A 221,516-nucleotide genomic window follows, 5' to 3' on the forward strand; every position below is an offset into this window, starting at 1 on the left:
TCGTGCGGCGGCGAGAACTGGCAGTCGACATAGCAGGCGCCGCAGGAATGACAGAGATTGGCGAGGTAATTGAGATCGCCATCGGAGAAGGCGCGGCGCATCTCCATGGCAGGAAATACCGCGCAAAGACCCTCGCAGTAGCGGCAGGAATTGCAGACCGTCATCAGACGGTCGGCTTCGTCCAAAATTCTGGTTCCGTGCATGGCTCTACTTCGTCAGGCCCTTGGCCTCGAGCCATTTCTGGATCAGGCCCGCGACCTCGAGGTTGTTCTTGTCCATCATGACCATATGCGAATTGCCCTTGATGCCGGTCTGCGGGAGGTCGACGACGTCGACACTGCCTCCCGCCGCCTTGATGGCGTCGGCAAAGGCGATGCCGTTGGCGCGGATCTTGGGCCAGCGCGAGTCTTTCTCGATATAGTCGCCATAGATGATGAGGGTCGGGATGTTCTTCAGCACATCAGCCTTGGCGGGGTCGCCGAGGCCGGCCGGCTCGATCGCGATCAGCGCCTTGACCTTGTCGGGCCGGGCTTGCGCCACCTTGAAGCCGAAGCTGCCGGCCTGGCTGTGGAACAGCAGCACCGAGGGGCCGACGCGATCGATCTCGGCGATATAGGCGGCGATTGTCGCATCATCCGTCGTGGTCCAGCGCGGGACGTTCTGCTTGACGAAGTTCTCGTAGCCCTCGACCGGAAACTGGTTGCCCGGCAGGACCTTTCGCTTGGCGGGATCCGGATCGTAGGAGTTTGGTCCGTCGCCGATGCGGAAGCGCTCGAACGGATTGGACGTGGTGAGGAAAACCGGCTCGCTCTTGAAGATGTCGGGGTATTGCGCCCAGCCTGCGCGCCCGCGCTCCACCGCATCTGAATTGTAGACCGCCCAGCCCTTGCGCAGGAAATAGTTCAGCCAGCCTTCGCGTCCGTCGGGCGTGGTCTCGTAGGTGACGCCGGTCAGCCCGCCGCCGTGCCACATCAGCAGCGGATAGGCCCCCTTCTCATTGGCCGGCAGGAAATACTGCACATACATCTGCTCAACCTGATAGGTGCCGTTGGGATCGACCTTGGCCGGCACGCCACCCGGCGTGAACACGACTGCCTTCACCGGCTTGCCGGAGATCTCGACGAGGCGCCCGCCGACGTGGAACGAACCCATGTCGCGCAGGGTGATCGGCTCGCCGGCGCGGGCTTGGCCGACCATCAGCAGCGCCGCGATCGAAGCTATGGCAATGCGTGACATGGTTTCTCCCTTTGTCGTTCTTCTTGATCTAGTTCTTCGCGTGGCGCGCCGCTTCACGCCCCGCGATGCGCCCGAACACGCTGCCGATGGTCATGCCCATGCCGGCCGCATAGCCCTTGCCGAGCACGTTGCCGGCCATGATCTCGCCGGCCGCGAACATGTTGGCGGCCGGCTTGCCGTCGGCCATCAGCATGCGCGCGTCCTTGTTCACGCGCGTGCCGAGATAGGTGAAGGTGATGCCGGGCCGGACGGGATAGGCAAGATAGGGTGGTGTCTCGATCTTGCGCGCCCAATGCGTCTTCTGCGGCGTGATGCCTTCGGTGCGGCAGTCGTCCAGAATGGTGTGATCGAACGTGCCGGGCTGCACCGCCGCGTTGAATTCGGTGATGGTCTTTTCCAGCGCAACCGGATCGAGCTCGAGCTTGCCGGCGAGCTCGGCAATGGTCTGCCCGGCGATCGGCGGGAACAGCGTCGGCATGAAGCTCGTCACGACCGTGGAATCGAAGATGATGTAGGCGATCTGATCGGGCTGCCCCGCGACGAGGCGGCCCCAGATCGCGTAACGCTTCGGCCAGATATCCTCGCCCTCGTCATAGAAGCGCTGCGCATGCTTGTTGACGACGATGCCGAACACGACGGAGTCGTGGCGCGTGATGATGCCGCCGTCGAATTTCGGTGCGCGCGCGTCGATCGCGACCGCATGGCACTGGGTGGGATCGCCGACCTCCTGCACGCCCTTGTCGAGCAGCATCTTCAGGATCGAGCCGCGATTATAGGGCGTGCCGCGGATCAGGAAATTGTCGGCGGCTTCGCCCCAATATTGCTTCAGCCATTCGATGTTGGCCTCGAACCCGCCGGCCGCGGCGACCAGCGACGTCGCGCGGATCTCGGTCTCACCCCTGATCGGCCGCTTGAGGCGCGCGGCCAGGAACATGCCGTCCTCGATCACGAGGTCGGTCACTTCCGCATCGTATTCGACGTCGACACCGAGCCGTTCGGCGGTGAGATAGAGCGCGTTCAGCATGGCCCGGCCGCCGCCGAGGAAGAAGGAGTTGGTGCGGCCGAGGCTCAGGGTGCCGCCGAGCGAGGGCTGCCAGCGCACACCCTGCTCCACGATCCAGTTCAGGATATCCTTGGACTCCCGGATCATGTGACGGGCGAGCACTTCGTCGGTCTGCCCGCCGGTCACACGCAGCAGATCCTCCCAGAACTCCTCCTCGGTGTAGGGTCCGGTGAGGATTTCGGTGGCGGCGTCGTGGGCACAGCGCATGTTGCGGGTGTGGCGGGTGTTGCCGCCCCGGTAGAATTTTGGCGCGCCTTCGAGCACGAGGACGGACGCGCCGGCACGTCGGGCGCTGATCGCCGCGCACATCGCCGCGTTGCCGCCGCCGATCACCAGCACGTCGTATTTGCTGCTCATGCCCTCTGTCCGATGCGGCGAAGTTGGACACATTCTGCCCGCCGCCGTTCCCGGTCAATGCGGTCCGCCATTGCGCACCTTTGTATACAAAGATATACAAAGATGACGCAAGCGGCATCTCTGCATGGGCAGGATGCGCCCTGGGGGAACATGGCCAGACGTACGGCGAAGACAGGCGGATCGATCGCACGCGGCGCCGGGGTGGCGCTCGGCGAAGCCGTGTTCCGCTCGCTGTGCGAGGCGCTCCAGGCCGGCAGCTATCGCGCCGGCGACCGCCTGCGTGAGGAGGAGGTCGCGCAGCGGCTGAAGGTCAGCCGCACGCCGGTCCGCGAGGCGCTGGGGCGCCTGGCGGCGCGCGGCTTCGTCGAGCCCGCCGGCGGCCGCGGCCTGATCGTGCGCAACCTCGACATATCCGAGGTGCTGGAGCTCTACGCCATGCGCGAGATCATGGAGGGTGCCGCCGCGCGCCTTGCCGCCGAACACGCTTCAGTCACGGAGATCGACGCACTCAGGGACATCGAGCACGCCTTTGTCGAGGCGTCCGCGACCGACGCCGCCGAGATGGCGAAGCTCAACCGCGCCTTCCACGAGGCGATCTGCCGCGCGGCGCGCAACCGCTATCTCGACAACGCTTCGCGGGAGCTTCAGGACTGGATTGCCCTGCTCGGCCCGACCACATTCACCGTGACGGGGCGGCCCGCGACCAGCCACGGCGAGCATCAGGCGATCATCGAGGCGATCGCCGCGCGCGACGGCGACAAGGCCGAGCAGCTCGCGCGTGCGCATATCCGCGAGGCGCTGCGCTGCCGGCTGAAATTGTTGCAGAAGCAATAGGCTACCTGTCCGATCACACCTCGAACATGCGCGTCAGCAGCCAATAGCCGCCGAGCAGCCCGATGGCCGCGGACATCGTGTAGACGATCGCTGCCGCTCTCGCCGGCTCGTCCCGGCCGCGTGCGATGAGCCGGTCCAACAGGCCGAGCACCGGCAGCGCAACCGCGACGATCGCGATCTGCCCGATCTCGACGCCGATGTTGAAGGCCGCCAGTGCCGGGACGATCGCGTCCGGCGGCAGGCCGATCTCGCGAAGCGCGCCGGCGAAGCCGAAGCCGTGGATCAGGCCAAACAGAAAGGCCACGCGCCAGCGCCTGTCGATGTCGCGCGAAAAGAAGTTCTCGGCCGCCACGAACACGATCGAGGCCGCGATCGCGGGCTCCACGATGCGGCTCGGGATCACCAGAACGTCCAGAGCCGCCAGCGACAATGTCAGCGAGTGAGCGACGGTGAACGCGGTCACGATCTTGATGACCGGAACGAGCCGGCGCGCCCACAACACGACTGCGATCAGAAAGGCGATGTGATCGTAGCCGAGAAAGATGTGCTCGATGCCGGTGAGGAGATAGCGCTGCATGGTCGAGAACAGCGGCGGTGCCGTTGAGAGCGTGACTGCCGTCGTGCCGGCATCGAGCAAGGCCTGCGTCTCGGACTGACCTTGCGCGATCAGCACCACCTGGCGCGCGGTCTTGTCCCGCTCGGTCAGCACGGTGGAATGATAGACGATGTCGCCGGCGAGGTTCGCGCAGGCGAAGCTGTTGCGATAGATGATGCCGTCGCCGTCGGGCAGGATGGCGGCATCACCCGGCGCGCAGGCCGTGCCGCCGGCTGTCACGGCGAGGTGCGTGGCAAGATAGGCAAGGATGGCCGCCCGCGCCGCGTCCACAGCGGCCGGATCGACCGCATCCTGCCTCACATCATAGGTCTTCGTGCCGGCCAGGCGATCGACATCGCTGCCCTTCAGCCCGAGCTCGACGCTCACCATGCGCTCGCCGGTCAGCGCGAGCCGCGCCGTCACGAGGTTGATCTGATGCGCCTCGGCCGGAAGGCAGAACCAAAGCAGGGCCTGCAGCCACAGGAGCCGCGGCCACCTCACGATCCCGCCCCATCGCCTTCACGCCAGCACATCCGCGACGACCGCCTTCAGGACATCCCGCACGTCGGTGGGCTTGAGCCGCACCTGCAAGCCGCGCTGGCCGCCATTGAGATAGACCAGGTCATGCGCGAGCGCGCTCTGCTCGATCACAGTGCGGACCGGCTTGCGCTGCCCGAACGGGCTGATGCCGCCGACCTTGAAGCCGGTGACGCGCTCAGCCTCCGGCGGCTTCATCATCTGAGCCGACTTGCCGCCCGCGGCGGCGGCAAGCTTCTTCATGGAAACTTCCTGGTCGGACGGCACGATGACGCAGACCGGCTTGCCGTCGACCAGCGCCATCAGCGTCTTCAACACGCGCGCCGGGTCTTCGCCGAGCGCAGCCGCCGCCTGCAGCCCGATGCTCTCGGCGTCGGGATCGTAATCGTAGGTGTGGACGGTGAAGGCAACGCGAGCCGCGTCAAGCGCGCGTGTGGCTGGGGTGGCTTTGGACATGGGCCACGTTTACCACCGTGGGGCACGCTGACACCACACAATCAGTGTCATCGCCCGGCTTGACCGGGCGATCCAGTATTCAAGAGGGCCGCGTTGGCGAACTCGCTCTTGCAAATTCCGCCGCGGCGTATGCCCCGGACAAGCCGGGGCATGACGGTGGTTGCTTTGACGAGCCCCGTGCGCGGTGACGACGCGGCCTTGCCTACTCCGCCGCGTCCCGCATTTCCGCCCGCTCGGCCCTGGCCGCGCAGAACTTGAACTCCGGGATCTTGCCGAACGGATCGAGCGCGGGGTTGGTGAGCAGATTAGCCGCCGCCTCCGCGTAGCAGAACGGCATGAACACCATGTTCTCCGGCACGTCGCGGTCGGAACGGACTTTGACCTCGACGGCGCCGCGGCGGGTCTCGAGGCGAATGAAATCGCCGGGCGCGAGCTTCTTCTTGCGCATGTCCTTCGGCGACATGAAGGCGACTGCCTCCGGCTCGATCTGGTCGAGCACCTGTGCGCGGCGGGTCATCGACCCCGTGTGCCAGTGCTCCAGCACGCGGCCGGTCGACAGCACCATCGGGTATTCGGCGTCCGGCAGCTCGTCCGGCGGGATGACCTTGGCCGGCACGATCTTGCCGCGGCCGCTCGCGGTCGGGAAGCCCGTGGTGAAGATGATCTCGTTGCCGGGCTTGTTCGGATCGTCGACGGGATAGGTCACCGCGCCTTCGCGCACCAGCCGCTCCCAGGTGATGTTCTTCAGCGACGGCATCAGCTCTGCCATCTCGGTGAAGACGTCGCCGGGACCGGCATAATCCCACGGCAGGCCCATGCGCTTGCCGATCTCCTGGATGATCCAGAGATCCTGCCGCGCATCGCCCGGCGGCTTGATCACCTGGCGCGCGAGCTGCACGCGGCGATCGGTGTTGGTGAAGGAGCCGTCCTTCTCGGCAAAGGCCGAAGCCGGCAGGATGACGTCGGCGTGGAACGCGGTCTCGGTGACGAAGAGATCCTGCACCACGAGATGATCGAGCATCGCGAGTGCCTGGCGCGCGTGCTGCAGATCGGGATCGGACATCGCGGGATTCTCGCCCTCGATATACATGCCCTTGATCTCACCGGCATGGATCGCATTCATGATCTCGACAACGGTCAGGCCGCGGACGGGATCGAGATCCTGCTGCCACAGCTTTTCGAAGCTTCCGCGCAGATCGTCGCGGCCGACCGGCTGGTAGTCCGGCAGGAACATCGGGATCAGGCCGGCGTCGGAGGCGCCCTGCACGTTGTTCTGGCCACGCAGCGGATGCAGGCCGGTGCCGGGACGGCCGACCTGGCCGGTGATCAGCGCCAGCGCGATCAGGCAGCGCGCATTGTCGGTGCCGTGGACGTGCTGGCTGATGCCCATGCCCCAGAAGATGATCGACGATTTTGCGCGCGCATAGGTGCGGGCAACCTCGCGCAGCGTCTGCGCCGGGATGCCGCAGATCGCTTCCATCTTCTCCGGCGTGAACTCCTTGATCTTTTCCTTGAGGTCCTCGAACCCCTCGGTGTAGCCAGCGATGTACTGATCGTCGGTCAGGCCTTCGGTGATGATCGTGTTGATCATCGCATTCAGCATCGCGACGTCGGAGCCGGGCTTGAACTGCAGATGCTTGGTCGCATGGCGCGACAGCGACTGCCGGCGCGGATCCATCACGAAGAGCTTGGCGCCGTTCTGCTTGACCGCGTTCTTGATGAAGGTCGCGGCGACCGGATGGTTCACGGTCGGGTTGGCGCCGATCACGATGATGACCTCGGCGTCCATCGCCGCCGAGAACGGTGCCGACACCGCGCCGGAGCTCAGGCCCTCGAACAGCGCCGCCACCGACGAGGCGTGGCACAGGCGGGTGCAGTGGTCGACATTGTTCGAACCGAAGCCGGTACGCACCAGCTTCTGGAACAGATAGGCTTCTTCGTTCGAGCCCTTGGCCGAACCGAAGCCCGCGAGCGCCTTCACGCCCTTCTCGTCGCGGATCTTGACGAGGCCCTTGGCGGCGATGTCGAGCGCCTCTTCCCAGCTCGCTTCACGGAAATGGGTGAAGGGATTGGCGGGATCGACCTGGTCGTTGGAATCCTTCTTCGCATTCGGCAGCCGCACCAGCGGTTTCGTCAGGCGGTGCGGATGGTGGATGTAGTCGAAGCCGAAGCGGCCCTTGACGCAGAGGCGGTTGTGGTTGGCAGGGCCGTCGCGGCCTTCCGCATAGATCACCTTCTCGTCCTTGACCTCGTAGGTCACCTGGCAGCCGACGCCGCAGAACGGGCAGAGCGAATCCACCTTCTTGTCGGCATAGGTGACGCGGGTCTGGTTCTCGTCCAGCATCACGGCCGGCATCAGCGCGCCGGTCGGACAGGCCTGCACGCATTCGCCGCAGGCGACGCAGGTGGACTCGCCCATGGGATCGTCGAAGTCGAACACGATCTTCGAGCCATGGCTGCGATAGGCCATGCCGATGACGTCGTTGACCTGCACTTCGCGGCAGGCGCGCACGCACAGGCCGCACTGGATGCAGGCGTCGAGATTGACGCGCATCGCCGGATGGCTGGCGTCGGTCTCCCAGCGCTCGGCGGCCGGGAAGCGGCTCTCGGTGACGCCCGTCGTCTCGGCCCAGTGCCAGAATTTCGAATCCGGATCGTGGCTCGTCTCGCGCGCCGGCTGGTCGGCGACGAGCAGCTCCATCACCATCTTCTGCGCCGCCGTCGCGCGCGCGGATTCGGATTTCACCTTCATGCCGACCGACGGCGTGCGCTTGCAGGACGCCGCCAGCACGCGCTCGCCCTCGATCTCGACCATGCAGGCGCGGCAGTTGCCGTCGGGGCGATAGTCGGGCGCCGGCGAATAACAGAGGTGCGGGATTTCGCGGCCCTGGCGCTTAGCGACCTGCCAGATCGTCTCGCCGGGATTGGCCTCGACCTGCTTGCCGTCGAGCTCGAACGTAATCTTCGTCATTCGGCCGCTTCCTTGAACTCGTCAGGGAAATATTTGATCACGGAGGACAGCGGATTCGATGCCGCCTGTCCGAGCCCGCAGATCGAGGCATCGCGCATCGCCTGGCTCAATTCTTCCAGCAATGCCCGGTTCCAGACCGGCTTCTGCATCAACTGCGCCGCCTTCTGGGTTCCGACGCGGCACGGCGTGCACTGGCCGCAGCTCTCGTCCTCGAAGAACTTCATCAGGTTCAGTGCGGCTGCGCGCACGCTGTCCTTCTGCGACAGGATCACGATCGCCGCCGAGCCGATGAAGCAGCCGTATTTCTCCAGCGTGCCGAAATCGAGCGGGATGTCGTCCATCGATGCCGGCAGGATGCCGCCTGAGGCGCCGCCGGGCAGGTACGCGTAGAACTGATGGCCGTCGGCCATGCCGCCGCAATATTCGTCGATCAGCTCGCGCACGGTGATGCCTGATGGTGCCAGCTTCATGCCGGGATTCTTCACGCGGCCAGAGACCGAGAAGCTGCGCAGGCCATGACGCTCGTGGCGACCATGGCCCTTCCACCAGTCGGCGCCCTTCTCGACGATGTCGCGCACCCACCACAGCGTCTCGATGTTGTTGATCAGCGTCGGCAGGCCGAACAGGCCGACCTGGAACGGATAAGGCGGCTTGTGCCGGGGCAGGCCGCGCTTGCCCTCGATGCTTTCCAGCAGCGAGGATTCCTCGCCGCAGATGTAGGCGCCGGCGCCGCGGCGCATGTGCAGCGTCGGGCCCCCGGCGGGAAGCTTCGCGATCTCGCGCTCCAAAATCTCGCGCGAGGCCGGATATTCGTCGCGCAAGTAAATGTAGACGTCGGAGGCCTGCACCACATGCGCGCCGATCAGCATGCCCTCGATGAAGCGGTGCGGATCGCTCTCGAGATAGACGCGGTCCTTGAACGTGCCGGGCTCGCCCTCGTCGCCGTTGATCGCCATCAGGCGCGGACCGGGCTCGCCCAGCACCGCGCGCCATTTGCGCCCGGTCGGGAAGCCGGCGCCGCCGAGGCCGCGCAGCGAGGCATCGTCGAGCGACTTCAGCAGGTCGTCCTTCGACAACTCGCCGGAGCGCAGCCGATTGAGCAGCTTGTAGCCGCCGCCCGCGACATAGGCGTCGTAGTCGACATATTTAGGCAGATGCGCGTGGGTGTCGCCGGCCTTCGCCGCAGCCATGACATTGGCGACCGTGGCATGGTCCACGAAATTGTGTCCGACTTCCGCGGCGGGCGCGGTATCGCAGCGGCCGACGCAGGGCGCGCGGACGACACGGATGCCAGGACCGGACGCACTCTGCAGATCCTCGAGCAGCTTCTCGCCGCCGAGCATCGCGCAGGTCAGCGAATCGCAGACGCGGATCGTCAGCGGCGGCACATCAGGCTCGCCTTCCTTCACCACGTCGAAATGCGCGTAGAAGGTCGCGGTCTCGAACACTTCGGCGAAGGCGAGCTTCATCTCGTCGGCGAGCGCGGCAAGATGCGCAGCCGAGATCTGGTGATACTTGTCCTGGATCAGGTGCAGATATTCGATCAGGAGATCGCGCCGCCGCGGCCGGTCGCCGAGCAATTGCTCGATCTCATGCGCGGCGGTCGGATCGACCTGCCGCCCCTTGGGCGTAGACTTGGCGCGCCGGCGCCCCTCGCCCGGATGCTCGAATTCCCTGACCTTGTGAACGTCGTCGTTGCTGCTCATGGAAACGTCGCGTTCTCCTCAAAAGCGCGAAATCTCAGGGCGGGATTGCCATCGCGATCCACCCCCATTCCAGACCTGGCACTCGGGAACCGCGTCGCACGCGTCCCACGGATCAGGTCTCATTCCAGGCAACTGTAGCCTCTGGTATACCAGAGGCCAAGTAAATTTAGAACGTCTCTATAATCATTTAGAGGCAAGCAGCGTTGCTGCCATGCCCCTTTACGCAAACGCACTGCGGAACCTGATCTCAGCTCTTGTTCATGCACTCTTCGATGAAGAACCAGCGGTCGTCGCCGGTCAGACCCTTGGTCTTCACCTCGCCGCGGCAGGCCTTGAGCTTGGGCTTGTTGGCCGCCCACTTGGCCTTCATGTCCTTCAACTTCTGCATCGTGAGCTTGATCTTGCCCGGCTTGGCTTCGGTCGTGGCAGCCGGTGCGGCGGGCGCGGTTGCAGTCTGTGCGGACGCGGTGTGAACGCTTGCTGCCAAAATCATGGCGGCGAGGCAGATACGGGTGCGAAGCATGGAGGTCCCCCTAAGTCCCATTCCAGGTGATGTCTAAAAGGCGAACGCTGCGGGATGCCGCGAGGGCATCCCGCAGCTGTCTCGACGACGATCAGAAGATCTTGACCGCGCTCTCCAGCGTCTTCCAGACACCCCAGAGCAGGGGAATGCCGACGAAGGCCCAGAACAGCGCCGCCCTGGCATCAAGCCCGCCAAAGCCGATGCCGTAAGAGCCGTGCGGCCCTGCGGCAGCTGCGCTGGCGCTGGCGGCCTGCAGCTTGGCAACGTCGGCTTCCTTCATGTGCCACTTCGCATCGACCGGCTTGATCAGGTAGTTGCAGATCAGGCCCGCGATCAGCATGGCGCACAGGATGTACATCGTCGTGTTGTAGAGCTGGTCGCGGGGAACGCCGGCCGCGAGCTGGAACTCGCGGATGTAGTTCACCACGACGGGACCGATGATGCCCGCGGTGGACCATGCCGTCAGCAGCCGGCCATGGATGGCGCCGACGAACTGCGTGCCGAACATGTCGGCGAGATAGGCCGGCACGGTCGCGAAGCCACCGCCATACATCGACAGGATGATGCCGAAACCGAGCACGAACAGCAGCTTCGAGCCCATCGCCGCGAAGGTCGGCGCCGCCGCGTAGAGCACGATGCCGAGGATGAAGAACGTGTAGTAGGTGTTCTTGCGTCCGATCTTGTCCGACAACGACGCCCAGAAGAAGCGGCCGCCGATGTTGAACAGCGACAGCAATCCGGCGAAGCCCGCGGCGATCGCCGCGATCTGCGCCTTCTGTCCGGCATCGAGCGCGTTGAAGCCGACGTCAGGCAGGCCGATCAGCTTGCCCGCGAAGATCTCCTGCAGCATCGGCGAGGCCATGCCGATCACGCCGATACCCGCCGACACGTTCAGGCACAGCACCCACCAGATCAGCCAGAACTGCGGCGTCTTGTGCGCGTCGTTCAGATGGACGTTGTTCTTCGAGATCATCGCGTTCGCCTTGGTCGGCGGGGTCCAGCCCTCGGGCTGCCAGCCGGGCGGCGGCAGGCGATAGCGGAACGCGCCGATCATCATGAACACGAAGTAGATGACGCCCATCGCCACGAAGGTTTCCCAGACGCCGACCGAGGTCGGGCTCTTGAAATAGTTCATCAGCAGGTTCGCCAAGGGCGCGCCGATCATGGCGCCGCCGCCGAAGCCCATGATGGCCATGCCGGTCGCCATGCCGCGGCGGTCCGGGAACCACTTCACCAGCGTCGACACCGGCGAGATGTAGCCGAGACCGAGGCCGATGCCGCCGATCACGCCGGAGCCCAGCCACAACAGCCAGAGCTGATGGGTGTAGATACCGATCGCACCGAGGAAGAGGCCGCCGCACCAGCACAGCGCCGAGACGAAGCCGGCCTTGCGCGGACCGACCCGCTCCAGCCAGCCGCCCCACACCGCGGCCGCGATGCCGAGCAGCACGAAGAACAGCGTGTACATCCAGCCCATGCTGGCGACCTTCCAGTCGCAGCTGGTCGTGAACAGCTCCTGGAACAGCGAGATGTCGCCGCAGGTCTTGGGCGCGGTCAGTCCGATCGCGCGCGAGAGCGGCAACCAGAACACCGAGAAGCCATAGGCCATGCCGATGCAGAGATGGATGCACAGGGCGGCCGGCGGCACCAGCCAGCGATTGAAGCCAGCGGTCGCGATGGTCCGTTCGCGATCAAGAAAACCCGCGCCGCCACTCGAAATGGTCCCAGCGCTCTCAACAGTTGCCATGCACTCCTCCCCTGCAGCCACCCTTCTGAGCGGCCTGCCGCGACTATCCTGTTCCTCAGCCCGTTACGGTGCAGCTGTTGTCCCTGCTGCTCCGCACAATCATCCGACGCGCGCCAGGATCGTCACGCGCATCCGAGTCGTTAACCCCTGAAGCGGGGCTCTATGCCGATACATCGTGCAAGCTTCTGATGTGGCCCATTGATCCGCGTATCGCAGACAAGACTCAACCTCCGCGCCTGCACGGAGAATGTCAATTGGGGCAGAAGCCATGCTTGATGTCGATAGACAAAAGGTAGGTATCAGCAGAGTGACCGCGCACTACGACGGCAGTGCACCATTCGTTTTCTCTATCGATACATCGACTTTTTCTATCAAGAACACGATGCGCGCCTCGTTGCGCTCCGTGATCTCCACCGTGTCGCCCGTCTCGCGGATCAGGTTCGGAATGTCAATCACCGACAGTGGATCAGTGCAGTGCACTTCGAGTTGATCGCCCGGCTGTAGCGGTTTCAGCGCCTTGCGGGTCTTCAAGGCTGGCAGCGGGCATTTCAGTCCCGTGAGATCGAGCGTCGTTCTGGTCATGGGCGCAACATGGCGGGACGATGTGGCGGCGTCAACGCAACCGCCCTAGAGCAGACCGGCGTAGGATAGGAAACCTACACCCTGCCCCGGCTCGACGCGCGTGATGTCCTCACCGAGCTCGATGAGGCCATCGGTCTCGACCAGTGACGACAACAAGCCTGCCCCTTCGCGCGGGAACTTGACGGCCTCGAGCGCGCCGTCCTCCCCGCGCCGCAGCGAGGCACGCACATATTCGCGGCGGCCGATCTTCTTCTTGTAGGTGAATGCCGCGCGCACCGGGATCGGCAGCAGCGGTTCCGGCAGACCGCCGGCGAGCGCCAGCACGGTCGGCCGCACCACGTGGACGAAGGTGACGAAACTCGCGACCGGATTGCCGGGCAATCCGATCAGCGGCGTGCCGTCGATGATGCCCATCGCCACGGGACGTCCGGGCTTGATCGCCATTCGCCACAACACGAGCGAGCCGATGCTCTCGACCGCCGCCTTGACGTGATCCTCTTCGCCGGTCGAGACGCCGCCGGTGGTGAGAATCAAATCGTGCGCGCCTGCGACCTGCTTCAGGCCATTCGCCAGCGATGTGCGCTCGTCGCGCAGGATGCCGAGGTCGCTGACCTCGCAGCCGAGCCGGCGCAGCATCGCCATCAGCATGAAACGGTTGGAATCGAACAGCTGCGAGGCCGCGCGCGACTCGCCCGGCGAAGCCAGTTCGTCGCCGGTCGAGAACACCGCGACGCGGATACGCCTGACCACGTCGAAATGCGTCAGACCAAACGCCGCCGCCAGCGCGACATGCTGCGGCCGCAAGCGCTGGCCGGCGCGCAGCGCCACTTGCCCCTGCGGAATGTCCTCGCCTGCGGGACGGACATTGGCGCCCGGCTTCAGCCCCGGCGGCAGCACGATGCGGCCGGACTCGTCGATGCGGACGTCCTCCTGCATGAAGACGGTCTCAGCATCGGGGGGCATCGGCGCGCCCGTGAAGATGCGCGCGGTGTGACCGGGCCTAATCGGGGTCTGCGCAAGACCGCCGGCCTGAATGCGGCCGTCGAGCGGGAACGCCTGCTCCGCGGCCTGCGGGAGGTCCGCGTTGCGCACGGCGTAGCCGTCGACAGCGGAGTTCGTGAACGGCGGCAGCGGCAGCGGCGCGGAAATATCCCGCGCCAGCACGCGGCCGTCGGCATTCACCAGGCTCACCGTTTCGAGATCGGCAATCGCATTGACGCGCGTGGTGATCAGGCCAACGGCCTCGTCGACCGACATCATCGGTCCGCCGAAGGCAAAACAATCGTCCGACAGTTGCGCCATGGTGCCTCGTCAGCGCATCGCGGCGCTCTTTGCCACCGCTTCCTCGACCGGCATCGCCGCACGCAGCATCAGCGCCGCGGCAGCCTCGATATCATCGAGATGGACAGTCGGCAGGCGCGTGTCAATCGCGATATCGGTCGCAATCCCGGCAATTCCGGGATCGTCCGGAAACAGCAGCGGCTTGCCGTTGGCGGCGCGATGCACCTCGATCTTGCGATGCGGCTCGCGCTTGAAGCCCTCGACCACGACGAGATCGACCGCCGAGAGCTTGCTCAATAATTCCGGCAGCCGCGGCTCCGCGGCGCCGCGCAGTTCATGCATCAAGGCCCATCGGTTCGACGAGGCCACCAGCACCTCGGCCGCGCCGGCCTCGCGATGGCGCCAGGAATCCTTGCCGGGCACGTCGACGTCGAACTGGTGATGCGCGTGCTTGATGACGGAGACACGCAGGCCTTGCGCGTTGAAATGCGGGATCAGCCGCGTCAACAGCGTGGTCTTGCCCGCACCGCTCCAGCCTGCAAGGCCGATGACTTTCATAACCGTTCGATCTCCGCGGCCGGAACCGCCTTCTCCATCGTCGTGAGCATGCTTATATCGGCTTGACCCGAATGTCATGCTAACGTCGCCGCCATGATGAAGATCGCCAAAGCCCCGGTGCCCCTGATCGTCCCCAATCCGGACGACCCGCGCCTGACCCAGAGCGTGACCGGGACCGACCAGACCGGCGCCCGGGTCGAGATCAAGGTGCCGATGGAGCGGCCGTTGACGCTCTACCTGAACGCCCAGGAGATCGTCACCATGATGACGATCGGCGACTACCCCGAATATCTGGCGCTCGGCTACCTGCTGAACCAGAACATGCTGAAATATAGTGACGTGGTCACCGAGGTCGAATACGACGACGACCTTCAGGTGGTCGTCGTGCGCACCGAGCACCACACCAATTTCGAAGCCAAGCTGAAGAAGCGCACGCAGACTTCGGGCTGCGCGCAGGGCACCGCCTTCGGCGATCTGCTCGAAGCGGTCGAGAGCGTCGCGCTGCCGAAGGCCGAGCTGCGCACCTCCTGGCTCTACCAGATGACGCAGACCATCAACACCATGCCCTCGCTGTATCTCGAGGCCGGCGCGATCCATGGCTGCGTGCTGTGTAGGGAGGGCGAGCCGCTCTGCTATACCGAGGACGTCGGCCGCCACAACGCGGTCGACAAGATCGCGGGCTGGATGTACCGCCACGGCGTCGATGCCTCGGACAAGATCCTCTACACCACGGGACGCCTCACCTCGGAGATGGTGATCAAGACCGTCCGCATGGGCATTCCGATCCTGGTGTCCCGCTCCGGCTTCACCGCCTGGGGCGTCGATCTCGCAAGGCAGGTCGGCCTGACCCTGGTCGGCCGCACCCGCGGCAAGCGCTTCATCGTGCTCGCCGGCGAGGAACGGATCGTCTACGACCAGAACCTCGCTTATGTAGAGGAGGAGTCGGCCAGGCACAAGCGCAAGGGTGAAGGTGGTGACGACTGAGATTCCCGCGACACAAGGCGTACTGCTCGCCGGCGGCCTCGCGCGCCGCATGGGCGGTGGCGACAAGCCGATGCGCACCATCGGCGGCCGCACCATCCTCGAGCGCGTGATCGCGCGCCTGAGGCCCCAGTGCAGCGGGCTGATCCTGAACGCGAACGGCGATCCCGCGCGCTTCGCGGCCTTCGGCTTGCAGGTCATTGCCGACGACGTCCCCGGCTTCCCCGGCCCGCTCGCCGGCATTTTGGCCGCGCTCGACTGGACCGCAACGAACCGGCCGGACGTGGAATGGGTGCTCAGCGCCGCCGGCGACTGCCCCTTCCTGCCGCGCGACCTGGTCTCAAATCTGCACGAGGCGCGGAGCCGGGAGAACGCGCAGCTCGCGGTCGCAGCGTCCGGCGACCAGTCCCATCCGGTGATCGGCCTGTGGCGCGTCGCCCTGCGCAACGAGCTACGCCACGCGCTCGTGGTCGAGGATCTCCGCAAGATCGACCGCTGGACCGCACGCTATCCGCTCGCGACGGTGACCTGGCCGACCGAGCCGCTCGATCCGTTCTTCAACGCCAACACGGTCGAGGACATCGCCGAGGCGGAGCGGCTCGCGGCACTCGACGACGCGGCGTGAGCTCGCCTTACGATTTTGGAAACTCGTTGAGGAGTTGCATCCAGATGATCGCGAAGGCGATCAGGCCGCACAGACCGACGGCCGTGGTGAAACGCGGCAGGCGCCCGATGGCCACGAGCAGCCATGCCGGCAGGAAGAACAATCCGAAGACCATGCCGAGCGGGAATACCGCGAGCCATTGAAAGCCGGAGCCGTCGCCGGGCGGGACATGGGCGATGAAATAGAAGGTGTAGAGCCAGAACAGTGTCCCGGCACCTGCGACCAGCGCGGCGATCTTGCGGAAATTGAGGGGTGTCGACACGGTCATGGCCTGGCTCACAGGCCTTGGTCGCGGCGACGGGCTTCGCGGTTCACGCGGCATCGAACCAGGTCCGGGCGGGCCACGACCAATGAGAGGGACATTGCCGCGGACGAACCATGGCCGACTCTCTCCTGAACGCCGTCTTCGCAGTCGTCGATTTCGTGGTCGAGATGTCGGCCGCGATCGACAACACGAAACGGCTGAGCCGGCAGGCAACCGGAAGCGACAAGATCGTCGAGGTGCCTGAGGACCCGAAGCCGCTGCCGCCCGCCGCGCAGCGTGCGCTTGCCGAAGCGGAAGAACGCGAACGCCTGCGCGATCAGGCCGCCAGCGGCACCGACCAGGCGTCGTAGCCGTAGACCCAGCTGGTATCGGTCCGTTCCTTCAGCCAGATATTGGCGCGCGAGGTCTCCTGCACCCGCGTGGTGCGGCTTTTCCGCGTCGCCTCGAAACGGCGGAATGCATCCGCAACGCCATCGCGATCGGCACCGTCGAGGCAGCGCGACAGCACGGCGGCATCCTCGATCGCCATGGCCGCACCCTGCGCCATGTAGGGCGTCATGGGATGGCAGGCATCGCCGAGCAGCGTCACCTTGCCGACCGCCCAGCGGTCGAGCGCCTCGCGATCCATGATCGCCCATTTGTGCACGTCGGGACACGCCGCGAGCACGTTTCCGACCTGAGGATGGAAGCCTTCGAACGAGGCGCGGAGGTCGCGCACGTCACCCTTCGCTGACCATGACTCGACGCGGAAGTCCGGCTCGGGCTGGCTGGTGACGAGATAGACCTCGCTGCGGTCGGGCTTCACGTAATAGATCACGATGTGGCGGTCCTCGCCCCACCATTTGGTGCAGTCGTCGATCCTCTCCCCGCCGAGCAGCGCGGCCGGATAAGTGGTGCGATAAGCGATGCGGCCGGTGAACCTCGCCGGCGCAGTGTCGAACAGGATGTCGCGCACCGTCGAATGCACGCCATCCGCGCCGACCACCGCATCGGCAACGGCGCTGGTGCCGTCGGCGAATGTCAGCCGGACGCCATCGCCGGTCTCGTCGAGACCAACCAGCTTGTGATTCAGCTTCACGACATCGGCGGGAACGACGCTCGCCAGCGCCGCGTGCAGATCGCCGCGATGGGCGAGCAGATAGGGCGCGCCGAACTTCTCTTCCGCGCTCTCACCGAAAATCATGTCGAACTTGATGTCGCCGCTCTCCCAGTCGCGATTGTTCCAGGAGCGCGGGTAGAACGCGTGCTCGCGCATCCGCGTCTCCAGCCCGAGCGCGCGCAGCACCTTCATGGCGTTGCAGCCGATCTGGATCCCAGCGCCGATGCGCGCGAACTTGGTGGCTTGCTCGTAGACCATGACGTCGACGCCCACGCGTCTCAGCGCCGCGGCGGTCGCAAGCCCGCCCATGCCGGCACCGACGATCGCAACCGAAAGCGGCCTTGCCATCGCGTCCCCCACCCTGTCGCGCGGCTTGAGCGCCGCGTCGTCGTCTACTCTATGCAGGCCGGAAGCCCGCTCGCTCCAGTGCCGCGCGCGCCGCGTCCGAGCCCAGCGCATCGAGAAACGCCTGCACCGCCGGACGGTTCTTGCGCGCCGTCACCAGCACGAAATCATAATGCTCCTCAGCGAGTGGAATGAAACCGAGCCCGGCTGCATGGGCGACCGGCGCAATGGTCATGCCCCAATCGGCGCGGTGCTGCGCGACGGCAGCGGCAACGGCGTTATGCGAGCGCGGCTGGTTCCAGTAGCCTTCCGGGCGCGCACCGCCGAGCAGCCGGTCGATCAGGATGCGCGTGCCGGCGCCCTGGTTGCGGTTGACCATGATGCAGGCGGCATCGGCGAGTGCGGCGGCGACCGCATCCTTCGCGCTCAGGCCCTCGAAGCGGGTGTCGCCCTTGCGGAAGACGATGCCCTGCATCCGCCGCCAGCCAGGGACGAGCTCCAATCCTTCGACCAGATAGGGCGTGTTGTAGGTCTCGCTCTTGTCGTCGAACAGATGGATCGGCGCGAGATCGCATTCGCCGCGCTTGGCCGCCGCGAGCCCGCCGAGGCTGCCGACCGCGATCGAGCGCACCGTCAGGCCGGCATGCGCAAGCTGCGCGGTGACGAGGTCGAGGCCGGTGCAATGGCTGCCGACGATGACGAGGTCGGGCACCCGCACATGCGGCGTGAACAGCGTCACCTCGGTCTCGGTGCCCGCCGGCATCTGGTCGGCGAGCGCGTCGATGCGCAGGAAGCCGTCGGCCTGCGCGAACGAGGTGATCGCACCGGAGCCTTTGCCGGAGGGATAGGCGATCAGGCCATTGCTGCCCTCGACCAGCGAGACCATGACGAATTCGGTGCGGCCAAGCTCGGAGGCGATGCGCACCGGCACGGTTGCGGTCACCTTGGCGTCGGAGCGCGGCGGCATGCCGGCCATCCGGCGCAGCACCGGCACGATCATGTCGTGGAAGGTGAACATCGCCGAGGTCGGAAAGCCCGGCAGGATCACCACCGGCTTGCCGTCGCAGACCGCAAGACACAGCGGCTTGCCGGGCTTGAGCGCAACGCCATGGGCGATGATGCCGGGCTGGCCGAGCCGGCCGATGATGCGGTGAGACAGATCGCCCGCGCCTTTCGAGGTGCCGCCCGAGAGCACCAGCATGTCGGCGTCGGCCAGCGCGCTGCGCATGGCGGCTTCGAGCCTGGCCTCATCGTCGGGAATGGCGCCGAGAAAGATCGCCGCGCCGCCGTTCTCGTCGATCGCGGCCGCGACGATCGCGCCGTTGGTGTCGTAGATCTCAGCGGGCGCGAGGCTTTCGCCGGGCTGCACCAGCTCGTCACCGGTCGAGATCACGGCAATCCGCGGTTTTCGCGCGACCGTAACTTCTGCAATGCCGCAGGCCGCGAGCATGCCGATCTCGCGCGAGCCGATGATCGTGCCGGCGCGCAGCAGCGCCTCGCCGCGCGCGATGTCGGAGCCGGCATAGGACACGAACTGCCCGGGCGAGACGGCGCGGCGGACGTCGATCGCATCTAGGCCGGCCGGCTGGGTGTGCTCGACCATGACCACGGCATCCGCGCCGCGCGGCACCGGGCCTCCGGTGGCGATCGGCGTGGCTGTGCCGCCGGCGACCTGCATCCTCGGCGCGGTGCCGCAGTGGATGGTCTCGCCATTCAACACGAGCCGAACGGGCGTGCCTTCACCCGCAGCGGCGAGGTCCGCCGAGCGGACGGCAAAGCCGTCGACATTGGAGCGGTCGAACGGCGGCACATCGATCGGCGCGGTGACGTCTTCCGCCAGCGCCGTGCCGAGCGCATCGCCAAGCTTGCGCAGCTCGCTCGGGATCGCGCGCGGGAACAATGCAGCCTCGAAGCGCGCCAGCGCCTCCTCGCGCGAGAGGATCTTGAGGAACTGCTCCTGTTCGAGCGCGCTGCGGTCTGGCGGTTTCGGGATCATGGTCATGCCGGAACCCATATCACTCCCGCATCAGATAAGCATCGACCGGCGCGCCCGCCGCAAATCCTTCATGGCTGGCGGGAATGGTCAGCCATGCATCGGCACGGGCGATGGCCTGGAACGGCCACTCCCCCACCGCAAGCGGCTTCCAGGCGCGATGTTCCTCAGCGAGCAGCACGATCTCGGCGATGCCGACGCTGGACGCGATCTTTCGCGCCAGCGGCAGGTCGATTTGTCGGCGCGGCCGCCGTGCCGACAGACGGTCGATGAGCGGAAGCACGAGCGCGAGCCAGCCCGCGAGCGCATGATCCGGCGAGCCGGGCAAGGCGACGGCGGGAACCTTGCCGAGCCGCCCGACCGCAGCGGTGCGTCCGGGCTGAAGCGCGATGCCATGGGCGAGCACCTCGCCGCGCCGAGCCAATGCAGTCACCGCCGCATCCTGGCGGCCAAGCCCGCTGCCGCCGACGATCACCAGCAGATCGCAAGCGGACGCATCGAGCACGGAGGCGATCGATGCTTCATCGCGCGCGGCCGCCTCAAACGTCTGCACCTCGAGCCCTCCTGCGCGCGCGATCCCGCCGATCATCTGCGCCGTCGTCGTCGCGCCCGGCACGTTGACGATGCGCAGCCGCGGCCGCCGCACGCTCAGCCGGTCGATCGCTGCCGCGCCCGCGAGCAACAGGGCGGCCGCACCGACCGGATATCCTTCCGCACTATCTGTCGCGCCCGCGGCGATGTCGCCTCCGGCGCGCCGGACACCCTGCCCCGGCACGGCCTCGGCGAGCACCTGCACCAACGGTCCCGATACCTCCACGGCGTCAGCATCGAGCACACAGTCGCATCCCCCAGGCATCGCATCGCCGGCATCGACCCAGGCGGGTGCCATTGCCAGCGGGAGCGGCGCATAGGCGGAGGCGCCGACGAGATCGCTGGCGCGCAGCGCCCAGCCATCCGCGGCAGCGATGTCGTGGGGCGGATACGACGTTCCTTTCGGCATGCCGGCAGCGACGCAGCCAATCGCCTCCGCCGGCGGCAACGCGACCGGCGTAACGGGATCGACGCCACGCAGCAACGCGGTGAGTGCGGTGTCGAGCGGCGTCAGCGATGGCGGCAGGCGCTGGGTCATGCGCCATGATGGATCACGCATCGTCCGGTTTGGCAACCGCCGGAGACGCGGATGTCAGCCGCCCGTCTTGTCCGCGTTTGGAAAGAACAGCTGCTGCCCGTCGACCTTGAACCCCGCAATCGCGGCCTGCCCTTCCGGCGAGATCAGCCAGTCGACGAAGGTCTGCCCGAGCTCCTTCTTCACGTTCGCGAACTTCTCGGGGTTCATCAGCATCACGCCGTACTGGTTGAGCAGCCGCTTGTCGCCCTCGACGACAATGTCGAGATCGCCGCGATCGCGGAAAGAGATCCAGCTGCCGCGATCCGACAGCACATAGGCGTTCGCCGTGCGCGCGGCCTCGAGCGCCGCCTCCATGCCCTGCTTGGCCTCGCGATACCAGGCGCCCTTGGCGCTCGCGATGTCGATGCCGGCGACGATCCAGAGCGCGAGCTCCGCGGCGTGCGTGCCGGAGCGATCGCCGCGCGTCACGAACGGCGCGCCCTTGGCCTCGATCGCCTTGAGCGCGGTCGCGATGTCCTTGCCCTTCACGCCGGTAGGATCGCTCTTCGGTCCGATCAGCACATAGTCGTTGTACATCACGTCGAAGCGCTTCACGGCAAAGCCGTCGGCGACGAACTTCTCCTCCTGCGGCCGCGCATGCGTCAGCACGACGTCCGCCTCGCCCTTGCGCGCACCGTCGAGCACCTCGTCGGCGCGCCGCGCGATGACCTTCACGTCGATGCCGGTCTTGTCGCGGAAGATCGGCAGCAGATGATCGAGCAGGCCGGATTCCTGCGTCGATGTCGTCGTGGCCAGCACGATTGCGCGATCGTCCGCAGACGACGCCTCAGGCCCAAAGGCAAGGCCGCAGAGAAGCGCGAATGCAACGAACAGGCGGCGAGCGGCCATGAGCTGGTTCCCTTCGATATGACGCGATCATGATGACCGATTGCGCCGCACTCGTGACGCCATCGCGCTGCCGTCCGGGATATTTCGGCAACGTATGACGCGGCACGGCGATTGCAAAACCGCCGATCGCTTGCGCGTTCACAACAGCCGCAAGGTCTGCGCCATTTGCGTGCGCGAAGATCGTTCACCAAAGCGGAAATCGCGTGCGCGGATGTGTTGCAAAGCAACGAGATGATCGGGCATGGTTCCCGCGGACACAAATGAAATGCAGATTTCCACCTGCGACGGAAGTCCAAAAAGAAGCAAGAATTTGCATAGGAATGCAGGATGGAATTCCTGACGACCAGTGAAGCCGCTGACTACCTCCGACTTGGCGAACGCAAGCTCTACGAACTCGTCACCACCGGTGCGATCCCCTGCAGCAAGGTGACCGGTAAGTGGCTCTTCCCTCGCCATGAGCTCGACCTCTGGGTCCTGTCGGGCCTCGCGCGTCCCGCGGGCATGCTGACCACGGAGCCGCCACCCGTCGTGGGTGGCAGCCAGGACGAATTGCTGGATTGGAGCCTGCGCGAATCCGGCTCCGGCTTGGGATCGATGAGCGAGGGCAGCGCGCGCGGGCTCGAACGGCTGCAGCGCGACGAGGTGATGGCGGTGGCTGTGCACTTCCACAGCCTGGATGCCGCCGGCAACCTTGTCGCCGACGCCAGTGTGACGGCGCTGCGGGACGCTCCGGACCTGCATGATGCGCTGCTGGTCGCCTTCGTGCGCCGCGAGCAGGGCCTCGTGCTGCCGCCGGGCAATCCGAAACGGCTGCGCGGCCTCGCCGACGTGCTCGCGGTCGGCGCCAGGATGGCGATGCGACAACAAGGCACAGGCGCGCAGATGCTGCTCGACGCGCTGCTCAAGCGCGCGGACGCGACGGTGCGGGATCTGCGCCGGGTGGAGATGCCGGCCCTCACCGGGCCCGATCTCGCCGAGATGGTCCGCGCGGGTCAGGCTGATTGCGGGGTGGCGACGCGCGCGGCGGCGCGCTCGGCCGGCCTCGATTTCGTGCCGCTGGTCTGGGAGAATTTCGATCTTGCGATGCGGCAGCGCAGCTATTTCCGCCCTGCCATGCAGGCGTTGATCAGGTTCCTCAGCGAACGAAGGCTGCGCCAGCGCGCCGAGGAGCTGACCGGCTACGATCCCTCCCCCGCCGGGCAGGTCCGCTTCGCGGCCTGACATTGACGCCCGCCCCAAAATAGTTGCAAAAGAAACCAATTCAGCCGGGCCGTACCCGGCGAAGGCAACACCGGCCAACGCGCCGGGTCAGGGGAGGACAAGCGTGAAGCCAACGAGATTTGGACTGCCGGTCGCGGCCGCCATTGCAGCGATGCCCTTGGCGGCGACCCTGCTGCCGGGTGCCGCCATGGCGCAGGTGTCCGACGACGTCGTCAAGATCGGCGTGCTCACCGACATGAACGGTCCGGCCTCGGCGCCGACCGGCCAGGGCTCGGTGACCGCGGCGCAGATGGCGATCGACGATTTCGGCGGCAAGGTGCTCGGCAAGCCGATCAGCATCATCGTCGGCGACCACCAGCTCAAGGCCGACATCGGCGCCTCGCTGGCGCGGCGCTGGTACGACGTCGACCAGGTCGATCTCATCGTCGACGTGCCGGTCTCCGCCGTTGGCCTTGCGGTGCAGAACATCGCCAACGAGAAGAAGCGGCTGTTCATCACCCACTCCACGGGCACTGCGGATTTCCACGGCAAGTTCTGCTCGCCTTACGCGATGCAGTGGGTGTTCGACACCCGCGCGCTCGCGGTCGGCACCGCCGATGCCGTGGTCAAGCGCGGCGGCGACAGCTGGTTCTTCATCACCGACGACTACGCCTTCGGCCACTCGCTCGAACGCGATGCCTCCAGCGTCATCACCGCCAATGGCGGCAAGGTGCTGGGCTCCGTGAGGCCGCCGCTGGCAACGCCGGATCTCTCCTCCTTCGTGCTGCAGGCGCAGGCCTCGAAGGCCAAGATCATCGGCATTGCCGCCGGTCCCCCCAACAACATGAACGAGATCAAGACCGGCTCGGAGTTCGGCGTGTTCAAGGGCGGCCAGCAGATGGCGGCGCTGCTGGCGCTGATCACCGACATCCATGGCCTCGGGCTGCAGGCAGCCCAAGGCCTGCTGCTGACGACCTCGTTCTACTGGGATATGGACGACAAGACGCGCGAATGGTCGAAGCGCTATTTCGCCAAGATGAACAAGATGCCGTCGATGTGGCAGGCCGGCGTCTACTCCAGCGTGATCCACTACCTCAACGCCATCAAGGAAGCCGGCACCGACGATCCGCTCAAGGTCGCCGCGAAGATGCGCGAGAAGCCGGTCGAGGATTTCTTCGCCCGCAACGGCCGCTTGCGCGAGGACAATCTGATGGTGCACGACCTCTGGCTGGTGCAGGTGAAGACGCCGGAGGAGAGCAAGTATCCGTGGGACTATTACAAGATCCTCACGACGATCTCGGGCGACAAGGCGTTCGGCCCGCCGGACCCGGCCTGTGCGATGGTGAAGAAGTGACGGTGTAGCTACCTAACCGCGCGGACGGTGCACCCTCTCCCCTTGCGGGAGAGGGTGGCTTCGCGAAGCGAAGCCGGGTGAGGGGTATCTATCCTCACGAACGGCCTTGCGAGAGGAGAGAACCCCTCATCCGGCGCTTCGCGCCACCTTCTCCCGCAAGGGGAGAAGGAAAGGAAGAGACCTATTTCACCACCCCGATCTCGCGAAAATACTTCATCACGCCCGGATGGATCAGCTCCGGCCGCGGCGCGGCAGCGACGGTGTTCGCCGCGGTGGTCTCGCAGGCCTGCGGAAGCGTCTTGCAGAACGTCGCTTCCACGCCATGCAGCGTCTTCGCCAGGCGATAGGCGACGTCGTCGGGCAGATCCTCGCGGGTGAGGACGAAGCTCCACGAGCCGAGCGAGGCGATCGGCTCGGACTGCTTGGGGTAGCTGCCGGCCGGAACCGTCAGCGGCTTGAGGAACGCATGCTTGGCGCGGATGCGCGTGATCTCGTCCGCGCTGGGAGCGATGAAGCGCGCGCCTGATGCGCTCGAGGCCACCGCGGCAAAGCCGGGCCAGCCGATGCCGGCGCCCCACAGCGCAGCGGCGCGGCCGTCCTCGACCATCGCCGGACCGTCGCCGGCGCGGTCGAGATAGATCGCCTTGAAATCCTCGTCCTGCTTCAGCCCGAGACCATCGAGCACATAGCGCGCCAGGATCGGCAGGCCGGAGCCCTTGGCGCCGAACGCGACGGGCTGGCCGACGAGATCGGCAATCGTCCTGTAGGGACTGTCCGCGCGCACCACGAACATGCCGGGGTTGGAATAGATCGCCGTGAGAATCTTCAGCCGCACCGGCGCGCGGCCGATGCCGGCGAAGGCTTCATAGGCGGGCTCGCCGGCAACCAGCGCAAGATCGAGTTCGCCCTTCTCGAGCAGCGGGATGTTCTCGTTGCTGCCCTTGGTGTTGCGCGGCGCGATGGTCACGACCGGATCGGCCGCGTTCATCACCTCCGCGAAGGCGTTGCCATAGAGCGGGAAGCCGCCGCCGGGCGTCGCGGTGCCGAGGCTGAGTGTCGTGGTCGAAATGGCCTTGCCTCCGGTTTGAGCAGCAGCGGGGCTGGAAATCAGCACTGCTGCGAAAAGGATCGTGGATGCGAATCTCATGGTCGTTCCCGGCGAGCCTGCGTCAACACCGACTTGTGACGATGTAGGCAGAAGCCCGTTTTTGTGAAAGCATGCCCCCAACGACAATAGAACAATGGGAGGCGTCATGTTGCGAATTTTGCGTAGCGGTGTTTTTGGGCTTGCAGTTGTCTTAGGTCTTTTCAGCGCCTCCCCTCCCGCCTCCGCCGCCTATCCCGACCGCCCCGTGCACTGGATGATCGGCTTTGCCGCCGGCGGCCCGGTCGACATCGTGGCGCGGATCATGGCGCAGGCGCTCTCGGACCGGCTCGGCCAGCAGTTCATCGTCGAGAACAAGGCCGGCTCCGGCGGCAACATCGCGGCAGCGGCCGCGATCAACGCGCCGGCAGACGGCTACACGCTGCTGTTCGTCGCGCCCAACAACGCGATCTCGACCTCGCTCTACAAGAAGCTGCCGTTCGACTTCTTGCGCGACACCACTCCGGTGGCGAGCATCATGCAGCTCACCAACATGCTGGTGGTCTCCAACGCGTTTCCGGCGAAGACGGTCCAGGAGTTCATCGACTATTGCAAGGCCAACCCGGGCAAGATCTCGTATGCCTCGTCCGGCAACGGCACCTCGGTGCACATGTCGGCTGAGCTGTTCAAGGCGATGACCAAGTGCGACATGATCCACGTGCCCTACCGGGGCTCCGCGATCGCCTTCCCCGACATCATCTCCAACAAGGTGCAGCTGATCTTCGACAATTTGCCCTCCGCGCTCGAGCAGTCGCGCGGCGGCAATGTCCGCGCGCTGGGCGTGACCTCGCCGAAGCGCTGGCCGACCGTGCCCGAGGTGCCCGCGATCGCCGAGACCGTGCCCGGCTTCGAATCGGTCGGCTTCTACGGCATCTCCGCGCCGAAGGGCACGCCGCCGGAGGTGATCGAGACCCTCAACAAGGCCGTCGGCGAAGCGCTGAAGGATCCGAAGGTGATCGCGCGGCTGACCGAGAACGGCGGCATCCCCAGGCCAATGACGCCCGCCGAGTTCGGCAAGCTGGTCGCGGACGAGACCGAGAAGTGGAAGAAGGTGGTGGAGTTCGCAGGCGTGTCGGTCGACTAGGCTCGTCGGCGGGAGGTTTGAGGGGGCCGAAGGGCCCTCTCAAACCAAAAGTGCGAAAACAACCCCATGCACAGTAGCCGAGGCCAGCAATTACAAGGGGTTACGGAGCCGGCGCGATTTGCCTGGCCGAAACCGGTTTGCATCGTCGGGCAAAACAGGATTATAACAGCACAATCGCAAATTTCGGGTATTCAAAAATCCTCCGCGATGCCGCACCGGGCTTCCGTCCCCCGGAGCCAGCATTGCACCCCCGCCTCCATCCCTGTAAACGAACCGCGCACCGTTGCCGGCCGCGCGTTCCCGCGGGGCCACCCCGCGGCGGGGCCTGTAGCTCAATGGTTAGAGCCGGCCGCTCATAACGGTCTGGTTGCAGGTTCGAGTCCTGCCGGGCCCACCACGCTTCGCCCTGCTGTGCGGACACTTTGAAAACGACTCGATTTCACCTTTAGAAACGACTCGATATCGTTTTGAAAACGACTCGATCTCAGATCTCCCTGAAACGCCTGTCGAATTTCTCCTCGGGTTTTTCGCCGATTTTTGAGCGCGAAAAAAGCGGAGGGGGTCTAATCGGCTTCGTCGCGTCTGCAACGCTTGCACATCCCATCCAATCGCCATCGAGGAAGACATGAAGCAGCCAGCATCGCCGTTCGTGTTCCATGAGCAGGAAGTCGCCGGCGTCACGTTTCGCGCCATGTCGAAATCGGACGCGTCGTACTGCAGATGCAGAACTCGCGCGGCCGAGATTCCAGTGTGGATCTCATCGGAAAGGCATTCGCGCTGCCCTGCCTTTGCTATGCCGAGCACGGCTGGCAACGGCGCGGAATGCTTTCGGGGCCACAGGGCTGGGCCGTCTGTCACGACACCGCGCGGGAGCCCCGTATGTTTCTCGGACACCTCCACAGCGACGACGTGCGACTTCTCGCGCACGAATTCGGCCTCCACAATCTGGAGAGCCTGGGTCATCAAGTGGAGTTCAAGGATTCCATTGCCGGCCAGACCCTGAAGCAAATCATGCTTCACGACCCTGTCCGTGCCGCGCTCTTCCGGAAGGCGGACGCGTCGCTCGATAACTGGGCCGAGCAGGTCGTCTCCGAGGAGCCGGCACGTCCGGGGATGTCGGATGCGGCATTTTTGCTTTAGACGTGGATCTCCCCGGACCCCAAGGTTGAAGATCCCCGCGGTATAACTCACGTATTGCGCATCCGTTTTTCGAAGATTTTGAGCCCCCCGAATGTGGTGGGTCTGGTCTCACCGACGACGGCTTTCCGTTAGATCCCCTAGGAAGATGTATGGCGCCGATTGACCAGAAGTCGCTTTTCTGAATCAATCAGGCCGATTGCGGGCTGACACTATCAACTCAGGGGCGGGTATGGATTCGATCCTTCGCGTTCTGATGCCCTTCTTCGGGCCGAAGAACTATTCGGAGATGCTTTGGAAGATCGCACTAGCCGATTTCTGGTTGACCCTGGCCGGCACCTTCGTCGCGAGGTACGACCCCTGGATCAACGGCCTTTTCCTGCGACTTGAGCATCTGCCTGGTTTCAAGGAATTTGCTACCGCCATCAAAGCTCCCGAAGTCAATATTGGCGGTTTTGCAGTCGCTCTGTTGGTGCTCATCTTCAGCAGAGTCACGCGCTTCCACGACCGAATTTCGGACCTCTTCCAAATTAGAGCCAGATTCGACCGGGCAAATATCCTTCTCCCGCTCGCGGTCATGTCGGGCGCACAAATGACGGCGCGTCAGGTCACGCATCTTAAGCGCGACCGCCATCCGCTCATGAGGGAGACGTTCTACAAGTACGCGTCCAGCCGAAGCGAGCACCCCCTCGTCGACAAGCACGACATCGAAAGCGCTTTGGAGGCTTGGCATATGTATTGGGTCGCCCTCGAGTGGCTCTTTATAGTCACCGGCTTTGCGGTCTTGTCCGCATTTGCCAAGGCAGATTGGTTGCTGATCATTTTTTGGAGCGCCTCGATGGGAGCGCTCCTGTTTATGCATCTCCGCTATGGGCTGCTGGAACGAAGGGCTGATCCCCAGATCCAGCAGATTGCCGGCAATGCCGAGGCAAATGCCGCCAACCGCAAAGCATTCGCAGAGTCGGCCACCTGATGCGATACAAGATCGGAAAAGAAATCATCATCCGGAGTGAAAACGCGGCCAAGCCGGATACACAGAGTTCGGCCTATCTTAACAAACTGATTTCGGGACTCGAGCCGGTTCATTCCAGCTTCGATTTCGGGTGCGGAAAACTGCGCTACAAACGGACAATAGCCAAAACCACCGAAGAACTCGCGCTGATCGACTCGGAGGTGCAGCTTTCAAGAACACAAATGATCCGCGGACGTTCGACCACGATCCGCGATCACGTTGGCAAGTCAAACCACGTCCACGCACTCACCGTGAGCCAGTTTGCTTCCCGAGACCAGCAATACGACCGCGGCTTCTGCATAAACGTACTTTCCGTAATTCCGTCCGCGAGCGTCAGGCTCGGCATCGTTCAGTTGATGCGAGCCAAGCTAAAGCCGAACGGAACCTGCTTGTTTGTGACGCTCTACCGCAATTCAGATTTCACAAGGATGCAGAAACTTCCCAATTGCCAGCCGTACGGTAACGGCTTCCTTATGGATTCGCTCAGGGGCTATTCCTTCTACGGCCTCATCCCGCCGGACGACCTCGCCGAATTGGTTAAACGTGCAGGTTTCACGGTCGAGTCCGTCGTCTTAGACGAAGGTACCGCATACCTCTGGGCACGGGCACCCGAAGGACGGAGTGGGCCCGCCCGCTTCCACGTCCGTGAAAGTACGGAAAACTTTCGAATCCGCGCGACGAGCGACCGGCGATAGGCTGAAGGCCCATCAACCGAAAGGCGGCATCAAGGCGGCTCTTAACCTCCGTAAAACGGTGGATTCCCCTTAGGTATCCGTTTATTAGCGTCATCTGACGGTTGCAACCGGCGACGTCCACGTGAGATGTTCTGCTGGCAGGGGGAAAGAGTGTCTCAGCAGCGCATCACCACGATCGAGGAAGAGAAGGCGAGCGAGTTCTCGAGGCGCCTCGATGCGGAAGTTTCGAACAAGCTGACCAAGGAATCCCCCGACGACGATGAAATCCAGGCGGCCTTCGCGGAGGTGGCGGGAGCGTATATCGCCCAGGACGGCGGTCTTCCTGAGTTCGTGCCATGCACGATCAACGACCGGGTGGGCCGCAACAAGGTAACCGTTCGAGGCTACGCGCCGATCGACGACACCGGGACACTGCGCCTTGTCACGACGGCCTACCAGCAGGACGGGGGCGCGGTCGCAAAGGCTGAATTCGAAGGACTCGTCCGTCACGCTTTCAACCTGGTGACGGCTGTGTCTGCCGGCCGAGAGCTCGACGACCGTCCCGAAGTCGTGGAGTTGGTCAAGCACATCAGGGACCACCTCAGCGAGTTGAAAGAGGTCCAAGTCATCGTCGCTTCCAACGCCCGGATCGATTGGGCAATCTCGAACGCCGAAGGTGCCGGCATCTCTTTCCGGAGCGAGCAATACGACATCGATCGCCTGTACCGGATCTCCGACGTCACCATTCGTCGCTCCGACATCCAGGTCGATTTTGAGGAATTGCTCGGAAAGGGCGTACCCTGCATCGAGGTGAGCGGCAAGGACTACAACTACAAGACTTACCTGCTGACGCTCGACGGGGAAACGCTCTACAAGATCTTCGAGCGGTACGGTTCGAAGCTCTACGAACTCAATCTCCGTTCCTATCTCCAGCCGAAGACCGGCGTGAACAGGAAGATGCTGGAGACGATCAAGACAGCTCCTGTGCGCTTTCTCGCCTACAACAACGGCATCTGCGCAACTGCCGACGTTATCGATGCGGGTCTCGACCACGGGCAGACGGTCATCAAGAAACTGGTCGGCTTCCAGATCGTCAACGGCGCGCAGACGACCAGCACGATCCATCGTGCGCGGAAGGCCAAAGAGGACGTCGCCCAGATTCATGTCGCGGTGAAGCTCACCAGGGTCGATGCCGACGATCTGGAAGAGTTCATTCCTCGCATCACCGAATACGCGAACACGCAAAACCCGATCAAGGCGGCCGATCTCCAGTCGAACATCAAGTTTCATCGTCAGATCGAGGATCTGTCGAACGACGTGTGGTGCCCGGACGGAGTGAGCCGCTGGTTCTATGAGCGCGCCCGCGGCGCCTATGAGGCGGCGTACGTTCGGTACGGCACCACCCCGAAGAAGAAGAAGGAATTCCGCGAGGAATGTCCGAAGGATCAGAAGTTCGGCAAGACTGATCTTGCCGCCTACATGATGGCCTGGAACTGCGAGCCGCAGAGGGTGTGCCTCGGAGCCCAGAAGAACTTCAATCAGTTCATGAACAAGCTCGACGAGTTCTTGCCGGGAAGGCAACATCCGGACCAGCAGTTCTACCGCGACCTGATCGCCAAAGGCATCATCTTCGAACAGGCTGCCAAAGCGGTGCGCAGCGCAGGCATTCCCGCTTATCGTGCGCAAATCACCGCGTATCTCGTCGCTCGCTGCGCGCTCGAGTTCAAGGACCGTTTTCGACTCGATCGCGTCTGGCTCGAGCAGGGTCCGTCAGATGAGCTGGCTGAACTATTGAAGCAATGGGCCACAGTGATCCAGAAATCGATCGTGGACTCCGCGAACGGTCAGAACGTCACCGAGTGGTGCAAAAAGGATGGGTGCTGGGACGCGGTAAGCAAAGTCAAGCTTGTCGCGAAGGACATGCCGCCGGAAGCGTTACCCGAGGATCAGGATCCGTTGCTCTCGGCCGCTCCGCCTGCTTCAGGGGCCGCGACTTCAGTGCAGCACGTCAACGGAGATCACGCCAACGGTACCACGGTCGCGGGGATCGACGCCGGTAACATTGAAGACGTCGAGCTGTGCCGGCGGCTGAACGAGCGCGCGTGGACTCAGATTGCCGTGTGGGGCGCAGAGACTCGAGCGCTCAGTGATTTCGAGCGCAAGATCGTCGCCACGATGCAGAATATGGCCGTCGGAGGATGGAGAAAGAATCCATCTCCGGCTCAGGCGAAGCACGCCGGTCGCATTGCCCGCCACGCGATCAGCCATGAAGTAGTCAGGCCGACCTAGCGCTTGCGCTTGCTGACGACGCTGAATTTCAGCTCAGCAGGCTCAACCTTCGGCCCGCTGCCCTTTTCGGCCTTTGCGCCCGCGGCCGGGGCGTCAGCACCCTTGCCCGAGGCCGTTTCTTTCGCAGTCGCAGGCTCGCCGTCCATGAAGGCGTTGCGATTTCGTGCCCGAGATTCCTTCTCGTCCCATTCGGCGGCGGCCTTCAGGAAGTCCTCGTCGCCGATCTTCGAGTTCTTGAATTGCTCGTCGTGCTGGACCTTCACAAGCAGAGGAAACTGCACGGCTTGCCCCGAGACGATCCCCTGACCTGGCCCGAACGTTTGAAGGATATTGGCGTCGGATTCGGAAAGATTCTCCATCACAGAGCGGACGAAGCTCTTGTCCTTCGGATTCACAAGCCGCAGGACAAGGAAGCTGTTGCACTGCGTCAGGATCGTCTCGTCAAGTCGCGCGGGCCGCTGGGAAATGATCATCAGGCCGGTGCCGAATTTTCGTCCCTCGGTGATGACCTTGCGAACCGTGGCCAGCGAGGGAGTCTCGTCTGTCCCCTCCTGGCGGCTGGGGATGAAGTTATGAGCCTCCTCGAGCACGGTTTGGAACGGAGGGATCCTGTTGGTCAGCGACGCCCGATGCGAGAACAGGGCATCGAGCACGATCGACACGATCGTCGACTGCGTCAGGTGATCGTATCCGGCCAGGTAGAATATCGAGACCTGCTTCTTCCGCACGATGTCCTCGGGATCGCGCTTTGGATCCGGCATTTCGCTAAAGACATAGTCGTCCTTCAGCCTCTCGACGAGGGCCTTATTGTTCTGCTCCATCTGCATGAGCGCGCTCAGAACGAAGGTCAGAGAGCGCTTGACCGCGTTGATCGTGCTCGCACCAAACTTCTTGGGAGAGTCTTCGGACTCTGCCTCGCTGTCCTTCCGTTGGAGTTTGTTGAAAGTGTTCTCTGCGTGCTCGATGAGTCTCCGGATGTAGTCCGAGGCTTTCATGCCGTCGACCACATTGTTCTCGGTCACGAGCTTGTTGAAGAAGTCCTGCTGTGCCTCGGTCATCTTCTTGCCCATCTTGGCAAGGAGATCGGAGACAATGGTGACGTTCTCTTCCGAGACCTTCATCATCGGATAGAAAAGCTTGACCTCGGTGTCGGGCGGCAGCTTTGACCGATGTTCCTGGAGACCCAGATAATCGCCGTGAGGGTCGAAAATCACGATCGGATAGCCATGTTCGATGAGCGCCAGAATGATCCGGCGGGCGGCGACCGTCTTTCCGCCACCTGTCATCGCGAGTATTGCGAGGTGGCGTGATACGACCTTGTTGGCTGCAAAAGAGACGTCCACGTCTGATCGCCCAAGAAGCGTCCCGACGTGGAGCTTTGGCGCATTGTCCTGTGCGGCTCCGAGCAGCTTCCGAATGCTGGCTGCGGGCGGATTTACGACTCTCGCTGCGGGCTGCACCGGATAGGTGAGGGGCGAAAGATCCGCCCTCGCCCCCGAATCCGCTCCGGACGAACCGAGAATGAGTACCTCCGCGTTCAGATAATCGCGGCTGGTGGAAAGCACCGTATTGATCAGCTCGAGGTTCTGTTCGGCCAATTCCTGTGCGGCCTCGGCAGGGAAGAAAGGGTTGTGCCGATCGATCGAGACGATCCGTCCCCAAATGATCGCGTCTTCGTGTTTGCGACTGTCATCCGGGATTTTGGACAACGTTGCGACGATGTCGCCGACCTTGGCCCGGAGACTGCGCAGGATGAAGCGGTAGCTGTCGGTCGACGTGTTGCCGACGACGGTGCCGATCATGTTCTCTGGGTCGGTGATCCACGTCATCTCGAGCGCGCCTCTTACGCCTTGGGCCTGAAGAACCAGTCTCTACTGCTCACGGAGAGCATCTTGATCGCATATTCCTGTAGTCGCCGGTCATCCTGTTCGAAAGCCTTTCTGAGTAGCACGGCTTTGTGTCCGGCGCCGATTTCCCTGCTGAGCCAGCTAGGCACCTTCGCGTACTTATCGACGATGTCGAGCGCCACCGGGAAGCCATAGCCGGGCAGAAGCCGAGCCGTCGCCAGGATCAGCGTCATCGCCTCCTGGTAATCCTCCGTCCCCTCGAATGTCTCCACCCTGAACGGGCGGACCGTCTCTGAAGGTTTGAGGTAGGTCGTCAAAGGATTCGGATAGAACTTCAGGCTCTCCTCCCAATCCTTCGGCCACTTGTTGCTCGGCTCCTGGCGGGGAACGACCTTCGGTTCAAGATATTCACCCGGACCCAGAACAACATCGAGGATCTGCGTGTCCGACAGGTCGTACTTGCGCAGCAGAGCGTCGCCCGCGGCGTAGTTCTTGTCCGGCAGGTCGCCGGCCCGGTTCATCTCCTCGAGCACCCTCAGGAGAAGTACGCGGCCGCCTCCGTCGCGCTCAACGACTCCGAACGCCTGCGCGGAGCAAGCCTTCACCTGCTCGAGGATGTCGCGGTAGAGCGGCACGAAATGACGCTTCTCGCTCGGCACAGGGGCACCGAACAGGTTTTCCGCGGTATCGGCGGTAAAGAAAGGAAAGCCCGGCGGCCCATAGGGCGCGGCGGGATTGATCAAGGGGCCGTGCACCAGCACCGTCTTCACGTCGGACCGTCTGCGGATCAAGGCGAGCGCCGCCGCGATTTCCGAGATGATCCTGGCCGCATCGCGCAGCTTGGCCCGATCGCCGTAGCGGTCTTCGAGGTCGTCGGGTACGGCAAACGTGGACGGGCTCTCAGCGTACAGATCATCCACGATGGAGAACTCGATATTGAACTCTTCGCGGCGGTCCGTTTCGTCTCCCGGTCGCACCACGTAGCTCCCGACCCGGATGCCGAGAGGCGATGCGCCCGGCAGGTCGATGGAGGCGACGCCGCCGTCGACGAAGCCGAATGCCCGGCCCTTCTGTTGGGCCCAGAACTTGGCCGGCTCATATTCGGCCTTCCGGATGAGGCCGTTGCTCCGGAGGAAATGGCTAAGCTTCTCGGCCAGGTTGCCGACGTGTTCGATGAAGGCCTGCTCCAGACGCGGCCCATCTGATCGCGCCACGCGCAGCATGTTCACAAGGAAATCCCCTTGTGTGACCTTGCTTTCGAGCCGATCGTGGACTTCCATACCTAAAATGCCCCCTTATTCTAATTCTCCTATCCATCAATGACTTACGCAAGCCGTTCCAAGAAAAAAGCGGTGGGAGAACCTCCGATTCGACTTCACCGGGGGGACATTATGAGTCCTGAGACCCGCAGCGCCCTGATGTCCAGGATCCGGGGCAAGGGCACTAAACCCGAGCGTGCGGTAGCAGAACTCATGGCCGGCGCGGGCCTGCAGTGGGAAGAGCATTGCAAGGACTTGCCTGGGCGCCCCGACTTCGTGCTGCGCGACATCAAGGTCGCGATCTTCGTCGACGGAGATTTCTGGCACGGCTGGCGGTTTCCCGCGTGGAGGCTGAAGCTCTCGGAGCACTGGGAACGGAAGATCGAGGGCAACATCAGGAGGGACCTGAAAAACTTCCGCGCTCTCCGGAGGGCGGGCTGGAAGGTGGTCCGCATCTGGGAGCATCAGGTCCGCAAGTCCCCTTCCCTATGCCTCGAAAGAATTCTGTTGGCGAAGGACTCCCGCAACCTGGCGTAATGCGGGGCGGCCTGGCATGGTGACCCGACACACAAGGCAGACGGTCATGTCCGGCGATCAGAGCACTTCATCAAACGGCGAATGGGAGCCGATATTCGACGTTCCTGACAATCTGCGTCGGGACGGGTCGAACTACGTGGAATGGATCTGGTCGCTCCTCGCGACGGCATCGAGATCCCGCTGGCCGGATCTTTCGCCGATCTGCGGACCGACGCGGGCGCCCCCCTGCTCGACGCCGACATCGCCGCCCACCTGGACGAGCAATTGGAAATCGCGCGACGCGCCGCGTCCGCCGTTAACCATGACCTTCAGGACGTCGTCACCTGCTGCAGGGCCGACGGCCTGGAAGCCGGACCGCTCGCTGACGAGCTCTCCCGCCGCTTCTTCGTCGATGCCCAAGGGGCCATCGCTCGTGCCAAGGCCATCGGAGAGATCTGCGAAGTCGCTGAGGAGTTCTGCAAGGACGCCATCTACCTCAAAGCGACACTTGCAAGTGAACCGAGGATTCCTAGCCCGCTTCGCCGAGCCATGAACTGGGCCGTAGGCAGTTCTTAACCCGCGTAAACCATGTTCGGTCGCCGAATGCGATCGTTCGCTGAACAGCTGATAGGTAAGGCGTTCGAACGCCAAAGGGACTGCAAATGAAGGCGATTGATCTCTTTTCCGGTGGTGGTTGCGGCAGCGCTGGTGCGCGGCATGCCGGCCTCACGATGGTTGGCGCCGTCGATGCCTGGGACATCGCAGCCGAGACCTATCGGTCGAATTTCCAGGAGGCCGAAGTCGTCAACGCCCGGCTGTCGGATCGCAGCGGTCCGGAGATCTTCAGTCGCGTCAGCAAGGTCGACATGCTGATCGCCTCTCCTGAATGCACCCATCATTCGGTGGCGCGCGGCAACAAGCCGGTCGATACCGAGAGCCAGCGTTCCGGTTGGTACGTGATGAACTTCATCAAGAAGCTGGACCCGCGTTGGATCGTTCTCGAGAACGTCACGCCGATGCGCCATTGGCCCGGTTTCGACGACCTGATCGCTTCCCTGAAGAAGACCTATCATCTCAGAATCGAGCCGCTTGACGCCGCCGACTTCGGAACGCCGCAGAACAGGCGGCGGCTGTTCATCATGGGCGACAAGCTGGGCACGCCGTCGATCGTAAGGCCTATCATCCGAACCGAACGAGACGCTTGGAGCATCCTCGATCGGGTCGGCACCTATTCGGCCGAGCCCGTCTACAACGGCAGGCGGGCCGCATCGACCATAGACCGTGTCGAACGTGGCATTGCCGAACTCGGTCGCAAGAAGGACTTCCTGATCGTCTACTACGGTTCTGATCGCGCCGGGGGCTGGCAGCGGCTTGATCGCCCGTTGCGGACGCTCACGACCTTGGACCGTTTCGGGCTGGTTCAGTGGATCGACGGCGTCCCTACCCTGAGGATGCTGCAGGTGCCCGAACTCAAGCGAGCAATGGGACTGACCCACCTGAAGGATCATCGCGGTGAAGGGATCAAATTCGAGCTCGACCATGGGACGCGTCGAGACAAGATCAAGGTGCTCGGGAACGGCGTCTGCGCTCCGGTTATGAGGGCTGTCGTGGGGTCACTCCTGGGCGGCGGAAGCACCGATGTGCTCGACGAAGAAATAGTGCCCCGCCGGGCCCGCTCGGCTGCCGCGACGAACCGGATCCCGCGCAAGCGCTCAGGCCAAGTAGTGCGGCACTGAGCGGCGGCAGCGGCCACTACCGTTCGAACGCATCTTTCTTCCTCCGCTTCAGGAACTCCCTCGCCGCCTGCTCCATCACATCCCACGCGGCCCGATGCTCATCGATGGCCACCTGCTTGATGTCGGCGATGACGTCCTTGTCCATCATGGCGATGAACGTCACCCGATCGCCGATCGGGGTTCGCTTTCCCCGTTTCGGCGCCTTCCTTTTCCCAATCATCCGTCCGTCCGCTACGCGACTCCCTCCATTAACCATAGGGCCGTAGCGGCGCTGGCGCCAGTCTCGGTCGAGATCTTCTTATATAACAAGGCGATGGCTTCTTATATAAGAACGAAGCGCTAGGCCCTTGACTCCAGATGACCTTCCTGTCTTGAATATTCTTGTTTTGTTCACGGTAGGTTTGATTTCGGTCATGTCGGGCGTCCTTCGGAATTGGCGTCGAGCTGTAGGCGGCTCTACCGGACTTCTTCGAGCCGACTGGCCGTCGCTTAGCCCCAGGGTCCCTGCCGGAGTGCGGGCCGGCTGGCAGGCCATCATCGACCGGTGCTGCGTCCGGATCGATGCCGCGCTGCAGGATCACGAACACTTCAATTTCGAGAAGATCGTGGAGCGGCAGGGCTGGCTCAGGTTCTATTGGCGGCAGGCTCTCCAAGAACGAACTGACGATTCCCGCGTGCGGTAAACTTCACTGATTCGATAAGAAAGCGAGCACCACGATGACCGCCTACCGCTTTGTCCATGCGGCGGACATTCATCTCGATTCACCTCTGCGCTCACTCGCTCTGCGCGATCCGGCCCTGGCCGAGTTCATCGGCAACGCCAGCCGTCTGGCTTTCACGCGCATCATCGATCTGTGTCTCGAAGAAAGGGTGCAGGCGCTTCTGCTCGCCGGAGACCTTTACGACGGCGAGCAGACATCGATGAAGACCGCGCGTTTCCTGTTCGAGCAACTTCGCCGTCTGGATGCTGCCGGTATCAAGGCCTTCGTCATCCGGGGCAACCACGATGCGCTCTCCAAGATCACGAAGGAGCTCATTCTTCCGAAAAATGTGCACCTGTTTGGCGGACGGGCCGAGTCGATCGAAATCGAGCGCGACCGCGGAGAACGAGCGATCGTGATGCATGGCCTCAGCTTCGCGAAACCGCAAGCGCCCGAAAGCCTTCTCGCCAAATATCGTCCGCCGGTCGATGGCGCTATCAACATCGGACTGATGCACACCAGCCTGGGCGGATCGCCACCTCACGACGTCTACGCCCCGTGCAGTACGAACGACCTCCTCAACTCCGGTTTCCGCTATTGGGCCCTCGGGCACATCCACAAGCGCTCGGCGATCGAAGGATCCTGCGCTATTGTGATGCCCGGGATTCCCCAGGGGCGGGATATCGGCGAAAGCGGCCCCAAATCCGTGACCTTGGTGGGCGTGCTCGACGACGGTTCGATCGTCCTCGACGAACGGATCGTCAGCCTGGCGCAATTCGAGCGCATCAGCATCGACACTTCCGGAGCGGCATCGTGGCCCGAACTGGTAGCAAGGCTCGAGAGGACGCTCGGCGACGCCGCGGCCCGATCCGCGTCCGACCATCTCGTCGCTCGGCTGGCGATTTCGGGAACGACGCCCTTGGCTTGGAACATACGCCGCGATGCCGACCTATTGCGGACCGAGTCCGAAGGCCGTGCGCAGTCGATAGGCAACATATGGATCGAAAAGTTGGAAATCGACTGCCGGCGTCCTGTCCCCATCGCGGCCGAAGATGCAGACCCTGTCGAAGACCTTCGAAGGATGATGAATGACGAGGTCATCGGATCCGAAGGATTTCGCGCAGAAGCCAACGATATCGTCAACAATCTGATCGCGCAGTTACCTCCAGAATGCCGGCGCAACATCGTCCCGGACGATAGCGGGCTCAACCAGCTCGTCGAACGGTTGGCGGCCGAGGGAACTGAGGAAATTCTTGCGCGGCTCGCGGCCAGCGACCCAGACGGAGCCCGCTGATGCGCATCCGCAAGCTAGGCCTGCGTCGATACGGCAAGTTTACGGACGCCTTCATCGATTTTGGGGAGCCAGCCGCCGGCAAGCCCGACATGCACATCGTCTATGGGCCCAACGAGGCCGGGAAGTCCACGGCGATCTCGGCATGCACTGATATGATGTACGGCATCCCGCCGCAGAGCAGGTTCAACTTTCTTCACCCCTACGCGACGATGCGGATCGAAGCCGAGATCGAAATCTCGGGAAGGGTCCGCGGCTTCTCCCGGATCAAGCGTCCCAACAACAGCTTGCTGGATGAAGCCGGCAATGCCGTTCCCGACACCCTGCTTGTCGGCGAGCTCGGAGGCCTCGACCGCAACGCGTATCAGACAATGTTTTGCCTCGACGACGAGACCCTCGAGGCGGGCGGAGAGAGTATCCTGGCGAGCAAGGGCGATCTCGGCCATCTGCTGTTCTCGGCCACCGCCGGGCTCGCAGGTCTGAGCGATCGATTGGGCTCTGCACAGGAGGAGACGGATGCCTTCTTCCGGCCGGGTAGACGATCGGGATTACTTGCCGAGCTCAAGAAGACCCTGGCAGAACTCAAGGAGGAACGGGAGCGGATAGACACGCTGGCAAGCGCATACGCTCGCTTGGTCATCGAGCGGGACGAGGCAGCCGCAGCCTATGCTCAAGCTCTCTTCCAACGGAGCCGGACGCAGTCGCGAATGGACGAAGTGCAATGCCTCATCAGCGCCATGCCGCGGCTCCAGTCCTTTCGGGCCCTACGCGCGGAGCTTCTTCCTCTCGCGCTGCTGCCCGAAGCGCCGGCGTCGTGGAGCCTAGACCTCCCCGCATTGATGATCCGGCAGACGAGACTGGCGGCGCAGACACAATCGGTCGCAGAAACCATCGCAGATCTGCGGAAGGAACTCGAAGGTCTCGTCGTGAACGCTTCGGCTTGCGGGCTGAAAAGCCGCATCGAATTGCTGACGGATTTGCGGGCGCGCTACATCACGGCCGAGAAAGATCTGCCGGAACGCCGCCTCAGCTTGGGGCTTGCCGAGCAAACGATCGCGCGCGTTCTGGCACTTATCGATCACGTCTCCGAGCAGAACCCCGCGCGACTTGTCCTGTCGGCCGCCGTGACGGGATCTCTCCGCGATTTGATGGAGCAACGATCGGGCGTCGATGCAGCCTTGGCGTCGGCCGAAGCCGAGCTCGCGAAGGCCACCGAGGCCCTTTCGGAGGCCGAGGCGACGGTTGGCGAGCAAGGCGCCGGACTGGATGACGCGACCACGGCGACATTGACCGCGATCATCGCGAGCGCCCGCCAGGCCGACGACGCGGCTCGGCTGCGTGCGGCGGATCGCGTTCGCGCAGAGCGTGCCGACGAACTCGAGGATTGCCTCATCGAACTGCTTCCCTGGGCCGGAGGCAGGAACGAGCTCCTTTCGGCCCCGGTGCCGACACCGGACAGGCTTCGCCAATGGATATCGACCGAAGCTGATATTTCACGCGAAATCGCGGTACGGGAGGGCGAGTTCGAGCGCCTTGACGCTGAGGTAAAGCGCCACCAAGCGAAGATCGAAGTCCTACGCTCCGTCGCGGGCGTGATCAGCGACCGAGAAGCGGGAGATGCCAGGTCCGCGCGCGAAGTAGCTTGGGCCGTGCACAAAACGACGCTTGACGCAGCGACGGCGGCCGACTTCGAGACCGCGATGAGGAAGCTCGATCTGATCACAGAGCAGCGAGCAAGCCAGGTCGCCGGCATTGCGGATCTGAACCGCGCGCTTCTTGATATGGCCGAAGCCCGGGCGTCTATGGAGCAGGCGCGACGGCGATTGGACGAGAGCCTCGGGAGACGCGCGACGTTGGTCGGCCAAATCGGGGAATGCGTCCGCGCCATCGGCAATGGGCTTGAAGATGCCATCGATCTTGCCGGGCTGAATTTGTGGATGCAGAAGCGCGACCGGGCGATCGACGCGCAAGGAAAGCTGTCCGCCGCCGAACGGGAATGGAGGCGCACGCAGGATGATGCGGCCAGTTCGCGCGAGCGGATCGTGGAGGCTATCCGTGCGGCAGGTGTCGAGATCTCGCGTAGCGACGACATCGCCGCGGTGCTGGCGGCAAGCCAAGCCGCTCTGGACCGTGCCGCCGGCGCCAGGAACTTGCGTATGATCGCCGACGCGCGAGCTCGCGATCTCAAGGCTCGCGAGAGAAGTCTCGATCAGGCCAGATTGGCAGAGCGATCTTGGAACACCGCTTGGCGAGAGGCTTGCATGGCGTGTTGGCTCGGCGAACGCGGGAGTCAACCCTCGATGGCCGTCGTGCGAGATACATTGGAAGCGCTCATCGACCTGGGGGCGGCGCTTGAGAAGAAAGCCGAATTGACCGGTCGAATCTCGAAGATGGAGCGCGATCAAACCCGATTTCGTGCCGAGGTGGAGGATCTTGCAAATCTGATCTGCCTGCCTCCGAATCCTCAGGACGTTCTCGGGCGCTGCGAGGCCATCGTTGACTGCGTCGCCTCCGCGACGAAGACGCTCGATCGTCGACTCGAAATCGAAGCGCGGCTCGCAGCGGAGCAGGACAAAGCCCGATCGGCGGCAGACGAATTGGCCGAGGTGCAGAGCCGGGCGAGCGTCATGATGAACCACTTCGGAACGGATACCTTGACGGAAGTCGACGGTCATCTGCGGTCGCTTGCTCGCAGGTCGGATATCGAGACCCGTCTGAGTCAGGCGCGCGAGGAGATACTCAAAGGATTGAAGGTCGAGACGATCGAGCAGGCCGAGAATGCGCTCGACGCGGTGGAACGAGGCTCGCTGGAGGCCGAACTGATCGAATTGAAGGCACGGTTTGAGGACGAGGATAACCGAAGCCGCGAACTTTTCGCCTTACGCAACAGGGCGGAAGACAGGATCGCCGCTGTCGGAGGCGATGCCGCGGTCGCGGTCCTTGAATCGAAGCGGCGCACGGTCTTGGTGACGATAGAAGACCGGGCCATCGAATATCTCAAATTGAAGCTCGGAATAGCGGCAGCCGATCGGGCGCTCCGAGCCTACCGCGACCATCATCGAAGCTCGATGATGGCTCGAGCGTCGCAGGCATTCGCGCTGATAAGTCGGGGCGCCTACTCCGAGCTGCTAACCCAGCCCTCGAACGGCAGCGAGCTTCTGATCGCGAAGGGAGTCGACGGCAGCTCCAAGATCGCTTCCGAGCTGTCGAAGGGGACGCGATTTCAGCTCTACTTGGCGCTGCGGGTCGCGGGCTATCATGAGTTCGCCCGAACCCGCGCTCCAGCGCCGTTCCTTGCAGACGACATCATGGAGACATTCGACGATTTTCGGGCGGAAGAGGCATTCCGTTTGCTGGCCGCGATGGCCAGCAAAGGCCAGATAGTTTACTTCACTCATCACCGCCACCTCTGTGAGATCGCGAAGGCCGTCGAGCCCTCGATAAAGATCCATACGTTGAAGGCGGAGCCAACCCGGGGATGGGCTCTCTCGATCTTGAAGGAAGCTGGCGCGATCCGGGAATGCGAAGAACACGGCTGGATGCAGGATCGCGCCGATCCCCATGCCAGGGAGCGTGCCTTGGAGATCGCACGTCGCGAGCCACTCGTCGGGCTTTCAGATCGAGCCGCCGTGGCTCTCATAAGAGATGTTCTCGACGAGCTTGGCGACACGTGCCCCGAATGCGCACAGGAGCAAAGTAGCAAGCTCGCATCATGACTAAGTCCACTTTCGAGTTCCATCATTCAAGCGGCCTCGACATTTGTTCTCTTTATGTTCTAATTCAGTGATGTCCGACCGACCTGCAAGCTGGCGCATGCCGACCCGAGCCCAAATGGAGAAGTTGGCCGCTGCCGTCGGCAGAAAGATGCCTTCTGCGCTAGGGCTGGCACCGAACGACGACCTCCCGCCCGAATATTGGCAAGCGCTCCTAGCCGACGCTCCCGCCGACGGGGCCAATCCGGCCGCCCGTGCATCCGGACGCGCGCTGCGGCTGGACGAAATTCCACAGCATCTACTGATGGTTAGCTGCCGATGCTGCGGCCGGACCGTCGAGATCCAGAAGGTCGACGCCGTAAGGCTTTACGGTCCGGACGCCGTTTGGAAGGGCGTCGGCCAGCGCCTGCTGGACAACACGTGCACGATCCGGACCGGGCGCCATGAGGAAGACGGCTGCTGGCCGTCATACGACTGACGGCGGCCGGCCGTGGCGTCGAAGCACCATCCCACCCCGCTGAGCGGCGGCGACCGCAAGGCGCTGCGGAAGGAGCTCGGCCGGGCCCGCGCCATGACCAGCATCCTCGCGGCCCAAGCCGCCGAGGCCCGCGCCAAAGGCGAGGCCCTGATCCGTCAGGCCGACAAGTTGCTCGCCGAATCCTGGAACGAAAGGATGTGGAGCGACGGCGAGCCCATCGATCCATCGCCGACCGTCGACCAAGCGATCAACGGTGGTCATCCCTGGCTCGAAATAGAGTGCTCGCGCTGCAAGACCAAGCGGGACGTCGACTTGGCCGTGCTGCCCCATCCGCCGACGACCTTCGTCCACGACCTGGCGACCCGACTCCGCTGCAGCAAGTGCGCCAAGGCCAATCGCCGACCGCCTGCCACGCTGCTACAGTTGGCGCAGCGCCCTCGCCAGGCTGCCCCGGAGACCTAACGATGTGCAACCTCTACAGCATCACGACCAACCAGGCCGCGATCAGCGCGCTCTTCCGGGTCGTCAACCGGTACGTCGGCAACCTCGCGCCGATGCCCGGCGTCTTTCCGGACTACCGGGCTCCGATCGTGCGCAATGGCGCCAATGGCCGGGAGCTTGCGACCGCGCGGTGGGGCATGCCGTCCTCGAGCCAAGCCCTCCTGCAGGCGACCAAGAAGCGCGCCGAGAAACTGCAGGCGAAAGGCAAGACGGTCGATTTCAAGGAACTGCTCCGGATGGAGCCGGACGGCGGCACAACCAACATCCGCAACGTGAAGAGCAAACACTGGACGCGCTGGCTGGGCGTCGAGAACCGCTGCGTCGTGCCCTTCAACTCGTTCAGCGAGTTCAACAAGGCGGAGGGCGGCGACATCTGGTTCGCGCTCGACGTGACCCGTCCGCTCGCGTGCTTCGCGGGCATCTGGGCGAACTGGACGTCGGTCCGGAAGGTCAAGGAAGGCGAGACCACGAACGATCTGTACGCGTTCCTCACCACGGAGCCGAACGCAGAGGTCGGCGCTATCCACCCGAAGGCGATGCCGGTGATCCTGACGACGACCGAAGAGGTCGAGACCTGGATGACCGCGCCGGCCGAGCAGGCGCTTAAGCTGCAGCGGCCCCTGCCGGACGGGGCGCTCAAGATCGTGGCGCGCGGCGTGAAGGAAGATCCCGCGCCGGCGACATAGTCTCAGGCCGCCCGCAGCCTCAGGGGGATGGTCTTCTGCCAGCCGTTTGATCTCCGGAATGAGTCTGCGAGGCGGTCGCGCACAGCAGCGAGAACAGCGCCCGCTCCGCCTTGTATCTCGCGGCGGCGCGACTGCACTCCGATCCGGACGCCACGACCTCTCCTCCGGTCGCGACGATCACCCACTTCCATCGGCCCAGTCCGCGCTGTCGCAGCGCTATGTCGTAGCCGAAGAAGCCGTCCTCGTCGGCGGAGGTCATGCCGCATCCCGCATGGGCAAACCGTCACGCAGCTGATCGAGAAGACGTTTCTCGCGCTCGATCCGCTCCAGGTACAACGCGCGTTCCCTTTCGGTCTTGGCGCCGGCGAGCAGAACCCGGTAGTGCCCGACGACCTTCTCGCTGCCGCGGATCAGCAAGTCTCTGACTGCGGTCACGACACGGCTCCCGCGGTCGCCAGTGTGGGCGCTTCAGCCATGTCGAACGTGAGAGGAAAGCTTCTGGAAAGCAGCGCTTCAAGCGCCGAGGTCTCTTCGGACATACGCCGTTCGATGAACCGGCGTTCGAGGTCCGACAGCCGCGTCTTCAACAGCCTGCGATAGCGGTGGATGTTGTTTCGGTGCGCACGGATACGGGCAAAATCTTCGTCGAGCATCGTCGCCACTCCTGACGGTCTTCCAAATCCTTCGAGGTTCGAGAACGGGAAAAGAATTCCCCGTGCGAAAATATTCCACGGCCGGACGCTGTCAAGATGGCAGGGGTGCGAGCGCGAACGCCCCCACGGACCGCTACTCGCGTAGTTCAAAAAAATTTTCGACGACTCTCTTGAACGGGCCTTGCGTTTTTCTATGTCGTTTTTCGCCGCGAGAGCGGTGTGCGGGTCGCCTTCCGGGGCCCGCGCGGGCGCAGGCCGGAAGTCTTCGGACCGACGTCCTGCGTTCCTTCGTAACCATCTTGCTCTTTGGAGGACTTGGATATGAGGACCACCTTCGACTTCGCGCCGCTGTGGCGCTCCACCATCGGTTTCGACCACCTGGCCGGTCTCGTCGACAGCGCGCTACACCAGGCCACTGACGACAACTACCCGCCCTACAACATCGAGCGTTCCGGCGAGGACCACTACCGCATCACGCTGGCCGTGGCCGGCTTCGGCACCGACGACATCTCCGTCACCGCCGAGCAGAACGCGCTTACCATCGAGGGCCGCAAGCCGGACAAGCCGACGGGCGAGTACCTCTTCCAGGGCATCGCCGCGCGGCCGTTCCGCCGCGTGTTCAATCTGGCCGACTACGTGCAGGTCAAGGAAGCCGCCTTCCGCGACGGTCTCCTCGTCGTCGATCTCGTCCGCGAGGTGCCGGAGGCCATGAAGCCGCGCCGCATCCAGATAGCCGGCGCGACCGGAACTCAACAGATCGAGCAGAAGAAGGCCGCCTGACTGCTTGTGGTGGCGGCGACCCCGCCGCCACCGCGCTCGCGAAACCCGTCCCTTGAAAGGAGTGTAAGAACGGAGACGATCCATGACCAATGCGAATACCAACGCCGGCAACCTCCATTCTCTTTACCATACCGCCGCCCACTACGGATATCCGGAAGACGTCCTGAACGACACCGCGCTGTCCGCCCCGGAGAAAGTGGGCGTCGGACATGTTCGCGGTCGAATCTTGTCCCGCATTGCGCGAGATACCCGGCATGGAGCGCCCCATCCGTCTCGCCGACATCCTCGCCGCTTTGCGCAAGCTAGACGGCGACGATGACGATCCGCCGCGCGGCGGGGGCGTCCCGATGCGGTTGCGGCGGCCTTGGGCCGCCGCCTTTCGGAGGTCGCCGGGATGCTGACGCAGGCTGTTCTGACGATGGTGATGCTCGGCAACGTCGCGGCAGCCTGGACCGTGCCATTCGTCGCGATGTCGACGACGCTCAAGATTGGAGGCTTTTCGCCTCCTCGACAATAAGCTCTCGTCCCGCCCAGCCTGTGATCGATCGGACGGAACACGTGGACAAGCTTCAACCCTGCCGATTGCGAATCCCAGACCCGGGCTAACCGCCCGGAACGAGAAGCTGGCGGAAGGATTCATCCAGGCAGGAGCGATCTCGATGCAGATGACGAGGGAACGACCTAAGGCTATCCGGACGCTACGCGGATGGGCGATTCATGTGCTGCAGGAGGCAGGCGCCATCCACGAATGCGAGGAGCACGGCTGGGCCAAGGACCGGGCCGACCCTCACGCCCGCAGTCGGGCGGTCGATATCGCCCGACTCCATCCGCCCGAAGGCGTACCTGCCGACGAGGCAGCAGCCGCGCTTCGCGACGTGCTCGATGGCATCGGAGATACATGTCCCGGATGTCCGGATGGAGATTGCTGAAAGCATGCCGGTATGCACGCAATCGACGTGCGCGTCATTGGGCCTGAACCCGATCTGCAGACGGCCTTCGCCAGAATGCGGGAAGATGACACGCAGGCTCTCCAGGCGCTGGAGAACCCAATCATCGGCGTTCATGCTGCCCAGATCGCGGAGCGTGCCTTGTCGCAGAACGTGCCGGCCCTGGTTGCGCTGGAGCAGGCCGGCGCCGGAGGCCTTTGAGCTATGGCACATCGCTCGGTCAAGCCGCTCACCGCACGGCGGGCCAAGCCTGCCGGCTCCTCGAGGGCCGTTCCGCAACCGAGTTGCCGATCGAGTCCCTGCGTTGCCCGACTCTTGCCGTGGAGATGCGCGCTGCGCGCCGCCTGGGCCTAACGGTCCCGCCCGAGGTGCTGCGGCGCGCGGGCCGAATAATCCAGTAGCTCGAGGTTTCGGGGGCAGGTCGATGGCGACGGTAGTTTTCCAAAGCCTGCCGCCGGCCAGCCGAACGGCGAAACCATTTCGTGGGAGCGCGACACATTCCTGAAACCGAATGGGAGCAGCCTGATCACGCTAGACCGGATGGGATTGGTCATGTGGACATTCATCGAAGTTCTTTATCGCGACTATTGCCTCGCCAGACTGCAAGAGATGCGGAAGCTCGAAGCGTCGCACTAGCCATGGACGACGGCACCAAGTCCGCCTTCGGCGCTGACACCGATCGCTATGGCTTCGAGGATCTGCGCCTGTATCTGATGCGACGCAATTGCGTTCCTCCACCCTTGCGCCGCGCACCGATGCCTATGTCCAGGGTCTCCCGCTCGATCAGCCCGGCCTCCCATAGCCGATCGAGTGTCTTTGCGACTTCAAGCGTTTCTCCGCCGGCAATTCTTTGAATCTCGGCCGCCGTCTGCCAGTCGGGCCCGACCAGATTCCCCAGTCTTCTATCGAGCGGGACGCGTCTACCCTTTTCCATAATTCAAAAGCTTTCTAGCCCTTGGTCGCATTCCAGATCCCAGTGCACTTGGCTGTGCCCGAATATCCGCTCCAAGTGCCCGATCCACTTGTCGGGTCCAGTCTACCGGTGCCCGCGGCATGCTTGTCCTGAACCGTCACGGCGGCCCGCACCGCGCCGCTCCTCGATACGCGGCCCCGAAACCTGACGAGGTTCGGATAAGAGATGTTGCCATTCGAGACGTTGACGTCGAAATCGTAGCTCGAGTCGCAGGATCCGGATCGCGTCTCGAAGATCAGATGCCACGAACCGTCGAAGGCGTCGCTCCGATAGGAACGTGCCTCGGCGGAATCGAGATTGCCGAGAACCAGGCAGACCGCCGTCAAACTGGTAACCAATCGTATCATCGTCATCTCCAAAAACATGCCTAATGGGTCTCGTCAGCCCCTGTCCGGCAGAGAAGCGCCTTGCGGCTCCAGCAGCTTGAGAGCGGTTTCGATCTTGGCGAGCCGCGCCTGGATTTCGGCGCACTCATTCGGGGCCGGGTCGGCTCCGAGCCGCGCCAGCAATTGTTCTTTCTGTGCCGTTAGTCTCGCGAGAGTGGACATACGGTTCATCCCAGATTGTCAACGAAAGGGCCGCTCGGAAAGCGGCCCTTGTCTTGTTCGCCAGTTTCAGCGCCGAAGCCAAAAACCGTTGCTTGGGCTGCCGCTGCAATGGCCCCCAATCGTGGTAGCAACAACCGGAGGCCATCGAAGTCAGCGTAGCGACATCAGTCGATCTCTTCGATGACGCGGCGTTCGCGCGGCTCGACGATGTAGGTGTGGCTGTCGCGGTTGATGTACCGATACTCGCGCAGCGTTGGGGCGTCGCGATACACTTCCTCGGGGAAGGTCTCGACTTCGACGCCCTCCGGCACGCGCTCGCCGGTCCGGATTTCGGTGCGGACGGTACTGCCGGTGGTCACGAGCTTCTCGCGCTCGACCGGACGTGCCTTCGCGTGCTTCCGGATCGCCTCGCGGTCGCGATCGCTGAAGGTCGTCTTGCGCTCCCCACTGCGGGTGGGAGCGGATGCCGTCGACCTGCCGGAATACGGCAGCGTGGCGACGATCTTGTAGCTGGACGGTTCAACGATGACGATCTCGTCTTTCACGACTACGAAATCGTAGCCGCGGTACTGTGGAACGATCTCGACCACGTCGGCTGGCAATTGCTGCAGGCGCACGTCGTGCGGAACCACCGTGCCGACGGACACCGAGAAGTTCACGCTGGTGAGCGGCCTGACGTCAAGACGCGCGATCGACTGGCTGACGCGGGTGCGCTGCTGATCGTTGATGTTGATCGACGCGTTCACGTTGGTCGAGGACCGGTCGGCATTGTTCTGCCTGTCGTCGGTCCGCTGGGCGGCGTTCGTGGAGTTCGAACCGGTCTGGTTCTGCTGCGCCTGGTTGCTGCCCGACGCCGGCGGGTTGGCCGACTGGGTCGAGTTGCCGGACGGCTGGCTGGTCTGGGCCTGGTTCGACTGCGGAGTGGTCGTGTTGGTCTGCGCCTGGCTCGGCGAATTCGAGGATGCCGGAGCCTGCGAGGTGCTGGTGTTGTTGCCCGAGTTGGGCGACTGGCCAGTTGCGCTCTGGCTCGTGGACGAAGGCGGCTGCGTCTGGGCCGAATTGGTCGACGAAGGATTCGAGGTCTGCGCGGAATTGCTGGGCGCGGTGCTCGACGTCGACGGGCTGGTGGTCGAGGCCGATGGCGAGCTCGTTGTCGAAGGCTGCTTGGACGTCGACGTGGAATCCTGCTGACGCTGCGCCGACGGGGCGGTAATCGAAGTGCTCGGCGATGACTGAGCAAAAGCAGCGGTCGCAATCGCGACGAAGGCGGTGGTCGCCAACAAAAGACGTTTGTTCATCTGATCCTCCTGAAACATGGTGCCCATCAACATGCAATGTCGCCTTCAGTTCCAACCGGGAATTAGTGGCAATGCTTTTCGCTTTCTCGCTATTGCTTTCGCGGAAGCCGCTTTCTCAGCCACATCGTAAGTTGGGAAAAAAAGGAACTTTCACCTTGCGCTCTCGTTTGCGTGATACTTGAAACGCTACTGGAGGAGAGGACATCATGAAGAAATTGATCGTGTGCGGCGCTCTCGCCGCTTTCGCTCTTGGCACCCAGGCCGCGAGCGCCGCGGAGTTCTATATCGTGCGCGACGCGACCACGAAGAAGTGCACGGTCGTCGACAGCAAGCCGACCACCACCACCACCACGGTCGTCGGCGACGGCGTGTACAAGACCAAGGTCGAGGCGGAATCCGCTGTGAAGACCACGAAGGTCTGCACCGAGTAACTGAAGGGCCGCCAGGTCCTTCAGATAGAATCGGAATGGAGGAGAACGTCATGCCCGTCATTTTGTTGTGGGCCGTCCCCGCAGTCATCTTCGTCGGCGGTGCCGGATACTTCCTGGTTCACATGCACTGAACCGGTTGACGACGGAGCGGCCCGTCCGGGAAAAACCCGGCGGGCCGTTTTCTTTTGGATGGACGCGTCTGCGTTTCAGCCCTCGACCACGAATCGCAGCGCCATGACGATCGCGGCGGAGGCGAGACAGGAGATCGCGAGCAAAGTCCAGTGAGGCCTGGTGCTTCCGCGAGCCACCCGAACAACGAACATCTTGAGCCGCGTCAGCATTCCTCTCTAGGAAGCCGGTCGAGGTACGCTATTCCGAAACTCGCGAGTTCTTCGGTATCGCTTCCTCGTTCTTCCCATCTCCTCCGCAGATGACGCTGCAGCAGGCAACGCCGGTCATCTCGAGCGTCGATGCCCGGGTGCCGCGACCGGTACACCGTCCATGCGGTCTCCGCGGCAGTCTTCAACACTGTATCTTCGAACATCTTCGCGCTCCGGCCGCCGCATTCCTTTCGACGCAAACTCCACGCGCGGACGAAAGTTTCCAGTTTTTCCCGATCGCGAGGGCGTTTACGCCTTCGCCCTTACTTTCTCGCGTGCCGCGCGGCGGCGCTGCGAGCGCCTGCTTCGGGCGCCCCTTGTCCAGGCGAGGAGCCTTGGAATGGCCTTTCTCGGAGGCGGGGATTTCGGCGGAAGCCCCTAGCTCCGCCTGCGCCTCGACAGGCCCTGCTTCCATGAAGTCGAGCACGGCGCGCCCGTTATGGGTGATCCGCCATCCGCCGTTCAAGCGCTCGACCAGTCCTTGCGAGAAAAGGTCGAGATCGGGGACGCGGGCGGCAATGCGACGAGTTCTGTCTGCCCACTCGCGGCCGCGCTGGTGGCCACCGCGCTGGTGGCCAGGATGGCCATGTCCGCTTGAGATCCGGCCATGACGGCGAACCCGTCGGGATAGCTGACGAGGATCTTGAGCACCGTGACTTGGAAGTTCACGCCGTATCCTGCTTTGCCGAATGCCGCCGCAGCAGCAACCATTGCCTATTTTTCCCGTTAACGGCCGGAGCACGCAATGAGAAAGGAATTCCGATGAAGAAGATTGCAATGTCGGCGCTCATGGTCGGCGCCCTCGGTCTGGCCTCGGTGGCCACGACGTCTCCCGCCGAAGCTCGCTGGCGGGGTGGTGGCTGGGGCCCGGGCATCGCCGGCGGCCTGGTCGCAGGTGCCGTGATCGGCGGGCTTGCGTCCTCGGCGTACGGTTGGGGCCCCGGCTACGGATATTACGGCGGACCCGGCTACTACGGCGCCGGCTATTACGGCGGCCCGTACGCCTACGATTACGGGTACGACGAACCCTATCGCTGGGGCGGCGGCTACACCAGTACGTACTACAGCGCCCCTGTCTCCTATGGCTACCGCTATCGGCGCGTCGTGCGACCCGCATACGCTTACTACGGCGGTTCCTATCCCGTGATCCGGCACCGCTGGCATCGTCACTACTGGTGAGAACGGTCGCTACAAAGCAAAGGGGGCCGCGCTTCGGAAGGCGCGGCCTTTCTACCACCATTGGACTGAGAACGGGTCGCGCCGGTCGAAGGCGAGCTGCCGCTCGGGTATTATTTTCGACGGTTTAGCCGCGCGCTTGCGGTGCGGACGGGGCGCTGCGGAGACGCGTGCCGGCTGATCTTTCTTGGACACTGGAAGAGGCGCTGCGGGCGCGGCGGCCATGGCTTCGCGTACATGCTGCTGCGGCCGTTCAGCCACCGGATCGGCCTGTGCGACGGCTGGAAGGTCGGACCGCGGCCGCGTATCGAAGACGATCTTGTCGGGAAGTCTTCTCGCCGAGGCGATCCGGATGATGGTTCTGTCGGGGTCGGCCGCCGCCGCGCGTTCGACGGGAGGCGGCAGGTATCTGTCGGCGGCGAAGAGCAACGCCAGCAGCAGAGCGCCGACCGAGACGAAGTAGCGGATGATGGGCATGGACGGCCGCTCGCGGGAAAGGCATCAACACTCGGCGGGGGCCGATTGACGTCGGGACGGGCCGCCGTTCGGCGACCCGCCCCGAAGGACTCAGTCGATTTCCTGAACGACCGTGCGGGTCGACGGGTCGACCAGCATCACGCGTTCGCCCGAGTACACGTAGCGATACCGGGTGAGCGAGGGACCCCAGTCGGCGGGCACGGCCTCGAGTTCGACCTCACGCGGCACCGGCTGGCCGATCACGATCTTCTCGCGGGTCTCCACCGGGCGGATCTTGTGTTCGGTCACGTAGGTGCGGATCTTCGTACGGTATTCCGGTTCGATCTGGACCGCGGCGGCGTGACCCGTGCCGGTGGTGGTGACGACCGTGGACTGTGCCATCGCGCCCGTCGAGATCAGCGCGGCAACCGCGCACGTCAGCATCAGCTTCTTCATGAATGTCTCCCTCTCCGCAAAGTGCGGCATGCGAGAACACGCGGATGGTGGCAAGGTTCCGGATTTGCCACAGGTGGTTTGCCTATTTTTCCCGTCGGATGCATTTCCTCGCAGCCTCGGCTTACTGTCGGAGCAAGGAGCGATCCGGAGATCGGGACTTGCGTTCTTAGAGCGCTTCGCCCGTCTTTCCGTTAGGACGATACCGAACCAATGGTGCGTGCCCGGCGTTCCTGTCGCGAGAATCGAGGATCGTCGGTGCGGGACAAAACAAAATCGGTCATGCGGGTGCTGGTTGTCGACGACCATCCTGTCGTCGTGACGGGATGCCGCGCGCTGTTCGCATCGGACCGTTCCGTCGAAATCGAGGAGGCCTTCGACGCGAAGACGGGTCATCAGGCGTACTTGCAGCAGCATCCAGACGTGACCGTCGTGGACCTGAGGCTTCCAGACCTGACGGGCTTCGAGCTGACGCGCCGGATCCGCAAGGACGATCCCGGCGCGCGGATCGTGATGCTCAGCGTGAGCGAGGATCCAGCTTTCGTGGTGCGCGCCGTCGAAATGGGCATTCAAGGATACGTCTCAAAGAGCGACAATCCCAAGATCCTGGCCGAGGCGATACGGAAGGTTGCAGCGGGCGGGCGATTCGTATCGCCTCGCCTGGCCGAAGCGACGACCTTCGCCGGCGCGGAGATCAAAGCAAGCCCGTTGACACGGATGAGCGCACGCGAACTCGAAATACTCAGGCTGCTGGGGAGGGGAGACCGGATAGCGGAAGTGGCGTCCGAACTCGGCATCTCCTACAAGACCGTCGCGAACGTCACTTCGGCGCTGAAGACAAAGCTGGGCGCCAAGAGCCACTCGGACCTCGTCAGGGTGGCGGTCGAGATCGACCTGCACTGACAGTGCAGCGACACCGCTCGCTTCTCGCAATCTCCATTCCTTGCTGCACGGCGCTCCGCGCGTTCCAGCATCGGAACATTTGCCATTTTATCCCGTTGGATGGGTCCGTTACGAAATGAGGAGTTCGGATATGAGGAAGAATCTTGCAATCGGATGTCTACTGGCCGCGACGACGGCGACCGGGGCCTTCGCTGCCACCACCGTGCTGACCACGGCGCCGACGGCAAGCTGGACTGTGACGAACTACTACAAGCAGGCCGTGTACGATCCGAAGGAGAGCAAGATCGGCGACATCGACGATGTCCTCGTTGACAAATCGGGCAAGATCACGGGGCTCGTCATCGGGGTGGGCGGTTTCCTCGGCGCGGGCGAGAAGGACGTCATCGTGCCGTTCAACGCCGTCAAGACCGCGAAGAAGAACGACAAGTGGTGGTTGACCCTCGACGAAACCAAGGACGACCTGAAGGGCGCCCCGGGCTTCAAGTACGATCGGGCCAGCACCACCTGGGTGCCGGAAAAGAAGTAACTGGACCATCGCGAAGGGCGAATGCGAGCGAAGCGCTCGCTCTCCGATCCAGGCGTGGAAATCTCGGTTCGTGCCCCGCCCGTCGCCAATCCAATCCAGAAGAGGCAGCTTCTCGATATTCGGTGCAATGAGGGAAGCTAGGCAGGAAAATAAAAGCGGCGCGTGAACCGATTCCTGAGCCACCCGTTTGGTGGCGGAGGTTCTGCCGATGACCCCGTCTGACCCTGCCCCGATCGCGCACAACGGACGCCAACGAAGGCTGCTGGTGGTGCTGGCGCTGGGTTTCCTTGTCTTCGCCGCAGCCGCCACGGCTCTCTACTACCTCCTGCAGCCGGAGACCTTTCGGATCGCGGTCGGCCCCGCCGGCAGCGACGACCAACAGGTTGTGGAGGCGATGGCCGAGGCCTTCGGCGAGGAAAGCAGGTCGGTCAGGCTATCGCCGATTACGACCGAAAGCGCGGCCGAATCCCTTGCTTTGTTGGGCGCCGGCAAGGTCGACCTCGCGGTCGGTCGCGGCGACCTGAGCATGCCGTCGGACGCGCAGACGTTGGCCGTGCTGCGGAAGAACTACGTCGTCCTTTGGACGCCCTCCGGCAAAACGGGCAAGGATTCCCGGAAGAAGCCGAAGGGGAAGATCGGAGAGATTGCCGATCTTGCCGGCCACAAGGTCGGCATCATCGGAAGAACCGGCGCCAATCTGGCGCTGCTGCGCACCGTTCTCGTCGGCTCGGGCGTGGATCCTGACAAGGTGACGACGGTTCAATTCGCGACCGACCAGATCGAAAGGCTCGCGCAGGACACCACTCTCGACGCCTATCTCGCTGTCGGTCCGCTCGACAGCAGGATCACGGCCGATGCGATCGCTGCGACCTCGCGTTCGCGCGGAGCCCCGAAGTTTCTTCCGGTCGATGCATCCGAGGCCATCGCCTTGAGGCAACCGCGCTACGAAGCTGAAGAGATCCCTGGAAGCGTCTTCAACGCCAATCCGGCCCGGCCGGAGGACAAAGTCGACACCATCAGCGTCAGCCATCTCATTGTTGCCAGGCGGACGCTATCGGAGGCCAAAGCGGCGGCCTTCTATCGCCAGCTGTTCGCGGTCCGCGACGCGATCACGCGACGCGCCGCCGGCGCCGCGCACATCACCAAACCCGATACGGAGAAGGAAACCGAGCCCTCCGTGCATCGCGGTGCCGCAGCCGTCATCAACGGGACGGAGCGGACCTTCCTAGACAAGTACAGCGACTACTTCTGGTTCGCTCTGCTTCTTCTGTCCGGCATCGGGTCGGCCGCCGCCTGGCTGCGTCGCTACCTGAACAGGGACGATCGGGACGATGACACCAGCCGCCGCAACCGCATCCTGGCGTTGGCGTCGGAGCTTCGTGAAGCGGGGTCCGAACAAGATCTGCTGGCATCGCGACGAGAAGTCGATGCGATCATCGCCGAAACGTTGAAGTGCTACGACGACGGAACGATCGAACAAGAGGACATGGTAGCCTTCGGCCTCGTCCTCGACCTGTTCGATCATGCCCTTGCAGACAGACGCGCGGCGCTTGAGAACGGCTCCGCTGATCCGGCGAGGTCTCCGAGCCCAACTCTGGCCTCGCGCCGATAGTCGCACCCGGCAGGTCAAATCCTCATCGCTTCTCCAGTACGGTGGAGAGCACCGGGCCGTTGTTCAGGATTGACAGGATCTCCCGCGAGGACAGATGCGCTGCGGCTTCCTCGAAGGTATCGCTTGCGTCCACCTTGGCTCGGCCGACCGCCAGGTTCGCATCGACCGTGTCAGGCCGGGCGGTGCGCGGAGGTGGAAGCTGCGCCAAGTGGAAGCGCAGGAGCGCGGAGTCTTCGCGCAGCGCTACCAGAGCGGGTTTGATGCCGGCCTCCGCCGCAGCGCTCAATTCGTTGGCCCGGCGCAGGACCGAAGGCGGCTCTCGGTCTTCAGGGGTGGCAAACAGTTTGCCGGGCGCGGGCCCGGCCGTCAGCGCCCCGATAGGGATAGCGAACAGCAGCCCGACGATCACTGGCGCCATCCAGAGCAGAAGTGGCAACGAAACGGCGTAGGCGCTTGCGGCCATCGCGACCCCGCACAAGGTCGGAACGCCGTACTTCCGATAGAGCTCGCGGCGCTCCACCGCGCCGTCGTCGCGCCTTTGCGTCTGCCAGCCCGCATCGCGGCCGGCCAAAATCTCGACGACCCCGATCGACTGAAAGATCATCATCACCGGCGCCATCAACGCCGAGACGATAATCTCTGCGAAAACGCCGGCCGAGGTTCGCAATGCGCCGCCGAATTGGCGTCGCTCCGAGCGCCGTATCCAGACGAGGAGCAGGCTGAGCAGCTTCGGCAACAGCAGCAGTCCCATCGTGGCGACGAACACCCAAATGGCGAGCACGGGATCCTGGGCCGGCCAGGTGGGAAAAAGTGAGAAGCCCTTGGGAAAGTATTCCGGACGCACGAAGCGGGCCTGCAGCGAGATGAGCATTCCCAGCAGCAGGAACAGCAGCCACAGCGGCGCCGTCAGATAGGCCCCAATCCCCACCATGAAATGCAAGCGCGACAGCCAATGGAGACCGCGTGCAGGCACGACAGCGAGGTGCTGAAGATTTCCTTGGCACCAGCGCCGGTCGCGCGCGGCGAAATCGAGCAGCGAGGGCGGAACCTCTTCGTAGCTTCCGCGGAGCATCGGCAGCATGTAGATGCCCCACCCGGCGCGCCGCATCAACGCGGCCTCGACGAAATCGTGGCTGAGGATGTGCCCGCCGAACGGCTTGCGGCCCCGCAGCCGCGGCAGCGCCGCCGCTTCGGCAAACGCCTTCACTCGGATGATCGCGTTGTGGCCCCAGTAGTTGCCTTCGGAGCCGTGCCACCAGGCGACGCCGGCGGCGATCATCGGTCCGTACAGCCGGCCCGCGAATTGCTGCACGCGGCTGAACAGACTTCGCGCATTGACGATCAGGGGGAGCGACTGAACGAGCCCGGCGGTGGGATTGGTCTCGATCGCATGGACCAGTCGGACGATGGTCTGCCCGCTCATGAGACTGTCGGCGTCGAGCACGATCATGAAGTCATAGACGGCGCCGAACCGCGTGATCCACTCGGCGATGTTTCCGGCTTTGCGCGCCTTGTTGTCGGCGCGGTGGCGATAGTACAGCCTCGATGTGCCGACGGCCTGTCGCAATGCGAGCAGTGCCTTTTCTTCGGCGACCCAAATGTCTGGATCGGTGCTGTCGCTCAGAACGTACCAGTCGAACAGCTGTCCGTGCGAGGTCGTCTCCAGGGATTCGATTATCGCACGAAGCCGCGCCGTCAATCGGTGCGGGTCTTCGTTGTAGGTCGGCAGCAGCATGGCGGTGCTGCTCGAAATCGAAGGCAGTTCCGCGCCAGTCGCCGCATCCGGACGATGCGCCAGCAGCACGAAGAAGCCGGCCAGCGCGGATGCGAACGAGAAGGCGACCCAGGCGAGCAGCACCAAGAAGAGCGCCAGCACCATGGCTTCGAGGACGGTGACGCCCCCGACCTCCAGCACGCGATACATCTCGTAGCCGCCGGATCCCGTGAGCGCCGCCGTCGCGAGCAGGATGAGGCCGCGCCGCCACGCCATCGCGGGGCCGGCCGGCTCGGGAATACGGTCGAGTGCCCGATTCTTTCCCAGGTCGCCAGGAGCCATCGCAAGCGGGGCTTCCCGCGGCAGCAGGCGCTGGGTCGCAGTATCGACGACGGCAAGTCGCGGCGCCGGGCTCACGGTGCCCATCGGTAGACCCAGATTTCCGACAAGGGCTTTTCGCCCTCCATTAGAAACGCCCGCAGCTCGATCGGTTCGCCCTTTACCTGGCACTGGAAGCTCAACCGCCACCCACCGGTGTAGGGGTTGGGCTGCGTCACGATGTTCTTCACCTCGGACTTTTCCGCCGTCACCACGCCTTTGACGCCCGCGGGATCGATGCCTTTCAGGTTCTCACCGACCAGATCGAGGACGAAGAGGCGGGCGTCCTCGCCTCGCGCTCCTATTCCGCTTCGCGTAAAGCGGGCCAGCGAATGCGGCTTCGGGCTGTCCGGCCCCCAATGCAGTCGATAGGTGTAGTTGTGTTCGCCCTTGGCTTGCAGCGGATTCTTTGGCCGCCAGAACGCGGCGATGTTGTCGTGGACCTCTTCCTTCGTCGGAATTTCGAACAGGACGACGCCGCCCTCGCCCCAATCGCCGATCGGCTCCATCCAGAGACTTGGGCGTTTTTCGAAGCTGGATTCGATGTCCTGGTAGGCGAAGAAGTTTCTCTCCCGCTGCATCAGCCCGAACCCGCGCGGATTGAGATCCTGAAAGGTGCTGATCTGGAGATCGCGGGGGTTGCTGAGCGGCCGCCAGAGGCTTTCACCCTTCCCATTGAAGATCGCAAGGCCGTCGGAATCGTGGACCGACGGACGGAAGTCATCGATTTCGTTGCGGTCGTTCGGACCGTAGAAGAACATGCTGGTCATGGGCGCGAGACCGGCCCGCGGCATTTCGACCCGCGGGTAGACCGACATTTCGACGTCGAACACCGTCGTGTCCCCGGGCCGCACGGTGAACCTGTAGCTCGCTGCGCAGCTTTTGCTGTCAAGCAAAGCATGGATCACCAACGATGTTGCACCCTGCGCCGGCCGCTCGAGCCAGAAAGACTTGAACAGCGGAAACTCCTCGCCCTTGGCTTCGCCGGTATCGATCGAAAGTCCCCGCGCCGAGAGCCCGTACGTCTGCCCCTTGGCTACGGCGCGGAAGTAGCTTGCGCCGAGGAAGACGCAGACCTCGTCATAATAGTCGGGACGGTTCATGGGCGCGTGGATGCGGAAGCCTGCAAACCCGAGATCGACGTCATCGAACGCCGGGACTTTCTCGCCGAAAGAAAAGTCCGTCTTGCGGTACTTGAGCTCGGTAGCCTTCCCGTCCGCGACCTCGAAGATGGTCACCCTGTTCTTGTAGAAGAAGCCGCGATGGAAGAACTGCGCCTCGAAGGGAAGGTTCTTACCGCGCCAGAGCGCGCGCTCCGGCAAAAAGCGGATCGAACGATACTGATCGTAGTCGAGCTCCTTCAATCCGCTGGGGAGCTTCTCGTCCGGCGCCTCATACGGTTTGCCGGCCAGCGCACGCGCCAAGTCCCTGACCGTGGACGACCCAAACGCGTCATCCGACGCAGCGGCGCAACCGCTGCGCGAGGCGAGCAGCAGCGCCGGCAGCAACGCAGACCCTTGAACAAGTTGCCGTCGGTTCACGTGCACTCCTACCCGCTACTGCTGCCGCGGCCATGCAACGACCGCCAAGCGAGCGAGTTCCACCGCGCGCCCAGCATTGATGCCGCGCCCCCGGTAAATCAAGCAAACGCGCGCGAAGCTTTCTGAAAAGGCGACCCGCCCGGAGGCGGGTCGCCTTTTGACCCTACCGCACGCCTGCGCCGTAGAGTTGGCGCTCGCGGCGGACCTCGTCTGCCCCATAAGGTTGCGCCGCCGGATCGTAGCTCTTCCACCCCGACTTTTGCCAAGCCGCGCTGCGGTCGCGCAGATTGACGGCCGATTGGTCGAGCATCGCTTCGTAGCGCGCACGATCGCCGTCAGGAACGCGGGCCGAAACCATCGCGCCGCCGCGCCTTACGCCTTCGGCATAGAGAGGTGCTTCTTCCTCGGAAACGCCGGCTTGCGTCAGCGCACCGACCACTCCGCCCGTGGCGCCGCCCGCGACCGCGCCCAGCGCCGTCGAGGCGAGCCATCCGGCCGCGACCACCGGACCCAAGCCCGGAATGGCCAGCAGTCCAAGGCCCGCGAGCAGACCGGCTGCGCCGCCGAGACCCGCGCCGACGCCGACCCCCGTGGCAGCCCCTTCCGCACGATCGTCGACACCGTCGCGGTCGCGATCGACTTTATTGTCGGTGCTGTACCAGTTGTCGGAATTGTTCGCGACGATGCTCAAGTCCGAATGCGGCAGACCCGCTGCTTCGAGGTTCGTTACCGCGCGCTGCGCGTCCGAGTAGTTGTCGTAGAGACGTGAAATCGTGACGGTCATTTTGAATCCCTTGTCTGTGTTAGCTACTGCGCTCGGTTACTTGGCCGCGTTAACGTTGCCCTGAAAGTCCAGGCTGACGTTCGTCGATGTGCCGCCCCTGCTGGCCTTGCCGCGCCACACCCCGTTGTCGTCCTTCTTCAGGCCCGAGACGTCGGTGTACCCGGCCTGCTCGATCTTCGATTTGGCCTGGCCTTCGGTAAAACTGTTGGCGCCGGAGACGGGCTTGTCGGAATTGTTCTGGCCGGAACTGTTGACCGCATTGTTGTTCGGACGGTCGGTCGCCGGCGGATTTTGCGCGAATGACGGACCCGTCAGAAGCGAAGCGGCCGTCAGCAGCAGAAGAAGTTTCTTGTTCATGTCGTCCTCCAGTATTGGCCGGGCACAACATGTGCTGAGCTTAGAGGTTCCAAGTTTTCCCGGTTCGGATTGACGCAGCAGGGAGGCCGGGATGCAGGCGACGTCAGCGCCCGCGTCGACGAACGAATTCGCATCAGAGACGCCCGTCGCTCCCGATCGAACCATGAGAGGTAGTCGGCGTTTACCCTTACCATGTCAGACGCATTCGACTACTTCCGCGCCTACGCAGTCCGAGCTCTCTGCAAAGCGAGATCCATGCCGCGGGGCAAGATGAAGCATCTGCAACTGGTGGCCGGCCGGATCTACAATCTCCTCAAGAAGGAGGCTGCCTACGGCCCCAATGTCCAGCACCTTGAGGACTTTCGTGCAGCCCAGAAGCTCGAGGCCTCTCTCGATCGCCGGCCAAGTGAGCGCTCCGGCGGTCGCCTTGCTCCGGCGGCGCCACAAAGCTCGGATAGAGAGGCTAGTTGAATGCCTTCGCTCGACGCGCGCGGTGTGGCAAGCCTTCTGCGAGAGTACGCGCAGCGGACCGCCTTGCGAGGCGGCAATCCCTACCGGGCGAAAGCGTACTCTCGGGCCGCCGACAGCTTGGCGGCCTTAGCCGTTCCTCTGGACGTGCTCGTCGCCGAAGATCGACTTACCGAGATCCCGGGCGTCGGCGACGCGATAGCCGATATCATCACCAAGCTTCATAAGACGGGCAGTCATCCGAGCCTGGAAAAGCTGCGGAAGGAGATTCCCGAGGGCGTGCTCGAGATGCTCGCTGTGCCTGGCCTTCTTCCGGAGAAAGTGCTGCGGCTGTACAAGGATCTTGGCATCGGCTCGCTCGGGGAGTTGGAGGCGGCCGCCAACGACGACCGCATCAAGAAGGCAAAAGGACTAGGTGCCTCACTGCAGACCAAGATCCTGCAGAACCTCGTGATCGCGAAAAGCGGAGAAGGCCGCCTCCACCTCCACCGGGCCGCCGCCCTGCTCGCGCACGCCAAGGCCTCTGTTCGCAAGGATCGCCCCGAACTCAAGCGCGTGACGATCGCCGGCGATTTCCGTCGAGGCTGCGAGCTCGTCGGCGACCTCGCCATCGTTGCGGAGGCTCCACAGAGCGCCAAGGCACAGAATCCGTCAGCCGCCGACGGACTGCAGATTCGGGTGTCGGATCGAAAACACTTCGGCGCCACGCTTCTGATCGCGACCGGCTCCGCCGCTCATATCGAGCAGCTCCGGACGCTGGCCGCCGAGAAAGAAATGCGCTTGGAACCCGACGGCCTGCACAAGGGGCGGACCCTGATCGCGGGCGACGAGGCCGATATCTATCGCGCGCTTGGTTTGCCTTTCATCGATCCCGAACTCCGGGAGGGGCGCGGCGAGATCGAGCGGGCTCTGAAAGGCAAGCTCCCAAAGCTTATCACCGACCAGGACCTGCGCGGCATTCTTCACTGCCACACCGATGCCTCCGACGGCACCGAGACGCTGGAAACCATGGCTAAGGCCACGCGCCAGCAGGGCTTCGAGTATTTCGGCGTAGCGGACCATTCCAAGTCTGCCCACTATGCCGGCGGTCTCTCCGTGGAGGAGATCGCGCAGCAGCACCGGGAAGCCGACCGTCTGAACAAGCGCTTCGGCAAGGACTTCCGGATCCTCAAAGGTATCGAGTCTGACATCCTGGTGGACGGGTCGCTCGACTATGACGACGACGTTCTGGAGCGGTTCGATTTCGTGGTCGCCAGCATCCATGGGCGCTTCAAGCTGGATCGCAAGGCGCAGACGCAGCGCCTGCTTCGGGCTATTTCCGATCCTCACACCACCATCATCGGCCATATGACGGGGCGACAGCTCCAGCGGCGGCCTGGTTACGAAATCGATGTCGAAAAGGTGCTGCGGGCGTGCGCCAAGCACGACGTTGTGGTCGAGATTAACGCCCACCCATGGCGGCTCGACCTGGACTGGCGCTGGCACAAGGCGGCCCTCGACTTCGGTTGCATGCTGAGCATCAATCCGGACGCCCACTCGATCTCCGAACTCGACCACATGCACTGGGGCGTCCAGATGGCCCGCAAAGGCGGCGTCTCTGCCGACGCGGTCCTGAATGCGATGTCGCTCTCGGAGATCATGCGCTACCTGCGCCAGAAGCGGCGCTCGCTCGCCCGCGCCGCTTGATGCCGCAGAAGCACGATTTCTCATTGCAGGGAAGGGTAGTGGCGGTCGCCGCCGACCGCGGGCACCACTTCAGCAAACCAACTCAGGACAGCATAACACTGGTGGAAGGCCACGGCGTCGAAGGCGACGCTCACGCCGGCCCTTTCGTCCGGCACCGCTATTTGGCACGCCGCCGGCCCCGTCTGCCCAATCTCCGGCAGGTCCACCTGATCGCATCCGAACTCTTCCTGTCCCTCCTCGAAGCCGGCTTCGAGGTTGGCGCCGGCGACCTCGGCGAGAACGTCACCACCGCCGGATTGGACCTCGAACGGATGCCGCTAGGGAGCCTGATCGAGCTCGGGCCGTCCGCGATCGTCGAGCTGACGGGCCTCCGGACGCCCTGCGTCCTCATCGACCGCTTCCGAGCCGGGCTTAAGCGGCACGTGCTCTCGTCGGCGGAAACGGCCCCTCCATTCAGATCCGGGGTGCTGGGCGCGGTACGGGCGGGCGGGACGGTCGCGGCTGGTTATGTCGCGCGGGTTCGCCTTCCGTCCTCCTCGTTTCGGCCGCTGCCGGCCGTGTAGAAAGACCCTACCATGGCCCGAAAATCGACCCTGCCTCGTCGCCTGCAGCCCATGCTGGCCACGCTGACCGATTTACCATTCGACGACCCCGATTGGGTCTTCGAGGACAAGTTCGATGGTTTCCGCATGGTGGCCGAGATCCGGCGTGGTCGGGTCGCGCTCTACAGCCGTAATGGGAAGATTATCAGCCACTCCTACGTGGAGGTCGCGAAGGCGCTTGAGGGCGTGAAGGCGGATGCCGTGATCGATGGCGAGCTCGTCGCGATCGGCAAGGACGGCGCATCTCATTTCCAGTTGCTTCAGAACGCTCTACGCCATGAAGCCAAGCTCTTGTACTGCGCGTTCGATCTCATGTTCGCGGACGGCGAGGATCTGCGCGCGCTGCCACTCTTGGAGCGCAAGAAGCGGCTCAAGGCCATCCTGCCACGTCACAAGCTGATCGCGTTCAGCAACCACCGCAAAGGCAATGGAACGAAGTTCTTCGCAGAAGCCGAGCGAAGGCATCTCGAAGGCATCATGGCGAAGCGCGCCGACAGCCCGTACGCGTCCGGAAGCCGGAACGCAGACTGGCTGAAGGTGAAAACGGCGCAGCGGCAGGAGGTCGTGATCGCCGGCTTCACAGCGCCGAGGCGAACTCGGCCCTTCTTCGGCGCTCTCGCGCTGGCAGTGCGGGAAAATGGCGCGTGGCGGTACATCGGCCACGTCGGCACCGGCTTCAGCCACCAGGTTCTCGAAGAGCTTCACGGTAAGCTTCTGAGGCTCCGGACGGCCAAGTCGCCCTTTCCCGCCAAGGTGAAGGATGAGCAGGTCACGACCTGGGTGCGTCCTTCGTTGGTCGCCGAGGTGAAGTTCGCGGAGTGGACCAGCAAGGGAGAGCTGCGCCAGCCGGTCTATCTCGGCCTGCGCTCCGACAAAAAGGCCAAAGAGGTCGTTCGCGAAAAGAGTTGGTCGCGAAAATAAGGCAGCGGATTCGGAGCAAAAGCCCCGGTCAGCCGCCTTCGCGCTCGGAGGCCGATGGCCACGGCGGCAGGGGCGGCAATCCGAGAGCCTTGCGTACAGGCCCGAACGACTTGCGGTGAGCCGCGCATGCGCCAAGCCTGGCGAGAGCATCGTAATGAGCTGGCACCGGATAGCCCTTATGATCCGCGAAGCCGTAGCCGGGGTGGGAGACGTCGAGAGCCCGCATGACCGTGTCGCGCTCGACTTTCGCAAGGATCGACGCAGCAGCGATGCTCGCGGACTTGGCATCGCCCTTGATGATGGCCTGCTGAGGGATGTCGACTTCCTTCAACCGCTTCGCATCGATCAGCAGATGCTGCGGCGTCAATCCTAGACCCCGGACCGCACGCTGCATAGCTTGGATGCCTGCCCAATAGATGTTGATCGCGTCGATCTCCTCGACCTCGACGAACGTCACGCACCAACTCTCAGCCTTTTCCTTGATCTCCTTCGCGAGTTCTTCGCGAGCCGCGGCATCGAGCTTTTTCGAGTCGTCGATTCCGATTATCCGCGTGCCGGGTTTCAGGATCACGGCGCCGGCGGAGACCGGCCCGGCGAGAGGGCTCATTCCAGCCTCGTCCACGCCTGCCACGGCATGATGGCCGCTTTCCCAGAGAGAGGTCTCGAAGCGTAGCATCTTGCGGAGGCGCTGGCCTTCGGACCGGTTTTCGAAGCGCCTCTTATCGATCGAAGCCAGGATGGCGCGGGCCCCCGCTCGGGCGTCAGCCCGCAAGATCTGTTCGACGCTAGTCTCAAGCGGTCTTTTCTCGATGACATAGCGCTGACGCAACGCATCGAGCGAATATTGGAACATAGCGGCCTTCGCACACTGACTGGCAGAGCCATGTCGGTGAACTTTGTGGCGATTGTCTGAAGTCGAGCCATGCCGTCTCTCATCGGCCTGCTTTGCCGAAGGAACCGGCGGCCTGTCGCGCTGTCAGCGAGTTACACATCGCTCCACCGACGTTAGAACGGAACCAACCGGCGTCGTTATCCTTTGTGAAAGGGCGGAGCCTCGATCCCGGAGTGCTTCCGAGGGGACCGACCCATGCTCCGACAGACCAGCAGCGAAGACCAGGTCCTGGACCGCACTGCCGAGGTCGCGGCCACCATTGCGGAAGAAGGCCTTCGTTATGTCAGCGACTCCGCTCCCGGCTACACCCGCAAGCGGACGGGGACTACCTTCAGCTACTACGACAAGGACGGCAAGCGCATCACCGATGCCGCCGTTATCCGACGCATCAAGTCTATCGGTATCCCGCCGGCCTATGACTCCGTCTGGATCTGCCCCTCGGCGAACGGACACATCCAGGCGACCGGGCTCGATGCTCGGGGGCGCAAGCAGTACCGCTACCACGCGAAATGGCGCGAGCTGCGTGACCAGAACAAGTACGAACACATCGTCCAGTTCGCGGCCGCGCTGCCCGCGCTGCGCGACCGTGTCGCGGCCGATATGAAGCTGGAAGGGCTACCTCGCGAGAAGGTTCTGGCCACGATCGTCAGTCTTCTGGAGAAGACTTTGATCCGGGTCGGCAACGTCGAGTATGCCGAGAAAAACAAATCCTACGGGCTCACCACGATGCGACGAAAGCACGTTGCCGTGGGCCGCGGCGTTCTTCGGTTCGACTTCACGGGCAAGTCGGGCAAACAGTGGAAACTTCGCGTCGAGGACAAGCGGATTGCCGCCATCGTGAAGCGCTGCGCGGACATCCCAGGACATGAGCTCTTCAAGTACCTGGACGACGACGGGCAGCCGCGTACCGTCGATTCAGGCGACGTCAATGCCTACATCAAGGACATCACAGGCGAAGACTTCAGCGCAAAGGATTTCCGGACTTGGGCGGGGACGGTTCTGGCGGCGTTGGCGCTGACCGAGTTCAAGAAGTACGACAGCCAGGCCGAGGCGAAGCGCAACGTCGTCGCCGCGATCGAGAGTGTCTCGAAGCAGCTCGGCAACACGCCCGCAATCTGCCGCAAGTGCTATGTGCACCCTGAAGTCTTGAATGCCTACATGTCCGGTGACCTCGTCAAAATCATCGAAGCCAAGATCGCTCGGAAGTTCAAGCGACAGTACGCCAAGCTCACGTCGGAAGAGATCATAGTGCTGGCGTTTCTGCGCAAGCGTCTCGATTCTTTGAAGGCTCTCGCCTAGTCCCGCGATCAGTTCTTAGACGGCGCTCTCCCCATCGGTTGCAAGCCGGCCTTAACAGCACGCGCTTTCGTCGGCGGAAACGAGCTTCGCCTCGAATCGGGGTGCTGGGCGGGTCCGGGCGACGGGACAGTCGCGGCTGGCCATAGCCCCGGGGTCGGCTTCCATCCTTATCCGGCCTTAGCGGGCTCTTTGAAATGCGCGTTCATAAATCGGCGGCCCAATAGCCGAATTGAAGCACATTGGATAGTTCGGAGCGGCATGTCCGCAAACAAGGTAACGGCGGTACGCTTGGGGCTGGGGAGGCAACCGACGGTCCGGGACTATCAAGCCGCCCAGCTCCGCTGGCGGCTTTTTCTTTGACCAAGCTAGGAGGCGTTCGCCCTTGCTCGTTCACGTGCCTCACGGCGACGCTCCCGGCGCTCGCGCCGCCGCTTGGCTCGATCGGCGGGCTGCCGCAGCGGGTGAACGGGCGACGTGGACACCGCAATGGAATCTTCAACCCCGAGCACCTCGACGGCCTCCGACGCCCCTGGGCGGGCCTCCATGAGGTCGAGCAATGCCCGTCCTTTGGTCGTGATCTTCCATCCCCCGCTAATGCGCTCGACCAGTCCTTGTGACCAGATGTCCAGGCCGGGCGCCTTGGCCGCGAGCCGCCTGGTCCGGTCCGCCCAGTCGCGACCACTGGTCGCCAGGATAGCCATGTCACGCTTGAGGTCGTCCATCACGGCAAACCCGCCCGGGTATGCCGCCAAAATCTTCAAAACGGTGACCTGGAAGTTCACGTCCGTCTCCCGGCTCTCAGTTAGCGCCACATCGTGGGTGCATGAGAGAGGGTCTTGCGGCCGACCTGTCTGAGGCCATCGGGCGAGACTTTGCCTCTGGTGGCGGCTTCCAGGATCTTCGATGCGACGTGCGTGCGCGTTCCGATCTCGCCGCGGGAGACGCTTTCGTAGATTTCGTCGAGGATCGCGCGCAAAAGCGCGGTCGTTTCCGTATCGAACATCAGATGCCCCGAGGAGGGAAAACGCCATCCTAGCGCACTCGTCCCGGTTTTTGGAACTCCGAAAATTCACTCGACCCCGGGAAAGCGGATTTCGGTGACGAGCTGCCGACACACCGTGCGGAATGAATTGCAACAAAAGCGGGTGTTCGGGCTTATGAACTCGGCAGGAGTTCCAATTTCATGATCGACCCTTTGGACAAGCAGGCCCTGGAAGTTCGCCTTGCGAGGTGCCTTGAGCTGGGGAAGCAATTCCCGAACGGACCGACCGCCGAAATGCTGCGAGATCTTGAAACCGAGTTGCGCGACGAGCTTCGAAACCTTGGGGGCGGGTCCCGCTTAGAACCATAGCTGACCCCTGCGCCCGTCTCTTCCCATAAGGCATCTGAAGTGTTGAGACCGCCACCGCTTGCGGAGGGCGTCTCATCACCGACGGGTCGATTCCGAGCGCAGTGTCATGGCGTGCGTCAAAGTGCGCTTTCTTCTGGCCCGAAGTAAGGATGCCTTCGACCACGCGAACGCCGAAAGGGCGCCTGCTCGGTGTCAAAGTTGCAGGTCTGCGATGGCCAACGAGGCGACCGCAGCGACATAACATCATGATCTGCACGCTCAGCGCCTTCGTTCTAAGGTGGCGCAGCCGACCATGTCGGATCTTTATTTGGAACCTTGGAACTGGGGTAAGCGTTTCAGGCGCGCTGGGGAAAAATGCTAAATCACCAATTTTACGGTCGAGGGGAGGGTTCGGGCCCGGACAGCCGGGTTGCTGCCAATATCCGTTCCCTGAAGGCTTCCTGATGACCCGGTCACCTGTGAAGCTCGCCGCTCCGCAGCGCGTGCGAACCTACCTTGCGCTGTTCGCCCTTGCCCTGATCCTCCCGGTACTCGCCGTCTCGTTCATCGGCTTGAATCGGATGGCGGCCATAGAGCAGTCTCAGATTGAGCGCCGCGTCATGCAGATCGCTCAGAACCTCCGTTTCGTCGTCGATAGAGAGCTGGATCGGGCGCTGGTCACCCTCGAAACGCTGGCGACGTCATCGGAGCTCCGGACGGGGAATATGAGCGCTTTTCACCGCCAGGCCGTTCTCGCGCTAAAACCGACTAAGGCAGCAATCGTCCTGATCGACACGTCGTATCGACAGCTCGTCGATACGTTGAAGGACTTCGGAGCCGAACTACCTCCGACCTCCGACCCGGTCACCGCGCAGCGGGTCATCGATACCGGTAAACCGCAGATCTCCAACCTTTTCAGGGGATCGGTCAATGGACTGCCCGTATTCAACGTCGAGGTGCCGGTTTTCGACGATGAAAAGCGCGTCCGCTACGTGCTGATCATGTCCTTCCAAGCCGCCTACGTCGCAGAGGTGCTAACCGAGGTCAGACTTGATCCATCGTGGCTTGCCGGCGTCACGGACAGCAAGGGGATCGTTCTGGCCCGGTCTCAGCAGCAGGACGAATATGTGGGCAAACCTCTGCCGCCCGAACTGTTCGAACAGACGAAAAACGCCGAGCAAGTCTATCCGGCCACCAATATTGCCGGCGATCGCATCTTGCGTGCGACTGTTAGGTCCGAGCGGGCGCCCTGGTTCGTGTCCGCAACCGTGCCGCTGTCGCATACGCAGGAACCTTACTACAGAGGCCTCTTCTTCGTCGCTCTGCTGGCGGCGATGGCGCTCGTCCTCGGCGGCTCCCTGGCCTACCTGTTCGCCAGGCTGATGGCGCGGCCGCTCGACGCGGCTACGCAGGCGGCAGCATCTGTAGGCCGAGGTGAGGACGTGAATACCGTCCAGACATCGCTCGTCGAGGCGAACGTGCTCATCGAGACCCTCGCAACGGCATCCAAGGAATTGAACGAGCGCGCGCAGCATTCCGATTTCCTCATGCGCGAACTCGTTCACCGGGCGAAAAACCAACTCGCCGTCGTCAAGGGAATGGCGCTGCAGACTGCACGCGAAAGCGCGACGGTGAACGAATTCATCGACCAATTCGATCGGCGAATCCTGGGCCTGGCGCAGTCGCAGGATCTCCTCCTCCGCCAAAACTGGCGGGGGGCTTGGCTGCACGATTTGGTCCGCGCCCACCTAGAGCCCTTCGGCGCCGGGTCACGCGCCGACATTAGCGGCCCGGACCTCTTCCTGGACACCACGGCGGTCCAGAATATCGGCTTCGCCCTACACGAACTTGCGACGAACGCATCGAAGTACGGCGTCTTGTCGACGGACGCCGGACGCGTGGTCATAGTCTGGCGGCAGGTCGAGGAGGGTGGGATACGGCTTTCATGGAGCGAAAGCGACGGTCCGCCATCGCACATGGAGCGGGAAGGATTTGGCCATCGCGTGATCACAGAACTGGTCCCGCGCGCGCTAAACAGCTCTTCCATACTGGACTTCACGCCGCGAGGCATCCGCTGGGAGATCTTAATACCGGCGGGCCATGTCGCCCGATGAATTGACCAAATAGCTTGAAGGAGCGGGCGTGGACGCCAGAAAATTGAAGGTGCTGATCGTCGAGGACGAGTTCTTCATCGCCCTGGACGCCGAAGATCAAGTCAGGTCGCTCGGTCACACGGTCGTGGGAACGGCAGTCTCGGCCGAGCAGGCGATCCAACTCGCAGGTCGAGAGAAGCCCGACGTCGTCCTCATGGACATCCGCCTCGTTGGACCCGCCGACGGCATCACCGCAGCGCTGGAAATTCGTTCGCGTTATGGCGTAGAGGCGATTTTCGTGACGGCGAACACTGACCCATCTACCCTCGCAAGGGCGCAATCCATTGGACCCGTCGGAGTGCTACAGAAGCCATTGACCAAGGAGCGGCTGGCCGCACATCTTGCGCTGCTGGCAGCGAAGTGACCACGAAGGCGGTGATTTTGATAGCCGAAAGTAGCCCGGCCGAAGCCGGGCTTTTGCTTCAGGGCCTCTGACCGCCCTGCTGCTTGTCGCCTGGCTTGTTCTGGCCAGGATCCTGGTTCTGCTGACCGGGCTTCTGGTTCGGGTTCTGCCCCTGCTGACCACCGCCCTGCTGGCTCTGCTGACCAGGGTTCTGTTGCTTGTTGGGATTTTGCTCGTCTGCCATGAAAAACTCCTATGCTTCATGTGTTCGAACCAAACCGACGAGGTACGAAGCGTTCCTATTTCTTCGACCCTCCGTGAGGAAGAAACCGGCGGAAGGCTCACGGCACGATATTCGGATCAAGCTTGCAAGGATTGTCGGAGGAACAGCAAATAGTTTCAACTGTTCGAACTTCCATAGGTTGGAGAGTTGAGTGTGGAGCAGAGCGTGCGAATTCTTTTAGTGGAGGACGACCCCCTTATCCGGGAGTTCGTGGTCGACGCCTTGCGTGAGGCAGGCTTCCACGTGGTCCACGCAAGTACCGGCGAGGAAGCTATGGCATGGTGCACGCGGCAGTTTGCGGACGTGCTCGTCACCGACATTCGATTACCCGGAAACATCGACGGCTGGCAGATCGCGGAACGCTGCCGGCAGCACGATCCCGCTCTCCCAGTTATTTACGCAACCGGCTTCTCGCCAGTAAAGCCGCGCCCGGTGCCCGGTAGCCGATGCCTGCAGAAGCCCTATCATCCGGATGACATAATCCGAGCCGTGCAAGAGCTCGACGGTGAGAGACGAAGCCGGGCCAACTAAAGCAGAACTGCACGCGTTGGAACCATGCCTCCATCCGAGCGATTGGCCAGAGCGCGAGGTGGACGGTGCTAAAACCAAAGCTTTCCGTCCTGATCGTGCTGGCGTCGTGATTTACCTGTTGCCCGGCGATAAACACGAAGACACTGTGCACGCCGACCCCTGCGTCACGACCGAGCAGACCGCCGCCAAGGCCGGCGCGTGAGTCCTGCCGACCGAACCCGAGCTTAAGATCGAGCCGAAATAGCGTGGAAGGAAACACCAGGCGCGCAAAGCTTCCTATCGGAAAGGCTTCTCCAAAGTCGCGAGCCGAGGTGAATAGTTCACGCGGCTTGCGGGCATCGAGGAAGCGCCAGACAAGGATATCGAGAAAGCGACGGCGCAAGGTGTTGAGCGCGCTGATTAAGCTGCCAGGAACGGGAGCATCCCGTCGCCGTTGGGACGATCCTGGCCGGGCTAGAGCGTGAACGATTTTTATTCCGGGTTCTGACGGTTGCCGGCAAGCCCGCTGGCTTGCCGCGGCAGCGATCGCGCCGTCGTCGGCAGAAGTGCCATCTGTCAATCAAGGAGCCCGCCAGTGCGAATACTCGTCGTCGAGGACGATGCCCTGATACGCGAGTTCGTCGTGGAGGCTTTGCGAGAGGAACGATACGACGTCATCCACGCGGCCAACGGTGAAGAAGCGTTGGCATGGTGCGGGCGGCGCGTCGCGGACGTTCTCACTACGGACGTAAGGCTACCCGGCGGCATCGACAGATGGCAGATCGCCGAGCGTTGGCGAGAGCACAACCCCGGACTACCCGTGATCTATGCGACGGGCTTGTCTCCCATCGTGCCGCGCCCGGTGTCGGGAAGTCTGACGTGCAGGCCCTACCATCCGGAGGACATCGTGAGAGCCGTGAGGCGGCTCGCTGAGGATCGAGCCTAAGCGAACCCTGAGAACTCTAACCTTTAGTCGCGATCAATTCCTTGATGCGCGCCGCCAAGCTGTCCATCGCAAATGGCTTCGTCAGGATACCCATTCCCTCTTGCGGCCGGTCCTTCGCAAAAACGCTTTTTTCCGCATAGCCGGTGATAAACAACACCTTTAGTTTCGGCCGATCCAGTCGGCCGAAGTCGGCCAATTGACGTCCATTCATCCCGCCGGGCAATCCAACGTCAGTCACCAGCAGGTCAATGCGCACATCGGATTGAAGAACACGCAGCGCACTTGAACCATCGGCGGCTTCGATCGCCGTGTATCCGAGCTCGGCAAGTACCTCTGTGACCAGCATTCGCACTGAAGGCTCGTCATCGACGATGAGGACCGTTTCGCCAGCACCAGCTCTCGGAGCGGCGGCAAAATCTCCAACGTCGTCTGCAGCAGATTCCCGCTCGTCATGTCGCGGCAGAAGAATGTGGACTGTTGTACCCGCTCCCAGTTTCGATGAGATGCGAACCTGACCGCCGGACTGCTTGGCGAATCCGTATATCATCGATAGCCCCAAGCCGGTGCCCTGTCCCAACGGTTTCGTTGTATAGAAGGGGTCGAATGCGCGCTGAATTACTTCATCCGTCATGCCTATGCCGGTATCAGAAACTGAAAGAACAACATACTCGCCGGCCTTCATCTCGCGCTCGGCAGCTGCGGGCTTGTTCAATGTGCAATTGTCCGTCTCGATCGTAATCGTTCCTCCATCGGGCATTGCGTCCCGGGCATTAATGCAAAGATTGAGCAGCGCGTTTTCAAGCTGGTTGGGATCCACCAGCGTGGCCCACAGTGAACTTCCCTCGACGGTCTTGACTTCGATCGCGGGCCCAACCGTGTTGTTGATCAGATCTCGCATTCCAGCAACGAGGCGGTTGACGTCCGTCGCCTTAGGGTCGAGAGTCTGCCGTCGTGAAAACGCCAGCAATCGATGAGTCAGCGCGGCTGCGCGGTTTGCGGCGCCTCGCGCCATCGAGATATATCGATCGACGTCCTTGTAGCGGGCCTGTGCGATGCGAATTTGCAAAAGCTCGAGGCTGCCGGAGATGCCCGTGAGCAGGTTGTTGAAGTCGTGCGCCAGGCCGCCCGTCAACTGGCCGACAGCCTCCATCTTCTGTGATTGGCGCAGGGCGTCTTCGGCCTTGGCGAGTGCGTCCTCTTGCCGGCGTTGCTCGGTGATATCTCGCGCAACGCAATACAGCAGCCCGTCCGCATTGACGGCCGTCCATGCGAGCACACGATAGTCGCCGCTTCGAGTCCGCATGGTGTTCTCGAAGTTGAAGGTCTTCTCGGCTGCCGCAAGGCGATCGAACTCCGCGCGGAACGCACGCACGTCGTCCGGGTGCTCAAGCCATTCCGAGGTCTTGCCCAGAATGTCGGCGGAAGACCATCCAAGGATCCGCTCCCAAGCCGGATTGACGCTGATCCAGACACCGTTGATGCTCGCAACACCCAGCATATCTTGACTGACCTGCCAGATCTGGTCCCGCTCCTGGGTGCGCTCCGCCACCCGAAGCTCCAGAGTCGAGTTCAAGGTCCGCAAAGCTTTCTCGGCAGCGTGCCGTTCGTTGACGTCGTGAAGAATTGCGGTCACGAACACGCGGCCGGCGCTGAGCCAGCGGGAAGCCGACACCTCGAGATAGCTGCTAGAACCATTCGCCCGGCGAGCCACAAGTTCGACTGCTCGCGGAGGGCTTGGATTGTCCAGAACGTCTCGCCAGAATTCGTCCCACCGCCTGGAGTTGTCGAACAGAGCCGATAGAGGTCGACCGATCAATTCCTGTTTGGTGTAACCCAACTCGCGAAGAGCCGACGGATTGGCGAACTGAATTAGGCCAAGCGCATCCACGGTGAAGATGGCATCCGGCGCGCTTTCGACCACGGCGTCGTAACGCGCGTTCTGGCGCTCGCGAAGCACCCGCTCTCGATGAGCGGACGCGGTGACGTCTACGATTTGAACAACACAGCTCAGATCGGGCATGGTCCCGAGCGGCCGGACCGAAATATTGTGTAGCATCTCCAGCCCGGCCCGTGTCCTGAGCGGCAACAGGTTACGGTTGAGGGTATGTGTCAGAAAGCTCGATGAATTCAGCTCCAGAGCCTCGGAAATCGAAGCAGCAAGGCGCGTGGAGAGCTCTCCCGGGAAGATCTCGGCGAGCGTCCTCTTACCGGCTTGCGGCGCCGTAACGCCACTGGCCGACGCAAGCCAATCGTTCCAGCCAATCACTCGCTGGTCGCGGTCAAGGATCGCGACGCCAGCGTCGAGCGCGTCGATCGCGGCAAGCAGCAGTTTCCGTTCAAGCTCGATCATTGAGAGATCCGCTCTAGCCGGTCGTCCGTTCGATAAACTCGTCCAGCAGGTGCGTTAGCGCGGTGAGGGAGGGAAGATCCATGATCATGGCGATGTAGCCACTAATATCGCGCTCACGAACGGCAAAGTCTATGTAGAGAAACATCACCACATCACCTGCCTCGGGTGGCGGAGCGAGACTGAAGAACGTGGTCGCATTGCCCCGAAGGACCTCAGGCAAAGACATCTTCAAACTTCGATGCAGCATATTTGCGATGGTCGCAAGACAGCTGTTGAGCAATACGTTGCCGGTCTCCGCCAACGCCTCCTGTTCCAGCTCGATGATATCTTCCAGGGGAAGGTCGCCGCCGGTGATGGCCCTGACCAGCTCCAGACTCTTGGTTTCCGGAAATATCAGGAGAGCGCGTCCGGTAATATCACCTTCGAACACCTGGTGGACAGCAACGAGATTCTTGATCTCTCGCTCCGACAGAATTCCAATCGCCTCGCCCCGACTGACCAGGGCGACGGTTGGTACTGACAAGTGGACCTGCGCACCCACCATCGCTCGCAAGCTATTCGCGGCTTTGCTGACCCCGATGTTGACCAGCTCGGTCAGGGCATCAAGTTGCAATTCCGAGAGCATCACAGTCGGCTTGGTTGTCATTTATTCGCCGCCTGAAGCTGGGCAACTGCAGCTTCAAGAAACGTTCCCAAAGCATGCTGCGTGAGAGGCTTCTGCAAGAAGGTCGCTCCGATGGCGTTCGCCCGCGCGACAATCTCTTCCTGATGATTGGCAGAGACGATTGCAATCGGCATGGATGGATTGGCGGCCTTGAGCTCGGCAGCCAATTGTAGGCCGTCGCGTCCCGGCATGTTGAAATCTAGCAGCGCCACGTCGAATGAGTTGCTGCTTCCCATTGACACCGCTTCGTCGGCAGTCGCCGCCTCGACGCGGGTCCAGTCGGGATAGAGTGCGTTAAGAGCCTTGGCCGCGGACATCCGGGCCAGCTTGCTGTCGTCAACGATGAGAAGCTTGTAGGTCATTCTTGTCTCGCAGGGCCTTTGGTAATAGCAATGGTATCATTCGGCTCTTTCGCACCTCTTGGTTGTTTCGGGAAGGCCGAGTTTACCTCCTGGCCGCGTCGAAGTGCCGGACCAACCATTGCCTCGAGGAAAGAGTTCTTGGGCACCCCCTCTGGAAGCCGGCCGGCCGCCATGAGAACCTGGATGATGGCAGTGTGTGCATTAGTGCACTTAGTCCAGTCTACCGCAACACTGGGGTCTTCCAGCAATCTCTGAATCAGCACATCAGCGTCCTCGACCGAACAGTCGCCGATCAGCAGAACTTCGCCGATGTCGCCCAGCTTTATCGTCACTCGAACAACTCCTGAACGTCCAGCACGATCAGAACGCGACCATCGCCAAGCAGGGTCGTTCCTGCCACACCTCGCATGTTTTTCAGTAATCCATCCATTGGTTTGAGCATGACATCCATGCGCTCACCGAGCCTATCGACCTCGATTCCGCCGAGGTAGCCGGCTGACGATGTTACTACAATCCTGGCTTCCTCGGTTGCCTCTTGCGACCCGGACAGACCAAGGCTTTCGGCCAAGTTTATCAATGGTATCGTCCTGTCGCGCAGCACGAAAGCGCGACCGCGGCCGATGGCGGCGAGATCCTTGCGAGGCACGCTCGCCGTCTCGACAACCGTATCCAGCGCAAACCCGAAAACCTGGCCAGCCGCTTCGGCGGTCATGACCTTGGTCACCATCACCGTAAAGGGCAAGGTCAGCCGTATTCTACTCCCTTGGCCGGGGTGGCTATCGACGCTGACGGTCCCTCCGATCCGTTCGACGGCCGCCTTGACGGAATCCAAGCCGACCCCGCGGCCGGACAATCCCGTCACTTCGGTTGAGGTGGAGAACCCCGGCGCAAAGATCAGCTGCACGATTTCATTGTCGCTCATTTCGCTCAATGAAGCCTTTGGCAGCAAGTCGCGATCTGCAGCAACCTCCCGGATACGCCGGACATCGATGCCGCGCCCATCATCTTCGACTTCTACGATTACGTTCTCAAGTTGTCGCCGGGCTCGCAGGACGATGCTCGCGGACGAGGGTTTCCCGGCCGCCTTACGGGTTGCTGGGTCCTCACTGCCATGGTCAATTGCATTGCGAACAATGTGAAGCAGCGGTTCGAACAGACTCTCGACGATGGTGGCGTCTGCTTCGGTGGATTCACCTTCGGTGACAAACGTGACGGACTTTCCAATGCTCGTCGAAATTTCGCGGACCAGGCGCGGAAAGCGCTGAAAGACCTGCCGAAGCGGTAACACCCTGATCTTGAGTACGGAGCGCTGCAGCTCACCGACGAGCCTGTCCAGGCGCGTTTGCTGTTCCCGCAGATCGGCCAAGATTTCCTTTGGATCGACACCGTTCTGAATGAGTGCCGCGATGTGGCCAAATGCATTCTTGGTCACTGTCAGCTCGCCCGTCAGATTGACCAAGGCGTCGATGCGCGACGAGTCGACCCGCATGACGAGGTTTGTCGGCGCTCGTACACGGACCGTCGTATCCCGATGTGGCGCACTCTCGACGCCGGCAGGCCCATCGAGCATGCTCTGAATGGCCGCGATCAGGGTGGCGGCGTCACCCTTGACCAGACACGTTTCCAGTAATGCAGCGATCCTGGCGGCCGCGTCTAGCAGCCCCTCGTGCTGCAGGACATTGATGGTGACCCTGCCGGCCGCCGCCATACGTCCCAAACGACCTTCCGTCCCGTTCTCATTCAACAGAAGGATTTGGGCTTGCAGCAGGGATTGGAGGTCCTGCCGCAGTTCGACCGCGCCGGCGTGCAATTCGACGATGTCGAGGACGCCGGGTGCACCTTCGAACGCCGCCCAAACCGAATCTTTCGAGGCCCGCGAAACCGCGACGATCTCGAGCACACAGGAAAACGGATCGATGTCATCGAGAACCGTTCCGTCAGGCAACGCGAGATCGACCAAGACGAGCTCGGGAACTCCCGCCAACCGGGCCAAAGGATCCTCGCCGCGGAAAAAGGTGTCGGCTTCGGGTCGGAAATGCAAGGCGACGCCGGCCGCCGGTAATTTGCCGCCATGAATGTTGCGCAAGGTCTCGAACCAAGCCTTGGTGCTGGTGCGCGGGCGGCCGTCGTCGGCATCGTGAGCCTTGACGACGAATTTTTTGACAATGACATCGGCGGCAGCATCCGCGTTGGTCGGCGGTTCGCCGGTAGTTTCCATCTCGTCGAGCCATCGGGAGATCTGATCGAGGCAACCGAGACAATCGTCCACAAGTGTCGGCGATACTTCTCTCGTTTCATTCCTCACTTCCGACAGCGTTTCCTCTGCGGCGTGGAGCGCTCGTCCCATCGCGGCGAACTCCACAATCCCCGCGGCTCCTTTCAAGGTGTGAAATGCCCGGAACAGAGCGTCGATCGTTTCCTCGCGACCTTCCCCTTTCTCCAATGCCAGCAGATCATTCGTGGCCTGCTCTATGAGTTCACGCGCCTCCAGTAGAAATTGCTCGACGAATTCGTTCATCGGGTAACCCCGGTGAGTAGATCGATGTAGTTGGCTAAGGCCTCTTGCGAAATTGGCTTCACGACATAGTAGTTGGCCCCCGCGCGGCGCGCGGCAGCGACGTCTTGCTCACCTGCTTCAGTGCTCGTCACCAATGCTGGGATCCCGGCGAGCGGAAGGTCCTTGGATCGCAGCGTGCTGAGAAACGTCATACCGTCCATTTGCGGCATGTTTACATCGACGATGACGACGTCGAAGGGTTGCATCAGCAGCTTCTCCAGGCCTTCAAGACCGTTCATGGCTTCATCGACCCGATAGCCGGCTTTCTCAAGCGCCTGGCGATAGTAGGCTCGCACCAGAGACGCATCATCGATCACCAGGACGTTCTTCTTGTCGCTTGGTGTCACGGATTCATCTCCCGGGGCCTGCGATAGACGATAGCGTCGGAGTACCGGCAGACCTCGAACAGCGGCGAAATTCGGCTCATGGATTCCGTATGTCCAAGGCAAATAAATCCTCCCGGAAGGAGGTTATCATAGAGGTTTTCGGCGGCAACACGCCGCGATTCGTCGTCGAAATAGATCAGGACGTTCCGGCAGAAGATCACGTCGAATTGGCCCTGTGGGCGCGTCTGGCGGGTTTCAACGAGATTGACCCGGGAAAATTGCACCGATTGCCGGAGATCGTCGAGAATGAGCCATCGCTCATCGTCGAGCTGCTCGAAATATCGGGCAACGAGATCAGGTGGTAGGCGCATCAGCGCGCGCTTCCCGAAGATGCCGGCGCTGGCCGCCCCGAGTACGCGTGTATCGATGTCGGAGCCCACGATCTCGATGTTGAAATTGTCGACCTCGGACCAGTTCTCAAGCAGCCAAATCGCAATCGAATAGGGCTCCTCGCCGGTCGAGCATGGCGCCGACCATATCCGTATCGCGTCCCCGGGCCGCTTTTCCTGGATGCGCTCGCGCAGCAGGTCCTTGGTCAAGCATTCGAGTTGATGATCCTCGCGGTAAAAATACGTCTCGTTGACCGTGAAGGCGTTGATGATGTGTTCGACCTCGTCCCGGATTTCGCTGCGCAAAAAGGCGAAATATGCGGGAAAGCTGTCGATCGACGTCGCGGCCATACGCTCGGCGATGCGTCGTTCGACGTAGTATCGTTTCGATTCGGTAAACACCATTCCAGTCCGCCGATATAGAAACTCGGCGAGCCGGCGGAAATCGTCTTCTGTGACGATCGGGGATTCAGCCACGGTTCGATGCTTGTGAGCCGATACGATCGCTGGCGATCTGAATCGCAAAACCGAGAAAGGGGTCGTCGGGAAAGCGTCCGGCGCATTCCGCCAGAAACGGCAGCAGGTCGGTCCCACCGACCTCAGCCAGCACCTCGACCGCAGCGCCGCAAACGTTGGCTTGGCTTTCCGTCGTGAGAATGGGTCGCAGCAGCCGGTTCGCCTCGCCGACCGGTTGATTGCGGACCAGTTCGCAGGCCAGCACGCGGACATCCGCGTCTTTGTTGGTCAGCAGTCCAGGAAGATGCGGTGCGGTTGCCTCGGGCATAGCGCGGAGCGCATCTAGCGCGCCGGCTCGCAAGCTCGCATCGTCCGAATGCAAATAGGGCAACAACGCCGCAGCGCTTTCAGGTGTCCGCGTGCGAGTGATACTCGTAAAGATCGCCTCTCTAACGCGCGGATCGGCCTCGCGGGAAAGTGCGTCGCTCAGAAGCGAAAGTCCGTTTGGCAGTTCGGCCGCGGCCCGCGCCGCAGTCCAGCGCTCATCGATGGAGCCGCTTGCCAGTGCTGCCGTCACGGTCGACGCCTCGAGCGAGGGGGCCGCTGTCTCGCTGGAGCCTCGTCTGACTAGGGGCATCAGGGTACCAGCCTTTCGAGTTGAGCCGCGATATTCGGTAACGGAACGACAAAATCCGCTCCGCCCAATTTGACGAGTTCGCCGGGCATGCCCCAGACAACGGCCGTTTCCTCGGCTTCAGCAATTGTCTTTCCGCCCCTGCTCTGAAGAAGTGCCATTGCCTCCGCCCCATCGTTGCCCATGCCTGTCATGAGCACCCCGATCAACTGGCCGGCACCTATATGGTTCATCGCGCTGCGGACGAGCCTGTCGGCGCTGGGGTGCCATGGATAGTCCAGCGCTGGCGCGGCGGTGACAACGAGTCCAGTGCCACGTTTCGAGACGACGATGTCCGCATCGCCTCGCCCAATATAGACAAAGCCAGGCTGCAACGGCATCGGCTTGCGGACCTCGGTAACGCTCAGTTCGCAGAGCCCGTCTAAACGTCTTGCCAGCGACCCCGTGAATTTGTCCGGCATGTGCTGGGCAACCAATATGGGCCACGGAAACGAGGCCGGCAGCGCCGTCAAAAGAGCTTCCAGCGCCGGCGGCCCGCCGGTCGAGACGCCGACCAGGACAAGCCCGTCTCCGGAGGCGGCCAGCGCGTTCTTTTTCCGCGACGGGGAAGCGCCGGCAGCCTTGGGCCCGCCGATCTGGTGCCGAACGCGCTCCCTCAGCCGGAGGGATCGCTTAAGGCGCGCTCGAGCGGCTTGGCGAACCTTAATCACCAGCTCCGGCGCCATTTCGTCTATAAGGAGCGAAACTGCGCCGGTGGGTTTCGCGACGAAATCAACAGCCCCGAGCCTGAGAGCCTCCAGGGTCGCGTCGGCGCCGTCCGCTGTCATAGACGAAACCATAATGACCGGGCAGGGGTGCTCGATCATGATGCGATCGAGGCATGTCAATCCGTCCATTTCAGGCATGTGCACGTCGAGAGTCACGACATCGGGAACGAACTCGGCAATCGAAGCCAATGCTTCCTTTCCGTTGCGCGCAAATGTCACATGGAAGTCCGGCTGCTCGGCAAAAACTCTGCCGAACAATTTTCGCGCCAACGCGGAATCGTCCACGACGAGGACGTTGATCACCGGTTTGGTCGCCCGGTCTCTTTCGGAGACGCGGTCTTATTGAAGGAATCCAACAACCCCCGCTCCGCTCGGCTGAGAAGCTCCGACGGATCCAGCAGCAGTAGCATTCTGCCGAATTCCTCAAGGTTGATGACGGAGTGGACCAGCCCAGCCGCCTCCCCCGTCAAGTCGGGCGCTGCCTTGATCGCTTCAGCCGAGCACCGCAAGACCTCCGTCACGCTATCGACGATGAGCCCCGCGCGATGCTGCTCGGTCCGCACGACGACGAGCCGACGGCCGGCGGTGTTCTCGGCAGCCGGCATGTCGAACCGACGTCGCTGATCGACCACGGGAAGCACAACGCCGCGCAGATTGACGACGCCTTCCAGGAATTTGGGCGTCCTTGGCAACCGGGTGATCTGCTCCGGAACACGGGCGACTTCATCCACTGCTTCGATTGGAAGCGCAAACTCATCCTCGTTCAATTTGAATGCCAGGAAACGGAGTTCTCGCGTATCTCCTTCGCCGACATTCACAGTCGGCGAATCCGTCGCGCGATCGGTACGGGTCAATTTCTGCATGACGTCTTCCCGAAAAAGGCGCTCCGGAACCAGGATAGAAATCAATCGCGCTTTACTGGCTCGATAGATTTCCGCGATTTGCGTTTCCCCACCGGCGCGTGCGCTCAAGATCGGGGGAGCCTTCTCGACGAGCGAAGGATCGACGGCAATGAGCGATCTCGTCCCATCGGCGACCAACCCAACCGAGGTTTCGCCGACCCGTGTGACAACGACCTTGCTGCGTTCCAGCGATGCGGCCGGTAAGCCCAATAAGATCCTGAGCGATAGAAGCGGAAGCAACGTATCGCGGTATGGCATCACGCCCAGGACGACCTCGTCGGTGCCCGGCAGCTGAGTCAGGTGATCAGGTAGGGGAACGATCTCTCGGACCGCTTGCAAATCCAGTCCATATTCCTGATCTGCGACGTTGAGCGTGAGCAACCGCCGGCGGTCGTCAATAGCGGCATGCGCGTCATCGACTTTGGTCGCCAAGACGACTGAGGCTCGCTTCGCTTCGGTTTGCGGAAATGAACGCGCGAGAAGCGCGTCTACATCCAATATCTTTGCAATCTCGCCGCCGCGTTGAAATACGCCGCGCAATTGCTCTCCGGCCAAGGTTGTCAGCTCTGTGTCCTCGCGCCTAATCTCGGACTCTGGCACCGTCACCAACGCCGCGACCTCGTCGACCGCTACCGCGACCGGCGCAGTTCCATCGAGCACGATCAGCCTTGACCTCGATGTCGAGGCGGTCTCGTCGCGACCAAGCAGTGCGCGCACGCTCGCAACCGGCATCACGACGCCACGCAGATTGGCAAGGCCGAGCAGGCTTTTCGGCGCTTGGGGAACCCGTGCAAGTGGCGTGATGCGAATCACCTCCGCGACCTCTCCCGCAGGCAGCGCATAAAGCCGCTCTTCCGACCTGAAGGTCAGATAACGTTCGTCGCTGCTGCCTTGGCCTGGATTAGCCATGCTGCTTTTTCAGTTCGTCCGACAAGGAGGCAATCTCTTCGATCGCGGCCGCGAGGTCGTCGGCGCCCTGAGCCTGCTCCGCCGACGCAGTCGCAGCCTGACGCGAGGCCGAATTAGCTTCTTCTGCCGCAGCAGCAATCTGCCGGGCAGCGGCGGCGGTTTGCCCCGCCGCAGTCAGAATCGCTTCCGCCCCCTGTCCAATCGACTGATAGGCGGCGCTCAGCGATGCAACATCCATATTCAGGTTGTCCAGGGCCTTGATGACAGCGCGGTTGTTCTGGACTTCGAGTTCGGCTGCACTGACGAGTTGTTCAAGGTCTCGCCGCAAAACGGATATCTGATCGAGGATGCTGCTCACGCTGTCCTTGACGCGCTCGAGGCTCTCCGAGGCCTCGCGTGCCAAACCGCGAATATCGTTCGATACTAGAGCGAAACCGCGACCGGCATCGCCGGCGCGGGCCGCCTCGACCGCACCGCTAACCGCCAACATGCTGGTCTGGATCGTTACCAAGGCAATCGAATCGACGATCTTCTCGATCTTGCGTCCGACAGATTCAAGCTGAATAATCGTCGCCAGGCTACCGCGCGTCTGTTCAAGAGCGTCACCCACGCCGGCGATCAAGTCGCTGACGGCGGTTCGACTCCTGACAATAACGCTCTCCATCGCCGCAACGCGCTCGCTCGCCAGCCGACTCCGGTCCTGCGCAATCCGCGCGCTCTTTTCGATTTGGGCCAAAGCCGCCGAGGTCTGTTGCGCGGCCGCCGCTTGTTGCGTCGATCCCTTGTTGATCTGTTCGACTGCGGCCGAGATTTCACTGGCCGCGCTCGAAAGTTCTTGGATCGTGGCGGAAAGTTGCTCCGCGGCGCTGGCGATCTGCTCGGGCGCCGATCCTTCGGCCGAACCTGAACGCAGTTTCTCCGAAAGCACGGCGAGACTTTGCGCGGCCTTTTGCCCTTGATCCAGAGACACCGACTGCTGCCGAATAGCGGATCGTGCTTCGTTAGCCGCTGAGGACTGCTCTTCGGCCGCGCTGGCGACGAGTTCGGCTCCCTTCTGCGCCTCGATGATGGCGCGCTCAGCTTCGAGAGACGCGGTCAGCGTGTCCTGAGACCCTTCGGCCAGCGCCGTCATGTCCTTGCGAACGGCCACAAGCTCCTGCGCCACCAGTGAACCGGCCTTGGACTGGGCTATCGCCGTGGTGGCCGCAGCGTTGATGACTTCCACCGCACCGCGGACATTCGAGGTGATCTCTTCGGCCAGGCCTTGTACTTCCAGGGCGCTCTTGTCGGAAACCTCCGCAAGCGCCCGAACCTCCTCGGCGACGACAGCGAAGCCTCGACCATGATCACCCGCGCGCGCAGCCTCGATCGCCGCGTTCAGAGCCAGGAGATTGGTCTGATCGGAGATTCTGCTTACCGTGCCGGTGATCGAACTGACGTCTTGTGCACGACGCTCCAGTTCGCTGATGACTTTTGCGGTCGCGACCTGCCGTTCCGCGTTCTTCTCGATGGCCTGGACGGAGGTGGAAATCTGCGTGCTGGCCTCTGCGAGCAGCACCTGCGTTGCGTCGGTCAGCCGGCGAGAGCTGTCCGCCTCGCGGCGAGCAACGGCAAGATTTTCCGCAACGTTCTTGATCGCCCCAAGCTGTTCCTGGGTCGCGCCGGCGGCTTCTTCCGCACCCGCGGAAATCTGCTCCATCGACCGGCCGAGCTCTTCGGCTGCGGCAGCGGCCTCCGTCAAGCCACTCGCCAACTCCTCCGTGGCCGCCGCTATCCGCTCGGAGACTTTATCTTTTTTTAAGCCCTTGGAGACCGCGGGCGATGTTACGGGCTTCCCCGGAGCGCGGTCCGCTTTGGCGCCGTTTCCAGGCAACGCCCGCTTCGCAGCGGCGGGGGCAATTTTGGTTGTCTTTACAAGGGGCATAGCTCTCTCAGGCTGCCGGGCGGTGGGAACCAACAGTACCATTCTTCGGGCGTCTAATCGCCGTTGTCCATGATCTTGTTTGAAGCAGGCAATTGGCGCGTGGTCTTTTTCCTCTGCCGAGCCGCCGAGGCATGATGCGCGCGTGAACCTATCGCTCCGTCGAGCGAGAAACAGCTAAAAGTCCCCGACTGGTCGAAACCGGCGAACTCCGTCAGGCAAATTACAAATCTTTGTTTTTCGGCGGCTTTCCGCGCGTACCGCGCTACGGGGATGGAACTTCCACTCTCTCCGCCAATTGTGAGATTTTCGGCCCAAGTTATGATTTCTGCGAAAACACGCCAGAAGCGCGGATGCCGAATTCCATGGCAAGGCGCCGCTTCATCCTTTGTCGAACGCGACAAGTTCAGCCTTGAGCTGATCCTCTGCGAACGGTTTTTGCAGAATTTTGCAACCTCGCCATTCTTCCTCGATCCCTGACCCATAACCGGTTGTGAACACAAACGGGACGCCTCTGCTCCGCAGCATCTTGGCTAGACCATAGCTGAATTCGCCGGCAAGATTGACGTCGAGGAGAGCGACATCGAATTCGCCAGTTTCGATCTTAGTCGTTGCTTCTCGGACATTCGTCGCTTTCGCCACAACCGCGTGGCCCAATTCTTCGGCCATGTCTTCAATCATCATGGCAATCAGGCTTTCGTCTTCCACGACCAGCAGCCTCAGCGGCATGGCGATCTCCAAAGGTGCATCTTAGGCAAAGTTAGAAGGGTTTCGCGCCCCATGATCTAGCTGGCGCCCCGTAGACGAACGACTTTGGGATCGTCGAACTCGGCAAATGCTTCGTGGAGCCGGCGCGCCAACTCTTCCTCCTGAAATGGCTTCCTTATCAGCCTCGCGTGATGGATCTCTTCGAGAGCCTTGAGATCGGCGTAGCCGGTCGCAAAAAGAGTCGGAAGATGGGGTCGAAGATCATGTGCCTTTTTGGCAACCTCCACGCCGCTCATCGCTGGCATAGCGTAGTCCACTATCAGAGCGTCGAAATGCTCCTGCCCGGCAAGGATATCCAAGGCGGCGGCGCCGCTACCCACGCTGACAACGAGGTATCCAAGCTCTTCGAGCATCACGCCAACCACTTCGCGAACGGCGCTGTCGTCGTCGACCAGAAGGATAGTCCTGGCTGCAGCCCGATCTAATGTAGGCTCGCTCTTCGGCGTCTGCGCAGGGGTCTGGGAGGCCTTGGCGGCGCGGGGAAGATAGACGCTGACGCTGGTGCCTTCGCCTTCAGCCGTGCTGATCTTGACGCCGCCGCCGGACTGCTTGGCGAACCCAAATACTTGCGGCAATCCAAGGCCAGAACCTTTTCCGACCTGTTTTGTGGTGAAAAAGGGCTCGAACACATGGTCAAGGACATGCGGAGGAATGCCGGTACCGGTGTCACTCACCGTCAGGACCACGTAATCGCCCGGAGGTGGGTCGGCCGGCTTGGTCGGCACTTCCCTGACGATCGCCTGACTGGTTTCGACGGTGAGCGCGCCACCGATTTCCATGGCATCGCGCGCGTTGATGGCCAGATTGAGAATGATCAATTCGATCTGTGTCGGATCGACGAGCGCCAGGCCCAGGTCGCTCTTCAGCACCGTTTCGATGCGAATTGAACCTTTCATTGTGCTCTGTAGAAGCTCGCTCATCCCGGACACGGTTTCGTTCAGATCGACTGGCTTCGGCTCGAGCTTTTGGCGCCGCGAGAACGCAAGAAGCTGTGCCGTTAGTGTTGATCCTCGTTCGGCCGCGGTCCGCATATACTGGAGGCGAGAACGGACGTCCTGCTCGCGCTCCGGCTTATCGAACCGCTTCTCCACGAAAGCGATGTTGCCCAGGATGACTGTAAGAAGGTTGTTGAAATCGTGAGCGACGCCAGCGGTGAGCTGTCCGACGGCCTCGAGCCGTTGCATCTGCCGGAGGGTCTGTTCGACGCGCTCCCGCTCTTCGATCTGGCGGGCGAGTTCGGCGTTACGTTCAGCCAGCGCGGTAGCTGCCGCTCTTTCGGCCGTGCAGTCGCGTCCAATGAGATAGATTGCCTCATCATCCGGGGCCGCATTCCAGGTGACCCAGCGCCATTCGCCGTTCGCCTGGCGGATACGGCTTTCGAAGCGACCGACCGTGCGATCGCGGATCGTATCGGCAAGCTGTCGATTCACCTCGGTGCGCTCTTCGACAGGCAGCAATAGATCGAACATGCTCTCCGTGAGGGTGCCTTCGGCGTACCCGAGCATTGTGCTCCAAGCGGGGTTGAGGCGCCGCAATCGCCCCTCCCGTCCGATCACGGCGAACAGGTCTGGACTGAGCCGCCAAAGGCTGTCTCGCTCAGCCGTTCGTTCCGCGACGCGACGTTCCAGGTCGGTCGTTAGGTCTTCCAGATCCTTCTTCGCTCTGCGCTCGTCGGTGATGTCGCGCACGACCCCGACGAAGCGTTTGAATTCCTTGTCTTCGAACAAGGCCTGACCGCGGGCGGCCACCCAACGCTCGTTCCCGGTTTCCGAGAAGATACGATACTCCGCACCGAACGTGCCATCGTGTTCGCGAGACCATGTCGTCGCCTGGCGGACAGCCTGATGAAGTCGGCCGCGGTCGTCCGGATGACAGGCGGCAAGATAGTCTCGATAATCCGGCGATTTCCGGACCGGCCAACCGAGCATCGCCTTCGCGCTGGCGTCCCACTTAAGCTCTCGCGTCGCCGGATCATAGTCCCACAGGCCGAGCTTGGCCGCTTCCATCGCCAGACGCGCGCTGACTTCGCTGCGGGCCAAAGCATCTTGAATCTTCTTGGCCGATGCGCGCTGGCGAGCTTGTTCGAGCGCGCGCTCTACCGCCGTCGACAGCCGTGTGAGGTTGCGCTTTACCACGTAGTCAGTGGCGCCCCGCTTGAGCGCGTTGGTAGCGAATTCCTCGCCCACGACTCCCGATACGAAGATGAAGGGAAGATCGGGCTGCAAAACCGTGGAGATATTTAGCGCCGATAGGCCGTCAAAATCCGGCAATGAATAGTCCGCCAGCACGATGTCATGGCCGCCGCTTTCCAGAGCCGCCACGAAATCCCGTCTGTTGTAGACGCGCTCGAGCGTGAAACCCAATTGGGCCTTCGAGAGATGCGCGCCCAGCAATTCGGCATCGATCTCACTGTCTTCAAGCAGCAGAATGCGGATAGGCTCTTGCTTCATGATTAGGCCTCGTTGGTGAAGGGACGGGGAGGCGGCTCGTTCAGCACGGCCCAAAACATTCCGAGATCCTGGATGGCTTCGAAGAAGGCGTTGAAGTCCACGGGCTTCACGACAAAGGCGTTGACGCCCAGTTCGTAGCTCTTAACCAGATCGCGCTCCTCTCTCGAGGAGGTCAGCATCACGACAGGGATCTGGCGCTGGTGGCGGTCGTTTTTGACCTTTTCGAGAACCTGCAGCCCGTCGATTTTGGGAAGCTTTAGATCAAGCAGCACAACGGCTGGATCACCGGGCGGCCTGCCTTCGAAGCTGCCCCGCGCGGCCAGGTAGTCGAGCGCTTCGGCTCCGTCGCGAGCAATGATGATCTCGTTGGCCAACTGGCACTTCGCAAGCGCCGCCAGCGTCAGCTCGAGGTCTCGCGGGTTGTCTTCAACAAGCAAAATCGGTCTGAGGTCAGGCAATTAAGAGCTCCTCTTCTTCGAATCTTTAGGGCGCGGCAAAGTGAAAGTGAGGGCGGCGCCGGCCCCGACCTTGCCTTCGGCGCTGATTGAGCCGCCGTGGCGTTCGACGATGCGCTTGGCCAGGGCCAACCCAATGCCAGTCCCCTCGAATTCCTCGGCCCGATGGAGGCGCTGAAACACTCCAAAGAGCTTGTCGACGTACTTCATCTCGAAGCCGACGCCGTTGTCGGCGACGACATAGGTCGTGCTGTTCGCGTCTTCATGGCCTGAGATGGTGATGACCGCGGGGTCCCGCGGCGCTGTATACTTGATGGAGTTGTGAAGCAGGTTCTGAAGGACCTGACGAAGCATGGCGGGGTCGCCATAGCCTATTGGAAGCTTCCCTACCTGCCATTCGATGTTTCGGCCCTCGGTCTCCGTCCGCAACGAATGCCTCAATTCGTTGACGATCTTGGTGACATCGACGTTCGACTTGAGAAGCTGAGAGCGCCCGAGTTGGGAAAAATGCAAAAGATCGTCGACGAGCCTTCCCGCCGAGATCGCGGCGCCCCTAATCGTTTCAATGTAGTGACGCGACTTTTGATCGAGCCCCTTCTCCTTGTCCGATAGAAGCTCTGCGAAACCGACGATGTGCCGGAAAGGGGCGCGCAAATCGTGCGAAATCGAATAGGAAAACGACTCGAGCTCCTTGTTGGCCGCTTCCAGCCGGTCCGTGAGTTCAGCCCGTTCTTCCGCAGCTTTCAGCACAAGAGTCTGAATCGACGCGCGGAAGCCCAGCGCGCTCTCGACTTCTGCCGAAGTCCAAGGCTTCGACTGCTGACGAACAAGTTGTTTCCAGAGGTCAAAGGACTTGCGCGGATGAAGCCGGCCGACCCCGCTCTCCATGGGCTTGTTGGGATTGCCTCCCCAAGCAACCGCCTTGAGGACTTCAGGTCTGAACCAGATGATGTAATCACCCCGGATCTGCGAGATGGAGACCGCCAGTATACCGCTGGCTTTTTCGCTCAAGAACTCGCCGCCCGACCAAATCGAAGCCAGCGAATTCGTTTCCAATACGTCGTGCCCGGCCTCGAAGAGCCACGTCGCCAGTTCACGTATCTGGCGCTCGCTCGGCGTCTGACCGGTCGTCAGTATGCCGCCCTGCACGACGACCGCAGCGCCTTCCGCATCCACAAGCCGTAGCCATTCGTGCGGATTGTTTACCAGGCCGCGCTGAAACGAAGGCGCCACTGAAAGCTTGCTGAGCAGCGACGTCTCCACGCTTTTCAGCTCAAGGCGTTCCGCGGCACTGCTTGCCTTCAAGCGCGAGCCGATCTGCAGCGACACGACTTGAGCGAGGATGTCGCATGCGGTGCGTATCTGCGCGTTGACCATCCGACAGGCGCGGCTATGCCCGGAGATGAGCCCCCACAGCGCACCGTCGACGATTATTGACATCGACATCGACGACGCCGTCTCCATGTTGCGCATGTATTCAAGATGAACGGGCGAAACGCTGCGCAGTGCCGCCTGCGACAGGTCAAGCGGCAGTCCGTTGAGGGGACTGATCGAGGGTTCGATCTGGACCGGATCGTAGCCGGCATCGGGAATGAGCCGGATCCTATTCAGGCGGTAGAGCTCCCGGGCCTGAGCAGGAATATCGGATGCGGGAAATCGAAGGCCGAGGTAGGAAGGAAGAATTCCATTCGTGTCTTCGGCCAACACCGTGCCATCGCCGTTACCGTCGAAGCTATAAAGGAGAATTCGATCGAAATGGGTGATTGCCCGCACCTCGCGGACCACCTCATCAGCGATGCTGGTAATATCGTGAGCACCGGATATGCGATCCAGAAAGTTTCGCAACCGCGGGTAAAGACCATCCAGCGTCGGCTCGCCTCGCCGCGGCGGTGGCTCGAATTCCAACAAGAGTCCTTGGGGGCTGCGGTGGGCGGTGAGCTGAAGCTGCTGCGATCCGACTGCAACCAGGCAGAGAAGCGTGCTTTCGCCTCCCGACAACCACCCACGGATTTCCTCGCAAAGCATCGTCGCTTCCTCATAGGCAGAAAGCAACGCGTCATTGCGGACATCGAACCCAAGCAGCCGCCGAGCGTTCGCGCTCTGTTGCAATATCGTCAGGGTTTCAGGATCGGCGACCACAAGTGCGCCGTGAGGCTGAATCGCTCCTGGGATCTTAATGGGCTCTGCGGCACACGATTCAAGATAGCCGTCATCCAACTCGGTCACTAGGTGATGCCTTCTTCTGACGGAGAGCTTATGACAAGCAAGTGCAGATGGTCGGTAGACTTTGGCGATGTAGTTTTGCGCATGAAAACGGGAACCCAAATAACGCAAGTTCCAACAATTTGTTCCAGGTGCGACGATAGGGTTTTGAGAGTGATAACAAAGGCTTACTGACCCTTCGCGTCTCCCAGGCTTTAGCGGACGACGATTGGCTTCAGCGCTTTGCCGCCTGCGAGGACAACTGCATGTTCGCCACGCGCGCAGGATCGGCCACGATCAACAATTCGCGGAATCTCTTCCTTGGCGTTCTCGAGCACGATCTACGCAACCCTCTCACCGCGGCTTCCATGGGGGCGCGGTGGATTGAGCGGTCGGGTGGCACAAACTCGACCAAGCAAGCGAAAGTCGTGTCCGAACTTATCAAATCGACTGAGCGGGCGACACGCATCCTCGACGATCTCCTCGATCTCACGCGGTCGTCCTTCGGCACGGAGATCCCGGTCTCGAAATTACAGACCGATCTGGCCGTCTTGAGCGAGACGATCGCCGACGAGCTGAGGAGCGCCCACCACAATCGGACCATCGACGTCACGATCGAAGGCGATCCGAACGGTCTTTGGGATGCCGGGCGCCTTGGGCAGGTGTTGTCGAACCTCATGGCGAACGCCATCCAGTACGGGGACGATTCCAAGCCCGTCACCGCGTTGATCGCCGGCCACGATCCTGCGTTCGTGGAAGTGAGCGTGCACAATTCCGGTTCGACGATTCCTCTTGACGTGCAGAAGACCATTTTCGAGTCATGGACCCGTGGGCAGGTGGCCGGTCCCGGAAGGCACCCACATCTGGGGTTGGGACTGTACATTTCGAGACTAATCGCGGAGGCGCACGGCGGCATGATCGCCGTGGCTTCTACGGAAGTCGCCGGGACGACCCTCACATTTCCGCTCCCGAGGGCCTGACGAAGCATCGCCAGATGTCCTGCGTGGCTCGAGGAACGATTCCCTCCGGCTTTTCTTGCCCCGCCATCAGGTATCCGCCGACCTGTGTTCAGCACGAGGTGGTCCGACCCTGTCCCCCGAAAGAACGGACCATGAAGCATTCAGATCAAGGCATCACCAAAACACAGCGCGGCGAGGAGCAGCCCGCGGACAAGCAACGCGCTCAAACGGCGCCCCAGACAGACCATGGCAGGTAGTCGTCGCCGTCGCATCAGGGAACACGTAAGGTTGAGCGCTCGGTTCCGGCTGGCACAGGCCATTCAATGGACCGAGATTAGTCTCGGGAGGCCCAATATGCCCGCTCGCCCGGTGGCAAAAACTGGAGCGCAGTCCCCTTCCGCCCTTCAAAAATCTCTCAAAATCCGGATCGTGCAGCCGGACCGGATACAATCATGAACCCCAGTCGTTCCATCAGACGCGCTCGCCGCTCCATGCCTTACGCATCCGGAGGCAGAACATCGTTGGCGACCGCGTCGACGATCGCAATCGCAGCTTTGGCGATTACGGCACTTCTCAACCGTCACCTGTCAAAAAAAGCAGAACGGGACAATCCGCCGTCGGGGCGGTTCGTCGAAGTGGACGGAGTCCGCCTCCACTACCTCGAACGAGGTACCGGCGATGTGATCGTACTGCTCCATGGGAACGGCAGTATGGCTCAGGACTTCGAATCGAGCGGTCTCGTCGATCTGGCGGCGAAGGAGTTCCGCGTCATCGCGTTCGATCGCCCCGGCTTCGGTCACAGCAACCGGCCACACGGCAAAGTATGGACGCTCGACGTGCAGGCCGACCTCATCGCGCACGTCCTCGCGGAGCTGGGAATCTCGAAGGCCATCGTCCTCGGCCATTCCTGGGGCGCCTCGGTCGCGGCCGCAATGGGGATCAAGCATCCTGCTTTGGTTCGCGCGCTGGTACTCGCGTCCGGATACTACTATCCGACCCTGAGACTCGACGCGATCGCGTCGCTTGCGCCTGCCCTGCCGTTGGTGGGTGACATCCTCAGCCACACCGTGTCGCCCCTGTTCAATCGTGCGATCTGGCCGATGGCGCTGCGGAAGATCTTCGGACCCCAGCCCGTGCCGGAAAAGTTCGGGGCGTTTCCGAAGGAGATGGCGCTTCGTCCGTCGCAGATCAGAGCGTCGTCGGAAGAAGCGGCGATGATGGTGCCCGACGCGTTCGCGATGCGCGGGCAATACGCCGATCTGAAGATGCCGGTCGTAATCGTTGCCGGCGATCAGGATCGGCTGATCGACATCGAAGCCCAGTCAGCCAGGCTGCATTCGGCTGTACAACACAGCAGCCTCCACCGAATTCGCGAAAACGGTCACATGATTCAGCAGACGGCAACCGACCAAGTCATGTCCGCCATCCGCGAAGCTGCGAGCGGCTCCGCATCGCGGGCGGCCGCGGAATAGCCGCCAAGACACCGCCGGCGCCACATAACGCGATGATGGGCGTCTATTTCGCGAGGAGGGAACTCGCGAAGCAGGCCATCAACGTCGCCGGCCCAGGGCGGACTTCGGCGCATCCCGCCTGCCGCAGCGACGCATCGGTAAACCCGCCGCAGAGCACGCCGATCGTCAGGATGCCGGCCTTGCCCGCCGCCTCGGCATCGTAGGGGGTGTCTCCGATCGCGACGGCATCTCCGCCTCCGATCCCGAGCTTGCCCAGAGCGACCTCGAAGATGTCGGGGGCCGGCTTGGATTCCCTTACGTCGTCCGAACTGGTCGTCACGTCGACGAGATTGGTGATGCCGGCGATATCGAGGTACTTCTCGAGTTCATCCTTCTTGGCGGAGGACGCGATCGCGATGCGGATTCCGGCATCGTGCACGCGCCGCAGTAGGTCGGGGACCGCGGAGAAGGGGCGCACCAGCGGCAAATATTCGCTTTTGAAGCGCTTGCCGCGCCATTCCTCCATCTCGCTGCCGTGGTCGCGCTGCGCGTCGGCGGTGAGGAAATGCGGAATCAGCTTGTCCCCGCCCTTGCCGATCTGGCTCCTCGCCTGCTCGAAGCTGACATCGTGACCGAATTTCACCATGGCTTCGTGCCAGGCGAGAGCGTGGAGGTCGACCGAGTCGATAAGGGTCCCGTCCACGTCGAAGATGGCGGCTTTGGGCATTCAGGATCCTCCTGGGCGGGACCGCCCTATCTTCGCATACCAGTCGGCGTAGATCGTGTTCTTAGCCACATGGCGGTTAAGGTCCGGAGCGCCGTCCTCCCACCAAACTGGCCCGCGTTCGCCGAGAGCTCTCTTGGCCTCGTCCACCGCGCGATGGGCGGCCGCTTCGGCGCTCTGGTCGTTCTCGATCTTCGCGGTGCGGACCGCACGCCTGGCCGCCATCAGCCGCTTCGTCAGCCTGGACCGTTCGTCCTCGCCGAGCGCCTGGTTGGCCATCCGCCAAAGACGTCCGCGAACGACGAAGTAGCGGCCGTCTGGTGTCACCGTATACTTCACGCCGACTTTCGCCGGGCCCCTGTGGCCGGCTTCTTCGCAGCCGCTTCCTTCGCGGGCTTCTTGCCCGCGATCGGCATCAGCATCTCCTTCTGGCCGGCCGCCGCCTTGCGCGGCTTCTTGGTACCCTTCTTGGGGCCGGCCCTGGTCTCGGCAGCAGCACCGCCGACACTCTTGCGAAGCGCGTCCATCAGGTCGACGACGTTCTCGCCGCGCGGGCGCTCCTTCGGAGTAATCGGCTTGCCGGCCCGCTTCTGGTTGATGAGATCGACCAGAGCGGTTTCATACTGGTCCTCGAATTTGTCGGGCTCGAACGAGCCGGCCTTCTGCTCGACGATGTGCCGGGCGAGATCGAGCATGTCCTTGGTGACCTTGACGTCATCGATCTCGTCGAAATACTCCTTCGGATCTCGCACTTCGTAGGGGTAGCGCAGCAGCGTCCCCATGAGGCCCTTGTCCAGCGGCTCAAGCGCGATGATGTGCTCGCGGTTCGTTAGCACCACCCGCCCGATCGCGACCTTGTTCATCTCGCGGATGGTCTCCCGGATCACCGCGAAGGCATCGTGGCCGACCTTGCCGTCCGGACGCAGGTAGTAGGGGCGGATCAGGTAGCGCGGATCGATTTCGGTCTTGTCGACGAACTCGTCGATCTCGATGGTCCGGGTCGATTCCAGGGCGACGTTCTCGAGTTCCTCTTTGGTGACTTCGATGAATGTGTCGGTGTCCACCTTGTAGCCCTTGACGATTTCCTCGTTGGGGACCTCGTCGCCGGTGTCCGAGTCGACCTTCAGATATTTGATCCGATGGCCTGTCGCCCGGTTGAGCTGGTTGAAGCTGATCTTCTCGGACTCGGACGTCGCTGGGTACAGCGCCACCGGGCACGTGACGAGCGACAGGCGGAGGAAGCCTTTCCAATTAGCGCGGGGGGCCATTTACGCGGTACTCCGGGTGGACGGTGCTGGATTCAAGACGAACGAGGCCTGCCGGTTCCGACATGCAGCGCGCGGACCAACAGGAAAATTGGTCAGCCGCCCGCAGCGCGCCCGGGTGCATCCGAAAACGTCGTGAATCGCCTGTTTTTCGGGTACCTCGTCGAGGTTTTGGTCGGTATTGTCGGCCGATGAACGTGTTGCCGCAGCCCCTCCGAGATGAGACGTTTTTGGACTTGGCCGCGATGGCCGACGCACTTGGCCGGTCGACGGACTACCGCGTGCTACGGCGCCTGGTCGCGAGACCGACGTACACGCCGGCGAACGGGCAGGAGGTCAAGACCGGCGTCCTGCTCGACACCGAAACGACCGGCCTCGATCACCGCAAGGACGAGATCATCGAGCTCGGTATGGTCAAGTTCGACTACTTGGCTAACGGCCGCATCGTCGGCGTCAGGGATGTCTTCTCCGCCTTCAACGAGCCCAGTGGTCCCATCTCGGCCGAGGTGACGGCCCTGACCGGCATCACAGACGAGATGGTGGCCGGTCACAGAATCGACGATGCGGCGGTCTTGGCCTTCGTCGAGGACGGCGTGATCACGATCGCCCACAACTCCGCTTTCGATCGCAAGTTCGCCGAACGATACTGGCCGGTCTTCGAGGGCATGGCTTGGGGCTGCAGCGCGACCGAGGTCGATTGGCGCGCGCACGGATTCGCGGGTGCGCAACTCGGCTACCTGTTGAACGGCGCGGGCTACTTCCACCAGGCCCACAGGGCCGTCGACGATTGTCACGCTCTGCTCGAGGTCCTGGACTTTGTCCTGCCAACGACCGGCGCGCCAGCGCTCGCGCTCCTGCTCGACAAGGCTCGCAAGCCGACGATGCGCGTCTGGGCCGAGCAGTCGCCGTTTGAGCTGAAGGACTCGCTGAAGGAGCGCGGCTACCGTTGGAACGACGGCAGCGACGGCAGACCCAAGTCCTGGTACCTGGATGTCGACGAGGCCGCCGTCGACACAGAGATCGCGTTCCTGCGGAGCGAGATCTACATGCGCGACGTCGAGCCCGGCGTGCAGCGGCTGACCGCCTTCACCCGCTTTTCTTGCAGGGTCTGAGAAGGGGGGCAGACTTTCGACACCAGCGATTGGGGGCTACCGCCCGAGACGCTTCTCGACCTTCTTGCGGGTGTTGCCGATCTTCTTGACCGCTTTCTTGACGGCGGAAGCGGAGCGGCCGGTCTTCTTGGCTTCGTAGCCGACTTCGTGCTTCTGTCCGCCGGCGACGCGGGCCCGATCCTGCTTGCGTCCTCGCGCCGTCTTCTTTGCTGCCTTTGCCATGGTCGGCTCCTTCGTTGAACGATGCCGAAGCAACGTCACAAGGATTCACTGGTTCCGGAACGATTCGGTGCGTGCCACTTTGAATCACGTTTGTTGCGTGGAGTTCGTTCGTGGCGTTTGCGCGTAGGAAGCCGGCCGACATCGGTGTCAAGGCGCCATTCCCCGATTTCGTCGAGCCGGCCTTGGCAACCTCGATCGATAGGGTGCCGTCCGGAGCGCGATGGATTCACGAAATCAAATTCGACGGCTACCGCGTGCAGGTCCATCTGCACAATGAGGCGGTCAAGGTGTTCACCCGCCGCGGCCACGACTGGACCGATCGCTTCAAGAAGGTCGCCCACGACGCCTGGCGCATTAAGGCGAGCTCCGCGGTCGTGGACGGCGAGATCGTCGTGCCGGCCGCCGACGGCACCACCGACTTCTCGGTGCTGCAGAACGAGCTACGGGGGAGTTCGAAGCGCATCGTCCTCGCCGCCTTCGACTTGCTCTACCTGAACGGCCGCGACTTGAGGAAGCTTCCGCTTTACCAGCGTAAGGCGGAGCTCAAGAAGATCGTCGCCGGGACCGATGTCCAGTTCAGCGAGAGCTTTGAGATCGAGGGCGCCGAGATGTTCGCCCACGCATGCAAGCTCGGATTTGAGGGAGTGGTCTCGAAGGTCCGCGACAGCACGTACGCCAGCGGCCGCGGCAACAACTGGGTGAAGAAGACCTGCGCCCAGCGGGAGACGCTGACCATCGCCGGCTTCGCCTTGGACGGCTCGAAGTGGGACGGCCTCTACGTCGGCCGTCGGAAGGGTGACGATCTCGTTTACGCAGGCAAGGTCGACCACGGCTTCGACAAGGCCTCCACCGCGGAGCTTCGGAGACGTCTGGAGCCGCTCGTCCGGAAGACGCAGGCATTCGCGAAGCGGGTCGCGCACAAAGGCATCTGGGTCGAGCCCAAGCTGAAGGCCGAGGTCGAGTATCGCGCGAAGTCGGCCGAGGGGAAGGTTCGGCACCCCTTTTTCAGGGGACTCCGAGAGGATATCTGAAGTAACGCGGGTTGCTTCGTGAGGTGATCCGGAGGTGGGCCTTGGATGGGCGCGGGGGCATCGCGCGATCGGAGCGGATCTCGCCGACGACGTCGGCGCGGGTCGCCGAGCAGCCGCACTAGGTACCGCTCTTATGGAGCTCGAGCCAGCCTTGATCGCTGCGTGCTTGATACACGGCCGCGTCAGTAGCATCGATCCAGACACGCATGCGTCGGGTAACTCGACCGCATGCACTGGGCATCGAAATCGCCGAGGATGGTTCAAGTCGTGGTCTCGCAAGTTTCATCGGAGGAACTTACCGCCAAGCTGCGCATTTCTTGGGCATCGAGGTCTCAAGGAAGGAAGCTCCATGGCAGAAGGATTCGCACAGACGGCGGCAAAGGAGATCGTCGAACCGTCGGTTGCCGGCGTGTCATGGGCAGCCGTCCTGGCGGGTGCCGCGGCTTCGCTCGCCATAACCCTCGTCCTGCTATCCTTCGGCATGGGCATGGGCTTCGCGGTCGTGTCGCCGTGGGGCAATTCCGGCGTATCGGCGACGACGTTCAAGATCGGCACCGGCCTCTATTTCATCGTGATGGCGATGTTGTCGTCCTCGATCGGCGGCTATCTCGCCGGGCGTCTCCGGACGAAGTGGGTCGGCGTCCACACGACCGAGGTCCTGTTCAGGGACACGGCCCACGGCTTCCTGGCGTGGGCGGTCGCATCCGTCCTCGGAGCGGTGCTGTTGGCCTCACCCGCCACTACGCTTCTCGGCAACGCTCTCGGCGGCGCCGCTCAGGGCGCAGCAAGCGCCGCGAACTCCGGCCCGATGGCCGGTTACGTCGACACGCTGCTCCGTCCCAACGATCCGTCCGCACAGGCACAGGGACAATCTGATCCGCGGCCAGAGATGGTGCGCCTGCTGACTACCGACTTCCGTACCGGAAGCGATGTGAACGCGAACGACAAGGCCTACATCGCTAAAGTAGTGGCCGCGCGCACCGGCCTCAGCCAGGCCGATGCCGAGAAGCGCGTGAACGACGTCGTGACCCAAGCCAAAGCCGACCTCGATGCCGCTCGCAAGGCCGCGATGCAAACGGCCATCTGGCTGACGCTGTCGCTGTTCGTCGGTGCATTTTCCGCGACTCTTGCCGCCACGGAAGGCGGCGGACTTCGCGACGGGACATGGGGGAAGAAGCGCTCCGCGACCGCTCAACCATCACTGGCAAAAAACTGAGGAGATAGAACCATGCCCATTCTGCTTTGGCTCGTCGGCATTCCGATCCCACTCATCATCCTGATTATGCTGCTTCGGTGACGTCACGGCCGTCGCGGGCTTTAAGCGTGCGGCGGCCGCCCTTTCCCTGCCCTCGGGGACTGCAGCACGACGGCCGACGTTCAACTCGACCAAAGCCGGCGGTCGTCAGCATGGAAGCTCAATAAACTCGGTCGTCGAGATACTTTTGGACTCAATCATCGGACTTAGCCGCTTACGCCCTTTGAGCCATTCCTGAAGAGTTCCGGAACGGGTGCGAAACATAGGCGTTGCGCGGCTACGGGTATGGGCGCACGGTTGTGGACATCACAGCCCGGTTCCTGGCTACTATCTGTGATGAGAACGCCGATAGCGCTCCCGCCCTCTCGAGAAAGGGAGCAGCGCCATGCTGAAGCGGCGTCGTTTCAAGCAAACTAGATCGTTGGAAGAGCGTCTCGCCGAAGAGGCAAAACGTCTGCGCGAAGAAGCCAGACTGCTTCCACACGGGCCCGCACGCGAGCAAGTCATCCGGAAGGCCCGACAATGTGAGACTGGCTCGCACATCAGCGAGTGGCTGAAGTCGCCTGGATTAAAGCCGCCCGGTTGAGGCTACTGAACCCAGCAACTGTTGCTCCAAGGGGGCGTTGACCCTCATGGCAGAATCGTTCGGTCAGGAGTTCACTCTCATAGAGGCGACCTCGGATTCCGGGTTCACAACCGAGATTTGGCTTGCCCTGGCTAAGCCAAATCAGGCTGTGACGCTGGTCCTCGCGGCAGTTCCGGAGGGCTGGACAGCGCAAATACTTCCAGCCGTGCTTTCCGAAAAGCAGCAAAGGATGTTCGAAGAGGTCGAGCTCAAGCCGGGCGAAATCTTTAGGCTTTCGTCCGAGTAAGCGTACTTCGCCAACGATCACCTACTCGACCAAGGATCGAACTTCAGTCCCGGTTGCTGCCGTGGCTTGGCGCGGCGCGGGGCCGCCCCGGCACACGCCCGGCGGCACGGCTATCATCGATGAGAACCGGAAATAACATATGTCCGACAAGAGAAGCCCCCCGGAGAGCGAGCAACAACCGTCGATCACCATGTCCGACGACGACAAGAGATCGGTGGGCGAGAGGAGTTCCGGGTCCGCGAAGGTCGTCCACGAGGTGGTACGGCTGCAGGGAGACGAAGAACTCAGCCGATCTCTTCAATCGCTGATACTTTCCGGCTTTGCGGCTGGCGTGGCGATCTCCGCGTCGCTTCTGGTCGAGACGTCGCTTCACATACATCTGCCGAGAGCCGAGTGGGCCGACCTAATTGTCTTCCTCGGCTACCCGGTTGGCTTCATCATCGTCATTCTGGGCAAACTTCAGTTGTTCACGGAAGGCACGGTGACGGCGGTTCTGCCGCTCGCGACCCACCCTACTTTTCGCAATCTGCGACGCCTGCTCCGGCTGTGGATTGCGGTATTCGTGGCGAACATGGCTGGCACTATGTTCGTCGCCTTCTTGATCGCGCGATGCGCCATCGTCGGACGCGATCAGCTTGCCGCAGCCGTCGAAATTTCAACACCGATAATGGCGCACGATTGGGTGACGACGCTGCTGCTCGCCACACCGGCAGGTTTTCTCGTCGCATCGATCGCCTGGACACTGCCGAACGCACGCGGCAGCGAGTTTTGGGTCATCCTGATCGTCACATACGCGATAGCGCTGGGAGGGTTCAGTCACGTCGTGGCAGGCTCGGCAGAAGCCTGGTTGCTGATGCTGACCGGGCAGGCCACGATCGCCGCAACCTGCGGCTTTATATTTCCGGCTCTCCTCGGCAATCTCATCGGCGGGACCGGCTTGTTCGCCGTCGTCGCGCACGGGCAGGTCCGCAACGAAATCGAAACGGGAACCTGATCGAGATCGCACCTCGCGCTTCACACGGCTAACTCTACCCGTTTTTTGGCAAGCGAGGGTAAAAGGAACGAAACATCTGGAGACAGATTAGTCGCTGGACGCCGACTTGCGGCGGCGGCCGCAATGTTTCGGAGAGCACATGGCCAGATTGGCGCCCGCAGGCGGTCCCAAATCACTGCTCCATCCCGGCTTCATCGGCGCCGGATCAACCCTGCTTATCGCCGGGTTGGCCACCGATATCATGTACTGGAATACATCGAACTGGCAGTGGGCCAACTCGTCGGCGTGGTTGATTGCTGCAGGCTTGGTCCTCGCTCTCGTCGCCACGATCGCCCTAATCATCGATTTTCTCACCAGCCGAGCCGGACGGATCAACTGGATGCCGTTCCTGCTCGTCGCAGTGGCGGCCCTGCTGTCCCTCCTCAATGTTTTCGTTCACAGCCGCGATGCCTGGACTTCTGTCGTGCCGCAGGGAATTTCGCTCTCTGCGATCGTGACGATTGTACTCCTGATGGCCGCCGCCAGAGGTTGGAAGGTGACCACGCTTCGTACCACCGCGAGCGGAGACCGCCTGTGACTCATGCAATGCTTCGAGCCTTGCCGGCCCTCTTCGCCCTAGTTGCGCTAACCGCCTGCGACCAAGGCGGCGATCCCATGCGGCAATACGGGGCGGATCCCTACCTTCCGGAGCCTCAGAACTATCTGCTGCCCCCCATGAGCGTCCCCAAGGAGATCGGTTGGAAGCCGGGGGAGACGCCAACCGTCACCGAAGGATTGAAAGTTGAGGCGATGGCCACAGGGCTGATGCATCCTCGCATCGTCTACCCGCTGCCGAACGGCGACGTCCTCGTCGTCGAGGGTAACAGTCCGGGCACCACGCCTTTCCGACCCAAGGATTTCATCCAGGGCAAGGTGAAGGCGAGGGCTGGAACGGCAGGCAAGGGCGGCAACCGCATCACCCTGCTTCGCGATGCCAACGGCGATGGCAAACCGGAGGAGCAGACGATTGTCGTTGACCATCTTCACTCACCCTATGGTGTCACGTATGTGGACGGCACCCTCTACGTCGCCAACACGGACGCGATCATGGCGTTCAAGTACGCGCTCGGGCAGACCAAGATCACCGAGCCCGGTGTGAAGCTCGCGGACCTTCCGGCCGGACCGATCGACCACCATTGGACCAAAGCGATGGCCGCCAGCCCCGATGGGTCCAAGCTCTATGTCGGCGTTGGGTCCAACAGCAACATCACCGAAAACGGTCTCGACGCCGAAGAGGGGCGCGCCGCTATCTACCAAGTCGACCGCCTGACCGGCGCGAAGCGAATCTTTGCGTCGGGCACGCGCAATCCGACCAATCTGGCGATCGATCCCGACACGGGCCGGTTGTTCGCGGTCGTGAACGAGCGTGACGAGATCGGCCCGGACCTCGTCCCAGACTATCTCACCGCCGTTCAGGACGGTGCCTTCTACGGCTGGCCTTACAGCTATTGGGGCCCGCACGTGGACGTCCGAGTCCATCCGCAGCGACCCGATCTGGTGGCCAAGGCGGTCGAGCCGGACTACGGCCTGAGTTCACACGTGGCCGCGCTCGGCCTTGCGTTCAGCAAAGGCGAGACGCTGTCCCCCAAATTCACTAACGGCGTTTTCGTCGGTGAACACGGCAGCTGGGACCGCAGCCCGGTCAACGGATATCAGGTGATGTTCGTACCGCTGGTGCACGGTCGGCCGGAGGGTAAACCGGTCTCGGTCGTCACCGGATTCCTTGGTAGCGACAACGACACGGTGCGGGGCCGGCCCGTAGGTGTGGCACTGGACCGCACCGGCGCGATGCTGGTCGCCGATGACACCGGAAATGCAGTATGGCGTGTCAGCGCGGACAAGTCCGGGCAACAGGCCGGGTACTCGCGCTAACGCCGATGGGGAGTGGCAGTCAACTGCCAGGAAGCGATCCGACCGGTCGGCGAGGAGCGCATCGAAACGCCTCGAAATCAGGCGAGATTGACGGTCCGAATCGCCGAGCCGGTGGTACACAGCGGTGGTCACAGAATCCGGCCGGGCTTTTCGGGAATCCTTGTTTTTCGGCGGTTTTCGCGCGTAGGGCGCTGTAGGGAGGAGATTCCCACTCTCTCCGCCATCTCGTCATATGCTCGGACTGCCGGGTTGCGGTCTGAGTGACCTGCGTACTCCCGCACTATTTCACGGCCGGACTATAGGTCCCTATCGATGGGACCGGGCGCTCCGGCTCCTCTTGCGAGTCCCGCCAGGCTGGCCGAACGATATTGGCAGCAGCTTGTCTCCTCCCGCCTGGAAATCTTAAAGAGAAAAGCCGAAAGTTCAAACGCGCGGTAATTGCGGGTCCGATTTTAACTTCCGCGTTTGGCCTTTCGTCGCTTCAGCCATTCGGTCGCGGCCTCTTCCATAACGTCCCAAGCAGCACGATCCTCCTCGACGGCGGCGTGTTTGATCTGCTTTACAATCTCCGGCGACATCATCGTTAGAAACTGTATGCGATCGCCAACCGGCGTTCGCTTCTTTCGCTTTGTCGTTACTTCCTTAGCCATTCTGGCTACCGTACCCAATCGAGACCCCACAAAAAGAGTCCCATGGCTGGCAACGTACCGCAAGTCCATTTGCCCGCGCCTCCAACGCAAAATATTCGGTTTTTACTCATTCGACGCCTGCCCGGCGCAGATAGACGTGTCAAGGGATCATAAGATACATTTATATAGTTATATATTTATATAAGAACGAGTCACCATCTTCGTGGTGACATTCGATGGCATACACACTCAACTGGAAAGCCGAGCTCATCAAAGCTCACCGCGACCTGTTCTCTCCGCCATGCGATACCACATTGCCGGTCCGGGGCGTGCCGGAGTGCGGCCCTGGGTGGCATGACCTGCTCGACCGGATGTGCCTTCGGATCCGGATCGCGGTCCGCTCCGGCGGCACCTTCAGATTCAGCCAGATCAAAGAAAAGTACGGTAGCCTACGCGTCTATTGGAGCGGCAGGCTACCCTTAGCGGCAACCATCCAGGTCGAAGAAGCCATCGCGCTGGCGGAAGCCCGCAGCGCGACCTGCTGCGAGGTCTGCGGAGAGCTGGGCCGCCTGCACGACGGCGGGTGGTTGACGACCCGTTGCCCTGCGCACGCCGAGGGTCGGACGCCCGCCGGGGTCAAGCCGGGGCTCGAGAACATTTACATCGTCAGCTACGTCGCCGGGAATCGGAGCCAGGTCACGTGCCGGCGCTACCACCGGGACACCGACGCCTTCTCGGAGGTCGATCCCGCCTCCCTTCCGATCGAGGAGGGAGAGTGAGATGGCGATGGACTGGGGACATGACCTTATGCTGCGTCATCGGCGCCTCTTCGTGGTGAAGGTCGACGAGCCTTTGCGCTCGGCAGGCTATCCGTTCTGCGGACGCGGTTGGGCGGACATCATGGAGCGGCTCTGCCGCCGGATCGAAGGCGCGTTGCGCGATGGCGAGACCTTCGAGTTCGTAAGCATCAGGCAGAAGCTCGGCGTCCTCCGTGCCAACTGGACGGCCGAGGCCTCCGAGGACACCGAGGACACGATCGGTCAGGCAGTAAATCTTGCGATCGCCGGGTCAGCCTGCACGTGTGAGATCAGCGGCGGCGCCGCCCGCCTGTACAACAACAAGGGCTGGCTTGAAACCCGCTGCGCCGAGGACGCTGTCGGCGAAATCGTCCCGCCCCGTTACGGGGCGGGATCCGAGAACGTGCGCCGGTTCAGGAGGTGCCGCGCCGAGATCTATTTCGCGCACTACGACCGCGAGACCGACACGCTGACCGAGGTGCCGTCGCCCTCGCGAAGGCGGGAGGGCTGACATGCGCCTCTGGCCCATGTCCGACCTCCACATCGAACTCAGCCGCGGCTGGGACCTGCCGTCCGGAGACGCGCGGCCGGATTTCGACGTCATGATCGTCGCCGGCGACTTGATCCCGCGCGCCGAGCGCGGCGTCCGCTGGCTGATCGAGCGAGTGCCTGACCGGCCGGTGATCTACTGCATGGGCAATCATGAGCCGTACGGACAGGACATCGACATCGATCTTGAGAAGGCCAGAATCGCTGCAGCCGGCACGAACATCCACGTTATGCAGAACGAGACCCTGCGCGTGGGCCACGTCATTTTCGCAGTCACGACCCTCTGGACCGACTTCGCCCTGCACGGCGACCCGCATGGCGCGATGGCGCTCGCCGGCGAGCGCATGAATGATCACAAGAAGATCCGGATCAATCACTACCAACAACGCTTCCTGCCGCATCACGCCCTCACGCGACACCTCAAATCGGTAGCCTTTTTGAAGGAGGAAATGCGCAAGCCGCGCGGCGACGACCGCCTGGTCGTCGTCACCCATCATGCGCCGGTGCGGCAGGCTTCAAAAGCGCCTCGGCCGGAGAGCGACCGCGCCATGGACCCGGCCTACCGCAGCGACCTGACGCGACTGATGGTGCCGGCGCCCGACGACGGCCGCGGCGCGCTGCGGCCTGCGGATCTCTGGCTCTTTGGGCACACCCATGAGTCCTTCGACGCCGTGATCGGCGAGACCCGAGTCCTGTCGAACGCAAAGGGCTACGGCCCGTGGATGCCGCGCGACGTTACTTGGGACAACCCGAATTTCAACGAGAAGCTCATCATCGAGATATGAGGGCCGACCATGACCGACGCCGACTAGAAACACACCGAGATCCGCTTCGCCCTTTCCATAGTTCCGGATGCCTCGTCATGTTCTCCCCCAAGCCCCGCCGCCCCCACCTCTTCTCGTCCGCCAAAACCGCGGCCCCGGTCCCCGCGCGACACCCTGCGCTCCAAGACGCGCTCGCGATCGCATCGCTCGATTCGGCGGTTCAAACGATCTCACACGTTGCGGCGGCGAATGCTGGGTCCGCGCAAGTAGACGTCGACGCCGTCGTCCTGACGCGGCTCGACGGACGCTTCCACCTCGACGTGGTGCCTGCCCGCCGTGTTCGCGACTTGGACGAGGAAGGACTCATCCAAATCGCGTTGCGCGATCTCGGTCTTCGCCAGCTCGTCGTCACCGCCGAGGACCTGAGAGCCGAGCCGCGCCGGTCCAACGTCCGCCTGGTCTGGTCCTACAAGGACAAGCCCGTCGCCCTCCCGCTGCGCCTGCGCATCCTCAAGGCTCTCGCTGACGAGGGGCCGATGGAGCTCGGCCGTCTGCTCGAGACGGTCCGCAGCGACATCGATCCGTCGCCGGCGGTGATGTCTTTCGCCTGTGCCGACCTCCTCGAACTCGACCTGACCTCCGGACCGCTCGGTCCAACCACTCACGTGAGATCCCGCACATGAAAAAACCTACACGAGGTCGCTCCTCCGGCACCGTTATCCGCATGCCCCCGAAAGGCGCGAAGCCCCAGGGCACGGTCCTGATCGACAGCGTTTACGACCGAGAGCTCGGCAGGTTCGAGGACGACGAGCCCGAGATCGAGGGAAACTTCGAGCTCGACCCCGAGGAGGAGGCGGCGCCGCCGGGCTACCGCCCGGAAGCGGTGACCGCTGTCGTCGGAGCGGCCTTCGACGCCGCGACCACTGCGGACCAGCGCCGCCGGCTTCGCCACAACCAGGCGCTATGCGCAATCGTCTACGTGCCGACCCCGGTTTGGGTCATGCCCGTCTCGCTCTACTTCCGGTGTGCTTTCGGCGAACGGTGGCTGCAGCAGACCCGGCACGGTCCCACGGCGGGCGAAAGGGGTTTCGCCACCAGCTCCGCCTCGGTGTCGCTCGCCCTATCGGCCGGCCAGTCCGTCGTGGGCATCGCCGCCGATCTCAGCCTGCTTCCCCGATCTCTGATCGGCGCCGCCGACATGACGATCCAGATCCCGCCTCCCACCGGCGCCGTGCTGAAGGCCGCCATCACCCGCTTCGCCAGGCGCACGCCCGGGGAGTTCGACGATTCCATCGCGGCCGACCTCGACCTCGACGACGTCGTCGCGGCGTTCCGTCCCGGCGCCGGGCCGCAGCGGATCGTGCAGCGGCTCGCCGCGGCCGCCGCGGCGCTACGCCTCCACCGCGACTTCCAGAAGGAGCGCCAGCCATGCTCGTCGTGACGATCGAATTGTGGCCGGGAGGCCTCGGCGCGCTGCGGCGGCCGATCGGGACGCTGCACATCGGCAACGACAGCAACCTGGCGGACGTGTCGGATTATCGCGTCATCGCCATGGAATTGGCCAATCCGTTGATCGGCACGCCGGCCGGCGTCGCCCGATTCCGGGTCCTCGACCATGACCGTCGGCAGCGCGTCTGGGCTCTCCTGCAGCGGGCCAGCGAGGAGGCCATGAAGGCCGATTGGGTCTCCAAGGCATCGGAATAGCAGAGCATGTGGTCCATCCACCAATCGGCAGCGGCAACACCACGCGGTCGGGGGCGTCCCGCCCCGGAATCCGGGGCGGGACGGCTCTCCGGAACGGTCCGGGCCGCGGCCCGGCCTCCGAACGGGAGGGCAACGGACTGTTTTCGGGGAGCCGAGCGCGGAAAAACTGGCTCCGAGCGGCTGGCCACCCGGAGTTTTCCACAGCGTCGTCGGGGCCGGCGGGAATCCGATTCCGAGGGCGGCCGAGGGGGGTGTCGCGGCGCAAACCGACCGCCCGCTGCGACGGGGCGGCGGAGTCCGAGCCGGACGGGATTCCAAGGATTCGAATTTCGGGTCTCCGGAGAGAGAGTTTCGATTCCGCGGCCTCGCAGCGCAGATTCCCTCCGAGCGCGCCCTGCAAACCACAAATCCTTTCGCGCGCGTGCGGGAGGTCCGGAATCGGCGCCGTCCGCCGTCGCCGGACGCGCCGGCGGACGCGCCCAATCTACGATCGCCATTTTCGCGAACACAACTGGCTGGTTGAATCCGGCTGAGATTCCCGTTGCGCCTGGCGATCGCGATCGTCAGGTTCGCGCACGTAGACGAAACCCAGGGCCCAACCGGAAAGGAGACGGACGACCCCGATAGGCCCAAACGAAAAAGGCGACCCCGCGTCAACGGAGCCGCCCTTCGTCAGGGGTAAGTCGAACCTGGGAGAACCCGGGAGCGAGCAGACCGCCTCACTGAGACCCGCAGTCGAGCATTTCGACGCGGGGAAGGCAAGTCTGCTCGCCTCCGGATTTCTCCCAGATCCCCAGCAATTCAGCGCCACCGCCTGAAACCCTTTTCCGGCGAACGGCGGAGCTTTGCCCGGAACCCGGCTGGTCCGCAGCAGCAATGTCGAAGAAGCGTCCCAAGCTCGAATCCGTCCGCATCGTGCGCGCCAAGGGAGGCGGGCCGCTGCGGACCATCGTCGCCGCCGTCGTCGGTAAGCCGACGGGCAACTTCAACTCGCTGAAGGCGGGGCGCACGTTCGGATGGGAATCCATCGCCGAGCGCCAGTTCATGTGGATCTGCGAGGTGCGCTGGGAGGTCCGCAACTTTTTGGCCCAGCCGTTCCGATTCGAATTCCTGATGAGCGACGGCAGCATCCTGCATTACCTGCCGGACTTCGAGCTCTCCTTCGAGGGCGGCGAGATCGAGATTGTCGAGATCAAGAAGACCGAGAAGGATCTCAAGCGCGACCCTCTCTACGGCTTCAAGCTGTGGCTCGCCCGTTCCGTCTGCCGGCTTCGCGACTGGAAATTCCGCGTCGTCGTCGCCGAGAAGGAGTTCGCCGAGGGCCACGCGCTCGCCAACGCGCAGCAGATCCGGATGGATCGCTTCACGGCCGTCACGGCGGAAGATTACCTGCGCCTCGGCGAGGCCGCTTGGCGCTGCGGCGACGCGATGACGTGGGGCGACGCCGTCGCCGCCCTCAGCCGCACCGACGATCCATGGAGCCCGAACGGCGTCGCGCGCCTGCGCGCGCTGATCGTGCGCCGCCACGTGCGCGTCGACATCGATCTTCGCATCACCCAGCGGACTTCCGTCGTGCTGACGGAAGAGGCCGCCATCCAAACCAGCAAATGAGGAGACCCAAAATGTCCGTATCCCGCCCGACCAAGGCCTCGATGCCGTCGCTCCGTCCGCATCTCACCGTGTTCTTCGACCTCGCGACGCGAGCGCCGCTCGGTCACCACGTCGGTTTCGAGCCGCTGAGCATCGAGAGCTCGCTGCTCGCGCTGCGGCAGGCCATCCATGAGACGGAGTGGGACGCCTGGGGATGCCCGACCGAGATCCCGTCGGACCCGGCCCGTCCGGACGGCGCGCCGGACAGCGGCGCGCGTCCCGAGTGATCGCTGGACCACTGCAGGGGCGATGCGAATGTCCACGATCGACGTCAAGAAGGGCGACCTGTTTCAGCACCCGAAAAAGGGGCTGATCCGGTTCGATCGCTGGGAAAACCACAACGTCATGATGTTCAAGCCGCCGGGAGCCAAGGAATTCCCGCTGCTCGAGCACAAGTTCGTCCAGATGCACGGCCGCGGCGAGATCCGGCTCGTCCAGCAGGACGCCGAGGGCAATCCGATCGAGCTACGCGAATTCGGTCCCGGCGAGGGCTGGACCGATCCCGACGACACCGAGGAGAAGAAGGAGGCCAAGAGCACGGCCGAGGGCCGGCGGGCGCTCGCCTTCCAGTTCTATACCAAGAAGTGGGACGAGGAAGGCGGCGGGCCGCTCGGCGACATCGGACTTCAGAATCTAATCAGCCGCTGGCGGCCCATCTGCTTCCAGCTCGGCTTCGAAACCAACGACATCCCCCCGGGCAAGGACAAGCCCTTCCGCGTCCAGGTCGCGCGGCTGCGCCACTATGCCAAGCATTGCGGCCGGCCCGGCGAGCGCCCGCTCGCCGCCTTCAGGAAGATGACGGGCCAGTGCTCGAAGCGCCGCTGCGCCGACGAAGTCGAAGTCGTGATGAAAAAGGCGGTCGGCTATTTCTTCAGCGCCCGTCCGATCACCCACAAGGATGCCTTCGGCTTGCTGGTCGACGAGATCAAGGAGCTCAATCGCGGGCTGCCCGAGGAGAAGCGGTTCAAGCTGCCGAAGGCGGAAGTCCTGCGCCGCCGCATCGACAAGGCGATGACCTACGACAACCTGGCGCGCAAGACGACGCCGCGCGAGGCCTGGCGCAAGATCCACGGCTTCCGCCGGCACATCTCGGCCAAGCGCCCGCTCGAGCTCGGCATCATGGATTCGACGACGCTCGACGTCTTCGTCCTGGATTCCACGACGCTGATGCCGCTCGGCCGCCCGCAGTTCAACGTGTGCCTGGACGTCGCCACCAGGATGCCGCTCGGCTACTGCCTGACGTTCGAGCCGCCGTCGCTGTACTCGGCGCTGCTCACGCTGAAGCGGGTGAACAAGAATAAGAACTACGTCCAGCGCCTCTATCCCTGGATCAAGCGCCCGTGGGACGGCTGGGGCCGTCTGACCGAACTGCTCCTGGATCGCGACTGGGCACACCAGGCGCCGTCTTTCCAGCACGCCATGAGCAACGTCGGCACCGACATCCATTGGGCGCCCGGCGACACGCCCCAATACAAATCGATCGGCGAGCGCTTCTTCAGGACGGTCAACGAAGGCGTCATCCACAAGCTCGCCGGCGCCGTCCGCTACAACCCCTACGTCATGCGTCAGGTCGGTCTCGACCCAAGTAAGGACGCGCTCGTCACGCTGGACGATCTCGACGAGCTCATCCACGAATTCATCGAGGTCTACATCTACGACCGGCACGACGGCATCGGCGCCGTCCCGGCCCGCGTCTGGCAGGAGGGCCTCGCGATCCAGCGCCGCCCGTTCATCGGCGACGTGAAGGCCCTCGACCACATCCTCGGCCGGGTCGACACCGCCACCATCTCCGGCGCCGGCATCAGGTTCAAGAACATGCGCTGGCATGACGAAACCGTCACCTCGCTGCTCCTGAACGATCTCGTCCGCTACGAAAAGAAGCGCAGCCAGGACCCGCGCACCTTCGGGCAGTCGCGCGCGCACGTGATCGTCAAATGGAATCCGGCCGACGCCTCCTCGATCTCGGTCTGGAATCGCGGCGGCGATCCCAAGCCGTATTGGGTGACGATGCCGAACGCCGATCCGGAATTCCTCAAGGGCCTGAGCTTCTGGCATCACGACCGCCTGCGCGAGTTCGCGAAGGCGCAGGACCTCGAGTTCTCGACCGAGGAGCAGCGCTGGGACGCCTACAACCGGCTGCGGCGGCACTGGGAGAAGCTCGCCGGCGAGATGCCGATGCGCAACAGCCGCCAGGCGCGGCGCGGGCTCGCCTGGCACCTCGGTCAGTTCGACGACACCACGACCAACGAGCTGCCCGAGATCACGATCGACGACATCAAGGACGTCGAAGTCGAGGCGTCGACCGCCGGCCTCAACCGCGTCGAGCCCCAAGGTGTCCCCGACCAGCTCGCCGCCGAACTGCTCGACCGCGATCAACAGCCGCCGAAGGGGCGCACGCCGAGCAAGGCGACGGTCGCCAAGGGCCAGCGCACGAAGAAGCGCAAGAAGGCCGAAGCCGAGCAGGCCGAGCAAGACGCCTACGTCAAGAATCGCCGCGGCGATCCGACCGGCGACCCGCACGCGCGCGGCACTCCCGCCGTCGACGACGACGGCGACGACGTCGGCTGGGGCGAGCCCGACGAGGCCCCCGCCACGGCGCCCACCGAGCAACCCGAAGACGAAACCACCACCGAAGAAGGCTGGTAGCAGCAGAAAGGACCACCGACATGCGCACTCATGCCCGCAACATCATCGGCCGCCTCCGCGGTTTGTTCCGCAACGACGAACACGAAGCGGCCGCCGAGCCTGGCTTCGCCGACGCGACGCCGGCCATGGAGGAGGCCGCCGCCGACGTCCCGCCCGTGCCCACGCATCGCACGACGCTGACGCCGTCCGGCACCCTCTTCAACCGCATCCGCTTCGACAGCCCGGAGCTGGCCGAGATGCGGTCGAAGATGCCGCCGCGCAGCCGCGTCGAGTTCAGGATGGCGGACCCCTCAGACGCGTCGAGCATCCTGGTGTGGGACAGCAGCGCCCAGCCCGCGGCGCGGTGGATCACCGTTCCCGCCGCCGAGCCTATCAAGACGTCCCCCTCGAAGCGCGCCGCCGTCGCCGATCACGCGAACGACGTGCCCTTCGCATTCGCCACGGACGCCGAGCGTGCGGACGCAGCCCAAGCGATCCGGCGCCAATGGGAGAAGCTCGCAGCCAAGGCGTCCGAGCACAGCCTCCTCGCCCGCGCCGGCGACAGCATCGAGACGGCCGAGAAGCCTGCCCGCAAACGGAAGCCCACCAAGCCGGCGCTTCTCGCCCCCAAGCGCGCGAAGAGGCCCGAGGCGGCCGCGGCCAGGACCAAGGTCGCGACGCGGGTCTCCCGCGCCAAGCGCAAGTAATCGGAGGAAGTCATGGACAAGGTTAAGGATGGCATCGAGCGTCTGGCGAAGTTCGACTCGATCCTCATCGAACATCCCCGGCTCGGCAATATACGGGAGAAGATCCAGTGGCTGCTGGGCAATACCAGCAGCGTGGTCCACACGAACGAAGCCCGACGGGCGGCGGCCAAGGGCCGCCCCTGCAAGATGCGGGAGCTCTGGGTGCTCCCCATCGTCGGCCCCAGCGGCTCGATGAAGTCGACCTCGATCGGGAAGGTCGTGGACGAGATCAACGCCGACCCGAGCTTCGCCGAGGACGACATCCCCGTGCTCCTGCTGACGATGCGCGGCGTCAGAACTTCGCGCGCCTTCCTCGCGCTGGCGCTCGAGAGCTACGGCGATGCCGCGCACAAGATCATTCCGGGGTCCGGCCCGATCAACGCGCAGGTCGTGGTCCGAAGCATCTACGAGATCGCGCGTATCAAGCGCACGCTCCTGCTCGTCATCGATGAGGCGCACGAACTGCTTCGCCACGACGGCGGCAAGACCGGCCACAACATGGCGATGCTGCTGAAGACCATGGTGAACGAAGGCATCTTCAGCGTCGTCCTGGTCGGGACGGAAGAGATGCTCGGCCTGTTCCGTTCGCGGGAGCTGAAATCCCGCACGGTCGCGGACGAAGACGCCACGCTGCGCCCGTTCGACATCACGAAGGCAGGAGACCGCGCCTACTTCTTCAAGTTCCTGCAGCGTGTCGAAGACGAGATGGTGAAGCGCGGCGTCGTCGACGAGGCGCTCGGCTGGGTTTCCACCCTGGAGGACCGCGCCAAGATCTACGACATGTGCGAAGGCGTGCCGGGCATCGCGTGCCGGGTGTTGCGCATCGCGCTCGAACGCACGTTCCGCCGCGGCCGCACCTCCCTCGAGTGGGCGGATTTCGAAAGCGCCTTCAGGGCGTTCAACGCCACAGAGCTGCGCCCCCTTTTCGATCCCTTCGCGGAAGGGCCGCATAAGGCGACGCTCGGCCGCCTCAAGGCGGAGGCCGAAGCCAAAAAGAAGGGCTCCGGCAAGGACAAGGACGCCGCATGACACTCGCGGCCCCTCTCAAATTCATCGCGACCGTCGGCGCGCCGTTCGTCGACGAGAGCCTGCGCGGCTTTCTCGGCCGCGCGCTCTCGGTCACGGCCGTCAGGAACCACGCCACGTTGCTCAAGCTCGCCGACGTCACCAAGGGCAATGCGGTGTCGCTCGCGACGACGCTGACGGACCCGGACGAGATCGCGCGTATCGCCACCCTGATCGGATGCACGCCCCAGGACATCGCCTTGCGCACGTACCGGACCGGCGAGTTCTCGCACTCCCACTCCGAAAGCATCGATTTCTTCGGCACCCAGATTCGACTTCACTTCCGCGAAACCAGATATCGCCGGGTGTCGCCGAGGGCGCTCGGGATCGCTCAGTATCACCGCGCTCTTTGGGAGCTCCGCCCTCTCCCATACGACTTCCAGACCAACGAGAAGCTGCTCGGCGTCTGTCCGGCGTGCGCGCGGAAGCTCCGCTGGCTGCGCGCCGACGTGCCGACCCTCTGCGACAAATGCGATGCCGACCTGCGGGACTTTCCGCAGCCGGTCGCGTCGGTGGAGGACGAAGAGGCCTACGGTTTCGTGGTCGGGCTCGTCGATCCGGATCCCGTGAAGAAAGCGGCCGCCCGCCGGCTGCTGCCGGAAGCATGGCGCGACTTCTCGAACGGCGATCTGTTCGAGACCGTGATAGCGCTCGCATCGGGCCTCACGCTCGACCCGGCCCGCAGCGCGAAAAGCGCCCAGGGACGCGGGAAGAGCGGCGAACATTTCGACGCGCTGACGCCCGAGCTGCTCGCGATCAGCGGGCGCGCCATCATCGGTGGCGAGAAGGGCGCCGCAGCGCTGTGCGAGCACTACCGCGCCGACATGGAAAAGCGGCCCCAATACTACGGACGTCGTAAGGAATTGGGGGCATTGGCCTACGTCACCTACGACAAGCACATCGAACCGAAAATCCGCAGCCTGCTCGGCGGCATAATCAAGGCGTCCATGCAGACGACGAGCCGCAACGACTACCTGGTGCGCAAGGGCGCAGACGCCGACCCGTCGATGATGACGATCGAGGGGCTGTCCAAGACCTTCGGCATCCGGCGCTTCGTCGTGCAGCGGCTGTCGAAGAGCGGCCTCATTCCCGTCGTCCGTGCGAACGTGCGGTCGCCGGTCCGCATGGCGGTTGCCGACGTGCTGCCTCTCCTCGCCGACATGAAGGACGCCTTGAGCGAGCTCGCCACGGCCGGCCGGCTCGGGCTTCCGGTTACGGTGCTGCCGAGCCTCGTCGACCGCGGCCTGATCCGCCGGCTGAAAGGGCCGGTCTGCGGGCTGGTGCCCGGCTATCGCGGCTACACGAAATCCTCGGTCGACGAGCTCATGGACAAGATCTGGTCGAAGGCCCGCCCCGCCGGCGACAAATGCCACTCGATCGCGTACGCCGCCCGTTCGATGGGGCCCGGCGAGACGCCCTGGGCGGCCATCATCTCGGCCATCGTCGCCGGCGACGTCGAGATCCTCGACAAGGGCACCAAGAGCCGCAATCTCCGCTTCAGCCTCGCCGTCGAGGACGTCGATGCGTTCGTCGCCGGCGTGTCCGAGCACGTGATCGGCGCTCCCCCGGACTGCAACCCGCCCGAATGGATCGCGCAGTCGACCGCCGCCGAAATCCTGCACGTCAACGTAGCATTCGTCTCCCGCCTGGCTCACGCAAGGCCCGAGCTGCTGCCGCCGCGGGGTCCCGGATTCACCCCCTACTCGACGATGGAGGTCCACGCCCTCGCCGGCGTCTACATCTTCGTCGCCGAGATCGCCCACCGGAGCGGCATGCATCCTCGCCGCGTGCCTACCTGGCTGCGGTCCAGCGGCGTCCATCCGGAGATCGCGCTGCAAGAGAACCGCGACTTCGGCTACCTGCGCCTCGCCGTCGAGCCGCTGCTGACCGAGGTCATCGGTGAGACTGCCGGGAAGAAGGCCGCACTCGCGGAGGCGCCCGAGACCGTCCGCACCAGGTTTATCGCCGCGGTCGCCGCCGGCGCCGGACCGAAGGCCACGGCCGAGGCGATGGGCTTGCCTTACCGCAAGGCCAAGCGTTGGTTCGAAGTCTGGCGCGACACCGGCGCCACGGCCGAGCGCAAGTTTGGCTTCCGGTCACAGCTCGATAAGCACGAAGACTTTCTCCGCCTGCTCGTCGCCGCAAGGCCGAACATCAAGCTCGCGGAGATCTACGACGTGGTCACCCGCCGCGGCGTGAAGACGAGCAAGATCGCCGTCTGGAATGCGCTGAAGCGGTTCGGCATCAAGCTCGGCCGACCGCGAGGTAGGCAAGCAGCCGAGATCCAGAAGCTCATCTCCCAGTCCTAGAAGCCAAGAAAGGAATTCAAGATGAAGTTCGACACCACGCCCTTCCTGTCGCCCGCCCGCGGGGCAACCTGCCACAACCGGGCATGGGCCATCGAATTCGCGACCCTCGATCTCGATTGCCGGCCGTTCCTGATGATGGTGGCCGATATCTACGTCGACGCGCGCCTTCCGCTGAGCGTGACCGTGTCGGTCGCGATGCCTGAAGACGTCGTCGGCGCGTTGGAGCGGCTCGTCCACCGTTCGGGGAAGCCGGAGGAGATCTGGATCGATCACGACTTGGGTCACGGTCGCGCCGCGCTCCGAACCTGGGCCGAGCAGCGTCGCATCTCGATCGTCTATGGCTCGAGGCCCCGGACAAAGGCTCTCACCGAGCCCCTTGTCCGTGACCTCGGCGCCTTTCTGCACGGCAAGCGCTTCTCGAGCCTCATCGAGCTCGGTCACGACATCGAACGCTGGCGCCAGTCCTACGGCGCGGCCGACCACACCGTCCCCAACGACAACCAGTAAGAGGAGAACACGATGATCATTATGATGTCCGAGAAGCGCGTGAAGGGCTTGGCAAAGAGGCTGCGCAAAGTGCTGCGCGACCTGGGTGTCGAGTTCAAGCATTACGCCTGCGTCGAACTCGCCGCCCGCCTGTGCGGATTTCGCGACTGGCGGCACTTCCTGAGCCGCGATCTGGAAGCGCCCCTTAGCCTCCTCGACGAAGAGCTCTCGGAGGAGGAATTCGCCGCTCGCGACGCATTCCAGATGGCAGTGTTGCAGGCCGCCGGCCTGGGCGCCGTCGCCCGCGAGCTGCTGGACCGCGCCAACCCCACGGGTTCGTGGGCAACGCACGCCACGCAGGAGCCGTTCGGGGAATCCCTCGCCGGCAACGATCCGGTCTAGCTAGAGAGATAGGAGCGGCGTCCGATGACTGACGACACTGACGGATCAAGGATCCTGACGCCCGAAGTTCGGCGCCCGAAGAGCGGCGCCGAACGACAGCGCGCTTATCGGCAGCGTGAGCGGCAAAAGCGTCAGATTGCGCTGGCTCCGCCCGTTCTGCTCGAGGGTGTGCCGGTTGCTTCGGCCGTCACACCCAACGTCACCGCTACGCCCGTCACCCCCGTCACCGTCACCCCCGTCGCCGTTACGCCCATCACGCCCGTCACCGTTACACCCGTCGCGCCCGTCACCCTCCCCGTTACGTTACCTTTCACCGCGAATGTCACGGACGTCACGGAGCAGTGCCGCGAGGTGACGGTGTGGCGGCCGGTCAGCTCGTACGGTTTGATGGCAGCAGCTCTCGCGCTCGCTGGCGTCGGTCTCACGATGAACGGCTGGTTCGGCCGGACGCTGGGCTCGACCGATCTGGCCGGTTGGCTTTTCCTCGCGATCGGCATCGCGAGCGATCTCGCGGCACTCTTCATACCGCCCGCCGCGGTCCGGCTTTGGCACTCACGTCAGCGGGCCACCGCCACGGTAGCTTGGCTGGTATGGTCCATGACCTTCGTGTTCGCCGTTACCTCCGGCATCGGGTTCGCTTCCGTCAACATCGCCGAGGTCACCCTGGCCAGAGCGTCACGCGTCACCCCCGCAGTAACGATGGCGCACGACGCGCTACGTGACGCCGTGGCGTCACGTAACCGAGAATGCGCCAATGGAGTCGGCCGCTTCTGTCGCGAGCGCGAGCAAGCCGTGACGGACCGACAGCGCGCGCTCGATGCTGCGTTGAGTGCAGTTGAACACACAGCAGACCCGCAGAGCGATGCAGCCGTTAAGGTCTTGACCTGGCTCACTGCGGGAACAATCAAACTGCAGGCCGATGGTTTCGCCCTGCTGCGCCTGATGCTACTGGCGCTGCTGCCGCAGATCGGCGGCATCTTGCTGATGATCGGCAGGGCCCGTTAACCACACCGCGCTCGGTGCCGGCCACCAGAAAAGCGGATTGGGCGTACCCAACTACACCACGACCTTGCGCAAGATGGCTAGGCCCCCTTCCGGCCCGACGAGATCCTGAGCGGCGTCCTCGAACTCGTGCCGATCCAGCCCGCCGAAGTCGTCCCACCAGTCCTCAGCGTACCTCGCCTCGACCATGTTGCCGAGAACGAGAATGAAATTCGCATTCATGACGTCGTTCTCACGCAGCCGGTCCCGCAGCACCGGGATGGCGCCGGCAGCCTCGCTGATGGCGGCGCCTCGCACGGACTCGTCGTGCATGGCCTCCCCGACCTTCTCCTCGATGAAGTCCATGAGATCGAGAACGAAGGCGGCGAATTCGGTACGGCGGGTGTCATGACTTGCTCCTTGATTTCAATCCGGAGCTTTTAGCCGCCGTAGGTTTCACGTGGGTCTCATCGGGTCCAAATCCGCAAGCTTTGCGACACGAAGCCGTCGCTACTAGCGACCTGCGAGCAGGCCGTGCATTGCGGCCCGCTCGCAGGAAACGACGCAAAAAAGCAGTCGAAATGGCCCCGCTTTCGCGAAAAAATCAGAAGAAATAGCAACGCCTTTTCAGCAGCTTACGACATCGAGTCGTTTTCAAAGCGAAAAACGGGGTGATCGAGTCGTTTTCAAAGTGGAAATCGAGTCGTCTTCAAAAGTCGGGGTCCAGCAAAATCAACGGGATAGGCGAGTCGTTTTCAAAGTGGCCCCACAAATGTGTGCGGACACTTTGAAAACGACTCGATTTCCGGTTTGAAAACGACTCGATCGACAAAGATTCAACTACAAGTATCAGCTCTTGTCGTTGATATTGCTAAGCAATCATTTTAATCGGCATCGCAACTACAGATAGCCGCCTCCGCAAAAACGGGAGGGGGTCCGCAACACCCTCCCCGCCTCCGACGACTTCAACGTCGCCATTCCGGTTGCAATACGGCTCTCAGATCCTGCAGAATCCCGGTCGCGGAGCTGCTGCGATGGCTTCCGCGAATTCGGCGGCGTTTCGCTCAACTTTCTCGCGTCATTCGAATTCGAATGCGCGCAAATCGAAGGTTCTGAAATGAAGCCGGTCGCCATTTTCTTTGCCTTGCCGATACTGCTGGCCAGTGGCTTTTGCTACGGTGACGAAATTTCCGCCAAGCTGAGCGACACTTCCTTCTACGTCGAGACCACGGACGGACGTCCAAGCATGTGCGGCGTACAATTCCGCATTTTTTATGCTGACCAATTCAACCGGTCCAGCGGCCTGAGCCAGGTCAGCGGGTCCCTGGTTTGGCTGGAAGACCAAGGAAGAATTCTTTTCCTAGAGAAGATTTCCGGAGCCGACATCCAATCAAAGCAACTCGTCCCGTTTCAGGTTGCCTCCGCCTTTCTCTCGTATGATGGCGAAACCACGCCGGCCAAACGGCTTCCTGGGGGTTGCACGGGCGACACCGCAGCCTTTTGTGGAGCCTATGTGGATGAATCAGCCATCGGCGCCCTTGCCTCGGTCTACGAGTCCACATTTTCCGTATCTTTCCGCCGGAAGGATTCACTAGTCGATACGGTCGTTAGGCTGGATCTGACCTCCGCCTCTCAAGACGAAGAACGCAGAAAGTCGTTCAACAGGTGTACGGACGCCGTGATGGAGCCGATCACACGCAATCTTCGTCAGCGCAGTCCAAACCAGCGGCCCGAAAAGTGAGGCGCTACGCCACCGTCACGACCGTCTGGCTGCTGCCGCCCCTGCTGTTCGCGGCGAACTGCGCGCTGACAGCTTGGCGCTATGGGTTCCACGGGATCCAGGCGACCCATATGTTCGCCCTTTTTGCGGCGACGTTCTCCTTGACCGGCGCCGTCATCGCGGTCCGAGCACAACCTGGCGGCCGTGGACTACGAATGCTGCGTCTGGTCGTCATCGTGCTCATACTCAGCATTCCGGCCGCGGCCTTTTCCGTCGTCCATCTCCGGAGCGTGCTTCCCTTCTCGGCTGCGGCATGGGTCACATCGGCGATGTTCTTTTGGATCGCCTCAACGCCGTTGTGGGGCGCGGTCCTGTTCTATCGTCCAGGTGCGCGCGGAGCATCCCTTCGAGCTCTGGCTACAATCGTCGCCTGCGTCCTTCCGTTCTGGCTGGCAACGTTGCCCTGTTTCTTTGGTTGCACCTACGGCTCTCCACCGAACATATCCTCCCCGACCGGCGGAGCGTCGTTTTGACAGGAGCCAAGCGCTTGCGCGCCGCGATGCCAATCCTTGGAGCTCTGTCCTTCATGGCGACCGCCCCGATGCCGGCCGTCGCCGGCCAGGCTGGAGTGCAGCCGACGACACCACTTCGGATCCCGCCAGCTCCGCCACCTACGCCGCCAGGCCTAACCGACCGAGAAAATAGTTTCATCCCACGCGTTCAGTTTCGTCTACCGGATGGGTATAAAACTCCGCCGCCCAATTCCCCTCTGACATCCGAACTCCCCTCCTCAGAGATACTCAGAGAGAATGCGGAACATGAAGCCGCGGAAGCGACAGCCGAAGCATGCGCAAGAGCCGCCCCACAGATTCCCGGCTGCGGCCTGCCTAACCCCCTTCGGACGCCGGCGCCCAGCACCTCTGTCAGCCGAAATTCAGAGCCAAAATAGCTTCGCTCTGCCAGCCACTTACGCGATCGAGTCGCTTTCAAAACGAAAACAGGGGTGATCGAGTCGTTTTCAAAGTGGAAATCGAGTCGTCTTCAAAAGTCGGGGTCCAGCGAAATCAACGGGATAGCCGAGTCGTCTTCAAAGTGGCCTCACACCTGCGGGCTACGCGTGGCGCAGCCACGCGGAGAGCGAAAGGCGAAGCGTGGTGTCCGGCGTAGCTGCAGCGCAGCGAAAGCGAAGACGGACTGCCGAACGCGGACGAATTTGCACAAATGATGATCGGATCGTTGGCCGTGCGAGACGGCTTGCTCGCACGTCTCTCTGACAACAAAAAGTCGTCCCGTGCGACGTCGGCTTTTGCTCGACAACCGGACATTCGCGGGCGACATCCGCAGGTCCGAAATGGGCCCGGAAGCCGTCATTCGTAACGACGTCTGCACGAGCATGCGCTCATTCGGGTACCCCCGCCTTGCGCAGTCCCTCAATATAGAGCTTCAACTTGGATACTCCGCCCCGGGCAATTAGCGCCGACAGTGTGAAGGCACGGTCGAGCTCAAGCAGACAAGCCACAGCCTCACGCGCCTCAGCATCGCGGTCGATATGGGCAAAAGCGGACGCCAGACAACGGTAAGCTACCGAATACGAACTGTTCCAACGAAGAGCTTTCCTTGCTGCGGCGATTGCCTCCTCGAAACGGCCAAGCTCGATAAGAGCGAACCCCATACCAACAAGCGTTTGGTGCAGCATTGGGTCTACTGGGCTCATGCGCAAGGCACGTTCAAAGCCATAAACAGCATCCTCTGGCCGCCCCGCGGCTTCATAGACCCAGGCTCTGGCGAGCCATGCGGCACGTGAATTCGCGTTGAGCTCGACCGCCCGGTCTGCCATTTCAATCTCACCTTCGATATCGCCGACCATGAAAGCTGAGACCATCGCAGCGAATGCTAGGATTTCCGGATCGGCACCTTCGCTGTCCAATGCCAATCGAGAAAGACGAATCGCTTCGCTGCGCTCGAATTGGGGATCGCTAGCATAACCAAAGAGAACGTTTAGCATGTGGCAGATGCCCGCCAAACCAGCAGCGACGCCGTACCGAGGGTCCAGCTCCAGAGCGCGATGGGCCAACCTGATCGCCTCGGCATGCCCTTCGCGCGTCGCTAGGTAGAACTGGTGCATACCTCGGAGAAAAAGATCGTATGCGGTCAGGTTCTCTGATCGTCGCCGTACGGCAAGTGCGATCTCTGTTTGAAGCAGCTTCGGCTGGATCGCCGACACGACTGCGACCGTGAGCTCGTCCTGTAGCGCGAATATGTCCGTCAGATCACGCTCGAACCTGTCCGCCCAAATATGCGCACCGGTCACCGCATCGATCAGCTGGCCGGTAATGCGAACTTTTCCCGCTGCCTTGCGCACCGATCCCTCCAGAACGTAGCGCACGCCAAGCCTGCGCCCGACCTCCTTGATATCGACCGCTCGGCCTTTGAATGTGAAGCTCGAATTGCGCGCAATCACAAAGAGGAAATTGAACCGCGACAGCGCTGTAATGATCTCCTCGACCATCCCGTCCGCGAAGTATTCCTGTTCGACATCGCCGCTCATATTTTCGAATGGCAGCACCGCGATAGAGGGCTTGTCTGGGCGTGCTGGGCCAATAACAGTTAGTCGGTCGATCAGTGCACCATGCGCCCCCGCGCGAACAGCAAAGGTGCGCACCGGCTTGGAGATATTCTTGAGCTGTTGCTCGCCTCGATCTTCGAAGCCAACGTCCAGCTTGGTCTCGACTTCGAGGTACACCTTTTCGGAGATGAGGATACCGCCGGGATCGGCGAGCCCTTCCAGCCGGACGGCGATGTTGATCCCGTCGCCGAATAGATCACCGTCAGCTCCGACAATAACCTCGCCGAGATTGATCCCAATCCGCAGCTCAAGGGAGCTTCCACCCGATGAGATGCTCTCCTGTATCTCCATCCCACATTGCACCGCAGCCGACGGACTTGCGAACTCGGCGATCGCGCCATCACCCGTTGTCTTGATGAGCCGCCCGTTGTGACGGGAGAGGCTAGGCTTGATCAATTCTCGAACGAGGCGCTCAAACTCAGCATACGTGGCTTCCTCAGCGCGTTGCATCAGCGCGGAGTAACCCACCACGTCAGCAGCGAAGATGGCTGCCAGTCGCCTCTGAACCGCCTGCTCGGACACGGCGCCTCCGCTTCCGCCTCGGATAACTCCCCGGCGGGATAAGGAAGCTTAGCACCTTGTTGCACGCGTGTAAGGCGGCAATCGCAGCAGCGAGTTGTTTCTAGCCTGTCGACCTACCTGCGCCACATGAACGTGGATCAATTCGAACGTCGGCTTCGGGCCATTCGCGTCGTTTCGGCCGCCGCCGCATGACTTCCGGTCTTCCACTGGAAGGCGACATTTTCAATGCGTCCAATGCCACTAACGCAGCGAGACCGCCCACCAGAAATCCCGCAGAAACCCCGTGAACAAACGCGCACGAACGTGCGCAGGAATGCACGAGCTTCATTGAACATGCTCAGATTTTCCGGACAATCGCTCCGCTCATAACGGTCTGGTTGCAGGTTCGAGTCCTGCCGGGCCCACCACGCTTCGCCCTGCGGGCTAGGCGTGGCGCAGCCACGCGGAGAGCGAAAGGCGAAGCGTGGTGTCCGGCGTAGCTGCAGCGGAGTGGAAGCGAAGACGGACTGTTGCGGCGCGCTACTGCCCCGTCGTCCCTTGAACGCCCCGCGCCCGCCTCGCCTTCACGACATCGTCGGCATGACGAACTCGGCACCGGCTCGGATGCCGGTTGGCCAGCGGCTGGTGACCGTCTTCATCCGCGTGTTGAAGCGAATGCCTTCCGGACCATGCATGTGGTGATCGCCGAAAATGGACGCCTTCCAGCCGCCGAAGGAGTGGAACGCCATCGGCACCGGAATGGGAACGTTGATGCCGACCATGCCGACCTTGATCTGGTGAGCGAATTCGCGCGCGGCGTCGCCATCGCGCGTGAAGATGGCGGTGCCGTTGCCGAACTCGTGCTCGTTGATCATGCGCGCGGCGGTCGCATAGTCCGGCGCGCGCACGACCGACAGCACAGGCCCGAAGATCTCCTCCTTGTAGATCTTCATGCTCGGCTTGACGTGATCGAACAGCGTCCCGCCAAGGAAGAAGCCGTCCTCGTAGCCCTGCATCCTGAATTTGCGTCCGTCGACGAGCAGCTTTGCCCCATCGGTGACGCCGGCATCGATGTAGCTGCGAACCTTCTCGAGATGCTGCTTCGTGACGAGCGGCCCCATCTCGGCCTCGGGATCGGTACCCGGCCCGACCTTGAGGCCGCGAACCTTAGGCTCCAGCGCTGCGATCAGCCTGTCCGCGGTTCCCTCGCCGACCGGTACCGCAACCGAGATCGCCATGCAGCGCTCGCCGGCCGAGCCGTAGGCTGCACCCATCAGCGCGTCGACCGCCTGGTCCATGTCGGCATCGGGCATCACGATCATATGGTTCTTGGCACCGCCGAGGGCTTGGCAGCGCTTTCCAGTGTTCGCCGCCCTCGAATAGATGTACTGCGCGATCGGCGTCGAGCCGACGAAGCTGACCGCCGCGACATCCGGGTGATGCAGCAGCGCATCCACGGCTTCCTTGTCGCCCTGCACGACGTTGAACACGCCATCCGGCAGGCCCGCTTCCTTCAACCACTCCGCCATGACGAGGGATGCCGAGGGATCGCGTTCCGAGGGCTTAAGGATGAATGCGTTTCCGCAGGCGAGCGCGACCGGAAACATCCACATCGGAACCATGACCGGAAAGTTGAACGGCGTGATGCCGGCGACCACGCCGAGCGGCTGACGCGTGGAATAGCTGTCGACGCGGGTACCGACGTTCTCCGTCAGCTCGCCCTTGAGCAGTTGCGGGGCAGCCGTGGCGAACTCGACCACCTCCATCCCGCGCTGGACTTCCCCGAGGGCATCGGAGTGAACCTTGCCATGCTCGGCGACGATCACGCCGGCGAGTTGGTCGGCCCTGTCCTCAAGAATGCGCAGGAAACGGTTGAGCACGCGCGCGCGGCGCAAGGGCGTCGTCTCCGCCCAGCCATGGGCAGCGCGGCTCGCGGACGCGACCGCGTCCGCCACGTCGGCTCCGCTGGCAGCGACGACGGCGCCGGTCTGCTCTCCCGTTGCGGGGTTGAAGGCGGGCAGTCTGCGTCCCGCGCCGCCGGCAACCTGTTTGCCATTGATGAAATGATTGATCTGCGTGACCACGAACAGTCTCCTTGTCAGCTTTTGATCTGATGTCGCCTGGCGTCAGGCCGCTTTCATTCCCGCCATGTACTTGCCGATCACGCGCTTGTCGGCGCCGTCGGCCATGGCTTCGTGAACGATCCGGCCCGCGCTCATGACGAGGACCCTGTCGACGAGACCAAGCAACTCGTCGAGGTCCTCCGAAATGAGCAGCACGGCGGCGCCGCCGTTCCGCGCGTCGACGATACGGCGATAGGTTTCCTCGCACGCGACAAAATCGAGGCCGAACGTCGGATTGGAGGCGATCAGCAGCCGGACGTCCTGGGTGAGTTCGCGCGCCAGCACGGCGCGCTGCACATTGCCTCCGGACAGCGCGCTCATGCTCGCAGTCAGGCCCGGAGCCTTGACGCGGAACTGCTTGACGAGCCTGTCGGCCTGCTCGGCCAGCGCTCCGTAGTTCATCGCGATGCCGCGGCAGAGCGGCGCGCGATCGAAATTGCGCAAGGCGAGGTTCTCGGCCAGCGACATCCGGTCGATGCAAGCGTTCTTCAACGGCTCCTGCGGCAAACCATAGACGCCGAGCCGGGCGATCTCCTTGCGCGTGCCGCTGAACGCCGTGCCGGAAACGGCAATCGTGCCGCTGCGATCCCGCTGCCCCATCACGGCCTCGACCAGCTCCAGCTGTCCGTTGCCGGATACGCCCGCGATCCCGACGATCTCACCCTTGCGAACGTCGAGCGAGAGCGCCTTCACGGCCGGCAGGCCGTTGTCTCCGTTCACGCTGAGGCCCTTGATGGAAAGGACAATATCGGGCTTGGGCGGCACTTTCGGCGCATGCTGCATCTTCCTACCGACGGGCTCGCCGATCATCGCTTCGGCGAGCGCGTCGTCCGACAGATCCGCGACAGCGCCCGTTCGCACGGACGCGCCGCGTCGCAGCACCGTCACGTCGTCGGCGTATCGCCGCACCTCGTGAAACTTGTGGCTGATCAGGACGGCGCTGAGCTCGCCCGCCCGCGTCAGGTCCCTGACATAACCGAGCACCTCATCGGCCTCGGCCGGCGTCAGCACCGAGGTCGGCTCGTCCAGGACGAGAAGCTTGCGCCCGAGATAGAGCTGCTTGACGATCTCCGCCTTCTGCTTCTCGCCCGCGGAAAGCTGCGAGACACGAACGTCGAGCGGAACGTGAAACGGCAGCTTCTTCGTGACGTCGGCAAGCCGCGTCAGCTCGCTTTGCCAGTTGACGTAGGCCGGCAATCTCGCACCGCTGACGACGAGATTCTGCGCGACCGTCATGGAAGGAACGAGCGTGAAATGCTGATACACCATCCCGATGCCGAGCGCGTCGGCATCCTTTGGCGAATTCAACCTGTGCTCACGTCCGTCGACCTGGATATGGCCTTCGTCCGGGTGGTAGAAGCCCACGAGGCATTTGACCAACGTGCTCTTTCCCGCGCCGTTTTCGCCGAGCAGCGCGTGGACGGTCCCCGACCGGATCAGGAGCGAGACGTTGTTCAGAGCGAGGTTCGCTCCGAAACGCTTCGTCATGTTCTTGAGTTCGACTTGCGGAGCAGTCATCGGGCGATCCTCCGGGGATGAAGCGTCTGCATGTCTCAGCGGTGGAGCTTGAGCTCGCCGGGCGCATCGGCGAACGGCGCGGCACGCGAGGTCGAGGCCACCATGATCACCAGCGTGAGGATGTAGGGAGCGGCGTTGAACAGGTAATAGTAGCCGGTGACCCCGACGCCCTGCAGCGCAGGACCAAGCGCTCCCGCCCCGCCGAACAGGAGCGATGCACCGAGGGCGTTGACCGAGCGCCAGCGCGCGAAGATCACGAGCGCGACGGCCATGATGCCCTGCCCGCTGGACAGGCCTTCGCTCCAGCTCCCGGGATACGAGAGCGACAGGAAGCTGCCGCCGATTCCGGCGAGAAAGCCTCCCGCCATGGTCGCGACGATACGCACCCGCAAGACCGGAAAGCCGAGCGCGCGCGCCGCATCCTCACTGTCGCCGACCGTGCGGAGCATAAGCCCCCACCCGGTCCGATTCAGGAACACATAGACTGCGAAGGCCAATGCAATCCCGACGAAGAACAGCGCGTTGACGTCGAGCGCTGCCCGCACCTGCGGCGCGCTGGACCAGAATCCGAGCGCGATCGAGGGAAGCGCCGGCGCCTTAGGCTCGATCAGCGGCTTACCGAGAAAGAACGCCAGTCCCGTGCCGAGCACGATCAGGCTGATGCCGATCGCAGTGTCGTTGACGCGCTTCACGCTGCACAACAGGCCATGCAGCAGGCCGAACGCCATTCCGGCGAGTCCCGCCGCAAGCACGCCGAGCCAAGGGGATCCGGACAGATAGGAGATGCCGTATCCCGCCATGGCACCGAGCATCAGCGTGCCTTCGAGACCCAGATTGATGCGCCCCGATTTCTCGGTGATGAGCTCGCCGATGCTGACGAAGATGAAGGGCGTGGAGACCCGGATCGCTCCGCCAAGGATTGCGAGTGGCAGTGCGAGCCAGCCGATTGATATGGCGTCCATGCTTACCTCCGGGAATTTTCTCGGACTTGCTGCGCGATTGCATCCGCTACGAGAACGCATACGAAGATCAGGCCTTGAAACACCAGCATCGTCGCGTCCGGAAGTTCGAGACGCCGTTGCAGCAGGCTGGCGCTCGCCTGCATGCCGCCGATCAACAGCGCGACGGCGACGATCGCGAGCGGCTGGTGGCGCGCAAGGAACGCAACGAGGATTCCGCTATAGCCATAGCCGACGATGAGTGAGGAATTGGCGGTGCCCTGCACGGCGGCCACTTCAATGGCTCCGGCAAATCCCGCCATGCCACCCGCAACCAGGCTCGCTCCGATCACCCAGCGATTCACGGCCAAGCCGACCATCCTGGCGACCCTGGCGCTACCGCCGACCACGCGCAGCGCAAAGCCCCATCGCGTGTAGCGCAGCAGGAGGTGAGCGATGATTGCCATCGACAGGCTGACGGCGAGCCCGGCATGAACGCCAACGCCCGGCAACTGCGGCAGCATGTAGGACGGATCGATCGGATGGGTGGACGGCTTGTCGAGACTCGCGGGATCCCGGAGCAGACCTTCCGTCAGGTGATGAAAGATCGCGATCCCAATGTAGGACAGGAGCAGGCTGGAGATCGTCTCATTCACGCCGCGGTATTGCCGGAGCACGGCGGCGAGACCAAACCATAATCCTCCGGCCAAGGCGCCAGCAGCCAGCATGAGCAACTGCATTGGAAGCGCGTGCGCGCCCGCAAACGGCAGCGTCACGACGGCGCCCGCAAGTCCGCCGAGCACCAGAGCCCCCTCGCCGCCGATCATCACCAGCCCAGCTTGCGCGGGAATCGCAACGGCGAGCCCGACCAGGATTAGCGGCGCGGCGCGCGACAAGGTGTCCTGCCAGGCGAAGGTGCTGCCGAAGCCGCCCTGGACGATCAGACCGAACACCGTAAAGGGGTTCTGCCCGTACAAGGCGACGAAGGCCGCGAAGATGGCCGATGCCAGCAGCACCGCCAGTACAGGCAAGGCCACACTGAGCTGGGCCGCATTCACCATCCGGCTCTGAGGCACGGGCTCGATTCCAGAGATCGAAGACAAGGTTGCCTCCTAGACTTGGCCGATGATCCCCTCGACGAGGTAGTTGATGCCGTCGAGTGCGCGATCGTTGCTGCTCTGCATGGCGCCGGCGGGAATGACGACGTTGCCCTTGTTGTCCTTGAGGGGACCGCTGTAGATCACGAGCGTACCCCCGACGAGGTCGGCTCTCGCCTTGTCGGCCGCAGCACGCGCCTCGGGCGAGACGAGCTTTCCGAAGGAGCTGTTCTTGACGAAATGATCCGCGAGCCCGGCACGCAAGTAATGCTCCGGCTTCTTGCCGGTGCGGACGCTCCCGGCATAGACCATGTACGGCGTGATCCAATTCCATTCGGCGCCGGTGAGATAGCCGTTCGGCGCGACATCCGCCTGGCTCGAATGGTACCCGCACGACATGACGCCGCGCTTCTCGGCGGTCTCGACCACCACTTTTGGACTGTCGACTTGCGCCGCGATGATGTCCGCGCCCTGGTCGACGAGCGTGTTCGTTGCTTCCGCTTCGCGCACCGGCAGCACCCAGTCGCCGGTGAAGATGACCTGCACCTGGATGGCGGGATCGACCGAGCGCGCGCCGAGCGCGAACGCGTTGATGCTGCGCAGAAGATTGGGCGTCGGCTTTGCGGCAACGAGACCCAGCTTCTTGGTTTTGGTCATGTGGCCGGCGACGACTCCTGAGATGTACTGCGCCTCGAAAATGTAGGCGTAGAACGTGCCGATGTTTTCGGGCATGCCCGCCGTCCAGACGCCGCCGGTGTGGGCGAAGGTGACGTCCGGATATTTGGCCGCCATCTCCAGGACGTGCGGCTTGAAGTAGCCGAACGAGGTTGCGAGGATGAGCTGGGCGCCGTCCTGCCGGATCATGCCTTCCATGCTGCGCTGGGCCGCAATCGTCTCGGGCACGCGTTCCTCTTCGACGACCTTGATGCCCGGCAGCTTCTTGAGCGCGGCAGCGGCCTGCGCATGGGACTGGTTGTAGCCGTAATCCTGCTTGGAGCCGGAGTAGAGGATTCCGATCGTAAGGGGCGTTTCCGCGTGTGCAGTCGGAATATCCAGGACGAATGGTGCGGAGCCGGCAGCGGCCAGCATCTGAAGGAACGAGCGACGATCGAAGGGCTTCAAGGTCATTTTGCTCTCCATAGATGATCAGCAGTTCATGACGGGGTTGGTTCGGATGCGGACGGCAGACCAGGCGCATCACATGCGACGAGGTCGGCTTCCAGCTCCCGTCTTTCGGCGGCAGACAGCGGCGTGACGGGTGCGCGCACGGCACCGCCGGCAAGGCCGATGAGATCGCACCAGTGCTTGACCGCGGCGTTGGGCATGTGACCGCGCTTCAACGGATCCATGATCCATTTGTTGAACGCGATCCGCTGCGGAGCCAGTGAGGCAGAGAGGCGCGCGGCTTCCTCGGTTCTTCCGGATGCCAGCAACGCGACGTAAGTCGCGATCGGCCGGAAGTCGCCGCGTTGATAAAGATACGGCTCCGGGTCGGCGTACAGGATCGACTGCCCCTCGACACGCATGTTGTCGAAGAAATTTTCCTCGAGCGGATCGGACACGAGGACGCCGTTTCGCGCGGCCCGGCGCAGCGTCGTGTTCTCGGCTGCATTGCCGGTCGTCTTCAGGAGCCTGAGATTGGGCAGCGCACAGAGTTGCGTGAACACGGCGGGATCGAGCGGACTGCCGGCCGCAGTGCGCGCGTTGAAGATGACGATCGGCATCTCCAGGCGGACGCAGACGTGGTGCAGATACGCGAACTGCTGCGCGGGCGATCGCGGCCCGGAGGTCGGGACCATCAGCACGGCGTGGCTGACACCGAGCCGGCGCGCGTGCTCGCCGAGCTCGATGGTCTCTTCAACCGAAGGGCCCGAGATCACGACAGAGATCCCGAGGCGCCCGCCCGCCTCGTCCGCAATGACTTCGATGACGCGCTTTCGTTCCTGCAGCGTCAGCGACCAGACCTCTCCGATCAGCCCGTTGCAGAACACGCCCGCGAGTCCCGTCGCGATGTAGTGGCGGACATTCCGGCGCATGCCGGCTTCGTCAAGGGCGCCCGACGCATCGAAAGGCGTGTGAATCGCCGCCCATATCTCCGGGATCTCTTGCCCGATCGCCATCTTGGTTCCTCGCCTTTAGACCGGTTCATTATATTTATCATGATAAACCGGATTTGCATGAATATGCCTGTTATGAGAGAAGTGTCAATCGACGAGTCGGCGCTTTTCATTGGTGGGCTTGCGCAATCCGGGGACGGGGACCCCGGAACCCACTGTTTGATCGAGGGAATTTCGGATGACGACGGAGCTGGAAAAAATGCCGCGGCCGCGCACCCGGCTGAAGGTTCAAAAGCGGGCCGATCTCGTCACCGAGGAGATCAAGCAGCTGATCACGCAGAAGAACCTGCGGCCCGGCGCCAAGCTGCCGATGGAGAAGGAGCTTCAGCGGCTGTTTTCGGTCAGCAAGAGCACGATCCGCGAGGCGCTGAAGTCGCTCGAAGTGCAGGGTCTCATCACGATCAGCACCGGCCCGACCGGCGGTGCGACGATCATGGAGGTGCCGCTGGAGCGGACCTTCCAGCTGCTGCAGAACTATCTGTTCTTCAAGGAAGTCAGCATGGAGGACATCTATGCGGCGCGGCGGTTGCTGGAGCCGGAGCTGGCCGCAGGCTCAGTGCCGTTTCTGTCGGACGAGCAGCTCGACGCGCTGGAGCACAATATCCAGACGTGCCAGCCGGCGTCGCAGGAGCCTTCACTTCTGGTCCGTCAACGCCAGGCCGATCTCGACTTTCACGACATCCTGGCTGCGGCAAACCCCAATCCGTTCCTGCGCTTCGCATGCGAGCTGATCAACGAGATGCTGCGCCGGCTGGTCGTCTTCAGCACGCAGACGCCTCCGGAGGAGCACACGAAGTTCGGCTGTGCCAACGTCAAGATTCACACGGAGATCGCGAAGGCCGCGCGCGCGAGAGACAGCGAACGCGTCCGTGCGCTGATGAAGGCGCACATGGAGGAAGCATCTGAATACGTGAAGCGTCTGGACGGACGTCTCGATGGCCGGCTGATCCTCGACTCGGAGATGGCGCCGCGTCCGCGACCACTGTCTTGATAGACCCTATTTGTGCACCGTCACCGTTATCGGCGGCGCGGCAAGCGAAAGCCCTATTGCAGCTTTTCGACCTTTGCCGGCAGGTCGGGATATCGGCCAATTCTGTAGGTCGCGTTCTTGCACGAGAGAACCCAGACATCGTAGTCCGGCTTTGACAGCTTGGCATCGCGGGTCGCCTTCTGCGGCTGGTCGCAATCGAAGCCCTGGCTGCGGATTTGAGCTGCGAGCGTGCCCGTCGCGGTTTGCGCTTTGGCAACGTGTCCGAAAGGCTCGCCGTTCGACAGCACGGCGAGGAAAAGAACGGCCAGGAGCGGAAGAGTTTTCTTTGTGCGTTCCATGCTTGCCCTCCTTTGGGGGTGCGATCACCGTTCGCCCGGCCACCATGTTGACGCCGGATCACTCGCCGAACCTCTATGCTCGTCCTGCGGTCGCAGTCTTTCGGAAATCCCCTTCCGCAGTTTTCTGATCTCAGGTCCTGCGCATCTCAGCATATCCGGGCATTGTCGCCCTCGTCGCAAATATGGCCGGGCCAGCCGCGAACCGATGGACCGAACCATATTGGAATGCCGCCCCAGATCATCCAGCGGCCACCCGGTTCAGCCGGAAGCCTCATAGGCACGCGGATTTTGCCGCGTGGCTCGCGAGCCACGGCGGACGACGTGAGCGTGGCGATCGCGATCAGTCCAATCGACAGGAGCTTGATTGCGGTCATTGAACTTGCCTTTTGGCCCTCGATCGGGCTGCAACCTTAACCCGTTTCTATGACCTCGTGCAGGCGAACCTTTGCCGCCTCGCACGATCATGGGCGTCCGACCTGAAATATTCGCCAGCGTAGCCCTTCGCAAAGCTGTCCGAGCAGATCGCCCCATGTATGGTAGTCTGACTTACTTGCGAGGTTCACCATGAGGAAGACGTTATCGGCTCTCGCTGCCGCCGCGACTTTGGCCGTTTTGGCAGGCTCGCCGGCATATCCGCGCGATGATTACGGACCCGGCGGCAACCCGTATCCGCGCACTTATCCCGGACCGCCCCGCGGCACTCCGTACTGGTCGGGCTATGTCGATGCCCCCGTTGGCGAGGCGATGCCACCCTGCCACTGGAATACCCAGCGCTTCTGGGACGGGCACGCCTGGCGGGAGCGCCGCGTGCGAACCTGCGGCAGCGATCCGGCATGGCCTTCCAGGCCTTAGAAGCTGACCACGGCTCGTGCCGTGTAAGCCTGGCTCCCTCGCCTTAAGGCTCCCAATGAGTGCACTGTCACCGCATGCACGAGCGCGGGATTTGCGTGCGATTGCTGCGCCAAGGCGAGGATCGCCATGCTCGTATCAACGGTGCCGCAGACCGCCATGCACATTCGGAGAGTGCGCCGCGATCAGGTTTTTGTGCTTCCGGGCCGCCGCTTCGGCCTCGCGGGCAAGTCGTTCAGCCTTGAGCCTCTCGCGGTTCGCATGAAACGCCGCCTGGGTGCGTTCATACTCGGACATCGCCACTTTGGCACCGGTTTCCCTGAAGTGCCTTTGCGCCTCACGCTGGGCGGCAGTGGGCGGCTTCCCGTAATTGTGGGCGGTCATTCCCTCCTCCTTCGGTGATAGCCGTAAGGGCTTGTTGGGTCCGACCGTCAAAGTCTCTTCCTGTTTTTCAGTTACCGCAATCGAATATTGGCCCGTCGTTCCTGCGCCGGCCATGGACCCAGCCGGCTGGCTCACGGCCTGTCGGCGGGCTGTAAAATCAATGACTGGGGCCATGACCGGATTTTCCGGTGGACTCGCTGATTTTATTGGACATGATCGAGACCACGACACGTCCCGTTGCGACGCGCGATGTCCGCGAGCGCATCCGGCGGCGCTGCTCCCGCCTCTCTGCTCCTGCCTCTCTCATTCCTGCCTCTCTCATTCCGGGACTGAACATGCGCAAGCTTCTGGCGATTCTGGTGATCTCGTGCTGGGCGACCTCGGCTCACGCACAAAAGGCCGATCTCGTTGTCACCAACGCAAAAATCGTGACGCTGGATCCCGCATCGACGATCGCGCAGGCACTCGCAGTCCGCGACGGCAAGATCGTTGCAGTCGGCGGCAACGATGCCGTGGAAGGGCTGATCGGGCCTGCGACGCGCCGCGTCGACGCAGGCGGACGCACCATCATTCCGGGCTTGATCGATTCCCATATTCACGCCGTGCGCGCCGGCCTCACCTACGCGACCGAGGTCAACTGGATCGGCGCAAAGACGATTGCCGAGGCCATGGAACGCCTGCGCCAGGCGGCAAAGGCGCGCCCGGCGTCCTGGATCATCGTGGCCGGCGGCTGGAGCGAATTGCAGTTTGCGGAGAAGCGGCGGCCAACCCTGGCTGAGGTGATGTCGGCCGTTCCCGACAATTCGGCTTACATCCAGCTGTTCTATTCGGCGCTGCTGATGACGCCGAAAGCGCAGCAGGCCCTCGGAATTTCCGCGGACCAGTTGCCGGCCGGCATCACGGCCGAGCGCGCCGCATCGGGCGAAACCACGGGTTGGTTCAACGGCTCCATCGTCAGCATCTCGGCGCTGTTCGATCGCCTGCCGAGACCGAATTTCGAGGAGAATGTCGCAGGCACAAGGCAGTTCTTCACGGAGCTCAATCGTCTCGGAATTACCGGGATCGTGGATCCCGGCGGCTTCAGCATCTATCCCAGCCATTACGCCGCCCTGCAAAAGCTCTGGCGCGAGAAATCGCTTTCGGTGCGGGTCGCCTATAGCCTGTTCGCCCAGAATGTCGGCGCGGAATTCGAGGAGTACAAGACCCTCACGCCGTTCCTGCCGATGGGATTCGGCGACGACATGCTGCGCTTCAACGGCATCGGCGAGCGGATCACCGGCGCCATGTACAACAACAACGCGCCGGACGCCGCCGCCAAGGACAAATTCCTCGAGATCGTTCGCTGGGCGGCCAAGCAAGGGCTCACGGTCACCATCCACTGGCAGGAAGACAAATCCGTCCGAGAGCTCCTCGACCTCTATGAACAGGTCAACAAGGAGACGCCGATCGCGCCGCTGCGCTGGTCCATCGCCCATCTCGACAACACCACGCCCGAAACGCTGGCGCGGATGAAGGCGCTTGGTATCGGCTGGACCATGCAGGACGCCATGTATCTCGGCGGCGACCGTATCGTGGCGCAGGCCGGCGAGGCCGCGCGCAGCATGCCGCCGATCGTCACGGCGTTGCGCGCGGGCGTCCATGTCGGGGCCGGCACGGATGCCCACCGGGTCGCATCCTACAATCCGTTCGTCGCGCTGCAATGGATGCTCGACGGCAAGACCGTCGGCGGACTACCGACGCGCGGCCCGGACGAAACACCCAGCCGCGAAGATGCCTTGCGGCTGTATACCGTGGGCAGCGCCTGGTTCTGCTTCGACGAGACGCGGCGCGGCACGCTGGAGACCGGCAAGCTCGCCGACTTCGCGATTCTCGACCGGGATTTCATGTCCGTCCCCGTCGAGCAAATCGGCGGCACGGCGTCGCTGCTGACGGTCGTGGGCGGCAGGACCGTCTACGCGACTGATGCTTTCTCGAGCGCAAAATAGGAGTTGGCGGGCCGCCGGCGGTTCATACCACCGCAAGAACCAAATCATCCGTTCCGCGTTATCTCCCCGCTACGGAGCCGTTTCGCGGAGGTCTCGTCATGGACGACCAGGATCGGACGACCCTAGTTCTGTCTGCCATCGCCTTGGCCATCGCCATCGTGGCTGCATCCACGATCACGATTGAGCACGTCAACACGCGCACGGCCAGCAACGACACGCCGCCCGGCACGACCGGGCTTGCGCGGCCGCATCCGCCGCTGGATCGCGCGGCCGGTGAACCGATACAGATGCCGGGCACGCCGTCCGGCGCGAATATCCGGCAGCGTCCCTGACTGAACAGCGGCCGGAAGCAAGGCGACACGGCCGACGCGCCGGCCGCGATGCCGGCCGGCTTGCGTTCTCTCAATAGAGTCCCGAATAGACCTCCTCGGTGGCGACGCGCCGCCAGTGCCGGCTGCGTTTCCTGTAGACACGGGCGACGCCGAACATTTCTCCCGATGCGCGCACGCTGGAGCCCTCCGCATCGCGCTGCCAGGTGCCGACATCGTGCTCGACGATGACGATCGCGGTTCGCCCCGCCGCGTCGAACACGGGCCAGGTGTAGGCAAGGCCGATCCGCGTGGTTCGATCTCCCGGGCGCAATGCGGCGACCGCCGCGTCGCGGCGCGCGCGGCTTTCGTCCTTGCTGCAGAATAACGCGGGGCGCGTGCCGCGCGGATCGAGCACCGCGCGTGGCGATGCCGGCGGCGGCGCAGCGGAGGCACCCTTGGGCCGGCCGAGATATTTTCGCGCGAGGTCGGCGGGTATCGCGTAGTCCATCCATGCCTCGCCGTCGATCCGGCACGGGCCGAGCGTCTTTTCGCCGGCGAGTTCGAGGGCCGCGATCGCGCGCGCGTCGGCGAGGCGCGCCCGACTGCCCGCGGTTTGGCCAGGGACGATCCCGGTCAAGATGATCAGCGCGGCGGACAGGATGAGCGTCCGCAGGGACTGCATGAAATGCGGCGTCAATGTCGCGGCGAGAACGGCCCCGGCACCCGGCGAGCTGCGGCCGGCATCGGATGCCAAGCCCCTCACCCTTCCACCCGGTACAGCCTCCACCGCTCCGGCACGCCCTTGAGCCGGTGCATGCCGTGATCTCTCAGGCCGATGGCAGGCTGCGCCTTCATCAACTCCTTGACCGCGCTCGACACCAGGACCTCACCGCCGCGCGCCTTGGCGGCGACGCGGGTGCAGATGTGGAAGGCGAGGCCGACCATCTCGCCGCCGCTGAGCGTGTATTCGCCGGCATGCAGGCCGACGCGAATTTCGAGGCCGAGCGTGCGCACGGCCTTCTGGATCGCGGTGGCGCAAGTGATGCCGGCGGCGGGCGCCCGGAAGGTCGCGAGCACGCCGTCGCCGGTGGTCACGACCTCCTTGCCGCGTGAGCTCTTCAGCTCCTTGCGGACGGCCGCGTAATAGTGGCCGATCACCTTGGTCCAGCGGGCATCGCCGAGCTTGGCGGCCTTCGCGGTGGAACCGACGATGTCGACGATCAGGATGGTGGCGAGCGCCTGCTTGAGCTCGGCACTGCGCTCGGCGGATCTGCGCCGGTTCGCAATCGGCCCTGTCAGTGGTTCATAACGGTGGTTGCGTCGCTTCGCGATGGCGGCCTTGGCATAGTCCTGGGCGCGCTGCGCGGTGCGGCAGCGGATCGTCTTCTCCTGCGGCAGGCGCGTCCAGTAGACCTTGCGCCCCTTGCCGGCGCCTTCCACCTCGACCGCGCCCCATTTCAGGAAGATCGTCGAGCCGGTGCGCCTGACGCACCACGCCTTCGACGTGTACCCGGAGACATTCGACTGATGGACTCCGATACGAAGATACTTTGGCATGAACGTGCGGCCGATCGCAGGAACGTTTTGGGCGGACCCGGGGCCAAAACGTAATCGGACATTCCTGCGTTGGCAACGGTGCTTCGCGAATCGCGGCCGTGTTCTGCGCGCCTCAAGCGCCCCTGCCGTCCACCCGACTGCCGATCGTGCAGCGCCATGCAGCCAGACGTTCGCCCGGATGCTGCGCCATCCATTCGGCGAGCTGCGGCGCACCCATCAGGCAGGACTGCATCGTCACGTCCGCAAAGTCCGAGGTCGTGACGATCTGCTCGTGGCAGTCCGTCGGAGAGGCGAGACGGCAGAGCACGGCGATGATCCTGATCATCTCACGCAAGCTCCTGCGACCAGTCGTATTCGGCTTTGGCGGCCGAGCGTGCCACCGACCGGGCGGCGTCGGCGCTGGAAGCCTTTTCGGCGCGCCGCTGATAATCATCGGCCAGCATCTTCAGCCGCGTCGCAACCACCTCGTCGGTCATGCCGCGGGCAGCGCGGAGCAGGCTCTGCGCGGTTTCCATATATTGTTTGCTTCGTCCCGAGATCTGCAGCGTCATGGCATCCTCACACAATGGTCTGAAGGGTTTTCGAAAGCGACCGGGAAGCGGCCGACCCAGTCGCGGTCATCCCGGCGGCGCATCGTGAACCGCTCGACGCACTTCTTCGAGCAAAGCGGCTTGCGCCACGCGTAGTACCGAACGAGACCGAACCTGCCGTCGCAGACCGCGCACCGCCCGGTTCGACCATTGAGATTTGCGGAACAAGTTGGCATTGAGGCCTCCTTCTGCCGTCACGCCCGACGTCGCCGATCACCTCGCCTGTTGCACCGGGAGCGAGTCTTGCGTCCCGATGAAGCGGCAGCTCGTGGTACGTGCCCGCCGATGACATCACCATACGAGTCCCGCGCGGCGATCTCTTTCGACAAGGCGCCCTCAATTGCCCAACCGCACGAAGCGCGGCTGCGTGCGCGGCGCGCGCGCCGCCAAACGTGCGTTTGCGCAAGCGGCGCGCAACGCCGCACGCGCCGGAGCATCGTTCGATGGACATGGAACTGAAGGCGGGACGGAGATCGAGTGACGACGGCCGCGCCGATCCGCGCGCGCGTCAGCCGGGAAGCGCGAACAGCTCGATCGGGTCGCTGAAGCCGCGGACCTCGTATTTGCCGACGCGCTCCAGCTCGAATTTCGGCTGGACCAGCTCGGCGAAGTCGCGCGACAGCACCACGTTGCGCCCGATCTGCTTGGTGAGCGCCTCGAGGCGCGAGGCCATGTTGACGGCGGGGCCGATCACGGTGAAGTCGAGCCGGCTCGACGAGCCGATATTGCCGTACATGACGTCGCCGACATGGACGCCGATGCCGTAGTTCAGCGGCGCGCGGCCGCTGCCGTTGTTGCGTTCGTTCAGCCCGGCCATGGCCTGCCGCGCCTCGGTCACGGCGTGCAGCAGATTGATGCAGGCATCGGGCTTGCTCAGCGGGAAGATCGCGAGCAGGCCGTCGCCGATGAACTTCAGGATCTCGCCGCCGTGCCTCGCGATCGGCTCCGACATCGCGTCGAAATAATCATTGAGCAGGTCGATGACGTCGTCGCGCGGCCAGTTGTCGGAGATCTTGGTGAAATCCCGCAAGTCGCAGATCATGATCGCGGCGCGCACGGTGGTGCCGGTGCCGCGCCTGGTGGCGCCGGCCAGGATCAGCTCGCCGGCATGGGCCCCGACATAGGTCTCCAGCAGCGTTCGCGCCAGGCGGTTCTTGATCCGGATCTCGCTGACCAGCGCCAGCACCGGCAGCACGTTCTTCAGGGCCTTGATGTGCGCGTCGTCGAAGCCGCCGGGACGATCGGTGGCGAAGGTGATGAAATGGCGCTTGCCGAGCGTGTGGTACAGCGGCCAGGCCACATAGTCGGTCAGGCCCTTCTCGCGCATCTCGTCATAGAGGGCGTGCTTGCGGCCGAGCGAAGGGTCCCGTTCGAGGTTCTCGCGCACCTCGGTCGCGCCGTCCTGCATCTCGTTGGCGGCGCTGCCGATATATTCGGGCCGCGCGCGAACGTCGTAGTCGACCAGTGCAATCTGCGCGTCCCGCATCCCGTCGGACCAAATGAAGCGGGCGCCCAGCCATTGCGGGTGATTGATCAGGATGTGAAGCGTCGACCGCTTGAGCGGGACGCCGGCCTGCTGAATCCGGTTGCACATCTGCGCGAAGATGTTGTCGATGAAGCGCTCGTCGCGCGTGCCGTTGGTCAGCCAGTCGACGATGCCGTCGGACAGCGTCGGGGCATTTCGGTCTGGCGTGGTCATATCCGGCCCTTTGCGGCAGTCTGCATCGACAAGAGATATCGTGCGCCGGGGCCGCGGCGTCAACCTAGCCAGTTGCACGGATTGTTCGCAAAGGGTCGCCGCAACTTAGCCGACGAGCCGGATCGACGCCAACACCGCCAGCCCCGAAACCAGCGCCAGGCTGGACGCCTCGATTAGCTCGACCTTCAGCGTAGATTCGTGCGAAATCGCAAAATCCTCCCCGCCGAGACGGATGCTGCAATCGCCACGCGCCGCGTAAAGCAAATGCGTGCCGGCAGGCAAGGACCGCTCGCCCGGTTCCCTCACCGCCGCAAGCTCGATGTCGGCTGCTCCCCGCCGCGCCATCAGGTTCACGACCTCGACGGGACCGGCCTCCAGCGCCGTCACGATCTCCATCTCGCCGGTGAAGCGCACCGTCGTGAAAGGCTCACGCTCGTCGAACTCCTGCGTGGGCGACTTCAGCACCAGCCCGCGCCCGCCGACGACCATCTGCAGGCGGTCGATGCCGGGCATGTGGGAGAAGGGACCGGGCGTCACGATCGGCGTGGACGCGAAGCGCCAGAGCAGGCTGTTCCAATCCCTCACCGCGCTGTCAGCGCGCCAGGCGCCCGCAATGTCGGTGAAGATGCCGCCGCCGTTCTTCCAGGGCGAGCGGGTGTAGTCGTCGGGTTTCAGCAGCGTGGTTTTCATGTGTTGGGGTCGTCCGGGATCGCAAGAGGGGCGAGATATCACGCCCGCATCATGCGCGTGGCGAGGTCGCTTTGCCACCCCGTTCGACGACCGTCCCCGATTCAGCGGCTCGAGGCCTTGACCAGCGGACATTTGCTCTCCGCGAGCGGCCAGACCGTCTCTTCAGGCGGAATCTTGCGCACGATCTCGAAATAGTCCCAGGGGTATTTCGAGTCCGACGGCTTCTTGACGCGGACCAGATACATGGTCCGCGTAACGCGCCCGTCCTCGCGGACGCGTGCGTCCTCCGAGAAGATGTCCTCGACGGGGAGCGCCTTCATGGCGGCCGCGACCTTGTCGGCGTCGTCGGTGCCGGCGCTCGCGATGGCCTTGAGATAGTGCCGCACGGCGCCATAGACGCCGGCATGCAGCATCGACGGCATCATCCCGGTTTTCGCGAAGAACGTCTTTGACCAGGCGCGCGTCGCCTCGTTCATGTCCCAGTAGGACGCCGTGGTCAGGTAAGTGCCCTGCGCATCCTTGAGACCGAGGGCGTGCACGTCCTGCAGGAACAGGATCAGCGCGGCAAGACTCTGGCCCCCTTGCGTCAGGCCGAATTCGCCGGCCTGCCGCATCGCGTTGACAGTATCGTTGCCCGCATTGGCAAGGCCAATGACCTTGGCGCCGGAGGATTGCGCGCTCAGCAGGAATGAGGAGAAGTCCGGCGTGTTGAGCGGATGGCGGGCCGCACCCAGCACCTTGCCGCCTGAGGCATTGATCACGCTGGTCGCGTCCTGCTGGAGCTGATGGCCGAAAGCATAGTCCGAGGCCAGAATGAACCAGGTGCTGCCGCCGGCCTTGACCACGGCAGACGCGGTGCCGTGGGAGACGGCGTAGGTGTCGTAAGTCCAGTGGAAGCCGTAGGGCGAGCATTGCTCATTGGTGAGCGCCGTCGTGCCGGGACCCGAGTAAAGGACGATCCGCTTCTTTTCCCGGGCCGGGCCCTGAACCGCAAGCGCAACGCCCGAATTCGGCACATCGACGATCGCATCGACATCCTCGACGTCGAACCAGCGGCGGGCGATCGCGGAGCCGACATCGGCCTTGTGCTGGTGATCGGCGGAAATGATCTGGATCGGCTTGCCCAGAACCTGGCCGCCGATTTCATCGGCCGCCATTTCCGCGGCGACCAGCGAGCCCTTGCCGGTGATGTCGGCGGTCACTCCGGCCATGTCGGTGAGCACGCCGAGCTTGACGACGTCGCCACCGACTTGTGCCTGTGCGGCAACGGGAAGCGCAAACAGCAGCAGAGCGCGCGCAATCCAATTCATCTGTCGTCCCCCTCGATGCGATATCTCAACATTTGACGGCGTCGAGCCAGGCCAGGATCATGGCGGCCAGATCGTCGCTGTTGTCCTCGATCATCATCATGTGACCGTTGCCCTCGATGCCGCGATCCGGAAGCCAGACGAATTCTGCGCCGAGATAGCCGGCCGTTGCCGCATCAACCTCGCGCGGATGGCGGGGATCGCGGTCCCCGGTTACGATCATGATCGGCGTGGACCGCAGCTGCATGGTATCGCCGATCCTGAGCCCGCGGCCGGCGATGTTGAAGCGCTCGTTCAGGATGCGCGCGCTCTCCGGCGCGAATGAGCGGCAGTAGTTTTCGAACGCACCCTGCGGAAAGCGCGGCGCATTGGCCCAATAGGCCGCAGCAAACTCCGCCGTCAGCCGCACCGGCATGGTTTCATCCGAATAGACCGGGTGACCGGCGCTGGCGTCGTCACGCAAGGCGAGGATAGATGCGGGATCGTCGGGCAGATCGCGCAACAGATTGGCCGGCGGCCCCGGCGCGATGCCGATGACGGCGCGGACGAGATCGGGACGCCGCTCCGCCATCCACCAGGCCATCGGTCCGCTCGCCGAATGCACCAGCAGCACGGTAGGGCCGATCTGCTCGACCAGCGCCAGCAGCGAGGTGGCGACGTCGGCGGTGCCCAGCCGCGGAAAATCCGCCGGCTGCGGCGAACGGCCGTGGCCGGGCCAGTCCGGCACGAATACATCCCGGCCAGCCGCGGCGAACCGCACCGCCCAGCCCGGCCGCCCATCCGGCGTCGCCAGGTAGCAGGTCCCGGTGTGACCGCCGCCGTGAACCATGACGACGGGCGCCCTGCCCGTGGCCGCGCGCGGCGATGGCACATGATCGACATAGACCGGATGCGCCGGCGTTCCCGCATAGAAGCACCGAACCTCGCGCTCGCGCGACGGGTCTCCAGCGCTCCGCCCGGCCGGCGTCGCCTCCATCCGTTCCTCCACAACTATCGACGACGGCCGTTCTTGCGGGTCGCGCGGCGATGTTAAGATCATGCCGGATCGAAAAGCAACCAGAAAGTCTCATATGAGACCATCTCGAAAGTCACCGAACGGCACGACCAAAGGCCTCCCACCGGAGCGGGAGCCGCTCGCGACGGTGGTCGGGGGGACCGAGCTCCAGATCGCGTACCGGATGGGCTACGTGTTGAACTTCTTCCGCGAGCCGTCGTTCCGCCGGATCGAGATGGAGCTAGGTCTGACGCGACCGGAGATCGTCACCCTGATCTTCCTGAACTTCCGCGAAGGCGTGACCGCGAGCGAGATCTGCGAATTCTCCGGCCATCTCAAGGCCAATATCAGTCGCGGCATCATCGCGCTGGAGAAGAAGAAACTGATACGGCGTGCCGCCGACAAGACCGACAGCCGTCGTCAGCAATTGTTCATGACGGCGGCCGGCCGCGCGCTCTACGCGCGGTACATCCCGGCCCTGCGCGAGCGGGAGCGCGCCATGCTCGCGTGCCTTACGCGGGCCGAGCGTAACGAATTCGAGCGCCTGCTCGACAAGCTCGCCGCGCACGTGCCGCAATGGGCCGCACTCGACGAGCTCTGAGGTCGGCGCGGGCGGAGATCGTCATTCCCCCTTGCCGCCCTTCAGCTTCGGCAGGGTCTCGACGATCTTCTGCTTGCCGTCGATGATCTCGGCGAGGAAGCTGGCGCGGTCGATGTCGCCGTTCTGGTCCCAGCTTGCTTCCATCAGCATGCCCGGCGCCTTGTCGGGGGTCAGCGTCAAGCCCTTCATCGCGGCGCCAAAGGCCTTGCTGTCGAACTTGCCGAGCTTCTCGGTGACGTATTTGACGAGATAGACGGCGGTGTAGCCCTTGATGCCGTTGTGGTCGGGCCGGTACTTGTAGCGTTCGCTGAACTTCTTCGTGAATTCTTCGATCGCGGGCACCGGCGCGTCGGCGGACAGGCCGACATGGCCGCGCACGCCATTGGCGGCGGGACCGGCGAGTTCGACCACCTTCTGGCTGAGCAGCGTGGTCTCGCCGAACAGCGGCGTCGACAGGCCCTGCCGCTTCGCCTCGATCAGGAAGCGGGCGCTCTCCTCTTCGTTGGTGTAGACGAACACGGCATCCGCCTTGGCGCCCTTGAGCTTGATGACGTCGGAGCCGAAATCGACATGGCCCTGCTCGGTCGAGATATCGGCGGCAATGTCGATGCTGCGCGCCTTCATCTCCTTCAGGAAATTGTCGCGACCGCCCTTGCCGAAATCGTTGTTGACCCAGACCAGGGCCACCGACTTCACCTTGAGCTTGTCGTGCAGATAGTTGGCGATCTTCGGCATCGAGAATTGCTGGCCGAACGCGGTGCGGAAGACCCAGGGATTGCCCTGCGTCGTGATGTCGGCGGCCTCGGCGCCGACGATCTGCGGAATCTCGGCGCCTTGTGTCAGCGCCATGTTGACCTTGACCGAGCCGGAATAGATCGGACCGAGCACGACATAGGGATCCTTGTCGAGCACCTTCTGCACCTGCGCGCGCGAGATGCCGGGATTGCTCTGGGTGTCCAGATGCTCGGTCTGGATCTTGCGGCCCAAGATGCCGCCGCCGGCGTTGATCTCGTCCACGGCGAGCGCGACGCCGTCGCGCCAGTTGGTGCCGGAGACGGCGCCGGGACCGGACAGCTCGATGACATCGGGAATGTAGACCGTGGTCTGCGCGCCGGCCGCGCCGGCCCAGAGCGATGCGGCGATGCCGAGCGTCCCTGCAAGATGCCTCATGATGTTCTCCTCCCCTTTGCTCTTTTTATGATCCGTCGAAGCCGAGCAGTTTTGCCGGCGTTCGCCACAACAGGCGATGCTGATCGCCCGGATCCGGGAACAGCCTAGTCAGCACCGCGAGCAGCGGCCCGTAGTCGAGCCTTTCGGGGGCGCGCAGGAACGGATAGTCCGAGCCCCAGACGCAGCGGTCGAGCGTGAAGGCCTCGACCAGCGCTGTGATGAACGGCCAGGTGTCCTCATAGGGATGCGGCGCCTGCGAGAATTTGTAATAACCGGACAGCTTGACGTGCGCGTCGCGCTCGCGGCCGATGGCGAGCAACGCCTGGAAAGCCCTGCCCTGCAGGCCCTGCGCGACCGAGGGACGGCCGCAATGGTCGAACACCAGGCGCACATCTGACTTGTCGATCAGCGGCAGCAGGTCGAGCAACTGGTCCTGCTCGACCTGGATCTGAAGGAACAGGTCGAGGCTTTTCAGCTTCTCCAGCAGCGGCGCAGCCTCGAGATAATAGCCGGCGCCGTGGAACGGCCCGTTGAAGGCGACGCCGATCACGCCGGCGGCTTTCAGCCGTTCGAGCTCCCCGATGTCGACGTCGTTCTCGACGACGGCGACGCCTTTGAAGCGGCCGCCGCCTTGCGCGAGCGTATCGAGCAGAATGCGGCTGTCGCTGCCGTAGCCAGTGTTGGTGGCCACGACCAGCGCGTGGCGGACATCGAAGGCGTCGAACACACGGAGAAGCTGCGCCGCGGGCGCGATCTCCTGTCCGCTCGGCCGGTACGGCGTGTCGGCGGAATAGGGAAAGCGAACGGGATCGATGGCGTGGATGTGGCAGTCGATCCTGGGGGATACCGGCAGCGTCATGGCGCAAAGCTCCCCGGCTGTTCAGAACGTCGCTTCGATCGCCTTGATCAGCTCGGGCGTCACCTCGGGCATGACGCCGAACCAGGCCTTGAAGGCGAGCCGGGCTTGATTGAGCAGCAGGCCGAGCCCGTTCACCGTCACGCAGCCGCGCGCGCGGGCCGCGGCGAGGAAGGGCGTTTCCAGCGGCGTGTAGATCAGATCGGCGACGAGCGTTTCCGGCCGCAGGCGCGACAGGTCGATCTCCAGCGCATCCTTGCCGACCATGCCGCGATCGGTGCAGTTGACGAGCAGCGCGACATCGCCGAGCGCCGCGCCGCGATCGCCCCACGCAACCGTGCTGACTGCGGAGCCGAATTCCCTTGCTATCGCCTCGGCCTTCTCGGCGGTGCGGTTGGCGATGCGGATCTCGCGCGCGCCGTTTTCGAGCAGCGCGACGACCACCGCGCGCGAGGCGCCGCCCGCCCCCAGCAGCAGGATCGGCCCGGCATCGCCGCGCCAGTCCGCTTTGGCGTCGCGCAGGCTCTGCACGAAGCCGTTGCCGTCATTGTTGAAGCCGGAGAGCGTGCCGTCGGCTTCGACAACGATGGTGTTGACCGCGCCGATGCGTTTTGCGGTTTCGTTGACGCGGTCGAGCAGCGGCATCGCCGTCTGCTTGTGCGGCATGGTCACGTTGCAGCCACGGAAGCCGAGCGCGATCAACCCATGAAGCGCATCCTCGAGCCGCTCCGGCTTGACCGCGAGCGGCACATAGGAACCGCGGATGCCGTGCGCTTTCAGCCAGTAATTATGAATGACCGGCGAGCGCGAATGCGCCACGGGCATGCCGATGACGCCCGCCAAGCCAAATCCGTCCGCCTGCGACATGCTGCGCTTCCCGTCCTTGTCACGCGACCATTTTATTTGGTCATTTGTCCAAGACAATTAGAAGGAATGGCTAGAAGGTGCAATGTGAATCTGGGGGTGGCTGCGCCGCGAAAAATGGGACCGCTTGCCACCTCATTCGTTCCACGAACGAGACGTCATCCTGAGATGCGCGCTCTTGCGCGCCTCGAAGGATGGGCTGCAGGCGCGCTCGTGGCCCATCCTTCGAGGCTCATCTTGCGATGCGAATTCATCGCAAGGTGGGCGCCTGCAGCGACAACCGCTTCGCGGCTGCGCGGGGATGACGTCGGTGGGTGGAATGAGGACCGCCCGGCGCGTAGCAGTCGTAGCCCGCATGAGCGAAGCGACATGCGGGAGCAGCGTCCCGGATATCGCTTCGCTCATCCGGGCTACAAAGCTGGCGAACGACGTTCGCCTTACATCCCGCTCAGGCCGCTATCCACCGCGAGAGTCTGCGCGGTGACGTAGACGCTTTCGTCCGACAGGAAGAACAGCACGGCGTAGGCGATCTCCCACGCGGTCGCCTGCCGGCCGAAGGGGACGTGGCCCTTGCCGCGGTTGGGCCGGCCGGCGCCGGCTTCGCGGCCGTTGGGGGTGTCGACGAGGCCGGGATAGACGAGGTTGGCGCGGATGCCGCGGCGCGATCCGAGATGAGCGATGTTGCGCATCAGGCCGCCGAGCGCGGCTTTCGATGAATCATACACCGCCATCTGCGATCCCGCCTTCAGCGCGGCGATCGAGGAGATGAAGACGACCGAGCCGCCGTTGTCGAACTTTGGCAGCCCTGCGCGGCAGCACAGCATGGGGCCGCGAACGTTGACGTCGTAGATCTTGTTCCACTCCTCGGGGCTGACATTGTCGAGCCCGGTCTTTCCAAAAGTGCCGATGTTCAGCACCATGCCGTCAAGCCCGCCCATGGCGCGATGCGCCTCGTCGATCATGCGCTGCACGTCAGCCTCCGACGTGACATCGGCCGTGATCGCAAAGCCCTCACCGCCCTCATCGGTGATGTGCTTGACGGTCTGCTGCGCGGAGGCGTGGTTGAGGTCGGCCACCGCAACCTTCGCACCTTCGCGTGCGCAAAGGATGCTCATGGCGCGGCCGTTGCCGATGGGATCGGTGGCCGCGTCGAACACGCGCTGGCCGCCGCCGACGATCAGGATGCGGCGTCCCTTCAGGCGCCCCCTGCCCGGCGCTTCGCCCAGCGACTCCGCACTGGGCGGCCGAACATAGCGCTCCGGCTTGCTCTCGGTTTCGCTCATCTCAGCCGGCCGACTTCTTGCCGCCGTCATAGACCTTCATGCCGGCCGCGGGATCGAGATCGGTCTCGGTCGCCTCGGTGAGGCGCGCCATCATCATGTAGAAGCCGAGCGCGACGATGGATTCGACGATCTCCTGCTCGCTGAAATGCTCTCGTGCGGCGGCGAAGGTCGGCTCGGACACGCGGACGTTCTCGACGACCTCGCGGCCGAACTTCAGCAAGGCGCGCTCGGCCTCGTTCAATGCGGCGGCATCGTAGTCCGCGCGCTCGACCGCATCGATCTGGCCCTGCGTGCAGCCGACGCCGAGCGCGATCGGCACGTGCTGGCGCCATTCATAGGCGCCGCCCTCGAGCTGCGCGGCCTGCAGGATCAGCAGCTCGCGGTTGACCGCGGACAGCTTCTGCTTGTGCAGGATCGAATTGCCGAGCCGCATCGCCGGGATCATGTTGGCCTCGGCATGGGCCATCATGCGGAAGATGTTGAGCTTGACCGGCATGCGGTCGAACGAGGCGCGGATATCGCCGCTCGTCGTCTCCGGATCAATCAGGGGCAGCCTTGCCACGCGTTTCTCCCTTGGGCTTTCGTTTCTTGTTGCCGGTGTCGTTGCCTGCCGCGATCAGCGACAGGAAGAAGGCGAGATAGCGGTCGATCGCCTCGATCACCTTCGGCCGTGGCGAGGGCGCCGCGCCCATCACGTAATGCTCGAGGCGGATATAGATGAGACCGGCCGCGAACAACCGCGCGGTCTCGCGCGGATCCGGCGTCGAGATCAGGCCGGCAAGCGCGAAGCCGCGGAAGTAATCCGTCATCATGCTCTGCTCGCGCGCGTAGAAATGGTCGGCGAACTTGGCGCGGATGCCGGGCACACGGTTACGCTCGGCGGTGATGACCTTCTGGAACTGGTGCTCGCGCGGATCGGACCATTGCTCGACGAGGTCGAGCGCGAACTGCCGGCAGAACGCGGCGGGCTGGCGCGCGAGCTGCTTGTAGCGCGCTTCTTCCAGACGGCTCGCCGAGCTTGCGGGGCCGTGCTCGCTGACGATCGCTTCCAGGATCGCCGCCTTGCCGGAAAAATGGTTGTAGAGGCTGCTTTCGCGGATGCCGACGCGGCGTGCCAGCTCGCGCATCGAGGCGCCGCCATAGCCGCTCTGTGCGAACAGATTGAGCGCCTCGGTGAGGATGCGCTCCCGCGTCGTGGGCGCAGCCGCTTCCGCCGCGCTGGAGGTGTGGACAGCCATACGACTTGACTAACGAACGATCGTTCGCTAGTCAACCGTACGAACGATCGTTCGTTTCGCCAGTCTGGCGGCAACGGTCGCCGCCCGCAAGCCTGCTTCGGGCGCTGTTCTCGCGTTTCAACTCCGCCCTCAGAGAGGCGGAGAGCAATCTTGGGGAGACGACGTCATGGCGCGCTTTGCCCGCCTTCGCCTTCGTGCGGCCTGCATCCTGCTGCCATTGCTCGCGGCCGGCGCTGCCTCCGCCCAAACCGCCAAATACGATCCCGGCGCCGACGACAAGACCATCAAGATCGGCACCACCGCGCCGCTGAGCGGCCCGGTCTCGGCCTTCGCGCAGATCGCGAAATCCGCGGAAGCCTATTTCCGCAAGGTGAACGACGACGGCGGCGTCAACGGGCGCCGCATCCAGATGATCATCGCGGACGACGCCTACAGCCCGCCGAAGACGGTGGAGCAGACGCGCAAGCTGGTCGAGAGCGACGAGGTGCTGCTGATCTTCGGCGGCGTCGGTACGCCGACCAACAGCGCCGTGCACAAATATCTCAACGACCGCAAGGTGCCGCAACTCTTCCTCGGCTCGGGCGCGGCGAAGTGGGACGACCCCAGGAATTTTCCGTGGACCGTCGGCTGGCAGCCGACCTATCGCGACGAGGCGATCGCCTATGCCAAGTTCATCAAGACCAGCCACGCCAATGCGAAGATCGGCGTGCTCTACCAGAATGACGATCTCGGCAAGGACTATCTGAAGGCGCTCGAGGAAGGCCTGGGCAGCGGCGAGGCGATCGTCGCACGTGCGGCCTATGAGACGTCCGCGCCGACGGTGGACACGCAGATACTGCAGCTGAAGACAGCGGGCGCCGATGTCGTGCTGGTGGCGGCGACGCCGAAATTCGCGGCGCAGGCGATCCGCAAGATCGGCGAGATCGGCTGGAAGCCGGTGACCATCATCTCCAACGTCTCGGCCTCGATCAGCGGCGTGCTGGAGCCCGCCGGCAAGGACAATTCCACCGGCGTCATCTCCAGCCAGTACCTCAAGGACGCGACCGATCCTGGGAACAAGGACGATGCCGGGTACAAGGAATGGCTGGCGTTCATGGACAAGTACCTGCCGGACGCCAACAAGAGCGACTGGCTCAACGTCTATGGCTACACAATCGCGCAGACGCTGGTGACGGTGCTCAAAGCCTCCGGCAACGACCTCACCCGCGCCAATGTGATGAAGCAGGCGACCAGCCTGAAGGACGTGCGCCTGCCGATGCTGATCAACGGCACGGCGGTGAACAACTCGCCGGAGCGCTATACGCCGATGACCAGCCTGCAGCTGATCCGGTTCGACGGCACGCGCTGGGTGCCGTTCGGCGATCTCCTGAAGAACTGAAGCATGCGGCAGGTCACAATCGGCAGCATGCGGGTCGATCTCGTCAGCGAAATCCCAGCACTTGCGTTCGACAAGACCTGGCTGTTCGCCAACGTCACCGACGCCGTGATCGCGGAGAACCGGAGCTGGCTCGATCACCGCTATATCGAGCCGGAGACCGGCCGCTTCATCCTCAGCCATCACTCCTATCTCGTCCGCACGCCGCGCTGGACGGCCATCGTCGACACCTGCTGCGGTAACCACAAGAAGCGGCCGCGTGTGCCGGTGTGGAACGATCTCAACCAGCCCTATCTGGAAAACATGCGGGCGCTGGGCGTGAAGCCCGAAGAGGTCGACTTCGTGATGTGCACGCATCTGCATGTCGATCATGTCGGCTGGAACACGCGTCTCCTCGACGGCCGCTGGGTGCCGACCTTTCCGAACGCGCGCTATCTGATGGGGCGCGAGGAGTACCGGCACTTCGAGGCCGCGCACAATGCCGCGCCGAAGAGCCCGGTCAACCACGGTTCGTTCGCGGATTCCGTGCTGCCGGTGGTCGCCGCGGGCCTCGCCGAACTCGTCGAAACCGACCATCGCCTGTTCAGCGATCGTGACGCGGCCCTGCGCTTCGCGCCGGCGCCCGGCCACACCGCCGGCAACATGCAGATCCATCTCAATGGCGGCCACGATCACGCTGTCATGTCCGGCGACGTCATCCACCATCCGATCCAGTGTGCCGCACCGTGGCTGTCCAATGCCGCCGATGTCGATCCGGCCGCCGCGGTCGCGACGCGCATGGCGCTGCTTGAAGAACTCGCGGACACGCCAAGCTATCTGCTCACCGGCCATTTTCCGGCACCGACCGCAGGCCGCGTTATCAGGCACGGCGATGCCTACAGATTTCGTTTCGAAGATTAGGGAATGCCAACATGATGCTGCGCACCGTCACGCTTTCGCTTTTCGCCTTGCTGTCGGCCACGCTGCCGTCCCGCGCGGAGGATCCCGCCGCCTATCCCACGCACAAGATCAAGATGCTGCTGCCCTACGCGGCCGGCGGCGGCGGCGACGTGGTCGGGCGGCTGCTGGCAGACAAGATGGGCAAGACGCTCGGACAGAGCATTTATATCGAGAACCACACGGGAGCGGCCGGCACGCTCGGCACGCAGATGGTCGCGGCATCGCCGAATGACGGCTACACCATCACCGTCGGCGGCATGACCACGCATGTGCTGGCGCCCGCGATCTATCCAAAGCTGCCCTACGATTCGATCAAGGACTTCACGACCATCGGCCGTGTCGGCGTCTCCTCGATCATCCTGGTGGCGACCAAGGATTTTGCCGCCAACGACATCAAGGGCCTGATCGCGCTCGCCAGGAAGGGCGAGCCGGTCCAGTACGGCAGCTGGGGCGTCGGCTCGACCGGGCAGTTCTGCGCGGAGATCCTGATGCAGCAGACCGGAATCAAGATGGAGCACGTGCCGTTCAACGGCATCGCCAAGCTGGCCGGCGACCTGCTCGGCGGCCACATCTCGCTCGCGACGCTGGACGTTGCGACCGCAACGCCGCTGGTGAAGGACGGCTCGATCAAGGCGCTGGCCGCCTGCGGCGAGCGCTCGCCGAGCCTGCCCGATGTCGCCAGCTACAAGGAGCAGGGCGTGCAGTTCGACCGCAGCCTGTCCTGGGCGATGTATGCGCCCGCGGGGCTGGCGCCGCCGGTCGCGCAAAAGCTGTCGGCCGCACTGAAGGACGCGCTCGGCGATGCCGAGGTGAAAGAGAAGCTGTTGAAGCTCGGCATCACGCCGCAATTCGTCACGGGCGAGGAGCAGCGCGATATCAACGCGCGCGACATCGCGGCCTGGAAGCACGTTGCCAAGGACGCCGGCATCGAGGTGAAATGAGCAAGCAGACAATGGGAGCGCGGGCATGAGCCGCATCTTCGGCGCGGTGCGCCAGAACGGATATGTGGTGCGGGACATCCACGCTGCGATGAAGCACTGGATCGAGGTGATGGGCGTCGGCCCCTGGTACTACATGGACCGGGTCAAGACCGACTGGTTCCGCCATCGCGGCCGGGATTCCGCCGTCGAGATGAGCATCGCGCTGGCCAATTCCGGCGATCTCCAGATCGAGCTGATCCAGCAGCGCAACGACGCGCCGTCGCTGTACAAGGAATTCCTGGACGCCGGGCACGAAGGCCTGCAGCACATGTCGTATTGGAGCCACGACTACCAGGCGCTCTACGACAAGGCACTCGGGCTCGGCTACAGGATCGGCCACGAGGGCCAGATCGGCGGCGACAAGGGACGGTTTGCCTATTTCGACACGCAAGCGCATCCGGGCACGATCATCGAGATCTCCGACATCAGCGGCACCAAGGGCCCGTTCTTCGAGAAGGTCCGGCAGGCGGCGTTGAGCTGGGACGGCACGCGGCCGATCCGCGAGGTCGGCGGCTCGCGACAATAGCGCCGGTGGCCGGCAGGATCGCGCCCTCGCTGGCGCCAGCGGGAAACCATGCTAATTTGCGGCCTCGCGTCCGAACCTGCAGCGAGGCAAGCATGTCCAGCACTGACAAGGTTTTCGCCGGCTCGATTCCAAAGCTCTACGACGAATATCTGGTTCCGATGATCTTCTCCGTCTATGCGGAGGACCTCGCAAGGCGCATTGCGGCCCGCTCGCCTTCCGTGCTGCTCGAAATCGCGGCGGGAACCGGCGCCGTGACGCGCGCGGTCGCGGCGGCGCTGCCGCGCGGGGTTCGTTACGTCGCGACCGACCTGAACGAGCCGATGCTCGCGGTCGCCGCGCAGCGCCAGGCGGACGATGATCGCATCACCTGGCGCCAGGCGGACGGAATGGCCCTGCCCTTCGGCGCCGCCGAGTTCGACGTGGTGTGCTGCCAGTTTGGCGCGATGTTCTTTCCGGACCGCGTCAAGGCCTACGGCGAGATGAAGCGCGTCCTCAAGCCGGACGGCACGTTCGTGTTCAATGTCTGGGATCGCATCGAGGACAACGAGGTCACGGCCGAGGCAACGGCCGCGCTCGGCAGGATGTTTCCCGACGACCCGCCCCGCTTCATGATCCGGACGCCGCACGGCTATCACGACAAGGCCGTCATCCGATCCGATCTCGAACGCGCGGGCTTCCGCGACATCAGCATCGAAACCCGAACCGAGATCAGCCGCGCGCCGTCGGCCGAATACGTCGCGATCGCACTCTGCCAGGGCACGCCGCTGCGCAGCGAGATCGAGGCGCGGGATGCGAGCAGGCTGCAGGCCGCGACCGATATCGTCGCCGAGGCGATCCGGACGCGCCACGGGTCCGGACCGGTCGAGGGCAAGATCCAGGCGATCGTGATCGAGGCGCGCCGCTAGCGCCGGGCATCAGCCCGGTCGCGCGCTACCACCAGCTCCGCTGCATCGGCTGCGTCGACTGGAAATACTGGTACTGGCCGCGCTGGCGGCGCGGATTGGCCGGCTGCACGTATGGATCGCGCTGCTGGTAGAAGAACCCGAAGCCGTTGCCGCCATTGTCCCAGCCGTCGTCGCTGGCAACGTCCATCGGAGGCGCGGTCGGCTTGCGCGTGATGAAGCCGCCCTGGGGTTGGTGGCTCAGCACCGCGACGAACTCGGTGCGGTAGTTGGTCTCGGCGCTCAGCGGCTCGTCGGAGATGATGATCGACGAGCGCGGCAGCGCGGTCGGCCCGATGCGATCCCAGACGTCCTGCGGGATGGTGATGCGGTCGAGCGCGTTCTTGGCGTCGTCGCCGCTGTCGATCGTGACCACGCTCCAGCGCAGGCCCGCGTCGGACCTCGCCATCGCCGTGAAGATATGCGTTCCGAGCGGCTGGTCGGGATTGCGGATGGTGACAGGCACCTCGATGCTGGTGTCGAACACCTCGCCGCCGCCATCCGGCGCCGGCTTGTGGGTGTTCCGCCGCACGTAAAGCTTCTGCGTCGCGCGGCTGATATAGACCGACACCGGCTCGAGCGCGAGCTTGGCATCGGTCGCGGCCTTCACAGCATCGGCCTTCTTCGTCGCGGCCACCTTCGCCGCCTCTTTCGTCGCGGCGACGGCGTCGCGCTTCGGCTGCGCGGCGGCCTTGGCGGCATCGAGCTGCGTCGTCGCATCCGCGGCCTTCGCGGCCGCCTTCTGCTTCAGCTCCTCGGCCTTGGCGCGGGCCTGGTCGGTCTTTGCGTTTGCAAGCGTCTTGTCGGCGAAGGCAAGCTCGGCATCGGCGCGGGACTTCTGCTGCTCCAGCTTGCGCAGCGACGCCGGAAGCGAAGCCGCCTCCTTCGCGGCCGCGGCCGCCGCCTTCTTGGCCTCGTCGGAGGCCCGCGTGGCTTCGTCGGCTTCGTATGAGAGCTTGTCGGCCCGGCTCGGCACCGCCGCGATGGCCTCCCGCTTCGGCACGAACAGCGAGGGATGCGAAAAATCGGCCGGCGCGGCGTCGTTCGGCGAGATGATCACGCGCATGCCGATGTTGGTCTTGTCGAACAAATTCTCGGCGAAGCCGAACGGCATGCGCACGCAACCGTGCGAGGCGGCATAGCCGGGCAGCGGGCCGCCATGCAGCGCGATGCCGTTCCAGGTGATGCGCTGCATGTGCGGCATCCAGGCATCGTCATACATGGTCGAGCGGTGATCCCGGTCCTTCTCGACGATGGCGAAGACGCCAGCGGGCGTCTCGCGCCCGGTGGTGCCGGTCGAGACCGGCGCGCGCAGGATCCAGCCCTCGGCGTCATAGAAGGTGACCTGCTGGCTCTTGATCGACACGATCGCCATGATCGGCTCGCCGGCCTCGCGCTGCGCCACCTGCTCGGCCACCTGGCGTGTCTGCTTGGCGGCGGTCGCCGGGCCCAGCGCCGCGAATGCGACCATTGCGGCCAATGTCACAATTCCGGGAGGCCCCCAACGCCGCATCGCCACGGTGGATCGCGCCGTTGTCTTCAGGTTTTTCATGCCATCCTCGGTCGAAATGCCAGTCCGCGCGTCCGGTCAAATGTCAGATTGCGACCTCTAAATTAAGAAATCACAGCCGCCATACGTTCCGTCTGTGGCGAGATTCGGCCCGTTCCGGCGGCCAATCTCTCATATACGACCGCCCGCACGGGCGGAAGGGCGGCCGGGGCCATGGCTGGTCCGGAGCTGGCGGTCTTCCGCTGCGGCACAATGTCCGGGGACCGGTGGCGGAGCAGTGCAGCAAGCCCCCTGCCCGACGGCGGTAGCTAAGCGCCGACCGCCTTCCGGTTGAAGCGGCTCAGGAAACGGAGCGACAGGGTGCGGACATTGGCGACGTTGAGCAGCCAGGCCGCAGCCACATAGGCGAACCCGCCCGCGAGACTCACCACGGTCAGCGAAATGAAGCCGGTACCGTCGACCTGCGATCGCGCCAGCAGGATCGCGGCCGCCATCACCGCGGCGGAAGCGGCGACGCCGGCGAGCCGGCTCGCCTCGAACGGCACGGGATGGGCCCGGTGCATCAGGACGATTGCGACGACGAGGCCGATCGCCTCGGTCGCGAGCGTTGCGAGCGCCGCGCCATAGAGCCCGTAGCCCGCCACCAGTGCGAACATCAGGGCGACGCTCACCACCAAGGTCAGGAACGACTGGGCCGCCAGCATAAAGGGCCGCTCGGCAAGCTGGAAACTGATCTGGACGTAGAACTGGTTGGCGATGCCGAAGAAGCGGGCGAGCACCAGGGTCGGCAACAGCGCCGACACGCCGGCCCGGAAGTCGACGCCGACGAGCGTGCCCGCGACCTGGTCGGTTGCGAGCGCCAGCCAGATCGCGACCGGCGCGACGACCACGAGCAGCAGCTCGAGACTCTCGCTCAGCCGCTCGCGCGTGACCTCGTTGTTCTTCTCCGACAGCGACCGGAACACCAAGGGCACGGTCGCAGCCGCGACGCTGGAGGCGATCATCACCATGAACTGGCGCGGCAGGTCGGCGGCGACGCCGAAGATGCCGGCGGCATCCTTGCCGAGGAGATACGCGACGATGAGACGGTCGCAGCTCGAGTACAGCGCGACCGAGAGGCCGGCCAGCGTCAGCGGCAGGCCGTAGCGCGCGAGCTGCATGAACTGGCTGCGCTCGAAGCGCGCGATCCTGGTGCGGTCGCCGACGAGATTGAGGATGATGCCGGCGAGCGAGCCGAGACCAAACGCGGCGAGCAGGCCGATGCCGCCCCAGCCGAGCCAGATGCCGGCGAGGCCGAAGCCCACGCTCGACACGCTGCGCACGATCGAGATCGCCGCGAAGCGATAAGGCCGCAGCTTGGCGCGCTCGAACTCCTGGCCGACATCGACCGCATTGGCCATGATCGCGACGAACATGCTGGCGAGCAGCAGCCCGACGCTGACATCGCTGCGGAACAGGAACACCAGCGGCGTGGTGGCGCAAAGCACCGCAACCGTCAGGCCGAAGGCGACCATCGCCGTGCCGCGGAAGTCCACCTCCGCCGACATCGCCTGATAGCGCGAGACCGACAGCTTGATCCAGGCAAAGAAGATCGCGCCGAGAATGCCGGCAAGGCTGATGCCGACGACATAGACGCCGTACTCCGCCGGGCTCAGCAGCCGCGTGTAGGCGGTGACCGCGAAGAAGCCCACCGCCGCCGGCAGGATGTAGGCCACCAGATAGATCGAGAAATGGCGGTTCAGCATGCGAGCCCGGGACCGGCGGCGTCTTGATGATTAACGGAGCGTTAAAGCAATTGGCCTTTGCTGCGGCATCCGCAACTCACCGCCAGCGCCGGCCAAGATAGTCGCATATGCCTGCAAATCGGATTGCGAATGAAACGTGCCGGCGGTTATCGCGCGTTAGCGTTAAATTTGCCCTGTCCTTGAAGCGACCGTCGGGATCACAGAAAAGAAGCAATAATATCAGAAGGTCGCCCGACCCCTCCGATGCGTGGACGTGACTGACATGGACGTTGCCGAACGAACGCGGGCGCACCCGACCTCCCGGCCGCATGGCGGCACCGACGCTCCGCTGGTTCCGGCGGATTTCGGCACGCAAAGGCGCGAGAGAATGGTCCTCAACCTCTTCTTCGAAGAGCGGGACGACCGCTGGTTTCCCGGTGACCGCCACATCCGGCCGCTGCTGCGGCGGCTCGTCAAGGGCGAGTCCTTCATCAGCGGGCAGCGGCGCGTGCTCCTCAATCTGTGCGCCGGCCTCGACCGGCTCGGCATCCGCTATCGCGTCAACGACTATCGCTACATCCAGAAGCACCCGGAGGAACTCGCCTGCATCATCGGGCGGCCGTTCGTGCTCGACTGGTTCAAGTGGAAGAACCCGCTCCTGCTCGGCGTCGCCATGTATGACCACCCGGTCGATGCGCCGGAGCGGCTGAACGAGCTGCAGGTGAAGCGCGTGCTGGTGCCGTGCGCCTGGTATGCCGACATGTTCCGTCCGCACTGGCCCCATGTCGACGCCTGGCCCGTCGGCATCGACACCGACTTGTGGACGCCGACGCCGGCCGACCGCAAGAGCGTGGACGTGCTACTCTACGACAAGGTCCGCTGGGACTACGACCGATATGAGCCCGACCTGATCGAGCCGATCCGCCGGCATCTCGAGGCCAGCGGCCGCACGGTCGAGGTGATCCGCTACGGTCACTACAAGGAAGCCGACTACAAGGCGGCGCTGGCGCGTTGCCGCAGCATGATCTTCCTGTGCGAGCACGAGAGCCAGGGCATCGCATGCCAGCAGGCGCTGTCGAGCGGCGTTCCCGTCTTCGCGTGGGACCGCGGCGGGCCATGGCAGGACCCGAAGTATTTTCCGCACAAGGTGCAGTACGAAGGCGGCGTGTCCTCGGTGCCCTATTTCGACGCGCGCTGCGGCATGACCTTCACCGATGCGGCCGGCTTCATTTCCGGCTGGAGCGCGTTCTGGTCGCATGTGAGCGCCGGCGATTTCGCGCCGCGCGACTATGTGGTCGAGAACCTGACGCTCGAGAAGGGCGCGCTGCACTATTACGAGATCGCGGAAGCTGCGATGCAGCGTCACGCGTGACGCGGCTCGACCGGCGCCAGTTTCTCCTCGGCAGCGCCGCAACGCTCGCGGCCGGCGCCTCCGCATCAGCCCTCCCGGCCTCGAAACTCGCTCAGCGCCGTCAGGGTTTTGGCGCAGCGGCCACGCTCTGGGACCTGCAAGCCGATCCCAGGCTCGGCGAAGCCATCAGCACCTATTGCACGCAGGTGGTGCCGGTGCTCGAGCTGAAATGGCCGATGCTGCGGCCGGACGCGCACACCTTCGCCTTCGAGCGTGCCGATGCGATCCTGGATTTTGCGCGGGCGAACGATCTGACGATGCGCGGGCACACGCTCGCCTGGTATCACGACATTCCGGACTGGACCAAGCAGATCAAGGATAGCAAGGGCGTCGAGCGCGCCTATCTCGACCACATCGGCACTGTCGTGTCCTATTACAAGGACAAGCTGACGTCGTGGGACGTCGTCAACGAGCCGATCCCGGACAATCCAAAGGGGATCAGCGACCGGCGCGATACGTTCTGGGCTCAACATCTCGGAAAAAACTGGATTCCGTTGGCCTTCCGTACCGCGGCCGCGGCCGATCCGTCCGTCAAGCTCGCGATCAACGAATACGACATCGAGTCGGCCAAGGACTCCTTCATCGCCAAGCGCGCGGCCTATCGCAACCTGATCATGGAGCTGCTCGACCAGGGCATTCCCTTGCATGCGGTCGGGCTGCAATCGCACCTGCATGCCGAGCTCGAGATCGACACGCATGGCCTTGCCGAATTCGTCACCGAGCTGCGCTCCTGGGGCCTCGAGGTGTTCGTCACCGAGCTCGACGTCGACGACCAGAAGCTGACGGGCAGTCCCGCCGAGCGCGACGCCATCGTCGCCAAGCGGGTCGACGATCTGCTGACCGCGATCTCGGCCAGCGGACCGGTGCGCTCGATCCTGACCTGGGGCCTCTCGGACCGCTACAGCTGGATCAACGGCACCTTCGCCCGCAAGGACAAGCAGCCGAACCGGCCCTTGCCGCTCGACGGCGAGTTCAAGCCGAAGCCGTTCATGGACGTCATCAGCAAGTTCACCAGGGACGCCTGAGTCTAGCGCGTCTTCGGCGTCTCGAACGCGGGTGTGTCCCCCATGTGGTCCGGAGACAGGCTCGGGCTCCGGCGATCGCGCGAGCTGAGGCGGAAGACGTCGCGGATGTCGTCGATCGAGGTCGACGAATAGGACTGGATGCAGAGCGCGACCTGCTCGGGCGAAGCAGCATGCATCAGCGCTTCGATCGCCGGACGATCGAGGGGCGTGTCGTCCCAGTGCGAGACGGCGACGCTGTCTTCAGTGACCCGATGTCTCGCCAGATACTCCGGCGAATTGGCGACGAAGTTGCCGTAGAGCAGATATTCGGAGAACTTCTTCTTCCGGCACAGCGCCAGGGTCCAGTTCAGGCCCGTCGCCGATTTGATGGCGTCGGTCATCGCGCGCGCGGCGTCCTTGTCCCAGACCAGCGCATTGCCGACATAGTCGTCGGCCGGGAATGCGCGCTCCTTGACGCCGAGAAGCTGATCGACGGTGCGCAGCCACAGCACATGCAAGGGGTGGCCGGCGTCGATCCCCCTGGGCGTCACGAATAGCGGCGTCTTCTCGCCGCCGGCATATTGGCCGACGTCGAATTCGCGGAAGAACAGATTGTCCGAATCCAGGATGCAGACCCGCTGCTCGGGCGCATTGAGGACGCCGGCGATCTTCAGGATCTGCTGGATGTGCCAGCCATGCACGGGCGAGGACAGCAACGATAGCCAGACCCGCCGCTTGCTGATGAACTGGAGCGCCGGCGGCAGCGCGAACAGCCATTTCGGCAAGTAACGCGAAGCCGGAACGATGACGCGCTTGTCGGACGCAAAGCGCTCGAACAGCGGCACGTCCTCATCGTTAACGAGAACATAATGCCGCGTGTATCCCGTCAGCCAGGTGTCGATGCTTTCGCTGAGCAGCGAAAAGCGCTCGATATCCTTGGCGTAGCTGGCGGTCAGCAGGGCAACGGAATGCATGGGCGCGCTCGCATGGCGATCAGGCCGCACTCATAGCGGCGGCGGGCGGCGCTGCAAACTCACAAACGGAATCAAGGTAAAATGAAACGAAGCGTTAGCCATCCGACGGCAGGCCCTGCTCGATCCCGCGGAAGCGCAGCGGCGCGAGGCTTGATGCCCGCTGCCACCAGTCGGCGACGCGGTCGTCGAGCGCTGTCACGCCGCGGCCCTGGCCGGGGAAGATCCGGATCTGCTGCACGGCTTCGGCTTGGAAGCCCTTGCCGCGCCGCGTGATCATGAGGGCGGCGCCCTCGCGATCCCGCTGGGTCAGCGGCACCAGCAGGCGGCCGCGCGGACGGAGCGACTGGAGCCAGAGCGGATGCGGATGCGGAAAGCCGGCATGCACGATGATCACGTCGGCGGCCTCGCCGACGTCCTTACACCCGTCGCCGTTGACGACCGTGACGTTGCCATAGCCGCGCAGATAGTGCGCTGCGCGAGCCGCGAGCCGCTCGTCGCATTCGATCGCATGCACGCTGCCCTTGGGGCCGACCATCATCGACAGCACCGCGGAGAAATAGCCGAGGCCGGCGCCGATCTGCACGACGCGGTTTCCCCGCTTGACGTCGAGCACATCGATGAAATGCGCCCACAGGCTCGGCAGGCCGGTGTCGAGCTTGCGGCGTGCGTCGATCGCGACCAGCACATTGTCGTAGAGATGAACGGGATCGGCATCCGGCGTCAGCCGATAGCTGCGCGCCGCCTCGCTCTTGATGCGCCAGGGGCCCCTCGCCAGAAAATCCTCGCGCGGAACGGCGGCGAGCGCTTCGAGCAGGCGGGGTGAGGAAATCCGCTCGCGCCTCGCAATCATCGCGACGTAACGCGCACGCGCGGCGGCAAGATCGCTCATTTCACCGCGCTGGCCTGTTCGCGAACCGGCACGTCCGCATCGAGCTCGTTGACCAGCTGCATCGCCTGCTTCAGGTCCGGCGTGTAGAAGCCTTCGCTGAACCTGCCGACGATCGGCACGAGCAGGAGTCGCGCATGCTCACGCCTGCCCGATTGATGCGACAGCCGTGCGAGGCTGACCGCGGTGCGCAGCTCCCACGACAGCGCGCCCTGCTTGCGCGCGGTCTCCAGCGAGAGGGCGAACAGATCCTCGGCCTCCTGCACCGACGCCGGGTCGCCGTCCGACAGCGTGATCTCGCCTTGCAGGCGATAGACCTCGGCGAGATAGGAATGATCGCCGGTCCGCCGCGCGGTCGCGAGCGCACCGTCCAGTGCGCGCAAGGCGGCATCGCGCATGCCGACCTTGACGTAGGCCTCGGCAAGCAGGCAGCGGAACCAGCAGCCTGCGAGCCAGGAATCCATCGCCTCGTATTCGTCGAGGCCGAAGCGCATCTGGCTGAGGCCTTCGTCGGCCTCCCCTAGCTGGGCCAGCGCCCAGCCGCGCAGGATCGCGGCCTGCTGCTTCCAGTGCAGGAAATTGTGCTCGGTCGCGATGATCATGGCGCGGTTGGCGTGGTCGCGCGTGCCCTCGACGTCGCGCAGATGCTGGCAGAGATAGGCGCCGAACACGAGCGCGAAGGCGAGCGTGAAAGGATGGCGGATCTTCTCGGCATTGGCGATCGCCTGCTCGCTGTGCTGGCGCGCCGCATCGGGCCGGCCGAGGAACCAGAGCAGATAGCCGAGATAGGACAGCGAAACCACGCCGGGATCGGTGCCGTGCCGCTCCATCAGATCGGAATGCAGGTCCGGGCTGTAGAGATTGATGCAGCGGTGCAGGTGGTGCTGCGAGGCGGCGAAGCGGCCGCGATAGAGCATGGTCATCGCGATCGAACGATGCGCCTCGATCAGATAGCCGGTCTGCTGCGCCGGCTGCGACCGCTCGTTGAGCCGCTCGCGCTTGGCGAATTTCAGCAGCTCGACGCTGAGATCGTGCGCGCGGGTGAGATCGGCGCGGATGAAGTGGCACACCCACAGGCCACGCGTCGCGGCAAAGGCCTTCTCGTCATCGTCGAGCTGCTGGCCGAGCTCGAGCGCGCGAATGTAGTTCTCCTCGACCTCCTGCACCGCATAGCCCTTGGCCGCGATCAGCGCGTTGCCGAGCGCGATGCGCAGCTCGAGCTCCATCTCGTCGGCGCCCTGCATCCGCGCATTGGCCTGCACGACGCTCAAGCCCCGGCGCAGATGGCCGATCGCCTCCAGATTGGCGCCGCTCCTGGCCGCCTGCTTGCCGGCCTTGAGCCAGAAGCTGGCGGCGCCCTCGCTCTGCCCGGATTCGGTGAGGTGATGGGCCAAGAGCTCCGGCTCGCGATCGGTCTTCTCCGGATACATCTCGGCGAGCACCTGCGCGATGCGCGCATGCAGCTTGCGACGCTCGCTGTGCAACAGGCTCGCATGCGCGGCGTTCTGGATCATCACGTGCTTGAACGAGTAGAGCGCGTCCGGCGGATGGCCGCGCCGCATGATCAGCCCGGCCTCCTCCAGATGGTTGAGCGCTGCCACGATCTGCTCCGCCGGCGTATTGGCCACGGTCTGAAGCGTCTCGTAGGAGAACTCGCGGCCGATGGTGGCGCCGATCTGCGCGATCCGCTTGAACGGCCCCATCCGGTCGAGCCGCGCCATCAGCGAATCCGTCAGCGTTGCCGGGATCGCGAGCTGCCGCCACGGGCCGGACAGCACGTAGCGCCCATGCCGCTCGGTCAGGAGGTTGGATTCGAGAACGGTCTTGGTGAGCTCCTCCAGGAACAGCGGCACGCCGTCGGTCTTGACGATGATCTCCTCGACCACCTCCTTGGGAAGCTCGCGGCCGGCGACGCGCTCGACCAGCGTGGTGCGGAGCTGCCGGCTCAGGCGGTTCAGCACCAGGGTGGTGATGTGCGAATGCGCGTTCCAGCTCGGCTGGAATTCGGAGCGCGCGGTGATGATGACCAGGATCGGCCGGTTCTGCACCCGGTCGACCAGGAGATCGATCACCTCGCGCGAGGTCGGGTCGATCCAGTGCAGATCCTCGAACGCGATCACGATAGGCATGTCGCGGGCAAGACCCAGGAAATGGCTGACCAGCGCCGCCACCGTTGCGTCTTTCTGCTGCTGCGGCGACAGGTCGAGCGGCGGATAGCGATCGCCGGTCGGAATCGACAGCAGCGCGGCAAACAGCGGCGTGACCTGCTCGATGTCGCCATGCGCGGCGGCGATCGCGGTCTCCAGGCTCGCCAGCGACATCGCGGAGGCATCCTCGCGGTCGAGCCCGAGCGAGAATTTGAGCTGCTCGGCGAATGGATAGAACGCGGTGGAGGTGTAATAGGGCGAGCACTGGAACGAGACCTGGCCGTGCCGGTCGCCCGATATCCGCTCGAAGATCTCCTGGATGATGCGGGACTTGCCGATGCCGGGCTCGCCGAACTTGACCACGACCTGGCCGTCGCCATCCTTGGCCTGCTGCCAGCGCCCCATCAGCAGCGCAATCTCCTCCTCGCGGTTGACGAGCGGCGTCAGCCGCGCGCCCATCGCGGCGGCGAAGCGGGTCTCCACCCGCGAGGCCCGCACCACGTGCCAGGCCTGCGCCTTCTCCGAGATGCCCTTCAGGGCATGGACGCCGAGACTGCGGTAGTCGAACTTCCCCTTCAGCAGCGACTGTGTCGAGGCGGAGATCACGACGCCGTTGGGCGGCGCCAGGGCCTGCAGCCGCGCCGCGAGATTGACGGTCTCGCCGACCGCGGAGTCGCGCTCTTCGGTGCCCTGTCCCACGAGGTCGCCGACCACGACGAGGCCGGTCGCGATCCCGATGCGCACCGCGGGCGAATGGCTGAGCGCGCCGCGCGGCTCGATCGCGCGCGCGGTCGACAGCACCCGCACGATCTCGAGCCCGGCACGCACCGCACGCTCGGCATCGTCCTCATGCGCGGTCGGATAGCCGAAATAGACCAGGATGCCGTCGCCGACGAAACGGGCGGCGAAGCCCTCATAGTGCTTGACCACGCGGACGCAGGTTTCGCGGAAGCTCGCGATCATGTCGCGCACGTCTTCCGGATCGAACTGCACGGAGAGCGAGGTGGAATCCACCATGTCGCAGAACATGGTGGTGAGCTGGCGCCGCTCGGCCCCGACCTCGGTCCGCGGTTGCGGGCGCCCCGCCGTGGCCGGTGCGGCTGCCGTTTCAGCCTGAAACAGGGCGGTCATGGCACGCTGGAGCCGCTTGCGGTCGCCGAGCGGCAATCCGAGCTCGACCAGATCGGCTTCGGTCAGGTCTCCCATGACATCGAGATCGAGGCGGTGCTGGGCGAAGAGATCGGCGTAGTGACCAAGGCCGATGCCTTCGAGCCAGCGCTTCAGCCCGCCTTCCGTCTCCGTGCCCGGCTCGTTCTCCAGCATGGTGATTCTGCCCGACTTCACTCCGTCGAAGGGCTTTAGGGCCTCAACCACAGATTTTGGGGCCCGAACTTCACCTCAGACTGGACGCGTTCCCTAACTCTTGGGAAGAATAGCCCAATCAGATCAAAAGGGAATGGCATTGTCGGACATTGCATCCACAGCGGGATCGGCCGGCGCGAGCCTCGAAGCGAAGGCCTTTTCCCATATCGGCGCCCTCCTCGACTTCTACGCACGCAGGATGCCTGCGGCGCCCGCCCTTCTCGCCCCTGGCCGGCCGGCCCTCCTCTATGGTGCGCTTGGCGAGCGGATCGAGGACATGGTGCGCACGCTGCGCGGTCTCGGCATTGCACCCGCCGACCGGGTTGCCGTCGCGCTGCCGCGCGGAGCGGACAGTGCGCTGGCGCTGATCGCGGTCGCGTCGAGCTGCGCCTGCGTGCCCGTCAATCCCGACCTCACGGCCGACGAGCTGCAACGCTATTTCAGCGAATTAAAGCTGACCGCGCTCGTCACCCGCGCCGATATGAACTCTGCCAGCCGCGACGTCGCCAGGGTGCTCGATATCGCAGTGATCGATTTCGTGCCGGGGCCGAAGGACGATCTCGGCGGCGGCACGTTCATCGGCCCGTCCGTCGGGCCGGCGAGCACGCGCGGCGCTTCGCGCGAAGACGACGACGCCTTCATCCTGCTGACGTCGGGGACGGCGGCGCGGCCCAAAATGGTGCCGTTGACGCATCGCAATGTGTGCCTTTCCGCCCAGAATGCCGGCCGCGTGCTCTCGCTCACGCCCCATGATCGCCTGCTCAACGTCCTGCCGCTGTTTCACGCGCATGGCTTGATCTCCGGCCTGCTGACTGCGCTCGCCGCCGGCTCCAGCGTGATCTGCACCGAAGGTTTCGACGCCGCGTCCTTCTTCGGCTGGATGCGGGCGCTGCAACCGACCTGGTACACGGCAGTGCCGACCATTCATCGCGCGCTGCTGACGGCGGCGGAATCCGACCCCGACCGCGCCCGGGCCTCGTCGCTGCGCGTGATCCGCTCCGCCTCGGCCTCGCTTGCGCCCGCGATCCTTGCCGGACTGGAGGCGACGTTCGGCGTCCCCGTGCTCGAGACCTACGGCATGACGGAGGCGGCCTCGCAGATCGCGGCCAATCCGTTCGAGCTGCGCAAGGTCGGATCTGTGGGGCGCGCCGCGGGGCCCGAGATCGCGATCATGGACGAGACGGGCCGTGCGCGCGCGAGCGGCCAGCACGGCGAGATCGTGCTGCGCGGCGCCAACATGACGCGCGGCTATTATAATGACGAGGCGGCGACGCAGACCGCCTTCCGCGATGGCTGGTTCAGGACCGGCGATCTCGGCTATCTCGATTCCGACGGCTATCTGTTCATCGTCGGCCGCATCAAGGACGTCATCAACCGCGGCGGCCAGAAGGTCTCGCCGCTGGAGGTGGAGGACGTCCTGTTGAGCCATCCGGCGGTGCTGGAGGCCGGCGTGTTCGCCGTCCCGCACCAAAAGCTCGGCGAGAACGTCGCGGCCGTCGTGGTGCTGCGGCCGAATTCGGAGGCGAGTTCGGACCAGCTGCGCCAGTTTGCACGCAAACGCCTTGCGGCCTACAAGGTGCCGAGCCTGATCCGCAGCGTGGCGGCGCTGCCCAAGGGCGCCAGCGGCAAGGTCAAGCGCAACGCGCTGGCAGATCTGATCGCAGCGCCGGGCGACAGCCATGACGCGCAGCTTCCGCGCAACACGCTGGAGACCCAGCTCGCGGACATTTGGGCCGGCCTCCTCGAGCTGCCGCAGGTCGGCGTCGATCAGGACGTGTTCGCGCTCGGCGCGGATTCGCTGGCGGTGACGCAGATGCGCTCGCGCGTGCGCGAACGCTTCAACGTCGACTTCTCGTTCGAGGACATCTTCGATTGCGCCACGGTCACCGCGCTTGCGGCCCGGCTGGAGACCGCAGCAACGCGCCGCGAAGCACTGCCGGCCTGGCGCCAGACCACTGCTGCGGCAGCGGACGCGCCGCTGTCGTTCCAGCAGCAGCGTATGTACGTGCTCTCGCGGCTCGACCCGACGCGCTACAATTACAATGTCGTCGAGGTCGCGGTGCTCAAGGGCGCGGTCGACGTCGCCGCGCTTTCCGCGGGCCTCACCGCGATCTGCGCACGCCACGAAGCCTTGCGTTCGGTCTTCGTCGAACGGCAGGGCGAACCGGCGCAGCGCGTGCTGCCATCGCCGCCGCGGTTCGAGCGGATCAAGCTCAAGCCGTGCCCCGCGAGCAAGCAGGCCGCCGTCGTCAGGCGGGAGGCGCTCAAGCTCGCGCAATATGAGTTCGACCTCGCGCGCGAGGCGCCGCTGAAGGTCACGCTGCTGTCGTTCGACAAGACCAACCATGCGCTGGTGGTCAACATCCATCACCTCGTCACCGACGGCTGGTCGCAGCGGCTGTTCTGGGAAGAGCTGGCCGCGCACTACGCCGCCGCCCGCAAGGCAAGCGTGGCGGCGCTGCCCTCGCCCACCTTCCAGTATCGCGACTTCGCGCTCTGGCAACAGAGCTGGGCGCAGACGCCGGCGGCCAGGGAGCAGCTCGACTTCTGGAAGGCCCAGCTCGACGGGGTCACCACGCTGCCGCTGCGGACGGACCGGCCAAGGCCCGAGGTCTGGACCGGCAGCGGCGCCCGCCACTATTTCGAGTTCTCCAAAACCCTCTCGGGCGATATCCGCGCGCTGAGCCAGGAGCAGGGCGTCACGCCGTTCATGACGCTGCTCGCCGCCTTCCAGTGCCTGCTGTTCCGTCACACCTCGCACGAGGACGTCGCGACCGGATCGCTGATCGCCAACCGCAACCAGATCGAGAGCGAGCGGCTGATCGGGCTGTTCGCCAACACCCTGATCCTGCGCAACGACTTTGGCGGCGACCCCGGCTTTGGCGAGATGTTGCGGCGGGTGCGCCAGGTCACGCTCGATGCCTACCGCAACCAGGACCTGCCGATCGAGGAGGTGCTGCGCGCGCTGCAGATCGCGCGAAGGACGGACGGCAATCCGCTGTTCCGGATCATGTTCATCCTGCAGAACGCCTCGATCGAGGCGGCGCGCTTCCCCGGCCTGTCGACGCGGCGGCTGGAGGTCGATCCCAGGGTGGCGCGCTTCGACATCACGCTCGAACTGGTCGAGGCCGAGGGATGCTTCACCGGCTTCTTCGAATACGCCACCGATCTGTTCGACGCGGTGACGATCGAAAGCATGGCCGCGCAGTACAGGACGCTGCTGAAGGCGGTCATCGCCAATCCGGAGCAGCGCATCTCGCGCCTGCCGCTGCTGACCGCGGCCGAACGCCGGCAATTGCTGGCGGACGGCCGGGGCGTGCCGGCCAACTTCACCGCCCGCGGCAATCTGAGCGAACGCTTCGATCGCCACGCCAGGAAGACGCCGAACGCCATTGCGGTGTCGGACGGCCGCATCTCCATGAGCTATCGCGAGCTGGCGCGCCGCAGCCACGCGATTGCGCGCTGGCTGGCCCGCGAAGGCGCCGGGCCCGAGACCGTGGTCGCCTTGCTCGCGGAGCGCGGCCCGGACCTGCTCGCCGCGATGATCGCGGTGCAGCGCGTGGGCGCGGCCTTCCTCAATCTCGATCCCGAGCAGCCGCCGGCGCGGCTCGCAACCATTCTCGGATCGAGCTGCGCAAGCATGCTGCTGACCGGCCGCGCGCAGTCATCCATGGTCGGCTCGCTGCTCGAACCGCTGGTCGGGCGCATCCTGGTCGCCGAGCTCGACGACACGGCCGCGCCGATGGCGGCGAGGCCCGCCCGTGCCGCGCGGCGCAGCGCCGACGGCCTTGCCTATCTCATCTACACGTCCGGCTCCTCCGGCGCGCCGAAGGGCGTCATGATCGAGCAGCGCGGATTGTCGAACCATCTGGCGTCGCTGATTTCCGAACTGAAACTGTCGGCGAAGGACGTGATCGCGCAGACCGCGCCGCAGAGCTTTGTCATCTCGGTCTGGCAGTTCCTCGCCGGGCCGATGGTGGGCGCGCGCGTGCATGTCTGCGCCAACGCGATCGTCCAGGACCCGATCCTGCTTGCGCGGGAGATCGAGCGCGAAGACATCTCCGTGCTGGAGATCGTGCCGTCGCTGCTGCGCGTGATCCTCGACCGCATGGACGAGGCGCAGATCCGCCGCGCCTTCGCGAAGCTGCGGCTGCTGATCTCGACCGGCGAGCCGCTGCCGGTCGGTCTCTGCCGGGCCTGGTTCGCGCGCTGCCCGAAAGTGCCGCTGATCAATGCCTATGGCGCGTCGGAATGTTCCGACGACGTGTCGCTGCATCGCCTGACCAAAGCGCCGGCGATCGCGACCGGCAACGTTCCGGTCGGCGCGCCGCTGCCGAACACGCAGCTCTACGTGCTCGACGCAAATCTCCAGCCGCAGCCGACCGGCGTGACCGGCGAGCTCTGCATCGGCGGCGCCGGCGTCGGCCGCTTCTACGTCAACGATCCCGCACAAAGCCGGCTACGCTTCCTGCCCGATCCGTTCTCGCGCCAGGCAGGCGCCCGGCTGTACCGCACCGGCGATCTCGCCCGCCGCCGCACGGACGGCACGATCGAATGCCTCGGCCGCGCCGACCATCAGGTCAAGATCCGCGGCTACCGCATCGAGCTCAAGGAGATCGAGAATGCGCTTGCCGGCCATCCGGGCGTGCGCGCCGGCATCGTCGAGCCGCGCCGCGAATCCGGCGGCGATGTCAGGCTGATCGCCCATATCGTCGCCAACCCCGACAGCCGGATCAGCGCCAGCGAATTACGCGACTTCCTGAAGAGCCGGCTGCCCGGGCATGCCATCCCGTCCGCCTTCCTGTTCCTGGATCAGGTGCCGCTCAACGCCCATGGCAAGATCGACCGGTCCGCGCTGCTGGCGCCTGCACAACAGGAAAGTTCCGGCCCGGCTGCGGCCGTGCCGGCGCGGCGTTTCACCGAAAAGGTGCTCTCCGACATCTGGATCGACCTGCTGAAGGTCGAGAGCATCGGCATCACCGACAATTTCTTCGACCTCGGCGGTCATTCGCTGCTGGCGGGCCAGGTGATGGCGCGCATCGCCCGGGCGCTCGGCGTGTCGCTGCCGATCAAGACCATCTTCGAGGCGCCGACGGTCGAGGAACTCGCCCGCCGGCTCGACGAGGCCACGGCGGCGAAGCCACCCGTGCCCGCCGCGAGCCTGTCGCGTCTGGTCGCAAGCGGACCACCGACGCTCTCGGTCGCGCAGGACCAGATGATTCGGATCGAGCAGAACCTGCCGGGCCTGCCGCTGTTCAACCTGCCCTTCGCGTTCCGGCTCGATGGCGCGCTCGATCCGGCCATCCTCGCGCAAGCGTTCGGCGACATCGTGCGCCGTCACGAATCGCTGCGGACCGGGTTCGGCTGGAACGGCGACGAGCCCGTCAGCCGCATCGCCACCGCGAGCGAGCTCGGTCCCGTCCTCACCGTCGAGGCCATTGGCGACGGGCGAGTGCACAACAACAAGCGGCGCAAGGCGCTCGAACTCAGGAAGATCGAGCTCCTGATCGAGCAGGAAACCTATGCTCCGTTCGACACCGCGCGGCCGCCGCTGCTGCGGGCGCGCCTGCTGCGACTGCATGCCGAGGAACATGTGCTGCTGCTGACGCTGCATCACGCCGTGGCCGACGGCTGGTCGATCGGCGTGCTGTTCGAGGAATTGTCGAGCCGCTATGCGGCGCTGGCCGGGCGCGCTGCGGCGCCGCTGCCGAAGCCGCCGCCGGCCTTCTCCGACGTCGCACGCTGGCAGCGATGGTGGTGCGGCACCGACGCCGCTCACCGCCAGGCCGCCGAATGGACGGAGAATCTGCGCGGCGCCGTTCCGATCTTCGAGGGCGAGGCATCCCCCAGCGCATCCACCGGGCACCATCCGCTGAGGTTCGAATCCGATCTGATCGCGCGACTCACGACGTTCGCCGGTCAGCACAACGGCACTCTGTTCATGTGCCTCCTCACCGCCTTGAAGGCGCTGCTGCTGGCGCAGACCGGCCGCACCGACATTTCGGTCGCCACCGCCATGGCCAATCGCGCCCAGCCGGACACCGACCGAATCATCGGTCCGTTCGAGAACACGGTGATCGTCCGCACGACGATCACGCCGGATCTGTCGTTCGCGCAGGCCCTGGCCCGGGTACGCCAGAGCGTGCTCGATGCGCATGCGCGGCAGGAGCTGCCGTTCAACATGCTGGCCGACCGTCTCGAGCAGGAGGGAATCGATCCGGCCGCGCTGCTCCAGGTCTATTTCACGCTGCAAAATCCGCTGCGTCAGCCGCTCGATTTGCCGGACATTGCGGTGCAATCGATCGGAAACGTCGCGCGCGAGGGCCAGCCGGTGCTGCCGATCGACCAGACCTGGCTGTCGCTGATGCTCAAGGAGCGCCCGGACGGAATCACCGGTTCATGCAATTACAAGCGCGAGCTGCTCGGCGGCGATACGGTCGGTGGATGGATGGATGATCTTGCCGCGCTGCTCGGCGCCGCCGTCAGCCAGCCCAACACGCCGCTGGGCCAGCTGCTCGCTCGCAAGGCGGCATGACCGGCCGTACAGGACAAGCGAATACGAGTTCACTCGTCAAAGCTGTGAATGAGCAAGTTGCATCTTGATTATTTGGCGCCAGCGCGCAAGATTATTCTCGCGATTTGATTTGGACGATTATTTTCAACCGGGGGAGTGCATTATGGGTTTCATCAAGTTTACCAAGGGTACCTCGTTGAGCGACAAGGACCGCAAGGCCCTGCAGAAGCTGCTGACCAACGAGAAGAAGAAGCTCCAGTCCGCAATGAAGGACGTCGACGCCAGCCTTTCGATGCTGGGCGGGTCGAAGAAGGCCAAGAAGAAAAAGTAAGACTAGTCGGCGGAGACGCCGCAGGAATCTTCAGGCTTATTTTCGGCCTCCGGTTCGAATTTGGCCGCTCGCTCGTCGAGTTGGGGTCTCGCACAAGCTTGCGTCTGTAAACCGGCCTGCAAATCGACAAGAAATTGCCCGGGTGGACCGCTACCAACGGTCCACTGGTTGATTCTTGCTCAGTTGATTCTTCCGTCAGGGCCGGGGATTTGGCCTCTGCCTGACGCCAAAGGCCCAATTGATGGCAGACGACACGATTGAATTGTTTGTCGGACTGATCGAGACCATTGATGCGCCGGGCGCGGCCGATGCGTGCCGGCGCCTGCTCTCGGTCGACGAACGGATCCGCGCGGACCGCTTCATGTTCGAGCGGCATCGGCGACAATATATTTTCGCGCATGCCATGCTGCGGCTCGCGCTGTCGAAGGTTGCGCCCAACGTCGCGCCCTCGGACTGGTCGTTTGGGGCCGGCCGCTACGGGCGTCCGTTTGTTGCAGCGCCCAAGACCTCGACCCCTCTGCATTTCAGCCTCTCGCATGCCGATGGCTGCGTTGCCTGCGTCGTATCGCGGCATGAGACCGTCGGGGTCGATGTCGAAACCGTGTCGCGGCGCGTCGCACCGCTGTCGACCGCGCATCGCTTCTTTGCGCCGGAGGAGGTCGAGACCTTGCGCGGCCTGCCGGAGCCCGCCGCGATCGACCGCTTCTTCGACTACTGGACGCTCAAGGAGGCCTATCTGAAGGCCAGGGGCTTCGGGCTCAATCTGCCGCTCGATGCCTTCGCGATGCAGGTGTCGCGCGAGGCCATCGAGATCAGCTTCAAGCCCGACATCGCCGACGATCCGGAAGGCTGGCGCTTCTCGCTGTGCTCGCCCTCCCCGTCGCACCGCCTCGCGATCGCCGACGGCTCCCGTGCCGACGGCGGCCTCCCCATCTCCCGCAATGACTGGCCGCTCCAGGAAGCGGCTGAATGACGCCCCCGCGGCTGCGCGTCTTTCCCGCAATCTCGCGCAACCGCGATCCCAGGAAATATGTCGCCGAGCTGATGCGGGTGGCCGAGTTTGCCGACCGCAACGGCTTCGAAGGCATTCTGCTGTTCGAAGGCAACGACGTGTTCGTCGAGCCCTGGGCCATGGCCCAGCACATCATGGCGGGAACGACCCGATCTTCGCCGCTGATCGCCGTCAACCCGGTCTACATGCACCCGTTCACGGCAGCGAAATTCGTCTCGTCGTTCGCGCAGCTCTACGGCCGCAAGGTCTATCTCAACATGATCACGGGGACCGCGGTCAGCGATCTGCAGGGCCTCGGCGACGAGCAGAGCCATGCCGACCGGTATGTCCGGCTCGGCGAGTACGTCGCGCTGATGCGCCAATTGCTATCGAGCCCGCGGCCGGTGACGGTCGAGGGCCGGTTCTACCGCGCCGGCAATCTGCAGCTTCGTCCGCGCCTGCCGGCCGAGTTGATGCCGGAATTCCTGATCGCCGGCCAGTCCGAGTCCGCGCAACGCGTGGCCAGGGAGACCGGCTGCATCAAGATGCAGATGCTGCCGCCCGATCTCGATCGCGGGCTCGACGCACCCGGCATGAACTTTGGAATTTTCGTCCGCGAGAAAAGTGACGATGCGCGGCAGGCGGCAAAGGCACGCTTTCGCGACAATCCCGACGATCGCGAGCTGCTCGCGCTCACCGTGGAGAACAGCGACTCCGTGTGGAAGCGGCGGCTCTATGAGGGCCAGAGCGGCGAACTCCAGGACAATGGCTACTGGCTGCTGCCCTTCCTGACCTTCCAGGCCGACTGCCCCTACCTCGTCGGCAGCTACGAGGAGATCGGCGCGAAGCTGAAGACGTTTGCGGCGAAGGGCCTGACCACGATCATGCTGGACATGGTCGCGGACGAGACCGAGATGCAGCACGTTTGCAAGGCGCTCGCGGCGAGCGGGATGTTCTAGATACCACTCTCAACGTCATGGCCGGGCATAGCCGTCCGAAGGACGGCGTCGCTTCCGCTCGCCTATGTCCCGGCCATCCACGCCGTGCGACGCGGTGAAGAACGTGGATGCCCGGGACAAGCCCGGGCATGACGACCTACGCGGGGAGAGGCGAGGAAGAAATCACCTCGCCTCTTCGAATCCCGCCAGCACCGAGGTCAAGTTCGCGCCCAGGATATCGGAGAGATAGCCGCCCTCCTGCACGAACACGGTCGGCAGCCCCATCTTCGCGATGGCCTGGCCGATGCGGCGGAAGCCGGGCGTGGTGACGGCGAGGCCCTTGAGCGGATCATGCTCGGACGCATCGAGGCCGAGCGCGATGACGAGCGCGCCGGGCGCGAACGACTCGATCGCCTTGCGCGCGAGATCCATCGCCTGCATGTAGCCGTCATCGCCGGTGCCGATCGGCAGGGGAATGTTGAGATTGGTGCCGAGGCCCGGACCTTCGCCGCGCTCGTGCGCATAGCCCCACACATAGGGATAGTACGCGATGGGGTCGGCGTGGATCGACACCGTGTAGACGTCGGGCCGCGCGTAGAAGATCCCTTGCGTGCCGTTGCCGTGATGGACGTCGACGTCGAGGATCACGACGCGCTCGTGCTTGAGCCGCAGATGCGCCGCCGCGATCGCACTGTTGTTGAGGAAGCAGAAGCCGCCGGCCATGTCGCGATAGGCGTGATGGCCGGGCGGACGGCAGAGCGCGTAGACCGCGTCTTCGCCGTCCATCACCATCTGCGCCGCCGTGGTCGCGACGTCGGTTGCCGCACAGGCCGCAGCCCAGGTGCCCGGGCCGATCGGCGCTGCCGTGTCGGCGGTGTGCCAGCCGAGCTTGCCGACGATGTGGGTCGGATAGGTCGCGGCGTGCCGCACGGGGTGGATGTTGCCGATCATCTCTGGACCGGAATCGCCGAGCGCGGTCCAGGCGTCCCAGGCTTCGCTCAGGAACGACAGATATTCCGGGCTGTGAATGCGCGCCCGCGGCCCCTGCCCGAACGCGGTCGGCTCGACCAGCTGATGCTTGCCGTCCTTCAATCCCTTGAGCAGGCGGTCGGCGCGCTCGGGCTGTTCGGTGGTGCGCTTGACGACGCCGCGAACCAGGAAGAATTGCGGATCGTGGCTGCGGTGCAGTTCGGTATGGACGGCTTTCACTCAACACTCCGTGGTCGCTCTGACGGTGCCACAGAGTCTTGATCACTGCGGCCGCCAGATGCAAGCAAGAAGAATGCCGCCTCCGCCGCACCGTCCTGCGCCAGAAGCAGACCGCTGCTCTAGCAGCGCCCGCGCTGGAGGCAGTGCTCGCGGCCCGGCTGGTCGGTGCGGAAGGATTCGATGAAGCCGCCCTGGCGCTGGGTGACGAAGACGGTCTTGCCGTCGCTGCCGCCGAAGGCGAGATTGGTCGGCTCCTTGGCCTTGAGCGTGATTTCGCGCTCGACCGCGCCATTGGGCTTCATCAGCGCGATCGTGCCCTTGAGAATGCGCGCGACATAGAGGCGGCCGGCGACGTCGGTGCGCAGGCCGTCGACGGTGTCGGGCTGAAACGCCTTGACCATCTTGGCCGCGGTGAGCTCGTTGCCGTTGATCTCATAGGACCAGATCTGGCCGCTGCTGGATTCCCCGACATAGAGCGTCTTGCCGTCAGGGCTGAGATCGATGCCGTTGGTCGTGCCCATCGCGCGCGGCGCCGACATCACCTGGCCCTGCACCGTTCCGTCGGCAGCCTTCGCGATGCGCCAGATGTGGCCCTCGCGCCCCTTCCAGTTCGGATCGCTCGCATAGATGGTGCCGTCGCGGGCGACGGTGATGTCGTTGGGCTGGTTCATCTCGTCGGAGTGAAACCAGACGGCGGCTACGCTGGCGCCCTTCGGGATCGCGAAGATGTTGTGCTTCTTGTAGTCGGCGACGAACATGGTGCCGCTGCGATCGAAGCGGATCGCGTTGCCGACACTGCCTTCGGGGAGCGTCGTGAACAGCTCCGAGGCCGCACCGCCCGCGGGCAATCTGCCGATGGTGCCCGCCTTGCCGAGATTGACGACGAACAGATTGCCGTCGAGATCGGCGGCGGGCCCTTCGATACCGAACGTGTACTCGCTGGCGGGCGTCACCTGCACGCTGTCGAACAGCTTTGTGTCGGCAGCGGCCAGCGGCGTCGCGACAAGCAGGATGCTACTGCACAGGCACCAGAAATTCCTGCCGGATGTAATAGCCATCGTCGTCGGTGCACTCGCCATTCAAATAGGGATCGGCCGGCCGGAAGAATCGGCTGAAGCCGGGTTTGTCTACAGCGCTCCTTTGTGTCACGACGACGACCTTCCCGGCCGGTATTTCGCCGCATTCCTTGTTGGTTTTGCCGAAAAACTTGCGTTGCGGCGGGCCGGGCTTGATCCGCATCCGCGTGCCCGGGACCATTTTGGCGACGAGCAGGTCCGCGGTGTCGAGCAGGCGCGTGTAGCCGGGCTCGGTCTTCGGCAGGCTCTCGCCGCCCGGCGGCATCAGCTTCTCGGCACCGAGACCGCGCAGGCGCGTGCGCAGCCTGCCGGCGTCGGGATCACCGGGATAGATCCAGCCGTCCTGCGACAGCATGAATCGCAGCACCGCCCTGTCCTTCTCCGCATCCGATTGCCCGGCGTTCAGTCCGAAATCAGAATGGCAGCCGACGCAATGCTTCTCGACGAGCCCTTTGCGCAAGGTTGTGAGGTGAACGCTGTTCTGCGCATCCTTGGCCACGAAGGCCGCGAGCTGATCGATCAAGGCCTGGCTGCGCGTGTCGCAGGGCAGCGGCTGAGGCGCTTCGCCGGCCGCATGATCGATCCGGATCACGGTCTGGTTCTTGTCCTCGACCAGCCAGATCGCGCCGTCCTCCGCGACGGTCAGTCCGACGGGGGCCCCGAGCGGCCGCGCGCCGTTGACGCGGTGCCAGCCGGCGATCAGCTCCTCGAACGGCGCCGCGGCGACCTCGCCGGCGTCGGTCTGGAAGCTGTGGGTCGGATCGGCGGCGCAGCTGACGTGATATTGCACCGGCGGGGGGCTGGGCTTGGGAAACCCGTGGTCGTCGACGTCGTAGACGAGAACGCGGCTGCCGGTCGGGCGATAACCGTGCAGGCCGACCAGCAGCTTGCCGTCCAGCTCCGGGAATTTGGCGCCGTGATAATAGAGCATCGCGAGCGGCGCGCCGTGCGGCGGCATCAGCGACAGCGGCGGCTTGTAGAGCGCACTGGCCGTACAGAACGATTTGTAGATTCCCGATTGCAGCACCAACCTGAATTCGGGGCTCGGCGTCGCCAAATCGTAGCAATAGGGCCAGCCATAGTGCCGGCCCTGCTCGATCGCGTTGATCTCCTCGTTCGGCTTGAAGATGTCAGGCAGGTCGCGGCCGTTCTCGCCTTGCAGGAAGGCGTAGCCGGCATCCGGAAACATCGGATGCAGCGCCAGCGCCATCGAATTGCGCAAGCCGCGCGCGTAGACGGTGTGCGGCGGATCGGGGTCTTTCGGTCCCAATGCCGGGAAGACGCCACCCGCGGGCGGCGCGAACAGCCAGATCGATGCCAGCGCGGAGGCACCTTCCGCCGCGGCGCAGGGTTTCGTGATCGGCGCCGCCGTGATGCAGTCGTCGCTGTGCGAGCCGACATTGACGAACAGGCGCCCGGACCTGTCGAACACGAATTGCTTCAGCGGATGCGCGCTCTCGTCGAGCCTGGTGCCGTCAGGCAACGTGATCCTGCGGCCCGGCATGTGACGGATGATGGTCTCGACCGTGCCCCGCGGATTGTCCGCGAGCGGATCGAACCGGAAGATCGCTTCGGCGGTCGAGGCATAGAGCTTCTTGTCAGGGCCGATCACCAGGCCGAACGGGTATTCGAGCCCCGTCAGCAGCTCCTTGAATCGCTGTCCCTGCGGCGCGCGCGGATCGAGCAGCAGCAGCCGTCCGTCGGTGTGGCCCCAGCCGCCCATGTCGGCCACCACGAACAGGTCGCGGCCAGGCACCTGGACGATCGAACGCGGAAACTTGAGGTGATCCTCTTCGCTGGCGACGAGGCCGGCACAGAACCCCGCCTTCATGTCGATCTGGATCCTGGGGAAAGCGAGATCGCCGCTGCCGCACGTCTCGGCGCCGATCGCGTAGCCGCTCTTCCTGACCGGCTCGGACGATGACGGGGCGGGGCTGAGCAGCGCGCCGATCAGGAAAGCTGCAAGCACGCGCAGATTTCGGCGTTCGCTCCGAAATGTGAACTGGTTCACGGTGGCCCCCCGAATTCCACGCGACGCTTGTTCCACGGCGCCGGAGCGCCGTCCAGTCATCACCTGCCTGTGATTAAACCTGTAACGACTTTGGAGGCGACCAATCTCCGTAGATTCCCTTACCGGGCTCGACCCGAATGTTTCGCGAATGCTTGGGGTGGTATCGGTTTGCCGTCCCAATCGCTTTCTACAGGAGGCGCTAATGGTCCAGGTCTATTTTCACTGCTCGAACCCCGAGGGCACGCTGATCGACCGCTACGGCGCCGCTGTCGCCAATCTGACCGAGGCACGCGACCGCGCCGCCCAGATCATGCACTCGATGATCCATACGCCCGGTGCCGAAGATTGGCGCGACTGGGTGATCCATGTCAGCGATGACGACGGCGAGGAGATCTTCGATCTCCCGTTCACCGCCATGCTCGGCAAGCCCCACTGAGGTCGATGTCATGCTGCTTGCTTCGCTCAGCCTGTTCCGCCAGCCCCTGACCTTCGTCGCCAGCAAATGGCAGACGCTGGTGCGGGTCGCCGGCAACCCCTACCGCCCCGAGCTGCACTACATGCGCGGGCCCGGCCCGAAATGGCGCGCCAAATATCAGGCCAGCCGGCTCGACCGCTCGCTCTGAGCGCTGCGGCTCCGCCACGCTCCTACTGATCTCTATCTTCGTCGTCATGGCCGGGCTTGTCCCGGCCATCCACGTTTTGGGGGGCCGATACGAAGACGTGGATGCCCGGGACATAGGCGAGCGTAAGCGACGCCGTCCTTCGGACGGCTGTGCCCGGGCATGACGGATGGAGAGAAGCCGCCCCCCACCTCACCTCCCCGTAAACTTCGCCTTGCGCTTCTCGACGAAGGCGGTGCGCCCTTCGATCGCATCGGCGCTTTTCCGGATCGTGGCCTGAAGCTCGATCTCGCGGCGGAACTGGGCCTCATAGGTCGCGTGCTCGGTCTCCTCGACCAGCAGTCGGGTTGCGACCAAAGCGCGCGTCGGGCCGTCGGCCAGACGGCGCGCCAGCACCAGGGCCTCGTCCATCAGCCTGGCATCGTCGACAACCTGCCGCACCAGGCCGATCTCCCGGGCGTGCTCGGCCGTCAGCGGCTCGTTGAGCAGCATCAGCTCGAGCGCGCGCTGCCGGCCGACCAGGCGAGGCAGCAGCCAGGTCGAGCCGAGATCGGGCACCAGCGCGATGCGGCTGAACACCTGGATGAAGCTGGCCGAGCGCGCTGCGACAATCATGTCGCCGGCCATCGCGAGGCTGAAGCCTCCGCCGGCCGCCACCCCGTTGACGGCGACGACCACGGGCATACGGCATTCGCGGAGCGCCTTGAAGGCCGGCCAGTAGAACCGCATCACGCCGGCGGCGATGTCCTCGCCGAGCGCCTCGGACGCCTTCAAATTCTGTCCTGAGCAAAATCCACGCCCCTCGCCCGTCAGGATCAGCGCGCGGACGCTCTCGTCGGCGGTCATCCCGGCGATGGCGTCGGCGAGCGCGCCGAGCAGGTCCGGCGTCATCGCGTTCAGGCTCGCGGGCTCATCGAGCGTCAGGATTCCGACCGCCCCATCCCGCGCCTGTTTCACACCTGCCATGTCGCGCCTCCCTTTGTTCTCGTTGGCGGCAATGTGCCATTCTTCACGCTCCCCGCCAATTGCGCCGGCGCGCAGCGCAGCCAACACAGACATCCACACGGAACATCAAGCGACATCATGCCTCATCAGTTCAGCCTCAACCAAACCGTCCGCAAACCCGCCGTCACGTCCAAGGGCGGCATCGTCGCCTCGCAATCGCGGCGGGCGGCCGAGGTGGGAGCGCAGGTGCTGGCGGCGGGCGGCGACTGCGTGGACGCGATCGTCGCAACCACCATGGCGCTGAACGTGCTGGAGCCCTGGAACAGCGGCATCGGCGGCGGCGGGGCGATGGTGCTCTACCGCGCCAAGGAAAATCGCACCGAGGTGATCGACTACGGGATGTGTGCGCCGCAAAGCTTGCGCGTCGCCGATTATCCGCTCAGCGGCGAGGGCGCCGCCTCCGATCTCTTCCCCTGGCCGCGGGTCAAGGGCGATCGCAACATTCACGGCCCCGGCTCGATCGCCGTGCCCGGTGTCGTCGCGGGGATGGAAGAGGTGCATCGCCGCTACGCCAAAATACCGTGGAAGGATCTGGTCGCGCCGGCCGTCGCGCTCGCCGGCGAAGGCCTGCTGGTCGATTGGTGGACCACGGTGACGATCTCGGGCTCGGCCGCCGATCTCAGGCGCTATCCCGCGAGCGCCGCGGCGTTCCTGAAGGACGGGCTGCCGCCCAGCGCGCCATGGGGCGTCAAGGCCGAGACGCGGCTGCCGCAGGACACGCTGAAGGCGACGCTGTCGCATCTCGCCGAGGCCGGACCGCGCGATTTCTATCAGGGTGATCTCGCCAGGAGCATCGCCTCCGACGTCAAGGCCGATGGCGGCTCGCTGTCGGTCGAGGACCTCGCCGCGTTCCGCGCGCATTCGCGCGAGCCGCTGGCGATCCCCTATCGCGACGGCAAGGTCTATGCGACACCCGAGCTCACGGCCGGGCCCACCATGGCGCACGCGCTGCGCCTGTTGCAGCAGGCATGGAAGCCGGGGAGCGCGCCGGATGCGGCCGCCTATGTCGAATATGCGCTCGCCCTGCAAGCGGCCTTCCGCGAGCGGCTGAAGGACATGGGCGATGCCGACGGCAAGCGCTCGCTCGGCGCCGAATATCTGGCGCCGGCCTGCACCACGCATTTCTCCGTGGTCGACCGCCACGGCAACATCGCGGCGGTGACGCAGACGCTGCTGTCGTCGTTCGGCTCAAAATATGTGACGCCACACACCGGCATCGCCATGAACAACGGCATCATGTGGTTCGACCCGACGCCGGGAACCACCAATTCGCTCGCCCCCGGCAAGCGCTGCCTCTGCAACTACACGCCTGTCATCGCGGAGACGAAGAACGGCAAGCGCCTCGCCGTCGGCGCCTCCGGCGGCCGCCGCATCCTGCCGTCGGTGATGCAGCTGGTGTCGTTCGCGATGGATTACGGCATGGACCTCGATACTGCGATCCACCAGCCGCGCATCGATGCCAGCGAAGGCGCGGTGGTGATCGGCGATGCTCGTCTACCCGAGGAGGTGCGCAAGACGCTGGCCACGCGCTTCGACTATGAAGAGAGTCGCGTGCAGGCGCTGCCGCAAAAATTCGCCTGCCCGAGCGTGGTGATGCGGGACGGCGACATCAACTCCGGCGCGGTCGAGATCTTCCAGCCCTGGGCCGACGCAGTGGCCGAATCCTGAGCGCCACGACTCCTCCGCATTTGCGCGCGACACCGCGATCGATGTCGGTTCGTCGAACGGACAGATGCGTGCCTAACAAGAGAGGATTTTCGATGAAGAAGCTCGCCCTCGCCGCAACGGTGATCGTCGCCGCCGGCCTGACGATGCCCGGCGTGGCCCTCGCCAAAGGCGGCCATGGTCACGGCCACGGACATGGTCATGGCCATCATGGCGGATACCACGGCCATCGCCATGGCACCCCGCCGGGATGGCATCATGGACGCAAGGTCGGCTGGCGGGGTCACGGGTGCCCGCCCGGCCTGTGGAAACAGGGCCGCTGCTGACGCGGAGCAGCCATCTTGACGAGGCGCCGCCCATCACGAGGCGGCGCCTTTTTAAATGCCCAGCCGGTCGCGCACGCGGCCCGCGATCACGGCCGTCGTGACACCCACGGGCCAGAACGCGTGTATCGGGATCGGGTTGATACCCGTGATCGGCATGTCGAGCTCGGCCTTGGCGCCGCCGATCAGCCGGCGCGCGAGCTGCGTGCCCATCGCGGTCGAAAGCGCAACGCCGCGGCCGTTGCAGCCGAGCGAGATCAGGACGCTCTCCGCGGGCTCGTGCACATGCGGATAGTGGTCTTTGGTGATCGCGAGGCGGCTGTTCCAGCCATGGGTCCACGACACGCCCTTGAGCTGGGGCCACAGCCGCTCCGCATAGCGCATGAGATAGGCGACGTCGTTCGGCGAGTTGATCCAGCGCATCGGGCCGCGGCCGCCCATCAGGAGGCGGTTCTGCTGGTCGATGCGGTAATAGACGGTGATGTGGCCGCTCTCGTAGAGCACCGGCCGCGTCGGCATGATCGAACGCGCAATCTCGTCCGACAGCGGCACGGTGGCGGCGATCGAGGAGAACACCGGCACGATGGTGCGGCGAAGCGCGGGCCAGAGATCGTCGGTAAAACCGTTGGTGGCGAGCAGCACCTTGTCTGCGTGGACGACCGCACGCGGCGTCTCGATGCGCCAGCGGCTGCCGTCGCGGCGCAATGACAGCGCGGGCGTCTCGCCATGAACTTTCGCGCCGGCCGAGATCGCAGCGCGCGCGAGACCACGGGCGTAGCTCAGGGGATGCAGGTCGCCGCCGCGCGTGTCGAACATGGCGCCGATGTAGCGGTCGGAGCCGGTCATCTCGCGCAGCTGCTCGCGGTTGAGGTACGACACCGGCATGCCGCGACGGATGCATTGCTGCGCCGTCTTCTCGATCGCGGCGGCGCTGGCCTCGTTATAGGCCGCGCGCAGCGTGCCGCCCTGCCGCGCTTCGCAGGGGATCTGGTAGCGGCGGATCAGGTCGTGGGTGAAGTTCGTGGTGCCGTAGGAGAATTCGATCATGCGGCGGCCGAGCTCGGGACCGAAGTCCGCCTCGATCTGATCAGGATCGTGCTTCAGCCCGGGATTGGTGTGGCCGCCATTGTTGCCGGACGCGCCCCAACCCGGTTCCTGCGCCTCCAGCACCAGCGCCTCGACGCCCTGCTCGGCCAGATGCAATGCGGTGGAGAGCCCAGTATAGCCGCCGCCGACGATCGCGACGGAGACGGTCTTGTCGGTATCGAGCGGTGGCGTCGCCACCGGCGCGACGGCGGTGTCGGCATAGAGCGAAGGCGGCAGCGGCAGGCGCGTCATTGCAAGACCCGGTCAGAGCGGATGCAGCACGCGGCGCAGGAAGTCCTGCGTGCGCGGATGCTGGGGTTGGTTGAGCAGCGCCTTGGCCGGGCCCTGCTCGACGATCACGCCGCCGTCGATGAACAGCACGCGGTCGGCGACGTCGCGGGCAAAGCCCATCTCGTGGGTGACGACGACCATGGTCATGCCGTCGTCGGCGAGCTTGCGCATCACGCCGAGCACGTCGCCGACGAGCTCGGGATCGAGCGCCGAGGTCGGCTCGTCGAACAGGATCGCCTTGGGCTGCATCGCCAGCGCCCGCGCGATCGCGACGCGCTGCTGCTGGCCGCCGGACAGCTGCGGCGGATGCGCATCGGCCTTCTCGGCGAGCCCGACCTGGGCGAGCAGCGCGCGGCCGCGTTCCAGCACCTGGGCACGCGGCTCCTTCTTCACGAACAGCGGACCTTCGACCACGTTCTCCAGCACCGTCCGGTGCGGAAACAGGTTGAAACGCTGGAACACCATCGAGACCTGGGTGCGGATGTTCACGATCGACGGCGCGTCGCGGTCGACCTTCAGGCCCTCGACGCTGATCTCGCCGCGATCGTAGCTCTCGAGCCCGTTGATGCAGCGCAGGATGGTGGACTTGCCCGAGCCCGACGGCCCGATGATGCAGACCACCTCGCCCTTCTGGACAGAGGCCGTGATGCCCTTGAGCACCTCGTTCTGGCCAAAACTCTTGTGGACGTCACTGAGCTCGATCATTTCTTGCCCGCCCGCTTCTCGAAATGACGGACCAGCAGGATCAGCGGAATGCTCATGGTCAGATACATCAGCGCCACCAGCGTGAACACGCTGGTGTTCTTGAAGGTCGAGGACGCGATCAGCTTGCCCTGCAGCGCGAGCTCGGCCACCGTGATAGTCGAGGCCTGCGAGGAATCCTTCAGCATCATGATCATGACGTTGCCATAGGGCGGCAGCACGATGCGCACCGCCTGCGGCAGCACCACGCGGCGCATGGTGAGCCACCAGCCCATGCCGATCGACTGCGCCGCCTCGATCTGCCCCTTGTCGATGGCCTCGATGCCGGCGCGGAAGTTTTCGGCCTGATAGGCCGAATAGGCGATGCCGAGGCCGAGGATCGCGGCCTGCAAAGCGCTGAGCGTGACGCCGAGATCAGGCATCACGAAGTAAAGGTAGAACAGCAGCACGATGATCGGGATGCCGCGGATGACGTTGATCAGGCTGGCGCTGAGCATCGACAGCGCCTTGATGCCGGAGACCCGCATCATCGCCCAGATCAGGCCGAGCACCGTCGAGAGCAGCAGCGAGCCGATCGTGACGACGATCGTCAGCGCGACGCCGTTCATCAGGATCGGGAAGAACTCGACGGCGTCGTGCCAGAAGCCTTTCATCGGACAGCCTGCGACGAACCGTTATCAGCCCTGAGCCTTCAGGCCCCATTTATCGAGGATCTTGTCGATGGTGCCGTTGGCCTTGAGCTTGGCGAGCGAGGCATTGATCTTGCCGAGCAGCGCGGTCTCGCCCTTGCGCACGCCGATGCCGACCGAGCCCACGGTCATGGGCTTGTAGCCGTCCACGAGGCGCACTTCGGGGAAACCGCCCTGCTTCAGATTGTAGGCCAGGATCGGATAGTCGGCGTAGCCGGCCTTGAGGCGGCCGGTGTTCACGTCGCGCAGGATGTCGGGAATGGTGTCGTAGGCCTTCACGTCCGCGAACAGGCCGGTCTTTTTCAGCGCGTCGACGAAGGCGGTGCCGACTTGCGCGCCCACGGTCTCGCCCTTCAGATCGTCCTGCGTGGCATAGGCCTTGGTGTCGCTCTTCGGCACGACGAGACCTTCGCCATAGGTGTAGATGGGATCGGAGAAATCGACGACCTCCTTGCGCGGCGCGGTGATGAACATCGCGGCGGCGATGATGTCGATCTTGCTCGACGTCAGCGAGGGGATCAGCGCCGAGAACTGCATCGGCTCGATCTGCACGTTGAAGCCGGCATCCTTGCCGACTTCGGTGACGAGGTCGACCATGATGCCCTGGATGCTGTTGGTCTTGGTGTCGAGGAAGGTGAAGGGAATGCCCGTCGGCGTCGAGCCGACCTTCAGCACCTGCTGCGCCGACGCCGGCGCCACGGCTGCAATTGCGAGCGCCGCGACCGCGGCCAGACCAAAACGCTTCATCGCATCCCCCTTTGGGCTTGGCCGATGGCGGCGCTCGGGCAAAGTCGTGATCAGACGTTGCGGGCCAAGCCGTTTCGGCCTATTTTCACCAATATGAAAATTTGGTCACACTTTCGCGGCCGATGCAAGCGGTTTTCATGCACATGAAGGAAGCGGTTTGACGTGAGCGGTGGCAAAAGAATGCGCAAACCGGCCGCCGCAAAGCCGGTCAGGAAGGCCGAGAACGGCAACAAGAGCGGTAACAGGAACGGCAAGAAGGCTACCGTGAAGCCGACGGAGCCCGCAATGGACGTCGCGGTCGGCCGCCGCATCAGGGACCTCCGGCGCGTCAGGCAATTCTCGCTGGAAACGGTCGCTTCGCGCACGGACCTCTCGATCGGCTTCCTCAGCCAGATCGAGCGCGGCCTGTCGTCACCATCGCTGCGCGTGCTGGCAACGCTCGCCGACGTGCTCGGCGTCGGCATCGCCGCGCTGTTCGGCGCGAGCCCGAGCGCCGACGGCGCTTCGGACCAGGTCGTGACGCGCGGGCTGCAGCGGCCCGAGTTGAAACTCTGGCGCACCGGCGTGTCGAAGCAATTGCTGAGCCCGGCGAGTACCGACAACAAGCTCAATTTGTTCCTGGTGCATCTGGAGCCCGGCGGCTCCACCGGCGACGAGCTCTACACCCATGACGGCGAGGAAGCCGGCCTCGTGCTCGAAGGCGAGATGATGCTGACTGTGGACAGCGAGACATGGTCGCTGAAGACGGGCGACAGCTTTCGGTTTGCCAGCCGAAGGCCGCACCGGTTTTCCAATCCGGCGAACGATGCGAAGGCCGTGGTGCTGTGGGTGAACTGCGTGACGGGGGCGTAGCACTTTCCGTCCACGCGCACACTCCCAGCCCCGTCATCCTGAGGTGCGAGTGGCGCGCTGCAAAGGCATCGCGCCGGGAGCCTCGAAGGATGTACGGCCCCGATGCAGCCGCGCCGTCGCCCTTCGAGGCTCGCCACGCGGCGCGTTGCGCCGCGCAGCTCACGCCTCAGGGTGACGGTGATAGATTTGGATGCGCGGCTGCTTCCACACCGTCATTGCGAGCGAAGCGAAGCAATCCAGACCTTCGCCGTGGAGGCATTCTGGATTGCTTCGTCGCTTTGCTCCTCGCAATGACGAGGGGATAGAGTCTTACCCAAACCGATACTTGTACCGATCCACCGACAGCGCACTGACATCGATGTCCGGCTTCTTGCCGGACAGCATGTCGGCGAGCACGCGGCCCGAACCGCAGGACATGGTCCAGCCGAGCGTGCCGTGGCCGGTGTTGAGGTGGAGATTGGCGTATTGCGTCGGGCCGATCACGGGCGGTCCGTCCGGCGTCATCGGGCGCAGGCCGCTCCAGAAGGTGGCCTTGGACAGATCGCCGCCGCGCGGGAAGAGATCGGTCAGCGAGTGATCCAGCGTGGCGCGGCGGGCATCGTACAGCTTGCTCGAATAGCCCGAGATTTCGGCGGTACCGCCGACGCGGATGCGATTGCCGAGGCGGGTGATCGCGACCTTGTAGCTCTCGTCCATCACGGTCGATTCCGGCGCGCCCGAGGCGTCCTTGATCGGCACCGTGATCGAATAGCCCTTCACCGGATAGACCGGCAGCGAGATGCCGAGCGGAGCTGCAACGCGCGACGACCAGCTTCCGAGCGCGAGCACGTAGGCGTCCGCCTGCAACGTGCCGGCGCTGGTCACGACACCGCTGACGCCCGCGCCGTCGGTGACGATGCGGTCGATGCCGGTATTGAACATGAAGCGCACGCCGAGCGCCTCGGCATGCTTGGCCAGCGCCTGCGTGAACATGTGGCAGTCACCGGTCTCGTCCTGCGGCAGGCGCAGCCCGCCGGCGAACTTCTCCTTCACGCCGGCGAGCGCCGGCTCGACCGCGATGCAGCCCTCGCGGCTCAGCACCTCGAAGGGCACGCCATATTGCTTGAGCACGGCGATATCCTCGCCGGTGCCATCGAGCTGGGACTGGTAGCGGAACAGCTGCAGCGTGCCCTGCGAGCGCTCGTCATATTGGATGCCGATGTCGCGGCGCAGATCGCGCAGGCAGTCGCGGCTGTATTCCGCGATCGGGATCATCCGGCTCTTGTTGACCGCGTAGCGCTCGCTGGTGCAGTTGCGCAGCATCTTGAGCAGCCAGACCCACATGACGGGATCGAGCTTCGGCCGGATCACCAGCGGGCCGTGCTTCATCAGCAGCCACTTGACCGCCTTCACCGGCACGCCGGGGCCGGCCCAGGGCGAGGAATAGCCGGGCGACACTTCGCCGGCATTGGCAAAGGAGGTCTCAAGCGCCGGTTCGGGCTGACGGTCGACGACCGTCACCTCGTGGCCGGCACGTGCGAGGTAGTAGGCAGAGGTGACACCGATGACACCGCTGCCGAGGATCAGAACTTTCACGCTTGGTCAAACTCCCGCGGCATCACGCTCGCCGCTGCAAGGAAACAACTCGCAACGGCGAGAGCAATTATCAGGCCACCTTCTTGATGGCGTCGCCGAGGATCGAGACCATCTGGTCGATATGGCTCTTCTCGACGATGAGCGGAGGCGACATCGCGAAGCTGTCGCCGCTCATGCGCAAATAAAGGCCGGTGTTGAAGCAGTCGACCATCACGTCGTAGCCGCGCGCGCCGACGATGCCGTCGCGCGGCGCCAGCTCGACCGCGCCCATCAGGCCGCAATTGCGGATGTCGACGACGTTCGGCAGGCCCTTGAGCTGATGCAGCGCATCGCGCCAGTATTCGGCCATCGAGGCACCGCGCGTCAGCAGGCCCTCGTCCTTGTAGATGTCGAGCGTCGCGATGCCCGCGGCGCAGGCGGTCGGATGCGCGGAGTAAGTGTAGCCGTGGAACAGCTCCATCGCGTTCTCGGGGCCAACCATCATGCCGTCATGCACCTTGCGGCTCGCGAACACCGCGCCGCAGGGGATGGTGCCGTTGGTGATGCCCTTGGCCGTCGTCATCAGGTCCGGCGTGACGCCGAAGAAGTTGGCGGCGAACGGCGTGCCGAGGCGGCCGAAGCCGGTGATGACCTCGTCGAAGATCAGCAGGATGCCGTGCTTGTCGCAGATCTCGCGCAGGCGCTGCAGATAGCCCTTCGGCGGCGGCAGCACCGCGGTCGAACCCGGCACCGGCTCGACGATGACGGCGGCGATGGTCTCGGCGCCGTGCAGGCCGACCAGACGCTCGAGATCGTCGGCGAGTTCGGCGCCGTGCTCGGGCTGGTCCTTGGCGAAGGCGTTACGGGAGAGATCATGGGTGTGGCGGATGTGGTCGACGCCCGGCAGCAGGGTCGCAAAGGCGCGGCGGTTGGCGACCATGCCGCCGACCGAGGTGCCGCCGAAGCCGACGCCGTGATAGCCGCGTTCGCGGCCGATCAGGCGGGTGCGGCTCGACTGGCCGTTGGCGCGATGATAGGCGAGCGCGATCTTCAGCGCGGTATCGACCGATTCAGAGCCGGAGTTGGTGAAGAAGATGCGATCGAGGCCTTTGGGCGCGATCTCGGCAAGGCGCTCGGCGAAGTCGAAGGCCAGCGGATGGCCCATCTGGAAGGTCGGCGCGAAGTCCAGCGTCATGAGCTGGCGCTCGACCGCGGCGGCGATCTGCTTGCGGCCGTGGCCGGCATTGACGCACCAGAGGCCGGCGGAGCCGTCGATCACCTTGCGGCCGTCGACGGTGGTGTAGTGCATGCCCTCGGCCGAGGAGAACAGGCGCGGCGCCTTCTTGAACTGCCGGTTGGCCGTGAACGGCATCCAGAACGAGTCGGTCTTGATAGTGTTCGGAATCTGATGAAGGGTCACGGCCGCGCTCCTTTGCTGACCCGCTAGCAGAGCCACGGCTTGGAAACCGCAACAAGTCCTTTTCTGGTGACCTGCAAACCATTGATTTTGCTAGGGCAGCCGGTCCATATTTGCGCGATCCGCAACACCTGCAACACGGGACCCCAGGCTATGAGCGTCGACATCGGTGGACGGCTGCGATTCATCCGGGCGCGCCACAAGCTGTCGCAGCGCGAGCTCGCCAAGCGCGCCGGCGTCACCAACTCGACGATCTCGTTGATCGAATCCAACCAGATGAACCCGTCGGTCGGCGCGCTCAAGCGCATCCTCGACGGCATCCCGATGGGGCTCGCCGAGTTCTTCGCTCTGGAGCCGGGGTCCAGGCGCAAGATCTTCTACCGCGCGGAGGAGCTGACCGAGGTCGGCAAGAAACCGATCTCCTATCGGCAGATCGGCGACAATCTGTTCGGACGCAGCCTGCAGATCCTGAAAGAGCGTTACGAGCCCGGCAGCGACACCGGGCGCGTGCATCTCGTCCATGACGGCGAGGAAGGCGGTATCGTGATCTCCGGCAAGCTCGAAGTTACCGTCGAGGACGAGCGCCGCATCCTCAATCCCGGCGACGCCTATTATTTCGAGAGCCGCAGGCCGCATCGTTTCCGCTGTGTCGGCGGCAAGGCTTGCGAGGTGATCTCGGCGTGCACGCCGCCGACGTTCTGACGCGGTCATTCGCCTCATCCGGGATCCTACGGAGTGCCCCGGTGTCTTACGGAGCTTGAGGCATCTCAATTTCCGCGCGCCGGTCCTCTATATGATGCGAGCCGTAGCCGAGAGACATTCCGGCGCCGCTTCTTAACAGGGCCCGCAGATGAAGATCACGCTCGCCAATGCCGAGGCTGCGCTCGACGAAGTGCAGCGCGATGCCGACAAGCTCCATTCGCGCGAGCTGCGCAAGGTCATCGCCGAGTACATCGAGACACAGCGCGAGGCGCTGAAGGCGATCCGCAAGAAATTGCACTAGCAGAACGCGGCGGAGCGAGACGAGCTCGCCCCGCCTTGCCCCACTCAGCGCTGCGTCAGCAACTCCTCGATCTTGATCGGGAAGCGGCGCACGCGCACGCCGGTCGCATGCCATACCGCGTTGGCGACCGCGCCGGCGCTGCCGGTGATGCCGATCTCGCCGACGCCCTTGATGCCGAGCGCATTCACATGCGGGTCGTGCTCCTCGACCGTGATCACGTCGAGCGGCGGCACGTCGGCATTCACCGGAATGTGGTACTCGCCGAGATTGGCATTCATGATCCGCCCGCTGCGGCGATCGGTGACGGCTTCCTCGTGCAGCGCGAAGGACATGCCCCAGATCATGCCGCCGAACAGCTGGCTCTTCACCAGATGCGGGTTGACGATGCGTCCTGCGGCAAAGGCGCCGACCATGCGGCTGACGCGGACCTGGCCGAGTTCGGGATCGACCTTCACCTCCGCGAACACCGCGCCGTGGGCGTGCATCGCATACTCCTCCATCGCCGCCGGGTTCGGCGCACCGGTGCCGCGGGCCTCGACCTCGGCGACGCCTGCGCGCGCGAGGATCTCGGCATAGCTCTCGCTGCGGCTCTCGTCGTCACGACGGATCAGCCTGCCGTCCCGCGCGATCACGCCCGCATTGCCGGCGCCGAACAGCGGCGAGCGCTCATCACCGGTTGCGAGATCGGCGAGCTTTGCGATCACGGCCGCGCCGGCACTGTGGATCGCGGCACCTGCGGTTGCCGTATGCGCCGAGCCGCCGGCGATACCGGCATCAGGCAGATCGGATGTGCCGGCCTTGAAGTCCACGCGGTCGATATCGAGACCGACGGCATCGGCCGCGATCTGGGCAAGCGCCGTCCAGGCGCCCTGCCCCATGTCGTGCGCGCCGATCTCCATCGCGCCCGAGCCGTCGCGGCGGAGCACGGCGCGCGCCTCGGCCTGGAACATCAGCGCGGGGAACGTCGCGGTGCCCATCCCCCAGCCGACCAGAAGTCCGGCATCGTCGCGCATCTGTCGGGGCTGGAGCGAGCGCTTCGCCCAGCCGAAACGCGCTGCGCCCTGATCGTAACAGGCACGCAGCGCTTTCGAGGAGAACGGTCGTCCCGTCATCGGCTCGACCTCGGCATAGTTCTTCAGGCGGAAGGCGAGCGGGTCGATGCCGCAGGCCCAGGCCATCTCGTCGATCGCGCTCTCCAATGCGATCGAGCCCGTCGCCTCGCCCGGCGCGCGCATGAATAATGGCGTGCCGGTGTTGACGCGCACGGCATCGTGCGAGGTGCGGATCGCCGGCGCCGCATAGAGCGTGTGCGAGGCGTCGGCCGCGGGCTCGTAGAAATCGTCGAACGTGCTCGACACGGTCCTGGCGTGATGATCGAGCGCGGTCAGGCGCCCCTCGCCGTCGGCGCCGATGCGCAGCCGCTGACGCGTCGGCGCGCGATGGCCGACCGGGCCGTACATCTGCTCACGCCGCAGCACGAGCTTGACCGGCTTGCCGACAAGCTTGGCGGCCATGATGCCGAGGGTCGGCGGGCCGGACATCAGCCCCTTCGAGCCGAAGCCGCCGCCGAGGAACGGACTCCGGATGTGGATCTTGTCGGGTGAAATGCCGAACAGCTCGGCGATGCGTCCGAGCGACAGCATCAGGCCCTGGGTCGGCATGTCGACCTGCAGGCTCTCTCCGTTCCACGACGCCACGATGGCATGCGGCTCCATCGCATTGTGATATTGCGGCGGCGTCTCGTAGGTCGCGTCGATCTGCTTTTCGGCCACGGCGAGGCCCGCCTCGACATCGCCATGGGTGTTTTCAGTGGGATTGCCGACGCCGACGACCGGCGGCACGTAGCTCTCGCCGGCGTCGAGCCCGACCAGTGCGGGCTGTACCTCATATTGCGGCGCCAGGAGCGTGGCGCCTTCCGTCGCTGCTTCCAGCGTCTCGGCGATCACCACCGCGATCGGCTGGTTGGCATAGCGGACCTCGTGGCTCTGCAGCACCTCCATCCGGAATACGAACGGATTGGTCTTGATCTCCGGATCGATCGCGAGCTTCGGCTTGTGGTCGGGCGCCATGACCTCCACCACGCCGGGATGACGCTTGGCGGCCGCGACATTGAGCGAGGTCACGCGGCCGCGCGCGATGCTGGCGACGGCCATCACGGCAAACAGCATGCCGGGCGGATGATTGTCGGCGGCATAGGTCGCACGCCCCGTGACCTTGAGAACGCCGTCACGGCGGGTCAGCGGCTGGCCGATGTTCGAGCCGTGCCGCAGATGTGCGGGCGCGCTGGTGAGGTTGAGCTCAGGCATGAATGGCTCCGGACGTCGAGGCAAAGGGAGAGGCCGGCAGCGCGGGGATGCGCGCGGGCGTGCCGGCAGCGGCAAGGGTCAGCGCGCGCACGACGATGCGGCGCGCCAGCTCGATCTTGAAGGCGTTGTCCCCGGACGGTTTTGCGTCGGTGAGCGCGCGCCAGGCGGCCTCCTGGAATGCGTCGGCCGTGGGCGCGACGTTTCTGAGAACGTCCTCCGCGGCGCGGCCGCGCCAGGGCTTTGCGGCAACGCCGCCGAGCGCAAGCCGCGCTTCGGCGATCTTGCCGTTCTCGATCCGCAACGCTGCCGCCGCCGAGACGACGGCGAAAGCATATGACGTGCGCTCGCGAACCTTGAGGTAACGCGCATGCGTTGCAAAGCCACGCGCTGCGGCCGGCAGGCGCACGGCAACAATGAGATCGCCGGGCTCGAGCGCGGATTCACGCTCGGGCGTCTGGCCGGGCAGCCGGTGCAGCTCCTCCAGCGCGATCTCCCGGCGGCCGTTCCGGCCCTCGATCTCGACGACGGCATCGAGCGCGACCAGCGGCACGCAGAAATCGGAGGGGTGCGTGGCGATGCAGCTCTCGCTCCAGCCGAGCACGGCATGGCCGCGGTTCTCGCCATCGCGGGCGTCGCAGCCGCTGCCGGGCTCGCGCTTGTTGCAGCGGCTGGCGGTGTCGTAGAAATACGCGCAGCGCGTCCGCTGCAGCAGATTGCCGCCGACGGTCGCGGCGTTGCGCAGTTGCGCGGATGCGCCTGACAGCAGCGCTTCGGCCACGGCCGGATAGGACTTGGCGAAGTTTACGTCATGCGCGAGATCGGCATTGCTGACCAGCGCGCCGATGCGCAACGATCCGTCGGCGAGGGTCTCGATCTGATCGAGCCCGTGAAGATGCGTGACGTCGACCAGGCGATCTGGACGGCTGACGCCGCCCTTCATCAGATCGAGCAAATTGGTGCCGGCGGCAAGATAGACGGCGCCCGGCTGCGCGGCGGCGGCGACCGCGTCCGCGACCGTGGCGGGCCTGACATAATCGAACTGTTTCATGCGGAGCGCCTCTGGTTGGTCTCATCCATGCGTCCTTGCGCGTCCTGCACGGCATCGACGATGCCGGCATAAGCGCCGCAGCGGCACAGATTGCCGCTCATGCATTCGCGGATGCGCTCGGGATCGTTGCCGGCCTGGGCTTCCTGCATCATGCCGATCGCGCTCATGATCTGGCCGGGCGTGCAGAAGCCGCACTGGAAGCCGTCATGGGCGATGAACGCCGCCTGCACCGGATGAAGCTGGTCGCCGCGCCCAACGCCTTCGATGGTGAGGATGTCGGCGCCGTCATGGCTGATGGCGAGCGCAAGGCACGAATTGATGCGCTTGCCGTCGACGAGAATGGTGCAGGCGCCGCACTGGCCGCGATCGCATCCCTTCTTGGTTCCGGTGAGATGGAGGCGCTCACGCAGGAGATCGAGCAGCGTGACGCGGGGATCGTCGAGGACGAAGTCGCGCCGTGCACCGTTCACCGTGAGGCTGATGGAGTGGTTCATACAAGGCTCCGATCAGATATGGACATGGTTCATCGTTCGGCGCGCCACCTCCGTGGCCGCCGTCGATATCGCGCCGCCCTGACGTGATCCGGGCCGGCACATCGAAGAAGATACGGAGGCACCCTCCGCTTAACAAGGGCCGCCCGGAAATATTTGGAATTCGTCAAAAGCCCGTGCGCGTACAACGCGATGCAGTGCTGCAAGGGTTCAACAAGGGTTCAATCTAACCAATTCGTGATCTACATTGCCTGATATGGACGACCACACCGACCATAGCCGAAAGCCTCGCGCCGATGCCGTGCGCAATCGCGAGCGCGTGCTGGAGGCGGCCAAGGCCGTGTTCAGCGCCGGCGGGCCCGAGGCGAGCCTGGAAGCCGTGGCGAAACGCGCCGGCGTCGGCATCGGCACGCTCTACCGGCATTTTCCGACGCGCGAGGATCTGTTCGAGGCGGTGTACCGGCGCGAGGTCGAGCAGCTCAGCGAGCTCGCCGAGCAATTGAAGAATGCGAAGGATCCGGTCGACGCGCTCAGGCGCTGGCTGAATTCCACGGTCGAGTTCGTAGCCACCAAGAAAGGCATGTCGGCCGCGCTGGCGCTGACGTTCCAGAGCACGTCGGAGCTCGCCGCCTTTTCGATGGACCGGCTGACCAAGGCGATCGGCTCGCTGCTCGAGCGCGCGGTTGCAGCCGGCGAGATGCGCGGCGATATCAGCCCGGAGGATCTGCTCAGGGCCTTGATCGGCATGTGCTACATGCACGATCAGCCCGGCTGGCAGTCGTCCGTGCTGCGGATGCTCGACGTGTTCGTCGACGGTTTGCGGGTGCAGCCGGCGGGCAAGCCCAAAGCTCGCCCCGCGGCGAAGCCCGCCAAGCCCGCGGTGAAACGAAAGCGATAGCCCGCCCGTATGTCCGATGGGGCGTGCTAGGATCGGCCCCGCCGGGATCTCAACGCGGAGCCTGCCATGCGCATTGCCACCCTGCTCGTCGCCCTCAGCGTCGCTCTCATCGGCCTTTCAGCACGCGCCGACGAGGTCGCGACCGCACAGGCCGTCATCCGCGCCCAGGAGCAGGCCTTCGTGCGCGACGATGCGAGCGCCGCCTATTCCTACGCCGCCCCCGCGATCAAGGAGATCTTTCCCGCGCCTGAGATCTTCATGTCGATGGTGCAGAACGGCTACGCACCGGTCTATCGCCACAAGAGCTTTGAATTCGGCGAGAGCAAGGTCGAAGGCAGCTGGATCGCACAGCGCGTCCACATCGTCGATGCCAATGGCGAAGCCTGGGAGGCGCTCTACACGCTCGAGCAGCAGGCCGACGGCAGCTACAAGATCACCGGCTGCACGCTGCTGAAGGCCGGACAGGCGGTCTAAGTCGCAAAACCCGGCCCGGCTCTGACCGAGCCCATCCGCGAGCGGATCAGCAGCAGCACGACGATGCCGATGTTGAGCGCGTTCCAAGCGACGCCGTTGGCGAAGGCCGCGCCGTAGGAGCCGGTGGCATCGAAGATCACGCCCGACACCCAGCCGCCGAACGACATGCCGAACACGGAGGCGAAGATCACGATGCCGACGCGGGTTGCGGCCTCCCTGGCCGGCATCGCCTCGCGCACGATGATCGCGTAGCTCGGCACGATGCCGCCCTGGAACAGGCCGAACATCGCCGAGATGATGTAAAGCGAGGCGAGGCTGTCGAAGAACAGGTAGAACACAAGCGCAAACCCTTGCGCCAGCGATCCGACCAGCAGCGTGGGGATGCCGCCGATCTTGTCGGCGAGATAACCCGAACCGATCCGGCTGACGATACCGCAGGCCATCATCAGCGACAGCATCTCGGCACCGCGCGCCACGCCATAGCCGAGGTCGCCGCAATAGGCGACGATATGCACCTGCGGCATCGCCATGGCGACGCAGCAGGAGATGCTGGCGATCGAGAGCAGCACGGTCAGCGTGTTGGTCGAGAGCTTGAGATCGACCCGCGGCGGCGGCGCCTTGGCATGGTCGTGCACCGTGTCATTGCCGATCTGCGCGCGCAGGACCAGAACCAGGACCGTCATCAGCACCACGCAGACGATGCCGATGCCGATATGGGTGTGGCGCCAGCCGATCGACTGCATGCCGAAGTTCACGATCGGCGGCCACATCGTGCCGGCGACATAATTGCCGCTGGCGACGATGGTCACGGCAAGCCCGCGATAGCGCTCGAACCAGTGCGAGGCCTCCGCCATCAGCGGCGCGAAGGTCGCGGACGTGCCGAGCCCGATCAGGAAATAGGCCGCGATGAACTGCCAGAGCTGCGTCGACAGCCCGGCCAGCGTGTTGGCGATGCCGAGGAAGACGATGCTGATCGCCATGGCCCGCACGATGCCGAACCGGTCCGTGATCTTGCCGGCAATCACGCCGCCGAGCCCGAAGCCGAACATCATGAGGGTAAAGGCCAGCGACACCGCGCCGCGCGTGGCGGCGAACTCGGCCTGCACCGCGGGAATCATCACGACGATCGCCCACATGCCGACGCCGCCGATCGAACCGATCACCAGCGCAATGACAAGCCGCATCCAGGCCTGACGGGAATCAGGGCTGAAGGAATCTGGTGTTTGTCCGGGATGAATTGGCGCGTGCACGGAGCGGAACATGGCCCGCGGATCACCACACGGTCAACCAACGTGGCGATATATTGGGCATGCGCGGTGCACTGCGGTAAGAAGGAGCTTGGCGGATGCGCGTTTTGCCATTAGTTTGCAATCAGCGTGTGCAACATTGCCGCGCGAGGAGCATATCGGCGGAATGTTGTTGCGGTTGACGCGATCGATGCGGATCAGGGTGGGGCGGATCATCGCTCTCGCCTATCTGTTCTGCGTGCTCGCACCCGCCGCGGCACTGGCCTGGGGCACTGGCCCGGCGCCGTGCCTTGACGACGCGCTTCTCGCCGATCTCGTGCCGGCGCATCACCAGATGCAGGCGGGCCACACGCATGACGGCGCCTCGCACGACCACGCCGGCGCGCATGCGCATCAGCAGACCGCGGCACAGGACGCACCGGCGTCGCATCATCATGACGGCAAGGGAACAGTTGGTCCTTGCTGCGCGATGATGTGCGTCAGCGCCCTGCCGGCCGATCTGCCCAGCGTCGCGACACCGGTCCAGCCGATGTCGACTTGCGCGCCCGAGATCGTGGCCAGCCTGCACAGCGCGGCGCCGTCCCGGCACTATCGCCCCCCCATCGCCTGATCTAATTCGACGACGTCAGGTCCGGCGCGCTTCCGCGCGCGCACACCTGTGGTCTCACGACAGATCAAGGATAAATCATGCTTGCGCTTTCCGGGGCGAAGTTCGCCGCCACATCTGCGGCGCGTGGACGACATACTCTATTTAATTGGCCGCTGCTAGCCGTGATTGCGCTCGCGCTGTCCGGCTGCATGCCGGCGACCACGCAGGTCGCGGGCGCTGATCCTGCCGATCCCGCGGCGAGAGTGGCGCCTGTCGGCTATCGCTCGACCATTGCGCCCTACTCCAGCCTCAGGCCGGCGACGCCGGCGCCGTGGCGCGACCGCAACGACGCGGTCACGCCGCAGCCGAAGCAGGACCGGTAGGAGCGCCCCATGACACATCATCTTGCGCGCGGCCTGCTCGTGTTCGCAGCATTCGGGCTCTCCGGCTGCATGGCGTTCTCGCCGGACGGCGGCATGACGACAGTCTCGGAGCTCACCAGCCAGACCATCAGGAAAGACGTCGCCTTCGTGCGAACGCCTGAAGGCGCGGAGACCGTCAACGCGACCGTCCGCCGATTGCTGGCGCATCCGCTGACCATCGAAACCGCGGTGCAGATCGCGCTGCTCAACAACAAGGGACTGCAGGCCAACTATAACGAGCTTGCGCTGGCCGAGACCGAATTGGTGGAGCAGAGCCTGCCGCCCAATCCGGTGTTCTCGATCTCGCGGATCACGGGCAACGGCGCGAGCGAGATCGAGCGTCAGGTGGTCGGCGACATCCTCGCGCTCGCAACACTGCCGTTCCGCTCCGAGATCGCCCGCGACCGCTTCCGTCAGGCCCAATTGCGCGCGGCGCTGGCGACGTTGCGGCTCGCGGCCGATGTGCGCCGCGCCTATGTCCGCACCGTCGCCAGCAACGAGATGGTGGCGCTGCTCACCGACGCCAAGGCGACGGCGGAATCGACTGCACAGCTTGCGGTCAAGCTCGGCGAGACCGGCTCGCTCAACAAGCTCGACCAGGCCCGCGAGCAGGTGTTCTATGCGGAGACGACAGCCGATCTCGCCACCGCGCGGCAGAGCGCGACAAGCGCGCGCGAAAAACTCGCACGGCTGATGGGGCTGTGGGACGACGGCCTCGACTTCCGTCTGCCCAACCAGTTGCCGCCGCTGCCGCGCCGGCCGCAGAGCTTGCCTGGAATCGAAGCCGACGCGGTGGCGCATCGCGTCGACCTGCAGATCGCGCGACTGGAGCTGACGGCCCTCGCCAAATCGCTGAACCTCACCGAGGCGACGCGCTTCGTGACGCTGTTCGATCTCGCCGGCATCTCCCGCCGCACCCAGGACCCCGAGGGCCCGCCGTTTCGCGAACGCGGCTTCGACGTGCAGTTCCAGATCCCGATCTTCGACGGCGGCGAGGTGCGGGTGCGGCAGGCCGCCGAGACCTACAACCTCGCCTTCAACCGCCTGACCGAGCGCGCCGTCAATGTCCGCTCGGAAGCGCGCGATGCTTATCGTGTCTATCGCTCCAGCTACGACATCGCGAGCCACTACCAGCGCGAGATCATCCCGTTGCGCAAGATCATCACCGAGGAGATGCAGCTGCGCTTCTCCAGCATGCAGGTCGATATCTTCGCGCTTCTGACCGAGGCACGGCAACGCCTGGCGTCGTTGCGCGGCGCGATCGATGCCAAGCAGAAATTCTTCCTCGCCCAGTCCGATTTGCAGACTGCCGTGAATGGCGGCGGCGCGCCTGCGTCCGGCGGCGAGAATTCGACCACCATCGCCGCGGCAGCGCCTGCCGACGGCGGCCACTGAGATGGAGGCCAGCATGTATTCCCGCCGAGGATTTTTAGGGACCGCCGCGCTTGCCAGCGCGTCGGCCATCAGCAGCCGCGTCCAGGCCGCGTCGATTCCGGAGGCGCCCACGATGGACAAGGTGGTGACGCAGCCGCCGCTGCATCCCATTGGCGGGCCGGACTACCGCCCCGTGGTCACGCTGAACGGCTGGTCGCTGCCGTTCCGCATGAACGGCGACTGGAAGGAATTCCATCTCGTCGCCGAGCCCGTGGTGCGCGAATTCGCCGAGGGCATGAAGGTGAACCTGTGGGGCTACAACGGCCAGTCGCCCGGCCCGACCATCGAGGCGGTCGAGGGCGACAAGGTTCGCATCTTCGTCACCAACAAGCTGCCCGAATACACCACCGTGCACTGGCACGGCATGATCATCCCGAGCGGCATGGACGGCGTCGGCGGGTTGACCCAGCCGCACATCAATCCCGGCAAGACCTTCGTCTACGAGTTCGAGATGAAGAAGAGCGGGACCTTCATGTACCACCCGCATTCCGACGAGATGGTGCAGATGGCGATGGGCATGATGGGTATGGTCGTCGTGCATCCGCGCGATCAGGGTTTCCGGCCCGTGGATCGCGACTTCGTCTTCGTGATGAGCACCTATCGCGTCGATCCCGGCACTTATCTGCCGCAGGTCAACGAGATGACCGACTTCAACATGTGGACCTGGAATGCGCGGGTGTTTCCGGGCATCGATCCGCTGCCGGTGCGGCTCGGCGACAAGGTGCGCGTGCGCATCGGCAATCTCAGCATGACCAACCATCCGATCCATCTGCACGGTCACAGCTTCGCGGTGACCTGCACCGACGGCGGCTGGGTGCCGGAAAGCGCGCAATATCCGGAGACGACGACCGACGTTCCGGTCGGCGCCGTCAGGGTGTTCGACGTGCTCGCCGACAATCCCGGCGACTGGGCGTTCCACTGCCACAAGTCGCACCACACCATGAATGCGATGGGACACGAGGTGCGCAATCTCATCGGCGTGTCGCGCAAGGATCTCGCCAAGGCCGTCGGCAAGCTCGCGCCTGACGGCATGGCGATGGGCTCGACCGGCATGGCGATGGGCAACATGGAGATGCCCGCGCCCGACAACACGCTGCCGATGATGACCGGCACCGGCCAGTTCGGCCCGATCGAGATGGGCGGCATGTTCACGGTGATGAAGATCCGCGAGAACCTCGCGCGCGACGATTACCGCGATCCCGGCCCCTACAAATTCCCGCAAGGCACCGTCGCCTACGAAGTCGCATCGCCGGCCGCGGAGCCGGCGCGGCAGAAGCCGGGCGGCCCGCCGATGAAGAACATGAAGATGTGAGCGTTTCGATGAACCACCAACTGGAGAAGAAGATGAAGACGATCAAACTCGGAATAGCGCTGGCTGCGCTTTCGCTGGCGCCGGCGCTGGCGCATGAGCAGCACGGGCACGCGGCCTTTTCGGCCGGCGAGCCCGGCGATCCCAAGAAGCCCGCCCGCACCGTCGAGATCCTGATGAACGAGATGGACTACGCACCCGCCAAGATCGAGGTGAAGCGCGGCGAGCAGATCCGCTTCGTCCTGCGCAATGTCGGCAAGGAGGACCACGAATTCCTGCTCGCGACGACCAAGGAGAACCTCGCCCATGCCGAGGTGATGAAGAAGCATCCGCACATGGAGCACGACGATCCGAACGGGGTGCGGCTTGCTCCGAGCAAGACCGCGGAGATCCTCTGGAAGTTCACCAAGGCCGGCACATTCGAATTTTCCTGCCTGATCCCCGGCCACCGCGACTACGGCATGGTCGGCCACGTCACCGTGAATTGAAGCAATGGAGCGAACCATGAACCCGATCACCCGCATCGCCGCAGCGCTCGCGCTGACGCTCGGCCTGACGCTCGGTCTGTCTTGCGGCGCGCTCGCCGCCGGAGGCTCGATCAGCGGCGAGGTGAAGAAGATCGACGAAGGCGCTGGCAAGATCACGCTCAAGCACGGCCCCGCCAAGAGTCTCGGCATGGAGGAGCCCATGACCATGGTCTACCGCGTCAAGGACGCCGCGATGCTCAAGCAGGTGAAGGTCGGCGACAAGGTGACCTTCGAGGCCGAGGAGGCGGCATCGGGATACACGGTGACGAAGATGGAGAGGGCGAAGTAGCACAGCCCGCTCCCCGACCATCGTTGCAGGCGACGCGCCCTGACGCCTGGAAGCCCCAATGCACCACGGTGCATTGGGAGCTCCGATGGCGGACCGGCCCGACCTTGCGCCGCACCAGGCCTGCAGCCACGCGGTTCGATGCTGCGGCGTCTTGGCTACAACCCCGGACCTTTTCCACAACCTTAAATAATGCGAACATGACGCCCATTGGAGTCATGGAGTGCATTATGGAACAAGATCATATCGACAAGGCCATCATCGAGAACTACGGAAAACTGCGGACACGAATGGGCGCGCTGACGGCGGCTTTCCCGGTCGTCGTGATCCTGATCGGCCTGCTCTGGGGAATTCGCCTGCAGCCCTCGCTGAGTGATTACTATTTCGCCCAGACCCCCGCTCAGGGCGTGGCTGACCTCTATCCCGCCCGGCTCTGGTTCTGCGGCTTGCTCTTCGCCGTCGGCGTGTTCCTGTACCGCTACAAGGGCTTCTCGAAGAATGAAGACCGCTGGCTCAGCCTGACCGGCATATTCACCCTGGGCGTTGCGATCTTTCCGATGGGCATCCCCGACAAGACCAGCCCCTTCACCCTTGCCTCGTTCGGCTATCCGAACATCACGCTGCACGGCATCAGCGCGGTGCTGGCGTTCGTGTGCATCGGCGTCATCATATTCTGGTACTCGGACCAGACGCTGTCGCAGATCAAGAATGACGAAACGGCCCGCAAGCGGTTCAAGACGTTCTACTTCCTGGTCGGCGCCTACATGCTCCTGGCGATGGGGGGCTCAGTGATCATGCACTTCCTGCATACGGATCGGGCGAACGATTCCTACATCCTGTTCGTGGAATGGTCGGGCCTCTGGGCGTTTGCGGCCTATTGGTTCGTCAAGAACTGGGAGCTTCGCTTCGTCGCGGAATCGATCAGGAAAGAGTCGGGCAGCCTGTCGCCGATGGGCAATGCCGACGTCGTGCAGTCGCTCTAGCGGCGCGATTACGAGCCGATCCGCCCCTTCCACCGGCCGCAGCCCTGGCGGCCTTCGTCCGGATCCGGCATCCGGGGCCTCAGCCCCCGGATCTGACCTCCAGCCCCCCTCCGTTAACCCTTTGCTAACCATACACCCGGCAAGAATTGCCGGGTGAAGTCGAGTGTCGTCGGCCGCGTAGAACGGGAGCCCCCGTGGACGCCAGTGCGGTGCCTCACTTTCGGAACGGCGGCCCATCGGCCGCCGCGCAGACGTTTGGGGCGCGCGGCCGGCAGTCGCGCGGGGAGGCAGCTACCATGGTCGACGTCACCGCGGGACAGGGCGTAGGCAGCCCCAAGCCCGGCATCCCCTCCCTCAGCAACATCGTCACGATCCTCAAGCGGGGCGACATCGCGCTGGCGCTCGGCGTCCTCACCATCCTGGTGGTGCTGATCCTGCCGCTGCCCGCGATCGTGCTGGACCTGTTCCTGGCGATCTCGATCACGCTCTCGATCCTGATCCTGATGACCTCGCTGTTCATCCAGGCGCCGCTGGAATTCTCGGCTTTCCCGACCGTCCTGCTGATCTCGACCATGCTGCGCCTGTCGCTCAACATGGCCTCGACCCGCCTGATCCTGTCGCACGGGCACGAGGGAACGGCCGCCGCCGGTCACGTCATCGAAGCCTTCGGCAGCTTCGTGATGGGCGGCAATTTCGTCATCGGCATCATCGTCTTCGCGATCCTGATCATCGTCAATTTCATCGTCATCACCAAGGGTTCGGGCCGTATCGCCGAAGTCGCCGCGCGCTTCCACCTCGACGCGATGCCCGGCAAGCAGATGGCGATCGACGCCGACCTCGGCGCCGGGCTGATCGACGAGAAGGTCGCCAAGGAGCGCCGCAAGGCGCTGGAGGACGAGAGCGGCTTCTTCGGCGCCATGGACGGTGCCTCCAAATTCGTTCGCGGCGATGCCATCGCCGGCCTCCTGATCGTCTTCATCAACGTCGTCGGCGGCATGATCATCGGCGTGGCGCAGCAGGGCATGTCCTTCGCCGACGCCGGACGCAGCTACACGCTGCTGACCGTCGGTGACGGCCTGGTCACCCAGGTGCCGGCGCTGATCGTCTCCACCGCGGCCGGCCTGCTGGTCTCCAAGGCCGGCGTCTCCGGCGCCGCCGACAAGGCGCTGATGAAGCAGTTCTCCGGTTATCCGCAGGCGCTCGCGATGTCCTCGGCGGTCATGCTGGTGCTGGCGGCGCTGCCGGGCATTCCGACCATCCCCTTCCTCGCGCTCGGCGCCGGCGCCGGCGCGCTGGCCTGGAACGCCCGCAACCACAAGCGCACCGCCGTGAAGGCCGAGGAAGCCGCCAACGCGGCGCCTGCCGCGGGCACGCCCGGCGCGCCGGGCGCCGCTGCGGCGGAAGAGCCGATCTCCGCCGCGCTCAAGATCGACGACCTCAAGATCGAGCTCGGCTACGCGCTGCTGCCGCTGGTCAACGGCCCCGACGGCACCGACCGCCTCACCGAGCAGATCAAGGCACTGCGCCGCTCGCTCGCGATCGAGATGGGCTTCGTGATGCCGGCGGTGCGTATCCTCGACAACGTCCAGCTCGAGGCCAACACCTACATCATCAAGATCAAGGAGGTCGACGCCGGCACCGGCAAGATCTGGCCGAACCAGTTCATGGTCATGGACCCCGGCGGCAGCCAGGTCCAGGTGCCCGGCATCCACACCACCGAGCCGACCTTCGGCCTGCCCGCGACCTGGGTCGATGCCAGCCTCAAGGAAGAAGCCTCGCTCAAGGGCTACACCGTCGTCGACGCCGCGACCGTGCTCTCGACCCATCTCACCGAGCTGCTCAAGGCCAACATGTCGGACCTGCTCTCCTATGGCGAGGTGCAGAAGCTGCTCAAGGAGCTGCCGAAGGAGCAGAGCGAGCTGGTCAAGGACATCGTGCCCGCACAGGTCACGGTCTCCGGCATCCAGCGCGTGCTGCAGCTGCTGCTGGCCGAGCGCATCTCGATCCGCGACCTCTCGACCATCCTCGAAGGCATCGCCGACTCGCTCGCTTTCTCGCGCAATCCCTCCACCATGGTCGAGCACGTCCGCGCCCGGCTGGCGCGCCAGATCTGCGCGCAGAACACCTCCTACAACGGCTATCTGCCGCTGATCGCGCTGTCGGCGAAATGGGAGCAGGCCTTCGCCGAATCCATCATCGGCCAGGGCGAGGAGCGCAGCCTCGCCATGCAGCCCTCGAAACTGTCGGAGTTCATGACCGGCGTGCGCGAGGCGTTCGAGCGCGCCGCGCGCGAAGGCGAGGCGCCGGTGCTGGTGACCTCTGCGGCAATTCGTCCCTTTGTCCGCTCCCTGGTCGAGCGGTTCCGCGCCCAGACGACCGTGCTGTCGCAGGCCGAGATCCACCCCAGGGCGAGGCTGAAAACGGTCGGAAGCATCTGATTTGCCTTAAGAAGCCGTGTGTTTTTCAGCCACAGGCAAATGGTTTTTGAGTTCCTGGCGCCTTGTCGACCAACACAGGAAAAAGCGCCCGCCAGGCACATTACGACTTTGAAATAATTATAGAAAAGAACGATCAAGGGCCGCCTTTGATCGCGATCTTTCACGTCCTTTCACGCTCTTGTGATCGCCCCTTGGGAACGAATCCCCCCCATACTAGGTTGTTGGGCACCGGAAGCATGAACCTGCCTCAATCGGCCGGCGACTACTTCGGGTAGATGGCGGCAGGAGGCTTCCATGAACCACTCGATCTACAGCGCAGATCGCTCGACCCATCTGAAGATTGTGGTCGTGGCCCTCGTCGCAGGGATCGCGTTGGCAGGCTTCGGCATCACGGCACGCTCGGGTTCGGATGAAGGTCTGACCCAGACGGCCCGCGTCATCAAGGCCGGCAAGCCGGTCGTTATCACCAGCTCGAACGCGTCCCTCGTTCGATAAGGAGAACAAACAAGTTTTGTGAATTCACGCGGCTCTTTACCAGCCCCCCAAAGTCGCCACGTGGATATGTAGACGACCCCAACCCCAAGTCGACTACAGAAAGCGCCCGCCCCCCACGGGCGCTTTCTCATGTCCGGGGTATGCTGCGGGCGCCCACGCTTGAAATTCACCACCCTCTCCTCCCTTGTCCCGGACGCGACGCAGCGCGCAGCGGTGCGGCGCAGAGCCGGGATCCAGGAGGCCGCTCACTCGCTGATGCATGGGCCCCGGCTCTGCAGCGCATCACTTTCGTGCTGCGCAGCGTCCGGGGCACGAGAGCGCAGTCTTGGGCACAACTCTCCATGTCGTCATTGCGAGCGCAGCGAAGCAATCCAGAGCCCCCTACTGCGGAGGGATCTGGATTGGTTCGTCGCTTCGCTCCTCGCAATGACGGGTTATGAGGCGACATCCGCCTCTCTCGTGTCCCGGACGCGACGCAGCGCATAGCGGTGCGGCGCAGAGCCGGGACCCAGGAAGCTTCACAGTGCGCTGATAGATGGGCCCCGGCTCTGCAGCGCACCGTCGAAGAGACGCTGCGCTGCGTCCGGGGCACGAGACCTTTTCCAACGTCAGACATAGCTGCTCATCCTCGCGGCTCATCTCGCCCGAGCTTTGCCTGGTCGCTTCACCCCCGAATGAAAGAGGGCGCAGGGAAGACCGGGTGCCGGCTGGCACCCGCGGTCCACTGTGCGAAGTAGCAGTCAGAAGATCTGCACAGCGGCATACAGGTGAAGCCTGAACATCCGGCCTTCCCTGCGCAGTGGTTTGACGGCTTATGTCGTGCTCTCCCCGGGGAGCGATGCACTATTGCCCCCGTCGCCTTGCGGATGATCGATGCGAGAGCCCGGTTGGGCCGCGCATCACCACAAGACTTGGCGCACAGACCCCGGGCGCCAGGACCACACGATTTTGCCGTACGCAGATCACACCGGTCGTGCGCGCGACGGTTTCGCTCACGGTTGCCCGCCCTGCAAAAACCCTTCGCGCCGATGTGACCCACGCCCACCGCCGCCCGGCCCGCGTTCGTGACGATCGCGATACGCCCCTCTTCCTTGGGCCGGGTTGCCGCGATGGATACGCCGTTTCCGAATTTCGGTAAAGTGGAATATTTTTGGAGAGGTAGATTGCCCCAAGCTTAGGGTGTTTTGCGATCGAGCGACGCAAGGGCTTGTGGCTGGTCTCGATCGGTCGCCCCCCCCCCGCGTCAAATTTCCGGCGTTGGAATCAACGCTGACTGTCAGCGAATGCGCGGCAAGGTCAGCTATGGGCCAACAGGCGACCTGCGCACTACGCTTTCAGAACGCTTGAGCCTAAACAACTCCTTTGGGATGGATGCGGCGATCATCCAGCCCTCCATTCCAGCGAACCATGACTTTCTGGTTGAAGCGCTGCTCATCAAACCTGACCTGACCGTTGTCCTCGATCCGAAAGATATCATCTCGGTGCGCAACAGCGTCCATGAAGCGGCTCGATCGAATGATGAGATTGACCTCACCGCGATGTCCCAAATGGCTGTGCAGCATTTCGAACGAGAACATGGCAATGCAATAATTGTCGAAGGTCTCGAATTGCGAGAAGTCGGCAGCTGCACATTCTTCCAAGGTCAGTTCTGGGTAGAAGTAAGGCCCGAATACACGCGGACTTGGTTGGAGCGCCTTTAGAATACCAATTTCCTGCAACGTACCGGCGGGCCACTCCCAGCAGCTCAAATGTCCATGGACGAAGTCGGCGATGGGTCAAATGCTGCTATCGCCGACCGCCGTGTTGGTCAGCAACGGGCCACAACCGGAAATGCGCCGCTATTCGATCACCTCGTCAGCACGGACAAGCAAGCTAGGTGATATTGTAAGCCCAAGCGCCTTGGCCGTGCGGAGATTAATGACTAGATTGTATCTGATCGGCTGTTGAATTGGCAGATCGGCGGGAGCAGCCCCCTTCAGAATTCGACCGGCATAGACTCCGACTTGCCGATACGCATCAACGATATCTGGGTCGTAGCTCATGAGGCCACCGGCAATGGCGTAGTCGCGAAACTGATAAATCGCGGGGATGGCTGCCGCCGCGACCGAGGCGACCAGCTTATCGCGATGAACGTCAAAAAGGGGATCGCTGGCGATCAAGAGCGCGTCGGGCTTTTCCTGAGAAAGAGTCGCGAATATGGCGTCGATTGCCCTCTCATCGCTTGCCTCCAGCATGCGAAGCTTTAGGCCAAGCGCCAGTGCCGCAGTGAGCATGTCCGATGCCTGTCCTCTTCCTTCGGGCGTGTTTGGGTTGGTGAGGACCGCAAAGGTGCCCGCGTTAGGGACGAGCTCCCGCAGCAGGCCGAGCCGCTTCGGCGCGAGGTCGGCGGAAATGATGGTTATCCCCGTGGCGTTGCCGCCGGGACGCGCGATGCTTGCGGCCAGACCAAGTCGAACCGGATCACCGCCGATGACGAACACGATGGGAATCGTTGATGTCGCTCGTTTCGCTGCGAGGGCAGAATTTGAGCCTCCGGCGGCAACTAGCACAGCGAGGGGACGCTGTGCGAGTTCTCTTGCCATGTCGGGCAACCGGTCCAAGGCTCCGTCCGCAAAGCGATAATCTACCAATAGGTTTCTGCCTTGGCTAAATCCTACTTCGCCCAGCGCTCGCTCGAAGGCCGCGACCAACCTCCCCGAATCGCGGGCGGACCTGCTGCTTAGAAATCCGATGAGAGGTGTTTCGGCTTTTGCCGAAAGCGGCCAGACCGCAGCCCCGCCGATAAGCGCAATGACTTGACGCCGTCGCATTGCTCCCCCCTGCCAAAGGCAGGACAGCTTAGCATGAAACCCACTGGGCATCTGCGGCATAATCGCGCGACGTTCAGCGTCGTTGGGGCATCACGGGCGTGACGGTGACGACTGGCGGTGAGCAATCTTCACCACCGTTTCGACTTCGTCTATCGACGGCTCCAAGTCCGCAAGGGGTCAAATTGCGACCTCTCGGTAGCGTGCCGCAAAGTCGGCTAAGGGACCTCGGAGCGGACAAAGGCTGGCAACCACTCCGCTGCAGCCGACTGCGCAACCCCGTCGCCCTCGTTTCATCGTTTCGCTTGATTGATGGACCCATGAGCTAGCTCAACGGCGCGGCGCACCGTAAGTCGGCGGCGGCGCCTGCACCGTCGGGGCTGCCGCGGCGAACAGCTCTTCCTTGTTGCCCGTCAGCGGCGGATAGATGCGCTTGCGGTTGATGGTCTCTTTGGTCGCCTTTGCCGCCGCACCCGTCGCGCGCACCTCGCGGTCCCAGCCTTCCGTATAGAGCGCGCCCCAGCTGCCGAGATCGAGCACGGTGACGTACCAGTCGATCCGCAGCGGCAGCATCGGCTGACCTGCGAGATCAGCCACCACGTTGTGGCCGGCGAAGCGGCCCATGGGACGCGCGAACTGGCACGACATCACGGTCGGATGCAGCCCGTCGACCACGCTTGAGGCGACGTCGCCGCACGCGAACACGCCGCCGACATCGGCAACCCGCATGAACGGATCGACCAGCAGGCGCCCGAGGCGATCGCGTGCGTCCGGAAAGCTCGCCGCCAACGGACTTGCGCGCATGCCGGCGCACCAGATCACCGTCTGCGCCGCAATGAACTCGCCCGAGCTCAGGTGAATGCCCGCCGCCTCGACCGACACGACACGAACGCCGAGCCGCGTCTCGACATCGAGCGAGGTGAGCGCCGTCGCGATGACGGGACGCGCATGCGCACCGATGGTGGCGCCGACGGAAGAGTTGGGATCGACCAGGATGATGCGGCGGCTGCCGGTGATGCCGGCACGCGCCAGCCTGTCGGGCATTTCGGCCGCGACCTCGATGCCGGTGAAGCCGGCGCCGACCACGACGACGGTGGATCGTCCCGGCGCCGGCGCGCTGCGGCCGAGCGAGGTGAGATGATCATCGAGGCGAAGCGCGGCGGTATAGGTATCGACATCGAACGCATGCTCGACGAGGCCCGCTATGCCGGGACGCATCACCTCGCTGCCGAGCGCCAGCACGAGACGGTCGTAGCTCAGCGTCGCCTCGCCGCCGCTCGTCACCAGCGAGATCTGGCGATGCACCGGATCGATCGCTTCGACCTCGCCGAGGCCATGCGTCACACCGATCGGATCGAGCAATGGGCCGAGCGGAAGCGCGACCTCGCTGAGATCGGCCTCGTAATTGCGAACGCGGATGTTGTGATAGGGATTGCGATCAACGAGGTGGATCTCGATGTCGCGACCGGCCGCGCCGATCTCGTCGCGCTTTCGCGCGGCGGCGATGGCTGCCCACAGGCCTGCAAACCCGGCGCCGAGCACGACGATACGCGCCATGTCCGCCTACTGTGCTTTCCAGAGAAATCCCGCGGTCTGCCCGCACCGGCAGGTATAGCGCATTCGCCCCGGCCGACCAAATGCGGCGGCCGCCTGGCCGCTGCACAAATTCGTGGCTTACGCCTCGCGCAGCTCCGACGGCGTCGCGCCAAAGCGCTTGCGGAAGGCGCGGTTGAAATAGGACAGGTCGGAGAAGCCCGAGGAATGCGCGATGTCGCTGATCTTGCGCGTCCGCGCCCGGGGATCAGCGAGCTGCTTGCGCGCCAGCAGCAGGCGCTGCTCCAGCACGAATTCGGTGAAGGTGGTGCCGGCCTGCTCGAACAGGCGTTGCGCCTGGCGCGGGCTCAGTCCCGAGCGCGTCGCGACGTCGGCGAGGCAGAGATCGTTGCGGCCGAGCGCGGCCATCACGTCGGCGCGCATGATGTCGAGGCGGGCGGCGGCATGTCCGCGGCCGCGCGCAAGGCTCGCATGTTCGGCATCGGTGCCGAGCAGGAGGCCGACCAGGTCGACCATGTGCTGCGCGGTCAGGCGCTGGCCGACGGCGTCAAGATGCGGCGCGTGATTGGCGGCGAGCGCATGGTAGCGGAAGATGGTCTCGGCGACCGCGCCGTCGGAGAGCACCTGCGAAAGCTTCTCCTCGGCGCGCGGGCTGATGTCGAGCAGCGCGCGGCGCGGCATGCGGATGGTGGTGAAGCGTTCCTCATTGGTGTGGCCGACGGTGCCGGTGATGCCCATGTCGACCAGCACCATCTGCTCGGGAGCAAGCTCGATGGTGTGGCCGTTCTGGCCGACACGCACGCGGCCCGCATGCGCCGAGATCAGCACGAGATCGTCGCTGCCGTCGGCAAGGTGGCTCTGGGTCCGCGTGTATTGCGCGGAGGCGCCCTCCGGGATGGCCAGCACGATATTGTCGACGACGCTGACCTGGAGCCGGCAATCGATGCTGTCGCCATGGCTCGGCCCGATCTCGAGGCCGCAGGCCCCGAAGGCCCGTTCGCGCCAATGTTCGAAGGCCGGACCCGTCGGCAGGCCCGAATATTGGTGAACGAAGATGCCCGGCGTTCTCGCTGCATCCATCTGATGTCTCGCCCCTTCTCCGGCGCCCCAAATCGGCGCCGCGTGCAAATTCCGGGGATTTGACGCCGCGAATTGCGCCGAGGTTCAAACCGGGACGGGATTTGGCCGGACTTGTCGAAATGCGACGGTGGGGTGGACAGCGGCGACAATTGGGGGCGCACTTGTAGCCCGGATGGAGCGCAGCGAAATCCGGGACGGTCTCTCCGCGTCGCGAGACCCCGGATTACGCTTCCGCTCCATCCGGGCTACGACGGTCGCGCCCGGACCGACGATCAAGCCCCTACTTCTTCGCGGGTGCCTGCGGCTGGGCGGGCGGCACGGTCTCGATCAGCTTGCCGGAAAACACCGGCGCCGAGGTCGGCTGGCCGTTGGGCGAGCCGCCGGCCTGCTCGATGGTGACGGCGTAGGTGGCACCGTTGACGAGTTCGGCATCGTAGCCGCCGAGCACCGGACGCGCGGTGAACTCGCCTGAGCCGATCACGCCGAGCGAGCGCGGGCGCGGCAGCTTGTCGGAGATCAGCCAGAGCTCGAAACTCTTGCCGGGCTCCGGCGTGGCGCCGACCTTTCGCACGGTGAAGTTTCGCGTCGCGCCGTCGATGGTGAGGATGAAGGCGGGGCCGCCGCCCTGGCCCTGCAGCAGCGCGACATATTGCGCGGACGCGGCGAGCGGCGTGCCCGGCGTCTTCACTTCCACCGTCTGGATGCGCGGCGCCGGGCGCAAGGCGCCGGGCAGCGCGTCGGGCCGGAAGATCTGCAGCGACAGCGTGACCAGCAGCGCGGCCGCGAGCGCGCCGACGGCGGAGGCGACGGTGCGCCAGCGCTTCACGCGGCCCTCGAGCCGGATCACATTGGTGTTGTCCACGACCGGCGCCGGCGGCGCATGCACCACATCCGGATCGGGCGCATGGACCTGCGGCATGAAGACCGGCGCGATGTCGGGCAGCGCATCGTCGGCGGGTCGCGCCGTTTCGGGCGGCTCGGTTGCGGCAGGCTGCGGCTCGCTTGACTGGCTCTCGACTGGCGGGGGCTCGGCCGGCGGCGTGACAGCCGAAGACGTCTCCGTGGGCGCGGCGTCGAACGAGAAAGCCTCCGGCACGGGCGGTGGGGGCAGCGGCTCGGCTTCGGCCTGCGCGGGCGGCTCTTGTGCGAAGGCCGTCCGCGCCAATTCGGCCCTGATGTTCTCCCACACGATCGGACGCGGCTCGATCGTACCGACCATCTGGTTGAGGACGCCGAGCCGGTAGGCCCAGGCCTGCACGATGTCGGCGAACGCCGGGTCCACCGCCATCATGGTCTCGACCTGCGCGCGCTCGTCGGCATCCAGCGTGCCGAGCGCATATTCCGCGGCGAGCGCGATATGGTCCTCCGTGTAGGCCATCACATGCAGTCCAGAGCCATCCTCATCGTCCAAGCCATCTCACAAGGCATCACAGTCCGAGACACTCCCGGATATCCAGCATGCTGCGCCGCAGCCACGTCTTCACCGTGTTGACGGGCGCTGAAAATTTCTCCGCCAATTGCTCGCGGCTCCAGCCGTTGTAATAGGCGAGAAGCACGAGCCTCTGACGGTCCGGCTCGAGCCGGCCGATACATTCCAGGAGCCGCTTCAGCTCCTCGGTCATCTCGCGGCGCGCCAGCGGATCGGGACTGTCGGCCGCGACCTCCATCGCCTGAGGCTCTTCCTCGATGGAGGCTTCCGACTTCTTGCGCACGATGTCGATCGCACGGTTGCGCGCGATCGACGCCATCCACGTGATCGGCGACGACAGGGCCGGATTGAACTGGCCGGCGTTGTTCCAGATCTTGACGTAGGCTTCCTGAATGACCTCCTCCGCGAGATCCTGCCGACGCAAGATACGGAGCACGACGCCATAGAGTTTCGCGCGCGTGGCGACGTAGAGGCGCTCGAACGCGGCCTGATCGCCCTTCGCCACCGCCTCAATCAGCCCGACCAGCTCTGCTGGCGTCAGCATTCGGCCCCCCAACACGCGCAAGGCTCAGGCGTATTCCGCACAGGCCCCCGGCACTTCGCTACCATAGCGCGCGGCAAAGCCGACCACCAAGGGGCGTGGCGCCACGCTGTGGACAGCACATACGAAAACCCGGACCTTGCGGGTCCGGGTTTCGCAAAATTCTCGGCAGGTTTGATGCTGGCGGCCGCTTAGGCGACGGCGCCGATGCGGGCGCGCATCAGGCCGATGCTGTCGAGGTCGGCCTGCTCGCGGGCGTTCTCCTCGGCGCGTTCGCGGGCCTGGTCGCGTTCGTCCAGGAGCTCGACCTTCTTCAGCTCCTCGAAGGCCTCGGCCAAAGCGGCCTTGGCTTCGTCGAGCTGGCCCTTGAGCTCGTCGGCCGAGCGGGTCAGGTTCTCGCGGCGCTGGATCGCGGCCTTGGCGTAGGTCGGGTAGGCGAAGTGCGAGGGATCGTTGATCCCGGCACGCTCCTGCTCGGTCTGGATCTCGCGCTCGAGATCGACCGACATCCGCTGGAAATCGGCGATCATGGTCTCGATCTGGGTGACCCGGCGGCGCTTCTCGTCGACCTGAAACTTCTTCAGGCGAATGAGGGTATCACGTGACTTCATCGACTCATACTCCCCAGAAGTCCCCTAGCTGCAAGACACACGCACATTGGGACGGCACCGGTCTCCCCACAGGCCCGACTGGGGCCAAGACCGGCTCTGCTACTCTGTGGGATCGGATGATGACCTGACAAAGTTAGCGTTCCGTTTCCAAATTCGCGAGGATTTGCGCCAACTGCCGATAGCCGTCCCCCAAGGAGGCATTTTCATCCTTGCGCTGGCGCAGGAAGGCTTCCAGCGGCTCGTGCAGGCGGATCGCCTCGTCGACCTCGGGGCTGGAGCCGGCCCGGTAGGCGCCGAGCCGGATCAGTTCCTCCATGTCGGCGTAGGTCGCCATCACCGCCCGCGCCTTCTGGATGGTCGGCCAGAATTCCGGGTCGGCCGATTTCGGCATGGTGCGGGAGACGGATTTGAGGATGTTGATCGCGGGGTAGCGGCCGCGCTCGGCGATCGAGCGCTGCATCACGATGTGGCCGTCGAGGATGCCGCGGACGGCGTCCGCGATCGGCTCGTTGTGATCGTCGCCGTCGACCAGCACCGTGAAGATCGCGGTGATCGCGCCCTCGCCGAGGCCCGGCCCGGCCCGCTCCAGCAGCTTCGGCAGTTCGGTGAACACCGTCGGCGTATAGCCCTTGGCGGTCGGCGGCTCGCCGGCGGACAGGCCGATCTCGCGCTGGGCCATGGCAAAGCGCGTCACCGAGTCCATCAGGCAGAGCACGTCCTGGTCCTCGTCGCGGAAATATTCGGCGACCGCGAGCGTCAGATAGGCCGCCTGACGGCGCATCAGCGCCGGCTCGTCGGAGGTCGCGACCACCACGACGGAACGCGCGAGACCCTCCTCGCCGAGGTCGTCCTGCAGGAACTCCTGTACCTCGCGGCCGCGTTCGCCGATCAGACCGATGACGCTGACGGCGGCATCGACATTGCGCGCGAGCATCGACAGCAGCACCGACTTGCCGACGCCGGAGCCTGCGAAGATGCCCATGCGCTGGCCGCGGCAGCAGGTGAGAAAGGTGTTCATCGCGCGCACGCCGAGATCGAGCGGGGCGCCGACGCGCTTCCTCGAATGCGCCGGCGGCGGCGTATTGCGGAACGGCATCGGCGAGGACCCCTGCGGCAGCGGACCCTTGCCGTCGATCGGCTCGCCCAGCGCATTGACGACGCGGCCGAGCCAGGCCGCGCAGGGCCGCACCTGGTTGGCGGCATTGGCGATGACGGCCTTGCAGCCGCGGCGGACGCCGTCGAGGCCGGCGAACGGCATCACGACGGCGTTGTTGCCGGAGAAGCCGATCACCTCGCAGGGAATGGTGCGGTTGGCGCCGGTCTCGATCACGAGCCGCGCCCCGACCGACATCGCGTGGATCGGACCTGCTACCTCGACCATCAGGCCGCGGACGCCGACCACACGGCCATAGATGTTGACGCCGTCGATATCGCCGATCTGTTCGGCAAGAGCCTTCATAAGGAGCGCGCCTTCGCAGCAGACAAGAGGGCCTTCACCAAGCCGATCGCCTTCGTCATCCGGGCCTTCACGGGGAAACTCTTAAGTTTCGCCATATTTCTGAACGGCGCTTAACTTCGTGTTTACCCGCATCATTAATCATTGCGTCACTGTCTTTGTGACTGAGCGTGGCTCCCCTTCAGAAGAAGGCTGAGTCGCGGGAGTCGGTTAGGCCCGTCTCTTAAAGTGGAACTTGAGCGGACCGGGGTAACGAAAGCTGCTTCCTGCGCAAGACCTTAGGGCGATTCGACAAAAATTGCACCGGGGGGACTTGCGTTCCAGAATCAGAGTTTGTTAACCATCTGTTGTCAGGATCCGAATCAGTTGTTCAAAGGCGTTTTGTTGAGTGCCGCGAATGCGGCCGACCTGACGCCCAGGAGCGGCGACTATGGGGAACTGGCATGCGCGTTTTGCTGATTGAAGATGACAGCGCCGTCGCGCAGTCGATCGAGCTGATGTTGAAGTCTGAGAGCTTCAACGTCTACACGACCGATTTGGGGGAAGAAGGCGTCGATCTCGGTAAACTATACGATTACGACATTATTCTTCTCGACCTCAACCTGCCCGACATGTCCGGCTACGACGTGCTCAAGCAGCTCCGGGTCTCCAAGATCAAGACACCGATTCTGATCCTCTCCGGCCTCGCCGGCATCGAGGACAAGGTCAAGGGTCTCGGCGTCGGCGCCGACGACTACATGACCAAGCCCTTCCACAAGGACGAGCTGGTTGCCCGCATCCACGCGATCGTGCGCCGCTCCAAGGGTCACGCCCAGTCGGTCATCCAGACCGGCGACCTCGTCGTCAACCTCGACACCAAGACGGTCGAAGTCGGCGGCCAGCGCGTGCACCTGACCGGCAAGGAGTACCAGATGCTGGAGCTGCTCTCGCTCCGCAAGGGTACCACCCTGACCAAGGAAATGTTCCTCAACCACCTCTATGGCGGCATGGACGAGCCCGAGCTGAAGATCATCGACGTCTTCATCTGCAAGCTCCGCAAGAAGCTCGCCAACGCCTCCGAAGGCCGCAACTTCATCGAGACCGTGTGGGGCCGCGGCTACGTGCTGCGCGAGCCGCACGAGCACGAAGAGCGCATTCCCGCCTGATCCGGTTTACGTCGCGAGCCCCCGGGGCTCGCTCCTCCCAGCCTGGACCCCGCCGCAAATGGCGGGGTTTTCGTTTTTGGGGATGTCTTCTCCCTCTCCCGCTTGCGGGAGAGGGGCGGGGTGAGGGTGTCTCCGCATCGAGACAATCCCCGTGTGGACAGAGCCCCCACCCGCTGCGCTCGCGCGCAGCGACCACCGCGTCCGTGGCTACGGCCTCCCCCTCTCTTAACTTTTGAACCGCTATGCTTCCCACGCCGACGAATGGTCGCTGCACGATGGGGGAACGATGATCCTGCAATCACTGGCCGGCCTGCCCGCCTTCCTGGTCTATTTCTGCACCGGGCTGATCGCGATCGTGGCTTACCTCTTCGTCTATACCCGCATCACCCCCTACAACGAGTTCCAGCTGATCCGCGACGACGAGCCGGCCGCCGCGATCGCGCTCGGCCTCAGCCTGCTCGGCTTCGTCGCGCCGCTGGTCAGCGCGATCGCACATTCGGCCAATGTGCTGGACTGCCTGATCTGGGCGACGATCGCGCTCATCGTGCAGGTCATCGTGTTCTTTCTCGTCAAAGTGCCGGTGCCGAACCTGTCGGCGCGGATCGCCGCCGGCGAGCTGGCGCCCGCCATCTGGCTCGGCCTGTCCTCGCTCGCCGCAGGCCTGCTCAACGCCGCCTGCATGATCTACTGACATGGCGGAGCAGCCCCCCAGCAAGGAATTCAGCAGGCGCCGGCCACGGCGGCCAGAGCCACTGGCGCTACCGGCGAAGGAGCCGGTGAAGCGCTCCGGTCACGTCGCCCTGCTGGTGATGGGCACGCTCGCGGTCGGCACGACCGCCTACACGCTGATGCCGCGGACGAGTTGCGAGCCCGCTCCTCCCGGGGCGGATCCGGCCGTGCAGACGAGCACCGCGTGCAGCAGCAGCAGAAGCAACTCCTCGGGCGGCAGCGGCGGATCGGGCTCGTCGTCGCGATCGAGCTACTACAGCAGCGATTCCTCCAGCCATTCCTCGTCGAGCACGTCATCGGACTCCGGCCACAGCAGCGTGAGCCGCGGCGGCTTCGGCTCGTTCGGCCATGGCTTTTCAAGCGGCGGCTAGCGCATGATCCGGAAAAGTGGCCGCCGGTTTTCCTTCGCGACAAACGCGGAACGCGTTTGCGCGGAGATCATGCGCAGGAAATAACATGCAGCGCATCACCTGCCTCGAGCGCGACGACTGGCGGGAGACCGCCGCGCAATGCGGCTTCGTCTTCCACACCATCGGCGGCGACCGCTATTGGGACGAGCGCGCCTATTACGGCTTCACGCTCGACGAGATCGAGCGCGGTATCGAAACGCCGACCGGCGAGATTGACGCGATGTGCCTGGAGCTCGCCGGCCGCGTGATCGGCGACGAACGGCATCTGCGGCGCCTGAAGATTCCTGAAGCGTTCTGGGATTTCATCGCCGAGAGCTGGAAGCGCGACGACCGCAGCCTCTACGGCCGGCTCGACCTGAAATACGACGGCAAGGGGCCGGCGAAGCTGCTCGAATACAACGCGGATACGCCGACCTCGATCTTCGAGGCCGCGGTGTTTCAATGGACCTGGCTCGAACAGGCGATCGAGCGCCGCATCGTCCCGGTGCGTGCCGATCAGTTCAACTCCATCCATGAGCGCCTGATCGCGGCATGGAAGACGATCGCCGCGGGCCAACACCTGCATCTCACCGGCGCCACCGACAATACCGAGGACGCCGGCACGCTCGCTTATCTCGAAGACACGGCACGCCAGGCCGGACTCTCGACCACGCTGCTCGACATCGCCCAGGTCGGCTGGCGCGACGAGGGCGGCGAGGGCGGCGGCTTCGTCGATCTCGACGAACGCGACATCGCGCTCGCCTTCAAGCTCTATCCCTGGGAATGGATGTTCCAGGATGCGTTCGGCGCGAATCTCAAGAGCGCAGCGACGCGCTGGATCGAGCCGCCATGGAAGGCGGTGCTCTCGAACAAGGGCATCCTGCCGCTGCTCTGGGAGATGTTTCCGAACCACCCCAATCTGCTGCCGGCCTTCTTCGAGGATGACGCGCGGGCCGCGGAGCTCGGGACGTCGTATGTGCGCAAGCCGCTGCTGTCGCGCGAAGGCGCCAATGTCACGCTGGTGTCGGGCGGCGCACCGATCGACAAGCAGGCCGGCCCTTATGGCGCCGAAGGTTTTGTGCGGCAGGCGCTGTCGCCATTGCCGAACTTCTCAGGCAATTACGTCGTCGTTGGAAGCTGGCTGGTGAACCACGAGCCGTGCGGCCTGTCGATCCGCGAAGACGAGAGCCCGATCACGGGCAACGGCTCGCGGTTCCTGCCGCATGCGATTTTGTAGAAGGAACGACCTTCTTCCCCTCTCCCCTTGCGGGAGAGGGTGGCTCGCCGCGGAGCGGCGAGACGGGTGAGGGGTTATCTCCGCACACTTATCTGCAACGGAATTTGCTGATGCAACCCCTCATCCGGCGCTTCGCGCCACCTTCTCCCGCAAGGGGAGAAGGAAGAGAGCTCACCTCGCGGCGGCGACCTTCAGCGGCTGCGGCATCAATCCGCCCATGGGACGGCCCGAGCGCGCAGGGTTGAGCTGATAGAGACCGCGGCGCTCGGTGATCGGACGGAACGCGTCGGTGATGCCGACGACGGATTCGGCCGCACCGAGCAGCAGCGTGCCGTCGGCCTCGAGCCCCTTCGCCATGCGCTCGAAGATCACCGCCTTGGTGTCCTGGTCGAAATAGATCAGCACGTTGCGGCAGAAGATCACGTCGTACGTGCCGAGATGGGAGAAGTCCTGCAGCAGATTGAGCTGGCGGAACTGCACCATGGCGCGAATGTCGGCGTTGAGCTGCCAGAGCTCGCCGGCTTGCGTGAAGTACTTCATCAGGTGCTGGATCGGCAGGCCGCGCTGCACCTCGAACTGGCTGTAGATGCCGGCCTTGGATTTCTCCAGCACTTCCTGCGACAGATCGGTGGCGACGATCTCGATGCGCCAGCCGGCGAGCGCCGCGCCCATCTCCTTCACGCACATCGCGATCGAATAGGGCTCCTGCCCCGTCGACGAGGCCGCCGACCAGATCCGGATCGACTTGCGCGCGGCGCGCGCCTGGATCAGGCCGGGCAGGATCGTCTCGCGCAGATGGTCGAACGGAATCTTGTCGCGGTAGAAGAAGGTCTCGTTGGTGGTCATGGCTTCGACCACGTCGGTCGCAAGCCGGCCGTCGCCGTTCCTGATCTTCAGCACGAGATCGGGAATGCCGGGAAGGCTCGCCTTGCGCGCGAGCGGCAGCAGCCGGCTCTCGACCAGATATTGCTTGTCGGGCGACAGATCGAGGCCCGAGCGCTCCTTCAGGAACTTGCGCAGATAATCGTAGTCCGTCGGATTCACGAGCGATCTCCCGCGAACAGGCGGTTGACCTTGGCGCCGATCTGGTTGAGCGGCAGGATCGCGGCGCAGATGCCGGCATTGGCCGCCGCGCCCGGCATGCCCCAGACCACGCTGGAGGCTTCGTCCTGCGCGATCACGCTGCCGCCTGCCGCGACGATGTCCTTGCCGCCGCGCATGCCGTCCGAGCCCATGCCCGTCAGGATCACGGAGAGGATGTTGCCGTGCCAGATGTCGATGGCGGAGGTGAAGAGCGGATCCACCGCGGGCTTGCAGAAATTGACGGCGGGGCCGTCATCGAGCGCGATCACGACGTCCGCGCCGCTGCGCGCGAGGCGCATGTGCTTGCCGCCGGGCGCGAGATAGATCCGTCCGGGCTTCACCGGCTCGCCGTCGACCGCCTCGGCCGCTGGGCGGCGGCTCGAGCGCGCCAGATGCTCGGCGAGAATGGTGGTGAAGGTCGGCGGCATGTGCTGGGTGATCAGCACCGGGAAGCGGTCGATGACGGGGCCGAGCTCGGTGACGAGCGCCATCAGCGCCTGCGGACCGCCGGTCGAGGAGCCGATCAGCAGCACCTTCGGTGCCTGGGTCGAGAACGGGCGCGTCGACAACACGCCTGACGACGGAGCATGCACGGCTGGAGCAGGTGCCGGCGCGGCAGGACGGGCGACAACCGGCGCACGTGCAGCCGGCGCCGCCGGGCTCGCCGGTGCGAGCGGCGGGCTCGCAACCGCGGGCCTGCGGCGCAGCCGCGCGCCGAGATGACGGATCTTCTGGATCAGGTCGTGGTGGAAGGTGTCGGCGGCCGACGCCTCGCGGGTCGATTCCGGCTTCGGAATGTAGTCGGCCGCGCCGAGCGAGAGCGCCTTGAAGCTGATCTCCGCGTTACGGCGCGTCAGGGTCGAGGCCATGATGATGACGAGATCGCGCTTCTTCGCCAGCAGTTTCGGCAGTGCCGAGATGCCGTCGAGCTCGGGCATTTCGATGTCGAGCACGGCAACGTCGGGGTTGATGCGTTCGATCTGGTTGACCGCCTCGAGCCCGGTGCGCAGCGACGCTGCGACCTCCATGTCGTGCTCGGCGCCGATCCAGCGCGAGATCAGGCCGCGGATGACGACGGAGTCGTCAACGACCATCACCCGCAGCGGCCCGGCTTCACGCGACGTGCCCGTGGTCGAATTACCTGCGAACGCAACACTCATTACTCACCAACTCAGACTGAAACGGTTCAGTTGAAAACAATCGCCGAAGGATCCGTTCCGCCTCCGGGTGTTCGCTCAGATAAGTCCGACTTCCTGAAACTTCGCCGTCACGATGTCCTTGTCGAACGGCTTCATGATGTACTCGTTGGCGCCGGCGTGCAGCGCGCGGGCAATATGCGCGACGTCGTTCTCGGTGGTGCAGAACACCACTTTCGGCTGGTCGCCGCCGGGCATGCGGCGCAGGTGACCGAGGAACTCGTAGCCGTCCATGACGGGCATGTTCCAGTCGAGCAGCACCGCGTCGGGCAGTCCACGCTTGCAGGCCTCCAGAGCCTTCTCACCGTCCTCGGCTTCGAGGATCTGGAAGTCGAGGCCCTCCAGAATCCGGCGCGCAACCTTGCGGATGACGCTGGAATCATCAACGACGAGACAAGTTCGCATGTGAACCTCTGCTTCCTCCATCGTTTTCGAGGGCACTTCCAATTACTGGCCCGTCGGCGGCGGCGCCGCCGTATCAGGCCGCCATCATCTCGGGCGCGAGCTCGAGCACGCGATCGACGTCGAGCACGACCATGAGCTGGCCGTCGAGGCGGTGGACACCGCCGGCGAGCTTGGCCATGCGGGGATCGAGGTTGACGGGGTTCTCTTCCATGCCGGCCTCGGGCAGGCGCAGCACCTCGCCGATCTGGTCGATCAGCAGGCCATAGGATTCGCCGCGCAAATCGACGCCGACCGCCATCGGCACCTTGCCGTCCTCGGCCTTGGGCAGGCCGAGACGAGCGCGCATGTCGACCACGGTGACGATGCGGCCGCGCAGGTTCAACACGCCCGCGATCTCGCGCGATGACAGGGGAACGCGGGTGACGCGCTCGGGCATGAACACGTCCTGCACGCGGGAGATCGGCAGGCCGAACAGCTGGCCGCCGATCATCGCGGTGACGTACTCGACCATGGCGCCTTCGGCGGATTGGGTCTTGGTGCTCATCTGAGTATCTCCTGATCCCTGTCCTGCTTACGCCGCGGCCCGGCTCAGCTCGGAGGCGCCGGCGGCGCCCGCGGTCTGCTCCTTCAGCGCCGCGATCAGACCGGGACGGTCGAACTTGGCGACATAGTCGTGGAAGCCGGCCTGACGGCCGCGCTCGATCGCCGCCGGCGACACCAGCGCCGAGAGGCCGATGATCGGCGTCGCGGCGAGGTTGTTGTCGGAGCGGATGGTCTCGGCGAACTCGAACCCGTTCATGTCCGGCATCTCGATGTCGGTCAGGATCACGTCGAAGCTCTGCGCGCGCAGCGCAGCCAGGCCCTCCTGCGCGGTCGGCGCGGTGCGGACGCGGTAGCCCGCCGCCTTCAGCACGGGGGCCAGCATGTTGCGGAAGAAGGCGCTGTCGTCCACCAGCAGCACCGACTGCGAATGCATCGACGGCTTCATCTCCTTGCGGGTGAACCAGTCGGCGAACGCCATGGGCAGGAAGTGGCCGACGTCGATCACTTCGGTGGCCTGGCCCTTGATCACGGCCGAGCCCAGAATGCCGGAGGACGAACCGCCGACCTCGATGTTGAGGCGTTCCTCGACGATGTCGATGATCTCGTCGACGACGAGGCCCATGGAGCGGCCGTCATCGGCGAACACCAGGATCGGCTGGGCGCCCTGGGAGGCGATGGTGACGCTCTCCATGGCCACCAGCGGCATCAATTGCTCGCGGTACTGCACCATGTAGCGGCCGTTGGAGAACTCGATCTTGTCGGCGGGCAGCTCTTCGAGGCGCGTGACGAGGCCGAGCGGGACCGCCTTGGGCTGCGACGAGCCGGCGCGGAACACCAGCAGCGAGGTGGTCTGCTCGCCCGAGCCGATGTGATGGGCGCCGTTCTCGTCGCCCATGTCGTGGGCCGAGGAGCCGGCGGCGCCGAGCGCCTTGGCAATGCCGTTGGGGTCGATGATCATGATGACGGCGCCATCGCCCAGAATGGTGTTGCCGGAGAACATGTCGATGTGACGCAGCTTCGTCGACATCGGCTTGACCACGATTTCTTCGGTGTGGAAGACGCCGTCGACGACGATGCCAAAGGTCTGGCTGCCGACCTGCGTGACCACGATGAAGCCGTTCTCGGGATCCGAGGCCGCGCCGTCGTCGATCTTGAGCAGCTTCTTCAGGTGGATCAGCGGCAGCAGCTTGTTGCGCAGGCGAAGGACCGCGGTGTCCTTGATGCGCTCGATGCGGTGCTCGGAGTTGGCGCGGGCACGGACCAGCTCGACCACCGAGAGCTGGGGAATCGCGAAGCGATCACCGGCGGCCTCGACGATCAGCGCCGAGACGATGGCGAGCGTCAGCGGGATCTTGATGGTGACGGACGAGCCTTCACCGGCCACCGACTTGATGTCGATGGTGCCGCCGATCTGGTCGATATTGGTGCGCACCACGTCCATGCCGACACCGCGGCCGGAGACCGAGGTGATGGCGGCCGCAGTCGAGAAGCCCGGCGCGAAGATGAACTTGTGGATCTGGGCTTCGCTCATCTTCTCGAGCTCGGCCTCGGTAACGAGACCTGAGGAGATCGCCTTGGCCTTGATCTTCTCGGTGTTGAGGCCGCGGCCATTGTCGGCGATGCAGATGATGATGTGGCCGCCCTCGTGATAGGCGGACAGGCGGATGGTGCCCTGCTCGCCCTTGCCGGACGCAACGCGCTCGGCGGGGGTCTCGAGGCCATGGTCGGCGGAGTTGCGCACCATGTGGGTGAGCGGGTCCTTGATCAGGTCGAGCACCTGGCGGTCGAGCTCGGTGTCGGCGCCGTGCATCTCCAGCTCGATCTGCTTGCCGAGTTCGCTCGAGAGATCGCGGACGATGCGGGGCAGCTTCTGCCAGGCATTGCCGATCGGCTGCATGCGCGTCTTCATGACGCCTTCCTGCAGCTCGGCGGTGACGTTGGAGAGGCGCTGCAGCGGCACCTTGAACTCGGTGTCCTCGTTGCGCCTGCTGATCTCCAGCAGCTGGTTGCGGGTCAGCACCAGCTCGGAGACCATGGTCATCAGGTGCTCCAGCGTGTCCACGTTGACGCGGATCGACTGGTTGGCGATGCGGTCGCCCTCGCCGGCGGTCTCGTCGGCCATCGACTTCTTCGGCGCGGCCTTTTCCTTGGGCGCCTTTGCTTCCTTCGCTGCTTCCTTGGCGGCCGGAGCCGGAGCTTCAGCAGCCGGGGCCGGCGCGGGCTCGGCCTTGGCGACGGGCGCGGGCGCCGGGGCTTCGATCGCGGTCTCGCGGAAGGCGCGCTCGAGCTCGTCGAGCGAGACTTCGCCGGGACGCAAGGGGCGCTCCAGGGTCTGGTCGACCAGCGAGCCCGTGGTCATGTCCTTGGCGGGCGCGGCAGCGGGCGCTTCCGGCACCAGCGGCGGCGCTTCGGCAACGGGAGCAGCAGCGCCGGCGGCCGGCATCGGCTGCGCCGAGCCTGACATTGCCGCCATGCCCTGCTCGACCATCGCTTCGAGCTTGTCGATGAGATCGCGGTCGTTGCCCTCGGGCTCGGCTTCGGTGGCCTCGAGGCCTGCGAGGATCTCCTTGATGCGGTCGATCGAGGACAGGATCACCGTCACGGCCTGGCCGGTCACCGGCATGCCGTCGCGGAATTTGCCCATCAGCGTCTCGCCGGCATGCGCCAGCGCTTCGAGCCTGGGCAGTCCGAGGAAGCCGCAGGTACCCTTGATGGTGTGGACGAGGCGGAAGATGTTATCCAGAATCTTGGCGTTGTTCGGCTCCTGCTCGAACTTCACCAGCTGATTGTCGACGGTGTCCAGGCTCTCGCTGGTCTCCGTCAA

215 protein-coding genes, 1 tRNA gene and 2 pseudogenes (1 of these 218 only partly in view) are annotated in these 221,516 nt (G+C 64.2%); 104 read left to right on the forward strand and 114 right to left on the reverse strand.

The genetic code is table 11. The features are described 5' to 3' along the window. The 3 genes in view from tcuB to tcuA are tightly spaced (at most 28 nt apart) and all read right to left on the reverse strand, a layout consistent with a single transcriptional unit that may run on beyond the window. Positions 1 to 203, reverse strand: partial view of a tricarballylate utilization 4Fe-4S protein TcuB gene (tcuB, locus tag JQ617_RS28645; protein WP_212029239.1) — the 5' portion only. The gene continues 904 nt to the left of window position 1, outside the view; the window shows 203 of its 1,107 coding nt (coding positions 1-203); it begins with the start codon at positions 201 to 203; the stop codon falls past the left edge of the window. Between the two features lie 4 nt (positions 204 to 207). Continuing rightward, positions 208 to 1,236 (reverse strand): alpha/beta hydrolase, encoded by a 1,029-nt coding sequence (locus tag JQ617_RS28650; protein ID WP_212029240.1) that lies wholly within the window; start codon positions 1,234 to 1,236, stop codon positions 208 to 210. Positions 1,237 to 1,264: 28 nt separating this feature from the next. Next, positions 1,265 to 2,656, reverse strand: a complete 1,392-nt coding sequence (tcuA, locus tag JQ617_RS28655) for an FAD-dependent tricarballylate dehydrogenase TcuA (RefSeq protein WP_212029241.1) — start codon at positions 2,654 to 2,656, stop codon at positions 1,265 to 1,267. Positions 2,657 to 2,806: 150 nt separating this feature from the next. Here tcuA and JQ617_RS28660 point away from each other — a divergent pair, with 150 nt between their 5' ends. Then, entirely contained in the window at positions 2,807 to 3,490 is a 684-nt protein-coding gene (locus JQ617_RS28660; protein ID WP_212029242.1) for a GntR family transcriptional regulator, read from the forward strand. 13 nt (positions 3,491 to 3,503) lie between these two features. On the opposite strand, the gene JQ617_RS28665 is transcribed toward JQ617_RS28660, so the two are convergent. From JQ617_RS28665 to mobB, 9 genes are all read right to left on the reverse strand, one after another. Then, entirely contained in the window at positions 3,504 to 4,586 is a 1,083-nt protein-coding gene (locus JQ617_RS28665; protein ID WP_212029243.1) for a HupE/UreJ family protein, read from the reverse strand. 18 nt (positions 4,587 to 4,604) lie between these two features. Next, positions 4,605 to 5,078 (reverse strand): Cys-tRNA(Pro) deacylase, encoded by a 474-nt coding sequence (gene ybaK, locus JQ617_RS28670; protein ID WP_212029244.1) that lies wholly within the window; start codon positions 5,076 to 5,078, stop codon positions 4,605 to 4,607. 202 nt (positions 5,079 to 5,280) lie between these two features. After that, on the reverse strand, positions 5,281 to 8,049 hold the full coding sequence (gene fdhF / locus JQ617_RS28675) for a formate dehydrogenase subunit alpha (protein WP_212029245.1): 2,769 nt from the start codon (positions 8,047 to 8,049) through the stop codon (positions 5,281 to 5,283). Further along, on the reverse strand, positions 8,046 to 9,755 hold the full coding sequence (locus JQ617_RS28680) for an NADH-ubiquinone oxidoreductase-F iron-sulfur binding region domain-containing protein (protein WP_212029246.1): 1,710 nt from the start codon (positions 9,753 to 9,755) through the stop codon (positions 8,046 to 8,048). Before JQ617_RS28680 ends, fdhF begins: the two co-directional genes overlap by 4 nt. Positions 9,756 to 10,002: 247 nt before the next feature. Next, a complete protein-coding gene (locus JQ617_RS28685) occupies positions 10,003 to 10,278 on the reverse strand; it encodes a hypothetical protein (RefSeq protein WP_212029247.1) in 276 nt (91 codons plus the stop codon). A gap of 91 nt (positions 10,279 to 10,369) precedes the next feature. Then, positions 10,370 to 12,025: an OFA family MFS transporter gene (locus tag JQ617_RS28690; RefSeq protein ID WP_212029248.1), complete on the reverse strand. Its 1,656-nt coding sequence runs from the start codon at positions 12,023 to 12,025 to the stop codon at positions 10,370 to 10,372. Positions 12,026 to 12,343: 318 nt separating this feature from the next. After that, positions 12,344 to 12,607: a sulfurtransferase TusA family protein gene (locus tag JQ617_RS28695; protein ID WP_212029249.1), complete on the reverse strand. Its 264-nt coding sequence runs from the start codon at positions 12,605 to 12,607 to the stop codon at positions 12,344 to 12,346. A gap of 45 nt (positions 12,608 to 12,652) precedes the next feature. Next, positions 12,653 to 13,909, reverse strand: a complete 1,257-nt coding sequence (locus tag JQ617_RS28700) for a molybdopterin molybdotransferase MoeA (protein ID WP_212029250.1) — start codon at positions 13,907 to 13,909, stop codon at positions 12,653 to 12,655. 9 nt (positions 13,910 to 13,918) lie between these two features. Then, positions 13,919 to 14,446 carry a molybdopterin-guanine dinucleotide biosynthesis protein B gene (mobB, locus tag JQ617_RS28705; RefSeq protein ID WP_063692344.1) on the reverse strand — a complete coding sequence of 176 codons (528 nt, stop codon included), beginning with the start codon at positions 14,444 to 14,446 and terminating at the stop codon, positions 13,919 to 13,921. Between the two features lie 93 nt (positions 14,447 to 14,539). Here mobB and fdhD point away from each other — a divergent pair, with 93 nt between their 5' ends. Then, entirely contained in the window at positions 14,540 to 15,430 is an 891-nt protein-coding gene (gene fdhD, locus JQ617_RS28710; protein WP_212029251.1) for a formate dehydrogenase accessory sulfurtransferase FdhD, read from the forward strand. Continuing rightward, positions 15,411 to 16,052: a molybdenum cofactor guanylyltransferase MobA gene (gene mobA, locus JQ617_RS28715; RefSeq protein ID WP_212029252.1), complete on the forward strand. Its 642-nt coding sequence runs from the start codon at positions 15,411 to 15,413 to the stop codon at positions 16,050 to 16,052. Before fdhD ends, mobA begins: the two co-directional genes overlap by 20 nt. 7 nt (positions 16,053 to 16,059) lie before the next feature. On the opposite strand, the gene JQ617_RS28720 is transcribed toward mobA, so the two are convergent. Then, positions 16,060 to 16,359 (reverse strand): hypothetical protein, encoded by a 300-nt coding sequence (locus tag JQ617_RS28720; protein WP_212029253.1) that lies wholly within the window; start codon positions 16,357 to 16,359, stop codon positions 16,060 to 16,062. A gap of 110 nt (positions 16,360 to 16,469) precedes the next feature. Between JQ617_RS28720 and JQ617_RS28725 the strand changes: the two genes are divergently transcribed. Continuing rightward, positions 16,470 to 16,706 (forward strand): hypothetical protein, encoded by a 237-nt coding sequence (locus JQ617_RS28725; RefSeq protein ID WP_063692349.1) that lies wholly within the window; start codon positions 16,470 to 16,472, stop codon positions 16,704 to 16,706. Here the strand turns inward: JQ617_RS28725 and JQ617_RS28730 are convergent. From JQ617_RS28730 to JQ617_RS28745, 4 genes are read right to left on the reverse strand one after another with little or no spacing between them, the layout of a single operon-like run. Beyond that, entirely contained in the window at positions 16,673 to 17,803 is a 1,131-nt protein-coding gene (locus JQ617_RS28730) for an FAD-dependent monooxygenase (RefSeq protein ID WP_212029254.1), read from the reverse strand. The genes JQ617_RS28725 and JQ617_RS28730 overlap by 34 nt on opposite strands. Positions 17,804 to 17,852: 49 nt before the next feature. Beyond that, positions 17,853 to 19,802, reverse strand: a complete 1,950-nt coding sequence (locus JQ617_RS28735; RefSeq protein WP_249157645.1) for a molybdopterin biosynthesis protein — start codon at positions 19,800 to 19,802, stop codon at positions 17,853 to 17,855. Between the two features lie 13 nt (positions 19,803 to 19,815). Then, positions 19,816 to 20,922 (reverse strand): molybdopterin-binding protein, encoded by a 1,107-nt coding sequence (locus JQ617_RS28740; RefSeq protein WP_212029430.1) that lies wholly within the window; start codon positions 20,920 to 20,922, stop codon positions 19,816 to 19,818. A gap of 54 nt (positions 20,923 to 20,976) precedes the next feature. After that, positions 20,977 to 21,810 carry an ABC transporter substrate-binding protein gene (locus JQ617_RS28745; protein ID WP_212029256.1) on the reverse strand — a complete coding sequence of 278 codons (834 nt, stop codon included), beginning with the start codon at positions 21,808 to 21,810 and terminating at the stop codon, positions 20,977 to 20,979. Positions 21,811 to 22,137: 327 nt separating this feature from the next. On the opposite strand from JQ617_RS28745, the gene JQ617_RS28750 reads away from it, so the two are divergent. Continuing rightward, positions 22,138 to 23,031: a substrate-binding domain-containing protein gene (locus JQ617_RS28750; RefSeq protein ID WP_212029257.1), complete on the forward strand. Its 894-nt coding sequence runs from the start codon at positions 22,138 to 22,140 to the stop codon at positions 23,029 to 23,031. 103 nt (positions 23,032 to 23,134) lie between these two features. Then, positions 23,135 to 24,364: an ABC transporter substrate-binding protein gene (locus JQ617_RS28755; RefSeq protein WP_212029258.1), complete on the forward strand. Its 1,230-nt coding sequence runs from the start codon at positions 23,135 to 23,137 to the stop codon at positions 24,362 to 24,364. 181 nt (positions 24,365 to 24,545) lie between these two features. On the opposite strand, the gene JQ617_RS28760 is transcribed toward JQ617_RS28755, so the two are convergent. Then, on the reverse strand, positions 24,546 to 25,511 hold the full coding sequence (locus JQ617_RS28760) for a TAXI family TRAP transporter solute-binding subunit (protein WP_212029259.1): 966 nt from the start codon (positions 25,509 to 25,511) through the stop codon (positions 24,546 to 24,548). 106 nt (positions 25,512 to 25,617) lie between these two features. Here JQ617_RS28760 and JQ617_RS28765 point away from each other — a divergent pair, with 106 nt between their 5' ends. The 6 genes from JQ617_RS28765 to JQ617_RS40285 all read left to right on the forward strand — a co-directional run bounded on the left by JQ617_RS28765 (position 25,618) and on the right by JQ617_RS40285 (position 31,704). Further along, positions 25,618 to 26,592: a Bug family tripartite tricarboxylate transporter substrate binding protein gene (locus JQ617_RS28765; protein WP_212029260.1), complete on the forward strand. Its 975-nt coding sequence runs from the start codon at positions 25,618 to 25,620 to the stop codon at positions 26,590 to 26,592. 321 nt (positions 26,593 to 26,913) lie between these two features. After that, positions 26,914 to 26,989 (forward strand) — tRNA-Ile (locus JQ617_RS28770). A gap of 353 nt (positions 26,990 to 27,342) precedes the next feature. After that, positions 27,343 to 27,732 carry a hypothetical protein gene (locus JQ617_RS28775; RefSeq protein WP_212029261.1) on the forward strand — a complete coding sequence of 130 codons (390 nt, stop codon included), beginning with the start codon at positions 27,343 to 27,345 and terminating at the stop codon, positions 27,730 to 27,732. Between the two features lie 229 nt (positions 27,733 to 27,961). Beyond that, entirely contained in the window at positions 27,962 to 28,702 is a 741-nt protein-coding gene (locus JQ617_RS28780; RefSeq protein ID WP_212029262.1) for a hypothetical protein, read from the forward strand. Further along, positions 28,702 to 29,436: a class I SAM-dependent methyltransferase gene (locus JQ617_RS28785; protein ID WP_212029263.1), complete on the forward strand. Its 735-nt coding sequence runs from the start codon at positions 28,702 to 28,704 to the stop codon at positions 29,434 to 29,436. The genes JQ617_RS28780 and JQ617_RS28785 overlap by 1 nt, the downstream gene beginning before the upstream one ends. 150 nt (positions 29,437 to 29,586) lie before the next feature. Continuing rightward, a complete protein-coding gene (locus JQ617_RS40285; RefSeq protein WP_212029264.1) occupies positions 29,587 to 31,704 on the forward strand; it encodes an AIPR family protein in 2,118 nt (705 codons plus the stop codon). Here JQ617_RS40285 and JQ617_RS28795 read toward each other — a convergent pair. Both JQ617_RS28795 and JQ617_RS28800 read right to left on the reverse strand, forming a co-directional pair. Further along, complete coding sequence (locus tag JQ617_RS28795; protein ID WP_212029265.1) at positions 31,701 to 33,533, reverse strand: ATP-binding protein; 1,833 nt, start codon at positions 33,531 to 33,533, stop codon at positions 31,701 to 31,703. The two genes, JQ617_RS40285 and JQ617_RS28795, sit on opposite strands and share 4 nt — an antisense overlap. A 14-nt stretch (positions 33,534 to 33,547) precedes the next feature. Then, the gene (locus tag JQ617_RS28800; protein WP_212029266.1) at positions 33,548 to 34,831 is read right to left on the reverse strand and encodes a DNA double-strand break repair nuclease NurA; all 1,284 of its coding nucleotides are present in this window, start codon (positions 34,829 to 34,831) and stop codon (positions 33,548 to 33,550) included. A gap of 111 nt (positions 34,832 to 34,942) precedes the next feature. Between JQ617_RS28800 and JQ617_RS28805 the strand changes: the two genes are divergently transcribed. The 3 genes from JQ617_RS28805 (at position 34,943) to JQ617_RS28815 (ending at position 37,062) form a co-directional block, all read left to right on the forward strand. Next, the gene (locus tag JQ617_RS28805; RefSeq protein WP_212029267.1) at positions 34,943 to 35,347 is read left to right on the forward strand and encodes a very short patch repair endonuclease; all 405 of its coding nucleotides are present in this window, start codon (positions 34,943 to 34,945) and stop codon (positions 35,345 to 35,347) included. 141 nt (positions 35,348 to 35,488) lie between these two features. Next, positions 35,489 to 35,902, forward strand: coding sequence for a hypothetical protein (locus tag JQ617_RS28810; RefSeq protein WP_212029268.1), 414 nt, complete (start codon positions 35,489 to 35,491; stop codon positions 35,900 to 35,902). An 86-nt stretch (positions 35,903 to 35,988) separates the two neighbouring features. Beyond that, complete coding sequence (locus JQ617_RS28815; protein WP_212029269.1) at positions 35,989 to 37,062, forward strand: DNA cytosine methyltransferase; 1,074 nt, start codon at positions 35,989 to 35,991, stop codon at positions 37,060 to 37,062. Positions 37,063 to 37,078: 16 nt separating this feature from the next. Here JQ617_RS28815 and JQ617_RS28820 read toward each other — a convergent pair whose 3' ends face one another. Further along, the gene (locus JQ617_RS28820; protein WP_212029270.1) at positions 37,079 to 37,225 is read right to left on the reverse strand and encodes a hypothetical protein; all 147 of its coding nucleotides are present in this window, start codon (positions 37,223 to 37,225) and stop codon (positions 37,079 to 37,081) included. 554 nt (positions 37,226 to 37,779) lie between these two features. Between JQ617_RS28820 and JQ617_RS28825 the strand changes: the two genes are divergently transcribed. The 6 genes and pseudogenes from JQ617_RS28825 to JQ617_RS28845 all read left to right on the forward strand — a co-directional run bounded on the left by JQ617_RS28825 (position 37,780) and on the right by JQ617_RS28845 (position 44,432). Further along, on the forward strand, positions 37,780 to 39,057 hold the full coding sequence (locus JQ617_RS28825; protein ID WP_212029271.1) for a metallophosphoesterase family protein: 1,278 nt from the start codon (positions 37,780 to 37,782) through the stop codon (positions 39,055 to 39,057). Further along, a pseudogene (locus JQ617_RS40065) lies at positions 39,057 to 39,650 on the forward strand (ATP-binding protein); the annotation flags it as partial. The gene JQ617_RS28825 and the pseudogene JQ617_RS40065, both read left to right, overlap by 1 nt. Positions 39,651 to 42,494: 2,844 nt before the next feature. After that, the gene (locus JQ617_RS40070; protein WP_349630661.1) at positions 42,495 to 42,770 is read left to right on the forward strand and encodes a hypothetical protein; all 276 of its coding nucleotides are present in this window, start codon (positions 42,495 to 42,497) and stop codon (positions 42,768 to 42,770) included. A 115-nt stretch (positions 42,771 to 42,885) separates the two neighbouring features. After that, positions 42,886 to 43,245 (forward strand): hypothetical protein, encoded by a 360-nt coding sequence (locus tag JQ617_RS28835; RefSeq protein WP_249157646.1) that lies wholly within the window; start codon positions 42,886 to 42,888, stop codon positions 43,243 to 43,245. Between the two features lie 12 nt (positions 43,246 to 43,257). Continuing rightward, entirely contained in the window at positions 43,258 to 43,707 is a 450-nt protein-coding gene (locus tag JQ617_RS28840; protein ID WP_212029274.1) for a hypothetical protein, read from the forward strand. Positions 43,708 to 43,709: 2 nt separating this feature from the next. Beyond that, positions 43,710 to 44,432, forward strand: a complete 723-nt coding sequence (locus JQ617_RS28845) for an SOS response-associated peptidase (RefSeq protein ID WP_212029275.1) — start codon at positions 43,710 to 43,712, stop codon at positions 44,430 to 44,432. A 19-nt stretch (positions 44,433 to 44,451) separates the two neighbouring features. Here JQ617_RS28845 and JQ617_RS28850 read toward each other — a convergent pair whose 3' ends face one another. From JQ617_RS28850 to JQ617_RS28860, 3 genes are read right to left on the reverse strand one after another with little or no spacing between them, the layout of a single operon-like run. Next, the gene (locus JQ617_RS28850; RefSeq protein ID WP_212029276.1) at positions 44,452 to 44,691 is read right to left on the reverse strand and encodes a hypothetical protein; all 240 of its coding nucleotides are present in this window, start codon (positions 44,689 to 44,691) and stop codon (positions 44,452 to 44,454) included. Then, positions 44,688 to 44,867: a hypothetical protein gene (locus JQ617_RS28855; RefSeq protein ID WP_212029277.1), complete on the reverse strand. Its 180-nt coding sequence runs from the start codon at positions 44,865 to 44,867 to the stop codon at positions 44,688 to 44,690. The genes JQ617_RS28850 and JQ617_RS28855 overlap by 4 nt, the downstream gene beginning before the upstream one ends. Continuing rightward, the gene (locus JQ617_RS28860) at positions 44,864 to 45,085 is read right to left on the reverse strand and encodes a hypothetical protein (RefSeq protein WP_212029278.1); all 222 of its coding nucleotides are present in this window, start codon (positions 45,083 to 45,085) and stop codon (positions 44,864 to 44,866) included. Before JQ617_RS28860 ends, JQ617_RS28855 begins: the two co-directional genes overlap by 4 nt. Before the next feature lie 321 nt (positions 45,086 to 45,406). Here JQ617_RS28860 and JQ617_RS28865 point away from each other — a divergent pair, with 321 nt between their 5' ends. The 4 genes from JQ617_RS28865 (at position 45,407) to JQ617_RS28870 (ending at position 47,013) form a co-directional block, all read left to right on the forward strand. Further along, positions 45,407 to 45,865, forward strand: a complete 459-nt coding sequence (locus JQ617_RS28865) for an Hsp20 family protein (RefSeq protein ID WP_212029279.1) — start codon at positions 45,407 to 45,409, stop codon at positions 45,863 to 45,865. 394 nt (positions 45,866 to 46,259) lie between these two features. Next, complete coding sequence (locus JQ617_RS40290; RefSeq protein ID WP_283815298.1) at positions 46,260 to 46,382, forward strand: hypothetical protein; 123 nt, start codon at positions 46,260 to 46,262, stop codon at positions 46,380 to 46,382. A 142-nt stretch (positions 46,383 to 46,524) separates the two neighbouring features. Further along, positions 46,525 to 46,794 carry a hypothetical protein gene (locus JQ617_RS40075; protein ID WP_246556628.1) on the forward strand — a complete coding sequence of 90 codons (270 nt, stop codon included), beginning with the start codon at positions 46,525 to 46,527 and terminating at the stop codon, positions 46,792 to 46,794. A gap of 12 nt (positions 46,795 to 46,806) precedes the next feature. Further along, positions 46,807 to 47,013 carry a hypothetical protein gene (locus JQ617_RS28870; RefSeq protein WP_212029280.1) on the forward strand — a complete coding sequence of 69 codons (207 nt, stop codon included), beginning with the start codon at positions 46,807 to 46,809 and terminating at the stop codon, positions 47,011 to 47,013. A gap of 747 nt (positions 47,014 to 47,760) precedes the next feature. Here JQ617_RS28870 and JQ617_RS28875 read toward each other — a convergent pair. The 3 genes from JQ617_RS28875 to JQ617_RS40385 form a co-directional block, all read right to left on the reverse strand. Beyond that, complete coding sequence (locus JQ617_RS28875) at positions 47,761 to 48,132, reverse strand: hypothetical protein (protein WP_212029281.1); 372 nt, start codon at positions 48,130 to 48,132, stop codon at positions 47,761 to 47,763. Positions 48,133 to 48,165: 33 nt separating this feature from the next. Further along, entirely contained in the window at positions 48,166 to 48,333 is a 168-nt protein-coding gene (locus JQ617_RS28880; protein WP_212029282.1) for a hypothetical protein, read from the reverse strand. 164 nt (positions 48,334 to 48,497) lie between these two features. Then, a complete protein-coding gene (locus JQ617_RS40385; protein ID WP_349630656.1) occupies positions 48,498 to 49,079 on the reverse strand; it encodes a DUF1236 domain-containing protein in 582 nt (193 codons plus the stop codon). On the opposite strand from JQ617_RS40385, the gene JQ617_RS40390 reads away from it, so the two are divergent. Continuing rightward, positions 49,060 to 49,524, forward strand: coding sequence for a hypothetical protein (locus tag JQ617_RS40390; protein WP_349630657.1), 465 nt, complete (start codon positions 49,060 to 49,062; stop codon positions 49,522 to 49,524). The genes JQ617_RS40385 and JQ617_RS40390 overlap by 20 nt on opposite strands. Before the next feature lie 313 nt (positions 49,525 to 49,837). Further along, the gene (locus JQ617_RS28890) at positions 49,838 to 50,062 is read left to right on the forward strand and encodes a hypothetical protein (protein ID WP_212029284.1); all 225 of its coding nucleotides are present in this window, start codon (positions 49,838 to 49,840) and stop codon (positions 50,060 to 50,062) included. 629 nt (positions 50,063 to 50,691) lie between these two features. On the opposite strand, the pseudogene JQ617_RS28895 reads toward JQ617_RS28890, so the two are convergent. Next, a pseudogene (locus JQ617_RS28895) lies at positions 50,692 to 51,111 on the reverse strand (hypothetical protein). Between the two features lie 93 nt (positions 51,112 to 51,204). Between JQ617_RS28895 and JQ617_RS28900 the strand changes: the two are divergent. After that, on the forward strand, positions 51,205 to 51,621 hold the full coding sequence (locus tag JQ617_RS28900; protein WP_212029285.1) for a hypothetical protein: 417 nt from the start codon (positions 51,205 to 51,207) through the stop codon (positions 51,619 to 51,621). A gap of 51 nt (positions 51,622 to 51,672) precedes the next feature. On the opposite strand, the gene JQ617_RS28905 is transcribed toward JQ617_RS28900, so the two are convergent. Then, on the reverse strand, positions 51,673 to 52,095 hold the full coding sequence (locus JQ617_RS28905; RefSeq protein ID WP_212029286.1) for a hypothetical protein: 423 nt from the start codon (positions 52,093 to 52,095) through the stop codon (positions 51,673 to 51,675). Positions 52,096 to 52,185: 90 nt separating this feature from the next. After that, entirely contained in the window at positions 52,186 to 52,530 is a 345-nt protein-coding gene (locus tag JQ617_RS28910) for a DUF1236 domain-containing protein (protein WP_128962304.1), read from the reverse strand. Between the two features lie 279 nt (positions 52,531 to 52,809). Between JQ617_RS28910 and JQ617_RS28915 the strand changes: the two genes are divergently transcribed. The 3 genes from JQ617_RS28915 (at position 52,810) to JQ617_RS28925 (ending at position 55,568) form a co-directional block, all read left to right on the forward strand. After that, the gene (locus tag JQ617_RS28915) at positions 52,810 to 53,430 is read left to right on the forward strand and encodes a response regulator transcription factor (protein ID WP_212029431.1); all 621 of its coding nucleotides are present in this window, start codon (positions 52,810 to 52,812) and stop codon (positions 53,428 to 53,430) included. A gap of 130 nt (positions 53,431 to 53,560) precedes the next feature. Continuing rightward, positions 53,561 to 53,956, forward strand: a complete 396-nt coding sequence (locus tag JQ617_RS28920; RefSeq protein ID WP_212029287.1) for a PRC-barrel domain-containing protein — start codon at positions 53,561 to 53,563, stop codon at positions 53,954 to 53,956. A 208-nt stretch (positions 53,957 to 54,164) separates the two neighbouring features. Next, positions 54,165 to 55,568, forward strand: coding sequence for an ABC transporter substrate-binding protein (locus tag JQ617_RS28925; protein WP_212029288.1), 1,404 nt, complete (start codon positions 54,165 to 54,167; stop codon positions 55,566 to 55,568). A gap of 22 nt (positions 55,569 to 55,590) precedes the next feature. Here JQ617_RS28925 and mdoH read toward each other — a convergent pair whose 3' ends face one another. The 4 genes from mdoH to JQ617_RS28945 form a co-directional block, all read right to left on the reverse strand. Further along, positions 55,591 to 57,708 (reverse strand): glucans biosynthesis glucosyltransferase MdoH, encoded by a 2,118-nt coding sequence (gene mdoH / locus JQ617_RS28930; protein ID WP_212029289.1) that lies wholly within the window; start codon positions 57,706 to 57,708, stop codon positions 55,591 to 55,593. After that, complete coding sequence (locus JQ617_RS28935) at positions 57,696 to 59,156, reverse strand: glucan biosynthesis protein G (RefSeq protein WP_433996800.1); 1,461 nt, start codon at positions 59,154 to 59,156, stop codon at positions 57,696 to 57,698. The genes mdoH and JQ617_RS28935 overlap by 13 nt, the downstream gene beginning before the upstream one ends. A gap of 208 nt (positions 59,157 to 59,364) precedes the next feature. Continuing rightward, positions 59,365 to 59,985, reverse strand: coding sequence for a hypothetical protein (locus JQ617_RS28940; RefSeq protein WP_212029290.1), 621 nt, complete (start codon positions 59,983 to 59,985; stop codon positions 59,365 to 59,367). A 36-nt stretch (positions 59,986 to 60,021) separates the two neighbouring features. After that, on the reverse strand, positions 60,022 to 60,342 hold the full coding sequence (locus tag JQ617_RS28945; protein ID WP_212029291.1) for a PepSY domain-containing protein: 321 nt from the start codon (positions 60,340 to 60,342) through the stop codon (positions 60,022 to 60,024). Positions 60,343 to 60,813: 471 nt separating this feature from the next. On the opposite strand from JQ617_RS28945, the gene JQ617_RS28950 reads away from it, so the two are divergent. From JQ617_RS28950 to ligD (JQ617_RS28960), 3 genes are read left to right on the forward strand one after another with little or no spacing between them, the layout of a single operon-like run. Continuing rightward, positions 60,814 to 62,496: a DNA polymerase/3'-5' exonuclease PolX gene (locus JQ617_RS28950; protein ID WP_212029292.1), complete on the forward strand. Its 1,683-nt coding sequence runs from the start codon at positions 60,814 to 60,816 to the stop codon at positions 62,494 to 62,496. After that, a complete protein-coding gene (locus JQ617_RS28955) occupies positions 62,496 to 63,059 on the forward strand; it encodes an MOSC domain-containing protein (protein WP_212029293.1) in 564 nt (187 codons plus the stop codon). Before JQ617_RS28950 ends, JQ617_RS28955 begins: the two co-directional genes overlap by 1 nt. A gap of 12 nt (positions 63,060 to 63,071) precedes the next feature. Then, positions 63,072 to 64,019: a non-homologous end-joining DNA ligase gene (gene ligD / locus JQ617_RS28960; RefSeq protein ID WP_212029294.1), complete on the forward strand. Its 948-nt coding sequence runs from the start codon at positions 63,072 to 63,074 to the stop codon at positions 64,017 to 64,019. Between the two features lie 28 nt (positions 64,020 to 64,047). On the opposite strand, the gene rnhB is transcribed toward ligD (JQ617_RS28960), so the two are convergent. Then, on the reverse strand, positions 64,048 to 64,872 hold the full coding sequence (gene rnhB / locus JQ617_RS28965) for a ribonuclease HII (RefSeq protein WP_212029295.1): 825 nt from the start codon (positions 64,870 to 64,872) through the stop codon (positions 64,048 to 64,050). Between the two features lie 234 nt (positions 64,873 to 65,106). Here rnhB and JQ617_RS28970 point away from each other — a divergent pair, with 234 nt between their 5' ends. Then, positions 65,107 to 66,210 carry a DNA topoisomerase IB gene (locus tag JQ617_RS28970; protein ID WP_212029296.1) on the forward strand — a complete coding sequence of 368 codons (1,104 nt, stop codon included), beginning with the start codon at positions 65,107 to 65,109 and terminating at the stop codon, positions 66,208 to 66,210. A 365-nt stretch (positions 66,211 to 66,575) separates the two neighbouring features. On the opposite strand, the gene JQ617_RS28975 is transcribed toward JQ617_RS28970, so the two are convergent. Together JQ617_RS28975 and JQ617_RS28980 are read right to left on the reverse strand one after the other, a co-directional pair. Further along, on the reverse strand, positions 66,576 to 66,992 hold the full coding sequence (locus JQ617_RS28975) for a hypothetical protein (protein WP_212029297.1): 417 nt from the start codon (positions 66,990 to 66,992) through the stop codon (positions 66,576 to 66,578). Between the two features lie 20 nt (positions 66,993 to 67,012). After that, positions 67,013 to 67,213 carry a hypothetical protein gene (locus tag JQ617_RS28980; protein WP_212029298.1) on the reverse strand — a complete coding sequence of 67 codons (201 nt, stop codon included), beginning with the start codon at positions 67,211 to 67,213 and terminating at the stop codon, positions 67,013 to 67,015. 791 nt (positions 67,214 to 68,004) lie between these two features. On the opposite strand from JQ617_RS28980, the gene JQ617_RS28985 reads away from it, so the two are divergent. Both JQ617_RS28985 and JQ617_RS28990 read left to right on the forward strand, forming a co-directional pair. Continuing rightward, positions 68,005 to 69,654 carry a sensor histidine kinase gene (locus JQ617_RS28985; protein WP_212029299.1) on the forward strand — a complete coding sequence of 550 codons (1,650 nt, stop codon included), beginning with the start codon at positions 68,005 to 68,007 and terminating at the stop codon, positions 69,652 to 69,654. Between the two features lie 28 nt (positions 69,655 to 69,682). Then, entirely contained in the window at positions 69,683 to 70,057 is a 375-nt protein-coding gene (locus tag JQ617_RS28990; RefSeq protein WP_212029300.1) for a response regulator, read from the forward strand. A gap of 58 nt (positions 70,058 to 70,115) precedes the next feature. On the opposite strand, the gene JQ617_RS28995 is transcribed toward JQ617_RS28990, so the two are convergent. Further along, positions 70,116 to 70,280, reverse strand: coding sequence for a hypothetical protein (locus tag JQ617_RS28995; RefSeq protein WP_212029301.1), 165 nt, complete (start codon positions 70,278 to 70,280; stop codon positions 70,116 to 70,118). A 192-nt stretch (positions 70,281 to 70,472) separates the two neighbouring features. On the opposite strand from JQ617_RS28995, the gene JQ617_RS29000 reads away from it, so the two are divergent. From JQ617_RS29000 to JQ617_RS29010, 3 genes are all read left to right on the forward strand, one after another. Continuing rightward, positions 70,473 to 70,850 (forward strand): response regulator, encoded by a 378-nt coding sequence (locus JQ617_RS29000; RefSeq protein WP_349630658.1) that lies wholly within the window; start codon positions 70,473 to 70,475, stop codon positions 70,848 to 70,850. Further along, a complete protein-coding gene (locus JQ617_RS29005; RefSeq protein ID WP_212029302.1) occupies positions 70,825 to 71,052 on the forward strand; it encodes a hypothetical protein in 228 nt (75 codons plus the stop codon). The genes JQ617_RS29000 and JQ617_RS29005 overlap by 26 nt, the downstream gene beginning before the upstream one ends. Before the next feature lie 372 nt (positions 71,053 to 71,424). Further along, complete coding sequence (locus JQ617_RS29010; protein WP_212029303.1) at positions 71,425 to 71,775, forward strand: response regulator transcription factor; 351 nt, start codon at positions 71,425 to 71,427, stop codon at positions 71,773 to 71,775. A 16-nt stretch (positions 71,776 to 71,791) separates the two neighbouring features. Here the strand turns inward: JQ617_RS29010 and JQ617_RS29015 are convergent, their stop codons facing one another. The 15 genes from JQ617_RS29015 to JQ617_RS29095 all read right to left on the reverse strand — a co-directional run bounded on the left by JQ617_RS29015 (position 71,792) and on the right by JQ617_RS29095 (position 89,911). Further along, positions 71,792 to 74,125: a PAS domain S-box protein gene (locus tag JQ617_RS29015; protein ID WP_212029304.1), complete on the reverse strand. Its 2,334-nt coding sequence runs from the start codon at positions 74,123 to 74,125 to the stop codon at positions 71,792 to 71,794. A 13-nt stretch (positions 74,126 to 74,138) separates the two neighbouring features. Beyond that, on the reverse strand, positions 74,139 to 74,771 hold the full coding sequence (locus tag JQ617_RS29020) for a chemotaxis protein CheC (protein WP_212029305.1): 633 nt from the start codon (positions 74,769 to 74,771) through the stop codon (positions 74,139 to 74,141). Continuing rightward, a complete protein-coding gene (locus tag JQ617_RS29025) occupies positions 74,768 to 75,151 on the reverse strand; it encodes a response regulator transcription factor (protein WP_212029306.1) in 384 nt (127 codons plus the stop codon). Before JQ617_RS29025 ends, JQ617_RS29020 begins: the two co-directional genes overlap by 4 nt. Then, the gene (locus JQ617_RS29030; RefSeq protein WP_212029307.1) at positions 75,148 to 75,483 is read right to left on the reverse strand and encodes a hypothetical protein; all 336 of its coding nucleotides are present in this window, start codon (positions 75,481 to 75,483) and stop codon (positions 75,148 to 75,150) included. The genes JQ617_RS29025 and JQ617_RS29030 overlap by 4 nt, the downstream gene beginning before the upstream one ends. Further along, entirely contained in the window at positions 75,480 to 77,669 is a 2,190-nt protein-coding gene (locus JQ617_RS29035; protein ID WP_212029308.1) for a chemotaxis protein CheA, read from the reverse strand. Before JQ617_RS29035 ends, JQ617_RS29030 begins: the two co-directional genes overlap by 4 nt. Beyond that, on the reverse strand, positions 77,666 to 78,055 hold the full coding sequence (locus JQ617_RS29040) for a response regulator (RefSeq protein WP_212029309.1): 390 nt from the start codon (positions 78,053 to 78,055) through the stop codon (positions 77,666 to 77,668). Before JQ617_RS29040 ends, JQ617_RS29035 begins: the two co-directional genes overlap by 4 nt. After that, positions 78,052 to 78,900: a CheR family methyltransferase gene (locus JQ617_RS29045; RefSeq protein ID WP_349630659.1), complete on the reverse strand. Its 849-nt coding sequence runs from the start codon at positions 78,898 to 78,900 to the stop codon at positions 78,052 to 78,054. Before JQ617_RS29045 ends, JQ617_RS29040 begins: the two co-directional genes overlap by 4 nt. Beyond that, positions 78,893 to 79,456 (reverse strand): HEAT repeat domain-containing protein, encoded by a 564-nt coding sequence (locus JQ617_RS29050; RefSeq protein ID WP_212029310.1) that lies wholly within the window; start codon positions 79,454 to 79,456, stop codon positions 78,893 to 78,895. Before JQ617_RS29050 ends, JQ617_RS29045 begins: the two co-directional genes overlap by 8 nt. Before the next feature lie 59 nt (positions 79,457 to 79,515). Continuing rightward, entirely contained in the window at positions 79,516 to 80,583 is a 1,068-nt protein-coding gene (gene cheB / locus JQ617_RS29055; protein WP_212029311.1) for a chemotaxis-specific protein-glutamate methyltransferase CheB, read from the reverse strand. Continuing rightward, on the reverse strand, positions 80,580 to 82,091 hold the full coding sequence (locus JQ617_RS29060) for a chemotaxis protein CheW (protein WP_212029312.1): 1,512 nt from the start codon (positions 82,089 to 82,091) through the stop codon (positions 80,580 to 80,582). The genes cheB and JQ617_RS29060 overlap by 4 nt, the downstream gene beginning before the upstream one ends. After that, a complete protein-coding gene (locus JQ617_RS29065) occupies positions 82,084 to 84,015 on the reverse strand; it encodes a methyl-accepting chemotaxis protein (protein WP_212029313.1) in 1,932 nt (643 codons plus the stop codon). Before JQ617_RS29065 ends, JQ617_RS29060 begins: the two co-directional genes overlap by 8 nt. 378 nt (positions 84,016 to 84,393) lie before the next feature. Continuing rightward, positions 84,394 to 84,741 carry a response regulator gene (locus JQ617_RS29070; RefSeq protein WP_212029314.1) on the reverse strand — a complete coding sequence of 116 codons (348 nt, stop codon included), beginning with the start codon at positions 84,739 to 84,741 and terminating at the stop codon, positions 84,394 to 84,396. Between the two features lie 56 nt (positions 84,742 to 84,797). After that, positions 84,798 to 87,230, reverse strand: coding sequence for a response regulator (locus JQ617_RS40085; RefSeq protein ID WP_249157648.1), 2,433 nt, complete (start codon positions 87,228 to 87,230; stop codon positions 84,798 to 84,800). A gap of 2 nt (positions 87,231 to 87,232) precedes the next feature. After that, complete coding sequence (locus tag JQ617_RS29090) at positions 87,233 to 87,688, reverse strand: response regulator (protein WP_212029315.1); 456 nt, start codon at positions 87,686 to 87,688, stop codon at positions 87,233 to 87,235. Then, positions 87,689 to 89,911: an ATP-binding protein gene (locus tag JQ617_RS29095; RefSeq protein ID WP_212029316.1), complete on the reverse strand. Its 2,223-nt coding sequence runs from the start codon at positions 89,909 to 89,911 to the stop codon at positions 87,689 to 87,691. 242 nt (positions 89,912 to 90,153) lie between these two features. Between JQ617_RS29095 and JQ617_RS29100 the strand changes: the two genes are divergently transcribed. Next, on the forward strand, positions 90,154 to 90,867 hold the full coding sequence (locus JQ617_RS29100; RefSeq protein WP_212029317.1) for a sensor histidine kinase: 714 nt from the start codon (positions 90,154 to 90,156) through the stop codon (positions 90,865 to 90,867). Positions 90,868 to 91,367: 500 nt separating this feature from the next. After that, positions 91,368 to 92,318, forward strand: a complete 951-nt coding sequence (locus JQ617_RS29105) for an alpha/beta fold hydrolase (RefSeq protein WP_249157649.1) — start codon at positions 91,368 to 91,370, stop codon at positions 92,316 to 92,318. A gap of 43 nt (positions 92,319 to 92,361) precedes the next feature. On the opposite strand, the gene JQ617_RS29110 is transcribed toward JQ617_RS29105, so the two are convergent. Genes JQ617_RS29110 through ku form a run of 3 tightly spaced genes read right to left on the reverse strand, consistent with a single transcriptional unit; the run spans position 92,362 to position 94,289 of the window. Beyond that, entirely contained in the window at positions 92,362 to 93,024 is a 663-nt protein-coding gene (locus JQ617_RS29110) for an HAD family hydrolase (protein WP_212029319.1), read from the reverse strand. Next, positions 93,025 to 93,360 carry a hypothetical protein gene (locus JQ617_RS29115; RefSeq protein ID WP_212029320.1) on the reverse strand — a complete coding sequence of 112 codons (336 nt, stop codon included), beginning with the start codon at positions 93,358 to 93,360 and terminating at the stop codon, positions 93,025 to 93,027. It lies immediately after the preceding gene. Then, positions 93,357 to 94,289, reverse strand: a complete 933-nt coding sequence (gene ku, locus JQ617_RS29120; protein ID WP_212029321.1) for a non-homologous end joining protein Ku — start codon at positions 94,287 to 94,289, stop codon at positions 93,357 to 93,359. Before ku ends, JQ617_RS29115 begins: the two co-directional genes overlap by 4 nt. Before the next feature lie 188 nt (positions 94,290 to 94,477). Between ku and JQ617_RS29125 the strand changes: the two genes are divergently transcribed. Beyond that, on the forward strand, positions 94,478 to 95,398 hold the full coding sequence (locus tag JQ617_RS29125; RefSeq protein ID WP_212029322.1) for a 3'-5' exonuclease: 921 nt from the start codon (positions 94,478 to 94,480) through the stop codon (positions 95,396 to 95,398). 36 nt (positions 95,399 to 95,434) lie between these two features. Here the strand turns inward: JQ617_RS29125 and JQ617_RS29130 are convergent, their stop codons facing one another. Further along, entirely contained in the window at positions 95,435 to 95,620 is a 186-nt protein-coding gene (locus JQ617_RS29130) for a DUF3606 domain-containing protein (protein ID WP_212029323.1), read from the reverse strand. 110 nt (positions 95,621 to 95,730) lie between these two features. Between JQ617_RS29130 and ligD (JQ617_RS29135) the strand changes: the two genes are divergently transcribed. From ligD (JQ617_RS29135) to JQ617_RS29160, 6 genes are all read left to right on the forward strand, one after another. Further along, positions 95,731 to 96,651, forward strand: a complete 921-nt coding sequence (gene ligD / locus JQ617_RS29135) for a non-homologous end-joining DNA ligase (RefSeq protein WP_212029324.1) — start codon at positions 95,731 to 95,733, stop codon at positions 96,649 to 96,651. Positions 96,652 to 97,000: 349 nt separating this feature from the next. Further along, positions 97,001 to 97,867 (forward strand): hypothetical protein, encoded by an 867-nt coding sequence (locus JQ617_RS29140; RefSeq protein ID WP_212029325.1) that lies wholly within the window; start codon positions 97,001 to 97,003, stop codon positions 97,865 to 97,867. Between the two features lie 671 nt (positions 97,868 to 98,538). Next, a complete protein-coding gene (locus JQ617_RS29145) occupies positions 98,539 to 98,778 on the forward strand; it encodes a hypothetical protein (RefSeq protein WP_212029326.1) in 240 nt (79 codons plus the stop codon). Positions 98,779 to 98,917: 139 nt separating this feature from the next. Next, positions 98,918 to 99,772, forward strand: coding sequence for a formate/nitrite transporter family protein (locus tag JQ617_RS29150; protein WP_249157653.1), 855 nt, complete (start codon positions 98,918 to 98,920; stop codon positions 99,770 to 99,772). Between the two features lie 139 nt (positions 99,773 to 99,911). Beyond that, entirely contained in the window at positions 99,912 to 100,349 is a 438-nt protein-coding gene (locus tag JQ617_RS29155; RefSeq protein ID WP_212029327.1) for a DUF2231 domain-containing protein, read from the forward strand. After that, the gene (locus JQ617_RS29160; RefSeq protein ID WP_502754899.1) at positions 100,346 to 101,683 is read left to right on the forward strand and encodes a PQQ-dependent sugar dehydrogenase; all 1,338 of its coding nucleotides are present in this window, start codon (positions 100,346 to 100,348) and stop codon (positions 101,681 to 101,683) included. The genes JQ617_RS29155 and JQ617_RS29160 overlap by 4 nt, the downstream gene beginning before the upstream one ends. Before the next feature lie 452 nt (positions 101,684 to 102,135). Here JQ617_RS29160 and JQ617_RS29165 read toward each other — a convergent pair whose 3' ends face one another. After that, positions 102,136 to 102,333 carry a hypothetical protein gene (locus tag JQ617_RS29165; protein ID WP_212029329.1) on the reverse strand — a complete coding sequence of 66 codons (198 nt, stop codon included), beginning with the start codon at positions 102,331 to 102,333 and terminating at the stop codon, positions 102,136 to 102,138. Positions 102,334 to 102,548: 215 nt separating this feature from the next. Here JQ617_RS29165 and JQ617_RS29170 point away from each other — a divergent pair, with 215 nt between their 5' ends. From JQ617_RS29170 to JQ617_RS29240, 15 genes are all read left to right on the forward strand, one after another. Next, positions 102,549 to 103,091 (forward strand): hypothetical protein, encoded by a 543-nt coding sequence (locus JQ617_RS29170; RefSeq protein WP_212029330.1) that lies wholly within the window; start codon positions 102,549 to 102,551, stop codon positions 103,089 to 103,091. Between the two features lies 1 nt (position 103,092). Next, positions 103,093 to 103,620: a hypothetical protein gene (locus JQ617_RS29175; protein WP_212029331.1), complete on the forward strand. Its 528-nt coding sequence runs from the start codon at positions 103,093 to 103,095 to the stop codon at positions 103,618 to 103,620. Position 103,621: 1 nt separating this feature from the next. Beyond that, complete coding sequence (locus tag JQ617_RS29180; RefSeq protein WP_212029332.1) at positions 103,622 to 104,443, forward strand: metallophosphoesterase; 822 nt, start codon at positions 103,622 to 103,624, stop codon at positions 104,441 to 104,443. A gap of 77 nt (positions 104,444 to 104,520) precedes the next feature. After that, complete coding sequence (locus JQ617_RS29185; protein ID WP_212029333.1) at positions 104,521 to 105,105, forward strand: hypothetical protein; 585 nt, start codon at positions 104,521 to 104,523, stop codon at positions 105,103 to 105,105. Continuing rightward, positions 105,102 to 105,863 (forward strand): hypothetical protein, encoded by a 762-nt coding sequence (locus tag JQ617_RS29190; protein WP_212029334.1) that lies wholly within the window; start codon positions 105,102 to 105,104, stop codon positions 105,861 to 105,863. The genes JQ617_RS29185 and JQ617_RS29190 overlap by 4 nt, the downstream gene beginning before the upstream one ends. Further along, positions 105,851 to 106,126 (forward strand): hypothetical protein, encoded by a 276-nt coding sequence (locus JQ617_RS29195; protein ID WP_212029335.1) that lies wholly within the window; start codon positions 105,851 to 105,853, stop codon positions 106,124 to 106,126. The genes JQ617_RS29190 and JQ617_RS29195 overlap by 13 nt, the downstream gene beginning before the upstream one ends. A gap of 876 nt (positions 106,127 to 107,002) precedes the next feature. Beyond that, the gene (locus JQ617_RS29200; RefSeq protein ID WP_212029336.1) at positions 107,003 to 107,737 is read left to right on the forward strand and encodes a hypothetical protein; all 735 of its coding nucleotides are present in this window, start codon (positions 107,003 to 107,005) and stop codon (positions 107,735 to 107,737) included. 11 nt (positions 107,738 to 107,748) lie between these two features. After that, a complete protein-coding gene (locus tag JQ617_RS29205) occupies positions 107,749 to 108,003 on the forward strand; it encodes a hypothetical protein (RefSeq protein ID WP_212029337.1) in 255 nt (84 codons plus the stop codon). Between the two features lie 28 nt (positions 108,004 to 108,031). Continuing rightward, complete coding sequence (locus JQ617_RS29210; RefSeq protein ID WP_212029338.1) at positions 108,032 to 110,422, forward strand: TnsB C-terminal domain-containing protein; 2,391 nt, start codon at positions 108,032 to 108,034, stop codon at positions 110,420 to 110,422. A gap of 20 nt (positions 110,423 to 110,442) precedes the next feature. After that, complete coding sequence (locus tag JQ617_RS29215) at positions 110,443 to 111,108, forward strand: hypothetical protein (RefSeq protein ID WP_212029339.1); 666 nt, start codon at positions 110,443 to 110,445, stop codon at positions 111,106 to 111,108. A 12-nt stretch (positions 111,109 to 111,120) separates the two neighbouring features. Continuing rightward, entirely contained in the window at positions 111,121 to 112,176 is a 1,056-nt protein-coding gene (locus JQ617_RS29220; RefSeq protein ID WP_212029340.1) for an ATP-binding protein, read from the forward strand. Further along, complete coding sequence (locus JQ617_RS29225; protein ID WP_212029341.1) at positions 112,173 to 114,521, forward strand: hypothetical protein; 2,349 nt, start codon at positions 112,173 to 112,175, stop codon at positions 114,519 to 114,521. The genes JQ617_RS29220 and JQ617_RS29225 overlap by 4 nt, the downstream gene beginning before the upstream one ends. Positions 114,522 to 114,542: 21 nt before the next feature. Then, the gene (locus JQ617_RS29230; RefSeq protein ID WP_212029342.1) at positions 114,543 to 115,028 is read left to right on the forward strand and encodes a hypothetical protein; all 486 of its coding nucleotides are present in this window, start codon (positions 114,543 to 114,545) and stop codon (positions 115,026 to 115,028) included. A gap of 12 nt (positions 115,029 to 115,040) precedes the next feature. Next, entirely contained in the window at positions 115,041 to 115,409 is a 369-nt protein-coding gene (locus tag JQ617_RS29235; RefSeq protein WP_212029343.1) for a glyoxalase superfamily protein, read from the forward strand. A 24-nt stretch (positions 115,410 to 115,433) separates the two neighbouring features. Further along, positions 115,434 to 116,414, forward strand: coding sequence for a hypothetical protein (locus tag JQ617_RS29240; RefSeq protein WP_212029344.1), 981 nt, complete (start codon positions 115,434 to 115,436; stop codon positions 116,412 to 116,414). Between the two features lie 51 nt (positions 116,415 to 116,465). Here JQ617_RS29240 and JQ617_RS29245 read toward each other — a convergent pair whose 3' ends face one another. Then, complete coding sequence (locus tag JQ617_RS29245; RefSeq protein WP_212029345.1) at positions 116,466 to 116,756, reverse strand: hypothetical protein; 291 nt, start codon at positions 116,754 to 116,756, stop codon at positions 116,466 to 116,468. 751 nt (positions 116,757 to 117,507) lie between these two features. Here JQ617_RS29245 and JQ617_RS29250 point away from each other — a divergent pair. Together JQ617_RS29250 and JQ617_RS29255 are read left to right on the forward strand one after the other, a co-directional pair. Continuing rightward, positions 117,508 to 118,131 carry a hypothetical protein gene (locus tag JQ617_RS29250; RefSeq protein WP_212029346.1) on the forward strand — a complete coding sequence of 208 codons (624 nt, stop codon included), beginning with the start codon at positions 117,508 to 117,510 and terminating at the stop codon, positions 118,129 to 118,131. Further along, the gene (locus JQ617_RS29255; protein WP_212029347.1) at positions 118,128 to 118,643 is read left to right on the forward strand and encodes a hypothetical protein; all 516 of its coding nucleotides are present in this window, start codon (positions 118,128 to 118,130) and stop codon (positions 118,641 to 118,643) included. Before JQ617_RS29250 ends, JQ617_RS29255 begins: the two co-directional genes overlap by 4 nt. 866 nt (positions 118,644 to 119,509) lie before the next feature. On the opposite strand, the gene JQ617_RS29260 is transcribed toward JQ617_RS29255, so the two are convergent. From JQ617_RS29260 to JQ617_RS29290, 7 genes are all read right to left on the reverse strand, one after another. Beyond that, a complete protein-coding gene (locus JQ617_RS29260; RefSeq protein WP_212029348.1) occupies positions 119,510 to 121,258 on the reverse strand; it encodes an adenylate/guanylate cyclase domain-containing protein in 1,749 nt (582 codons plus the stop codon). Positions 121,259 to 121,821: 563 nt separating this feature from the next. Next, positions 121,822 to 123,321, reverse strand: a complete 1,500-nt coding sequence (locus tag JQ617_RS29265; protein ID WP_212029349.1) for a CoA-acylating methylmalonate-semialdehyde dehydrogenase — start codon at positions 123,319 to 123,321, stop codon at positions 121,822 to 121,824. A gap of 42 nt (positions 123,322 to 123,363) precedes the next feature. Further along, the gene (locus JQ617_RS29270) at positions 123,364 to 124,878 is read right to left on the reverse strand and encodes an ABC transporter ATP-binding protein (protein WP_212029350.1); all 1,515 of its coding nucleotides are present in this window, start codon (positions 124,876 to 124,878) and stop codon (positions 123,364 to 123,366) included. A gap of 35 nt (positions 124,879 to 124,913) precedes the next feature. Then, positions 124,914 to 125,840 (reverse strand): ABC transporter permease, encoded by a 927-nt coding sequence (locus JQ617_RS29275; protein WP_212029351.1) that lies wholly within the window; start codon positions 125,838 to 125,840, stop codon positions 124,914 to 124,916. Positions 125,841 to 125,842: 2 nt separating this feature from the next. Beyond that, entirely contained in the window at positions 125,843 to 126,877 is a 1,035-nt protein-coding gene (locus JQ617_RS29280) for an ABC transporter permease (RefSeq protein WP_212029352.1), read from the reverse strand. Between the two features lie 51 nt (positions 126,878 to 126,928). After that, the gene (locus tag JQ617_RS29285) at positions 126,929 to 128,041 is read right to left on the reverse strand and encodes a BMP family ABC transporter substrate-binding protein (protein ID WP_212029353.1); all 1,113 of its coding nucleotides are present in this window, start codon (positions 128,039 to 128,041) and stop codon (positions 126,929 to 126,931) included. Between the two features lie 26 nt (positions 128,042 to 128,067). After that, the gene (locus tag JQ617_RS29290; RefSeq protein ID WP_212029354.1) at positions 128,068 to 129,033 is read right to left on the reverse strand and encodes a dihydrodipicolinate synthase family protein; all 966 of its coding nucleotides are present in this window, start codon (positions 129,031 to 129,033) and stop codon (positions 128,068 to 128,070) included. A gap of 175 nt (positions 129,034 to 129,208) precedes the next feature. Here JQ617_RS29290 and JQ617_RS29295 point away from each other — a divergent pair, with 175 nt between their 5' ends. Further along, positions 129,209 to 130,021, forward strand: a complete 813-nt coding sequence (locus tag JQ617_RS29295) for a FadR/GntR family transcriptional regulator (protein WP_212029355.1) — start codon at positions 129,209 to 129,211, stop codon at positions 130,019 to 130,021. A 53-nt stretch (positions 130,022 to 130,074) separates the two neighbouring features. On the opposite strand, the gene JQ617_RS29300 is transcribed toward JQ617_RS29295, so the two are convergent. The 3 genes from JQ617_RS29300 to JQ617_RS29310 form a co-directional block, all read right to left on the reverse strand. Continuing rightward, positions 130,075 to 130,359: a hypothetical protein gene (locus tag JQ617_RS29300; protein ID WP_249157654.1), complete on the reverse strand. Its 285-nt coding sequence runs from the start codon at positions 130,357 to 130,359 to the stop codon at positions 130,075 to 130,077. 146 nt (positions 130,360 to 130,505) lie between these two features. Next, complete coding sequence (locus tag JQ617_RS29305; RefSeq protein WP_212029356.1) at positions 130,506 to 130,733, reverse strand: hypothetical protein; 228 nt, start codon at positions 130,731 to 130,733, stop codon at positions 130,506 to 130,508. Positions 130,734 to 131,346: 613 nt separating this feature from the next. Next, entirely contained in the window at positions 131,347 to 131,592 is a 246-nt protein-coding gene (locus JQ617_RS29310; RefSeq protein WP_212029357.1) for a hypothetical protein, read from the reverse strand. Positions 131,593 to 131,927: 335 nt separating this feature from the next. On the opposite strand from JQ617_RS29310, the gene JQ617_RS29315 reads away from it, so the two are divergent. Together JQ617_RS29315 and JQ617_RS29320 are read left to right on the forward strand one after the other, a co-directional pair. Then, positions 131,928 to 133,577 (forward strand): amidohydrolase, encoded by a 1,650-nt coding sequence (locus tag JQ617_RS29315; protein WP_212029358.1) that lies wholly within the window; start codon positions 131,928 to 131,930, stop codon positions 133,575 to 133,577. A 98-nt stretch (positions 133,578 to 133,675) separates the two neighbouring features. Continuing rightward, a complete protein-coding gene (locus JQ617_RS29320; protein WP_212029359.1) occupies positions 133,676 to 133,909 on the forward strand; it encodes a hypothetical protein in 234 nt (77 codons plus the stop codon). 70 nt (positions 133,910 to 133,979) lie between these two features. Here the strand turns inward: JQ617_RS29320 and JQ617_RS29325 are convergent, their stop codons facing one another. From JQ617_RS29325 to JQ617_RS29360, 8 genes are all read right to left on the reverse strand, one after another. Continuing rightward, the gene (locus tag JQ617_RS29325; RefSeq protein WP_212029360.1) at positions 133,980 to 134,642 is read right to left on the reverse strand and encodes a hypothetical protein; all 663 of its coding nucleotides are present in this window, start codon (positions 134,640 to 134,642) and stop codon (positions 133,980 to 133,982) included. Between the two features lie 5 nt (positions 134,643 to 134,647). Beyond that, entirely contained in the window at positions 134,648 to 135,445 is a 798-nt protein-coding gene (locus JQ617_RS29330) for an adenylate/guanylate cyclase domain-containing protein (protein ID WP_212029361.1), read from the reverse strand. 112 nt (positions 135,446 to 135,557) lie between these two features. Further along, a complete protein-coding gene (locus tag JQ617_RS29335; RefSeq protein ID WP_063692381.1) occupies positions 135,558 to 135,770 on the reverse strand; it encodes a hypothetical protein in 213 nt (70 codons plus the stop codon). A gap of 1 nt (position 135,771) precedes the next feature. Further along, the gene (locus JQ617_RS29340) at positions 135,772 to 135,996 is read right to left on the reverse strand and encodes a hypothetical protein (RefSeq protein ID WP_249157656.1); all 225 of its coding nucleotides are present in this window, start codon (positions 135,994 to 135,996) and stop codon (positions 135,772 to 135,774) included. Between the two features lie 547 nt (positions 135,997 to 136,543). Continuing rightward, complete coding sequence (locus tag JQ617_RS29345) at positions 136,544 to 137,734, reverse strand: adenylate/guanylate cyclase domain-containing protein (RefSeq protein WP_212029362.1); 1,191 nt, start codon at positions 137,732 to 137,734, stop codon at positions 136,544 to 136,546. 105 nt (positions 137,735 to 137,839) lie between these two features. After that, positions 137,840 to 138,424, reverse strand: coding sequence for a HutD/Ves family protein (locus JQ617_RS29350; protein WP_212029363.1), 585 nt, complete (start codon positions 138,422 to 138,424; stop codon positions 137,840 to 137,842). 101 nt (positions 138,425 to 138,525) lie between these two features. Continuing rightward, positions 138,526 to 139,734 carry an ABC transporter substrate-binding protein gene (locus JQ617_RS29355; protein ID WP_212029364.1) on the reverse strand — a complete coding sequence of 403 codons (1,209 nt, stop codon included), beginning with the start codon at positions 139,732 to 139,734 and terminating at the stop codon, positions 138,526 to 138,528. Between the two features lie 25 nt (positions 139,735 to 139,759). Then, positions 139,760 to 140,707 carry an alpha/beta fold hydrolase gene (locus JQ617_RS29360; protein ID WP_212029365.1) on the reverse strand — a complete coding sequence of 316 codons (948 nt, stop codon included), beginning with the start codon at positions 140,705 to 140,707 and terminating at the stop codon, positions 139,760 to 139,762. 94 nt (positions 140,708 to 140,801) lie between these two features. On the opposite strand from JQ617_RS29360, the gene JQ617_RS29365 reads away from it, so the two are divergent. Further along, a complete protein-coding gene (locus JQ617_RS29365; RefSeq protein ID WP_249157657.1) occupies positions 140,802 to 141,326 on the forward strand; it encodes a MarR family winged helix-turn-helix transcriptional regulator in 525 nt (174 codons plus the stop codon). Positions 141,327 to 141,347: 21 nt separating this feature from the next. On the opposite strand, the gene JQ617_RS29370 is transcribed toward JQ617_RS29365, so the two are convergent. The 6 genes from JQ617_RS29370 to JQ617_RS29395 all read right to left on the reverse strand — a co-directional run bounded on the left by JQ617_RS29370 (position 141,348) and on the right by JQ617_RS29395 (position 146,737). Beyond that, positions 141,348 to 142,496, reverse strand: a complete 1,149-nt coding sequence (locus tag JQ617_RS29370; protein WP_212029366.1) for an ABC transporter substrate-binding protein — start codon at positions 142,494 to 142,496, stop codon at positions 141,348 to 141,350. A 25-nt stretch (positions 142,497 to 142,521) separates the two neighbouring features. Continuing rightward, entirely contained in the window at positions 142,522 to 143,355 is an 834-nt protein-coding gene (locus JQ617_RS29375; RefSeq protein ID WP_212029367.1) for an amidohydrolase family protein, read from the reverse strand. A gap of 21 nt (positions 143,356 to 143,376) precedes the next feature. Continuing rightward, the gene (locus JQ617_RS29380) at positions 143,377 to 144,219 is read right to left on the reverse strand and encodes a shikimate dehydrogenase (protein WP_212029368.1); all 843 of its coding nucleotides are present in this window, start codon (positions 144,217 to 144,219) and stop codon (positions 143,377 to 143,379) included. A gap of 434 nt (positions 144,220 to 144,653) precedes the next feature. Next, on the reverse strand, positions 144,654 to 145,499 hold the full coding sequence (locus tag JQ617_RS29385; RefSeq protein ID WP_212029369.1) for an SDR family NAD(P)-dependent oxidoreductase: 846 nt from the start codon (positions 145,497 to 145,499) through the stop codon (positions 144,654 to 144,656). Between the two features lies 1 nt (position 145,500). Next, positions 145,501 to 146,061, reverse strand: a complete 561-nt coding sequence (locus JQ617_RS29390) for a carboxymuconolactone decarboxylase family protein (protein WP_212029370.1) — start codon at positions 146,059 to 146,061, stop codon at positions 145,501 to 145,503. After that, positions 146,039 to 146,737 (reverse strand): TetR/AcrR family transcriptional regulator, encoded by a 699-nt coding sequence (locus tag JQ617_RS29395; protein ID WP_212029371.1) that lies wholly within the window; start codon positions 146,735 to 146,737, stop codon positions 146,039 to 146,041. The genes JQ617_RS29390 and JQ617_RS29395 overlap by 23 nt, the downstream gene beginning before the upstream one ends. A 166-nt stretch (positions 146,738 to 146,903) precedes the next feature. On the opposite strand from JQ617_RS29395, the gene JQ617_RS29400 reads away from it, so the two are divergent. From JQ617_RS29400 to JQ617_RS29420, 5 genes are all read left to right on the forward strand, one after another. Next, complete coding sequence (locus tag JQ617_RS29400; protein WP_212029372.1) at positions 146,904 to 148,115, forward strand: ABC transporter substrate-binding protein; 1,212 nt, start codon at positions 146,904 to 146,906, stop codon at positions 148,113 to 148,115. Between the two features lie 3 nt (positions 148,116 to 148,118). Next, positions 148,119 to 149,012 carry an MBL fold metallo-hydrolase gene (locus JQ617_RS29405; protein ID WP_212029373.1) on the forward strand — a complete coding sequence of 298 codons (894 nt, stop codon included), beginning with the start codon at positions 148,119 to 148,121 and terminating at the stop codon, positions 149,010 to 149,012. 11 nt (positions 149,013 to 149,023) lie between these two features. Then, positions 149,024 to 149,992: a Bug family tripartite tricarboxylate transporter substrate binding protein gene (locus tag JQ617_RS29410; RefSeq protein WP_212029374.1), complete on the forward strand. Its 969-nt coding sequence runs from the start codon at positions 149,024 to 149,026 to the stop codon at positions 149,990 to 149,992. A gap of 25 nt (positions 149,993 to 150,017) precedes the next feature. Further along, positions 150,018 to 150,557: a VOC family protein gene (locus JQ617_RS29415; RefSeq protein ID WP_212029375.1), complete on the forward strand. Its 540-nt coding sequence runs from the start codon at positions 150,018 to 150,020 to the stop codon at positions 150,555 to 150,557. A gap of 92 nt (positions 150,558 to 150,649) precedes the next feature. Then, positions 150,650 to 151,462: a class I SAM-dependent methyltransferase gene (locus tag JQ617_RS29420; RefSeq protein ID WP_212029376.1), complete on the forward strand. Its 813-nt coding sequence runs from the start codon at positions 150,650 to 150,652 to the stop codon at positions 151,460 to 151,462. 25 nt (positions 151,463 to 151,487) lie between these two features. Here the strand turns inward: JQ617_RS29420 and JQ617_RS29425 are convergent, their stop codons facing one another. Together JQ617_RS29425 and JQ617_RS29430 are read right to left on the reverse strand one after the other, a co-directional pair. After that, positions 151,488 to 153,050, reverse strand: a complete 1,563-nt coding sequence (locus JQ617_RS29425; RefSeq protein ID WP_212029377.1) for a L,D-transpeptidase — start codon at positions 153,048 to 153,050, stop codon at positions 151,488 to 151,490. A 266-nt stretch (positions 153,051 to 153,316) separates the two neighbouring features. After that, positions 153,317 to 154,753: a lipopolysaccharide biosynthesis protein gene (locus JQ617_RS29430; RefSeq protein ID WP_212029378.1), complete on the reverse strand. Its 1,437-nt coding sequence runs from the start codon at positions 154,751 to 154,753 to the stop codon at positions 153,317 to 153,319. A gap of 262 nt (positions 154,754 to 155,015) precedes the next feature. On the opposite strand from JQ617_RS29430, the gene JQ617_RS29435 reads away from it, so the two are divergent. Together JQ617_RS29435 and JQ617_RS29440 are read left to right on the forward strand one after the other, a co-directional pair. Then, complete coding sequence (locus JQ617_RS29435; protein ID WP_212029440.1) at positions 155,016 to 156,104, forward strand: glycosyltransferase; 1,089 nt, start codon at positions 155,016 to 155,018, stop codon at positions 156,102 to 156,104. Next, positions 156,101 to 157,168 (forward strand): endo-1,4-beta-xylanase, encoded by a 1,068-nt coding sequence (locus JQ617_RS29440; RefSeq protein WP_212029379.1) that lies wholly within the window; start codon positions 156,101 to 156,103, stop codon positions 157,166 to 157,168. The genes JQ617_RS29435 and JQ617_RS29440 overlap by 4 nt, the downstream gene beginning before the upstream one ends. A 2-nt stretch (positions 157,169 to 157,170) precedes the next feature. On the opposite strand, the gene JQ617_RS29445 is transcribed toward JQ617_RS29440, so the two are convergent. The 3 genes from JQ617_RS29445 to JQ617_RS29455 all read right to left on the reverse strand — a co-directional run bounded on the left by JQ617_RS29445 (position 157,171) and on the right by JQ617_RS29455 (position 162,477). After that, positions 157,171 to 158,121, reverse strand: a complete 951-nt coding sequence (locus JQ617_RS29445) for a DUF6492 family protein (protein ID WP_212029380.1) — start codon at positions 158,119 to 158,121, stop codon at positions 157,171 to 157,173. A 94-nt stretch (positions 158,122 to 158,215) separates the two neighbouring features. Beyond that, positions 158,216 to 159,010: a protein-L-isoaspartate O-methyltransferase family protein gene (locus JQ617_RS29450; RefSeq protein WP_212029381.1), complete on the reverse strand. Its 795-nt coding sequence runs from the start codon at positions 159,008 to 159,010 to the stop codon at positions 158,216 to 158,218. Beyond that, positions 159,007 to 162,477: an ATP-binding protein gene (locus JQ617_RS29455; RefSeq protein ID WP_212029382.1), complete on the reverse strand. Its 3,471-nt coding sequence runs from the start codon at positions 162,475 to 162,477 to the stop codon at positions 159,007 to 159,009. Before JQ617_RS29455 ends, JQ617_RS29450 begins: the two co-directional genes overlap by 4 nt. A gap of 133 nt (positions 162,478 to 162,610) precedes the next feature. Here JQ617_RS29455 and JQ617_RS29460 point away from each other — a divergent pair, with 133 nt between their 5' ends. From JQ617_RS29460 to JQ617_RS29475, 4 genes are all read left to right on the forward strand, one after another. After that, positions 162,611 to 169,051, forward strand: coding sequence for a non-ribosomal peptide synthetase (locus JQ617_RS29460; protein ID WP_212029383.1), 6,441 nt, complete (start codon positions 162,611 to 162,613; stop codon positions 169,049 to 169,051). Positions 169,052 to 169,193: 142 nt separating this feature from the next. After that, positions 169,194 to 169,361 carry a hypothetical protein gene (locus JQ617_RS29465; protein ID WP_167358307.1) on the forward strand — a complete coding sequence of 56 codons (168 nt, stop codon included), beginning with the start codon at positions 169,194 to 169,196 and terminating at the stop codon, positions 169,359 to 169,361. 241 nt (positions 169,362 to 169,602) lie between these two features. Continuing rightward, positions 169,603 to 170,334 carry a 4'-phosphopantetheinyl transferase family protein gene (locus JQ617_RS29470; protein WP_063692422.1) on the forward strand — a complete coding sequence of 244 codons (732 nt, stop codon included), beginning with the start codon at positions 169,603 to 169,605 and terminating at the stop codon, positions 170,332 to 170,334. Further along, the gene (locus JQ617_RS29475; RefSeq protein WP_212029384.1) at positions 170,331 to 171,311 is read left to right on the forward strand and encodes an LLM class flavin-dependent oxidoreductase; all 981 of its coding nucleotides are present in this window, start codon (positions 170,331 to 170,333) and stop codon (positions 171,309 to 171,311) included. Before JQ617_RS29470 ends, JQ617_RS29475 begins: the two co-directional genes overlap by 4 nt. A gap of 162 nt (positions 171,312 to 171,473) precedes the next feature. On the opposite strand, the gene JQ617_RS29480 is transcribed toward JQ617_RS29475, so the two are convergent. From JQ617_RS29480 to JQ617_RS29490, 3 genes are all read right to left on the reverse strand, one after another. Continuing rightward, complete coding sequence (locus JQ617_RS29480; protein ID WP_212029385.1) at positions 171,474 to 172,499, reverse strand: histone deacetylase family protein; 1,026 nt, start codon at positions 172,497 to 172,499, stop codon at positions 171,474 to 171,476. Between the two features lie 119 nt (positions 172,500 to 172,618). Then, positions 172,619 to 173,557, reverse strand: a complete 939-nt coding sequence (locus JQ617_RS29485; protein ID WP_212029386.1) for an SMP-30/gluconolactonase/LRE family protein — start codon at positions 173,555 to 173,557, stop codon at positions 172,619 to 172,621. Next, complete coding sequence (locus JQ617_RS29490) at positions 173,514 to 175,586, reverse strand: PQQ-dependent sugar dehydrogenase (RefSeq protein WP_212029387.1); 2,073 nt, start codon at positions 175,584 to 175,586, stop codon at positions 173,514 to 173,516. The genes JQ617_RS29485 and JQ617_RS29490 overlap by 44 nt, the downstream gene beginning before the upstream one ends. Positions 175,587 to 175,788: 202 nt before the next feature. On the opposite strand from JQ617_RS29490, the gene JQ617_RS29495 reads away from it, so the two are divergent. Continuing rightward, positions 175,789 to 176,022 (forward strand): DUF6894 family protein, encoded by a 234-nt coding sequence (locus JQ617_RS29495; RefSeq protein ID WP_212029388.1) that lies wholly within the window; start codon positions 175,789 to 175,791, stop codon positions 176,020 to 176,022. Between the two features lie 10 nt (positions 176,023 to 176,032). Then, on the forward strand, positions 176,033 to 176,209 hold the full coding sequence (locus JQ617_RS29500; protein ID WP_167358308.1) for a hypothetical protein: 177 nt from the start codon (positions 176,033 to 176,035) through the stop codon (positions 176,207 to 176,209). 189 nt (positions 176,210 to 176,398) lie between these two features. Here JQ617_RS29500 and JQ617_RS29505 read toward each other — a convergent pair whose 3' ends face one another. Next, positions 176,399 to 177,172: an enoyl-CoA hydratase-related protein gene (locus tag JQ617_RS29505; protein WP_212029389.1), complete on the reverse strand. Its 774-nt coding sequence runs from the start codon at positions 177,170 to 177,172 to the stop codon at positions 176,399 to 176,401. Positions 177,173 to 177,289: 117 nt separating this feature from the next. Here JQ617_RS29505 and JQ617_RS29510 point away from each other — a divergent pair, with 117 nt between their 5' ends. Together JQ617_RS29510 and JQ617_RS29515 are read left to right on the forward strand one after the other, a co-directional pair. Further along, complete coding sequence (locus tag JQ617_RS29510; RefSeq protein ID WP_212029390.1) at positions 177,290 to 178,879, forward strand: gamma-glutamyltransferase family protein; 1,590 nt, start codon at positions 177,290 to 177,292, stop codon at positions 178,877 to 178,879. A 68-nt stretch (positions 178,880 to 178,947) separates the two neighbouring features. Further along, positions 178,948 to 179,202, forward strand: a complete 255-nt coding sequence (locus JQ617_RS29515) for a hypothetical protein (RefSeq protein ID WP_212029391.1) — start codon at positions 178,948 to 178,950, stop codon at positions 179,200 to 179,202. Positions 179,203 to 179,253: 51 nt separating this feature from the next. Here the strand turns inward: JQ617_RS29515 and JQ617_RS29520 are convergent, their stop codons facing one another. The 4 genes from JQ617_RS29520 to JQ617_RS29535 are packed head-to-tail and all read right to left on the reverse strand — an operon-like array spanning position 179,254 to position 182,714. Beyond that, complete coding sequence (locus JQ617_RS29520; RefSeq protein ID WP_212029392.1) at positions 179,254 to 180,537, reverse strand: NAD(P)/FAD-dependent oxidoreductase; 1,284 nt, start codon at positions 180,535 to 180,537, stop codon at positions 179,254 to 179,256. Between the two features lie 12 nt (positions 180,538 to 180,549). Beyond that, a complete protein-coding gene (locus JQ617_RS29525) occupies positions 180,550 to 181,281 on the reverse strand; it encodes an amino acid ABC transporter ATP-binding protein (RefSeq protein ID WP_212029393.1) in 732 nt (243 codons plus the stop codon). Continuing rightward, positions 181,278 to 181,931 carry an amino acid ABC transporter permease gene (locus JQ617_RS29530; protein ID WP_063692439.1) on the reverse strand — a complete coding sequence of 218 codons (654 nt, stop codon included), beginning with the start codon at positions 181,929 to 181,931 and terminating at the stop codon, positions 181,278 to 181,280. The genes JQ617_RS29525 and JQ617_RS29530 overlap by 4 nt, the downstream gene beginning before the upstream one ends. A 24-nt stretch (positions 181,932 to 181,955) precedes the next feature. Further along, positions 181,956 to 182,714 (reverse strand): ABC transporter substrate-binding protein, encoded by a 759-nt coding sequence (locus tag JQ617_RS29535; protein ID WP_212029394.1) that lies wholly within the window; start codon positions 182,712 to 182,714, stop codon positions 181,956 to 181,958. Between the two features lie 180 nt (positions 182,715 to 182,894). Here JQ617_RS29535 and JQ617_RS29540 point away from each other — a divergent pair, with 180 nt between their 5' ends. Continuing rightward, on the forward strand, positions 182,895 to 183,566 hold the full coding sequence (locus JQ617_RS29540) for a helix-turn-helix domain-containing protein (RefSeq protein ID WP_212029395.1): 672 nt from the start codon (positions 182,895 to 182,897) through the stop codon (positions 183,564 to 183,566). Between the two features lie 309 nt (positions 183,567 to 183,875). Here the strand turns inward: JQ617_RS29540 and JQ617_RS29545 are convergent, their stop codons facing one another. Next, a complete protein-coding gene (locus tag JQ617_RS29545) occupies positions 183,876 to 185,141 on the reverse strand; it encodes a D-amino acid dehydrogenase (RefSeq protein ID WP_212029396.1) in 1,266 nt (421 codons plus the stop codon). A 70-nt stretch (positions 185,142 to 185,211) separates the two neighbouring features. Beyond that, positions 185,212 to 186,540 carry an omega-aminotransferase AptA gene (gene aptA / locus JQ617_RS29550; RefSeq protein WP_063692445.1) on the reverse strand — a complete coding sequence of 443 codons (1,329 nt, stop codon included), beginning with the start codon at positions 186,538 to 186,540 and terminating at the stop codon, positions 185,212 to 185,214. Positions 186,541 to 186,690: 150 nt separating this feature from the next. On the opposite strand from aptA, the gene JQ617_RS29555 reads away from it, so the two are divergent. Beyond that, the gene (locus JQ617_RS29555) at positions 186,691 to 187,239 is read left to right on the forward strand and encodes a cupin domain-containing protein (RefSeq protein WP_212029397.1); all 549 of its coding nucleotides are present in this window, start codon (positions 186,691 to 186,693) and stop codon (positions 187,237 to 187,239) included. Positions 187,240 to 187,387: 148 nt separating this feature from the next. Further along, on the forward strand, positions 187,388 to 187,540 hold the full coding sequence (locus tag JQ617_RS29560; protein ID WP_167358309.1) for a hypothetical protein: 153 nt from the start codon (positions 187,388 to 187,390) through the stop codon (positions 187,538 to 187,540). A 44-nt stretch (positions 187,541 to 187,584) separates the two neighbouring features. On the opposite strand, the gene JQ617_RS29565 is transcribed toward JQ617_RS29560, so the two are convergent. The 3 genes from JQ617_RS29565 to JQ617_RS29575 are packed head-to-tail and all read right to left on the reverse strand — an operon-like array spanning position 187,585 to position 191,388. Then, positions 187,585 to 189,846, reverse strand: a complete 2,262-nt coding sequence (locus JQ617_RS29565; RefSeq protein ID WP_212029398.1) for a xanthine dehydrogenase family protein molybdopterin-binding subunit — start codon at positions 189,844 to 189,846, stop codon at positions 187,585 to 187,587. After that, a complete protein-coding gene (locus JQ617_RS29570) occupies positions 189,839 to 190,894 on the reverse strand; it encodes an FAD binding domain-containing protein (protein ID WP_212029399.1) in 1,056 nt (351 codons plus the stop codon). The genes JQ617_RS29565 and JQ617_RS29570 overlap by 8 nt, the downstream gene beginning before the upstream one ends. Beyond that, positions 190,891 to 191,388, reverse strand: a complete 498-nt coding sequence (locus tag JQ617_RS29575) for a (2Fe-2S)-binding protein (protein WP_212029400.1) — start codon at positions 191,386 to 191,388, stop codon at positions 190,891 to 190,893. The genes JQ617_RS29570 and JQ617_RS29575 overlap by 4 nt, the downstream gene beginning before the upstream one ends. Positions 191,389 to 191,641: 253 nt before the next feature. On the opposite strand from JQ617_RS29575, the gene JQ617_RS29580 reads away from it, so the two are divergent. Together JQ617_RS29580 and JQ617_RS29585 are read left to right on the forward strand one after the other, a co-directional pair. Next, positions 191,642 to 192,283, forward strand: a complete 642-nt coding sequence (locus JQ617_RS29580) for a TetR/AcrR family transcriptional regulator (RefSeq protein ID WP_208608631.1) — start codon at positions 191,642 to 191,644, stop codon at positions 192,281 to 192,283. A 66-nt stretch (positions 192,284 to 192,349) separates the two neighbouring features. After that, positions 192,350 to 192,757, forward strand: a complete 408-nt coding sequence (locus tag JQ617_RS29585; protein ID WP_212029401.1) for a DUF4864 domain-containing protein — start codon at positions 192,350 to 192,352, stop codon at positions 192,755 to 192,757. Here JQ617_RS29585 and JQ617_RS29590 read toward each other — a convergent pair. Next, a complete protein-coding gene (locus JQ617_RS29590) occupies positions 192,754 to 194,019 on the reverse strand; it encodes an MFS transporter (RefSeq protein WP_212029402.1) in 1,266 nt (421 codons plus the stop codon). The genes JQ617_RS29585 and JQ617_RS29590 overlap by 4 nt on opposite strands. A gap of 151 nt (positions 194,020 to 194,170) precedes the next feature. On the opposite strand from JQ617_RS29590, the gene JQ617_RS29595 reads away from it, so the two are divergent. From JQ617_RS29595 to JQ617_RS29640, 10 genes are all read left to right on the forward strand, one after another. Further along, a complete protein-coding gene (locus JQ617_RS29595; protein WP_212029403.1) occupies positions 194,171 to 194,614 on the forward strand; it encodes a hypothetical protein in 444 nt (147 codons plus the stop codon). Positions 194,615 to 194,691: 77 nt separating this feature from the next. After that, positions 194,692 to 194,976 (forward strand): hypothetical protein, encoded by a 285-nt coding sequence (locus JQ617_RS29600; protein ID WP_212029404.1) that lies wholly within the window; start codon positions 194,692 to 194,694, stop codon positions 194,974 to 194,976. A 9-nt stretch (positions 194,977 to 194,985) separates the two neighbouring features. Continuing rightward, positions 194,986 to 196,410, forward strand: a complete 1,425-nt coding sequence (locus JQ617_RS29605) for a TolC family protein (RefSeq protein ID WP_212029405.1) — start codon at positions 194,986 to 194,988, stop codon at positions 196,408 to 196,410. A gap of 13 nt (positions 196,411 to 196,423) precedes the next feature. Further along, positions 196,424 to 197,761 (forward strand): copper oxidase, encoded by a 1,338-nt coding sequence (locus tag JQ617_RS29610; RefSeq protein WP_212029406.1) that lies wholly within the window; start codon positions 196,424 to 196,426, stop codon positions 197,759 to 197,761. A gap of 32 nt (positions 197,762 to 197,793) precedes the next feature. After that, entirely contained in the window at positions 197,794 to 198,246 is a 453-nt protein-coding gene (locus tag JQ617_RS29615; protein ID WP_186467748.1) for a cupredoxin domain-containing protein, read from the forward strand. 16 nt (positions 198,247 to 198,262) lie between these two features. Further along, positions 198,263 to 198,574, forward strand: coding sequence for a copper-binding protein (locus tag JQ617_RS29620; RefSeq protein WP_212029407.1), 312 nt, complete (start codon positions 198,263 to 198,265; stop codon positions 198,572 to 198,574). Between the two features lie 227 nt (positions 198,575 to 198,801). Next, the gene (locus tag JQ617_RS29625; RefSeq protein WP_212029408.1) at positions 198,802 to 199,554 is read left to right on the forward strand and encodes a hypothetical protein; all 753 of its coding nucleotides are present in this window, start codon (positions 198,802 to 198,804) and stop codon (positions 199,552 to 199,554) included. Positions 199,555 to 199,850: 296 nt separating this feature from the next. Next, complete coding sequence (gene flhA, locus JQ617_RS29630; RefSeq protein ID WP_212029409.1) at positions 199,851 to 201,992, forward strand: flagellar biosynthesis protein FlhA; 2,142 nt, start codon at positions 199,851 to 199,853, stop codon at positions 201,990 to 201,992. Between the two features lie 294 nt (positions 201,993 to 202,286). Next, positions 202,287 to 202,487: a hypothetical protein gene (locus tag JQ617_RS29635; protein WP_063692462.1), complete on the forward strand. Its 201-nt coding sequence runs from the start codon at positions 202,287 to 202,289 to the stop codon at positions 202,485 to 202,487. A 1,283-nt stretch (positions 202,488 to 203,770) separates the two neighbouring features. Further along, positions 203,771 to 204,187, forward strand: a complete 417-nt coding sequence (locus JQ617_RS29640; protein WP_212029410.1) for a hypothetical protein — start codon at positions 203,771 to 203,773, stop codon at positions 204,185 to 204,187. Between the two features lie 138 nt (positions 204,188 to 204,325). On the opposite strand, the gene JQ617_RS29645 is transcribed toward JQ617_RS29640, so the two are convergent. The 7 genes from JQ617_RS29645 to fliI form a co-directional block, all read right to left on the reverse strand. After that, positions 204,326 to 205,357: an ABC transporter substrate-binding protein gene (locus JQ617_RS29645; protein ID WP_349630660.1), complete on the reverse strand. Its 1,032-nt coding sequence runs from the start codon at positions 205,355 to 205,357 to the stop codon at positions 204,326 to 204,328. Between the two features lie 267 nt (positions 205,358 to 205,624). Then, entirely contained in the window at positions 205,625 to 206,851 is a 1,227-nt protein-coding gene (locus tag JQ617_RS29650; protein ID WP_212029412.1) for an NAD(P)/FAD-dependent oxidoreductase, read from the reverse strand. Positions 206,852 to 206,968: 117 nt separating this feature from the next. Next, the gene (locus JQ617_RS29655; protein ID WP_212029413.1) at positions 206,969 to 207,928 is read right to left on the reverse strand and encodes a helix-turn-helix transcriptional regulator; all 960 of its coding nucleotides are present in this window, start codon (positions 207,926 to 207,928) and stop codon (positions 206,969 to 206,971) included. A 280-nt stretch (positions 207,929 to 208,208) separates the two neighbouring features. Then, a complete protein-coding gene (locus JQ617_RS29660) occupies positions 208,209 to 209,306 on the reverse strand; it encodes an anti-sigma factor (RefSeq protein ID WP_212029414.1) in 1,098 nt (365 codons plus the stop codon). A 49-nt stretch (positions 209,307 to 209,355) separates the two neighbouring features. Next, positions 209,356 to 209,901 (reverse strand): sigma-70 family RNA polymerase sigma factor, encoded by a 546-nt coding sequence (locus JQ617_RS29665; protein ID WP_212029415.1) that lies wholly within the window; start codon positions 209,899 to 209,901, stop codon positions 209,356 to 209,358. Between the two features lie 188 nt (positions 209,902 to 210,089). Continuing rightward, complete coding sequence (gene fliJ / locus JQ617_RS29670) at positions 210,090 to 210,509, reverse strand: flagellar export protein FliJ (RefSeq protein WP_011084990.1); 420 nt, start codon at positions 210,507 to 210,509, stop codon at positions 210,090 to 210,092. Positions 210,510 to 210,642: 133 nt separating this feature from the next. After that, positions 210,643 to 211,968 (reverse strand): flagellar protein export ATPase FliI, encoded by a 1,326-nt coding sequence (fliI, locus tag JQ617_RS29675; RefSeq protein WP_212029416.1) that lies wholly within the window; start codon positions 211,966 to 211,968, stop codon positions 210,643 to 210,645. A 440-nt stretch (positions 211,969 to 212,408) separates the two neighbouring features. On the opposite strand from fliI, the gene ctrA reads away from it, so the two are divergent. The 4 genes from ctrA (at position 212,409) to JQ617_RS29695 (ending at position 215,465) form a co-directional block, all read left to right on the forward strand. Then, a complete protein-coding gene (gene ctrA / locus JQ617_RS29680) occupies positions 212,409 to 213,110 on the forward strand; it encodes a response regulator transcription factor CtrA (RefSeq protein ID WP_008138878.1) in 702 nt (233 codons plus the stop codon). 286 nt (positions 213,111 to 213,396) lie between these two features. After that, a complete protein-coding gene (locus JQ617_RS29685) occupies positions 213,397 to 213,801 on the forward strand; it encodes a DUF350 domain-containing protein (RefSeq protein ID WP_063692472.1) in 405 nt (134 codons plus the stop codon). Between the two features lies 1 nt (position 213,802). Continuing rightward, a complete protein-coding gene (locus tag JQ617_RS29690) occupies positions 213,803 to 214,210 on the forward strand; it encodes a hypothetical protein (protein ID WP_212029417.1) in 408 nt (135 codons plus the stop codon). Positions 214,211 to 214,295: 85 nt separating this feature from the next. Next, positions 214,296 to 215,465 carry a glutathionylspermidine synthase family protein gene (locus JQ617_RS29695; RefSeq protein ID WP_212029418.1) on the forward strand — a complete coding sequence of 390 codons (1,170 nt, stop codon included), beginning with the start codon at positions 214,296 to 214,298 and terminating at the stop codon, positions 215,463 to 215,465. Positions 215,466 to 215,636: 171 nt separating this feature from the next. Here the strand turns inward: JQ617_RS29695 and JQ617_RS29700 are convergent, their stop codons facing one another. From JQ617_RS29700 to JQ617_RS29720, 5 genes are all read right to left on the reverse strand, one after another. Beyond that, on the reverse strand, positions 215,637 to 216,509 hold the full coding sequence (locus tag JQ617_RS29700) for a CheR family methyltransferase (RefSeq protein WP_212029419.1): 873 nt from the start codon (positions 216,507 to 216,509) through the stop codon (positions 215,637 to 215,639). Continuing rightward, positions 216,506 to 217,708, reverse strand: a complete 1,203-nt coding sequence (locus tag JQ617_RS29705) for a protein-glutamate methylesterase/protein-glutamine glutaminase (RefSeq protein WP_212029420.1) — start codon at positions 217,706 to 217,708, stop codon at positions 216,506 to 216,508. Before JQ617_RS29705 ends, JQ617_RS29700 begins: the two co-directional genes overlap by 4 nt. Before the next feature lie 75 nt (positions 217,709 to 217,783). Continuing rightward, a complete protein-coding gene (locus JQ617_RS29710) occupies positions 217,784 to 218,149 on the reverse strand; it encodes a response regulator (RefSeq protein ID WP_007600538.1) in 366 nt (121 codons plus the stop codon). A 73-nt stretch (positions 218,150 to 218,222) separates the two neighbouring features. Then, a complete protein-coding gene (locus JQ617_RS29715; protein WP_063692483.1) occupies positions 218,223 to 218,693 on the reverse strand; it encodes a chemotaxis protein CheW in 471 nt (156 codons plus the stop codon). 27 nt (positions 218,694 to 218,720) lie between these two features. After that, positions 218,721 to 221,516 (reverse strand): hybrid sensor histidine kinase/response regulator (locus JQ617_RS29720; RefSeq protein WP_212029421.1); only part of this gene is annotated, 2,796 nt, incomplete at its 5' end.

It is taken from the genome of Bradyrhizobium sp. KB893862 SZCCT0404, assembly GCF_018130885.1.
In the GTDB taxonomy this organism is placed as follows: Bacteria; Pseudomonadota; Alphaproteobacteria; order Rhizobiales; family Xanthobacteraceae; genus Bradyrhizobium; species Bradyrhizobium stylosanthis.

What these genes read in the sequence shown, in the direction of transcription:
- JQ617_RS28650 (WP_212029240.1), bottom strand. Translation starts at nt 1,236, where the DNA reads ATGTCACGCATTGCCATAGCTTCGATCGCGGCGCTGCTGATGGTCGGC.
- tcuA (WP_212029241.1), bottom strand. Translation starts at nt 2,656, where the DNA reads ATGAGCAGCAAATACGACGTGCTGGTGATCGGCGGCGGCAACGCGGCG.
- JQ617_RS28660 (WP_212029242.1), top strand. Translation starts at nt 2,807, where the DNA reads ATGGCCAGACGTACGGCGAAGACAGGCGGATCGATCGCACGCGGCGCC.
- ybaK (WP_212029244.1), bottom strand. Translation starts at nt 5,078, where the DNA reads ATGTCCAAAGCCACCCCAGCCACACGCGCGCTTGACGCGGCTCGCGTT.
- fdhF (WP_212029245.1), bottom strand. Translation starts at nt 8,049, where the DNA reads ATGACGAAGATTACGTTCGAGCTCGACGGCAAGCAGGTCGAGGCCAAT.
- JQ617_RS28680 (WP_212029246.1), bottom strand. Translation starts at nt 9,755, where the DNA reads ATGAGCAGCAACGACGACGTTCACAAGGTCAGGGAATTCGAGCATCCG.
- JQ617_RS28685 (WP_212029247.1), bottom strand. Translation starts at nt 10,278, where the DNA reads ATGCTTCGCACCCGTATCTGCCTCGCCGCCATGATTTTGGCAGCAAGC.
- JQ617_RS28690 (WP_212029248.1), bottom strand. Translation starts at nt 12,025, where the DNA reads ATGGCAACTGTTGAGAGCGCTGGGACCATTTCGAGTGGCGGCGCGGGT.
- JQ617_RS28695 (WP_212029249.1), bottom strand. Translation starts at nt 12,607, where the DNA reads ATGACCAGAACGACGCTCGATCTCACGGGACTGAAATGCCCGCTGCCA.
- JQ617_RS28700 (WP_212029250.1), bottom strand. Translation starts at nt 13,909, where the DNA reads ATGGCGCAACTGTCGGACGATTGTTTTGCCTTCGGCGGACCGATGATG.
- mobB (WP_063692344.1), bottom strand. Translation starts at nt 14,446, where the DNA reads ATGAAAGTCATCGGCCTTGCAGGCTGGAGCGGTGCGGGCAAGACCACG.
- fdhD (WP_212029251.1), top strand. Translation starts at nt 14,540, where the DNA reads ATGATGAAGATCGCCAAAGCCCCGGTGCCCCTGATCGTCCCCAATCCG.
- JQ617_RS28720 (WP_212029253.1), bottom strand. Translation starts at nt 16,359, where the DNA reads ATGACCGTGTCGACACCCCTCAATTTCCGCAAGATCGCCGCGCTGGTC.
- JQ617_RS28725 (WP_063692349.1), top strand. Translation starts at nt 16,470, where the DNA reads ATGGCCGACTCTCTCCTGAACGCCGTCTTCGCAGTCGTCGATTTCGTG.
- JQ617_RS28730 (WP_212029254.1), bottom strand. Translation starts at nt 17,803, where the DNA reads ATGGCAAGGCCGCTTTCGGTTGCGATCGTCGGTGCCGGCATGGGCGGG.
- JQ617_RS28735 (WP_249157645.1), bottom strand. Translation starts at nt 19,802, where the DNA reads ATGACCATGATCCCGAAACCGCCAGACCGCAGCGCGCTCGAACAGGAG.
- JQ617_RS28740 (WP_212029430.1), bottom strand. Translation starts at nt 20,922, where the DNA reads ATGACCCAGCGCCTGCCGCCATCGCTGACGCCGCTCGACACCGCACTC.
- JQ617_RS28745 (WP_212029256.1), bottom strand. Translation starts at nt 21,810, where the DNA reads ATGGCCGCTCGCCGCCTGTTCGTTGCATTCGCGCTTCTCTGCGGCCTT.
- JQ617_RS28750 (WP_212029257.1), top strand. Translation starts at nt 22,138, where the DNA reads ATGGAATTCCTGACGACCAGTGAAGCCGCTGACTACCTCCGACTTGGC.
- JQ617_RS28760 (WP_212029259.1), bottom strand. Translation starts at nt 25,511, where the DNA reads ATGAGATTCGCATCCACGATCCTTTTCGCAGCAGTGCTGATTTCCAGC.
- JQ617_RS28765 (WP_212029260.1), top strand. Translation starts at nt 25,618, where the DNA reads ATGTTGCGAATTTTGCGTAGCGGTGTTTTTGGGCTTGCAGTTGTCTTA.
- JQ617_RS28780 (WP_212029262.1), top strand. Translation starts at nt 27,962, where the DNA reads ATGGATTCGATCCTTCGCGTTCTGATGCCCTTCTTCGGGCCGAAGAAC.
- JQ617_RS28785 (WP_212029263.1), top strand. Translation starts at nt 28,702, where the DNA reads ATGCGATACAAGATCGGAAAAGAAATCATCATCCGGAGTGAAAACGCG.
- JQ617_RS28795 (WP_212029265.1), bottom strand. Translation starts at nt 33,533, where the DNA reads ATGACGTGGATCACCGACCCAGAGAACATGATCGGCACCGTCGTCGGC.
- JQ617_RS28800 (WP_212029266.1), bottom strand. Translation starts at nt 34,831, where the DNA reads ATGGAAGTCCACGATCGGCTCGAAAGCAAGGTCACACAAGGGGATTTC.
- JQ617_RS28805 (WP_212029267.1), top strand. Translation starts at nt 34,943, where the DNA reads ATGAGTCCTGAGACCCGCAGCGCCCTGATGTCCAGGATCCGGGGCAAG.
- JQ617_RS28810 (WP_212029268.1), top strand. Translation starts at nt 35,489, where the DNA reads ATGGATCTGGTCGCTCCTCGCGACGGCATCGAGATCCCGCTGGCCGGA.
- JQ617_RS28815 (WP_212029269.1), top strand. Translation starts at nt 35,989, where the DNA reads ATGAAGGCGATTGATCTCTTTTCCGGTGGTGGTTGCGGCAGCGCTGGT.
- JQ617_RS28825 (WP_212029271.1), top strand. Translation starts at nt 37,780, where the DNA reads ATGACCGCCTACCGCTTTGTCCATGCGGCGGACATTCATCTCGATTCA.
- JQ617_RS28835 (WP_249157646.1), top strand. Translation starts at nt 42,886, where the DNA reads ATGGAGAAGTTGGCCGCTGCCGTCGGCAGAAAGATGCCTTCTGCGCTA.
- JQ617_RS28845 (WP_212029275.1), top strand. Translation starts at nt 43,710, where the DNA reads ATGTGCAACCTCTACAGCATCACGACCAACCAGGCCGCGATCAGCGCG.
- JQ617_RS28850 (WP_212029276.1), bottom strand. Translation starts at nt 44,691, where the DNA reads ATGACCTCCGCCGACGAGGACGGCTTCTTCGGCTACGACATAGCGCTG.
- JQ617_RS28860 (WP_212029278.1), bottom strand. Translation starts at nt 45,085, where the DNA reads ATGCTCGACGAAGATTTTGCCCGTATCCGTGCGCACCGAAACAACATC.
- JQ617_RS28865 (WP_212029279.1), top strand. Translation starts at nt 45,407, where the DNA reads ATGAGGACCACCTTCGACTTCGCGCCGCTGTGGCGCTCCACCATCGGT.
- JQ617_RS40290 (WP_283815298.1), top strand. Translation starts at nt 46,260, where the DNA reads ATGCTGACGCAGGCTGTTCTGACGATGGTGATGCTCGGCAACGTCGCG.
- JQ617_RS40075 (WP_246556628.1), top strand. Translation starts at nt 46,525, where the DNA reads ATGCAGATGACGAGGGAACGACCTAAGGCTATCCGGACGCTACGCGGA.
- JQ617_RS28870 (WP_212029280.1), top strand. Translation starts at nt 46,807, where the DNA reads ATGCACGCAATCGACGTGCGCGTCATTGGGCCTGAACCCGATCTGCAG.
- JQ617_RS28875 (WP_212029281.1), bottom strand. Translation starts at nt 48,132, where the DNA reads ATGATACGATTGGTTACCAGTTTGACGGCGGTCTGCCTGGTTCTCGGC.
- JQ617_RS28880 (WP_212029282.1), bottom strand. Translation starts at nt 48,333, where the DNA reads ATGTCCACTCTCGCGAGACTAACGGCACAGAAAGAACAATTGCTGGCG.
- JQ617_RS40390 (WP_349630657.1), top strand. Translation starts at nt 49,060, where the DNA reads ATGTTGATCGACGCGTTCACGTTGGTCGAGGACCGGTCGGCATTGTTC.
- JQ617_RS28890 (WP_212029284.1), top strand. Translation starts at nt 49,838, where the DNA reads ATGAAGAAATTGATCGTGTGCGGCGCTCTCGCCGCTTTCGCTCTTGGC.
- JQ617_RS28900 (WP_212029285.1), top strand. Translation starts at nt 51,205, where the DNA reads ATGAAGAAGATTGCAATGTCGGCGCTCATGGTCGGCGCCCTCGGTCTG.
- JQ617_RS28905 (WP_212029286.1), bottom strand. Translation starts at nt 52,095, where the DNA reads ATGCCCATCATCCGCTACTTCGTCTCGGTCGGCGCTCTGCTGCTGGCG.
- JQ617_RS28910 (WP_128962304.1), bottom strand. Translation starts at nt 52,530, where the DNA reads ATGAAGAAGCTGATGCTGACGTGCGCGGTTGCCGCGCTGATCTCGACG.
- JQ617_RS28915 (WP_212029431.1), top strand. Translation starts at nt 52,810, where the DNA reads ATGCGGGTGCTGGTTGTCGACGACCATCCTGTCGTCGTGACGGGATGC.
- JQ617_RS28920 (WP_212029287.1), top strand. Translation starts at nt 53,561, where the DNA reads ATGAGGAAGAATCTTGCAATCGGATGTCTACTGGCCGCGACGACGGCG.
- JQ617_RS28925 (WP_212029288.1), top strand. Translation starts at nt 54,165, where the DNA reads ATGACCCCGTCTGACCCTGCCCCGATCGCGCACAACGGACGCCAACGA.
- mdoH (WP_212029289.1), bottom strand. Translation starts at nt 57,708, where the DNA reads ATGGGCACCGTGAGCCCGGCGCCGCGACTTGCCGTCGTCGATACTGCG.
- JQ617_RS28940 (WP_212029290.1), bottom strand. Translation starts at nt 59,985, where the DNA reads ATGACCGTCACGATTTCACGTCTCTACGACAACTACTCGGACGCGCAG.
- JQ617_RS28945 (WP_212029291.1), bottom strand. Translation starts at nt 60,342, where the DNA reads ATGAACAAGAAACTTCTTCTGCTGCTGACGGCCGCTTCGCTTCTGACG.
- JQ617_RS28950 (WP_212029292.1), top strand. Translation starts at nt 60,814, where the DNA reads ATGCCTTCGCTCGACGCGCGCGGTGTGGCAAGCCTTCTGCGAGAGTAC.
- JQ617_RS28955 (WP_212029293.1), top strand. Translation starts at nt 62,496, where the DNA reads ATGCCGCAGAAGCACGATTTCTCATTGCAGGGAAGGGTAGTGGCGGTC.
- ligD (WP_212029294.1), top strand. Translation starts at nt 63,072, where the DNA reads ATGGCCCGAAAATCGACCCTGCCTCGTCGCCTGCAGCCCATGCTGGCC.
- rnhB (WP_212029295.1), bottom strand. Translation starts at nt 64,872, where the DNA reads ATGTTCCAATATTCGCTCGATGCGTTGCGTCAGCGCTATGTCATCGAG.
- JQ617_RS28970 (WP_212029296.1), top strand. Translation starts at nt 65,107, where the DNA reads ATGCTCCGACAGACCAGCAGCGAAGACCAGGTCCTGGACCGCACTGCC.
- JQ617_RS28980 (WP_212029298.1), bottom strand. Translation starts at nt 67,213, where the DNA reads ATGTTCGATACGGAAACGACCGCGCTTTTGCGCGCGATCCTCGACGAA.
- JQ617_RS28985 (WP_212029299.1), top strand. Translation starts at nt 68,005, where the DNA reads ATGACCCGGTCACCTGTGAAGCTCGCCGCTCCGCAGCGCGTGCGAACC.
- JQ617_RS28995 (WP_212029301.1), bottom strand. Translation starts at nt 70,280, where the DNA reads ATGGCAGACGAGCAAAATCCCAACAAGCAACAGAACCCTGGTCAGCAG.
- JQ617_RS29015 (WP_212029304.1), bottom strand. Translation starts at nt 74,125, where the DNA reads ATGATCGAGCTTGAACGGAAACTGCTGCTTGCCGCGATCGACGCGCTC.
- JQ617_RS29020 (WP_212029305.1), bottom strand. Translation starts at nt 74,771, where the DNA reads ATGACAACCAAGCCGACTGTGATGCTCTCGGAATTGCAACTTGATGCC.
- JQ617_RS29025 (WP_212029306.1), bottom strand. Translation starts at nt 75,151, where the DNA reads ATGACCTACAAGCTTCTCATCGTTGACGACAGCAAGCTGGCCCGGATG.
- JQ617_RS29035 (WP_212029308.1), bottom strand. Translation starts at nt 77,669, where the DNA reads ATGAACGAATTCGTCGAGCAATTTCTACTGGAGGCGCGTGAACTCATA.
- JQ617_RS29060 (WP_212029312.1), bottom strand. Translation starts at nt 82,091, where the DNA reads ATGGCTAATCCAGGCCAAGGCAGCAGCGACGAACGTTATCTGACCTTC.
- JQ617_RS29065 (WP_212029313.1), bottom strand. Translation starts at nt 84,015, where the DNA reads ATGCCCCTTGTAAAGACAACCAAAATTGCCCCCGCCGCTGCGAAGCGG.
- JQ617_RS29070 (WP_212029314.1), bottom strand. Translation starts at nt 84,741, where the DNA reads ATGCCGCTGAGGCTGCTGGTCGTGGAAGACGAAAGCCTGATTGCCATG.
- JQ617_RS40085 (WP_249157648.1), bottom strand. Translation starts at nt 87,230, where the DNA reads ATGAAGCAAGAGCCTATCCGCATTCTGCTGCTTGAAGACAGTGAGATC.
- JQ617_RS29100 (WP_212029317.1), top strand. Translation starts at nt 90,154, where the DNA reads ATGTTCGCCACGCGCGCAGGATCGGCCACGATCAACAATTCGCGGAAT.
- JQ617_RS29110 (WP_212029319.1), bottom strand. Translation starts at nt 93,024, where the DNA reads ATGCCCAAAGCCGCCATCTTCGACGTGGACGGGACCCTTATCGACTCG.
- ku (WP_212029321.1), bottom strand. Translation starts at nt 94,289, where the DNA reads ATGGCCCCCCGCGCTAATTGGAAAGGCTTCCTCCGCCTGTCGCTCGTC.
- JQ617_RS29125 (WP_212029322.1), top strand. Translation starts at nt 94,478, where the DNA reads ATGAACGTGTTGCCGCAGCCCCTCCGAGATGAGACGTTTTTGGACTTG.
- JQ617_RS29130 (WP_212029323.1), bottom strand. Translation starts at nt 95,620, where the DNA reads ATGGCAAAGGCAGCAAAGAAGACGGCGCGAGGACGCAAGCAGGATCGG.
- JQ617_RS29140 (WP_212029325.1), top strand. Translation starts at nt 97,001, where the DNA reads ATGGCAGAAGGATTCGCACAGACGGCGGCAAAGGAGATCGTCGAACCG.
- JQ617_RS29145 (WP_212029326.1), top strand. Translation starts at nt 98,539, where the DNA reads ATGGCAGAATCGTTCGGTCAGGAGTTCACTCTCATAGAGGCGACCTCG.
- JQ617_RS29150 (WP_249157653.1), top strand. Translation starts at nt 98,918, where the DNA reads ATGTCCGACAAGAGAAGCCCCCCGGAGAGCGAGCAACAACCGTCGATC.
- JQ617_RS29155 (WP_212029327.1), top strand. Translation starts at nt 99,912, where the DNA reads ATGGCCAGATTGGCGCCCGCAGGCGGTCCCAAATCACTGCTCCATCCC.
- JQ617_RS29165 (WP_212029329.1), bottom strand. Translation starts at nt 102,333, where the DNA reads ATGGCTAAGGAAGTAACGACAAAGCGAAAGAAGCGAACGCCGGTTGGC.
- JQ617_RS29170 (WP_212029330.1), top strand. Translation starts at nt 102,549, where the DNA reads ATGGCATACACACTCAACTGGAAAGCCGAGCTCATCAAAGCTCACCGC.
- JQ617_RS29175 (WP_212029331.1), top strand. Translation starts at nt 103,093, where the DNA reads ATGGCGATGGACTGGGGACATGACCTTATGCTGCGTCATCGGCGCCTC.
- JQ617_RS29180 (WP_212029332.1), top strand. Translation starts at nt 103,622, where the DNA reads ATGCGCCTCTGGCCCATGTCCGACCTCCACATCGAACTCAGCCGCGGC.
- JQ617_RS29185 (WP_212029333.1), top strand. Translation starts at nt 104,521, where the DNA reads ATGTTCTCCCCCAAGCCCCGCCGCCCCCACCTCTTCTCGTCCGCCAAA.
- JQ617_RS29190 (WP_212029334.1), top strand. Translation starts at nt 105,102, where the DNA reads ATGAAAAAACCTACACGAGGTCGCTCCTCCGGCACCGTTATCCGCATG.
- JQ617_RS29195 (WP_212029335.1), top strand. Translation starts at nt 105,851, where the DNA reads ATGCTCGTCGTGACGATCGAATTGTGGCCGGGAGGCCTCGGCGCGCTG.
- JQ617_RS29200 (WP_212029336.1), top strand. Translation starts at nt 107,003, where the DNA reads ATGTCGAAGAAGCGTCCCAAGCTCGAATCCGTCCGCATCGTGCGCGCC.
- JQ617_RS29205 (WP_212029337.1), top strand. Translation starts at nt 107,749, where the DNA reads ATGTCCGTATCCCGCCCGACCAAGGCCTCGATGCCGTCGCTCCGTCCG.
- JQ617_RS29210 (WP_212029338.1), top strand. Translation starts at nt 108,032, where the DNA reads ATGTCCACGATCGACGTCAAGAAGGGCGACCTGTTTCAGCACCCGAAA.
- JQ617_RS29215 (WP_212029339.1), top strand. Translation starts at nt 110,443, where the DNA reads ATGCGCACTCATGCCCGCAACATCATCGGCCGCCTCCGCGGTTTGTTC.
- JQ617_RS29220 (WP_212029340.1), top strand. Translation starts at nt 111,121, where the DNA reads ATGGACAAGGTTAAGGATGGCATCGAGCGTCTGGCGAAGTTCGACTCG.
- JQ617_RS29225 (WP_212029341.1), top strand. Translation starts at nt 112,173, where the DNA reads ATGACACTCGCGGCCCCTCTCAAATTCATCGCGACCGTCGGCGCGCCG.
- JQ617_RS29230 (WP_212029342.1), top strand. Translation starts at nt 114,543, where the DNA reads ATGAAGTTCGACACCACGCCCTTCCTGTCGCCCGCCCGCGGGGCAACC.
- JQ617_RS29235 (WP_212029343.1), top strand. Translation starts at nt 115,041, where the DNA reads ATGATCATTATGATGTCCGAGAAGCGCGTGAAGGGCTTGGCAAAGAGG.
- JQ617_RS29240 (WP_212029344.1), top strand. Translation starts at nt 115,434, where the DNA reads ATGACTGACGACACTGACGGATCAAGGATCCTGACGCCCGAAGTTCGG.
- JQ617_RS29245 (WP_212029345.1), bottom strand. Translation starts at nt 116,756, where the DNA reads ATGGACTTCATCGAGGAGAAGGTCGGGGAGGCCATGCACGACGAGTCC.
- JQ617_RS29250 (WP_212029346.1), top strand. Translation starts at nt 117,508, where the DNA reads ATGAAGCCGGTCGCCATTTTCTTTGCCTTGCCGATACTGCTGGCCAGT.
- JQ617_RS29270 (WP_212029350.1), bottom strand. Translation starts at nt 124,878, where the DNA reads ATGACTGCTCCGCAAGTCGAACTCAAGAACATGACGAAGCGTTTCGGA.
- JQ617_RS29275 (WP_212029351.1), bottom strand. Translation starts at nt 125,840, where the DNA reads ATGGACGCCATATCAATCGGCTGGCTCGCACTGCCACTCGCAATCCTT.
- JQ617_RS29280 (WP_212029352.1), bottom strand. Translation starts at nt 126,877, where the DNA reads ATGGTGAATGCGGCCCAGCTCAGTGTGGCCTTGCCTGTACTGGCGGTG.
- JQ617_RS29285 (WP_212029353.1), bottom strand. Translation starts at nt 128,041, where the DNA reads ATGACCTTGAAGCCCTTCGATCGTCGCTCGTTCCTTCAGATGCTGGCC.
- JQ617_RS29290 (WP_212029354.1), bottom strand. Translation starts at nt 129,033, where the DNA reads ATGGCGATCGGGCAAGAGATCCCGGAGATATGGGCGGCGATTCACACG.
- JQ617_RS29295 (WP_212029355.1), top strand. Translation starts at nt 129,209, where the DNA reads ATGACGACGGAGCTGGAAAAAATGCCGCGGCCGCGCACCCGGCTGAAG.
- JQ617_RS29300 (WP_249157654.1), bottom strand. Translation starts at nt 130,359, where the DNA reads ATGGAACGCACAAAGAAAACTCTTCCGCTCCTGGCCGTTCTTTTCCTC.
- JQ617_RS29305 (WP_212029356.1), bottom strand. Translation starts at nt 130,733, where the DNA reads ATGACCGCAATCAAGCTCCTGTCGATTGGACTGATCGCGATCGCCACG.
- JQ617_RS29310 (WP_212029357.1), bottom strand. Translation starts at nt 131,592, where the DNA reads ATGACCGCCCACAATTACGGGAAGCCGCCCACTGCCGCCCAGCGTGAG.
- JQ617_RS29315 (WP_212029358.1), top strand. Translation starts at nt 131,928, where the DNA reads ATGCGCAAGCTTCTGGCGATTCTGGTGATCTCGTGCTGGGCGACCTCG.
- JQ617_RS29320 (WP_212029359.1), top strand. Translation starts at nt 133,676, where the DNA reads ATGGACGACCAGGATCGGACGACCCTAGTTCTGTCTGCCATCGCCTTG.
- JQ617_RS29330 (WP_212029361.1), bottom strand. Translation starts at nt 135,445, where the DNA reads ATGCCAAAGTATCTTCGTATCGGAGTCCATCAGTCGAATGTCTCCGGG.
- JQ617_RS29335 (WP_063692381.1), bottom strand. Translation starts at nt 135,770, where the DNA reads ATGATCAGGATCATCGCCGTGCTCTGCCGTCTCGCCTCTCCGACGGAC.
- JQ617_RS29340 (WP_249157656.1), bottom strand. Translation starts at nt 135,996, where the DNA reads ATGACGCTGCAGATCTCGGGACGAAGCAAACAATATATGGAAACCGCG.
- JQ617_RS29345 (WP_212029362.1), bottom strand. Translation starts at nt 137,734, where the DNA reads ATGACCACGCCAGACCGAAATGCCCCGACGCTGTCCGACGGCATCGTC.
- JQ617_RS29350 (WP_212029363.1), bottom strand. Translation starts at nt 138,424, where the DNA reads ATGAAAACCACGCTGCTGAAACCCGACGACTACACCCGCTCGCCCTGG.
- JQ617_RS29355 (WP_212029364.1), bottom strand. Translation starts at nt 139,734, where the DNA reads ATGAATTGGATTGCGCGCGCTCTGCTGCTGTTTGCGCTTCCCGTTGCC.
- JQ617_RS29360 (WP_212029365.1), bottom strand. Translation starts at nt 140,707, where the DNA reads ATGGAGGCGACGCCGGCCGGGCGGAGCGCTGGAGACCCGTCGCGCGAG.
- JQ617_RS29365 (WP_249157657.1), top strand. Translation starts at nt 140,802, where the DNA reads ATGAGACCATCTCGAAAGTCACCGAACGGCACGACCAAAGGCCTCCCA.
- JQ617_RS29370 (WP_212029366.1), bottom strand. Translation starts at nt 142,496, where the DNA reads ATGAGGCATCTTGCAGGGACGCTCGGCATCGCCGCATCGCTCTGGGCC.
- JQ617_RS29375 (WP_212029367.1), bottom strand. Translation starts at nt 143,355, where the DNA reads ATGACGCTGCCGGTATCCCCCAGGATCGACTGCCACATCCACGCCATC.
- JQ617_RS29380 (WP_212029368.1), bottom strand. Translation starts at nt 144,219, where the DNA reads ATGTCGCAGGCGGACGGATTTGGCTTGGCGGGCGTCATCGGCATGCCC.
- JQ617_RS29385 (WP_212029369.1), bottom strand. Translation starts at nt 145,499, where the DNA reads ATGAGCGAAACCGAGAGCAAGCCGGAGCGCTATGTTCGGCCGCCCAGT.
- JQ617_RS29395 (WP_212029371.1), bottom strand. Translation starts at nt 146,737, where the DNA reads ATGGCTGTCCACACCTCCAGCGCGGCGGAAGCGGCTGCGCCCACGACG.
- JQ617_RS29400 (WP_212029372.1), top strand. Translation starts at nt 146,904, where the DNA reads ATGGCGCGCTTTGCCCGCCTTCGCCTTCGTGCGGCCTGCATCCTGCTG.
- JQ617_RS29405 (WP_212029373.1), top strand. Translation starts at nt 148,119, where the DNA reads ATGCGGCAGGTCACAATCGGCAGCATGCGGGTCGATCTCGTCAGCGAA.
- JQ617_RS29410 (WP_212029374.1), top strand. Translation starts at nt 149,024, where the DNA reads ATGATGCTGCGCACCGTCACGCTTTCGCTTTTCGCCTTGCTGTCGGCC.
- JQ617_RS29415 (WP_212029375.1), top strand. Translation starts at nt 150,018, where the DNA reads ATGAGCCGCATCTTCGGCGCGGTGCGCCAGAACGGATATGTGGTGCGG.
- JQ617_RS29420 (WP_212029376.1), top strand. Translation starts at nt 150,650, where the DNA reads ATGTCCAGCACTGACAAGGTTTTCGCCGGCTCGATTCCAAAGCTCTAC.
- JQ617_RS29425 (WP_212029377.1), bottom strand. Translation starts at nt 153,050, where the DNA reads ATGAAAAACCTGAAGACAACGGCGCGATCCACCGTGGCGATGCGGCGT.
- JQ617_RS29430 (WP_212029378.1), bottom strand. Translation starts at nt 154,753, where the DNA reads ATGCTGAACCGCCATTTCTCGATCTATCTGGTGGCCTACATCCTGCCG.
- JQ617_RS29435 (WP_212029440.1), top strand. Translation starts at nt 155,016, where the DNA reads ATGGACGTTGCCGAACGAACGCGGGCGCACCCGACCTCCCGGCCGCAT.
- JQ617_RS29445 (WP_212029380.1), bottom strand. Translation starts at nt 158,121, where the DNA reads ATGCATTCCGTTGCCCTGCTGACCGCCAGCTACGCCAAGGATATCGAG.
- JQ617_RS29450 (WP_212029381.1), bottom strand. Translation starts at nt 159,010, where the DNA reads ATGAGCGATCTTGCCGCCGCGCGTGCGCGTTACGTCGCGATGATTGCG.
- JQ617_RS29455 (WP_212029382.1), bottom strand. Translation starts at nt 162,477, where the DNA reads ATGCTGGAGAACGAGCCGGGCACGGAGACGGAAGGCGGGCTGAAGCGC.
- JQ617_RS29460 (WP_212029383.1), top strand. Translation starts at nt 162,611, where the DNA reads ATGGCATTGTCGGACATTGCATCCACAGCGGGATCGGCCGGCGCGAGC.
- JQ617_RS29465 (WP_167358307.1), top strand. Translation starts at nt 169,194, where the DNA reads ATGGGTTTCATCAAGTTTACCAAGGGTACCTCGTTGAGCGACAAGGAC.
- JQ617_RS29470 (WP_063692422.1), top strand. Translation starts at nt 169,603, where the DNA reads ATGGCAGACGACACGATTGAATTGTTTGTCGGACTGATCGAGACCATT.
- JQ617_RS29475 (WP_212029384.1), top strand. Translation starts at nt 170,331, where the DNA reads ATGACGCCCCCGCGGCTGCGCGTCTTTCCCGCAATCTCGCGCAACCGC.
- JQ617_RS29485 (WP_212029386.1), bottom strand. Translation starts at nt 173,557, where the DNA reads ATGGCTATTACATCCGGCAGGAATTTCTGGTGCCTGTGCAGTAGCATC.
- JQ617_RS29495 (WP_212029388.1), top strand. Translation starts at nt 175,789, where the DNA reads ATGGTCCAGGTCTATTTTCACTGCTCGAACCCCGAGGGCACGCTGATC.
- JQ617_RS29500 (WP_167358308.1), top strand. Translation starts at nt 176,033, where the DNA reads ATGCTGCTTGCTTCGCTCAGCCTGTTCCGCCAGCCCCTGACCTTCGTC.
- JQ617_RS29505 (WP_212029389.1), bottom strand. Translation starts at nt 177,172, where the DNA reads ATGGCAGGTGTGAAACAGGCGCGGGATGGGGCGGTCGGAATCCTGACG.
- JQ617_RS29510 (WP_212029390.1), top strand. Translation starts at nt 177,290, where the DNA reads ATGCCTCATCAGTTCAGCCTCAACCAAACCGTCCGCAAACCCGCCGTC.
- JQ617_RS29520 (WP_212029392.1), bottom strand. Translation starts at nt 180,537, where the DNA reads ATGACGCGCCTGCCGCTGCCGCCTTCGCTCTATGCCGACACCGCCGTC.
- JQ617_RS29525 (WP_212029393.1), bottom strand. Translation starts at nt 181,281, where the DNA reads ATGATCGAGCTCAGTGACGTCCACAAGAGTTTTGGCCAGAACGAGGTG.
- JQ617_RS29530 (WP_063692439.1), bottom strand. Translation starts at nt 181,931, where the DNA reads ATGAAAGGCTTCTGGCACGACGCCGTCGAGTTCTTCCCGATCCTGATG.
- JQ617_RS29535 (WP_212029394.1), bottom strand. Translation starts at nt 182,714, where the DNA reads ATGAAGCGTTTTGGTCTGGCCGCGGTCGCGGCGCTCGCAATTGCAGCC.
- JQ617_RS29540 (WP_212029395.1), top strand. Translation starts at nt 182,895, where the DNA reads ATGCGCAAACCGGCCGCCGCAAAGCCGGTCAGGAAGGCCGAGAACGGC.
- JQ617_RS29555 (WP_212029397.1), top strand. Translation starts at nt 186,691, where the DNA reads ATGAGCGTCGACATCGGTGGACGGCTGCGATTCATCCGGGCGCGCCAC.
- JQ617_RS29560 (WP_167358309.1), top strand. Translation starts at nt 187,388, where the DNA reads ATGAAGATCACGCTCGCCAATGCCGAGGCTGCGCTCGACGAAGTGCAG.
- JQ617_RS29565 (WP_212029398.1), bottom strand. Translation starts at nt 189,846, where the DNA reads ATGCCTGAGCTCAACCTCACCAGCGCGCCCGCACATCTGCGGCACGGC.
- JQ617_RS29570 (WP_212029399.1), bottom strand. Translation starts at nt 190,894, where the DNA reads ATGAAACAGTTCGATTATGTCAGGCCCGCCACGGTCGCGGACGCGGTC.
- JQ617_RS29575 (WP_212029400.1), bottom strand. Translation starts at nt 191,388, where the DNA reads ATGAACCACTCCATCAGCCTCACGGTGAACGGTGCACGGCGCGACTTC.
- JQ617_RS29580 (WP_208608631.1), top strand. Translation starts at nt 191,642, where the DNA reads ATGGACGACCACACCGACCATAGCCGAAAGCCTCGCGCCGATGCCGTG.
- JQ617_RS29585 (WP_212029401.1), top strand. Translation starts at nt 192,350, where the DNA reads ATGCGCATTGCCACCCTGCTCGTCGCCCTCAGCGTCGCTCTCATCGGC.
- JQ617_RS29590 (WP_212029402.1), bottom strand. Translation starts at nt 194,019, where the DNA reads ATGTTCCGCTCCGTGCACGCGCCAATTCATCCCGGACAAACACCAGAT.
- JQ617_RS29595 (WP_212029403.1), top strand. Translation starts at nt 194,171, where the DNA reads ATGTTGTTGCGGTTGACGCGATCGATGCGGATCAGGGTGGGGCGGATC.
- JQ617_RS29600 (WP_212029404.1), top strand. Translation starts at nt 194,692, where the DNA reads ATGCTTGCGCTTTCCGGGGCGAAGTTCGCCGCCACATCTGCGGCGCGT.
- JQ617_RS29605 (WP_212029405.1), top strand. Translation starts at nt 194,986, where the DNA reads ATGACACATCATCTTGCGCGCGGCCTGCTCGTGTTCGCAGCATTCGGG.
- JQ617_RS29610 (WP_212029406.1), top strand. Translation starts at nt 196,424, where the DNA reads ATGTATTCCCGCCGAGGATTTTTAGGGACCGCCGCGCTTGCCAGCGCG.
- JQ617_RS29615 (WP_186467748.1), top strand. Translation starts at nt 197,794, where the DNA reads ATGAAGACGATCAAACTCGGAATAGCGCTGGCTGCGCTTTCGCTGGCG.
- JQ617_RS29620 (WP_212029407.1), top strand. Translation starts at nt 198,263, where the DNA reads ATGAACCCGATCACCCGCATCGCCGCAGCGCTCGCGCTGACGCTCGGC.
- JQ617_RS29625 (WP_212029408.1), top strand. Translation starts at nt 198,802, where the DNA reads ATGGAACAAGATCATATCGACAAGGCCATCATCGAGAACTACGGAAAA.
- flhA (WP_212029409.1), top strand. Translation starts at nt 199,851, where the DNA reads ATGGTCGACGTCACCGCGGGACAGGGCGTAGGCAGCCCCAAGCCCGGC.
- JQ617_RS29635 (WP_063692462.1), top strand. Translation starts at nt 202,287, where the DNA reads ATGAACCACTCGATCTACAGCGCAGATCGCTCGACCCATCTGAAGATT.
- JQ617_RS29640 (WP_212029410.1), top strand. Translation starts at nt 203,771, where the DNA reads ATGCGCGGCAAGGTCAGCTATGGGCCAACAGGCGACCTGCGCACTACG.
- JQ617_RS29645 (WP_349630660.1), bottom strand. Translation starts at nt 205,357, where the DNA reads ATGCCGCAGATGCCCAGTGGGTTTCATGCTAAGCTGTCCTGCCTTTGG.
- JQ617_RS29650 (WP_212029412.1), bottom strand. Translation starts at nt 206,851, where the DNA reads ATGGCGCGTATCGTCGTGCTCGGCGCCGGGTTTGCAGGCCTGTGGGCA.
- JQ617_RS29655 (WP_212029413.1), bottom strand. Translation starts at nt 207,928, where the DNA reads ATGGATGCAGCGAGAACGCCGGGCATCTTCGTTCACCAATATTCGGGC.
- JQ617_RS29660 (WP_212029414.1), bottom strand. Translation starts at nt 209,306, where the DNA reads ATGGCCTACACGGAGGACCATATCGCGCTCGCCGCGGAATATGCGCTC.
- JQ617_RS29665 (WP_212029415.1), bottom strand. Translation starts at nt 209,901, where the DNA reads ATGCTGACGCCAGCAGAGCTGGTCGGGCTGATTGAGGCGGTGGCGAAG.
- fliJ (WP_011084990.1), bottom strand. Translation starts at nt 210,509, where the DNA reads ATGAAGTCACGTGATACCCTCATTCGCCTGAAGAAGTTTCAGGTCGAC.
- fliI (WP_212029416.1), bottom strand. Translation starts at nt 211,968, where the DNA reads ATGAAGGCTCTTGCCGAACAGATCGGCGATATCGACGGCGTCAACATC.
- ctrA (WP_008138878.1), top strand. Translation starts at nt 212,409, where the DNA reads ATGCGCGTTTTGCTGATTGAAGATGACAGCGCCGTCGCGCAGTCGATC.
- JQ617_RS29685 (WP_063692472.1), top strand. Translation starts at nt 213,397, where the DNA reads ATGATCCTGCAATCACTGGCCGGCCTGCCCGCCTTCCTGGTCTATTTC.
- JQ617_RS29690 (WP_212029417.1), top strand. Translation starts at nt 213,803, where the DNA reads ATGGCGGAGCAGCCCCCCAGCAAGGAATTCAGCAGGCGCCGGCCACGG.
- JQ617_RS29695 (WP_212029418.1), top strand. Translation starts at nt 214,296, where the DNA reads ATGCAGCGCATCACCTGCCTCGAGCGCGACGACTGGCGGGAGACCGCC.
- JQ617_RS29705 (WP_212029420.1), bottom strand. Translation starts at nt 217,708, where the DNA reads ATGAGTGTTGCGTTCGCAGGTAATTCGACCACGGGCACGTCGCGTGAA.
- JQ617_RS29710 (WP_007600538.1), bottom strand. Translation starts at nt 218,149, where the DNA reads ATGCGAACTTGTCTCGTCGTTGATGATTCCAGCGTCATCCGCAAGGTT.
- JQ617_RS29715 (WP_063692483.1), bottom strand. Translation starts at nt 218,693, where the DNA reads ATGAGCACCAAGACCCAATCCGCCGAAGGCGCCATGGTCGAGTACGTC.